The 230,686-nt window shown below is 36.0% G+C and carries 227 protein-coding genes, 1 tRNA gene, 2 pseudogenes, 1 riboswitch and 2 other annotated features (2 of these 233 running past the window's edge); of the genes and pseudogenes, 45 read left to right on the forward strand and 185 right to left on the reverse strand.

Annotated elements, in window-relative coordinates:
• Window positions 1-1,757 carry the 3' portion of a glycerophosphodiester phosphodiesterase gene (locus H9L01_RS01490; RefSeq protein WP_187534183.1) on the forward strand. Its footprint begins 4 nt before the window's first position, so only the last 1,757 of its 1,761 coding nucleotides appear in the window; the start codon falls outside the window, past its left edge; the stop codon is at window positions 1,755-1,757.
• A gap of 13 nt (window positions 1,758-1,770) precedes the next feature.
• The gene (locus H9L01_RS01495; protein WP_187534184.1) at window positions 1,771-2,643 is read left to right on the forward strand and encodes an RluA family pseudouridine synthase; all 873 of its coding nucleotides are present in this window, start codon (window positions 1,771-1,773) and stop codon (window positions 2,641-2,643) included.
• A 39-nt stretch (window positions 2,644-2,682) separates the two neighbouring features.
• On the opposite strand, the gene H9L01_RS01500 is transcribed toward H9L01_RS01495, so the two are convergent.
• Together H9L01_RS01500 and H9L01_RS01505 are read right to left on the reverse strand one after the other, a co-directional pair.
• Entirely contained in the window at window positions 2,683-3,546 is an 864-nt protein-coding gene (locus H9L01_RS01500) for a Cof-type HAD-IIB family hydrolase (RefSeq protein WP_187534185.1), read from the reverse strand.
• A 47-nt stretch (window positions 3,547-3,593) separates the two neighbouring features.
• Window positions 3,594-3,977, reverse strand: coding sequence for a pyrophosphohydrolase domain-containing protein (locus H9L01_RS01505; protein ID WP_187534186.1), 384 nt, complete (start codon window positions 3,975-3,977; stop codon window positions 3,594-3,596).
• A gap of 217 nt (window positions 3,978-4,194) precedes the next feature.
• On the opposite strand from H9L01_RS01505, the gene H9L01_RS01510 reads away from it, so the two are divergent.
• Window positions 4,195-6,171, forward strand: a complete 1,977-nt coding sequence (locus tag H9L01_RS01510) for a heavy metal translocating P-type ATPase (RefSeq protein WP_223151037.1) — start codon at window positions 4,195-4,197, stop codon at window positions 6,169-6,171.
• Window positions 6,172-6,209: 38 nt separating this feature from the next.
• Here the strand turns inward: H9L01_RS01510 and H9L01_RS01515 are convergent, their stop codons facing one another.
• From H9L01_RS01515 to H9L01_RS01530, 4 genes are all read right to left on the reverse strand, one after another.
• Entirely contained in the window at window positions 6,210-6,452 is a 243-nt protein-coding gene (locus tag H9L01_RS01515) for a hypothetical protein (protein ID WP_187534188.1), read from the reverse strand.
• An 86-nt stretch (window positions 6,453-6,538) separates the two neighbouring features.
• A complete protein-coding gene (locus tag H9L01_RS01520; protein ID WP_187534189.1) occupies window positions 6,539-7,072 on the reverse strand; it encodes a DUF308 domain-containing protein in 534 nt (177 codons plus the stop codon).
• A gap of 111 nt (window positions 7,073-7,183) precedes the next feature.
• A complete protein-coding gene (locus tag H9L01_RS01525; protein ID WP_187534190.1) occupies window positions 7,184-8,209 on the reverse strand; it encodes a CobW family GTP-binding protein in 1,026 nt (341 codons plus the stop codon).
• Between the two features lie 150 nt (window positions 8,210-8,359).
• On the reverse strand, window positions 8,360-8,629 hold the full coding sequence (locus tag H9L01_RS01530) for a hypothetical protein (protein WP_187534191.1): 270 nt from the start codon (window positions 8,627-8,629) through the stop codon (window positions 8,360-8,362).
• A gap of 418 nt (window positions 8,630-9,047) precedes the next feature.
• Between H9L01_RS01530 and H9L01_RS01535 the strand changes: the two genes are divergently transcribed.
• On the forward strand, window positions 9,048-10,235 hold the full coding sequence (locus H9L01_RS01535; RefSeq protein WP_187534192.1) for an IS256 family transposase: 1,188 nt from the start codon (window positions 9,048-9,050) through the stop codon (window positions 10,233-10,235).
• Window positions 10,236-10,447: 212 nt separating this feature from the next.
• Here H9L01_RS01535 and H9L01_RS01540 read toward each other — a convergent pair whose 3' ends face one another.
• From H9L01_RS01540 to H9L01_RS01550, 3 genes are read right to left on the reverse strand one after another with little or no spacing between them, the layout of a single operon-like run.
• The gene (locus tag H9L01_RS01540; RefSeq protein WP_187534193.1) at window positions 10,448-10,960 is read right to left on the reverse strand and encodes an LURP-one-related/scramblase family protein; all 513 of its coding nucleotides are present in this window, start codon (window positions 10,958-10,960) and stop codon (window positions 10,448-10,450) included.
• A 57-nt stretch (window positions 10,961-11,017) separates the two neighbouring features.
• Window positions 11,018-13,069 (reverse strand): elongation factor G, encoded by a 2,052-nt coding sequence (locus tag H9L01_RS01545; protein ID WP_187534194.1) that lies wholly within the window; start codon window positions 13,067-13,069, stop codon window positions 11,018-11,020.
• A 15-nt stretch (window positions 13,070-13,084) separates the two neighbouring features.
• Window positions 13,085-13,753: an ankyrin repeat domain-containing protein gene (locus H9L01_RS01550; protein ID WP_187534195.1), complete on the reverse strand. Its 669-nt coding sequence runs from the start codon at window positions 13,751-13,753 to the stop codon at window positions 13,085-13,087.
• Window positions 13,754-13,989: 236 nt separating this feature from the next.
• Between H9L01_RS01550 and H9L01_RS01555 the strand changes: the two genes are divergently transcribed.
• Window positions 13,990-14,139 carry a hypothetical protein gene (locus H9L01_RS01555; protein ID WP_187534196.1) on the forward strand — a complete coding sequence of 50 codons (150 nt, stop codon included), beginning with the start codon at window positions 13,990-13,992 and terminating at the stop codon, window positions 14,137-14,139.
• 96 nt (window positions 14,140-14,235) lie between these two features.
• Here the strand turns inward: H9L01_RS01555 and H9L01_RS01560 are convergent, their stop codons facing one another.
• The 14 genes from H9L01_RS01560 to H9L01_RS01620 form a co-directional block, all read right to left on the reverse strand.
• The gene (locus H9L01_RS01560) at window positions 14,236-14,439 is read right to left on the reverse strand and encodes a cold-shock protein (RefSeq protein WP_187534197.1); all 204 of its coding nucleotides are present in this window, start codon (window positions 14,437-14,439) and stop codon (window positions 14,236-14,238) included.
• Window positions 14,440-14,647: 208 nt separating this feature from the next.
• Window positions 14,648-15,640 (reverse strand): 2-hydroxyacid dehydrogenase, encoded by a 993-nt coding sequence (locus tag H9L01_RS01565; RefSeq protein ID WP_187534198.1) that lies wholly within the window; start codon window positions 15,638-15,640, stop codon window positions 14,648-14,650.
• Between the two features lie 17 nt (window positions 15,641-15,657).
• Window positions 15,658-16,704 (reverse strand): AEC family transporter, encoded by a 1,047-nt coding sequence (locus H9L01_RS01570; protein WP_187534199.1) that lies wholly within the window; start codon window positions 16,702-16,704, stop codon window positions 15,658-15,660.
• Between the two features lie 380 nt (window positions 16,705-17,084).
• Window positions 17,085-17,636 (reverse strand): helix-turn-helix domain-containing protein, encoded by a 552-nt coding sequence (locus tag H9L01_RS01575; RefSeq protein ID WP_187534200.1) that lies wholly within the window; start codon window positions 17,634-17,636, stop codon window positions 17,085-17,087.
• Between the two features lie 98 nt (window positions 17,637-17,734).
• Window positions 17,735-18,580 carry a metallophosphoesterase family protein gene (locus tag H9L01_RS01580; protein ID WP_187534201.1) on the reverse strand — a complete coding sequence of 282 codons (846 nt, stop codon included), beginning with the start codon at window positions 18,578-18,580 and terminating at the stop codon, window positions 17,735-17,737.
• A gap of 126 nt (window positions 18,581-18,706) precedes the next feature.
• Window positions 18,707-19,306 carry an SIS domain-containing protein gene (locus tag H9L01_RS01585; RefSeq protein ID WP_187534202.1) on the reverse strand — a complete coding sequence of 200 codons (600 nt, stop codon included), beginning with the start codon at window positions 19,304-19,306 and terminating at the stop codon, window positions 18,707-18,709.
• Window positions 19,303-20,202: a ribokinase gene (gene rbsK / locus H9L01_RS01590; RefSeq protein ID WP_187534203.1), complete on the reverse strand. Its 900-nt coding sequence runs from the start codon at window positions 20,200-20,202 to the stop codon at window positions 19,303-19,305. Before rbsK ends, H9L01_RS01585 begins: the two co-directional genes overlap by 4 nt.
• 3 nt (window positions 20,203-20,205) lie before the next feature.
• Window positions 20,206-21,195, reverse strand: coding sequence for a LacI family DNA-binding transcriptional regulator (locus tag H9L01_RS01595; RefSeq protein ID WP_187534204.1), 990 nt, complete (start codon window positions 21,193-21,195; stop codon window positions 20,206-20,208).
• 58 nt (window positions 21,196-21,253) lie between these two features.
• Window positions 21,254-22,330 carry a substrate-binding domain-containing protein gene (locus tag H9L01_RS01600; protein ID WP_187534205.1) on the reverse strand — a complete coding sequence of 359 codons (1,077 nt, stop codon included), beginning with the start codon at window positions 22,328-22,330 and terminating at the stop codon, window positions 21,254-21,256.
• A 40-nt stretch (window positions 22,331-22,370) separates the two neighbouring features.
• Window positions 22,371-22,499 carry a hypothetical protein gene (locus H9L01_RS10830; RefSeq protein ID WP_281381192.1) on the reverse strand — a complete coding sequence of 43 codons (129 nt, stop codon included), beginning with the start codon at window positions 22,497-22,499 and terminating at the stop codon, window positions 22,371-22,373.
• Window positions 22,500-22,522: 23 nt separating this feature from the next.
• Window positions 22,523-23,341 carry an ABC transporter permease gene (locus H9L01_RS01605; RefSeq protein ID WP_223151038.1) on the reverse strand — a complete coding sequence of 273 codons (819 nt, stop codon included), beginning with the start codon at window positions 23,339-23,341 and terminating at the stop codon, window positions 22,523-22,525.
• On the reverse strand, window positions 23,319-24,833 hold the full coding sequence (locus H9L01_RS01610) for a sugar ABC transporter ATP-binding protein (RefSeq protein ID WP_223151039.1): 1,515 nt from the start codon (window positions 24,831-24,833) through the stop codon (window positions 23,319-23,321). The genes H9L01_RS01605 and H9L01_RS01610 overlap by 23 nt, the downstream gene beginning before the upstream one ends.
• A 2-nt stretch (window positions 24,834-24,835) precedes the next feature.
• Window positions 24,836-25,264, reverse strand: coding sequence for an RbsD/FucU family protein (locus H9L01_RS01615; protein ID WP_187534206.1), 429 nt, complete (start codon window positions 25,262-25,264; stop codon window positions 24,836-24,838).
• 354 nt (window positions 25,265-25,618) lie between these two features.
• Window positions 25,619-25,692, reverse strand: a tRNA-Thr gene (locus tag H9L01_RS01620).
• A gap of 173 nt (window positions 25,693-25,865) precedes the next feature.
• Here H9L01_RS01620 and H9L01_RS01625 point away from each other — a divergent pair.
• Complete coding sequence (locus H9L01_RS01625; protein WP_187534207.1) at window positions 25,866-26,708, forward strand: aldo/keto reductase; 843 nt, start codon at window positions 25,866-25,868, stop codon at window positions 26,706-26,708.
• Here the strand turns inward: H9L01_RS01625 and H9L01_RS01630 are convergent.
• The 17 genes from H9L01_RS01630 to H9L01_RS01710 all read right to left on the reverse strand — a co-directional run bounded on the left by H9L01_RS01630 (window position 26,705) and on the right by H9L01_RS01710 (window position 46,821).
• Window positions 26,705-28,060, reverse strand: coding sequence for a sensor histidine kinase (locus tag H9L01_RS01630; RefSeq protein ID WP_187534208.1), 1,356 nt, complete (start codon window positions 28,058-28,060; stop codon window positions 26,705-26,707). The two genes, H9L01_RS01625 and H9L01_RS01630, sit on opposite strands and share 4 nt — an antisense overlap.
• A gap of 38 nt (window positions 28,061-28,098) precedes the next feature.
• Window positions 28,099-28,758, reverse strand: coding sequence for a GNAT family N-acetyltransferase (locus H9L01_RS01635; protein ID WP_187534209.1), 660 nt, complete (start codon window positions 28,756-28,758; stop codon window positions 28,099-28,101).
• A 50-nt stretch (window positions 28,759-28,808) separates the two neighbouring features.
• Window positions 28,809-29,369, reverse strand: a complete 561-nt coding sequence (locus H9L01_RS01640) for a Maf family protein (protein WP_187534210.1) — start codon at window positions 29,367-29,369, stop codon at window positions 28,809-28,811.
• Between the two features lie 29 nt (window positions 29,370-29,398).
• Window positions 29,399-30,118, reverse strand: coding sequence for an NYN domain-containing protein (locus H9L01_RS01645; RefSeq protein ID WP_187534211.1), 720 nt, complete (start codon window positions 30,116-30,118; stop codon window positions 29,399-29,401).
• Window positions 30,119-30,126: 8 nt separating this feature from the next.
• Window positions 30,127-31,443 (reverse strand): HAMP domain-containing sensor histidine kinase, encoded by a 1,317-nt coding sequence (locus H9L01_RS01650; RefSeq protein WP_246449122.1) that lies wholly within the window; start codon window positions 31,441-31,443, stop codon window positions 30,127-30,129.
• On the reverse strand, window positions 31,443-32,099 hold the full coding sequence (locus tag H9L01_RS01655) for a response regulator transcription factor (RefSeq protein WP_187534212.1): 657 nt from the start codon (window positions 32,097-32,099) through the stop codon (window positions 31,443-31,445). Before H9L01_RS01655 ends, H9L01_RS01650 begins: the two co-directional genes overlap by 1 nt.
• A gap of 9 nt (window positions 32,100-32,108) precedes the next feature.
• Window positions 32,109-33,431 carry a phosphoglucosamine mutase gene (gene glmM / locus H9L01_RS01660; protein ID WP_187534213.1) on the reverse strand — a complete coding sequence of 441 codons (1,323 nt, stop codon included), beginning with the start codon at window positions 33,429-33,431 and terminating at the stop codon, window positions 32,109-32,111.
• 14 nt (window positions 33,432-33,445) lie between these two features.
• Entirely contained in the window at window positions 33,446-34,843 is a 1,398-nt protein-coding gene (locus H9L01_RS01665) for a CdaR family protein (protein WP_187534214.1), read from the reverse strand.
• On the reverse strand, window positions 34,824-36,017 hold the full coding sequence (gene cdaA / locus H9L01_RS01670) for a diadenylate cyclase CdaA (protein ID WP_187534215.1): 1,194 nt from the start codon (window positions 36,015-36,017) through the stop codon (window positions 34,824-34,826). Before cdaA ends, H9L01_RS01665 begins: the two co-directional genes overlap by 20 nt.
• 110 nt (window positions 36,018-36,127) lie before the next feature.
• On the reverse strand, window positions 36,128-37,819 hold the full coding sequence (locus H9L01_RS01675) for an ABC transporter ATP-binding protein (RefSeq protein ID WP_187534216.1): 1,692 nt from the start codon (window positions 37,817-37,819) through the stop codon (window positions 36,128-36,130).
• Window positions 37,806-39,503, reverse strand: coding sequence for an ABC transporter ATP-binding protein (locus tag H9L01_RS01680; protein WP_187534217.1), 1,698 nt, complete (start codon window positions 39,501-39,503; stop codon window positions 37,806-37,808). Before H9L01_RS01680 ends, H9L01_RS01675 begins: the two co-directional genes overlap by 14 nt.
• 100 nt (window positions 39,504-39,603) lie before the next feature.
• Complete coding sequence (locus tag H9L01_RS01685) at window positions 39,604-42,123, reverse strand: DUF2207 family protein (RefSeq protein WP_187534219.1); 2,520 nt, start codon at window positions 42,121-42,123, stop codon at window positions 39,604-39,606.
• 44 nt (window positions 42,124-42,167) lie between these two features.
• Window positions 42,168-42,719 (reverse strand): LemA family protein, encoded by a 552-nt coding sequence (locus H9L01_RS01690; RefSeq protein WP_187534221.1) that lies wholly within the window; start codon window positions 42,717-42,719, stop codon window positions 42,168-42,170.
• Window positions 42,720-42,836: 117 nt separating this feature from the next.
• A complete protein-coding gene (gene htpG / locus H9L01_RS01695; protein ID WP_187534222.1) occupies window positions 42,837-44,723 on the reverse strand; it encodes a molecular chaperone HtpG in 1,887 nt (628 codons plus the stop codon).
• Window positions 44,724-44,844: 121 nt separating this feature from the next.
• Window positions 44,845-45,432, reverse strand: a complete 588-nt coding sequence (locus tag H9L01_RS01700; protein ID WP_187534224.1) for a hypothetical protein — start codon at window positions 45,430-45,432, stop codon at window positions 44,845-44,847.
• Window positions 45,422-45,814, reverse strand: a complete 393-nt coding sequence (locus tag H9L01_RS01705) for an arsenic metallochaperone ArsD family protein (RefSeq protein ID WP_187534226.1) — start codon at window positions 45,812-45,814, stop codon at window positions 45,422-45,424. The genes H9L01_RS01700 and H9L01_RS01705 overlap by 11 nt, the downstream gene beginning before the upstream one ends.
• The gene (locus H9L01_RS01710; RefSeq protein ID WP_187534228.1) at window positions 45,814-46,821 is read right to left on the reverse strand and encodes an LTA glycolipid anchor biosynthesis glycosyltransferase, IagA/BgsA family; all 1,008 of its coding nucleotides are present in this window, start codon (window positions 46,819-46,821) and stop codon (window positions 45,814-45,816) included. The genes H9L01_RS01705 and H9L01_RS01710 overlap by 1 nt, the downstream gene beginning before the upstream one ends.
• Window positions 46,822-46,952: 131 nt before the next feature.
• Here H9L01_RS01710 and H9L01_RS01715 point away from each other — a divergent pair, with 131 nt between their 5' ends.
• The 4 genes from H9L01_RS01715 (at window position 46,953) to H9L01_RS01730 (ending at window position 49,149) form a co-directional block, all read left to right on the forward strand.
• On the forward strand, window positions 46,953-47,456 hold the full coding sequence (locus H9L01_RS01715; RefSeq protein WP_187534230.1) for a transcription repressor NadR: 504 nt from the start codon (window positions 46,953-46,955) through the stop codon (window positions 47,454-47,456).
• Between the two features lie 68 nt (window positions 47,457-47,524).
• Window positions 47,525-48,055 (forward strand): hypothetical protein, encoded by a 531-nt coding sequence (locus tag H9L01_RS01720; protein WP_187534232.1) that lies wholly within the window; start codon window positions 47,525-47,527, stop codon window positions 48,053-48,055.
• 26 nt (window positions 48,056-48,081) lie between these two features.
• On the forward strand, window positions 48,082-48,435 hold the full coding sequence (locus H9L01_RS01725) for an arsenate reductase family protein (protein WP_187534234.1): 354 nt from the start codon (window positions 48,082-48,084) through the stop codon (window positions 48,433-48,435).
• A gap of 3 nt (window positions 48,436-48,438) precedes the next feature.
• Window positions 48,439-49,149, forward strand: coding sequence for a YaaA family protein (locus tag H9L01_RS01730; RefSeq protein WP_187534236.1), 711 nt, complete (start codon window positions 48,439-48,441; stop codon window positions 49,147-49,149).
• A 73-nt stretch (window positions 49,150-49,222) separates the two neighbouring features.
• Here the strand turns inward: H9L01_RS01730 and rplA are convergent, their stop codons facing one another.
• From rplA to H9L01_RS01775, 9 genes and pseudogenes are all read right to left on the reverse strand, one after another.
• The gene (gene rplA, locus H9L01_RS01735) at window positions 49,223-49,906 is read right to left on the reverse strand and encodes a 50S ribosomal protein L1 (RefSeq protein ID WP_187534237.1); all 684 of its coding nucleotides are present in this window, start codon (window positions 49,904-49,906) and stop codon (window positions 49,223-49,225) included.
• 5 nt (window positions 49,907-49,911) lie between these two features.
• Window positions 49,912-50,333 (reverse strand): annotated as a pseudogene (gene rplK / locus H9L01_RS01740) (50S ribosomal protein L11).
• 220 nt (window positions 50,334-50,553) lie between these two features.
• Complete coding sequence (rpoC, locus tag H9L01_RS01745) at window positions 50,554-54,333, reverse strand: DNA-directed RNA polymerase subunit beta' (RefSeq protein ID WP_187534239.1); 3,780 nt, start codon at window positions 54,331-54,333, stop codon at window positions 50,554-50,556.
• 18 nt (window positions 54,334-54,351) lie between these two features.
• On the reverse strand, window positions 54,352-58,503 hold the full coding sequence (gene rpoB / locus H9L01_RS01750; RefSeq protein ID WP_187534241.1) for a DNA-directed RNA polymerase subunit beta: 4,152 nt from the start codon (window positions 58,501-58,503) through the stop codon (window positions 54,352-54,354).
• Between the two features lie 84 nt (window positions 58,504-58,587).
• The gene (locus H9L01_RS01755) at window positions 58,588-59,184 is read right to left on the reverse strand and encodes a class I SAM-dependent methyltransferase (RefSeq protein WP_187534243.1); all 597 of its coding nucleotides are present in this window, start codon (window positions 59,182-59,184) and stop codon (window positions 58,588-58,590) included.
• 18 nt (window positions 59,185-59,202) lie between these two features.
• Window positions 59,203-59,574 carry a 50S ribosomal protein L7/L12 gene (gene rplL / locus H9L01_RS01760; protein ID WP_187534245.1) on the reverse strand — a complete coding sequence of 124 codons (372 nt, stop codon included), beginning with the start codon at window positions 59,572-59,574 and terminating at the stop codon, window positions 59,203-59,205.
• Between the two features lie 21 nt (window positions 59,575-59,595).
• Window positions 59,596-60,165 (reverse strand): 50S ribosomal protein L10, encoded by a 570-nt coding sequence (gene rplJ / locus H9L01_RS01765; RefSeq protein ID WP_187534246.1) that lies wholly within the window; start codon window positions 60,163-60,165, stop codon window positions 59,596-59,598.
• Window positions 60,166-60,198: 33 nt separating this feature from the next.
• Window positions 60,199-60,311: a sequence feature (ribosomal protein L10 leader region), on the reverse strand.
• Window positions 60,312-60,325: 14 nt separating this feature from the next.
• A complete protein-coding gene (locus tag H9L01_RS01770) occupies window positions 60,326-60,820 on the reverse strand; it encodes a GNAT family N-acetyltransferase (RefSeq protein WP_187534248.1) in 495 nt (164 codons plus the stop codon).
• Window positions 60,783-61,190, reverse strand: coding sequence for a helix-turn-helix domain-containing protein (locus H9L01_RS01775; protein ID WP_281381206.1), 408 nt, complete (start codon window positions 61,188-61,190; stop codon window positions 60,783-60,785). The genes H9L01_RS01770 and H9L01_RS01775 overlap by 38 nt, the downstream gene beginning before the upstream one ends.
• A 139-nt stretch (window positions 61,191-61,329) precedes the next feature.
• Between H9L01_RS01775 and H9L01_RS01780 the strand changes: the two genes are divergently transcribed.
• From H9L01_RS01780 to H9L01_RS01790, 3 genes are all read left to right on the forward strand, one after another.
• Window positions 61,330-62,472, forward strand: a complete 1,143-nt coding sequence (locus H9L01_RS01780) for a TraB/GumN family protein (RefSeq protein ID WP_187534252.1) — start codon at window positions 61,330-61,332, stop codon at window positions 62,470-62,472.
• A gap of 11 nt (window positions 62,473-62,483) precedes the next feature.
• Window positions 62,484-63,089 (forward strand): type II toxin-antitoxin system Phd/YefM family antitoxin, encoded by a 606-nt coding sequence (locus tag H9L01_RS01785; RefSeq protein WP_187534254.1) that lies wholly within the window; start codon window positions 62,484-62,486, stop codon window positions 63,087-63,089.
• A gap of 91 nt (window positions 63,090-63,180) precedes the next feature.
• Window positions 63,181-63,534, forward strand: a complete 354-nt coding sequence (locus tag H9L01_RS01790; protein ID WP_187534256.1) for a tetratricopeptide repeat protein — start codon at window positions 63,181-63,183, stop codon at window positions 63,532-63,534.
• A 30-nt stretch (window positions 63,535-63,564) separates the two neighbouring features.
• Here the strand turns inward: H9L01_RS01790 and H9L01_RS01795 are convergent, their stop codons facing one another.
• Together H9L01_RS01795 and H9L01_RS01800 are read right to left on the reverse strand one after the other, a co-directional pair.
• Window positions 63,565-64,770: an MFS transporter gene (locus H9L01_RS01795; RefSeq protein WP_187534258.1), complete on the reverse strand. Its 1,206-nt coding sequence runs from the start codon at window positions 64,768-64,770 to the stop codon at window positions 63,565-63,567.
• A gap of 63 nt (window positions 64,771-64,833) precedes the next feature.
• A complete protein-coding gene (locus tag H9L01_RS01800) occupies window positions 64,834-65,733 on the reverse strand; it encodes a nucleotidyltransferase family protein (protein WP_187534260.1) in 900 nt (299 codons plus the stop codon).
• A gap of 180 nt (window positions 65,734-65,913) precedes the next feature.
• On the opposite strand from H9L01_RS01800, the gene H9L01_RS01805 reads away from it, so the two are divergent.
• The 5 genes from H9L01_RS01805 to H9L01_RS01825 all read left to right on the forward strand — a co-directional run bounded on the left by H9L01_RS01805 (window position 65,914) and on the right by H9L01_RS01825 (window position 70,347).
• Window positions 65,914-66,750 carry a helix-turn-helix transcriptional regulator gene (locus H9L01_RS01805; RefSeq protein WP_187534262.1) on the forward strand — a complete coding sequence of 279 codons (837 nt, stop codon included), beginning with the start codon at window positions 65,914-65,916 and terminating at the stop codon, window positions 66,748-66,750.
• A gap of 95 nt (window positions 66,751-66,845) precedes the next feature.
• Complete coding sequence (locus H9L01_RS01810) at window positions 66,846-67,691, forward strand: helix-turn-helix transcriptional regulator (RefSeq protein WP_187534263.1); 846 nt, start codon at window positions 66,846-66,848, stop codon at window positions 67,689-67,691.
• 80 nt (window positions 67,692-67,771) lie between these two features.
• Window positions 67,772-67,980, forward strand: a binding site (T-box leader).
• A gap of 147 nt (window positions 67,981-68,127) precedes the next feature.
• Window positions 68,128-68,940 carry a transporter substrate-binding domain-containing protein gene (locus H9L01_RS01815; protein WP_187534265.1) on the forward strand — a complete coding sequence of 271 codons (813 nt, stop codon included), beginning with the start codon at window positions 68,128-68,130 and terminating at the stop codon, window positions 68,938-68,940.
• A 17-nt stretch (window positions 68,941-68,957) separates the two neighbouring features.
• The gene (locus H9L01_RS01820) at window positions 68,958-69,620 is read left to right on the forward strand and encodes an amino acid ABC transporter permease (protein ID WP_187534267.1); all 663 of its coding nucleotides are present in this window, start codon (window positions 68,958-68,960) and stop codon (window positions 69,618-69,620) included.
• Entirely contained in the window at window positions 69,613-70,347 is a 735-nt protein-coding gene (locus H9L01_RS01825) for an amino acid ABC transporter ATP-binding protein (RefSeq protein WP_187534269.1), read from the forward strand. Before H9L01_RS01820 ends, H9L01_RS01825 begins: the two co-directional genes overlap by 8 nt.
• A gap of 20 nt (window positions 70,348-70,367) precedes the next feature.
• Here the strand turns inward: H9L01_RS01825 and H9L01_RS01830 are convergent, their stop codons facing one another.
• The 51 genes from H9L01_RS01830 to secG form a co-directional block, all read right to left on the reverse strand.
• Window positions 70,368-71,579 (reverse strand): bifunctional folylpolyglutamate synthase/dihydrofolate synthase, encoded by a 1,212-nt coding sequence (locus H9L01_RS01830; protein ID WP_187534270.1) that lies wholly within the window; start codon window positions 71,577-71,579, stop codon window positions 70,368-70,370.
• Window positions 71,579-72,223: a uracil-DNA glycosylase gene (locus H9L01_RS01835; RefSeq protein WP_187534272.1), complete on the reverse strand. Its 645-nt coding sequence runs from the start codon at window positions 72,221-72,223 to the stop codon at window positions 71,579-71,581. The genes H9L01_RS01830 and H9L01_RS01835 overlap by 1 nt, the downstream gene beginning before the upstream one ends.
• Window positions 72,224-72,251: 28 nt before the next feature.
• A complete protein-coding gene (locus H9L01_RS01840) occupies window positions 72,252-73,799 on the reverse strand; it encodes a type 2 periplasmic-binding domain-containing protein (RefSeq protein WP_187534274.1) in 1,548 nt (515 codons plus the stop codon).
• Window positions 73,756-74,766 (reverse strand): type 2 isopentenyl-diphosphate Delta-isomerase, encoded by a 1,011-nt coding sequence (fni, locus tag H9L01_RS01845; protein WP_187534276.1) that lies wholly within the window; start codon window positions 74,764-74,766, stop codon window positions 73,756-73,758. The genes H9L01_RS01840 and fni overlap by 44 nt, the downstream gene beginning before the upstream one ends.
• Entirely contained in the window at window positions 74,767-75,789 is a 1,023-nt protein-coding gene (locus H9L01_RS01850; RefSeq protein ID WP_187534278.1) for a phosphomevalonate kinase, read from the reverse strand.
• On the reverse strand, window positions 75,779-76,726 hold the full coding sequence (gene mvaD / locus H9L01_RS01855) for a diphosphomevalonate decarboxylase (protein WP_187534280.1): 948 nt from the start codon (window positions 76,724-76,726) through the stop codon (window positions 75,779-75,781). The genes H9L01_RS01850 and mvaD overlap by 11 nt, the downstream gene beginning before the upstream one ends.
• On the reverse strand, window positions 76,719-77,666 hold the full coding sequence (gene mvk / locus H9L01_RS01860) for a mevalonate kinase (RefSeq protein ID WP_187534282.1): 948 nt from the start codon (window positions 77,664-77,666) through the stop codon (window positions 76,719-76,721). The genes mvaD and mvk overlap by 8 nt, the downstream gene beginning before the upstream one ends.
• A 139-nt stretch (window positions 77,667-77,805) precedes the next feature.
• The gene (nusG, locus tag H9L01_RS01865) at window positions 77,806-78,342 is read right to left on the reverse strand and encodes a transcription termination/antitermination protein NusG (RefSeq protein ID WP_187534284.1); all 537 of its coding nucleotides are present in this window, start codon (window positions 78,340-78,342) and stop codon (window positions 77,806-77,808) included.
• Window positions 78,343-78,344: 2 nt separating this feature from the next.
• Window positions 78,345-78,527 carry a preprotein translocase subunit SecE gene (gene secE, locus H9L01_RS01870; protein WP_187534286.1) on the reverse strand — a complete coding sequence of 61 codons (183 nt, stop codon included), beginning with the start codon at window positions 78,525-78,527 and terminating at the stop codon, window positions 78,345-78,347.
• Between the two features lie 12 nt (window positions 78,528-78,539).
• The gene (gene rpmG, locus H9L01_RS01875) at window positions 78,540-78,698 is read right to left on the reverse strand and encodes a 50S ribosomal protein L33 (protein ID WP_187534288.1); all 159 of its coding nucleotides are present in this window, start codon (window positions 78,696-78,698) and stop codon (window positions 78,540-78,542) included.
• Window positions 78,699-78,811: 113 nt separating this feature from the next.
• Window positions 78,812-79,321 (reverse strand): sigma-70 family RNA polymerase sigma factor, encoded by a 510-nt coding sequence (locus H9L01_RS01880; RefSeq protein WP_246449133.1) that lies wholly within the window; start codon window positions 79,319-79,321, stop codon window positions 78,812-78,814.
• Window positions 79,322-79,427: 106 nt separating this feature from the next.
• A complete protein-coding gene (rlmB, locus tag H9L01_RS01885; RefSeq protein WP_187534291.1) occupies window positions 79,428-80,138 on the reverse strand; it encodes a 23S rRNA (guanosine(2251)-2'-O)-methyltransferase RlmB in 711 nt (236 codons plus the stop codon).
• On the reverse strand, window positions 80,135-80,512 hold the full coding sequence (locus tag H9L01_RS01890; RefSeq protein ID WP_187534293.1) for a Mini-ribonuclease 3: 378 nt from the start codon (window positions 80,510-80,512) through the stop codon (window positions 80,135-80,137). The genes rlmB and H9L01_RS01890 overlap by 4 nt, the downstream gene beginning before the upstream one ends.
• Entirely contained in the window at window positions 80,512-81,846 is a 1,335-nt protein-coding gene (gene cysS, locus H9L01_RS01895; protein ID WP_187534294.1) for a cysteine--tRNA ligase, read from the reverse strand. Before cysS ends, H9L01_RS01890 begins: the two co-directional genes overlap by 1 nt.
• An 87-nt stretch (window positions 81,847-81,933) precedes the next feature.
• Entirely contained in the window at window positions 81,934-82,938 is a 1,005-nt protein-coding gene (gene gap, locus H9L01_RS01900) for a type I glyceraldehyde-3-phosphate dehydrogenase (protein ID WP_187534301.1), read from the reverse strand.
• 78 nt (window positions 82,939-83,016) lie between these two features.
• A complete protein-coding gene (locus H9L01_RS01905) occupies window positions 83,017-83,916 on the reverse strand; it encodes a hypothetical protein (RefSeq protein WP_187534303.1) in 900 nt (299 codons plus the stop codon).
• Window positions 83,917-83,933: 17 nt separating this feature from the next.
• Entirely contained in the window at window positions 83,934-84,203 is a 270-nt protein-coding gene (locus H9L01_RS01910) for a hypothetical protein (protein ID WP_187534305.1), read from the reverse strand.
• 83 nt (window positions 84,204-84,286) lie between these two features.
• Window positions 84,287-85,219, reverse strand: a complete 933-nt coding sequence (gene whiA / locus H9L01_RS01915) for a DNA-binding protein WhiA (RefSeq protein ID WP_187534307.1) — start codon at window positions 85,217-85,219, stop codon at window positions 84,287-84,289.
• A complete protein-coding gene (locus H9L01_RS01920) occupies window positions 85,198-86,160 on the reverse strand; it encodes a gluconeogenesis factor YvcK family protein (RefSeq protein WP_187534309.1) in 963 nt (320 codons plus the stop codon). The genes whiA and H9L01_RS01920 overlap by 22 nt, the downstream gene beginning before the upstream one ends.
• Window positions 86,153-87,016, reverse strand: coding sequence for an RNase adapter RapZ (gene rapZ, locus H9L01_RS01925; RefSeq protein WP_187534311.1), 864 nt, complete (start codon window positions 87,014-87,016; stop codon window positions 86,153-86,155). Before rapZ ends, H9L01_RS01920 begins: the two co-directional genes overlap by 8 nt.
• A gap of 38 nt (window positions 87,017-87,054) precedes the next feature.
• Window positions 87,055-87,993 carry an NAD(P)/FAD-dependent oxidoreductase gene (locus H9L01_RS01930; protein ID WP_187534313.1) on the reverse strand — a complete coding sequence of 313 codons (939 nt, stop codon included), beginning with the start codon at window positions 87,991-87,993 and terminating at the stop codon, window positions 87,055-87,057.
• Window positions 87,972-89,432 carry a prolipoprotein diacylglyceryl transferase gene (gene lgt / locus H9L01_RS01935; protein ID WP_187534315.1) on the reverse strand — a complete coding sequence of 487 codons (1,461 nt, stop codon included), beginning with the start codon at window positions 89,430-89,432 and terminating at the stop codon, window positions 87,972-87,974. Before lgt ends, H9L01_RS01930 begins: the two co-directional genes overlap by 22 nt.
• 2 nt (window positions 89,433-89,434) lie before the next feature.
• Window positions 89,435-90,379 (reverse strand): HPr(Ser) kinase/phosphatase, encoded by a 945-nt coding sequence (hprK, locus tag H9L01_RS01940; protein ID WP_187534317.1) that lies wholly within the window; start codon window positions 90,377-90,379, stop codon window positions 89,435-89,437.
• A 3-nt stretch (window positions 90,380-90,382) separates the two neighbouring features.
• Window positions 90,383-93,211, reverse strand: coding sequence for an excinuclease ABC subunit UvrA (uvrA, locus tag H9L01_RS01945; protein WP_187534319.1), 2,829 nt, complete (start codon window positions 93,209-93,211; stop codon window positions 90,383-90,385).
• A 102-nt stretch (window positions 93,212-93,313) separates the two neighbouring features.
• Entirely contained in the window at window positions 93,314-94,180 is an 867-nt protein-coding gene (locus H9L01_RS01950; protein WP_187534321.1) for an aminoglycoside 6-adenylyltransferase, read from the reverse strand.
• Window positions 94,181-94,268: 88 nt separating this feature from the next.
• On the reverse strand, window positions 94,269-96,239 hold the full coding sequence (gene uvrB, locus H9L01_RS01955; RefSeq protein WP_187534323.1) for an excinuclease ABC subunit UvrB: 1,971 nt from the start codon (window positions 96,237-96,239) through the stop codon (window positions 94,269-94,271).
• Entirely contained in the window at window positions 96,229-97,743 is a 1,515-nt protein-coding gene (locus H9L01_RS01960) for a S41 family peptidase (protein ID WP_246449135.1), read from the reverse strand. The genes uvrB and H9L01_RS01960 overlap by 11 nt, the downstream gene beginning before the upstream one ends.
• 63 nt (window positions 97,744-97,806) lie before the next feature.
• Window positions 97,807-98,373, reverse strand: coding sequence for an NAD(P)H-dependent oxidoreductase (locus tag H9L01_RS01965; protein ID WP_187534324.1), 567 nt, complete (start codon window positions 98,371-98,373; stop codon window positions 97,807-97,809).
• Between the two features lie 62 nt (window positions 98,374-98,435).
• Window positions 98,436-99,926: a murein hydrolase activator EnvC family protein gene (locus H9L01_RS01970; RefSeq protein ID WP_187534326.1), complete on the reverse strand. Its 1,491-nt coding sequence runs from the start codon at window positions 99,924-99,926 to the stop codon at window positions 98,436-98,438.
• Between the two features lie 67 nt (window positions 99,927-99,993).
• The gene (locus H9L01_RS01975; RefSeq protein WP_187534328.1) at window positions 99,994-101,370 is read right to left on the reverse strand and encodes a murein hydrolase activator EnvC family protein; all 1,377 of its coding nucleotides are present in this window, start codon (window positions 101,368-101,370) and stop codon (window positions 99,994-99,996) included.
• Window positions 101,367-102,272, reverse strand: coding sequence for a permease-like cell division protein FtsX (gene ftsX, locus H9L01_RS01980; RefSeq protein WP_187534329.1), 906 nt, complete (start codon window positions 102,270-102,272; stop codon window positions 101,367-101,369). The genes H9L01_RS01975 and ftsX overlap by 4 nt, the downstream gene beginning before the upstream one ends.
• Entirely contained in the window at window positions 102,265-102,954 is a 690-nt protein-coding gene (gene ftsE / locus H9L01_RS01985) for a cell division ATP-binding protein FtsE (RefSeq protein WP_187534331.1), read from the reverse strand. The genes ftsX and ftsE overlap by 8 nt, the downstream gene beginning before the upstream one ends.
• Before the next feature lie 47 nt (window positions 102,955-103,001).
• Complete coding sequence (locus H9L01_RS01990; protein ID WP_187534332.1) at window positions 103,002-103,847, reverse strand: YitT family protein; 846 nt, start codon at window positions 103,845-103,847, stop codon at window positions 103,002-103,004.
• A protein-coding gene (prfB, locus tag H9L01_RS01995; protein ID WP_223151040.1) for a peptide chain release factor 2 occupies window positions 103,848-104,952 on the reverse strand; the annotation gives its coding sequence in 2 pieces (ribosomal slippage) (window positions 103,848-104,879 and window positions 104,881-104,952; 1,104 coding nt in all).
• A gap of 5 nt (window positions 104,953-104,957) precedes the next feature.
• Complete coding sequence (secA, locus tag H9L01_RS02000; protein ID WP_187534336.1) at window positions 104,958-107,303, reverse strand: preprotein translocase subunit SecA; 2,346 nt, start codon at window positions 107,301-107,303, stop codon at window positions 104,958-104,960.
• 88 nt (window positions 107,304-107,391) lie between these two features.
• Window positions 107,392-107,589 (reverse strand): cold-shock protein, encoded by a 198-nt coding sequence (locus tag H9L01_RS02005; protein ID WP_187534338.1) that lies wholly within the window; start codon window positions 107,587-107,589, stop codon window positions 107,392-107,394.
• Between the two features lie 43 nt (window positions 107,590-107,632).
• A complete protein-coding gene (locus H9L01_RS02010; RefSeq protein WP_187534340.1) occupies window positions 107,633-108,319 on the reverse strand; it encodes a ComF family protein in 687 nt (228 codons plus the stop codon).
• Entirely contained in the window at window positions 108,244-109,341 is a 1,098-nt protein-coding gene (locus tag H9L01_RS02015; protein ID WP_187534341.1) for a DEAD/DEAH box helicase, read from the reverse strand. Before H9L01_RS02015 ends, H9L01_RS02010 begins: the two co-directional genes overlap by 76 nt.
• Before the next feature lie 17 nt (window positions 109,342-109,358).
• The gene (locus tag H9L01_RS02020) at window positions 109,359-110,240 is read right to left on the reverse strand and encodes an ROK family protein (RefSeq protein WP_187534343.1); all 882 of its coding nucleotides are present in this window, start codon (window positions 110,238-110,240) and stop codon (window positions 109,359-109,361) included.
• Between the two features lie 66 nt (window positions 110,241-110,306).
• Window positions 110,307-111,206: an SPFH domain-containing protein gene (locus tag H9L01_RS02025; protein WP_187534344.1), complete on the reverse strand. Its 900-nt coding sequence runs from the start codon at window positions 111,204-111,206 to the stop codon at window positions 110,307-110,309.
• 10 nt (window positions 111,207-111,216) lie between these two features.
• Window positions 111,217-111,645 carry an NfeD family protein gene (locus H9L01_RS02030; protein WP_187534346.1) on the reverse strand — a complete coding sequence of 143 codons (429 nt, stop codon included), beginning with the start codon at window positions 111,643-111,645 and terminating at the stop codon, window positions 111,217-111,219.
• The gene (locus tag H9L01_RS02035) at window positions 111,642-112,022 is read right to left on the reverse strand and encodes a hypothetical protein (RefSeq protein WP_187534347.1); all 381 of its coding nucleotides are present in this window, start codon (window positions 112,020-112,022) and stop codon (window positions 111,642-111,644) included. Before H9L01_RS02035 ends, H9L01_RS02030 begins: the two co-directional genes overlap by 4 nt.
• 116 nt (window positions 112,023-112,138) lie before the next feature.
• Complete coding sequence (locus H9L01_RS02040) at window positions 112,139-112,690, reverse strand: haloacid dehalogenase-like hydrolase (RefSeq protein WP_187534349.1); 552 nt, start codon at window positions 112,688-112,690, stop codon at window positions 112,139-112,141.
• Window positions 112,677-113,264, reverse strand: coding sequence for a 3'-5' exonuclease (locus tag H9L01_RS02045; RefSeq protein ID WP_187534351.1), 588 nt, complete (start codon window positions 113,262-113,264; stop codon window positions 112,677-112,679). Before H9L01_RS02045 ends, H9L01_RS02040 begins: the two co-directional genes overlap by 14 nt.
• A 73-nt stretch (window positions 113,265-113,337) precedes the next feature.
• Window positions 113,338-113,742: a potassium channel family protein gene (locus H9L01_RS02050; protein WP_187534353.1), complete on the reverse strand. Its 405-nt coding sequence runs from the start codon at window positions 113,740-113,742 to the stop codon at window positions 113,338-113,340.
• A gap of 1 nt (window position 113,743) precedes the next feature.
• The gene (locus H9L01_RS02055) at window positions 113,744-114,391 is read right to left on the reverse strand and encodes a potassium channel family protein (RefSeq protein WP_187534354.1); all 648 of its coding nucleotides are present in this window, start codon (window positions 114,389-114,391) and stop codon (window positions 113,744-113,746) included.
• Between the two features lie 2 nt (window positions 114,392-114,393).
• Entirely contained in the window at window positions 114,394-117,189 is a 2,796-nt protein-coding gene (locus H9L01_RS02060; RefSeq protein ID WP_187534356.1) for a cation-translocating P-type ATPase, read from the reverse strand.
• A gap of 252 nt (window positions 117,190-117,441) precedes the next feature.
• The gene (locus H9L01_RS02065; protein ID WP_187534358.1) at window positions 117,442-117,717 is read right to left on the reverse strand and encodes a hypothetical protein; all 276 of its coding nucleotides are present in this window, start codon (window positions 117,715-117,717) and stop codon (window positions 117,442-117,444) included.
• A 1-nt stretch (window position 117,718) separates the two neighbouring features.
• Complete coding sequence (gene smpB / locus H9L01_RS02070) at window positions 117,719-118,162, reverse strand: SsrA-binding protein SmpB (RefSeq protein ID WP_187534366.1); 444 nt, start codon at window positions 118,160-118,162, stop codon at window positions 117,719-117,721.
• Window positions 118,137-120,239: a ribonuclease R gene (rnr, locus tag H9L01_RS02075; protein ID WP_187534368.1), complete on the reverse strand. Its 2,103-nt coding sequence runs from the start codon at window positions 120,237-120,239 to the stop codon at window positions 118,137-118,139. Before rnr ends, smpB begins: the two co-directional genes overlap by 26 nt.
• Window positions 120,240-120,269: 30 nt before the next feature.
• On the reverse strand, window positions 120,270-120,494 hold the full coding sequence (gene secG, locus H9L01_RS02080; protein WP_187534370.1) for a preprotein translocase subunit SecG: 225 nt from the start codon (window positions 120,492-120,494) through the stop codon (window positions 120,270-120,272).
• 178 nt (window positions 120,495-120,672) lie between these two features.
• Here secG and H9L01_RS02085 point away from each other — a divergent pair, with 178 nt between their 5' ends.
• On the forward strand, window positions 120,673-121,833 hold the full coding sequence (locus H9L01_RS02085) for a MalY/PatB family protein (protein WP_187534372.1): 1,161 nt from the start codon (window positions 120,673-120,675) through the stop codon (window positions 121,831-121,833).
• Here the strand turns inward: H9L01_RS02085 and H9L01_RS02090 are convergent.
• The gene (locus H9L01_RS02090; RefSeq protein ID WP_187534374.1) at window positions 121,810-122,016 is read right to left on the reverse strand and encodes a helix-turn-helix domain-containing protein; all 207 of its coding nucleotides are present in this window, start codon (window positions 122,014-122,016) and stop codon (window positions 121,810-121,812) included. The two genes, H9L01_RS02085 and H9L01_RS02090, sit on opposite strands and share 24 nt — an antisense overlap.
• Window positions 122,017-122,185: 169 nt before the next feature.
• Between H9L01_RS02090 and H9L01_RS02095 the strand changes: the two genes are divergently transcribed.
• Entirely contained in the window at window positions 122,186-124,510 is a 2,325-nt protein-coding gene (locus H9L01_RS02095; protein ID WP_187534376.1) for an anaerobic ribonucleoside triphosphate reductase, read from the forward strand.
• Window positions 124,507-125,052 (forward strand): anaerobic ribonucleoside-triphosphate reductase activating protein, encoded by a 546-nt coding sequence (gene nrdG, locus H9L01_RS02100; protein ID WP_187534378.1) that lies wholly within the window; start codon window positions 124,507-124,509, stop codon window positions 125,050-125,052. Before H9L01_RS02095 ends, nrdG begins: the two co-directional genes overlap by 4 nt.
• A 37-nt stretch (window positions 125,053-125,089) precedes the next feature.
• Here nrdG and H9L01_RS02105 read toward each other — a convergent pair whose 3' ends face one another.
• Both H9L01_RS02105 and H9L01_RS02110 read right to left on the reverse strand, forming a co-directional pair.
• Entirely contained in the window at window positions 125,090-125,455 is a 366-nt protein-coding gene (locus H9L01_RS02105; protein ID WP_187534380.1) for a hypothetical protein, read from the reverse strand.
• Between the two features lie 15 nt (window positions 125,456-125,470).
• Window positions 125,471-126,199, reverse strand: a complete 729-nt coding sequence (locus H9L01_RS02110) for a tyrosine-protein phosphatase (RefSeq protein WP_187534382.1) — start codon at window positions 126,197-126,199, stop codon at window positions 125,471-125,473.
• 256 nt (window positions 126,200-126,455) lie between these two features.
• Between H9L01_RS02110 and msrA the strand changes: the two genes are divergently transcribed.
• A complete protein-coding gene (gene msrA, locus H9L01_RS02115; protein ID WP_187534384.1) occupies window positions 126,456-126,956 on the forward strand; it encodes a peptide-methionine (S)-S-oxide reductase MsrA in 501 nt (166 codons plus the stop codon).
• Between the two features lie 400 nt (window positions 126,957-127,356).
• Complete coding sequence (locus H9L01_RS10965) at window positions 127,357-127,686, forward strand: helix-turn-helix transcriptional regulator (protein ID WP_425486355.1); 330 nt, start codon at window positions 127,357-127,359, stop codon at window positions 127,684-127,686.
• A gap of 10 nt (window positions 127,687-127,696) precedes the next feature.
• Here the strand turns inward: H9L01_RS10965 and H9L01_RS02125 are convergent, their stop codons facing one another.
• The 5 genes and pseudogenes from H9L01_RS02125 to H9L01_RS10735 all read right to left on the reverse strand — a co-directional run.
• Window positions 127,697-128,227 (reverse strand): DUF4256 domain-containing protein, encoded by a 531-nt coding sequence (locus H9L01_RS02125; protein ID WP_187534386.1) that lies wholly within the window; start codon window positions 128,225-128,227, stop codon window positions 127,697-127,699.
• 5 nt (window positions 128,228-128,232) lie between these two features.
• Window positions 128,233-128,646, reverse strand: a complete 414-nt coding sequence (locus tag H9L01_RS02130; protein WP_187534387.1) for a DUF1801 domain-containing protein — start codon at window positions 128,644-128,646, stop codon at window positions 128,233-128,235.
• 1 nt (window position 128,647) lies between these two features.
• On the reverse strand, window positions 128,648-129,304 hold the full coding sequence (locus H9L01_RS02135; RefSeq protein ID WP_187534389.1) for a DNA alkylation repair protein: 657 nt from the start codon (window positions 129,302-129,304) through the stop codon (window positions 128,648-128,650).
• A 96-nt stretch (window positions 129,305-129,400) separates the two neighbouring features.
• Window positions 129,401-130,675 carry a glucose-6-phosphate isomerase gene (locus tag H9L01_RS02140; protein WP_246449187.1) on the reverse strand — a complete coding sequence of 425 codons (1,275 nt, stop codon included), beginning with the start codon at window positions 130,673-130,675 and terminating at the stop codon, window positions 129,401-129,403.
• 192 nt (window positions 130,676-130,867) lie between these two features.
• Window positions 130,868-131,044: pseudogene (locus H9L01_RS10735) on the reverse strand (S1 RNA-binding domain-containing protein); the annotation flags it as partial.
• A 68-nt stretch (window positions 131,045-131,112) separates the two neighbouring features.
• On the opposite strand from H9L01_RS10735, the gene H9L01_RS02145 reads away from it, so the two are divergent.
• A complete protein-coding gene (locus tag H9L01_RS02145) occupies window positions 131,113-131,568 on the forward strand; it encodes a divergent PAP2 family protein (protein ID WP_187534391.1) in 456 nt (151 codons plus the stop codon).
• Window position 131,569: 1 nt separating this feature from the next.
• Window positions 131,570-131,815, forward strand: coding sequence for a NifU family protein (locus tag H9L01_RS02150; protein ID WP_187534392.1), 246 nt, complete (start codon window positions 131,570-131,572; stop codon window positions 131,813-131,815).
• 727 nt (window positions 131,816-132,542) lie between these two features.
• On the opposite strand, the gene H9L01_RS02155 is transcribed toward H9L01_RS02150, so the two are convergent.
• The 9 genes from H9L01_RS02155 to queA form a co-directional block, all read right to left on the reverse strand.
• Window positions 132,543-132,761, reverse strand: coding sequence for a hypothetical protein (locus H9L01_RS02155; RefSeq protein ID WP_187534393.1), 219 nt, complete (start codon window positions 132,759-132,761; stop codon window positions 132,543-132,545).
• Window positions 132,762-132,793: 32 nt separating this feature from the next.
• The gene (locus tag H9L01_RS02160; protein ID WP_187534394.1) at window positions 132,794-134,590 is read right to left on the reverse strand and encodes an ABC transporter ATP-binding protein; all 1,797 of its coding nucleotides are present in this window, start codon (window positions 134,588-134,590) and stop codon (window positions 132,794-132,796) included.
• Window positions 134,580-136,748: an ABC transporter ATP-binding protein gene (locus tag H9L01_RS02165; protein ID WP_187534395.1), complete on the reverse strand. Its 2,169-nt coding sequence runs from the start codon at window positions 136,746-136,748 to the stop codon at window positions 134,580-134,582. Before H9L01_RS02165 ends, H9L01_RS02160 begins: the two co-directional genes overlap by 11 nt.
• Before the next feature lie 123 nt (window positions 136,749-136,871).
• The gene (nadE, locus tag H9L01_RS02170; RefSeq protein WP_187534396.1) at window positions 136,872-138,641 is read right to left on the reverse strand and encodes an NAD(+) synthase; all 1,770 of its coding nucleotides are present in this window, start codon (window positions 138,639-138,641) and stop codon (window positions 136,872-136,874) included.
• Complete coding sequence (locus H9L01_RS02175) at window positions 138,641-139,351, reverse strand: TrmH family RNA methyltransferase (protein WP_187534397.1); 711 nt, start codon at window positions 139,349-139,351, stop codon at window positions 138,641-138,643. Before H9L01_RS02175 ends, nadE begins: the two co-directional genes overlap by 1 nt.
• An 86-nt stretch (window positions 139,352-139,437) precedes the next feature.
• On the reverse strand, window positions 139,438-140,031 hold the full coding sequence (locus H9L01_RS02180) for an SGNH/GDSL hydrolase family protein (RefSeq protein WP_187534398.1): 594 nt from the start codon (window positions 140,029-140,031) through the stop codon (window positions 139,438-139,440).
• 46 nt (window positions 140,032-140,077) lie between these two features.
• Window positions 140,078-140,416, reverse strand: a complete 339-nt coding sequence (locus H9L01_RS02185; RefSeq protein WP_187534399.1) for a hypothetical protein — start codon at window positions 140,414-140,416, stop codon at window positions 140,078-140,080.
• Window positions 140,416-140,934 carry a hypothetical protein gene (locus H9L01_RS02190; protein WP_187534400.1) on the reverse strand — a complete coding sequence of 173 codons (519 nt, stop codon included), beginning with the start codon at window positions 140,932-140,934 and terminating at the stop codon, window positions 140,416-140,418. The genes H9L01_RS02185 and H9L01_RS02190 overlap by 1 nt, the downstream gene beginning before the upstream one ends.
• Window positions 140,935-140,962: 28 nt before the next feature.
• Window positions 140,963-142,003, reverse strand: a complete 1,041-nt coding sequence (queA, locus tag H9L01_RS02195) for a tRNA preQ1(34) S-adenosylmethionine ribosyltransferase-isomerase QueA (RefSeq protein ID WP_187534401.1) — start codon at window positions 142,001-142,003, stop codon at window positions 140,963-140,965.
• A gap of 126 nt (window positions 142,004-142,129) precedes the next feature.
• On the opposite strand from queA, the gene H9L01_RS02200 reads away from it, so the two are divergent.
• From H9L01_RS02200 to H9L01_RS02225, 6 genes are read left to right on the forward strand one after another with little or no spacing between them, the layout of a single operon-like run.
• The gene (locus H9L01_RS02200; RefSeq protein WP_187534402.1) at window positions 142,130-142,774 is read left to right on the forward strand and encodes a response regulator transcription factor; all 645 of its coding nucleotides are present in this window, start codon (window positions 142,130-142,132) and stop codon (window positions 142,772-142,774) included.
• Window positions 142,771-143,730, forward strand: a complete 960-nt coding sequence (locus H9L01_RS02205) for a sensor histidine kinase (protein WP_187534403.1) — start codon at window positions 142,771-142,773, stop codon at window positions 143,728-143,730. Before H9L01_RS02200 ends, H9L01_RS02205 begins: the two co-directional genes overlap by 4 nt.
• Window positions 143,731-143,775: 45 nt before the next feature.
• Window positions 143,776-144,456 (forward strand): ABC transporter ATP-binding protein, encoded by a 681-nt coding sequence (locus tag H9L01_RS02210; RefSeq protein WP_187534404.1) that lies wholly within the window; start codon window positions 143,776-143,778, stop codon window positions 144,454-144,456.
• The gene (locus tag H9L01_RS02215) at window positions 144,453-147,035 is read left to right on the forward strand and encodes an ABC transporter permease (RefSeq protein WP_187534405.1); all 2,583 of its coding nucleotides are present in this window, start codon (window positions 144,453-144,455) and stop codon (window positions 147,033-147,035) included. Before H9L01_RS02210 ends, H9L01_RS02215 begins: the two co-directional genes overlap by 4 nt.
• Window positions 147,036-147,079: 44 nt before the next feature.
• Entirely contained in the window at window positions 147,080-147,760 is a 681-nt protein-coding gene (locus H9L01_RS02220) for an ABC transporter ATP-binding protein (protein ID WP_187534406.1), read from the forward strand.
• The gene (locus tag H9L01_RS02225; protein WP_187534407.1) at window positions 147,757-150,342 is read left to right on the forward strand and encodes an ABC transporter permease; all 2,586 of its coding nucleotides are present in this window, start codon (window positions 147,757-147,759) and stop codon (window positions 150,340-150,342) included. Before H9L01_RS02220 ends, H9L01_RS02225 begins: the two co-directional genes overlap by 4 nt.
• A gap of 26 nt (window positions 150,343-150,368) precedes the next feature.
• On the opposite strand, the gene H9L01_RS02230 is transcribed toward H9L01_RS02225, so the two are convergent.
• From H9L01_RS02230 to H9L01_RS02255, 6 genes are all read right to left on the reverse strand, one after another.
• Window positions 150,369-150,860 (reverse strand): redoxin domain-containing protein, encoded by a 492-nt coding sequence (locus H9L01_RS02230; RefSeq protein ID WP_187534408.1) that lies wholly within the window; start codon window positions 150,858-150,860, stop codon window positions 150,369-150,371.
• A gap of 9 nt (window positions 150,861-150,869) precedes the next feature.
• The gene (locus H9L01_RS02235; RefSeq protein WP_187534409.1) at window positions 150,870-151,334 is read right to left on the reverse strand and encodes an NUDIX hydrolase; all 465 of its coding nucleotides are present in this window, start codon (window positions 151,332-151,334) and stop codon (window positions 150,870-150,872) included.
• 234 nt (window positions 151,335-151,568) lie between these two features.
• Entirely contained in the window at window positions 151,569-152,726 is a 1,158-nt protein-coding gene (gene tgt, locus H9L01_RS02240) for a tRNA guanosine(34) transglycosylase Tgt (RefSeq protein ID WP_187534410.1), read from the reverse strand.
• Window positions 152,727-152,743: 17 nt separating this feature from the next.
• Window positions 152,744-154,555, reverse strand: a complete 1,812-nt coding sequence (typA, locus tag H9L01_RS02245; RefSeq protein ID WP_187534411.1) for a translational GTPase TypA — start codon at window positions 154,553-154,555, stop codon at window positions 152,744-152,746.
• A 109-nt stretch (window positions 154,556-154,664) separates the two neighbouring features.
• Complete coding sequence (gene map / locus H9L01_RS02250; protein ID WP_187534412.1) at window positions 154,665-155,453, reverse strand: type I methionyl aminopeptidase; 789 nt, start codon at window positions 155,451-155,453, stop codon at window positions 154,665-154,667.
• 90 nt (window positions 155,454-155,543) lie between these two features.
• Window positions 155,544-156,485 (reverse strand): L-lactate dehydrogenase, encoded by a 942-nt coding sequence (locus tag H9L01_RS02255; RefSeq protein ID WP_187534413.1) that lies wholly within the window; start codon window positions 156,483-156,485, stop codon window positions 155,544-155,546.
• Between the two features lie 112 nt (window positions 156,486-156,597).
• On the opposite strand from H9L01_RS02255, the gene H9L01_RS02260 reads away from it, so the two are divergent.
• Window positions 156,598-157,839 (forward strand): hydroxymethylglutaryl-CoA reductase, degradative, encoded by a 1,242-nt coding sequence (locus tag H9L01_RS02260; RefSeq protein ID WP_187534414.1) that lies wholly within the window; start codon window positions 156,598-156,600, stop codon window positions 157,837-157,839.
• Between the two features lie 146 nt (window positions 157,840-157,985).
• On the opposite strand, the gene H9L01_RS02265 is transcribed toward H9L01_RS02260, so the two are convergent.
• Window positions 157,986-159,236, reverse strand: a complete 1,251-nt coding sequence (locus H9L01_RS02265) for a hypothetical protein (protein ID WP_187534415.1) — start codon at window positions 159,234-159,236, stop codon at window positions 157,986-157,988.
• A 237-nt stretch (window positions 159,237-159,473) separates the two neighbouring features.
• On the opposite strand from H9L01_RS02265, the gene mutY reads away from it, so the two are divergent.
• Both mutY and H9L01_RS02275 read left to right on the forward strand, forming a co-directional pair.
• Entirely contained in the window at window positions 159,474-160,460 is a 987-nt protein-coding gene (mutY, locus tag H9L01_RS02270) for an A/G-specific adenine glycosylase (protein ID WP_187534990.1), read from the forward strand.
• Window positions 160,461-160,570: 110 nt separating this feature from the next.
• Window positions 160,571-160,729 (forward strand): hypothetical protein, encoded by a 159-nt coding sequence (locus H9L01_RS02275; protein WP_187534416.1) that lies wholly within the window; start codon window positions 160,571-160,573, stop codon window positions 160,727-160,729.
• Window positions 160,730-160,768: 39 nt separating this feature from the next.
• Here H9L01_RS02275 and H9L01_RS02280 read toward each other — a convergent pair whose 3' ends face one another.
• The 4 genes from H9L01_RS02280 to H9L01_RS02295 all read right to left on the reverse strand — a co-directional run bounded on the left by H9L01_RS02280 (window position 160,769) and on the right by H9L01_RS02295 (window position 165,998).
• The gene (locus H9L01_RS02280) at window positions 160,769-161,479 is read right to left on the reverse strand and encodes a hypothetical protein (protein WP_187534417.1); all 711 of its coding nucleotides are present in this window, start codon (window positions 161,477-161,479) and stop codon (window positions 160,769-160,771) included.
• Window positions 161,480-161,672: 193 nt separating this feature from the next.
• Window positions 161,673-163,046, reverse strand: a complete 1,374-nt coding sequence (locus H9L01_RS02285; protein WP_246449137.1) for an NCS2 family permease — start codon at window positions 163,044-163,046, stop codon at window positions 161,673-161,675.
• Between the two features lie 55 nt (window positions 163,047-163,101).
• Window positions 163,102-163,204, reverse strand: a riboswitch (purine riboswitch).
• A gap of 32 nt (window positions 163,205-163,236) precedes the next feature.
• Entirely contained in the window at window positions 163,237-165,030 is a 1,794-nt protein-coding gene (locus H9L01_RS02290; RefSeq protein WP_187534418.1) for a GTP-binding protein, read from the reverse strand.
• Between the two features lie 218 nt (window positions 165,031-165,248).
• On the reverse strand, window positions 165,249-165,998 hold the full coding sequence (locus tag H9L01_RS02295; protein ID WP_187534419.1) for a helix-turn-helix domain-containing protein: 750 nt from the start codon (window positions 165,996-165,998) through the stop codon (window positions 165,249-165,251).
• A gap of 170 nt (window positions 165,999-166,168) precedes the next feature.
• On the opposite strand from H9L01_RS02295, the gene H9L01_RS02300 reads away from it, so the two are divergent.
• The 4 genes from H9L01_RS02300 (at window position 166,169) to H9L01_RS02315 (ending at window position 169,446) form a co-directional block, all read left to right on the forward strand.
• Entirely contained in the window at window positions 166,169-166,846 is a 678-nt protein-coding gene (locus H9L01_RS02300) for a MerR family transcriptional regulator (RefSeq protein ID WP_187534420.1), read from the forward strand.
• 95 nt (window positions 166,847-166,941) lie between these two features.
• A complete protein-coding gene (locus tag H9L01_RS02305; protein WP_187534421.1) occupies window positions 166,942-167,904 on the forward strand; it encodes an ABC transporter ATP-binding protein in 963 nt (320 codons plus the stop codon).
• Window positions 167,901-168,680, forward strand: coding sequence for an ABC transporter permease (locus tag H9L01_RS02310; protein ID WP_187534422.1), 780 nt, complete (start codon window positions 167,901-167,903; stop codon window positions 168,678-168,680). The genes H9L01_RS02305 and H9L01_RS02310 overlap by 4 nt, the downstream gene beginning before the upstream one ends.
• Before the next feature lies 1 nt (window position 168,681).
• Window positions 168,682-169,446: an ABC transporter permease gene (locus tag H9L01_RS02315; RefSeq protein WP_187534423.1), complete on the forward strand. Its 765-nt coding sequence runs from the start codon at window positions 168,682-168,684 to the stop codon at window positions 169,444-169,446.
• A gap of 47 nt (window positions 169,447-169,493) precedes the next feature.
• On the opposite strand, the gene H9L01_RS02320 is transcribed toward H9L01_RS02315, so the two are convergent.
• From H9L01_RS02320 to H9L01_RS02395, 16 genes are all read right to left on the reverse strand, one after another.
• A complete protein-coding gene (locus H9L01_RS02320) occupies window positions 169,494-171,605 on the reverse strand; it encodes a MucBP domain-containing protein (protein WP_187534424.1) in 2,112 nt (703 codons plus the stop codon).
• A 154-nt stretch (window positions 171,606-171,759) separates the two neighbouring features.
• Window positions 171,760-172,701, reverse strand: a complete 942-nt coding sequence (locus H9L01_RS02325) for a GNAT family N-acetyltransferase (RefSeq protein ID WP_187534425.1) — start codon at window positions 172,699-172,701, stop codon at window positions 171,760-171,762.
• A 160-nt stretch (window positions 172,702-172,861) separates the two neighbouring features.
• The gene (locus H9L01_RS02330; protein WP_187534426.1) at window positions 172,862-173,314 is read right to left on the reverse strand and encodes a DUF1307 domain-containing protein; all 453 of its coding nucleotides are present in this window, start codon (window positions 173,312-173,314) and stop codon (window positions 172,862-172,864) included.
• 154 nt (window positions 173,315-173,468) lie between these two features.
• A complete protein-coding gene (locus tag H9L01_RS02335) occupies window positions 173,469-173,981 on the reverse strand; it encodes a DUF1307 domain-containing protein (protein ID WP_187534427.1) in 513 nt (170 codons plus the stop codon).
• A gap of 106 nt (window positions 173,982-174,087) precedes the next feature.
• Window positions 174,088-176,325 (reverse strand): formate C-acetyltransferase, encoded by a 2,238-nt coding sequence (gene pflB, locus H9L01_RS02340; protein ID WP_187534428.1) that lies wholly within the window; start codon window positions 176,323-176,325, stop codon window positions 174,088-174,090.
• A gap of 293 nt (window positions 176,326-176,618) precedes the next feature.
• Window positions 176,619-177,935, reverse strand: a complete 1,317-nt coding sequence (locus tag H9L01_RS02345) for a PTS sugar transporter subunit IIC (RefSeq protein ID WP_187534429.1) — start codon at window positions 177,933-177,935, stop codon at window positions 176,619-176,621.
• Between the two features lie 197 nt (window positions 177,936-178,132).
• Complete coding sequence (upp, locus tag H9L01_RS02350; protein ID WP_187534430.1) at window positions 178,133-178,753, reverse strand: uracil phosphoribosyltransferase; 621 nt, start codon at window positions 178,751-178,753, stop codon at window positions 178,133-178,135.
• Window positions 178,753-179,985: a serine hydroxymethyltransferase gene (gene glyA / locus H9L01_RS02355; RefSeq protein WP_187534431.1), complete on the reverse strand. Its 1,233-nt coding sequence runs from the start codon at window positions 179,983-179,985 to the stop codon at window positions 178,753-178,755. The genes upp and glyA overlap by 1 nt, the downstream gene beginning before the upstream one ends.
• Entirely contained in the window at window positions 179,985-180,437 is a 453-nt protein-coding gene (locus tag H9L01_RS02360) for an RpiB/LacA/LacB family sugar-phosphate isomerase (protein ID WP_187534432.1), read from the reverse strand. The genes glyA and H9L01_RS02360 overlap by 1 nt, the downstream gene beginning before the upstream one ends.
• Window positions 180,434-181,042: an L-threonylcarbamoyladenylate synthase gene (locus H9L01_RS02365; RefSeq protein ID WP_187534433.1), complete on the reverse strand. Its 609-nt coding sequence runs from the start codon at window positions 181,040-181,042 to the stop codon at window positions 180,434-180,436. Before H9L01_RS02365 ends, H9L01_RS02360 begins: the two co-directional genes overlap by 4 nt.
• A gap of 40 nt (window positions 181,043-181,082) precedes the next feature.
• Window positions 181,083-181,934: a peptide chain release factor N(5)-glutamine methyltransferase gene (gene prmC, locus H9L01_RS02370; protein ID WP_187534434.1), complete on the reverse strand. Its 852-nt coding sequence runs from the start codon at window positions 181,932-181,934 to the stop codon at window positions 181,083-181,085.
• On the reverse strand, window positions 181,934-183,016 hold the full coding sequence (prfA, locus tag H9L01_RS02375; RefSeq protein ID WP_187534435.1) for a peptide chain release factor 1: 1,083 nt from the start codon (window positions 183,014-183,016) through the stop codon (window positions 181,934-181,936). The genes prmC and prfA overlap by 1 nt, the downstream gene beginning before the upstream one ends.
• Window position 183,017: 1 nt before the next feature.
• Window positions 183,018-183,626: a thymidine kinase gene (locus H9L01_RS02380; RefSeq protein WP_187534992.1), complete on the reverse strand. Its 609-nt coding sequence runs from the start codon at window positions 183,624-183,626 to the stop codon at window positions 183,018-183,020.
• A gap of 65 nt (window positions 183,627-183,691) precedes the next feature.
• A complete protein-coding gene (gene rpmE / locus H9L01_RS02385; protein WP_187534436.1) occupies window positions 183,692-183,895 on the reverse strand; it encodes a 50S ribosomal protein L31 in 204 nt (67 codons plus the stop codon).
• Window positions 183,896-183,988: 93 nt separating this feature from the next.
• Window positions 183,989-184,351, reverse strand: coding sequence for a hypothetical protein (locus H9L01_RS02390; protein WP_187534437.1), 363 nt, complete (start codon window positions 184,349-184,351; stop codon window positions 183,989-183,991).
• A gap of 363 nt (window positions 184,352-184,714) precedes the next feature.
• A complete protein-coding gene (locus H9L01_RS02395; protein WP_187534438.1) occupies window positions 184,715-185,791 on the reverse strand; it encodes a hypothetical protein in 1,077 nt (358 codons plus the stop codon).
• A gap of 124 nt (window positions 185,792-185,915) precedes the next feature.
• On the opposite strand from H9L01_RS02395, the gene H9L01_RS02400 reads away from it, so the two are divergent.
• On the forward strand, window positions 185,916-186,545 hold the full coding sequence (locus H9L01_RS02400) for a cyclase family protein (protein ID WP_187534439.1): 630 nt from the start codon (window positions 185,916-185,918) through the stop codon (window positions 186,543-186,545).
• On the opposite strand, the gene H9L01_RS02405 is transcribed toward H9L01_RS02400, so the two are convergent.
• The 13 genes from H9L01_RS02405 to pflB (H9L01_RS02465) all read right to left on the reverse strand — a co-directional run bounded on the left by H9L01_RS02405 (window position 186,517) and on the right by pflB (H9L01_RS02465) (window position 196,865).
• Complete coding sequence (locus H9L01_RS02405) at window positions 186,517-186,966, reverse strand: threonine/serine exporter family protein (RefSeq protein ID WP_246449139.1); 450 nt, start codon at window positions 186,964-186,966, stop codon at window positions 186,517-186,519. The genes H9L01_RS02400 and H9L01_RS02405 overlap by 29 nt on opposite strands.
• 9 nt (window positions 186,967-186,975) lie before the next feature.
• Complete coding sequence (locus H9L01_RS02410) at window positions 186,976-187,728, reverse strand: threonine/serine exporter family protein (RefSeq protein ID WP_187534440.1); 753 nt, start codon at window positions 187,726-187,728, stop codon at window positions 186,976-186,978.
• Window positions 187,729-187,757: 29 nt separating this feature from the next.
• Entirely contained in the window at window positions 187,758-188,441 is a 684-nt protein-coding gene (locus tag H9L01_RS02415; RefSeq protein WP_187534441.1) for a hypothetical protein, read from the reverse strand.
• Entirely contained in the window at window positions 188,438-189,256 is an 819-nt protein-coding gene (locus H9L01_RS02420; protein WP_187534442.1) for an ATP-binding cassette domain-containing protein, read from the reverse strand. Before H9L01_RS02420 ends, H9L01_RS02415 begins: the two co-directional genes overlap by 4 nt.
• A 5-nt stretch (window positions 189,257-189,261) precedes the next feature.
• Entirely contained in the window at window positions 189,262-189,999 is a 738-nt protein-coding gene (locus tag H9L01_RS02425; protein WP_187534443.1) for an ATP-binding cassette domain-containing protein, read from the reverse strand.
• Window positions 190,000-190,012: 13 nt separating this feature from the next.
• A complete protein-coding gene (locus tag H9L01_RS02430; RefSeq protein ID WP_187534444.1) occupies window positions 190,013-190,540 on the reverse strand; it encodes a hypothetical protein in 528 nt (175 codons plus the stop codon).
• A gap of 140 nt (window positions 190,541-190,680) precedes the next feature.
• On the reverse strand, window positions 190,681-191,316 hold the full coding sequence (locus H9L01_RS02435) for a hypothetical protein (protein WP_187534445.1): 636 nt from the start codon (window positions 191,314-191,316) through the stop codon (window positions 190,681-190,683).
• A gap of 44 nt (window positions 191,317-191,360) precedes the next feature.
• Window positions 191,361-192,179: an ATP-binding cassette domain-containing protein gene (locus tag H9L01_RS02440; protein WP_187534446.1), complete on the reverse strand. Its 819-nt coding sequence runs from the start codon at window positions 192,177-192,179 to the stop codon at window positions 191,361-191,363.
• Window positions 192,176-192,925 (reverse strand): ATP-binding cassette domain-containing protein, encoded by a 750-nt coding sequence (locus tag H9L01_RS02445; RefSeq protein ID WP_187534447.1) that lies wholly within the window; start codon window positions 192,923-192,925, stop codon window positions 192,176-192,178. Before H9L01_RS02445 ends, H9L01_RS02440 begins: the two co-directional genes overlap by 4 nt.
• 9 nt (window positions 192,926-192,934) lie before the next feature.
• On the reverse strand, window positions 192,935-193,459 hold the full coding sequence (locus H9L01_RS02450; protein WP_187534448.1) for a hypothetical protein: 525 nt from the start codon (window positions 193,457-193,459) through the stop codon (window positions 192,935-192,937).
• A complete protein-coding gene (locus tag H9L01_RS02455; protein ID WP_223151041.1) occupies window positions 193,452-193,832 on the reverse strand; it encodes a GntR family transcriptional regulator in 381 nt (126 codons plus the stop codon). Before H9L01_RS02455 ends, H9L01_RS02450 begins: the two co-directional genes overlap by 8 nt.
• Window positions 193,833-193,900: 68 nt before the next feature.
• A complete protein-coding gene (gene pflA / locus H9L01_RS02460) occupies window positions 193,901-194,644 on the reverse strand; it encodes a pyruvate formate-lyase-activating protein (protein ID WP_187534449.1) in 744 nt (247 codons plus the stop codon).
• Window positions 194,631-196,865, reverse strand: coding sequence for a formate C-acetyltransferase (gene pflB, locus H9L01_RS02465; RefSeq protein WP_425486353.1), 2,235 nt, complete (start codon window positions 196,863-196,865; stop codon window positions 194,631-194,633). Before pflB (H9L01_RS02465) ends, pflA begins: the two co-directional genes overlap by 14 nt.
• Window positions 196,866-197,104: 239 nt before the next feature.
• On the opposite strand from pflB (H9L01_RS02465), the gene H9L01_RS02470 reads away from it, so the two are divergent.
• Window positions 197,105-197,770, forward strand: coding sequence for a helix-turn-helix transcriptional regulator (locus H9L01_RS02470; RefSeq protein ID WP_187534451.1), 666 nt, complete (start codon window positions 197,105-197,107; stop codon window positions 197,768-197,770).
• A 38-nt stretch (window positions 197,771-197,808) separates the two neighbouring features.
• On the opposite strand, the gene H9L01_RS02475 is transcribed toward H9L01_RS02470, so the two are convergent.
• The 13 genes from H9L01_RS02475 to H9L01_RS02535 all read right to left on the reverse strand — a co-directional run bounded on the left by H9L01_RS02475 (window position 197,809) and on the right by H9L01_RS02535 (window position 210,313).
• Window positions 197,809-198,165 (reverse strand): DUF2500 domain-containing protein, encoded by a 357-nt coding sequence (locus H9L01_RS02475; RefSeq protein ID WP_187534452.1) that lies wholly within the window; start codon window positions 198,163-198,165, stop codon window positions 197,809-197,811.
• 108 nt (window positions 198,166-198,273) lie between these two features.
• Entirely contained in the window at window positions 198,274-199,536 is a 1,263-nt protein-coding gene (locus H9L01_RS02480) for a UDP-N-acetylglucosamine 1-carboxyvinyltransferase (RefSeq protein WP_187534453.1), read from the reverse strand.
• 159 nt (window positions 199,537-199,695) lie between these two features.
• A complete protein-coding gene (locus H9L01_RS02485) occupies window positions 199,696-200,106 on the reverse strand; it encodes a hypothetical protein (protein WP_187534454.1) in 411 nt (136 codons plus the stop codon).
• Window position 200,107: 1 nt separating this feature from the next.
• Complete coding sequence (locus tag H9L01_RS02490) at window positions 200,108-200,437, reverse strand: hypothetical protein (protein WP_187534455.1); 330 nt, start codon at window positions 200,435-200,437, stop codon at window positions 200,108-200,110.
• Between the two features lie 172 nt (window positions 200,438-200,609).
• Window positions 200,610-201,359 (reverse strand): formate/nitrite transporter family protein, encoded by a 750-nt coding sequence (locus tag H9L01_RS02495; protein WP_187534456.1) that lies wholly within the window; start codon window positions 201,357-201,359, stop codon window positions 200,610-200,612.
• Window positions 201,360-201,557: 198 nt separating this feature from the next.
• The gene (fba, locus tag H9L01_RS02500) at window positions 201,558-202,424 is read right to left on the reverse strand and encodes a class II fructose-1,6-bisphosphate aldolase (protein ID WP_187534457.1); all 867 of its coding nucleotides are present in this window, start codon (window positions 202,422-202,424) and stop codon (window positions 201,558-201,560) included.
• Between the two features lie 28 nt (window positions 202,425-202,452).
• Window positions 202,453-204,069: a CTP synthase gene (pyrG, locus tag H9L01_RS02505; RefSeq protein WP_187534458.1), complete on the reverse strand. Its 1,617-nt coding sequence runs from the start codon at window positions 204,067-204,069 to the stop codon at window positions 202,453-202,455.
• A 107-nt stretch (window positions 204,070-204,176) separates the two neighbouring features.
• Window positions 204,177-204,497 carry a DNA-directed RNA polymerase subunit delta gene (rpoE, locus tag H9L01_RS02510; protein ID WP_187534459.1) on the reverse strand — a complete coding sequence of 107 codons (321 nt, stop codon included), beginning with the start codon at window positions 204,495-204,497 and terminating at the stop codon, window positions 204,177-204,179.
• 2 nt (window positions 204,498-204,499) lie between these two features.
• Entirely contained in the window at window positions 204,500-204,886 is a 387-nt protein-coding gene (locus H9L01_RS11020; protein ID WP_484489038.1) for a DUF1934 family protein, read from the reverse strand.
• A 114-nt stretch (window positions 204,887-205,000) separates the two neighbouring features.
• On the reverse strand, window positions 205,001-206,221 hold the full coding sequence (locus H9L01_RS02520) for an aminopeptidase P family protein (protein ID WP_187534461.1): 1,221 nt from the start codon (window positions 206,219-206,221) through the stop codon (window positions 205,001-205,003).
• Window positions 206,222-206,361: 140 nt separating this feature from the next.
• Window positions 206,362-207,600: an HD domain-containing protein gene (locus H9L01_RS02525; protein WP_187534462.1), complete on the reverse strand. Its 1,239-nt coding sequence runs from the start codon at window positions 207,598-207,600 to the stop codon at window positions 206,362-206,364.
• Window positions 207,590-209,029, reverse strand: coding sequence for a glutamate--tRNA ligase (gene gltX, locus H9L01_RS02530; RefSeq protein WP_187534463.1), 1,440 nt, complete (start codon window positions 209,027-209,029; stop codon window positions 207,590-207,592). Before gltX ends, H9L01_RS02525 begins: the two co-directional genes overlap by 11 nt.
• A gap of 114 nt (window positions 209,030-209,143) precedes the next feature.
• Complete coding sequence (locus H9L01_RS02535) at window positions 209,144-210,313, reverse strand: acetyl-CoA C-acetyltransferase (RefSeq protein WP_187534464.1); 1,170 nt, start codon at window positions 210,311-210,313, stop codon at window positions 209,144-209,146.
• A gap of 147 nt (window positions 210,314-210,460) precedes the next feature.
• On the opposite strand from H9L01_RS02535, the gene H9L01_RS02540 reads away from it, so the two are divergent.
• Window positions 210,461-211,612, forward strand: coding sequence for a hydroxymethylglutaryl-CoA synthase (locus H9L01_RS02540; protein ID WP_187534465.1), 1,152 nt, complete (start codon window positions 210,461-210,463; stop codon window positions 211,610-211,612).
• A 32-nt stretch (window positions 211,613-211,644) separates the two neighbouring features.
• On the opposite strand, the gene H9L01_RS02545 is transcribed toward H9L01_RS02540, so the two are convergent.
• From H9L01_RS02545 to dtd, 5 genes are all read right to left on the reverse strand, one after another.
• Window positions 211,645-211,968 carry a cyclic-di-AMP receptor gene (locus H9L01_RS02545; protein WP_187534466.1) on the reverse strand — a complete coding sequence of 108 codons (324 nt, stop codon included), beginning with the start codon at window positions 211,966-211,968 and terminating at the stop codon, window positions 211,645-211,647.
• Between the two features lie 108 nt (window positions 211,969-212,076).
• Window positions 212,077-213,180, reverse strand: coding sequence for a redox-regulated ATPase YchF (ychF, locus tag H9L01_RS02550; RefSeq protein ID WP_187534467.1), 1,104 nt, complete (start codon window positions 213,178-213,180; stop codon window positions 212,077-212,079).
• Window positions 213,181-213,183: 3 nt separating this feature from the next.
• Window positions 213,184-213,384: a DUF951 domain-containing protein gene (locus tag H9L01_RS02555; protein WP_187534468.1), complete on the reverse strand. Its 201-nt coding sequence runs from the start codon at window positions 213,382-213,384 to the stop codon at window positions 213,184-213,186.
• A gap of 1 nt (window position 213,385) precedes the next feature.
• Window positions 213,386-214,225 carry a bifunctional 5,10-methylenetetrahydrofolate dehydrogenase/5,10-methenyltetrahydrofolate cyclohydrolase gene (locus H9L01_RS02560; protein WP_187534469.1) on the reverse strand — a complete coding sequence of 280 codons (840 nt, stop codon included), beginning with the start codon at window positions 214,223-214,225 and terminating at the stop codon, window positions 213,386-213,388.
• A gap of 40 nt (window positions 214,226-214,265) precedes the next feature.
• Window positions 214,266-214,721: a D-aminoacyl-tRNA deacylase gene (gene dtd, locus H9L01_RS02565; RefSeq protein ID WP_187534470.1), complete on the reverse strand. Its 456-nt coding sequence runs from the start codon at window positions 214,719-214,721 to the stop codon at window positions 214,266-214,268.
• Between the two features lie 58 nt (window positions 214,722-214,779).
• Between dtd and H9L01_RS02570 the strand changes: the two genes are divergently transcribed.
• A complete protein-coding gene (locus H9L01_RS02570; protein ID WP_187534471.1) occupies window positions 214,780-216,030 on the forward strand; it encodes a replication-associated recombination protein A in 1,251 nt (416 codons plus the stop codon).
• A gap of 38 nt (window positions 216,031-216,068) precedes the next feature.
• Here the strand turns inward: H9L01_RS02570 and H9L01_RS02575 are convergent, their stop codons facing one another.
• A complete protein-coding gene (locus tag H9L01_RS02575; protein ID WP_187534472.1) occupies window positions 216,069-216,992 on the reverse strand; it encodes a hypothetical protein in 924 nt (307 codons plus the stop codon).
• A 180-nt stretch (window positions 216,993-217,172) separates the two neighbouring features.
• The gene (locus H9L01_RS02580; protein ID WP_187534473.1) at window positions 217,173-218,048 is read right to left on the reverse strand and encodes a hypothetical protein; all 876 of its coding nucleotides are present in this window, start codon (window positions 218,046-218,048) and stop codon (window positions 217,173-217,175) included.
• Between the two features lie 319 nt (window positions 218,049-218,367).
• Between H9L01_RS02580 and H9L01_RS02585 the strand changes: the two genes are divergently transcribed.
• On the forward strand, window positions 218,368-218,799 hold the full coding sequence (locus tag H9L01_RS02585; protein WP_187534474.1) for a hypothetical protein: 432 nt from the start codon (window positions 218,368-218,370) through the stop codon (window positions 218,797-218,799).
• Between the two features lie 35 nt (window positions 218,800-218,834).
• On the opposite strand, the gene H9L01_RS02590 is transcribed toward H9L01_RS02585, so the two are convergent.
• The 3 genes from H9L01_RS02590 to H9L01_RS02600 all read right to left on the reverse strand — a co-directional run bounded on the left by H9L01_RS02590 (window position 218,835) and on the right by H9L01_RS02600 (window position 222,330).
• Window positions 218,835-220,586, reverse strand: coding sequence for a DEAD/DEAH box helicase (locus H9L01_RS02590; protein ID WP_187534475.1), 1,752 nt, complete (start codon window positions 220,584-220,586; stop codon window positions 218,835-218,837).
• A 203-nt stretch (window positions 220,587-220,789) separates the two neighbouring features.
• Window positions 220,790-221,545, reverse strand: coding sequence for an exodeoxyribonuclease III (locus tag H9L01_RS02595; RefSeq protein WP_187534476.1), 756 nt, complete (start codon window positions 221,543-221,545; stop codon window positions 220,790-220,792).
• Window positions 221,542-222,330, reverse strand: a complete 789-nt coding sequence (locus H9L01_RS02600; RefSeq protein WP_187534477.1) for a hypothetical protein — start codon at window positions 222,328-222,330, stop codon at window positions 221,542-221,544. Before H9L01_RS02600 ends, H9L01_RS02595 begins: the two co-directional genes overlap by 4 nt.
• 112 nt (window positions 222,331-222,442) lie before the next feature.
• Between H9L01_RS02600 and H9L01_RS02605 the strand changes: the two genes are divergently transcribed.
• Together H9L01_RS02605 and H9L01_RS02610 are read left to right on the forward strand one after the other, a co-directional pair.
• Entirely contained in the window at window positions 222,443-224,866 is a 2,424-nt protein-coding gene (locus tag H9L01_RS02605; protein ID WP_187534478.1) for a PD-(D/E)XK nuclease family protein, read from the forward strand.
• Window positions 224,853-227,189 (forward strand): UvrD-helicase domain-containing protein, encoded by a 2,337-nt coding sequence (locus tag H9L01_RS02610; protein ID WP_246449141.1) that lies wholly within the window; start codon window positions 224,853-224,855, stop codon window positions 227,187-227,189. The genes H9L01_RS02605 and H9L01_RS02610 overlap by 14 nt, the downstream gene beginning before the upstream one ends.
• An 841-nt stretch (window positions 227,190-228,030) precedes the next feature.
• On the opposite strand, the gene dcuC is transcribed toward H9L01_RS02610, so the two are convergent.
• The 3 genes in view from dcuC to H9L01_RS02625 are tightly spaced (at most 19 nt apart) and all read right to left on the reverse strand, a layout consistent with a single transcriptional unit that may run on beyond the window.
• Window positions 228,031-229,404 (reverse strand): C4-dicarboxylate transporter DcuC, encoded by a 1,374-nt coding sequence (gene dcuC / locus H9L01_RS02615; protein WP_187534479.1) that lies wholly within the window; start codon window positions 229,402-229,404, stop codon window positions 228,031-228,033.
• A 19-nt stretch (window positions 229,405-229,423) separates the two neighbouring features.
• Entirely contained in the window at window positions 229,424-230,347 is a 924-nt protein-coding gene (gene rihC, locus H9L01_RS02620; RefSeq protein ID WP_187534480.1) for a ribonucleoside hydrolase RihC, read from the reverse strand.
• Window positions 230,340-230,686 carry the end of a ribokinase gene (locus tag H9L01_RS02625; protein WP_187534481.1) on the reverse strand. 577 nt of this gene lie beyond the right edge of the window, so only the last 347 of its 924 coding nucleotides appear in the window; its start codon lies off the right edge, out of view; its stop codon occupies window positions 230,340-230,342. The genes rihC and H9L01_RS02625 overlap by 8 nt, the downstream gene beginning before the upstream one ends.

Here is a 230,686-nt window from a genome sequence, read left to right on the forward strand (position 1 = left end):
ATCATTTTAAAATCAAAGACGTATTCAAGAAGAGTAAACTATTAATTCAACGCGACTTCTTTACTTATGTAGCGATAGTGATGATTATCGAATCACTCGCTTTATTCTTAATCAATCAAGTGAGTTCACGTGTTTTCAGTCTTGCCTTAATTTCAGCAAAGATGAAAGGAATTACTAACGAAAACTTTCTACAGGTCTTTTCCCATCCAACTGCTATATTCTTACTATTATCAGTCGCGATTATATCGGCGATATTTATTGTTCTTCAGTTAACCATTACCACTTCATATGCAAATGGTGGTTACACTAAAGAACCCTTGAATCTTAAACGAGCGCTCGCACCGCTTAAAAGAATTAAGGCTAAAGAAATACTTTTACTTTTAATCTTTGTGTTTGTAATCTCTCCTAATGGCAACTTGAGTATTAGTTCGGAAATTACTTCCAATCTCCATCTTCCACGCTTTATCGTAGATACGATATTGGAAAACACACTCTACTCGACACTTTATTTCTCTGCTATTGCGATATCTTTCTACTTAAATCTAAGATTATACTATGCCTTTGTTATCTTTAGTTTAGAACCCCTTTCATTTACAGAATCTCTCAAGAAGAGTTGGAAGATTACAAAACACCAACAGTTACGAATCCTTGGATTAATTGGTACCATTACAATCAGTAGTGTCGTCGGTGTGCTCGTTATCTTTGCACTTGCTTATCTACCATATGTTGGATTAGCAGCCATGTGGCCACATTTAGATCGTCTCTTTAACTCAGTTATGCAAGTATTTTTCCTCTTTGGGACCATCATTTTTATATCCTTTGTAGCAATTCTATCCATTCAAGTTGCTGTCGTAAGTTATCACGAACTCAACAATGAAGAACCGTTCGAAATAACGAAAAAACATCATGCTCTAAAATATCGAATTGCATTTAACACCTTAACACTTCTCGCATTTTGTGCCGCTGTCTTTGCTGCATATTATGACCAACCCGATCCTTCTCTTCTTGGAAATGTGAAGATTGTAGCCCATCGTGGTGAATCCTTTGCTGCCATTGAAAACACAATGGAATCTCTCAAATTAGCAAATGAGTATAAACCCGACTTTGTAGAAATGGATATTCAACAAACAAAGGATCATCAAATTGTTGTCTATCATGACTACACTCTTAAGAGACTTTCTGATCAAAGTGATCGCATTAATGCTTTAACATGGGATGAGCTCAAGGATGTGGAAATATCGCATCGCGGACACACATCCACGATACCACTCTTTGATGATTACCTAGCTCTCGCATCAGAATTGAATCAACCATTAATGGTAGAGGTTAAAACGACGTCACTAGATAGTCCTGAGTTCCTAGATGATATGATGGCTCTAATCAAGAAAAATAAAATGGAACATCGGGTCATCTTCCAATCTCTTGATCTTGATGCTATCTTACTTTTAAAAGAAAAATACCCTTCCGCAACAACAGGGTATATTCTAGGCTTTAATCTTGGAGGTCTTGAAAACATCAATGTCGATTTCTTCTCAATCGAAGACTTCTCAATTTCATCTCGAGTTATGCGTGATGTTCATAAGTATAATAAAGGTCTCTTCGTATGGACTGTAAATGATGAAGATAATATGCGATTATACTTACAATCAGATGTAACGGGAATTATTACAGACCATGCCGCAACTGCGAAAGACATCTTTAAAGATTTAAGAGAACGACGTTTAAGTGATATATTTTGGAACTTCTCGTTCGACTAATTTGAGGTAAATTATGAAACAATGGACTATTGACACCACATTTGTGGGACTTCGTGCTGATATATTTATTAGTCAGCATTCTGACTATTCACGGTCTAAAGTGAATGAAATGATTAAAAGTGAATGTATTATGGTAAACCACAATTCAATCAAAGCGAATTATAAATTACATTTAAACGATTTAATTGAATTGCAAGATTACGTTGAAAAAGCACATGATTTAGCACCTGTTGAAATGAAACTGGATATTGTATATGAAGACGACTATCTTATTATTGTGAATAAACCTTCCGGACTTGTTGTACATCCAAGTAAAGGAAATCGAGATCAAAGTCTTTTGCAAGGTTTGATTTACTATTACCAAAACACTTCATTTAAACCAGGAATTGTCCACCGTCTTGATAAACAGACAAGCGGACTTCTTATCGTTGCTAAAGACATGATGACTCATCGACTCCTAGCGAGTGCTATTGAAAATAAAGAGGTTCAAAGATATTATCGAGCGTTAGTAAAAGGTGATTTTACAGAGAATTCCTGTTGGGTACGTCACAAGATTTCTGAATCATCAAAGCTCAAACAAATGGTTCTCGATCCCGAAAATGGAAAAGAGGCCGTAACTGAAGTTTTAAAAATCGCATCCAATCAAAGTTACTCTCTCTTGGAATATCATCTTTTCACCGGTCGCAAACATCAGATTCGCATTCACTCTCAATCATTGGGATTTCCAATTCTAAATGACCCCGTTTATGCTCTTGAATCTTTCGACCCAGATTACGGGCAATTTCTATGTGCATTCAAGCTAATGTTCACCCATCCAAGGACACATGAAAACCTTGAATTTACAATCCCTCTCCCTGAGGAATTTGCACAGTATCTTCAACTCTAAAGAAAAGCATCGCGATTCAATCTCACGATGCTTCTTTATTTACTTACGATCTTCTAATATTTTTTCGATATATTTCGCAACACCATCATTATCATTGGTATCGGTCATGTCTTTCGCAACGGCTTTTAATGAGCCCATGGCATTTTCCATAGCAACACCCAATCCCACACGTGAAATCATGCTTATATCATTTTCTGCATCACCAAATGCTACGATCTCTTCAGGTTTTATTCCCTTTGAAGCAGCATAGGCAATTAATGCTTCTCCCTTATTCACGGATTTAGGCATGATTTCAGCCCATCCATGTCCAACAAGTAGCAAGTCAAAATCATAGTGGATTTCTTTCTTAATTCGACCAAAGACTAAGTCGAGATAATCATCATTTTGAACAAACACAATCTTTAAGATTGGGTCATTGGCATCGAAACGATGTTTGATATCGGATAATGCTTGAACTTCTTCAGTATTAGCACGATCTTTAAAGAAACGTAGTTTGTTATGTTTCATTCCAATTGTATAATCTTGATAAGCTATATTTTCCATTTGGAAATAAATAACATCATCATAACAATATAGAATTCCCATATGATACTTCTTACCCAGTTGTTCCATCTTCATACATTCTTCATATGTCATGGTTCGACCATCAACGCATTCTTCGTGAGGCAAGTTATAGGTTCTTAATCCATTTAGGCAGATGATACCGTATCCTTCTTCTACGATATCCAACTGTTGGGCCACACCCAATGCACCATCATAAGAACGACCTGTAGCAATTACAAAATCAATACCATGGTCCTTTAAACGATGAATAACTTCTTTTGTATACTCTGTAGCTTGATGCTCTGAGTTAATAAGTGTCCCATCAACATCACTTGCAATTAATTTAATATTTTGAGTCATCTCTATCTCTCCTTTGATAAAAAAGTCCAACACAAAAATGCGTTGGCTTATTTTTTCATAGCTTCAATTGTTGCTTCAAGTTTATTATGTGGATCTTCCCAACCTGCAGGTTTAATTGTTTTTCCATCTTTGTTATAGTGTGGTTTTCCATCTTCCCATAACTTACTCATGTTTGCATGTTGTACAATTTCAAAAAGTGGATCTGGTTGAATTCCCATTTCTACAAGCGTACCTAAAGCAAAGTAGATTGTATCAATCATTGCATCTGCTTGTTCTGTAATATCATCTGCTTCTAAAAATTCATCGATTTCTTCAAGCATCCATTTGTAACGCTTTTGTGCACGTTCTTGATCCATGAACTTAGGCGTATCAGCAACTGGATGATCGAATTTTTCATGAAAATCGCGAACTGCTTCCCATTCTTTATTCATCAACAAAATCCTCCTCATTCGTTACTATATTATCTTATCATATTGCTATTACAATATCACTTAGACATCCTCTTTTTTCACAAACTAAGTCAGTTATTATCTCAAGATTCCAGGTCAACTAATATTTTTATTACAAAATTAAAAGAGGCCTTGCATTTCAACTCGATTGATGTATAATGAACGCATGAACAAGTATTCATATATTAGGAGGTATCATATGAGTCATAATCATTCAACACATGAACACAATCATGATAAACACGATCACAACCATCATCATGATCACGATCACAGCCACGAGCATGGTCACAGTCATGATCACGATCACGGTGCATTACCAGTCTATTTATTCTTTGGAGGTCTTGGTGCATTCTTAATTGCTCTTCTAGCACCTCTAAGTCCAACTATTAAAGCAGTGCTTTATATTGTAGCAATGTTAGCATCGGGATATCACATTATTATTGAAGGTGTTACCGATACAATTAGCAGTACTAAAGAAAAAGGTAAGTTTACACCTAATGTACATATCTTAATGTCACTCGCTGCAGTGGGTGCATCAATCATTGGAAACTTTGAGGAAGGTGCATTACTAATTCTTATCTTTGCTGGTGCTCACTTCTTAGAACACTATGCAGAAGATCGCAGTAAACGTGAAATTACGAGTCTTTTAAACCTGAACCCTACCGAAGCACGTCGTCTTAAAGATGATGGAACCACAGAAACAGTTCAAGTTACTGATTTACAAATTGGCGATCGTCTACAAGTTTTAAACGGCGACCAAATACCTACTGATGGTGTTATCATCGAAGGATATAGTTCTATTGATGAATCTTCAATCAATGGTGAAAGTATTCCTCGCGAAAAATCAGTCGGAGATGAAGTATTCGGAAGTACTATGAATGGTACTGGAAGCTTCGTTATGGAAGTGACTAAAGATAGTAGCGAAACACTTTTCGCTAAGATTATTGAACTTGTAAATCAATCACAATCAAATTTATCACGTACCGCTACTAAGATTCAAAAATTAGAGCCAACATACGTTACAGCTGTCTTAATCATTGTTCCTATCTTTATTCTTTTAGGTCCTGTCATCTTTGGATGGTCATGGTATCTCAGTTTCTACCGTGGTATGGTATTCTTAACTGTTGCATCTCCTTGTGCACTTGCTGCAGCCGCAGTACCTGCAACATTATCCGCAATTTCAAATCTTGCACGTCAAGGTGTACTCTTCAAGGGAGGATCATTTTTATCCAACCTGTCAGATGTTAAAGCAGTTGCATTCGATAAAACCGGAACACTTACGAATGGAAAACCTGTTGTAACTGATTCCTACTTTGAATCTCATTTATCACAAGATCAAATTCAAGCATATAAAGATATCATCGTTGCCATGGAAAAAACTGCAAACCATCCATTAGCTGATGCAATTATCAAAGGATTCCCAACGAACGAATCTTTAAAATTAGATGTAGAAAATGAAATTGGTAAAGGATTAACTTCAACTTACAATAACAAGCAATATCAAATTGGAAAGCAAGCACTCTTCACCATTACAAATGAAGATATGATTGCGAAAAGTGAAGCCTTTGCTAAAGAAGGAAATACTGTCGTTTACTTCGCTGAAGATGGTGTTGTATTAGGAATGATCGCTATGATGGATATTCCAAATGACTACGCTAAAGCTGTAATTGAATACTTACATACTCAAAACATCCATACTGTAATGATTACAGGTGATGCCGAAGTAACAGGCCAAGCAGTTGCTAAACAATTAGGAATTGACGAAGTAATTGGTAATGTAATGCCTGAAAACAAAGCAGCAATCGTAACACAACTCCAAGAAAAACACGGCGTTGTAGCCATGTTAGGTGATGGAGTTAACGATGCTCCTGCACTTGTTAAAGCAGATATTGGATTTGCAATGGGTGATGGTACAGATATTGCTATTGATGTTGCAGATGCAGTTCTCATGAAAAATGACTTAACTAAATTCGCTTATGCACATAAAGTATCCAAGAAGTTAAATAGAATTGTATGGGAAAATGTTATCTTCTCAATGTTCATCGTTGCACTACTTGTTGTACTTAACGTACTCGGTAAGATGTCCTTACCACTTGGAGTCATTGCTCACGAAGGAAGCACACTCGTGGTTCTCTTCAATGGACTGAGACTCTTAAAGAAAATTAATGAATAACTACTACTAAAAAGAATGGTTCGATGACCATTCTTTTTTTATATTATCGCATTATCTTCTAAATATTTTTGAACATCACGGGGATCTTTATTCGTTAGCTTAGCCTGTACCGTTTGTTGCATCACCCGAATAAATGATTGATAAAACTTTGTATCTGTTTCTTCAAATAGCGTAGCACACGCCACAAACAGGGTTATTAAATCGATATCAGAAAGTTCATCAAAGTGCTCTGCAATATATTTAACCCGATCCAGTATTATTATCTTACGATCATCATTCATGAATTAGCCTCCATCTTACTTATACTTATATTATATCAAACATTCACCTCAATAAGCCAAAAAAAGAGGCTAAGCCTCTTTAATATTTATACGGATTTAATTACCTTACCAACGCCGGTACCGATAAATCCAATACCAATCCATAGAACTAAGAAACTTTCTGCTTCTTGAGGATTAAAGAGCAAGCTTGCTCCGTAAACAATTAATAATACATCTAATATAATCATAACAATACGTGACCATCCCTTTTGGAAATGCACAACATATTGAAGTTGAACTGCACTATCAACAATAATCCAGAAAACCAATAAGTAACTTAGCACTAATGTGTTGTTGATGAAATCACCAAATAAGAACATTAATCCAAGTAAGAGTAAACAGATACCTTCAAGAAAACTACCCGACCGCACTTCATCATTCTCTCTATTTTTAAATGATGAAAGTGTTGCAAGTATCCCCATGATGGTAACAGTCCATCCCATTGCAAACGAAAGCGTCGACAATGTTGTTGCTGGATGTTGAATCATCAAAAATCCAAGAACTGTATAAACAAGTCCTGTACAAATATAGACGATTTTTTTCCACAAACTAACATGTCCCACTTCATACTGAGTATTCATAGTTTAAGACTCTCCTTTTCCTACTCAATTATACGCTTTATATTAACAACAACAATGATAAGCAAGGTTCTTTCACAAATCTTTCATACTATGGGAAAGAAGCAATAAATACTATTTCGTTTCTTCGAGAACAATTTCATTAAATAGCTTTGTAATTTTTTTATCCTGGAGGTGTCTTCCAATCATAACAATTTTAGTTTCTCTAGCATCAGAATTCCATTTACGTCCCATTTCTGTTTTAAATGCCATATTAACACCTTGAAGAACGACTTGGTAATCAAAGTTATGAATACTAATAATCCCCTTGTATCTCATAAGATCTTCGCCATATTCTCCAATTATTAAGTTAATCCATGTTGAAAGTTTATGTTCATCAAGTGGCTTGTCAGTCACAATCGATAAAGTATCTACTCCAGTATGGTGGTGATCGTGATTATGGTCATGTCCATGATGATGGTGATGTTCACGTTCAACCATGGCATCGATATCTTCCTCTACACGATGTATTTCACCTGAGGCACGATCAAATAAATTCAACCCCACTACATCTTCAAACTTCACGGTATCTAGATTAAGTACTTCGACTGCTATTAATGGATTAATATTTTTAATATGTGTTTCTACACGTTCTAATTCATCATCGGCAACCTCTTCCGATTTAGTAATAAATGCTTGATCTGCATAAGCAATTTGTTCACGTGTTTCTACAAATTCGTGCATTTGCTTAACACCATTTACCGCATCAACCAAAGTGATAATACTATCAATTGATAGTTGTTCGCTCAGACGTGGTGTCCGTAAAACTGTTTGTGCAATAGGACTTGGCTCTGCTAAACCACTGGTTTCAATAATGATACGATCGATTTCAAGACCCTCTTTTTCTCGAGCGTCCAAAATACCATAAAACATTTCAACTAAATCATCCCTCAAAATACAACACATACAACCACTGTTAATTTGATAGATTCTTTCCTCTTCATTCACAAGCACTAATTCATGATCAATGCCCATATCTCCATATTCATTCACAATCACGACGATATTTTCATCTTGATGGTTTTTCATAATTTTATTGAGTAATGTTGTTTTCCCCGCACCCAAGAATCCTGTAACAATAGTAACTGGAATTGGTTTCATAGTTATCCTTCTTTCTACTACTTATAGTTTTTTAATTTTTGGATAAACTTATCTTAAACCTGTTCATCGATTCTGTCAACACAGTTGCGAACCATTTGCATTAAGTTATTTAATGCGTCCATTACCGTGCTTAAATAAAATTTGAATTGGTTACTTTACACAACTCCCATTTGCTTTAAATATCTTCTCAACTAATTGAGTATTTCTTTCAACTTGAGACATTTCACGTGGATTATAATTATCATATTCCCCAAAGTCTGCCATCAATTTTTTAAGCTCTATAACCATCCTCTTCATATAAATAACTTCAACGATTTCGAGATTAACATTAATTGTATTCACTTCTTCCATCTCATTTAAAGTATCATCCAGCTCTTGTAATAAACCTGCAATATCAATGATTAATTTTCTCTCTTCCATTTCTTCTCCTTTTCCATCAATATATTTAATTGGACCTGGCAATATTCAACTTCTCATCGTCTTTAATTAAATAACACACCACAGACTAAGTTTATTACTTCAAAACTTTCCATGGTGTGTTATTTAATTTAGTAATTATAAACTTTTGTACTATTTCTATTTAACGGTCTATAACTATTAATAGCCTACCTGAAAAATTAATAAAAATATTTTTTTTGCCTACATCAACTTTCCAATCAATAAAAATATTGATATTGAAATATTAGTTGCAGCTAAGTTGATCGATAACTTATCCCATTTCAGTTATCACTAGGTAGTATAAAATATTTTGTGTAAACGTCTTGCGACGTGAAATAGAAAAAGGAAGTCATATCTTGTAGAATAAAGTTACTAGACAACATTCAAAAGGAGACTTCCCATGACTAATTTTAACACAGAACTTTATACTGCACTAGCCCAAGGAATATCATTGGATACTTTCATCAGAAGTGAGTTAGAAATTGCGATGAATCAATTACTCCAAACAGAGCTGACTGTATTTTTAGACTATGAGCGATATGATCCAATTGGCTACAATAGTGGTAATTCTAGAAACGGAAACTATACTCGAACTGTTAAAACAAAGTATGGTGAAGTATGCCTTACCATACCACGTGATCGCAATGGTGATTTTAATCAACAAACCATTCCGCCTTACAAACGTCAGACTGATGATTTAGAAACTACCATTCTTCAACTCTATTCTAAAGGCATCACCACTTCTGAAATTGCCGATTTAATTGAAAAAATGTACGGACATGCTTACACGCCACAAACAGTTTCTTATATAACTCAAGCCATTGAAACTTCTGTTGATGAATTTCATAAACGATTACTTTCCAAGCGCTACCTTGCGGTTTATGGTGACTCAACTTATCTAAATGTACGACGGGATTCTGTTTCTAAAGAAGCACTACATATTCTTATCGGCATCACTCCAGAAGGATATAAAGAAGTTTTAGATTATCGAATCTATCCACAAGAATCAGCTGATAATTATCGTGAGATGCTTAAGGACATACAAATGCGTGGTTGTGAAGAAGTTTTGTTGTTTATCACTGATGGACTAACAGGTATTCGAGATGCCTGTTTAGAAGTGTATCCGAAAGCAATGCACCAAACGTGTTGGGTGCATTTACAGAGAAACGTTTCACGCTTGGTGCGAGCAAAAGATCGTAAAGAAATTTTAGAACAATTGAAACCTGTTTATCAGGCAACTGAAAAATCAGTAGCGATCGACTTGCTGGAAAACTTCAAAGCATCGGTTAAGAAACGATATCCGAAGGTTGTAGCTATGTTTGATAAAAACAAAAGTTTGTTTGAATTTTTAGATTTTCCAAGACAAATTCAGAGAAGTTTATATACAACAAACTTAATTGAAGGATTCAATAAGCATCTAAAGCGGTATACTCGTCGCAAAGAACAATTTCCTAATGAAGAGTCACTCGACCGTTTTGTATGCTCTCAAGTGATTGAATACAATCACAAAGGCATTCGTAGGATTCATAAAGGATTTGATATAGTACAGTCTGAAATTGAAACATTATTTGAAGAAAAATACCATTAATAATTTTCTTCTACAAGAAACGATGTTTACACAAACTTCTTGACGCTACCTATCACTAACCATTCATAAGTTACAACTTTCATTTAGTTTATATTAAGATTATTCATTTCGTTATAAGTATGTAATTAAAGTTATTCGAAATGTAATGAATTACAAGAAAAAAGCCTCATTTTTTAAGATGAGGCTTTCATTAATATTTGTATTGGCTAATCTTATTGTGCTGAGGTTGAGCTCGATGAAGAATTATGACTTGAAGAACGATCTTTCTCGATTTCATTATCGACAACAATTGCGACACATAGTGCAAGTAATTGATACTTTTCATCAAGTATGTTCAATTCATAGCTATCACCCCATGTAAACCAATGTTTACGAAGCGACATGACAGGTGCTTTCCCATCTACTATCGAGTAGTTGTGTGACATGTAGTCACCTTTCAACTTCCAGTTTGTTCCTTCGATTTGGAATTTTTGTTTGAACATTGTGAAGTTTCGTTTGATGACAACGCTTGGTTGGCCTTCAATTGTAATCTTGTAATGAGCCATAATTTTCAACATTTGTCTCTCAATAGTTGCTACTTTTTTACCCGATTGATCGGTAATCGTAAATTTCTTAGGAATTCGCATAAAACTTCCCTTAACCCAATAAACATCTTCATTGAATTCATTACGAACTGTGAATGATTCACCGATTGTAAAAACTTTTTGTTTGATATATAGTTTCATTTTTGAATCTCCTTTTAAACTATTATATCACTGTGACAGGATGTCTTTGATATCTTTTTAATTATTATCTAAGAGATTTTTTACAAGTGATTCTGGAACAACGTCATAGCGAACTAATGTTTCCTGGTAACTACCACTACCCTGAGTCATCGAACGCAAATCAGCAACATATTTTTTCACTTCAACTTTAGGTACTTCTGCTTGAATCAATTGAAGTTGGTTTTCAAGAGCATCAACGCTTAGGATAACACCACGTCTTTTATTTAAATCTCCCATAATTGTACCCGTAAAGGATTCGGGTACGGTAATCTCAAGTAAAACAATGGGTTCTAAAAGTTGAACTGTCGCTTTCTCCATAGCATCAAGATATGCCAAACGAGCAGCCTGCTTAAAGGCAATCTCTTTGGAATCAACATCATGATATTTACCATCTACAAGTGTTGCTTTGACACCAACCACTTTATACCCTGCTAGCACGCCTTTAACCATTGCTTCACGAAGTCCTTGTTCTACGGAGCTAAAGAATTGTTTTGGAACTGCACCACCGACGACACGCGTTTCGTAAACCATATCCTCGCAATCCCAAGGTTCAAACTCGATAAAGACATGACCAAACTGACCAGCCCCTCCCGTTTGTTTCTTATGTCTACCCTCACCGGTTACTTTATTTCTAATTGTTTCGCGGAAGGCAACTTTTGGTTCCGTTACATTCACAGTTACACCATATTTATCTTTAAGTTTTGTAATGAGTGAATCCAGGTGTTGATCTCCCAATCCATATAGGATCTGTTCCAATGTTTCAGGATTTTTTTCAAAACGCGCACCACAATCCTCTTCCAGAACTTTACTCAAAGCCATGCTAAGTTTGTCTTCATCTTTCTTTGTTTCAGGTTGAATCGTAACACCCAATAATGGTTGCGGAATATCGGGACTATCATAAATTATTTTACAATCCGATGCTGCAAGCGTATCGAACGTTTTAGTGCTTTGAAGTTTCGTTACCGCTCCAATATCTCCGGAAAATAATTTACCAACTCCTATTTGATATTTACCATTGATACTAAACACTTGGTTAATAGTTTCTGTTTCTTGTTGATTATTATTTGTTACTTCAGAATCAGCGCTGAGTACCCCACTCATTACTTTTAAGTAACTAATCTTTCCTACAAAGGGGTCAACAATAGTTTTAAATACTTGTGCACTAAATACTTCATCTTCTTGAGTTCGCAGGGTAATTTCATTTCCTTTTCGATCCTTACCCGTTACGGTTCCTTTTTCTTGATAACTTGGAAAGTACTCTGTAATGAGATCAAGGAGGCGACGCATCCCAATCCCTGCATTGGCACTTCCACAATAAACAGGACGGATATCTCCGCTTCGAACACCAAGAGAAACACCTTTCAAAATATCCTCTTCTGATAAGTTTCCCTTATCAAAATATGTTTCCATCAACTCATCATCAGTCATTGCAACTGCTTCACAAATTTCTTCCCAATGAATTGCTACTTGATCGGCATATTCTTCAGGAACTTCATGAGGTTTTTCAGGATGATCGTAGTACCATACCTTCTTACTTAATAAATTAATACTTCCGATAACAACACCTTTTTCTCGAATTGGTATCTCAAATGCAATGACACTTTTTCCGAATGTTTCTCTTAACGTCTCATAGGCTGTGTGGAAACTAACATTTTCATCATCCATTTTATTGACGAAGAAAATAGTGGGTTTGTTTTCTGATTCAACCCAACGAAATGCGGACTTCGTGCCCTCATCCACACCATTTTTACCATCAACTACAATTAAGACATTATCCCCAACACTCAGTCCCGATAAAGTTTCCGCTACAAAATCTGCATATCCAGGTGTATCAATACAGTTAATTTTACAGTCTTGCCACTCAATTGGTACCATCTTTAAAGATAACGTTTGACCCCTTTTTATTTCTTGGGGTTCAAAGTCAATTGAAGATTGACCACTCTCTGCTGAGACAATTCGATCTATTTGTTTAGCTTCTAACATCATGGATTGAATCACTGAACTCTTACCACTTCCGTTATGTCCCAGTACTGCTAGGTTTCTTACATTCTCGCTTCTATAGTCTTTCATATTAAGCCATCCTCACTAAACTAAATACTGTTTCAATGTTTCGAAATCATGCTGTCTTACATAATGAATCGCCAAACGATCCTCGTCATCTTTAATTGTAATATCAGCATCCGAATCTACAAGAAATTTAATCAATTCTTCATAACCTGAGTATGCTGCTCTCATTAACGCTGTGCAGCCATTAGCGTCACGCTCATTAACGTTTGCTTGATGACGAACAAGATACTTGATAATGTCCATTTGGTACGCCAGCGTTGCTTCCATGAGCGCTGTACGACCTAACGTATCTTTAGCATTAACATCGGCGCCATTTTCAACAAGTAACTTAACGATATCTAAATGACCTAAGAAACTTGCTCTCATTAATGCAGTGCGACCTTTTTCATCTTGAAGATTAACATTTGCACCTGCTTTAATTAATAAAGCAACAATATCAAGATGGCCCTTCTTAGCTGCACTCATTAAAGCATCTTTACCAAAAATATCGAGTGCATTTACATCGGCATTATGATCAATTAAAAATCTTACGATATTTGTATGGCCACGTTTTGCACTTCTCATTAATGCGGTACGATTTTCACCATTTACAACATTGACATCAGCACCTTCTTTAAATGCTAAATCTACAAGATAGATATCACCATGTGCTGCTGCGTCAAAAAGCTTTTTATTTGTTTGATCCATTGTATCCTCCTTGCAAACAAAAAAGACAGGCACAAACCCGTCTTTCAGCTCAAATCATCGATGGTGACACAATGTTTTCCTACATCAGTTATAAAGGCAATTAAATTGAACATTGTGACCACCTCCTAGTTATATTGTAACCGATTACATAGATATTTCAAGTGTAATATTTACGAATCCTTTTGCAGCTTTAAATAGCGTTTAATGTATAATGAAACTAATAGAGAGGAGATCATATGGAAAACAAACAAAATTCAAATTTAGAGGTATCACGTAAAGATGTTATTGAATTTACAAGTATTCTTGAAGGAATACGTTACCGTTTAACACTGCTGATTATTCTGGTTATAATTTTAATTGCAACAATCTATATGGTTAATATCTGAATATAAAAATATATCCATTACCGACAATGGATATATTTTTTATATATTTTAATTTTGGACAAAGAAAAAGAAGCATTGCTGCTTCTTAATTTTCGACTATAAAGGGCGAACGTTTTCTGCTTGTTTACCACGTTGTCCTTGAACAATATCAAATGATACTGCTTGTCCTTCATTCAATGTTTTGTATCCTTCGATATCAATTCCTGAATAGTGAACAAACACTTCTTCGTTTGAACCGTCAACAATGATAAATCCGAATCCTTTTTCACCATTGAAAAATTTAACTTTTCCTGATTCCATTAATAGTGCCTCCTGTTCTAGAAAATAAGTACTTAACTCTCAATAACAAAAGACATTATCTAAAGTGTAGTTTTTCTTATAACATAATTACTATATCATCAATAATTATCTTTGTCAAAAGAATATCAATCAAATTGTAACCGCTTTAGCTCTTTATAGTTAAAAGACATCTTCCCTTATAGAAGATGTCTTTATTTGATACATTTATTTATGCTAGTTGATTTTTTGATGAACCTGTTTCAATAAATTCTTGAAGGTTTTCATACGAGAATTCGACCATATTCGCTACCGCTTCATCTGTATATGATCCCACGTGAGGTGTCACAAGTACACGTGGATATAAACCACTGATACGTGTCATTAATGCATCAAAGTCCTGAGGTGCTGTCACCTTATTGAAGTACTTCGTTTCATTAGCTAGAACATCAGTACCAAATGCTTGAATTTTACCGCTTTCTACTGCATCTAGAATGTCATCAACATTTTGGAGTTCTCCACGTGATGTGTTAATTAAGATAACACCATCTTTCATTTTACTGATGATTTCTTTATTGATGAACTCATCATTTGAACCTTTGAAATATGGCATATGCATTGAGATAATATCAGATTCTTTAAGTAAAGTATCCAAGTCAACTTGTTTACATACATCACCTAAGTAATCTTTTTCAACAACATCATATCCAATGACATTAGCACCAACACCATTAAAGAGTGTTGCAGCAGTAAATCCAATTTTACCTAAACCAATAATTCCAACAGTGGATTTGCGGATTTCTTTTGAGAACATGAAGTTGTCAATTTTGAAATCTCCGTCTTTAGCTTTATTAGTAGTATATTGTGTATGTCTTGCAAGTGACATTGCTAATGTAAGAGCAAGTTCAGCAATAGCATTTGGTGAATAAAAAGGTACATAAGCAACTTTAAGTCCAAGATCTTTTGCTGCTTCTAAATCAACATGGTTGTATCCAACTGTACGTGTTAATACATATTTTACGCCATAGTTTTTATATATTTCTAAGTTTTGACGTGAACCTGGACAGTTACCACGAAGCATCACTGCTTCGCATCCTTCAGCAAGATGAACTGTTTCATCATTCAACATCTTTTCAGTTAACACAAGATCAAAACCAAATTTTTCATTATATTTTTCAAAAAATGGTCTTTCAACTTCACGAACACCGTAACATAATAATCTCATAATTAATCTCCTTTATTTTATAATATAATACCAGCGCTATTTAAAGCTGCAAGTACAACAAGCCAGATAATAATTGCGACAATTGATAATACTGTAGATACTAACGAAGCGTTTGAAGAGAATACTGCTTCTTTATCAAAGTTAATTGCATAACCTACTGCAACAGTTGCAGGTGGTGTAGCAAGCATAATAATGATACCAGTAATGGCTACGTAGTTAAGTGGTAAGAATCCAATATTACGGAATAGAATCATAAGAATTAACATGACTGCAGGCATAATGAGTAATTTACCAATTGAGTAAACCCAAACATCCATATCTTTAACAGCATCTTTCAATGAGATCTTAGCAAGTGTCATACCGATTGCTAACCATGCAAGTGGTGATGATAATGATGCAAGGTATCCAACTGCTTTCATGAACCATGGTGCTGTTTGATCAAGTCTTAGGAATGCATAAGATTTAGTTCCTTCTTTAACTGCAACACTAACTTGTGGAAGACTTGCTTGGAACATCCAAATAAAGAATCCTAAGAATGTAGCAATAATAATTGGATTTAAGATAATTTGTTTTAGATTTTTCTTTTCAAATTTCAATCCTGAGAACATGATATATCCATATGAATATAGGAATACACGGTATGCAATATTAAATAAGTTTGCATATAATGTTCCTTCAGAACCTAAGAACGCTTCAATAATTGGTAATCCAAAGAATGTTGTAGAACCAAAGATTGTTAGTCCTCGCATAACGTCTAGTTTGTCCCCTTTATACTTACCACGATATGCAAATGTGATTAGAATTAAAATAATATAAGCAACAAAACCAAAGATAAATGAGTTTAAACCTGTCGTAAATGTTTCTGGTTTAATATCTGTCATAAATGCTTGGAATGCTAATGCAGGTAGTGCAACGTTCATCAACACAGCAGTTAATGATTTTGCTGCTGTATCTGTAACCTTTCCCGATTTTCTTAAGTAGTATCCTAACAGGATGATTGAAATTGTTGAGAACACAGCTCCCAAGAATTTCGGATCAGTTAAGACTGTCTTCATAATTTCCATATGTCTTTTCTCTCCTTTTGAATTCGTGAACCAACATTGGTTCCGCGTATTTACTATACAACCAAGAAAAGACTTTTTAGGTATTTTGTGTGTATATAATTGTGATATCTTTGAGAAATTGTCCGAACTTTCACATCTTTTTATTGATTATGTTAAATAGGTTAAATATTTCACAACTATTTAGGTCAAACGCTTTATCACAGCGTTTTCTTCAATGTAATAAATAAATATTACCACGAAATATATAAGAATTTATTCTCAACAATATCTAAATAAAAAGGATTGACTCCTGAGTAATACAGAAATCAATCCTTTAGTGTATATGCTTAATTAAACCATCCAATATATCAGGAACCGTTAGTAATTATCGGTTTTCATTCTTACAACAGACCCGCAACTAAACCCGCTACGAATCCAATAACACTTATTCCAATCAAGATAATGATAACCTTCTTAACATTATAATTCGGTTGATCTACAGAACCTGATTGAATCTGTTGTATATTACTCATTTTTATATATTTAATAATTGCATAGAATAACAACGCCACCAATCCAATTCTTAGTAACAAAGACAATACGAATATCACGGTCATTTTCGACCCTGATAATGATCCATTGTCAATAAATAACATTGATAACGTAGATACAGTTAATACAAGAATTGTAAGTAGATTGACTCTATTCCCCATAGCTTTGACATCTGAATCTTTAATTAATTTTTCCATAACTTTCTGGTCTCCTTTTAATAAGTCATCGAGGGAGATTTGATAAACATCACTTATCTCAACAATACTTCTTAAATCAGGAAGGCTCCGATTATTTTCCCAATTAGAAACCGTTTGACGGGATACTCCAATCGCTTCAGAGACATCTTCTTGTCTAAGTCCTATATTGGTTCGTGCTTCCTTAAGTCTTGTTCCAAAGTCCATTTACCGTTCCTCCTAATTCCAATTTAAAAGAGATTCACTGCTCAATCAATCTAAAAGTTCTTTACGTCATACTAAATTTGGTGTAAAACATCTTTTACCTATTCCTTAAAACCACTCTCTAAGCGACTATAGGTGCTAGGGTTAGTATTTATATAAATATTAAAAGCTTCATACCATACTTCATCAATACATGCATCTCTATTATCTTCAAGAAGTTTTTTAACTATTTTAAAGAATGTGTCTTGTGCACTAATTCCATAAGCGATGGAATCCAACACAAGTGTCCCCCATTCTTTATGATTTTCGAAGTAACTCGAATTTTGATACTCTCTGCATTGTAAATCAAAGGTATTCATAATAGGAAGTGAAACCACTTCTACATCGACTGCTTTATTAATATTAATAATCAATAACTTATAATCGGGTCCATCAGCAGGAAGTCCTAATGACGATGCATTAATGAATCGTCTTCCTTTATAACTTTGATCAAAATGCCTGTGAATATGGCCCATAATACACACATCAAAGTTTTCCATTTCGATCAATTCATCAAAAGTATCCTCTATAGGTTTTCTGATTTGAGGGTTATCGCCATGAATAAATAAAAAACGAACCCCTTCATATTCTAACAACTTATGTGTAGGCAGTGTTTGTAAGTATTCAGAACTATTTTTGCTAAGATGCTTCAATGTCCACGCTTGTGGCATGAGGTTAATCGGCAACGGATTGGGAAAGTTTGTGCTTTCAATTCTATCCCTATTCCCAGATATTGCATGAGTTGATACATTTCTTACGACTTCAATCACTTCATTGTCTTGATATCCATCTGTAATATAATCACCCAAGAAAATGTACTCATCAATTCCTTTATCATTTAAATAAGTAAGTCCTTGTTGCAATGCACTCAGATTTGAATGTATGTCACTTAATACTGCAATTTTCATAATTTACCTCTAATGAAAATTATAACACAGTTAATATGAGTACCGATAATTTCCACTTATATGAAAAAGACCTCACCATGATTGGTGAAGTCTTTATAAGTCTTAAACGTTGCTATATTTGGGAGATTACTTCTTTTTGTCCAGAATACTTTTTCCAAGACTTCCTCCAGGATGCCACTTAACATATACTTCCGGAGTCAAATTATTTAAATCTTGTAGGATAACACTTAGTGCTTGCATAGCAATAGTTTCAACAAGAATAGAAGATCGTGGTGGTTTGTTTAAATTGTCACCTTCTTCAGTAACGCCTGCAAAAATATGGTAATCAGAGTTTTCTGCCATCCATGAATCAGCATTTCCTGTTACCGTGACAAGAATCGCTCCATTATTTCTTAAAGTCATCAAAGTTTTTTTGAGTTCTTCTGTCTGACCACTATTTGACATTGCAATCACAACATCACCCTCTTTTACCTGACCACTGCTTCCGTGAATTGCTTCTGTACCATCCAAAAAGTATGTAGGTGTTCCAATTGATGAGAAAAGAGATGCTACATAACTCGCTAAATGACCTGGTTTACCAATTCCTGTTGTATGAACTCTACAACCTTTACTTTCTTGTTGTTTAATAATATAGGCTACCTCTTCAAGTATCCTATTATCAATTTCATCATAATAGTTCATTACTTCTTGTTTTTGAATATCAAAATATGAATTTAGTACACTCATGAATCTAAGTCCTTTCGATAAGGTAAACTTGAAATGGCTCCAACTTTTGTAACTGTCATGGATCCAACTCTATTTGCAAACATCACTGAATCTCTCATAGATTTTCCTTCTAATATTGCAACCGCTAGAGCACCATTAAATGAATCTCCTGCAGCCACAGTATCTACAACTTCAACCTTATTTGCTTCAACATACCCTGTTTCGAACTGATTAGCGAAATAAGCTCCTTTGTCACCAAGTGTAACTATGACGTTATCCACACCTTTATTCAAAAGTTGGTTAACTGCTTTTTCAACATCCTCTAATGTTTCTATTACAGAGTTTGTTAATATTCCTAATTCTGTTTCATTAGGTGTTAAGTAATTTATTTTTGATAGCCATTTATCCGATAAGATTTGTGCAGGTGCAGGATTCAAAATAATAGGAATTTGTAAGTTTTGAAGTTTACTAATTATTTTGTAAGTAACTTCAAAGTCCATTTCTAATTGCAAAATAGCAATCGAAATTTCATCTAATTTATCAATTATTTTTTCAAAATCCGAATATTTGTAAGTCATGTTTGCACCCGGAATTACAATTATTCTGTTATCTCCTGATGTTTCTTTAGTGATGAAACCTACTCCAGTACTTTGCTTCGTATCTATTAAGATGTCTTGTATATCAATACCTTCCTCATCTAGAACTCTTACAAATATTTCTCCGTTAGGATCATCACCCAATTGACCTACCATCTTAACGTTGGCTCCTAACCGTTTCGCTGTTACTGCTTGGTTAGCCCCTTTTCCACCTGGATTAATAGTAAAGCTTTCGCCAATCACTGTTTCACCTTTTTGTGGTACAAGAGATGTCGTAACAACTTGGTCCATCATAAAACTGCCAACAACCAATATATTCATTCTTTATTCAACTCCATCTCCATGTTTATATGTTACTTGTTTTTCAATTTTATTATCTTTTAGAATATCATTAATTATTTTTCCAACTTCCTTACCCATGTTGTAAGGATATTGTTTATGACTAAAGAAATATTGATCATCGAGTAAGTTTTCAAAATCGAGAGCTCCGTAAGAAGCGATTAGAATTTTACTTCCTTTATTACTTCCATTTTCTGCAAAACGATTAATCATTCCTTGAGTCATCGTATTATTAAATGAAACAATCGCTGTAGGAATTGTTTCCATATGTAAAAAGTAATCTGCTGCACGACGTCCATCTTCTAATGTATAATTTCCGTAGAAATAATTAAATTCTGGAACTTCAATGTCATGTGCTCTCAGACACTCGTTAACTCCTCGTAATCGCTCTTTACCTGTACTTACGCGTAGAGATCCAACTACAAAGCCAATATCTGTGTGTCCTCTTTTTAGAACATCTTCCATTAATTCATAGGCACCTTGATAGTTATCTTCCACAACATAATTATAACTGTCGTCATCCTCGATAACTCTATCAAAGAGGACAACAGGAACTGTTTTAGGTAACAATTTTTCGATTCTTAGTTTATCTAATCCCGATGTTGCCAATACCAAACAGTCAACACGATGTTGCATAAGTGTTTTTAATACCCGTTGTTCTTTTGACTCATTCTCATTCGTACTAGCAATAATAAGAGTTAGGTCATCTGATTCTAGAGCATCCTCGATTCCTTTTGCAGCTGACATAAAATATGAGTTAGATATGTCAGGTATTATCACTCCAATAGTATTTGTTTTATTTACTTTCAAGCTTTTGGCTGCAATATTTGGTGTGTAATTTAATTCTTTAGCACATTCTAATACTTGTTCTCGAACTTCATTACTTGCGTAACCTGAATTATTTAATACACGTGAGACCGTAGCCACAGAAATACCAAGTTTTTGAGCGATATCTTTAATCGTAGGATTTTTCATTTGACGCCCTCCAATATACTTTATTTTACCATAATCTATTGAGCCATTGTGTTTTCTTCTAGTCGTATAGTAATGGCGCTATTTCACTTGAATCAATATTTTGAGAATTATACCAAGCTGCCGGAACATCAACATCTTCAACTTTTTCTCCCTGTGCTACTTTATATGCAAGAGTAACAGCCGTATATCCAATTTTTATTGGATCTTGAGTGACACTTCCAATAAATGTATTATTCTTAACTGCTTCTTTTTGCATCTTACCTGAGTCAAACCCAGCAGCTAATATTTTATCTGCGCCGAGTACGTTTCCTAATGATTCATTAGCATTTAATAGTCCTTTTGATGCTGTTTCATTTGATGTGAATACCGCTACTAAGTCTGACATATTTAGCAATGCTAGTGCTGCAGATTGAACTTTCGAATCTGTAGCATCTGCTGGAACTTGAACCTGTAATATTAAAGCAGCTGAGCTTTCACTACCTCTGTTAAATTTATCATTACCGACAATAGCAACTTTATCTCCGATATTATCAAGTTTTTTAGCATGTTCTTCGAAACGAGTAATAAATCCTTCAGTTCGGTCACTAATAGATTGTGAGTTAACTTCTTGTGATAAAACAGCTACACGAACTGGAGATCCAACTTTCGCTGTTTTTAATTTTTCTTCTAACGATTCGAATAAAGCATCCGCTGCAATTGCTGCAGCATCTTTGTTGTTAGTTGCTGCTGTTGCAAAAACTGATCCTTCTGGTGCATTTGGAACACCCGAGTCAAATCCGACGATTGGAATACCTGCAGTTTTGGATTGATTTAGTAGATCAATTTGTGATTCTGTATCTAAGGATGCTAATGCAATAGCCATTGGCTTCTTATTAACAGCATTACTTAACATTTGCACTTGCTCTTGAATAGCAGTTTCATTTGCGGGTCCAGTAAAATTAATTGTGACTCCAAGTTCCTTTGCCGCATCCTCTGAACCGTTTTTTACAGCTGTCCAATATTGTTGAGTAAATCCTTTGGCGATGACTTCTATTTCCCCATCTTTTTTCTCACCAGCAGCTTCTTTCTGACCACATCCAACTAGCATAACCAAAGCCATTGATACAATTGCTGTTTTCTTAAATATATGTTTCATAATTTCCTCCTCGTGTTTTTTACACTTCATTTAAGACTATTTAATGTGTATCGTTTCTTCGTTTGAAGACATCAATATACACTGCAACAATAATTACTATTCCTGTAATAAATATTTGATAATGGGGTTGTAGTCCAATGAATGGTAATCCTGTTTGAAGAACACCCATTATGAATACCCCAATAACAGTACCTAACAAACTAGCAATTCCCCCGTCATTGATGTTCCACCAATAATTGCTGCTGCAATGGCGTTAGTTTCAATTCCGGTTCCAAGACCTGGTGTAATCGAAGTATAGGTGGATGCATACGCAATTCCCGCTAATCCAATAAAGAATCCACTGATTATGTAGGCTCTCCATTTCCACTTAACGACATCAATTCCAGACAATCTAGTTGCGTCCTCGTTACTACCTATGGATAAAATGTAACGACCTGTTTTTGTTTTATTTAAGATTATATAGAAAATTAACGCTAGTCCCAAGAAGATAAATATTCCTGTTGGAAAGTTATTGTTAGTTCTAAATAAACTCTTATAGTATCCATCAGGTGATGATCTTAGTGGGAAATTTACTGTTTGTACTTTTGATACAATCGAGCCAAGACCTAACATTAGCATTTGAGTTCCTAAAGTTGCAATAAATGGTGCTATTTTAAGTTTAGCCACTAAAAATCCGTTCAGTGCTCCGAGCAAAATTCCAACTAATAATGTCACAATCATTGAAACCCAGACAGGCATTCCATAATTCTGATAAAGTAACCCACCAATGATTGCTGATGTAATCATGCCAGTTCCCAATGATAAATCAATTCCTCCAGTAGCAATTACGAAGGTTACTCCAATTGCAAGAAAACCAATATAATATGCAGCGTCGAATATACTTGTTATTGTACTTGTTGATCTAAATGCAGGACTCGATATGGAAAAATATATATAGAGTACAACAAGTGATATACCTGCAATAAATTGTTGACTCGATAGAATTTTTTTAATTTTCTTTGTGTCTTTCATCTTTTACTCCTTCTCTTGGAACCGCGTATCTCATGATTTCCTCTTGCGTTGCTTCATCGATTGATAGTTCGTGAACTAAGCTACCCTCACACATCACCAAGATACGATCACTCATACGAAGTACTTCTTCCATTTCGGAAGATATCATAATTATCGATTTTCCTTCCAACACCAATCGATCCATAAGATCATATATCTCAACTTTTGCTCCAACATCGATTCCCCTTGTTGGTTCATCAAAGATGATGATCTCACTATCTTTCGCCAACCATTTAGCAATAACTACTTTTTGTTGGTTCCCACCAGATAAATTAATAACTTCTTGTTCTACATCATGAAGTTTAATATTTAGCATATCTCTATATACTTCTGCCTGTGTAGAAATTGCTTTATCATCTAATACTCCCAATGTTTTTTCAAATTTATCTAGATTATTAATAGAAATGTTTTTTGAGATACTCTCATGAATATGAACACCGTTTCTGCGTCTATCTTCAGATATATATCCAATTCCGTATTTTAACGCATCAGTCGTGTTTTTAATCTTAACCTCATTACCATTAATGATTATCTTTCCAGTATCAATTGAATCAGCACCAAATATGGCCCTTGCAACCTCTGTTCGTCCCGAACCCATGAGCCCAGAAAATCCTAGAATTTCTCCTTTACGAAGTTCAAAGTTGATATTACTTACGTATTTATTAGTGAGACCTTCAACCTTTAATACAATCTCATCTTTAATACTCGTGCTTTCTGGTCTACGTTCGTTAGATAAAGTTCGTCCCACCATCATCTTTATTAGATCATCCTGCGATGTTTCCTTTGTATCCACAGTCCCAATATACGTACCGTCTCTAAGAACCGTAATTCGATCAGTAATTTTTTCTATCTCATCCATTCGATGGGAAATGTATATAACACCAATACCTTCATCAGTTAGATGCTTAATAATTTGGAAGAGAGCATCTATTTCTTTCAAAGATAAAGCAGCAGTTGGTTCATCAAATACAATAATTTTTGCTTCGACAGCAATTGCCTTAGCAATTTCAACCATTTGCTGTTCACCAATACTTAACTTTCCAACTCTTTGAGAGGGATCAATATCAACATGAAGTTTTTCAAATAGCTTCTTACTTTCTTTAACCATTGCTCTATCATCGATGAACTTTCCACGTTTGTAAATTTCTTTTCCGAGAAAAATGTTTTGAGCAACAGTTAAATCTTTCATCATATTAAGTTCCTGATGAACAATCGTAATTCCTTTTTCTTGAGCATCAGCAGTATTATTGAAATTAACTAGTTCATCATTTACATACACTGCACCTTCATCTTTCGCATAGATACCATTTAGTATTTTCATTAATGTAGATTTCCCAGCGCCATTTTCTCCCATGAGAGCATGAACTTCACCATTTCTGAGATTAAAATCAACATCCTTTAATACTTGGACTCCAGCAAAACTCTTATTAATTTTATCCATTTTTAATAGCATATCTACACCTCAACAACACCTTTTTTTAAGATAATATTTGCAAAGAGTGCTGTTTCACTCGTCGCTATGATTGCGTAGGCATTTTTGCCTCTTTCATAGAACTCAAATCGTTCTAAATACTCAATGTTAGTATTTTCTTCTTGTGAGTTTTGAAAAACATTTTTGTAATCAGTCCATATTTCAGGGATTTTGTCACCTTCAGCTACATTCATATAACTCACTGAATACTTCGAACTCTTATCGAGTGGAAGAACTGATAGAATTCCTTCTAATACACTTACACACCCTAGTCCATCAAGTCTTATCAGATTTTTTGCATTTGACGCACTGGGATAGTTTCCATCAGCAATGACAATTTCATCCCCGTGGCCCATTTCCATTAAAACCTTGATTAAGTCGGGAGACAAAATCGGATTTAAATTTTTAAGCATGTATTACCTCCTAATGTGTAATCGTTTCCACATCTCCTTAAAAAAATATGTAAACGTTCTCACACACATAATACACAACTATGTAACCGATTGCAATATATTTTTATATTTTTTTGTTTTTGAATCAATAAGACTTAACTTCTCACACAGATAAAATTAAGTAAAAAGTACTAGATCTCATTTATTATGTGTAATAAAAGTATTCATCATTATTTTTTAGTTTACTACTAGTATTTAGATAAAAATTATATTAATTAATCTAGTATCACGTGTAATTAAAGCAGGGCAAGTAATTCAGCTAAACATAGAAAAAGCCCACTATACAATTCGTATAATGGACATATGTTTTATCTATGGTGCCGCCACCGAGAATCGAACTCGGAACTGAGCATTACCATTGCTCTATTTTACCATTGAACTATGGCGGCATGAATATATAATACGAAATTTCCTTACTAAAATCAACCATATTTGAGACTTTGTCTCGTTATTGTGTGAATAACCAATTGCCCTGATTTTTTACGAGTTTATTTGATATTCATAATTCAATTATAAGGTATGCTTTTTGAGTTTTTGGTATACTTACTCTAGGAGGTATACTATGCAAGAATACTATACATTATCAAATGGCGTTACAATCCCTAAGGTAGGATTTGGTACCTGGCAAACACCAAGCGGTGAGGTTGCTGAAACATCGGTTGCTACTGCACTTGAGGTAGGTTATCGTCATCTTGATACTGCTGCAATTTATGGCAATGAAGAAAGCGTTGGTGATGCTGTAAGAAAGAGCGGTATTGATCGCTCAGAACTCTTCATCACTACGAAACTGTGGAATGACAAACGTACTTATGAAGAAGTTTATGAAGCAATTCAGGAATCCCTAAATAAATTACAAACAACATATATAGATTTATATTTGATACATTGGCCAAATCCAGTAGCTATCCGAGAAAATTGGGAAGGTGCTAATGCGGAAGCATGGCGAGCAATTGAAGACGCATATGACAAAGGTATCATTCGGGCAATTGGTGTTTCTAACTTTAGACAACATCATTTAGAAGCTCTTTTTAAAACAGCACGCATCAAACCTATGGTAAATCAGATTTTCTATAACCCTAGTGATATGCAATTGGATGTTGTAAACTTTAATAACGAACATGGTATCCTAACTGAAGCTTATAGCCCATTAGGAACTGGTAAAATATTTGAAATTGCAGAGCTTAATGATATTGCACTGCGTTATGAAAAAACACCCGCTCAGATTGTACTAAGATGGTGTTTACAAAACAATATATTGCCACTTCCAAAATCAGTAACCGAAAGCCGAATCTTTGAGAATTTCCAAGTATTTGATTTTGATCTCAATGATGAGGACATGGCTTTAATTTCTTCGTTTGCAGGACAAGCTAGTGAAGCACTCAATCCTGATGAAACACAATTCTAACTCTCAGTTCCTGAGAGTTTTTTATTAGGTTTCACAATTGGAATCATGATAGCAGTTTGAAATTTATTCTCCTGGAAATGGGGATTTATATTCATCATACCGCCAAGCGATTCCACTACTTCCTCAACTATGACGATACCGTATCCGTGTTCGGATTCTTTTTTAGTTGTTTTCAGTCGAGATTCATTATATGCCACTTTACCATCATAGGTATTCGTAACTTCAATTCTGAACCATGAATCAACTTTACGACCCGTAATTCTTAGAATTCTTTCACCATCATACATACTACATGCACGGATTGCATTATCAATAAGATTAGCAAAAATCCGGACAATATCCATATCTGACAATGCAAAGTTATCCGGTATTGAAACGAGTGCATTGAAATCAATATCAAATGATTGCGCACGTTCGGCATTATCATGTAAGATAGCTTCTAATAAAGTATTGTTGGAGTATTGCACAATCTCTGGTGAGGATAAATGTAACGCACCACCCATATCTTCTAGATACTTCTCAAGTCTTTCATATTCTTGAGTATCAAGCAAATGTCTTACAGTTCGAATCATTTTTATATAATCATGTTTAAACTTCTTAAGTGCTTCATTCTTTTCCTCATAGGAACGATAGAACTCTAATTTAGTTTGTAATCCGCTCATAATCTGTGTTGAGACACGCTCATTTTCTGCTTGAGCACTCATTTGAATCACATTCTTCAGACTCAAATAGAGGAGTGCGATTGAAACTGCGCTCGTGAATAGATACAAGTATGAGAACCACTTAAAAGTAATTTCGAGACTTCGGCCATCATTAATAAACATGAGATAACTTATAATCAAAACTTGATAGACTACTAAGTATTTCATTTGATGTTTATTTTTAAACAGAATTGTCATGTTATTGCGATTTCCAAAAGTTCTTCTGAGAACTCTAATAAATAGGAATGCTACGAGAATTCCCATAATATTAAAGAGATAGTAGTGGGAACTACGGGTTAATGTTCCAATGATCGTGACATCATTAATGACAGCATATAACCCAGCAAAGAAACCTCTAAATGCATACATCATCGTGAAGTATAAACTCGATATATACAAGTAATATATCCAAGATGAACGATATATAATAATGCAGTTAATTAGTATTATGAGATAGGTTGCTCCCACACGTGATATTGGTCCCATATACTTGATGCTTAAATACCAAGCGAGTATGTTCACTAAAATAAGTGCGTATTTTAATTTATGTGCGTACTTACGTGTTTCTAATAAATTCTCGTAATCACTCGACATTGAATATATATAGAGTGCATATATTACGAGCATTGTACAATAAAGTCCAGTTTGCATCCAATCACCCCTTGTATCCATTATATATCATTCATAAATTATTTTGATTCATTATTTTCAATTAAACTTGTATGTTTTCTTACGTAATAACCTGGCATCGCTGAACGATAGAATTCTGGAATTTTGGCTACATATTCTCTACGATCATTGTCTTCATCAATAGGTAACCACAATAAGTGATAACCCACGCCAAATGCATCCCAATAATAGTGTGTCATTTTCGCATCATTCCTTAGGTAGAAATCAATACGACGTTCCCTAATATGAATTTCCTCGGAAATTTCTGTATCATTAGGACGCTCACTCTCTATCAATAACCCTTGGTACGATAAGGTTTGTTTCAGTAACTGAAGAAAAACACTTCCTAATCCTTCACTACGATGTGCCTTATCTATCGCGTAATAGTCTAAAAGCGCAATATTCTCTCCCTCATCTTTGATGAGACATGCATAACCATAGACATGGTTTTCTTTTTCTAAAACATAAACTTCATATTTTGAATGTCGGAACATTCTGCGAATGCTTCGAACAGAGCGTCGCTCATTGTCTGGAAAGTCTACCATCATTCTTTCATCATAGATTGGTTTGAACTCATCAAATGAGATTGCTCTTACTGAATAATCCACATTAACACCTCTTTCATATCCAACTATTATAGCACAAATGACTTTCCTTGTTTGAAGATTGAACACTGACATAAAAACCACCTCATAATTATGAAGTGGTTTGCTTTTATATTTATAGTCTCTTACCAATTACGGTGTTCTAATTCATAGTTAACACGGGAAATTGGTAATCCAATTACTGTATAATAATCACCAACAATGGATTCCACAAGTAAAGCCCCTCTACCTTGAATTCCATAGCTACCAGCTTTATCAAGTGGTTCGCGTGTTGCGACATAAGCTTCGATAGCTTCATCACTCAGCTCATAGAACTTAACATCCGTCTTCACGGAAAATGTTACATGTTCACGTACAGAACGCATTGATACTCCTGTAATAACTTGGTGAGTTCTTCCTGATAATTTCTTAAGTGTGCTGATTGCATCTTCTTCAGACTCAGGTTTTCCTAATACTTGACCGTCAATAACGACTACCGTATCTGCCCCGATTACGATTGTATTATCTTGAAGGTCAACCGACATTGCTTTATCATATGCCAGTTTTTCGATACGAGCATCAATTGGAAGATCTAAATCCATAACTTCTTCTGATGTTGGAGACACAACGCTAAATGGCAATCCGAGATATGTCAGAAGCTCTCTACGTCGTGGTGATTGACTCGCTAATACTAATTTTTTTAACATATATATCCTCTTTCCTACAACATTATAAACTATTTGTTTCGAATATACACATGTTTAACGTTAGTATTTGGAATCTTTCGTTCTTCGATATCAAAACTACCCAATGCTTTAATAAGCGGAGTCAGTTGATGAAAGCCGTAAGTACGCGGATCGAAATCAGGATGTTTTCGGATAATTGAGTTACCCAAGTCACCCATAAACACATAGCCATTTTCATCAGCCAAGTCTACAATGGATGCAGATATGAGTGATGAGAGTTGTTGTTTCATTTTATTATTTAACTTTTCATCAGATGCTTGAACATTTTTCTCAATTTTATCGATGTTTTCAATATAAACAAATTTATCACACGAAGCGATAAAAGGAGTTGGTGTCTTTTCTTCACCGATTCCCATTACATACTTACCCGCTTCACGAAGGCGTACTGCCAGACGCGTAAAATCACTGTCACTGGAGACAATACAGAAACTATCGACATTACCTTCATATAATAAATCCATCGCGTCTATAATCATTGCAGAGTCTGATGAATTCTTCCCTGATGTATACGAATATTGTTGGATTGGTATAATCGCATGTTCAAGTAAATGACTCTTCCATCCAGAAGCTGTTTGTTTTGTCCAATCACCATAAATTCGTTTCACTGTTGGTGTTCCGTATCGTGTTATTTCTCGTAAAATACCACTAATATTTGCATACGGAACATTCTCAGCATCAATCAAAACGGCAATTCGTTGATCATCTTTCATAGGTTACCTCACTTTTCTATTTTAAATTTAACGCCTTCATCATAATTCTCAACAGACACTTTATATCCGTAGTTTGTTACAACTTTATTAACGATTGAAAGGCCAAGTCCAAATTGACCTCCTTCACCTTTTTCATAGGCTTTGAAGAGTTGTTCAATTCGCTCTGGCTTAATGTTAGAGCCATCGTTATAGACTGATAGATAATCATTATTTACCTCAATAACAATTTCTGTCTTAGCATAACGTAATGCATTTTCTAATAAATTTTCAATAACAACACGCCACGGCTCATCATCACCTTGGAATGTACTTTCTTCACCCTCAACACGAATATCAATTTCTGGTCTAATTTGACGCGTAGAAACAATTACTTGTTCCGTAATATCTCGTAGCTCAAGCTCATGCATTTCAACATTTTCTTTCGTAATATAATCCATGCGATTAAGCATTAGAAGATTAAAGACTTTTTTCTCAAGACGATCGGCATGCTCAATAATTACATCTACAGACTCTTCCAAAGTACCATATGGATAAACACCATCTTTGATACTTTCTCCGTATGATTTGATCGTTGCAATTGGTGTCTTTAAGTCATGAGAGATATTCTGAATCATTTCCTCTTTAACTTTTTCTTGGTGGCGAATTTCTTCATTCATCTCCACAAGAACGTTCGCCAGTTCACCAATTTCATCGCCTCTGTTTACATAAAGTGTCGCATCTTCATTTCTCTTAATTTTTTCTATATAATCACGAATTTGATTGAGTGGATGAATAATGTAGCTAACCCACGCTAAGAGTAAAATAAACACGACACCAATCATGATTATCATCATATTAATAACTGAATTTAGAAGCATTGTTTTAAACTGGTTCTGATAGTTCTTGGAAATTAAAGTCGCAATGGTTGCCTTCTTACTTGGAATATTGGTAATTGTATAAAGACTCTTATCTTTATACTTACCATCTACCGGTTTAGTAAGCTCTACGGCTTCCATTTGGATTTCAATCTGTTCTTGTAGGTCTTTACTTACAGCATTGATATTATTTGAAATAATGCGGCCATCTTCTGTCATGATGATATGAATAATATTTGGATCATTAGCCCCATAAAGGTCACCATCATTCATATCTCTAATATAGTTATAGATAACGTTTTGTTGAGCTGGATGAATTAGAGCATACATTTGTTTATCAACAAAGCTATCAATATTTAACGTAAGGGTCCCGAAGAAAAACAATAAGAAGAACGTAAAGGTAAAAACAACAATTGTAATCAATTGTTGTGTTAAGGATAATTTTTTAATGAAGGTGCGTAGCTTTTTCATTATCCGAGACGATATCCAAATCCATAGATTGTTTGAATATTAAGTCCTGGCATCTTCTTACGAAGACGTCTTAATGTATCATCTACTACACGGTCAGATCCGAAATAGTTAGTTTCCCAAACTTTTACAAGGATTTGTTCTCGTGTAAATGCGACACCACGGTTTTTTACGAACATCATTAAAAGATCAAATTCTTTTGTAGTAAGCTCAAGTTCATAGCCATCTTTTGAAGCCTTACGTTGCTTCTCATCGATGATATAGCCATCAACTTCAGTTTGTATATCTTGGTTATACGCACGCTTAATAATGTTATTTACGCGCAATACCAATTCTTTTGGGGAGAAAGGTTTCGTGATGTAGTCATCACTTCCCTTTTCGAGTCCAATAATACGATCAAATTCTTTATCACGTGCTGACATAAAGATTACTGGTGTTGATTGTGCATGAGATTTAATTCGTTCAATCAAATCAAAACCACTTTTATCATCTAGCATTATATCTAAGATCCATAAATGTACATCATCATCATAAACATGCGCATTTGCTTCATCATATGTAAAGTATGAACGAACTTCATAACCCGCATTTTCAAGATAACTCTTTACAAGTTCATTTAAGTCTCTTTCGTCTTCAACAATATTAATGACATACTTCATATTTATCACCTACCCAATATTTTTTATTATTTCAATCATATCAGAAACATGGCGATCACAAATTTCTTGAGTTTTTGCTTCTACCATGACACGAATTAACGGTTCAGTACCTGAAGGTCTTACTAAGATTCGTCCTTCATCTCCCAATTCATTTTCAATACGCTCAATTTCTTTTGCTACAGTAGCATCTTCTAAAATAACTTTTTTGTCTTTAACTCGTAGGTTTTCAAGGAGTTGTGGGTATTGCACGAATTCTTCGTTAAGTTCAAATAAGCTTTGATTATGCTTAACAGCAACTTCTGAAAGAACAAGCGCTGTAAGAACACCATCTCCAGTTGTTGCATAGTCTTTCAAGATAATGTGGCCTGATTGTTCCCCACCAAGTTTATAATCGTTTGCGAACATTTCTTGGTAAACATAGCGGTCTCCAACTTGTGTTGTAATTACATTAAGTCCATATTTTTCACAGACCTTTTTGAAACCAATGTTCGCCATGACTGTCGAAACAATCGTATCATCTTTCAACATTTCTTTTTCTTTTAGGTATCGACCAAGAATGTAAAGAATTCCATCCCCATCAACAAGGTTTCCCTTATGATCCACCGCTAGACAACGGTCAGCATCACCATCAAAAGCGAATCCCATATCTGCTTTTTCAGACACGACACGATCCATTAAACTTTCTGGATGCGTTGAGCCACAATTAGTATTTATATTAATACCATCGGGTTCATTATTCATCACGATAACGTTAGCACCCAGTGTTTTAAATGCATTTTCTGCAGACGAAACTGCCGAACCATTTGCACAATCTAAGACAATTTTTAAATTATCGAAGCGAACATCAATCAAGCTTTCAATGTGTTCTAGGTATGCATCAACGCCTGATGCAAAATCAATCACACGACCGATTTCATTTTCATGTGCGGGTTCAATGCTAATATCACCATCAATATATGATTCAATTTCATCTTCAAATTGACTTGATATTTTCATACCGTTGGATGCAAAGCATTTTAATCCATTATCGTGATATGGATTATGACTTGCGGAAATCATGACGCCACCTTCAAATCCGTGATTATTTACAGTGTATGCAAGTGCAGGTGTTGCACATACTCCGAGTAAGTAGACATCAGCACCATATGATGTTGCTCCAGCTGCAATAGCTGAAGCAAACATCGTTGAGGAAAGACGTGTGTCTTGCCCAACAACAATTTTTTTGCCACGGTGCGTGTATCCAAGATATTGTCCTACCTTGAGTGCCAACTCAACGGTTAAACCTTCATTAGCTTTTCCACGAATTCCATCTGTTCCAAAATATTTAGTCATAATCCTATATACTCCTACCTACTTGTTTTAAATTCAAATGTTTCATCACTGAGCTTCATTCTATAGTATGCGAAATTAGCTCCAGTACCGTCCTCACTTCGAATGTAGAGTTTCTCATTATAAGTTTTATCCGGTTCAAGATCACGCATATTTACATACACGTAAACCTTATTTACATCAAATTCATCGAGTTTTTCTTTTGTCCCTGTAACGGTTAGGGTTGTGGTTGCCTTCGATACATCCACTAATTCTGCTTTCAAGTTATTATTGTTGTAAGCATAGTTAATTGGAATGTCATTAAAGGTACGCGTTTCAGCATCACCTAATTTAATGTCCAGGTTAACTTTTGTTACGTTAGCGTTTCGAACTTTCGTTGGAAGGCTAATTGTATGTACCATCTTCACATCTTCCGTTAATGTTGCGGCGGAGATTGGTATCTTAATGTCATCAATGCTATCCAGAACCGATTGCTCTGCATATATTGTAATGGCCTCGTTATCCATTTCGAAACTAGAAATAGCTTTTCCATTTGGAATTTCACCTTCGAATACAGGAACAATTGGAACCCGTTTATTTGGTGAAGAAATTGGCACTTCTACAGTTACCTTGTTTGGAATAATATCAACAGTATCAATACGCTCTCCTTGTTGATCGTAGGCAACAATCATTGCATCAGTCGTAAAGGTTTCTGTACGTCCTGATACATCAATTAACGCTTTAACTAAAGCAACTTTCTCGAGTGTTTCTTTTGATCCCTTAATAGATACTTCACTACGATGAGGGACATAAGTAGGTTCTCCTACTACATATTGAGCCCCAAGCTTATCTTGATTAATAAAGTCATAGCCTAGAGCCATGTTTGAAGCTTCTTTTGTTTTAATCTTAATTGAAGCCGATGCTGGCTCAATTACAGTACGAACACGTCCTGACAATCCAGAAACTTTATATTGAACACGGTGTTCACCTTCAGTAAGTCCACTAAGGTCAAGTTCAACCTTAAGGTCAGTACTTTGTTGGTTAATAGCGTTCACTTCACTAAAGTCACCATTTACAAATACAGTTACTGCTTTCTCATAGCCTGTTACTTCATACATTTCCGAGTTGTAGTTTAATACTACTGGAACTGAATCAATGGTTATAGAGTGTTGTGGAGCACGTGTTGACGTGACTCCTGTTGAGTTAAATGCGAAATATAACAACAATGCAATCCCAAAGGCTACGAGTTTACTGTGTTTAGGATTAAAGAGTACACGATCAAAACCAGCACTTAACCAACGAATTAGTTTCATAAAGGATTCACCAACAGCTTCAGTTCGTTTGGTTATTTTCTCTGATTTTTCAGCAATAACTTGAGCAAGCTCAAGTTTCTCTTCAGGTGTTTCTGCTTTTTTCTTATTTTTCTTCAGATTCATCGCGCTCACCTCCTTCAACTTCTGATGCTTGATCATCAACTTGATGCTCATCATCTATTGGAGTAGTTTCCTCAACGTTCACCTTGTCGTCATTTTGTACTTCATCAACGATTGGTGCTTTATCTTCAACAATAACTTCTTCAGAATTTACTGTTTCTTTTGAAGCTTCTTCATCTTCTTTTTCGTTTTCTTTGTCTTTTTTATCTGATGCTTTTTTAGGTTGTTTCTTAAAGATGTTGATGAGTTTAGAGAAGTCCTTCTTTTCATTTTCATCTTCATCAGTTTCTAATAAGACATCTGGTGTATCAAGTTTTTCAATCTTAATTGGGTCTACATTGATTTTAGCTAAATTGAAGCGACGGCTTCTCTTTAAACCAACACTGTGACTTACTTCTGTTTCTGAATTTTGGATTAATAAGTTGAGATACTCACGAAGACTCTTCTCATCCATCTCTTTGAGTTTACCAGCTTCCGCAATTGAAACAGTACCTGTTTCTTCGGAAACAACAATCGTAATAGAATCTGTAATTTCTGAGATTCCGATCGCTGCACGGTGACGCGCACCATAGCGTACAGGAAGTTCTTGATTGGTTGGTGGGAAATACGCAGATGCACAAGCGATACGATCTCCTTGAATAATCACCGCACCATCATGAAGTGGTGTTGAAGTCACAAAAATTGAAGTTAGTAATTCTGCGGATACAGATGAATTAATAGGATTACCTGTCTTAATATAATCTGCAAGAGAATGACCTTGCTCCAAAGTAATAAGAGCTCCTGTCTTACGATCTGAAAGAACCATGGTTGCTTCTACTAAAGAATCAATAAGCTCTTCTTTTTCATTTCCTGACAAGGAATGAAGTGCTGAAAAGACTGAGGTTTTACCTAAGCGTTCCAACATTGATCGAATTTCTGGTTGGAATATGATAACGACAACAATAAGTCCGTATGCCATAACATAATCCAAGATTTGTTTGAGTGTTGTAAACCCAAGTTTTTGTGATAAGAACCACATGAATACAACAACGATAATTCCTTTAAATATTTGTACAGTACGGGAATTATTTCGTACGATTTTTAATACATAATAGACTAAAACCCAGATTATTAAGAAGTCTAAAAAGAATCTTAATCCGGATATAATCGATTGAAATGTTATTAAGGTATTTTGCATATTTACCTCCCTAGTCTTCATAATTATAACATGGTCATCACGAATAATCATGACTGTATTTTAGAATATCACATTTTTGTGTCAAACACACAGACTCACATAACTTCACATTAGAATTGACTCATGTATAAGTCGTGATAAAAGCCTTTTAAAGACATTAATTCATGGTGCGTTCCCTGCTCAATCAGATGCCCTTCTTTCATGACCAAGATGACATCCGAATCAATGACTGTTGATAAACGGTGGGCTACAAAGAAACTTGTATGTGACTTCATAATTTGCGTAAAAATTGATTGAATTCGTTTCTCAGTTACGACATCAATACTACTTGTTGCTTCATCTAAGATAATAATCGGTGCATCCACAATTAATGCTCGTGCAATTGTAATCATTTGTTTTTGTCCTAATGATATATTTTGCGATCCCAAACTGACTTGAGTATCAAATTGATGATCCAAAGACATGATATAGTCATAACATCCTGCTTGACGTGTCGCTTCTTTAACTTCCTCTAAACTTGCATCCGGTTTTCCATATTTAATATTATCAAGTATGGTTCCTTCAAAAAGCCATGGATCTTGAAGAACAATCCCCATAAGATTTCGAGTATCGGAACGTGCAATGGAATGCGTGTCCACACCATCAATAGCGATAGTTCCTTTATTCACATCGTAGAAACGCATCAGTAGATTAATAAGTGTTGATTTTCCTGCACCGGTTGGCCCAACAATCGCTACTTTACTTAATGGTTCAATTTGCAAATTGAGATTTTCAATTAATGGATTATTTTTATTGTATGAGAATGCGACATCATCAAAAGTTACCACATCACCTTTGAGTTCAACATGTTTTTCACTGTCAACCTCCAGGGGTTCTTCCAAGACTTCTTGGAACCGTTGATATCCAGCGCGACCGGCTTGAATTTGCGCAACAATTGCGGAAAATTCATTGAATGGTTTTGAAAACATCATTGAGTAACTGATAAAACTTGTGAGCATCCCAATACTCAATCCATAGTTCATCGCTGAAAGTGCACCAGTTAGACCTAATAGTAAGTAAGACAAGTTATTTACAACACGGGTCGTTGGATTGGTCATTGCCGATAAGAATTGCGCGCGAACACCAATATCACTCAGTTTCTCATTAATTTCCACAAATTCCTTAATAGACTCTTCTTGATAGTTTGAAGTCATAACGAGGACATGGTTATCGATAAACTCTGAGCTCTTACCACTCAATTGCCCTGCGAGGTCTTGTTGTTTTTTAAAGAGACGTAATGATTTCTTTGAAACAATATGCGATGTCAAGAACACCAACGGAACAAGCGCAAAGACGATAAAAGTCATTCCCACATTAATCGTAAACATAAAGTACGATGCAATTAAAACTACAAAGATACCATTTAAAAGTTGTGTAAGGAATTGATAAAGACCATCTAATATTAATTCTCCATCCATTGCGAATAATGATTGTAGGTTCCCATGTGAGTGAGTATCTAAGTATGATATTGGTAGACGGCTAATATGATTTTGAAGTTTGATTCGAAGCTCTTTCACAAAATTAATTGAGATATTATTCGCAATTAACATGGACACCCAGCCTGCAACAAAGTTAATCAAGTAAAATACAGCAGTCATACTGAGATAGTAGAAAACCCCTTCCATATCAACGTTGCCTTGTCCAACCATTAAATCAATCGCTTTTCCTAAGTAAAAAGGAGTCATAACTAATGTTAGACTTGAAATAAAGGATGCAATGATACAAAGCACAAGTGAAAATTTATCTTTTTTAGTGAGTTCCATGATCATCCTCCTGTGTTTGAATCGTATGTATTTCATGGTAAAGTCGGCTGTTCTCAAGTAACCATTCGTGAGTTCCCTGAGCACTGATTTTTCCATCTTCTAAAACAATGATTTCATCAGCATGCATAATACTCGTTGTTCTCTGTGAGATGAAGACTTTGGTTGTATCTTTATAGTTTGCATTTAAATCTTCACGAAGACGACGATCTGTGAGGAAATCCAATGCAGAGAAGCTATCATCAAAGATTAAAAGTTGCGGATTTTTATTCAATTCACGTGCGATATTCAATCGTTGTCGTTGTCCACCCGATAAGTTAGTTCCGCCCACTTCAATTTTTGAGTTAAGACCTTTCTCAATAATTTCATTTCCTTGAGCTTGCTGCAATGACTGTTCGGGATTGCCTCCCTTTTTCATTGTTATATTATTTTCAATGCTTTGTGACAAGAATTGAGCAGTTTGAGAGACATATCCAATATGATTTCTTAAATCGTTGAGCTCATAGTTTCTAATATCTTCTTGATTAATGAGGATTCGACCTTCAGTCGTGTCATAAAAACGTGGTAACAACTTAACCAGCGTTGATTTCCCACTACCTGTGAGACCAATGATTCCCAATGTAGTCCCGGGTTTGATATGAAGGTTAATATCCTTCACAACTTTTCGTTTTTCTCCAGGATAGGAAAAAGATACGTTATCAAATACCACATCCATTGCACCTTTAGTAACTTGAAGCGTTCCTTCATTTTTTATTGTTGGTTCCACATTCATGATTTCTTTAACACGAAGGCTCGAAGTATAGCCACGGGAAAATACCATGACAAGGTTCATCGAAACAATCAACGTTAAGACAAGCTGTGTACAGTAGTTAATAACCGCAATAATTTGTCCTTGCGTCATGCTCCCATGATCTATCTGAATCGCTCCAAAGTAAACGAGAATTAAGAGTACAAAGTTCATTATTAGTGATGTAAATGGTGTGGATAATGTTGTAATCCAACCTACATTTCGTTGTTTACGGGCTAACTGTTGGTTTGTTTCCGCAAACTTTTCATTTTCAAATTCATTTTTAGAGAAAGCACGAATAATACGAACTCCGCTCATTTGTTCTTTAACACGTTTTACTAATGTATCAAGAACTGACTGAGCTTTTTTATGTCCACGCATTGATAGCCACATAAACGCAACAACGATAACTACAAAAACAGGAAATGAATAAAGCAAATACATCGCCAGTTGCGGACTTATTTGGGCAAGTGCAAAAATACTCCCCACCATCAATATCGGTGCACGCACACCAAGACGAATAACACGAGCAATCATTTCTTGAATCAGATTCACATCTGTAGTAATACGGTTTGTTAATACAGCTGATGAATATTGGTCATATTCTGCTAACGAAAATGTATTAATTTTCTTAAATAACTTAAGTCGAATCCGTGACCCTACTTTTTGTGATACTTCTGAAGCATAGTACTGACAAACAAGTGATGAAAAATACCCCAAGATGGTAAGGACAAACATCCAAATAACCATACGATAAACGGTATTCATATCTTTATTTACGATTCCCACATCGATAAGTGTTGCCATCAATAATGGCATCATTAATTCAAATACTGCTTCAACTGTTTTTGCTAAAACGGCAAGCACAGATTTAAACTTATACCCCTTAAAATACTGCATAAAATAACACCTTCCAAACTAAACTACCAAAACTATAACATAGAGCGCTCATTATTAAAAATATTAAACAAAAAATAAAAGTACTCCAGTTCCTTTGAGATTACTCGCAAGAACTAGAGTACTGAATAACGATAGGGTTACCAGCTTCCGCCGCCACCGCCGCCGAATCCGCCACCGCCGAATCCGCCACCGCCACCAAAGCCTCCACCGAAGGAGCCACCGCCCCTGAGGAACCTTTAGAGGTTGCAGGTACAGAAACCATGGACGACTGAATTGTTGACATAGAACGATTCAAGGTCGACCAAATATAGAAGGTAGTGAAATCAGTACGGGTTGTATGATACCAATCTGGTTGTTCAATAGCAATTGATTCAAATTTCTTCGACCAAGCATCAGTGACACCCAGAACATATGCATAAGGCAAGATGTCATAGAAAATGGTAGGTGATGAATCGACTAACATCTCGATACGATCTTTCTCAGCGACTTCAATAAAACGTTTGAGTCCAAGAATTTGTCCATACCAACGATTCCCTTGATCTGTTCTACGCGACATATTCGCCACACAGAATGCTGCGAGACCATACAATAGGTTTACACCGACAAGTAAGAACCCGTTAATATTAAACTTGTTATAAATCGGGTAAAGACCAATAGTTAAGAATAATAAGAGTAATCCAAAAATAAATCTACCTGTTGATTTACTTGGAATCGTATTAATATTCTTCGTTCCCAATAAGAACGTAGAACCAATACTTAGCGCTAAATAGAATGGGAACGCCAATCCAAACATGAGTCCAAGATCACCGGCATATCCTGATCGTGAATATGGTACAAAGATATGAACAGCAAGAGGAATAATCGGTAAGAGGATAAACAACATCCATTTTAATACAGAAGATTGACGTTTGAAGACTCTTTCTTCATCATTTTTTAAGAACCGCTTGTTCATGTTCATCGTTGCATGTTGAACGGTTGATCCAAAGGTATTATTGAGTTTCTTTGTTGTAATCTCATCTCGACCTTTAAACAATGCATTGAAGACACGCAATTCCTCACGATTTGTATAGTTATCTAAATCTTTAAGCTTGTTCAGTTGAATGTTATCGCCTTTTTCATCAAGCTCCGTAATGGTTAGATAACCTCGTGATGCCCAGTAGATGATTAAGGAAACAACATCTTTACTCTTACTGTGTCCACGATAGACATAACCTATTTCCGCACTTGATAAACCTTCAGGAGCAGTAAATTCTACTGTTTCTACAATAGGATCCTCTTTACCATGACGACGATACATAAAGTAAACAAATGCAGTTAGAACTACCGCAACAATCATACCAACCCAAGTATAGTTAAATGTTGGGTAAGTAAAGTAACCTTTTGGCAACTGGAGTTGAAATTCTTGACCACTACTATTAAAACTCTCTGACACATGACCTGTTAAAGTTTTTGTTGTCGAATTGTATTCATAGCTAGCACTCCCATTTGTTTCAAACAAACTTAAATCCGGTTCAAAATCTTTAGGAAATTGAATTTCAAAATCTAAATTTTTATATGGGAAAGGATTATTTCGAGGAATTAAATCTAAAACAAGAATATCCATATCCTTCTTGCCCAAATCTCGTGAATTTATCGTATATGAATAATCAAGAACTTGACTATCTCTAAAATAATTATCATCATAGAACGTTAACATTTGCATTTCGGATTGATTTGATACATCTTTACGACGTCTGTCAACTTTTATATCTGTTATAGGATAAATAATTGACTCCGACTTCGAACCCACACGCGTTTCAATTTCTTGAGTTATTGGAATCGTGATATAAGGACGTTGGCTGTTTAATTTCATTTCAATATGGTTATCTACAAGAATACGTCCATCCTCTTGAACACTCATTTTTATCGATGCATTGTTTGCATACATTGCGAGTAAATCAAAAGGATCCAAAGGATTCTTGCTGAAATCAAACATACCATCTTCAACTTCAAGCCACATGGTTAGAGGTTCATGATATAAAGGCATGTCATAACTTCCAGAAATTTTATTATTCTGAATTGAATATTTTACGTCATGATTTTCTTGAGAACCTTCTATATAAAACTTAGGTTGGAGTGAAAATGCACCTGGAAGCTGTATATCAAATGTTGTTTTTTTAATTGGAAACTCCCAATTTTGACCTACGATATTTTGATATAAAAACTGGCGACCTGGTACTCCCAAGTCTTGTGCATTAATAACATAGGTATATTCGTATCTCTTCTCGCCACGAATATAATTTCCAGCTTCTCCAATTTTAATAATATGGCCTTCTGTACTTGAATCGACAGTGAAATTTTCATTTTTCACGTCAATATCAGTTACAGGGAAAACAAATGATTTTGATATACCATCAAAGACAAAATTATCGTACTTTTGAGGAATATCAACGAAGATACCTTGACGCTTATCATTAAACATCATATCTAAAACTGTTGTGACAAAAATTCGACCATCATCTTTCACATCCATTGAGACATGCATGTTTTCAGCATATACATCATCATTCATCGAAGCAGATACTGGAACTATTGGTAACATCAACAGAAAGACAAGTAAGGCAGTTATAAATTTTTTCATTGTCATATCTTTCCTTTCATAACAAAAAAGGGGGAAATCCCCTATTAGAATTGAACTTTTACGTTTTGACGTTCCACTTCATTATCAACTTCAAATAATGGTTTGCGGGTGAAACCAAACATATTCGCAATTAAATTAGTAGGGAATGTTTCCAATTTAGTATTAAATTGACGAACAATTCCATTGTAATATTTACGGGATTGAGCGATTTCGGTTTCTAAAGCTTTTAATTGATTTTGTAAATCAATAAAGTTTGTATTTGCTTTCAAGTCAGGATAGCTTTCACTTAATGCGAAGAGTCTTCCCATAACTTGGCTTAGTCCATTTTCAGCTTCAATCTTAGCTTCAGGTGTTGAAGCACTTAAAGCAGAGTTACGTGCTTCAATTACAGCTTGTAACGTATCTTTTTCATGTGTTGCGTATCCTTTAACTGTTTCTACTAAGTTAGGAATTAAATCGTAACGTTTTTTAAGATAAACATCCATCGTTGAGAATGCTTCCTCAACCATATTTCTAAGTTTTACTAATCCGTTGTATGCGGAGATTACAAAGAGTACAAGTAGTACTACGACTCCTAAAATTATCCAACCAATCATATCTAACACCTCCATGTATTATATATATAGTACAACTAATGCAATTCAATGTCAATTTGAAACAACTGCCTCATTTCAAATTTTAAGCGAAAAGGTGGTTTCCCACCTTTCAAATAATTACGATAATTTCTTTGACGATTCGACCATAAGTCCTGCTATTTTCTTAGAGAAGTCTACAGGGTCTTCAATCGGTAAGCCTTCAATGAGGCAAGCTTGATCATAAAGGACTGTCGCATAGGTATCAAGTAGTGACGCATCCTTTTCATAAATTGCTTCTAAAGCACCTAAGAGTTCATGATCTGGGTTAATTTCAAGAATTCTTTTTGCTTTAAATTCCTCTTGAGAATCTGGCATGGCATTCAGTACTTTTTCCATTTCAAACGACATCCCGTCTTCTGAAACTAAACATACTGGGTGATTCACTAAGCGAGTTGATAAACGCACTTCATCAACTTTGCTGCTGAGGCTATCTTTAAGAGCACTGATTAAGGATTGCGCTTCTTCAGTTTTCTTAGAAATCTTTTCCTTGGTTTCTTCATCAATGAGATCAAGATCACCTTGATTGATTGATTTGAATCCTTTTTCTTCATAACTTTGAAGAATTTGAATTACGAACTCATCAATTTCATCAGTTAGATAAAGAACCTCATATCCCTTATCTGTAACGAATTCTGTTTGTGGTAACATTTGACATTTACTTACTGATTCTCCCGCAACATAGAAGATTTCAGTTTGATCTTCTTTCATTCGAGATACATATTCTTTCAATGTATGATAACTCTCATCATGAGAACTTCTGAATAAGAGTAAATCCTGGAGTTCATCACGTTTCATTCCAAAGGATGAGTAAAGGCCATATTTAATCGTCATACCAAATTGTTCCCAAAGTTCTTGGTAAGCTTCACGATCGTTTTTCAACATTGTTTCAAGTTCAGTTCGAATTTTTCTTTCAATACGATTTGATATTAATGTTAATTGGCGATCATTTTGTAATATTTCTCGTGAGATATTCAAGTTTAAATCTGGAGAATCAACCAATCCTCGTACAAATCTAAAGTGTTCTGGAATTAAAGATTTATTATGTTCCATAATGAATACGCCGCGACTGTATAACTGAAGTCCTGGTTCGTATTGTGTCGAATAGAAATTCATTGGAACATGTTTTGGTATGAAGAGTAACGCATCAAAGGATGGGTTTCCCTCAACACTCATACGAATTGTTTTAAATGGATCTTCATAGTCATGGAATTTATCTTTATAGAACTGGTTAAGTTCCTCTTCACTAACATCACTCTTTGAACGTTTCCATAATGGAATCATCGAGTTAATTGTTTCACGCTCAATCGTTGATTCTTCTTCATCATAGTGTTCAACGTCCATGACAATTGGATAACGAATGTAATCGGAATATTGTTTAATCAAATGTTGTAATGTAAAGGATTCTAAGTACTGATCATAATTGTCATCATCTGTCGATTCTTTAATCGTACAGATGACAGTCGTACCATGATCCTCTCGCTCAGCTTCTTCAATACGATATCCATCTAAACCATTGGATGTGAACTTATAAGCCTCATCCGATCCAAATGCTCGCGAGATAACCTCTACTTGAGAACTGACCATGAATGCTGAATAGAACCCAACACCAAACTGTCCAATCACATCAACATCACTATCTTCTTCTAGAGCATTTTTAAATGCGTGAGAATCACTTTTCGCAATCGTTCCAAGGAATTGTTCCAATTCCTTTTCATCCATTCCGATACCATGATCTTTAATAATAAGATGTCTACTTTCTTTATCAATGTCAATTTCAATCTTCAATGAATCTTTGTCCACATCCATTGAACCATCCTGCAATGATTTGAAATATAGTTTATCTGTTGCGTCACTTGCGTTTGAAATAAGTTCTCTTAAGAATATTTCTTTATTTGTATAAATTGAGTTAATCATTAAATCGAGTAAGCGTTGTGACTCCGCTTTAAATTGTTTCTTTCTAGCCATCGTACCCTCCTTAGCACTCTTTGATGTCTAGTGCTAAATATTATTCTACATCATTCTAGATTAATGTCAACACCTTGTCCAGTTTCTATTTATCGACAAAAAAAAGATAACCTCGGTTATCTTAGTTTGAACGATAGTTAATTAATGTAATCCAACGAATGAGACCATTATCTTTACTTACTTTAACTTCAACCTTCGCAAGTTTACTCAATTGGTATTCGTAAATATCAAACACTGAGTTTTCGCTATGAGTTGGTTCTCCAAATTTCTTAGTAAAATCATCGATACTTGAATCAAATGTTAGTGTATCATAGAGAACAATATTAGGCGCTACATCTGGACCAAAGGTACGGTTTTCCGCAGCTACTTCAGCTATGAGTGCATCTTTCATATCGATTGGCTTATCTGTAGGGTTATAGAAAGATACTTTAATTATATTTTCTTTATTTCTTAAGAAATAATTGGTCATATATTTCTTGGGCTCAATTTGTTCATCAATTGAAGTATTCACTTCCCAACCTTTTTCTAGCATTTCAGAATAAGGTACTGGGAGGCCAAACTCTTCATCTCTAATTGTGAACTTTAAAATATCATACGTTTCTTTAACTTCTTCTGGTTTTGTTTCTTCGGGTTCTTCCTTTTGGCTACAAGCTGTAAGCATAACAAGAACTAGAAAGACTCCGAGTATTCTTTTTAAGTTATTTTTCATCTTCTTCGTTAGGATCAATATAAATGTCTGTTCCTACTCCACAACAATATCCAATGCGACCATCATTGGCTTCTTTTAATATTTGATTTTGCGTTGTAACACTTTCAAACAATTCAAGGTTCAATCCGAACCAGGAAGCAACATCAATTTTACTTGGATAACCACCATCAAAGATTAAAACATTATCAATCTCAAATACAGGAAGATTATTTTTATCTTGTAATTGATTTTTATGATGAATTGTATCAAAACGTTCGACTTCAATATTATTTTCTTTTAGTATCTCGACAATCTGATTAAAACTTTCTCTCGACGCATCTTTTTGAATTCCTAATATAATAGCACCAAGATCTTCTGCTTCTTCAAAAATCGTAAGTTTCATTAATAATTACCTCCTAATACCCGTTCATAAACATCCTTCAGTTGGTATCCAATGGCTTCAATACTTCTCTCTTTCGCAACTTCATATCCTTTATCAACTGTAGACGGTAATTCACCATCAATAATTCCCTTAACCAAGAAAATAAAGTCAGGAATGGAATTTCCTTTATAACAGTTTTCACCATGAATTAACCATGGATCATAGACACCAATTTCTCTTACTATGGTTGGGCATTTCGAAGCAAGTGCTTCAAGAACTACAATTCCTTCGGTTTCTTCGTATGATGGGAATAAGAATGCATCAGCACATGAATAGGCACCTTCGATAATATCACCACTGATATATCCTGGTAGGAAAACATTATCTGGTTTCTCTTTGATAGCCTCACGAACTTTTGATGTTACTGATGCAAGCGGAGTATGTCCGAACCAAACAAATTTATAGTCCGGGAGTGATCTCGCAATTTCCATAAAATCAGGCAATCCCTTACGTTCGAAATAAAGTCCAACAGAAATTATCACTTTATCTGTTTCACTAAATTCAAAGAACTCTCTAAACTTATCAACTTTTTGCTGTTCATATTTAAAACGATCCAAGTCAATGCCATTTGAGATATCTTGGATAGGAATGGTTATGCCATACCCTTCCAAAATTTGCTTAGAGTAGGGAGTTGGGGTAAGAATGTAATCTCCCAATTCATAACAAGAAATTATATGTTTTTTAAATAAGGGTGACAGTTGATTTGAGAAAACAAACGAGTTTCTAAAATCTTCTTCAGTTGAGTGGGCGTGATAAACAACTTTCTTGCCTTCTTTACGAGCTTTTTGCGCCATGGAACGAGCAGAAAAATCCACAGTATTTATGTGTACAAGATCATAACTATCATTTTCATCAGTTGTATAGGAAACATTTGCTGCACTAAGTGCTCTAACTTGATGTTTCATTGCACGACCAATTCCAGATTTACTTAATGCTTTTTCACCACGTTGGTATAGTAATATTTTCATAGTTGCCACCTTTTACTGTATCAATTACACTAATACACTATCACTATAATTATACCCTGTCAATCAACCTTTCAGAAATGAAAGATATGATAATTCAACTAAAAATGATATGATATTTTCGAGGTGATAATATGGATGGCGAATCACGCAGACAAGAAATATTAAGTCGTTTATTAAAACAGGATAAGGCTATTAGTGCTACTGCTTTCGCAAATGAATTTGGTGTATCAAGACAAATAATTGTGGGTGATATTGCACTCCTAAGAGCGAGTGGCCAAGATATCCTTGCCACATCAAAAGGATATGTATTAAACCATACTCACGACGCATTAATAAGGAAAGTGATTGCAGTCTCCCATACTACAGATCAAACTGAAATCGAGCTCTTGACGCTTGTGAAGCATGGTGCCATCGTTGAGAATGTCATTATTGAACATCCTTTGTATGGTGAGATAACTGGCGGTCTCAACATTCGTACCCAAGAAGATGTCAAAGACTTTCTAAGCTCTGGTGTCCAGCTTTTATCAGGACTAACCGAAGGGCTACACCTTCATACCATTTACGTTCAAAACGAAGCAGATTATGATGCATTAATTAAGGATTTAGAACAACTTAATATTTTATATCGGAATTAGGTGTCTTGACACCTTTTTTCTTTTCCTTTACAATACTCTCGAGGTGTCTTGACACCAAAGGAGAGTTTATGAAATCTATTAAAAACATGACACTCGCTGCAATTCTAATTGCACTGGGTATCGTAATACCAATGTTAATGCCAAAACTTGTCATCGGACCTGCTTCTTACACACCAGCAAGCCATGTACCAGTCTTTGTAGCAATGTTTGTCTCACCTGCTGTTGCAGTCGCTGTAGTCTTAGGAACGGCATGGGGCTTCCTAATATCTACTACACCCGTCATTGCAATGAGAGCACTCTCTCATATTGTTTTCGCTTTGTTGGGTTCACTTTACATTCAGAAAAATCGTCAAAAGTTATCAGATAAGAAAACAATGTTGAAATTCAATATCATTATTGGTTTAATTCATGCTTCTGTAGAATGTATTTCAGTACTTCCATTTTACTTCTCAGGATCCATGGCTCAAAACATTTATCAAAGTGGATTCTTCTACTCAATCATCGTATTAATCGGTTTTGGTGGATTTATTCACAGTCTTGTTGATTTCTTTATTGCTGAAAAAGTTGTAGACCGACTACCACTAAAACCAAAAGCATGATAATATAAAACATACGGAGGATATTTATGAAACCTTTATTTATATATTACCCAAAATGCAGTACATGTAAGCGTGCAATAAAATTCTTGGAGGATAATAATATTGATGTCGAGTATCGTGATATCATGCTTGAAAATCCTACTAAGGAAGAGTTAAAAAAATGGTTAGAAATTAGTGGTCTACCTATTAAACGATTCTATAACACATCAGGAATTGTTTACCGTGAAATGAATCTAAAAGAAAAGCTTCCACAAATGAGTGATGACGAAGCACTCGAGCTTCTATCAACAACAGGAAGACTTGTAAGAAGACCTTTATTAATTGGTGATCATGGTGTATTCGTTGGTTTCCACCAAGAAATGTACGAAACACTCGTTTAATTTATGTTGATTTTACTCTCACCAACAAAGACACAAAAGTTTGTAGATAATGCCGCTGAATGCGGCATTATTTTTGAACAACCTAAGAATGAGATTCTCAAGATACTCAAAAGTTATTCAATCGAGGCGATATGTAGTAGGATGAAATGTTCAGAAAAAATTGCAACTTCTACTTATGAACATCTTCAAAATTTCAATGAAGTAATTCCTGCTATTTACGCATATAATGGTGCAACTTTTAAAAACCTGGACTCCAGTTCATGGTCTGAAGAAGATATAGATTACGCCAACAATCACCTTTTGATTCTATCTGCACTCTATGGATGTTCTAAACCTATGAGCCCCGTTGGAATGTATCGCTTAGATTTCAATGTGAAATTCGATATGAATCTGTATGAGTATTGGAAACCCTTGCTTACTGACTATCTCATATCACGTGATCAAGTAATCTTGAATCTCGCTTCACAAGAATATTTCAATATGATCGATTTAGATGTTTATCAAAAGCCAATCATAACACTCGAGTTTAAAGAAGCTTCTGAAAAAGGTTTTGTCACCAAAGGAACTTACGCAAAGATAGCACGCGGGAAGATGACCAAAATTATTATTCAAAATAAAATTTCTTCACTCGACAATCTAAAGAAAGTGAGCTTTGACTCTTATGAGTTTAATTCATCATTATCCACTAATTCAAATTTTGTTTACACACGTTAAAACACTCAATTGAAATCTCAACTGAGTGTTTTTTACATAGAAAAACCGTATCACTTGGATACGGTTTGTTAAATTAGTCGATTGAAACTTTGATTCCAGGACCCATTGATGTTGAAATAACAAGGTTCTTAATGAATGCGCCTTTTACAGCAGCTGGACGTGATTTCACGATTGTATCGTGTAATGAACGGAAGTTTTCTTCTAATGCTTCATTTGAGAATGATGCTTTACCAATAATTGTGTTGATGTTTGCTTCTTTATCAACACGGTATTCAATTTTACCTTTTTTGATTTCTTCAACAGCTTTAGCTACGTCTGTAGTAACAGTTCCTGTTTTAGGGTTTGGCATTAAACCTTTAGGTCCTAAGACACGTCCAAGTTTACCAAGTTCTCCCATCATATCTGGAGTTGCAACGATGATATCAAATTCGAACCATCCGTTTTTAACTTCTTCAAGAATTTCTTTTCCACCAACAAAATCTGCGCCTGCATCTTTTGCTTCTTGTTCTTTAGCACCTTGAGTAACTACAAGAACTTTTTGTGAACGACCTGTACCATGTGGCAATACCATTGCACCACGGATTTGTTGGTCAGCGTGACGTGGATCCACGTTTAGGTTGTATGATACTTCAACTGTTGAGTCAAAGTTTACAAATGTTGTATCTTTAGCTAATTGAATTGCTTCTGCAAGAGGATAAACTTTAGTGCGATCAACTAATCCATTAACTTTAACTGAGTTTTTACTTTTCTTAGCCATTTTGATTAGTCCTCCATTCCTTCGATTGCAATACCCATATTACGAGCTGTACCCGCAACAATGTTCATTGCTCCCTCAATATCATTGGCATTAAGGTCTGGGAATTTATATTCCGCAATTTCTCTTAACTGATCAACTGTGATTGTAGCTACTACTTGTTTTCCAGGTGTAGCAGAACCACTCTTGATTCCTGCAGTTTTCTTTAAAACGATTGATGCAGGTGTTGTTTTTAATTCGAAATCAAATGATTTGTCATCATAAACAGTAATAACAACTGGGACAATATCGCCAGCACGTTCTTTACTTGCATCGTTAAATGCAGTACAGAATTGAGGCATATTGATACCAACACCAGCTAATGCAGGTCCTGGTTTAGCTCCCCAGCAGGGAACTCAAGTTTTACGATTCTAGCAACTTTTTTACTCACACGACATTCCTCCTTTATTTAATGGTTGTCTGTGATGTGGTTTTAGTGAATGGTTGCACATTCTTCCACATACAAAAAGCCTTTTCAGGCTTATTTATTATACGATTATTAGAATTCAATGTCAACGATTTCGTGTCAGTCTTCCATCTATTTATATATTATATACTTCATATAAGAAAAGCTCTAACACCTTCTGGCATTAGAGCTTAGAATTTAGGAATTATCCGCGAACAATTTCACTGATTAAAGAATCTTCTTCTTCAACTTTATTACGTTCTTCACGTTCTTCTTTTTTCTTGTTTGCTAAGTTGCGAACACGTTCTGTTGATTCACGATATAGCTCGGAACCTGTACCCGCAGGAATTTGCTTACCAATGATAACATTTTCTTTAAGTCCCATTAATGGGTCAATCTTAGATTTGATTGCAGCATCAGTAAGTACTTTCGTTGTTTCTTGGAACGATGCAGCTGATAAGAAACTTTCTGTTTCAACAGATGCTTTTGAGATACCCAAGAGAACTGGACGGTAACGTGCAGGGTCTTTACCTTCGATTAACATATCTTCGTTAATTGAAGTAATGTTATCAATATGCATTTGAACACCAGGACTGATACCTGTATCTTGTCCGTCAATAACAACTACCTTACGCATCATTTGGTTAATCATAACCTCAACGTGCTTATCGGAAATTTCAATACCACCACTTTGGTAAACTTTACGAACTTCTTTAAGAATATATTTTTGAACAGCTAGACGTCCAGCATATTCCATAAGTTTCTTAGGATCAACAGATCCTTCTGTTAGTTTATCTCCAGCTTCAACTTCTGAACCAATTTTCATCCATGAACGAAGTGGTTGGTGAGGCATTGTTTGATGTTCTACTGTACGTTTATCATTTGTAACAGTGATAATGTATGATAGACCATCTTCTGTTTGTTTGTTATCTGTAATATGACCTGAAATTTCTGAAATTACAGCAGGCATCTTCGGTGTACGAGCTTCGAAAAGTTCTTCAACACGAGGAAGACCTTGAGTAATATCTTCACCACCAGCAACCGCAACACCACCAGTATGGAATGTACGCATGGTTAGCTGTGTACCAGGTTCACCGATTGATTGAGCAGCAACAATACCAACTGCTTCTCCGGCTTCAACAACTTGACCTGTAGCCATGTTACGTCCGTAACATTTTTGACAGATACCGTGTTTTGAATCACATGTAAATACTGAACGGATTCTTACTTGCTTGATTCCTGCATTAACGATACGTTTAGCAATGAATTCATCAATGTATTCATCTTCTTCAATAATTACTTCTTTTGTTAATGGATCCACGATTGTTTCTTTGATGTAACGGCCAACAAGACGATCATGAAGTGATTCAATAACTGTGTTAGACTTACGGTCAACAATTTCTTCAACTAAGAATCCATTGTCTCCGTAGCAATCTTCTTCAATGATTGTAACATCTTGAGCAACGTCAACAAGACGACGTGTTAAGTATCCTGACTCAGCAGTTTTAAGAGCCGTATCGGTTAGACCTTTACGCACACCGTGAGTCGAAACGAAGAACTCACTCACGTTCAATCCTTCACGGAATGATGAGTAAATAGGAACTTCGATAATTGAGGATTGATAGCCAGATTTTGATTTAGATTGAGTAGGTTTACCCATCAATCCACGCATACCAGCTAATTGGGTAAAGTTAGAAACGTTACCACGAGCACCAGAAGTAGCCATCATGTTAATTGGGTTCTTACGAGGTAAGTCTTCCATTAACTCAGCACCAACTTCATTTTTAATGCCATCCCACAATGTCATCAACTTACCTTCCCATTCCTGAGCAGTAAGAAGACCACGTTTATGCATTTTCATTAATTTAGCAGCTTGTAATTTACCTTCTTCAACGTATTTTTCTTTATTTGGTGCAACGTTAATGTCACTCAAGGCAACGGTCATACCAGCAAGTGTTGAATACTTGAATCCAAGGTCTTTAATATCATCAAGAATTTCAGAAGTTTTATCTAATGAATAGTGATCAAAGATTTCCTTAATGATTTTCTCAAGATCTTTTTTCTTAAAGTCATTATTTAGAGGCATTGCTTTAATAATTTCTTTAACATCTTGTCCCTTAGGAATAAAGAATTTGTCAGGTGTAGCCTTGAAGTTATCTGCACTGACTTCGTTTAAGTAAGGGAAGTCACTTGGGAACATTTCGTTAAAGATAAGTTTACCCAATGTTGTGACAAGATACATTTCATTTTGTTTTGCACTAAAGTTAGTTTTACCTAACGATGATGCACGAACACAAATTCGTGTATGGTAGTGAATTTGTCCATGCTCATGAGCAAGGTGTGCTTCACTAATGCTTCGGAATGATTTCCCTTGGTTGTTACCATAATTACGCCATTTATCAGCTTCATCAAGGTCCCCACGTTTTTCACATTCATCAGCTTTTTCAAAGAATTCTTCTGGTGTTTCTTCCATGTTTAAGTAGAAGTTACCGAGAACCATATCTTGTGATGGTGTAACGATAGGTTTTCCATCTTTAGGTCCAAGAATGTTACGTGAACCTAACATTAGAAGTTCAGCTTCAGCTTGTGCCATTTCTGATAATGGAACGTGAACCGCCATTTGGTCACCATCAAAGTCCGCGTTAAACGCTGGAGTTACAAGAGGGTGAAGACGAATTGCACGTCCTTCAATCATTTTAGGCTTAAAGGCTTGAATACCTAAACGGTGAAGTGTTGGCGCACGGTTAAGAAGAACAGGGTGTTTTTGAATTACTTCTTCAACAATGTCCCATACTCGTGGATCTTGACGTTCAATTAGTTTTTCAGCTGCTTTAGCGTTATTACTAATTCCACGTACTTTCATTTCATTCACTACGAATGGTTTGAAAAGAACAATCGCCATTTCTTTAGGAATACCACATTCATACATTTTCAAGTCTGGTCCAACAGCAATAACTGAACGACCTGAGAAGTCAACACGCTTACCGAGCAAGTTAGCACGGAAACGTCCTTGTTTCCCTTTAAGACTGTGTGATAGTGATTTTAGAGGACGTCCACCAGCACCTGTAACAGGTTTTGAACGACGACCATTATCGATAAGCGCATCAACAGCTTCTTGAAGCATACGCTTTTCGTTTTGAACAATAACTTGAGGAGTACCCATCTCTAAGAGACGTTTTAGACGGTTGTTACGTGTGATAACACGACGGTATAAGTCGTTTGAATCACTTGCTGCAAATCGTCCACCATCGAGTTGTAACATAGGACGTAAATCAGGTGGTAAAACAGGAAGTTGTGTTAATACCATCCATTCAGGTTTATTATCCGAGTTAATAAATGCTTCAATTGTTTCCAAACGACGGATTAATTTCTTACGTTTGTCCCCTTTAGCACTTTCAAGTTGTGCAAGAATATCTTCTTGTTCAGCTTGTAAATCTACGTTTTCTAACAAGATTTTAATTGCTTCTGCCCCTGCTTCAGCTTTAAAACTGTTGAATCCAAATTCATTAATATAATCACGGTATTCGCGATCATCAATAATTTGTTTATATTGTAGTGTTGTGTTTTTTGGATCAATAACAACCCATTTAACAAAGTAAACTACTTCTTCTAACACTTTAGGTGTGATATTTAGTAATAAACTCATACGTGATGGAATTCCACGTAGATACCAAATGTGTGCAACCGGAGCAGCTAAAGTAATGTGTCCCATACGTTCACGACGTACTGCCGACTTCGTTACTTCAACACCACAGCGATCACAAATTACCCCACGGTAACGTACTTTCTTGTACTTACCACAGTAACATTCCCAGTCTTTAGTAGGACCGAAAATTTTCTCACAGAACAAACCATCACGTTCAGGTTTTTGTGAACGGTAGTTAATAGTTTCAGGTTTTTTAACTTCACCATATGACCAATCTAAAATACGTTCTGGAGAAGCTAACGCCAATTGAATTGAGGCAAAATCTTTTGTACTACTCATCTGTCTCTACGCCTCCTTCTAAATTTCTTCGCTGGAATCATCTCCAGCATCAAGTTCATCGGATTGTAAGTCGTCTTCATCAACGTCTTCGTCAAGTTCAACTACAATTTCTTCTACGATTTCATCTTCTTTGTCTGCTTCACGTCGAGGAGCGTTTTGATCCTCCTCGACAAGTGTTGCAGTAATTTCTTGATCATCTTTATCTAAGAATTTAATATCAAGTGCCAATGCTTGTAATTCATGTTTCAGAACTCTAAATGCTTCTGGAATACTTGGTTCTGGAATATCCTCACCATTTTGAATTGCAGCATAAGTCTTAGTACGTCCGTTGACATCATCAGATTTGATTGTAAGAATTTCTTGAAGTGTATGAGCTGCACCATAAGCATACAATGCCCAAACCTCCATCTCACCAAATCTTTGTCCACCATTTTGTGCTTTACCACCCAATGGTTGTTGTGTAACAAGTGAATAAGGTCCTGTTGCACGAGCATGAAGTTTATCATCGATCATGTGGGATAGTTTCAACATGTACATTACCCCTACAGAAATACGTTCATCATAACGTTCCCCTGTACGGCCATCATAGAGTACACGTTTTCCATCAGGATCAATATTACCTTCTTCCATGATACGGAAGAGTTCATCAGTTTCAATACCATCAAATACGCTGGTTGCAAACTTAATTCCTAAGTTCTTAGCAGCAATACCTAAATGGAGTTCAAGAATTTGTCCAATGTTCATACGGCTAGGAACCCCAAGAGGGTTAAGCATAATATCAACAGGTGTTCCGTCTTCCATATATGGCATATCTTCTACTGGTAATATACGAGAGATAACCCCTTTATTACCGTGACGTCCAGCCATCTTATCCCCTTCAGAAATCTTACGTTTCTGAACGATATAAACTTTAACTGTTTCACTTACTCCTGGTGGAAGGTCATGACCTTCATCACGGCGGAATATTTTAATATCTTGAACAATACCTGATCCACCATGTGGAACTTTAAGTGAGTTATCACGAACTTCACGAGATTTCTCTCCGAAGATTGCGAGAAGAAGTTTTTCTTCAGGTGAAATTTCACTTTGGCCTTTAGGTGTAACCTTACCAACTAAAATATCGCCTTCTTTAACTTCAGCACCAATCATTACGATACCACGAGCATCTAAATGACGGCATGAGATTTCACTTACGTTAGGTATATCACGTGTGATTTCTTCAGGTCCGAGTTTTGTTTCACGAACTTCGAGTGTGTACTCTTCAATATGGATTGAAGTATAAACATCTTCTTTAACAAGACGTTCACTCATGATGATAGCATCTTCATAGTTATAACCGTTCCATGTCATAAATGCGACAGTAACGTTTTGACCTAATGCTAACTCACCATTTTGCATTGATGGTCCATCAGCAAGAATATCTCCTGCAACAACAGATTCACCTAAGCTTACGATTGGTTTTTGGTTAATACACATACCTTGGTTTGAACGACGGAATTTTTGTAATAAGTAATTACGTTCTTTTCCATCAACACCTGTAACAACAACGTGGTTACCGTCAACGTATGATACCATTCCATCTTCTTTACAGATTACTGCTGAACCGGAGTCCTTAGCGATACGGTGTTCAATACCTGTACCAACATAAGGTGAGTTTGGTTGTAGCAATGGAACAGCTTGACGTTGCATGTTGGCACCCATAAGCGCACGAGAAGCATCATCATTTTCCAAGAATGGAATCGCTGCAGTAGCAACCGAAACGATTTGTTGTGGACTAACGTCTACAAGTTCAACGCGGTCACGTGAAGCAAGTATATTTTCACCTTGGTAACGAACAACAACTTGTTCATTCGCTAGTTTGTGATCAATAACTTCGTTTGCTTGAGCAATAACATAATCAAATTCATCATCAGCTGATAGATAAACGATTTCTTCAGTAACATCCCCACCTTCTTTAACAATACGGTATGGTGTTTGGATGAATCCATAAGGATCAAGACGACCATATGTCGTTAAGTTAGAGATAAGACCAATGTTCGGTCCTTCAGGTGTTTCAATTGGACAAATACGGCCATAGTGTGATGTATGAACGTCACGCACTTCAAATCCAGCACGGTCACGAGTCAATCCACCAGGTCCTAGCGCTGAGATACGACGTTTGTTCGTAAGCTCTGCAAGAGGGTTCAATTGATCCATAAATTGAGATAATTGAGATGAAGAGAAGAACTCTTTAACCATTGCCGTTAACGGACGAATATTTGTAAGGTTTTTTGGTGTTAAACTGGATGAATCTGAAGAGATTGACATTCTTTCTTTAACAACACGTTCCATACGGCTTAATCCGATTCGGAATTGGTTTTGAATTAATTCACCCACTGTACGAATACGACGGTTACCTAATTGGTCAATATCATCTTCGCTTCCAACATCATCTAAGAAGTTTAGGAAGTATGAGTATGTTGCATAGATATCTGATGCAACAATCGTTGTTTTATCAAGAAGTGGATCAATACCAACAATCTTAACGATTTCATCACTTAACTCATCAGGATATACATGGATTTCTTGCATTGCTGCACCAATTAACCAAAGTGTTAATGGTTCTTTATCCAATGTTTCGATAATAAGTTTTTCATTTGTTTTATTAATGTGAGGTACGTTCACGTTTGGTACGAAACGATCAACAACAAAGGTACTCTTAGCTGACATTAAGTCAGAACCATCTGCTGTTTGTAAACGACCAAATGTATAAAGACGTGAACCATAGTTCAATACAGACCATACGTTATCTTTTGTTAAAGTAACTGCTTTAGCAATAATACCTGTATAGATTGTAATTTCATGTCCCATTAATGTTTTTAAGTCTGCAGTTGTTAATACAGTTCCACGTTCGTATTCAAAATTGTCATGATCAATATCACGAGCAAGAATACGTCCATCTAAATGAACAGTATGATCAACTGTAAGTGTACGAGTATCTGGTGCTGAGAAAATGTTCTTCAATGGGAAAGCATTAACATTTCCTGCTTCACGTAATACATCACGTAATTTTAAGACATCATCACGTTTAGAAATGAGTGTTCCTTTTTCAAAGACAACATTGCCATTGATATCAAGAACATCGTTTACAAGACGTGTATCTTTAACACGGTTAAATACTTCTAATTTTTTATGTATTTTAAAACGACCTGCTTTATTCAAGTCATAACGACGTGGATCTAAGAATTTAGCATTCATTAAGTTAATCGCACCGTCTGTAGTAGGAATTTCGTCTGCGCGTTGGTTTTCATACATAACTCTTAATGAGTCTTCAAAAGTAACTGTTTTATCAAGAACTAATGTATCAACAAGCTCTTGGTAGTTACCAAAGAAAGCAGTATAAAGGAGTGCATATAACGATAAGAATTCACGCTTTTCACTGTCCAACTCATCCCATTCTTCATGTACTGGTAAATCAAGTGCACGTAAGAATGTTTTAAATGAGTGCGTATCAAAAGCATCTTCACCTTCTTGAAGGTCAAGACTCATTCCAAATGCCTTAAATAAAATAGTAGAAACAATCGTACGTTTACGGTCAACTTTCATGTTCACAACACGACCATTTGCCGCTTTACGATCATCACTCATAAATTCAAGCCATGTACCACGACTTGGAATTAATTCTGAAAGGTATGTTTCTCTACCTGTCTTTTCATCTGTCTCAGATTTAAAATATGCTCCAGGTGAACGAACAATTTGTGAAACAATAACACGTTCAGCACCATTAATAATAAACGTTCCCGTTTCAGTCATTAATGGTAAATCACCGAGGAATACTTCCTCGTCTTTTTCAATTACCTCACCCGTTTGTTTGTTAACAATTTCCAAACGCATGAGAGCACGTAAAGGCGCGGCATAATTTGCCTCGCGAGAACGACATTCATCAACATCATATTTCGGTTCATCAAATGAATAGTTAATAAATTTCAACTTAACATTTTCATTATAGCTTTGAATAGGATAGATCTCATCGAAGACTTCTCTCAGTCCTTCGTTTTTAAACCATTCATAGGCTTCCGTTTGAATTTCAACCAAATTAGGTAATTCTAATCCACCACTTACTTGAGAGTAGTCTCTACGGGTAGCTTTGTTACCAAATTTCTTCACTTTATATACTTGGTTTTTTTCCATTTATGCCATCCTTTCCTGCAAAAAATCAAACAACTAAAAAACGCGCACAAACCCACTATTATGCAATTATATATATTAGCATAATCAAAGTGATTCTACAACCTTTTTACTGCGATAAATGTAGAATCCTTTATCTTTTTTTAACAGTTCACAATTTCCAAATAAATCAATACATTTTGCTTGGGCAGACTTCGCACCATGGGACTTGCGAATTACAAACAAAAAAGAGCCATTTGGATTCAACGATTCGTATGCATCATCAAACAATGAATACATTTTTTCTTTACCAATTCGAATAGGAGGATTTGTAACCACAAAATCAAAAGTTCCTTCCAAACCATCCGACACGATATTCTCTCCGTTAATATTGTGTCTTTTGTAATTCAAATTAGCGAGCGCTACAGCACGAGAATTTACATCAACTCCCGTTAATGAAATTCCCGGAAACATTTGTGATAATACAATTCCGATTACACCAATGCCACATCCTAAATCCGCAACACTACCTTGTATATCTTGTGTAGAACAGACCTTTAGAAGGGCCTCTGTTCCACGATCAAGATCTCCTTTTGAAAAAACGCCATCATCAGAAGTTAGTTTATACTCAACGCCCAAAAACCGGAAAGAAATTTCTCTCCGGTTTTCAGCTAATTGTGAATTGTCTGTAAAGTAATGACTCACAGATTCTCCTCAGTTTAATTATTTAACTTCTACTACTGCGCCAGCTTCAACAAGTTTAGCTTTTAATTCTTCTGCTTCTGCTGGTTTGATGTTTTCTTTGATTGGTGATGGTGCGTTGTCAACTAATGCTTTAGCTTCCATCATACCAAGACCTGTGATATCACGAAGTGCCTTGATAACTCCAACTTTTGAACCGCTAACTTCTTTCAAGATTACTGAAACTTCGCTTGGTCCTTCTGCTTCTGCTGAGTCAGCTGCTGCTGCAACTGCTACAGGTGCTGCTGCACTTACTCCAAATTCTTCTTCGATTGCTTTAACTAATTCGTTTAATTCAAGAATTGTCATTTCCTTTAGGGAAGCGATTAATTCTTCTGCTGTTAATTTAGCCATTAAAATTTTCCTCCTATGTGATTAAGCTTCTTGAGCTTCTGTTGTTTCTGTAGTTTCTTCGACTACTTCTGTTGTTTCTTCTACTGCTACTGTTTCTTCACCGTTACCCATTTGTTCTGCAACTTGCGATAATGCATATGCAAAGCTACGGATTGGTGATTGTAACATACCAGCGATCATACCAATCATACCTTCGTAGTTTGGTAGTGATGATAGTTCCTTGATTTCTTCTGTGTTAACAGTTTTTCCATCAACGATACCAGCTTTAAGAACTAAAGCTTTGTTTTTCTTAGCAAATGCTGCAAGTACGCGGCTAGGTGCAACTGCATCTTCACCGAATGCTACAGCGTTTGGTCCAACAAGTTCAGCTTTTAGATCTTCAAAGTCTGTTCCTTCGACTGCGCGTTGGAATAATTTGTTTTTGTAAACTTTTAATTCAACACCTTCAGCACGAAGTTGACGACGTAATTCAGTCATTTGACCAACGTTTAATCCACGGTATTCAACAATAACTGCTGAACCTGAATTATTAATCTTTTCTTGAATCTCTGCTACAACTGCTTGTTTGTTTTCTAATACTTCGTTACGCAAATGATTCACCTCCATTCGATTTACTAATCAATGATGACCAAAATAAAACCCACGACAAAGCGAGGGTCTAAAAGTTTTATACTTTAACCTCGGCAACATGATTAAGCTTTCGCCGTTGCTGTCTTTGGCATATTGATAACATTAGTATTATGACAGTTTTCTAAATTTTGTCAATATCTAAACACTGATTAATCATTTTTTTGTACTCTAGTAATGGTACGGGTTGTTGGTTGATTGACGAAGTGATGTTACCAACACGTTTCGCTCCCTGTTTCTCATAAAAACCAGTTGCGTGAGCATCAGCCTCAATCTCTAATACATCCGCCTTCATATGGGAGACCATATCATCCCAGAGTATTTTTCCAATTCCCTCTCCCATGCAATCACGATTGACAAATAGATAGTCAAGAACATCTTTTTTGTCTTGATGAATAATTACATAGAAACCTTGTATATGTTCATCCCCAACTAAACGGCTTGTTCGATTTTCATTTAGAATTGAATCCAACACAAAAACATCGCGACACTTTTCCAAGTAGCCAGGGTCATAGCCCCAACTTGCCTTAGAATCTAAGGCAAGTGTCTCAAGTTCTCGTATATCATCAATTTCGCAATTTCTAATCTGTTTCCGTGTCATTGATACGATCCAACACATCTCTCACTTTGTCGTTAGATTTCAACATCATAACGATTTCATCAACAATCAAGACTTTATCTTGATCATCCAATTCCTTAACGTTTAAACCGAGCTCCACATCTGTGGAGGTAGAAGAAAGTGCGTGAAAGAGGGCAGTCTCTAAGCTGGAGACTGTTTTATCTTTCAGACAATTGGGTGTGTCTTTGACCAGCGAGTCAATACTCACACCCAATTCATCCGACAAACGCGCAAGGTTGTTGACATCAGGTGAGGAATTTCCCATTTCCCATTTCGCAACAGCTTGCTGCGAATAATTCATCTTATCTGCCAAATCCTTTTGCGTGAGTGCACTTTCTTTCCTAATCTTCCTTAAATTAGTCTTAAGCACATAATCACCGCCATCATTATAACCACTTTGGAGTGGGTTTTTCAATGTTTTTCTGATGCTTTATCTTGTTTTTTTCAGAAACAATTATCAAACGAGCAAAATCGGTCATTATTTGTTATGATAGTTCCGAGGTACACATATGAAAACTGTTACATTCCAAGATAAAACAATTCACTTCGTTTCAACTGCTCACGTCTCTAAAGAGTCCGTTAACGAAGTCAAAGAAACCATTGAAACTATTCAACCTGAAGTTGTCTGCATTGAACTCGATGACAATCGTGCAGAACACCTTATGAATCCAGGGAATCAAGAAGATGTAGATATTAAAACTATTATTAAAAATAAAAAAATGCCTTCCTTTGCAGCAAATCTTATTTTGTCATCATATCAAAAGAGGATGGCAGAACAACTCGATACATCAGTCGGTGCCGAAATGAAGCAAGCAATCGAAAGTGCACAAGAGTTTGAAATACCACTTCGGTACATTGATCGTGATGTTCAAGTCACATTCGAACGCATTTGGGGCAATCTCAAGATGTTTAAACGCATCGAACTCCTTACATCTTTAATATTTAGTGCTTTCGAATCTGACGAGATAGACGAAGAAGATATTGAATCCCTAAAACAAAGCGACCTTCTTTACGAATCCGTAAAGGAACTGGATGACAAACTTCCTGAAATATCGCGCGTTCTATTACACGAACGAAACGAGTACATGGCCGAAAAAATTAAAGCACTTCCTTACAACAACATTGTGGTAGTTATCGGTGCGGCACATACAGAAGGAATCATCGAATGTCTCGATCAAGAACACGACATTTACGAACTCAATCAAATACCACCAAAAAAGAAAAAATCTTTTAAGAATTGGATCATTCCCGGAACTATCATTATGATGATTCTGGCATTAAGTTTTAAAAATCCAAACCTTGGAGCTCACCAATTTATTTCTTGGATATTGCTCAGTGCAGGACTTGCAACCTTAGGAGCCATCCTTTGCGGTGCGCATCCCTTAACAATCCTCACAACTTTTATATCAGCTCCAATTGGCACCCTATCACCATTTCTAGCGGTAGGATTCTTTGCCGGACTCATGGAAGCATATCAAAGACCGCCACGCGTCTCTGATTTCGACGCAGTGCCTCAAGATATCTCTTCTTTCAAGAAATGGTACTCGAATCGAGTCTTACGTATTATAATGATTATGTTAGCTACCAATCTTTTAAGTACAATTGGGACTTTCATATCTGGTGGACAGATTTTTTCCAACCTACTTCATTAAAGGAGAATATTATGAAAAAAGATAATGAAAATGTAATAGAAACAACCCTAAAAGAGGCAACAAAAGACTTTAAAAAGATATTTGATAAAATAATCAAAGACGGTGAACACTACATTGTTAACGATGAAGATGGTGAATCAGTAGTGATGCTTCCCGCCGATGACTTCTACTCTCTTCTCGATATCCTCGCTACACAATTTAGCGATATTCTTGAAGAAGACGATGACGACTTCTTGAATAAAGAATCAAAATTCAACGATTTCCTCAATGCCATTACTTTTAATAGCGAAACCTTCACGGACTATGTTTTATCTAATGATCTCGACTTTGATGTAATCGATGAATTCCTCGAAGAAAATATCAATGTTGAGCAAATGGTTGAAGCAATTTTAGATTACAACGGTAATCTAGAATTACTACCAGTTATCAAGGCTGAAATTAAATTCAGTGAACAGTTCGACGCACTCGACGATGATCTCATGGAACTTATTTTTGACAAAGTTCCAAACGACGACCTTCTCTTCAAGTACTTCAATAATGAAATCACTCGCGAAGAATTCGTCTCAATGCTTAACACATTGCCAGATGTAAACATTGAACCATCACATTTGCACTAATTCAAAACAGCTTCGGCTGTTTTTATTTTGATTAATCTTAATATCTCCTTAATGCGTTTAGATTTAAAATAAATTCATCAAGGAGCATATCATGGAAAATAACTTATTAGAACTGATAGAATACGTTGAAACTCATCTCACGGATTCGGACTATCAAAATGTAATCAAAAAAATAGCGTTATCAATGGCAGACAAGCCCGACTCAGCAATTCCACATAACTTACTGGGCATTGTCTTACTAAAGCACGGACTTTATAATCTGGCCATGAACCATTTTCGAGCAGCTGTAGCATTGGATCCTACATATACGCCAGCAAATTATAATATGATTTCTTGCGATGATCCGAAATTTCACCCCGCATTCTCTAGTAATACAATCATTCAAGGTTCAACTCAAAAACTAACAATTACTAAAGACGGGAACATTACAGTCATTCATATCTAAATAAAAGGTCGTCTTATGACAACCTTTTTCTCAGGACTGATATTTCTTCTTACCAAAAATCAACAAGCAGCCAGAAAACAAGAACGTAACTCCTGCCACCCAAAATGGTGATAACGGATTTTTAGAATAAGTGTACGACGTCAACAATGCTCCAGCAATCTTCCCTAACATGAGAACTGAATTGTATAGCCCCGAAATTTGATTCCCTTCTTCGACACTGTGTTTACGGGCAATGATTGAGTTTTGAAGTAGTGGTATCATCATGGTATAAACACCAAACCAGATTAACGATATTCCCACAAACATTGCTGCAGTTCTTAAGTTTGCGACCCAAAGTGACGTAACACCCATGATAAGTAATACGACAATTAAAATTGACTCCTGTCCCTTTTTCTTTCTTCCCATGCGAATCAGTATCACGTTTAATACAAGAGCAAAGACACCAGTCACTGCTTTAATTAAACCATTTTGGCTGGGTTTAAAATTAAAGATATCTTTAATGTAATAGTTGAAGCTTTGATCAAACAGGGTTACTCCTATTGATGAGACAAGGTTCACAATCATTAGAATTAAAATAATATCTCTGAGTAAATGCTTTGATTTTTTAACAATGTTCAAGGGGTTTGAATCTTTAATCATACTCAATTCAAGGTGTTCTTCAACACTTTCATAAGGTCCTAGCAACAGGTACATAGCTACACCCACCACGACATCTAATATCGCTTGGATAACAAACGTAAGTCTGACGGAGATGTCACCAATCATTCCACCTAGGAAAAAACCTAAGGCAGCACCCACACTGATCAAAATAGAATTAATCGTTATATAACGTGCTTGACTATCTTCCGGTGACTCATTCACAACATAACTCATGAGCCCTACCTGAAATCCTCCAGCAAAGATACCACTAAGCAATCGTGCACCATAAATTTGAAGTTCAGTCGTAGAATAGCCAAACATAATCTGTGTTAGCGCATATCCTATTGCTGAAATCATCAAGATTCTACTCTTTTTCATACCATTCGCTACATTCGACCACACGAGTGCGAAAATAAAATTACTAAAACACATCGCCGCGAAAGAAATACCAAAAACTCTTGGCGGTAAGCCCAAACTTTTAATCAAAGTTGGTGTTACAGGATGCCCTAAATTCATACCAATGGTTAGTAAGAGATTTAGAACTACAAAAATACTCATTTTATGCTTTTCAATTTTAGACATTTTTAACTTCTCCATACGCCCACCATTATATCACAAGCATGAAAAAGAGCACTCGTTTCATAGAGTACTCTCTTTTAATTATTTCCAAAGTTTACTTGGGTAAGTTCCATCAGTTTGGAATTTATCGAATTGTGCCAATACCATTGGTTTATCTTCTTGGTATGTAACACCAAACCAACGATCAGGTGTTTGTAATATTTGAACTGACAATTTACCATCATCAATTAATGATCCCACATCGTTTGGTAACAACGCTTCTGCTTTCATTGGATTTCCTGCTACATCTTCTTTAAGGAAACGCTCAAATTTGCTGTCCATTAAATCGAAGATTGCCGGTGTGAAGCCCCAGAAGTTCATTGATACTAAGGTTCCATCAGGGATAAGTGCCTCATCAGGTCCACCTACAACACCCTTGTCTGTACGTTTGATACCATCTGTTTCAACGATATCCACTAGGAAACCTTCTTTATCTTTACATACACCACGTGTAACAGTTCCGTTATCTGTAATTGTATTATCAACAATATAACCCATCATTGATGCTTTATCATCAGCTACAGATTCTTTCAAGAATTTTGCCATTTCAACGAATGCTTGTTTTCCATAATAATCATCAGCATTGATAATCATAAATGGTCCTGTAACATGTTTTCTAGCACTTAATAATGCATGTGTTGTTCCCCATGGTTTTTCACGGCCTTCAACACCTTCAAACCACTCAGGTACATCTTTAATATTTTGGAATGCATATTCCACATTGATATGAGGACGAATCTTAGCAACCAATTCTTCTTCAAAAATGGCTTCGTGCTCTTCACGAATGATTAAAACTAATTTGTTAAATCCTGCTTGGATGGCATCATAAATTGAAAAGTCAATAATCGCCTCACCGCTTTTACCAAACTTATCAATTTGTTTCAATCCACCATAACGGCTTCCCATTCCAGCAGCTAAAATTACTAATGTTAGATCTTCCATAAAAATCCTCCGTTCTCATGTATTATACCATAGGCCTTACATTATTTTGATGCAATATCATGTGTAATCTTGCGAAATCTACCCCAACTAGCATATTGCACTTTTTAATTACTTCATATCACCCGTAGTGCTATCACAATTTATGATAAACTATCTTTAACACGTGTTGGGAGGAATCTTATGATTCTTAATAATCAAATTAAAATCTATCGTCAAGCAGCTGGACTTACTCAGGAACAACTTGCTGAAAAAATGTATTTGTCACGTCAATCCATTTCAAAGTGGGAAAACGGGGAATCCTATCCAAGCATTGATAATCTCATTTTACTCAGTGATATTCTATCGATTCCACTTGATGACCTTGTCAAAGAGAAACTTAACTTTCCAACACCCTTTGATTTTGGAAAACCTAAAAGTAAGAAACCTCTTTTTGTGGCTTCTTTTTTTCCCTGTTTATTATTTATCGCATCTCTTTTAGAAACAGGTGATTTGTCCCTCCGTCTCATCCCCCTTTTCGCAGGGATCTTTTCTATTGGAATCATCCGATCACTTACTCCATTTGATTTCAAACGATACTATTCTTACTTCACGGTGCACCGTCAAGGTATTGAAGTAGATACAACAACTGGAAAACTTTCCTCAATTAAAATCCTTAAAAGTCTTTTCGGTAAGAGATCCACTAAATTTATTCCTTTAAAGTCAATTCAAAGTATCACCATCCACTTTGATACTTCTGGATATCAAGGTTCTGATGGAATGGATTATCGACCACGTCAGATGTATCTTGTTAGAGAATCCTTTTTTATGACATTGAAGACAAATGAGAACGATATTTATACACTTGATTTAGACTCCGTATATTACCCAAGTTCAAAAGAAAACCAATACTTCTATTCAATCTGTTGTTATCTCTATAAAAACGATATCAAGATTATGGACCCCTGCAAGATATTAGAATCCATTCATCACGAGTACGAATTTATTGAAGAAGCTTACAAACTAAAAAAAGAATCTTAATTTTCATATTATAGCTACTAAACAGTGCTTCGCAACTATTAAGTGCGTGATATTTCATCATACTTATCCTATGATTTTGATAGGAGGTAGAGATTATGCTACTACATGAATATATGAAAAAGTTTCGTAAGAAATACAATATGACACAATCAGATTTAGGCAATGAACTTGGAGTTCCTTTGGAACAAATTATTCTTTGGGAATCGCGGAGAGAATTTCCTGACGCAGGTCAGAAACAAAAAATCCTCAATTATTTTGATGCGAAAAATAAAGGAATTGTTGATACTGATTCAATACTCAAACTTCCATTTCTGTTTGGAAAACCACGCAGTTTCAAACCCGTCATCTTCTCTGCACTTATTCCTACATTGCTATTTTCATTTGCATTTATTAACACTTCTTGGGAACCCCAAGAAAGAGGTCTCTTTGTTTTACTCGGAATATCAAGCATGTTTTTAATTTCAATTGTCAGTCCATTCGACTTCAAGACTTATTATTCTTATTTTGGTGTTTATGAAGATTACATCGATGTGGACGACACTCGTGGATTTATTGCCTTAATTAAAACCATCAAAGGAATTTTCGGACGAAGAAAATCGATACACATCCCCTATGAGAATATTAAATCAATGGAAATTATGTTTGATACACATGGACATGGTAGCATTCAAGGTTTGGATCACCGTCGTCGTCAAATGTATCGAAACCGGGAATTTTTCGTTATCAACATGGTCACCTATGACGGTAAAACATATCAGCTTAACCTAGACCGAACCTTTTATAAGGATGATCCAGAACGTCATGACTTCAATGCAATGTTTGACTTCTTTGAAGAAAAAGGAATCCCTGTGAGTGATCCTAAAATGATTCGTTATTCCTTCGTAAATTATGAAGATTTTGTTATCAACGCTTATAAAACTGTGGGGAAAAATGTCCAATAATTAAGCAGAATTTTAACTTTTTCTCAAAATTACTAAGATAATTATTGTTGACAACAATCTTAGATTGGTTTATTATTACACTTAAATCGACGAACAAGAGAGTAGTTCATTAAAAATTTATAGCGAATTAGGGTTGGTGGAAGCCTAAGAAATTGATGATGAATGAAACGCACTTGGGAGATGTTTCTTTGAACTTAGTAGGAGAAACCGCAAACCTAGCGTTACAGGAAAGAGGTCTTATTACTAAATAAGGCAATTAGAGTGGTACCGCGTATTATACGTCTCTAGATAAATATATCTAGGGACGTTTTTTTGTTCCTAGATCTCAAAAAAGGAGAGAGAGAACATGAAAACAACTCAATTAACGCGACGACGATGTGGCTTCTAACAATTCAAAACACAATCATTAACGAATAAGAAGATAGGGAGATCACATATGAAAAAATTATTCACACTTTTATTAGCATTATTACTTATTACTGGATGTACAAGCGCAAGCACTAAAGAATCTAAATTAAAAACAATTAAAGAAAAAGGCGAAATTGTTGTAGCAATCTCACCAGACTATGCACCGTATGAATTTATGGACGCTACCAAAGAAGGTCAAGACCGTTACGTTGGTGCTGATGTAGAATTAGCTAAATATATCGCTGACAAACTTGGAGTTAAACTTGTTATTAAACCTTTAGAATTCAAAGATATTGCGGGAGCAGTTTCAATGGGTAAATATGATATCGGGATTTCAGGATTCACTTATAGTGAAGAACGTGCCGAACAAGTTGTCTTCAGTAAAACATATGACACTACTGAATCTACATGCCAAGGATTCCTCATTGACCAAAGTACAAATGATCAATATAAATCACTTGAAGACTTCAAAGGTAAGACAGTTGCTGTTCAAAGTGCTTCACTTCAAGAAAAATATGTAAACGAAGAAATTCCTGAATCAAACAAAAAATTAGTAGCACAATTGGATGATGCAGTCATTCAACTCTCACTTGGAAAAGTAGATGCAGTAGCAATCTCATGTTCATCAGGAGAAACATTCATTAACGCTCACGATAACCTTATGATTGCGGATGTGAAATTTGAAGCATCCGATGATCAAGGTACTAAAGTTATTGGACCTAAAGGTGATACTGAACTTATTGAAGAAATCAACAAAATCATCGAAGAAATGTTACAAGATAACCTCTACACACAATGGATGAATGATGCTCTTGAACTTGCTAAAGAACTTGGTGTTTAAAACTGAAGGAGTAACTTATGTTAAATGATATTATTAACCTTTGGGCTAAATACCATCAGGTTTATATAGAAGGTGTTATCGGTACACTTTGGATGTCCTTAATCGTTGTGGTTCTTGGAACCCTCCTTGGTGCAATTCTCGCATTAGGACAACGATCACGATTTAAAGTCATCCGTGGCATTGTAAACTGTTATGTTGAAATCTTTAGAGGAACTCCACTCCTTCTACAAATGTGGTTATTTGTATACGGTGGTGCACTCTACACAGGAAATACATTCGATGAAACATTTTGGGTTATCTGTGCATTAATTGTGAACTCCAGTGCTTACGTTACAGAAATATTTAGAGCGGGACTTCAAGCTGTTGATAAAGGACAATTTGAAGCTGCTCAAAGTTTAGGGATGTCTCGTTCCAACATGATGCGTAAAATTATTTTACCGCAAGCCATTAAAAACATCTTGCCTGCCTTGGGTAATGAGTTTGTAACTATGATTAAGGAAACTTCAATTGCATCTGTATTCTTTGTTACAAGTCTTATGACTTCTCAATCGATTGTAAATAGTGCAACACACTTATCAATCGCATCATTGATCATTGTTGGTTCATTGTACTTTGTCCTCACATTTATCTCATCGAGACTTGTGAAGTTTGCAGAAAGGAAGTTGATTGAAAATGACTAAGAATCTTCTCGAAATTAAAGATCTTCATAAATCCTTTGGTTCATTATCCGTTCTTAAAGGCATATCAACAACCATTCAAGAAGGTGAAGTTGTTTCTATTATTGGCCCTTCAGGATCCGGAAAATCTACGTTCTTGAGATGTCTCAATCTTTTAGAAACACCGACGTCAGGAACAATTGTTTTCGATGGTAAAACGCTAGATCCTAAAGACAAATCACTGAATAACTTACGACAAGAAATGGGAATGGTATTTCAACATTTCAATATATTCCCCCATCTCTCAGTGATTGAAAACATCACAATCACACCCATTCTTGAAAAGAAAGTTTCAAAAGAAGTTATCAATCAAGAAGCTATGAAACTTCTAGAAATGGTTGGCCTTCAAGCTAAAGCAGAAGAATCCCCTAAGAAATTATCCGGTGGGCAAAAGCAACGTCTTGCAATTGTTCGTGCACTTGCAATGAATCCTAAAGTTATGTTATTTGATGAACCGACATCCGCTCTTGATCCAGAAATGGTTAAGGATGTTCTCGATGTTATTCAAAACTTAGCACAATCTGGAATGACGATTGTTATTGTGACTCACGAGATGAACTTCGCAAAGAAAATTTCCGATCGAATTCTCTTTATGGATGAAGGAATCATTGCTGAAGAAGGAACTCCAGAACAAATCTTTGATAATCCTCAAAATAAACGAACTCAAGAATTTTTGAGTAAAGTTTTATAAACAGAAGGTATTAGCAACTGCTAATACCTTTTTTTCATATATTCTCTAACTTCAGATATAAAATATAATGATCCCGTAATTACAAGTGTTCCCTCTTGCTTCAACTCAAGACCTTTTTGAATTGCTTGATGATAATCAGCAATTACTTCTACACGATGGTTTAGCGCAAGTTCTTGAGCGCTTGCAGCACGATAGAAATCAAACTCTGTCACAATCACCGTATCAAATGCACGTTCAAGCTCTGATAACATCGGACTATAATCTTTGTCTTTCAATGCTGTAAAGATAACGGTCCAAGGTTTCGGTAGAATTTGCATACTTTCCACAAGTCGCGCAATCCCCATTTCATTGTGTGCTCCATCAATGTAAATACCAGGAATAATTTCTTCAAACCTTCCTGCCCAACTCGCTTCTCGAATTGCTTTTTGAAAGACTTCATTTTTTAAGCCTGGAAGAAGATGTTTCACGATCGACACTGCGAGAGAAGCGTTCGCAACTTGATAACTACCTTGGTTTGTAATTTCAAACTCAATGTTCTCATGATCAAAGTAATATGTTTTATCTTTTAAGTGATACATTGGGATACACATTTGTCGATATTCTGAGTTCATGCTAATTGCTCGATTTAAAACAACTTCGAGCGGTTCTTTATGATCAATCATGGTAAAGAACGGTACATTTTCTTTAATGATATACGATTTTTCTGTCGCAATCTCAGTCAGTGTATTTCCAAGAATACCTTGATGATCAAAGCCAACGTTTGTGATTGCTGAAACTAGCGGTGTAATCACATTGGTCGCATCCAAACGCCCCCCTAAACCGACTTCATAGACAACATAATCGACACGTTCATCCAAGAAATACCAAATAGAGATAAGCATATCAATTTCAAACATACTCAGTTCATACTCATCCCATAGGGGAAGTGATTGATTAATATATCGTAAAAATGTTTCATCATCGATTTGAATATTATTAATTCGAATTCGATCATTATGTACGACAAGATGCGGTGATGTGAAAGACCCTACTTTATATCCTGCTTCTTGCAGTATGGTTCGTACCATATTAGTCGTAGATCCTTTACCATTGGTACCACCAATATGGATACAACGAAGTTTGTCTTGAGGATTTCCTAAAGACGCTAACGCCTCTTTAAACCGTTCAATACCATACGTTTTATTTCGACGCGACATTACTGTCTGAATCGCAGTTTCAATATCATTAAACATTACTTACTCCAATCAATGGGCTTCATGCCCTTCTCTATTAAAAATTCATTTGTTTTTGAAAAGGGTTTTGATTTCCAAAAGCCTCGGTATGCACCCAAAGGTGATGGGTGTGCTGATTCAATAATTAGATGTTGAGGCTCAATGTATACTTTCTTTTCTTGTGCCTTCTTACCCCATAGAATAAATACCATTGGAGCTTCTCTTTTCCCTAATACTTTAATAACTGTATCAGTAAATGATTCCCATCCTTTTTTCTGATGCGATAACGGTTCACTCTCTCTCACAGTTAGGAGTGTGTTAAGTAAAAATACCCCTTGTTTTGCCCAACCACTCAAATCACCATTATCTTTTGTCACACCGACATCATCTTTAAGTTCTTTATAGATATTGATAAGACTTTTGGGAAGCGGTTGATCTGATTGAACCGAGAAGCTTAATCCCATTGCTTGACCAGGTTGATGGTAAGGATCTTGTCCCAATATCACAACCTTCACATCTTCATATTCTACATAATCAAATGCTTGGTAAACTTTATCGTCACTTGGATATACTGTGTATTCATTTCTTTCTTCACTCACATATCGTTCTAAGTCTTTAAAGTAGTTCTTTTCTCTTTCTGACTCAATTAGTTCTGACCACTTCATCCGCCACCTCCACAAAAAAAGAAGAATTTTATTCTTCTTTCATTGTATCATTTTCTTTTAACCAATCATTAGTTAATTGCACAATTTGCTTCACTGCTTCATCGCGTGTTATTTCTTTATTGAATAACTTACGTAGTGGTTCCATAATATCAACTTCTGTGTAGAGGCTGCGAGCCAATCTATTGGGGTTATTATCCAATGCCATTACTGGAGGTGTATCGTGGAAATTATATGCTTTAATTTTATCCAACACTTCTACATCTTGAATATTAAGATCTTCCATGTTAGTACGATGATATACAGGAATTTTTCCAGTACTCTTTTGGAATATAGAAACTGCTTCACCAGTTCTAAGAATACGTATTGCTTCAGCAGTTGCTGAAGGATATTGAGTCTCACCGTTTCCAACGTAGCCATCCACTTCACCTCGTGGTGTCAGATGGTGTTTATCAAACTTAGGGAAAGGTGCAAACTTATAAACATCGCCTGTTGATTCCGAGTATTCTTTCGCAAGATCAAAATCGGAGATGATTGTGAAGAGCGACTGGCGATTGAAAAATGCACTTTCGTATTGCCACTTCAAATCCTCAGCTTTCACGATCATTTTAGGTTTTACGTCTTCTTTATCAGAATCGGATGGTGATTCAGATTCTTTTGGTTTGTCTGTATCCTTTGTATCCTTAGTATCTTCTTTAACCTCAGCGGGTTTCGTTGTTTGGTCCACTGGTTTTACTTCTTCAGGTTTCGGTTCTTCAATAGCTACCGTTTTATCAAGGACAACATTCCCAAATAACTCAATTAGTTCAAGACCATCTGAAAATTCACGGCTATCAAATCCAGGTTTAGAACCTTTTTTTGTCAAGTTCAAAGTCCAACGTCCACCAGTTAAAAATGGATAGAATGATTCTTGATCAACGAAAGTGAGTGGAAAGACAACATCAATTTTTTCTTGAATCTTATCTGCATTTTTAAAGATTAAGTCCCACGTTTCAAACACATCTGGTAGACCATCTTTATTCTCATCTTTAGTATCAAAGTTCAATTCTTTCATTAATGTTTCATTGTAAGCAAATAAACTACCAGTAATACTGTTTTGAACTAAGTAATATCCTTTAAGATTAATTGTATCTTGAAGTTGTACCGGAATTTTAGACCCTACAATTGAATCCATATCAGAGCCAAGGTCTAAAAACTTATCAACAAAGTAAGCAGCATCATTTTGTTTCACAACCATAACATCATATGGAAACTCTTTCGATAACACATCAATACCTAAAGGATTACTCACTGCATAAGTTAGTGCACCTTCGTTTTCTGGATGAAGTTCATTCCATGTTTTAACGGCATACTCCCCCAATGATTCACTTTCGACTTGAATCAGTATTTTTGCATTTTCTTCGATTCTAAACATTTCAGTTTTTTTATCGTAACAAACGGTTTCTCCATCTGCTGTACATCGCGTTTGGGAAACAATATACCCTGTAGCAATTAAACCCAATACAAGTGAAACGATAATTCCGACAATAATTGATTTATTTTGCTTCATGATATTTCCCCAGACTTTCTTGTAGTTCATAATTTACTGTAGGAAGTTGATCAACACGTGTAACACCAATGAGAATCATACACTTTCGAATATCCTCTAAGAACTTACCGCACTCTTCCATCATTTCTTCTTCAGGAAGTTGTGAGAATTTTAGAAATTGACCTGATATTCCCACACCTTTGGCTCCAAGTGTCAAAAGTTTCACGACATCAAGTGGCGTTTTTACCCCACCCGATGCAAGTACCTCAATGTTTTGATGTAAATCTCGTGTCATGAGCAACGATTCAACGGGTGTAATACCCCAATCAGCGAGATATTCATAACGTTTATCTTGCGAACGTTCATTCTCAATCCAAACAAAGTTTGTGCCACCACGACCACTCACATCAACATGTTTTACACCACAATCAATAATTTGTTGTACAGTATCATGACTCATTCCAAAGCCCACTTCTTTAACAATAACCGGAACGTCAACGCCGTCAACAATTGCGCGAATGTGTTCAAGCCAGTGAGAGAACTCTCGATCACCCTCATCCATTGTAATTTCCTGGGCAATATTAATATGGATTCCTAAAGCGTTCGCATCAATCATCGCGATTGCTCTTTGTGCTTCTTCTACTGTAGCATTCGCACTCACATTTCCAATCACAAAACCATCTGGATTTACATCTCTTACGATACTAAAACTTGACTCATATTCAGGGTTATCCAAAGCTACATGCTGTGACCCTACAGACATTGCCAAGTTAAAACGCTTAGCCATTTTCGCTAAGTTACCATTTATGATTCGTGTACTTTCACTTCCACCAGTCATTGCATTGATGTAAACCGGAGTCTCAAAATCTTGATTTAAATAGTGAGCATCTAGTTTCACATCACTGAAGTTGCAATTAGGGAAGCTATTATGAATGTAACGAACTTTATTAAAATCATTATCATAATCACCTTGTTTTAAGGCGAGTTTTACGTGTTCATCTTTTCTTTTCGATCTCATTTAATCACTTACCTTTATATCTAAATATAGGATACCATGTTTTGACCATTTTTTCTTTAAATATGGCATCTTCTCTGGGTTTTCTTTCTCGATAATGGCAATACCACAATCGCCACCTCCAGAACCAGAAATCTTGCTAGCAAAACCAACATCAATCGCATCATTTATTAACAAACTTAAGGACTCAGTTTCAATATCAATTTCAGCCCAGATTCCTAGTTTTTTCATGATGTCTCGGTATGTTTCACATTCTTTTTTTATTAAGTCATAATTTTCTCTTTTTAGTGCTTCTTCAAAACTTAATGTCGCTCTTTTCGCTTCTTCTAGGAAGTTTACATAGTACTGTTTATCAACAATACTCTGCTGTCTTACCGAGTCTGTGAAGGATTTCGTAATATTTTGTTTCTGTGTCCAACCAACCGCCAGTTCATAAGCATCAAAGTTTAGAGACTCAATCTTTAACTTTGGCCAATCGGACTCAATATTTTGTAAACTAAGATTGTTCTTGAGCCACTCAGTATCATAACGCTCATATTTTATGACACCACCATAAACACAGGCTGCAATGTCACCACCAGAACTCACATCACTCGTTTCATGTTGCGCAATCACCGCTAACTTAAACAGTTCTAGTTTTGTAAGTGAAACACTATGGAATCTCAATATAGAATCAATGACCGCCACAATCACAACTCCACTTGAACCGAAACCAAACTTAATGTTGTCTTCTTCTAAATTACTTTTAAGTTTTAACGAAAAAGGATGTCTTGTAATCTTTTTCATATCCAGGTATTGATGCGCAGCCTTCACTGCTGCATCAACTTGTTTCATGGGATGTTTGTTTTCAAACAACGCTTCACCACGTAAAATACCATACTTTGATTCAAAGTAATATGTTTCACTGGACTCAATGCTTGCTTCAATCGTACGATTAACAGCCGCAATGATAGCAGGCTGATTCGATTCCATAATCGCATACTCACCCATTAAGAAAAGTTTTCCCGGATAATGATTAACGATCATAGACTTCGATCCCTTTACCTGGTTTACAAACAACTGTTTTCACATCACGTAAGTGTTCTAAAAGAACATCGACATGTTCTTCAGTTGTCATTATTTTTACATTCGGTCCTGCGTCCATCGTAAAGTACACAGGAATTGTTTTTTGAAGTTCTCTCACAATATTCATGATTTCAAGTGTCTTCGGTTCAAAATACCACATATTCGCCGCCATTAAAGATGCATGCATTTTAAGAGCATTCTTTTGAGCTAAAAGACCCACATTTTCAATATCATGATTAATAACATATGTCGTCATCTGTTCAATATCATTTTGTGCTTCACAAACCCACGCATCAAAATAAGGTGATTCATCTTGCGTGACATTCATAGCAACACTACTTGGATATGGCTTTAAACCATCGTTTAAGATACATACAACCATTCTAAAATCATGCCATGGCTCCATCTCAATTGGCTTCGCATAGCTATCATCATGTTGGCTACCACGATTCCAAACAACAAATCCACCATAAATAGAACGTGATGCAGAACCAGAACCCAATCGAGCAAGACGCGATACCTCTTCATCATCTAAATTTAAATGTAGAGTACTAGCCTTAGCAAGTGCCGCAAAAGCAGATGCAGAGGATGCAAGCCCTGCTTCTTGTGGAACATGATTATAAGATTCAATTCGTGCATACTCTTTTATGTTGTAACGCTCTCTCACAACGTCCATAAACTCGAATACACGACGCGAAACCTTGTTATCCACCAAGACTCCATCAAGCAAGAAAACATCGCTCTCAAGCGATGTATCGTAGTTTACAGAAGTTTCTGTATAGAATTGATCTAAAGTTAAAGATAAACTTGAATTACAAGGTATCTTTAATCGGCGATCCGCTTTGCCCCAATATTTAATTAAGGCAATATTTGTATAGGCTCTAACCACCTTAACCATTAATATCATTTCCTTTTAAATCATAAAGCCATGTTGCGACCGCACCTGCTTCCACAAGTTTCGCTGCAACACGCTCAGCACTTTGAACACTATGACATAAAGCAATCATACAGCCACCCTTACCACTTCCAGTAAGTTTCGCTCCTTTAGCACCATTTTCAATCGCAACTTGAGTCAGATGATCCAATAATTCATCACTGACATTAATGTTACGAAGTAATTGATGTGCTTCATTCATACAGCGTCCCATTTCAATAACAGCATTCGATTGAAGATAAATACGTGATTCATTCGTAAGTGCTTCCAAACGATTCATCATTGCTTCAACTTCAGCTGGATTTTTTTCTAGTAAATCATTAACTTCTTGTACTGCTAATTTCGTTTGACCCATTTGTCCTGTATCTGCCACAACAAGCACAGCATCCAAATCCATAGAGATAACTTGGCGATCTTTTCCTCTTTCAAAAAATACCGCTTTCCCAGATGCAATGGTATTTGCATCCAGTCCCGAAGGATTAATATGGTGAATTTTTTCCGCAATAGTGACAAGATAACTTAAATCATCATCCGATAAGCGAATACGATATGCATCAAAAATAGCACGCACTATCGAAACCGATACAGCTGCAGACGAACCCAATCCACGTTGTGGTGGTAAGGTTGACACAACTTTTAAATGCATTCCAAAATTATCTTTTTTAATATAATCCAGTGTCACTTCAATCAGTTCTTTAATCCCGCCAATTACAGTTGGCGCCATCGCTAAAGGACCATTGTAGTACAGGCAATCAATGGTTGTTTCACGATCATGGAACTCTACTCGCGTTTCAATTCTCGCTTCCGAGAATGGTAACGCAATCGCAGGTTTCCCATATACAACAGCATGTTCACCCATAAGGATGATTTTACCAGTTGCAGATCCGATACCGTAATAACTCATAATTACACCTTCCAATTGTTTAATTACATTGTCTATTATACAATAATACGAATCGTTTTTTACCAATTCACATTAATTCATAAAATTAGAATAAAAATGCCCCATTAGATATTTCCATATCAAATGGGGCATTATGAGACTATAATCTCTCTAAATCTGCGTAGGAAATTTCCGTTGGCGTTTCACGACCAAACAATATCGTTAGAATCATAGCAGTTTGAGAGTCATCATTCATACTATCAACAGTTCCTTCAATTCCAGCAAAAGGTCCTGCCAAGATACGAACAGTATCTCCAACTTCGAAATCCACAATAAGCTTTTGATCACTCATACCCATACGGCGTAAGATCGACTCGATTTCTTCAGGAGAAACAGGGAAAGGTTTTGCCCCACCACCTGATGAACCGATAAATCCTGTAACACCGGGAGTATTACGTACAATATACCAAGCTTCATCTGTCATAATCATTTCTACAAATAAATAACCTGGAAATAAGTTACGCATTTTCTCTACTTTTTTTCCGTTTTTATATTCAATTTCTTTTTCTTCCGCTACAAGAATACGGAATAACGCGTCTTCAATCCCCATTGATTCAACACGGCGTTCCAAGTTTTCTTTAACACGGTTTTCATGACCTGAATAGGTATTTACAACATACCATTGTTTATCTTCCATTATTAACCACCAATTCCTAACAACTTAAGTGCGCGAATTAATACAAACTCTGTTAAAAAGAAATAGGCAACAAAGAAAAGTACAAACGTAATTACGATTGTAGTATTACGTGACATTTCCTTACGGTTAGGCCAACGAATTTTTCGTATTTCTTCTTTAATTCCAGCGATACTAAACCAACTCATATTGATTTCCTCCTACTTTGTCTCACAATGTATTGTGTGTTTTCCACAACGTTTACAAAACTTTTTAACTTCTAATCTCTCTTGAACTGTTGCATGATTTCTACTTGTGGTGTAGTTTCTTGACAAACAATCTTTACAAACAAGAATCACTTTTTCACGTTTATTAGCCATAATAAAAAAACCCCACTTTCGTGCTCTATTACTTTATCATAAACACTATCTCAAAGTCAATTTATATCCAAGTAATATCACCTCTAAAAAAGGGGCGTTTTGATGTCTAATCATCACGCCTCTCGAATTACAATTCGTCTTAGTTTTTGGACGATATTATCCACTTTCTTAGGTGTTATCCCTAATTTATCAGCAATTTCCTGATAACCATAACCTTCTTCACGAAGTTCAAACACCCGCTGTTCGACCAAAGTCATCTTCGACAGGACCCCTCTCAAGTATACCTGAGCTTCGTAATAATTAGCCATGAGTTGCGGATTCGATCTTATATCTCTTGATTCAACAAGATCTGATAAAAAGATGGAGTCATCTTCAGCGATACTCATATCCAATGAATACCGACTATCGAGAAGCCTATACGACTGTCCTCGACATTTTCGAAGTGCCGTCTTAACACTTGATACAACACAAAGGTTCACATAAAAAGCAAACCCGACACCACGTGATTCCTGATATGAAAACAGTGACTCATAAAAACCAATATAGCCTTCTTGATATAAATCTTCAACACCAATTCCTTGTGGTTTCTGAATTGAAAAATGATCGTGCGCCCTTTTCCACATCAAACAATTAAAATTTTGATGTACCCGGTCCATGGCACTCCGATCATTTTGGCGAATCATGTAAAGATATTCATAATCACCAATCATAATATCCCCCAATACTATGTTATTTTCTTCTACGCACAATATCAAAAAGAAGGATTCCCGTTGCAACTGATACATTTAGTGAATTAACGGTACCATGCATTGGAATGGTCGTAAGAATATCACATTCTTTCTTAACCAATCTTGAAACACCTTTTCCTTCTGATCCAACAACAAGAGCAATGGGAACATCCACATTAAATGTGTCATATTCGACAGCATCAACACCATTTTCAGCTGCAACAACCCAATAGCCATTTTCTTTTAAATAATTCAATGTTTGCACCAAGTTTGTAACTTGCGCAACAGGAACAGTATTAATAGCTCCTGTCGATACTTTTGCGACAGTTGCATTTAGACCAACACTACGGTTTTTACCAACTACGACACCATCCGCATTGACTGCATCACAACTTCTTAAGATTGCACCTAAATTATGAGGATCTTCAAGTTGATCACAGACAACAATTAGTTTTGTTTGAGCATTAGCTACAATCGTTTCAATGTCTGTATACTCGTATCCTTCAACTTCCATAACAATACCTTGATGCGCACCTTTAACCATACGGTCTAAAACTTGTTTATCTACAAATTGAGGTCGGACTCCCATTTCTTTACACAAAGAAACTATTTCTGGGTAATTGCCCTTATTAAATAAATACACATGTTTAGGCTTTGTTCCTTGTTTTAATGTTGCCGTTACTGTATTTCGGCCAAATATATAATCTTTCATCGTATGTCTACCATCTCTTTAAATTCATTCCAAAGGAATGTTAATCGTTCATTTTGCTGTGTTAGATATAAGTATCCCCACAACGCTTCAAATCCTGTTGCAATGCGATATGTTGTGACATCCGCATTTTTCGCAATCGAAGCTGACTTTGCATTTCTACCTCTTTTATACATAACCATTTCTTCTTCAGTTAAAGAATCCGACTCTATTAAAGTCATCATATAGTTTGCTTGTGCTTTCGCACTAACATATTTTACAGATGTTTCTTGTAACTGTTTTGTCTTACTAATCCCAATTGATACAAGGTATTCTCTAACCTGTAATGATAAAACTGCATCACCAATAAAGGCAAGCACGTTTCCAGAATGATTCATTAGATAATTCCTTTCTCAATCAGTTTTTGACGATAACCATCAGCATCATCAAAGCGTTTTTCTTGTTTTGCAAGTGTCCATGCACTCAAGAGTTCAATATCTGCATCATCTAAGATTTTTTCTTCAATGACAACACCCAGTACATCCATCATTTTACGAATTGTATGATAATGTTTCGCAACATCATGCATATTTTTTTCTCTTAATCTTAAAGCAGAATTCAGTGCTTTAACTTCTTCAAAGAGAACTACTTGAGCATTTGCAACATTAAGGTCATCATTTAAGTTCTCAATAAAAGACGCATATGTTTCGGACAAGGACCCTTGATCCATAGCGTGATGAACCTGTAATTCAAGAGATGCTTGACGTAAGACTGTTTCTATTTTATCAAGTTCTTTACGTGACTGAGAAATTAAGTCATCCGTAATATTCAACACTAAGCGATAATGTGTTGATAAAAGTAACCAACGTGTAAGATTTGCTCCCAACTCTTCGATATAGTCTTGAGCCCATACAACGTTGCCTAAAGATTTACTCATCTTCTCGCCAGCAAAGTTTACCATCGCATTATGAACCCAGTAATTTGCAAGGTCGTGATCATGAAGTGCCTTACATTGTGCCGACTCATTTTCATGATGTGGGAATTTTAAATCTTGACCTCCACCATGAATATCAATTCGATTCATTTTAAACTCATCTTGAATCATCACGACACACTCAGTATGCCACCCAGGTCTACCTTTACCCCAAGGGGAATCCCATTTAATTCCGGTATCATCAGTGTTTTTCCACAATACGAAGTCCAGAGGGTTTTCTTTGTTACTATTCTCTTCAATACGACTTCCCACAATCAATTCTTCAATATTCTGAGAAGACACTTCACCGTAAGATTGTACTTTATTCACTCTAAAGTACACATCACCTTTGACAGCATAAGCATAGCCATCGTTCACCAATTCTTCAATAAACGCTATAATTTCGTCCATGGTATCTGTAACTCGCGGCGTCGCAGCAAGACCTTCAGCATGAAGCTCACTACGAATACGATTATATGCCTCAATGTATCGATCAGAAATTTCGCGTTCACTTACATTTTCATCCAACGCTTTCTTAATAATCTTATCATCAACATCTGTAAAGTTAGAAACCATCTTAACATGGTATTGATTCGCCTCTAATACGCGTCGTAAGAGATCAAAAACCACGATGGGACGTGCGTTACCAATATGTGCATAATTGTATACAGTCGGTCCACAGACATATAAAGAAACCTCATTTTCTTTAATGGGGATAAATTCTTCAATTGTATTTGTTTTCGAATTATATAATCTCATATGTTCTGCCTCCAATTCATGATAAGTATACCATAACCATAACGATAAAAAAAACTACCTCAAAGAGGTAGTTTTAGTTGTTTCAAATTAGAATTTTGAAGCTACGTAATGTGCTGTACGAACCAATTGGTTTGTATATGACATTTCGTTATCATACCATGAAGCAACTTTAACTAATGTAACACCACCGATTGTTTGTACTTTAGTTTGTGTTGCGTCAAACAATGAACCGAATGACATACCGATGATATCTGAAGAAACGATTGGATCTTCTGTATATCCGTATGATTCGTTAGCTGCTGCTTTCATTGCTGCGTTAACTTCTTCAACTGTAACTTCTTTTCCAACTACAGCTACTAATTCTGTAATTGAACCTGTGATTACAGGAACACGGTGTGCACCACCATCTAATTTACCTTGTAATTCAGGAATTACAAGACCGATTGCTTTAGCAGCACCTGTTGAGTTAGGGATAATGTTTTCTGCTGCAGCACGTGCACGACGTAAGTCACCTTTAGGGTGAGGTCCATCTAATGTATTTTGATCATTTGTATAAGCGTGAATTGTTGTCATTGTACCTTGTACAATTCCGTATTCGTCGTTTAATACTTTAGCCATTGGAGCTAAGCAGTTTGTTGTACATGAAGCACCAGAGATGATTGTTTCTGAACCATCTAAGATTTCGTGGTTTGTGTTGTAAACAACTGTTTTGATATCTCCTGTTGCAGGTGCTGAGATAATAACTTTACGTGCACCAGCTTCTAAGTGAAGGCCAGCTTTTTCTTCAGTTGTGAAGAAACCTGTACTTTCGATAACTACGTCGATACCTAATTCTTTCCAAGGTAAGTTTTTAGGGTCGCGTTCGCTTAATACTTTGATTTCTTTTCCATCAACTACGAATGCACCTTCTTTAACTTCAACTTCTTTTCCTAAACGACCTTGAGCTGAGTCATATTTGAATAAGTGAGCCAATGTTTTTGCATCTGTTAAGTCATTGATTGCTACAATTTCCATGTTTTCTGAATCAAGAATTAAACGAGTTGCTAAACGTCCAATACGTCCAAATCCGTTAATTGCTACTTTAACTGTCATAGTGTAATTCCTCCTTATAACTGACATAACTATTATATACTATTAGACATGCTTGTCAATTGTGAGTTAACTAACAACCTAATAGAAATCACGATTCCAAATTGCTTTACCAAATGCGTTAAAAGCAGAGTAGGCAGATATAATTTTTATATGAAATAACCGTTCAAAAAGTTCTTGGTCATTCACCTTCGCTAATATGAACGGAACCTTTTCACGACGCGATTCCGGTAGAATCTTTTCAATCTTCTCAAATACAGAACAATACATTACAATTCGCGCTTTTCCACGCGATGCAAACGACAAGAGCTTTAAAAGTGTACCACTCTTATCATAGCAACACTCCAACACTTCGATCGATGTTTTATAATTGATAAACAAAAGATAGCCAACCAGTTTTCCATTAGCGGTTAACCCAACGATGCTACCACCCATCGATTTCAAGTATTGTTTCATTTCGTCGTAATATTGGATATCACGCTCAAAATAACCATCAAAATGCTTTGAAAAATTCTGATAGGCACTCAAAAGCTCATCACTTTTCGGATCAAGCACAATGCCATCAACACCAAATTCAGGTACAATTGATGAATTCATATTATAACGGTACATGTCAACGACTGTTTCAAAGCCCAATGATTCGAACAATTCGACATCATTGCTTTGAACTAATGTTAAGAGATGTTTTTGTGCCGATTCTTCTACAATTGCCTCAACAAGAGTTTCCATTGCTTCTACAGAATCATGAACACCATGATGAAGATAAGATACACTGAGATGTTTATGATGGAGTACAAGTTCTTTTTCATCAACCATGATCATAGCGTCATTTTCCCCATGATCATTTTCATGACTTTTACCTGTATGATTTTTAAACAATGTATCGCAATACTGCTTACGTTGTGTATCCGTAACATCACGATCCATAACTTGCATCGAAAAATAACGATTTTTCATCGACTCATCAATCTTTCGAATCATAGATCAGCGCTCCTTGTCTATTCAGAATCATCCTTAACTTCACGTTCAGTATATTCAACATCAATCACATCTTTATTACGTGATTGCGATTGACTTCTGGTTGTTCTATCTTGAGAACCACCTTGATAGTAGGTACGTTGTCTCGTTGTTGATGCATTCGGATTGATCAAATATTTGATTACACGAATAACCGTAACAACTGCCCAAACACCCACTCCAAAAACAAATAATTGCGGTAAAATACTTACCAACATAACTAATAAGAGAATAAATAATAAATAATACATCCGACTAACCACCTTTTGCGTAATTATATCACGAACTTAACTCATTGCGATACTGCGACACCGCTTCACTTAATTTCGCAAATTTAATCTAACTTACTTGCGATTTCAATGATTTTCTTAAATCGATGTTGTAATCCTGATTTACTGATTGTCTCTCCATGAATTTCTTCATATTCATATATCAATTCATTCAAGCTTGCTTCTGGATACTGCATTCTTAAGTCTGCAACTTGAATCAATCTTGGTTCAAGATAATTATAGCGATTATGTTCGATTAATTTCTGAATCGCATCAATCTGTTTATTTCCCGCTTGAATACTTTTTACCTCATTAGCAACTTCACAGTTGTCCAAACGAATTAAAGAGTTCTTGAAATCTCTTTGAATACGAACATCCTCAAATTCAAGAGTTTTCACATGAGCTCCCGTAACCTTTAAGAAGTCCGCGATATGATCAGCAGCTTTTACATAAACAACATATTTGTTACGACGTTTTGTAATTTTCGCATTAATATCTTGGTATTCAAAAAGTTTCTTGATAAACTCAGCAAGTTCATCATCAACAGTAGCAATCTCCAAGTGATAATTTGGCGTTGTTGGAGCATTAATGCTCCCACCCGCAAGGAATGCGCCACCCAGATATGCTTGCTTACAACACGGTTTAACCGTAATAACACTTGAAGGTGTGTGTCTCATACCTCGGGATGTATAAATTCCCAAGTCCTCCAAGATTTCAATTCCTTGTGATAAAACACGAAGAATATAGACATTATTTTTATTAAGATTTTGTTTCTTAACTACTTTTAATTCTATTTCTACATCATAACGATTTTTTAAAATTGAAAACATGCGTTTCGCAATCGTTGCATTCTCAATTTCAATCTGTAATTGCATTTGTTTATTTACAATCAACAAATTGGAATTAATGTGTAAAAATGCAGATAGCATCGCTCTTTCACAACATGAATCCATCTCCACGTTACTTATTTCATGTTTTACTTCACTGCTAAAGGACATTCCAAAGCCTCCAATATTTCTTTAAAACCATCACTCACCTTGGTGTGTGAATGACGTATTCTTCGATTTTTAAATTCTAATAATTCTTGCGATAAAATAGCATAGTCATGATTTTCATGAGCAAAACGAATCATATGACTGCCTTCTTCTTGATAGTTTCGGATGACATCTTCCGGTACTTTATCCGATGCACGGACAACAAGATCAATGTGTTCAACACCATGCTTGATAATCGCATCAACATGATCTTCACCTGTATATCCTTCGGTTTCTCCCGGTTGACTCATAGCGTTACAGTAATAAACTTTTTTAGCTTTACTTGTTCGAATGGCCTCATTGATTTCAGGAATAATAACATTCGGAATAATGGATGTATAAAGCGATCCAACTCCGAATAAGATTATGTCAGCTGATTGAATCGCTGCGACAGATTCTTTCGTAGCTTCCACTACAACATCATAGTAAACTTCTTCGATTGAGTTTAAGTACTTAGGTATGTTGGATTCGCCACGAACAATCGTTCCATCTTCCATTCGCGCACATAACGTAATCACATCTGTCGAAGCTGGGAATACATCCCCCTTAACATTTAATACCTTCGACATGTTGGTGACAGCTCCCATAAAGCTTCCTGATTCTTCAGTTAGTGCCGTTAGAATAAGATTCCCAAGATTGTGCCCAGCAAGCGATGAACGCTTCGATTCATCAAAACGATAATTCATGATTTGCGAAATCATCGTTTCCGATTCAGCTAGTGCTACCATAACGTTTCGAATATCTCCCATACCAGGAATATCAAATTCTTCACGTAAGCGACCCGTACTTCCACCGTCGTCTGCCACAGTAACAATAGCAGTGAGATGAATATCTTCAATATTTTTCAGTCCTCGAAGCAGTGCCGATTGGCCCTTTCCCCCTCCGATAACTACAACCTTAATCATGATAGACCTCAACAGCATCACGATGGTCTTTATAGACGTTATATTCTTTTCGATAATTTTTATACAACCAGTTTACAATGGACACAGAACGGTGTTGCCCACCTGTACATCCAATTGCGACGGTAAGTAAGTGTTTGGATTCATCTTTATATGTTTTCATCGTGTACTCAAGATAATCTGTAAGTTTGCCTAAGAACTCTTGCGTTTTTTCATCATTAATTACGTAATCAAACACACGTTCATCATTACCACTTTTTGATCTTAACTCCTCGTCCCAGTATGGGTTCTTTAGAAATCTAACATCAAATACTAAGTCAGCATCCATGGGGAGTCCCTTACGATAACCAAACGAAATGAAGCTAACTGACAAGGCTTCTTTTCCCTCGATTGCAAAGAAGCGTTTAATTCGTGACGTAAGGTTTGCTTGTGTTAAAAATGTCGTGTCAATAATGATTGAAGCCGAAGATTTAATATTAGAAAACTCTTCAATCTCAGCATCAATCGCCTCTTCGAGACCATTTGCTAGGTTCGCAACAATAAGGGGGTGATTACGACGGTTATATTTATAACGTAAGAGTAATTGTTCCTTATTTGCCTCTAGGAAGAGCACAAGAAGCTCCACATCAACATTTTTAAATGCACGGTAAAATACATCGAAATCTTTAGCTGAAACAGATAGCGCTACATTTTGATAGTCGCCATCTTTTCCTTCCATAATCATTTTAATAAGATCTTTTAATAAGAAACTCGGAAAGCGGTCAATACAATGGTAACCCAAGTCTTCCAACACAGCCATTGCACTTGTTTTTCCAGCTCCTGACATTCCTGTAACTAAGATAACTTTTTTGTTTTCCATGTTCACACCTCTGTCCTTATTATAGCAAAAATCTAAGGCTATGCCTTAGATTTAAGATCTTGTATATAACTAAATGCGTTTTGAGCTGTAACCGCACCATCACTCGTTGCTGTTACGATTTGACGAAGATGTTTTTGAATGACATCTCCTGCCCCATAGATTCCAGGAACAACAGATTGTAAATCATCTCCTACAATCATATATCCTTCCGAATCAAGAACACCTTCATGATTTTTTAAGAAATCTGTTGCAGGGATAGCACCAATATATGGGAAGACCCCCTCTGCATCAATTTCACAAACTTCCTCAGTATCAACATTCTTGAATTTCATTCCGGCGATACGACCATCTTTCTCAATATAGTCAACCGGAACATGTTTTCTTAATACTTCAATTTTGTCATTATTCAATACTTGTCTTTGTGATGAATCATCGCCTCTAAATACATCACGACGAATTACAAGTGTTACTTTTTTTGCAAACTGTGTCAGGTAAACTGATTCTTCAAGAGCTGAGTTACCACCACCGATAACTACAACATGTTTTTCTTTAAAGAATGCGCCATCACACACTGCACAATAGGATAGACCATGACCTAACAAAGCATCATCTCCTGCAAATCCTAAGGTTCTTTCATTAGTTCCAGTCGCAACAATCACAACATGTGACTGATAACTATTGCCATCTTCTGTCTTAACGATTTTCCAATCCCCTTCGTCTACAATCTCTACAACACGACCATAGAGGTACTCAGTACCATAAGAAGTTGAATGTTCAAACATCTTCATAGAAAGATCGACACCAGTTACATTATCAACACCTGGGTAGTTACAGATAATATCTGTTTTAACCATTTTTCCTCCGGGTGCTTCTGGTTCCAACATTGCTGTTTTAAGTCCAGCACGACCCGCATAAACCGCAGCTGTTAAGCCAGCAGGTCCTGCCCCAATTATTATTACATCATAGTTACTGTCCATGGGTGATCCTCCTTCACAATTTCTAATATGTCATTTAAATCATCAATGACACGGTTCGGATTTGAATCTCTTAAATCCTTCTCTCGTATCCTATCAAATACGAAACCGATTGTAAACGAACCTGCCCGCTTGCCAGCAATCACATCAGATGCAGTATCACCTACATAAATAACATTACCACGATCGACATTCATAATCTCTAATGCCTTGTCAATTCCTGCTGGATCTGGTTTTGCTGGTTCAAACTCATCTCCACCTAGTACAACTTCATAGTAACCATCTAATCCCGTTACTTTTAATCCTAATTCAAGTGCAGTTTTACGTTTATTTGAAACAAGCCCCATACGATAGCCATCTTTTTGCAAACTATCCAACACATGCTTCGCATCTTTAATTTCTTTAACATGTTCTTCGTGAAGTGATGCATTAATGCGTTGATAATCCTCAATGACTTCTGCTATTTTGGCTTCTTCGAAGTAAAGGCTAAAGGTTGCACTCAATGTCGGGCCTAAAAACGAATATAATTCTTCTTCAGTTAGTTCATGATCTGGTTTATGTTTTTTGAATACTTCTTTAAATGTTAAGAGAATGCATTCTTGAGTATCCGCAAGTGTTCCATCGAAATCAAATAAGATAATCGGTTTATTGCTTGGCATCAAGGCTTTAAAGCCTCCAAAATAACCAATAAGACCAATCACAACAAATATCAATGAGATAACTTGAGCAATTCTTAAAGGTCCAATCCATAAACTATCATCACGGAATCCTTCAATAAAGAAGCGTGTTACTCCATACCACATAAGATATGAGAATGTTAAATCTCCACGTTTAATTTTACTGAATCGCTTCAACACTAAGACAATTAATACCCATCCAACAATATTCGCGACGCTTTCAAATAAGAATGTTGGTTGACGGTAACTTCCATCAATAAACATCATCGTACGAATAAACTCAGGGAATTTTGCATAGTATTCTGGCGAAACAATGTTGCCGTATGCTTCTTGGTTCATAAAGTTTCCCCAACGACCAATTGCTTGTGCAATAAGAATGTTAGGAACGATTAAATCAGCCCATTGGATAAAATTCAATCTTCGTTTCTTCGCAAAGATGTATCCAAAGACAGCCCCACCAATGAGACCACCTTGAATTGCAAGGCCACCTTCCCAAATCTTAATAATACTAATCGGATTGCTGAGGTATCCCATTAAATCCGACGAGAATAATACATACCAAATTCGAGCACCAATAAAACCAAATACTAAGGCACCCATAAACATATCTTCAATGTCTTCAACTTTATATCCAACTTTTACAAGATTTCTCTTACTTACATAATAAGCCAGATAAGCACCCGACATAATTAAAACAGCATACCATTGGATTGAAAAAGGTCCAATCTCAACAAGTGTTCTAATATTAGGGAAAAACTTAATCATATCTATTGCTCCTCACTTTGACGTTTAATGTATTCCATAACGCGATCATCAAAAATCTTCGAGCTATGAATACCACGTTGTTTCAACATGAAATCACGAACTGCTGACTCTACTAAGACGGCCATATTTCGTCCCTCTTTAACCGGGAAAATAAGATGGGGGATTTTAAGTCCAAGCGCTTCATAATACGCTTGTTCTTCAACACCCGCACGCAAGTACTGCGCATTGTCATCCCACTTACGTAACTCAACCACGAAATCAATTTCTTCTTGTTCAAGATAAGCATTGACCCCAAACATTTGCGTTACATCAATAATACCAATGCCTCGAATTTCAAGCATTCCTTTTAAGAGTTCTGGAGCACGTCCAATAATCTTTTCTTTAACTCGTGAAATGTCGACACGATCATCCGCAATAAGTGCATGACCACGAAGCACAAGTTCTAACGCAACTTCCGATTTACCCATGCCACTATCACCAATAAGAAGAACACCTTTACCGAAAACATTCATTAACCCACCATGTACGGAACTTCTTGGCGCTAATTCTTCGTCCAAGAAAGTAACCATATCAACCATGATATCAGAACTTGCTCGTTCAGTACTAAAGACCGGGAAGTTCTTACGATTCGCAACCTCCATTAATACTTCAGGAATCGCATTACCACCTGTCACAAGTATTAATGGTGTTACCTCACTCGTTAAAAAATCAAAACGTTCACGTTGGAGATCATCACTTAATGCATTGAGAAATGATGATTCTTTATTACCAATAATTACAATTCTTGTTTTTTCAGCATGAGCATAAAAGCCTGTCAGCTCAAGTCCTGGTCGATTCGTATTTGGAACAATAATGAGACGTTTCAATGCATTCGCATCACCCGTAACCTGGTTTAGTTTAAAGTGTTCTGATAAATGTTTGACCGTACAGCTCATTCTTTCTTCCATAGTTTACACCCCCTTGTTTAATGTTTTTTTAAGATACCTACCTGTATGACTTTCTTCAACTTCCGCTACAACTTCTGGCGTACCTTTCGCTACAATTGTACCACCACCATCACCACCTTCTGGACCTAAGTCCACAATGTAGTCGGCATTCTTAATGACATCAAGATTATGTTCAATAACGAGTACTGTATCACCATTATCAACAATATGTTGAAGAACACCAATTAACTTCTCAACATCATAGCTGTGTAATCCCGTTGTAGGTTCATCCAGAATAAACATTGTTTTACCTGTTGAAGGACGTTGAAGCTCGCTCGCAAGTTTAACTCGTTGTGCTTCACCACCTGATAAGGTTGTCGCTGATTGACCCAGTTTAATATATCCCAGTCCTACATTACTTAAAGTTTGAAGACCGTTTCGAATTTTCGTAATCGATGCAAAGAATTCAATCGCATCATCAATACTCATATCAAGGATATCAAAGATATTCTTTTCTTTAAAATGTACTTGTAGAGTTTCTTCGTTATAACGCTTCCCACCACACTCTGTACACTTCACATATACATCTGGTAAGAAGTGCATTGAGATACGAGTTACGCCATCTCCCTTACATGCTTCACAACGTCCTCCTGGAACGTTAAATGAGAAGCGTCCTTTATCATAACCACGCATTTTAGCTTCAGGTGTTTTCGCAAACAAGTCACGAATATCATCAAAGACTCCTGTATATGTTGCAGGGTTTGAACGCGGCGTACGACCAATTGGATTTTGATCGATAGTAATTAATTTATCAATATTTTCCAATCCTTTAATTTTCTTATGTTTACCTGGCTTCATGCGCGTACGGCCCAATGCTTGGTAAACTGATTTGCTGAGCACTTCATTTACAAGAGTTGATTTACCACTACCCGAAACACCCGTTACCGCAATAAAGGTTCCAAGAGGAAACTTAACATTTATATTCTTTAAATTGTTTTCAGATGCACCCTGAACTTCAAGGAACAATTTATTTCCTTTACGGCGTTTATCAGGCATCGGAATTTTACGTGCACCACTTAAGTATTGTCCTGTAATTGAATTTTCATTATTAATAATGTCATCATAAGTACCATTCGCAATCACTTCACCGCCAAGGGCTCCAGCTCCTGGACCAATATCAACAATCCAATCACTTTCTTCCATGGTTTCTTCATCATGCTCCACAACAATCAATGTGTTACCTAAGTCACGCATATTTTTAAGAGTTTCGATTAACTTAGCATTATCACGTTGATGAAGTCCAATTGATGGTTCATCAAGAACATAGAGAACACCCGTTAATCTTGAACCTATTTGCGTAGCAAGACGGATTCTTTGCGATTCTCCACCTGACATACTACCCGCAATTCGATCAAGTGTTAAGTATTCAAGTCCTACGTCTTTCAAGAAAGTAAGACGGTTTACAATTTCTTGAATAATAAGTTCCGCAATTTTAGCCTTCATTTCAGTAAGTTCAAGATTGTCCATGAACACTAAAGCTTCACCAATTGACTGAGCAGTAAATTCACTGATATTTTTTCCTTGAACCTTCACAGCAAGTGCTTGTTCATTAAGACGTGAACCGTGACATGTTGTACATATTGACTCACTCATAAATGATGCATACCACTCCCGAGAGGATTGCGATGTTGTATCACGGTGACGACGTTCAATGAGATTCACAACTCCTTCAATCGGTTCATTACGATGGAAGCTATTTCCAGAACGTGATTCGATAATATATTTAATAGGTTTGACACTTCCATAAAGAAGAATATCCAATTGTTTCTTCGTTAATTTGTCAATGGGTGTATCAATATCAACTTTTGCAAATTCGATCAACTTATTAAATGTTTGCCACTCAATATTTTGAGTGTTTACAATATTTTTATAATAACGAATCCCACCTTGGCTGATGCTAAGACTTGGATCTGGAATTAAAAACTCCAAGTCAACCGATTGAGTTATTCCCAATCCATTGCAAGTATGACAGGCACCCATAGGAGAGTTAAACGAGAAAAGACGTGGTTCTACTGATTCAATACTGAATCCGCAGATTGGACACGCAAAGTTACTTGAGAATACATGATTCTCGTTATCTTTTCTAACATAAACCAAACCATCCCCGAGTTTAACAGCAGCTTCTAAAGAATCACTAATTCTAAAGCGACTGTCTTCTTTTTTCACAATCCGGTCTACGACAACACTGATTGTATGTTTCTTATTCTTTTCTAATGTGATTGGCTCATCAAGCTGAACCAATTCATCATCTACATAGGCACGAACATATCCTTCTTTTTTTAGTCCTTCAAGAAGTTCACGATGTTCTCCCTTTTGTTCTTTAATCACTGGAGCCAGTATCTCAAGTCGTGATTTATCTTCAAACTCCATAATACGGTCAACCATCTGTTTGATAGTTTGTGAGGATATTATGAGATCATGATGTGGACAATATGGATCTCCGACACGTGCATACAGAAGTCTTAAATAGTCATAAATTTCTGTAACAGTCCCAACTGTAGAACGAGGATTGTTGCTGGTTGTCTTTTGATCGATAGCAATTGATGGCGAGAGTCCTTCAATTAGTTCTACGTCTGGTTTTTCCATATTCCCTAGGAATTGACGCGCATACGAACTCAATGATTCGACGTAACGACGTTGGCCTTCAGCATAGATCGTATCAAATGCGAGAGACGTTTTCCCAGAACCCGATAAACCCGTCATCACAATGAGCTTATTTCTAGGAATTTCTAAGCTTATATTCTTTAAATTATTTTCTTTTGCACCTTTAATTACGATTGAATCTTGTTTCATAAATACCTCCAATACTTTTTCAATTATAACACGAATTTAGGTTTGCTAATATGGATATACAATGCGAATCGTCTCTAAAATAAAAATAGAATGATCTTTCGATCACTCTACATTTTCACCCGATTTATTATGACGATTATTATAAACATACAGACGTACGTTGTGATATTCAACACGATTGTATACAAACTTTTCTTGATCGCCCACACGATCTGCAACAATTTCAAAAAGCGAAATCATTGTTTCTAAAGCATCCCAACATTGTTCAGCAGAACCTAATTCGTATGTTGACATTAACATAGACCACAACTCATCCGAAAAGAAATAGTTTAAGTGTTTCCACTTTTTACCAATACTAATCTTAAAATCAGTTTTGTATCCAACGCGCCATTCCATCATTTTTAGAAGCATCAGTCGCATTTGATGAACATATTCCATCGCATAGATAACTTCACTTCGTTTTAGACCTTTCACGACATAAAACGATAACCATAAAAACTCATTAATACATTCTCGATAGAGCGCTTCAGTTGGTTTTTTAATCCATCGATCTTTATCTGTGGCAGGTAGTGTCCCCGTAATCAAACTGTCTTTATCAAGTAAGATTTTAACCAATCGGTCATTTTTTAAATAGTCTTCAAGCGATTCTAAAGGTACTAAGGTTAGGTCAATCCGATTGCCATCTTCAAATTGCATCAACATGGAATACCATGGTTTCTTCTTCATTGGAATTAAGACACCTTCTGACGGTATTTGCATGATCAATCGCTTTCCAAAAACCTCAATCCAGGAACGATCTTTAATCATTGAATCCATATCATCTACAACATAGGCGATATCGTAATCTTGCCATCTGTCTTTAGGAACGTTGTCATTAACTCTTGAACCATTCATTGCTACTATACGTATGCGCTTATCTTTCAAGGCATAACCTTCAATTAGCTCATACATTTCTTTCTCGGTTCTCATACGGTATCCTTCCTACCCTCAAACGCTTACTTATACTCTAATTATACAAAATATAACTCATAAACAAAAGAAAAACCCATTTCTGGGTTTAAAGTTCAGCTTTCATCTCAAGGACAACATCACGTAATTGTGCTGCTCTTTCAAAATCAAGTATTGCTGCAGCTTCACGCATTTCTTTCTCAAGACGTTCAATAAGTTCCTCAACAGATTTCTTATCACGTTTTCCACCACGAACTTTCTTCGTAAGTTCTTGCGTTTCTTTACCAGCAATCACATCACGAATTTCTTTCTTAATGGTAGTCGGGATAATACCATGTTCTTCATTATAAGCAATTTGAATCTCACGACGACGTTTCGTTTCTTCAAGCGTACGTGTCATTGAATCAGTCATTTTATCTGCATACATAATAACATGTCCATTTTGATTTCGCGCCGCACGTCCAACAATTTGAACTAATGAGCGATAGGATCGAAGGAACCCTTCTTTATCTGCATCTAAAATAGCAATCAAACTAACTTCAGGTAAGTCTAAGCCTTCTCGAAGCAAGTTAATTCCAACCACCACATCATACTTACCGATACGAAGATCGCGTAAAATTTCGATTCGTTCAAGAGTCTTCGTTTCGTGGTGAAGCCACGCAACCTTAATTCCTGTTTCAAGTAAATAATTGGTAAGGTCTTCTGCCATTTTAACAGTGAGTGTTGTAATGAGAACCCGTTCATCACGTTCTTTACGAACACGAATCTGTTCTAAAAGATCGTCAACTTGACCACGGCTTGGCTTCACTTCAATCGTTGGATCTAAAAGTCCTGTAGGACGAATAATTTGTTCTACAATTTTGTGATCAACTTGTTCAAGTTCATAATCACCAGGTGTTGCTGAGACATAGATTGTTTGATTTTGTACTGATGTGAATTCATCAAAAGTCATTGGACGGTTATTGAGTGCACTTGGAAGTCGGAATCCATACTCTACAAGTGTTCGTTTACGACTTTGATCTCCATTATACATCCCACGGACTTGTGGTAACGATACGTGAGACTCATCAACAACAAGTAAATAATCATCAGGGAAGAAATCAAAGAGCGTAAACGGTCTCTCTTCTGGATTTCGACCATCAATATGCATCGAGTAGTTTTCAACTCCAGAGCACATTCCAAATTCACGAAGTGCTTCCAAGTCATAATCTGTTCTTTGTTTTAATCGTTGATGTTCAACTAATTTGTTTTCTTTCTCAAAATAAGCAAGTCGTTCTTTCAATTCTTCTTCAATGCGATCTGCAGCAGAACGAATTTGAACCATATCACGAGCATATTCATTGGCAGGGAAAATATCATAGACTCGATATCCATCACGAACATTTCCTGTAATCCGATCAACTTCTACAATTCGGTCAATTTCATCACCAAAGAATTCAATACGCACAACAATATCATCACGGTCACCACGTACAATCTCCACAACATCACCACGAACACGGAATGTTCCCACTCTTTGTTCCATATCATTTCGAGTATATTGACGTTTCACAAGATCCATCATTAGTGTTTCACGAGATATTTCTTGACCAACACGCATTACGTAAAGCATTGCTTTATAGTATGCAGGGTCCGCTGTAGCATAAATAGACGCAACCGAAGCAACAATAATTGTATCACGTCGCTGTAAAACAGAGTTTTGCGCAGCATGACGCAACATATCCAATTCTTGGTTAATCATTGAGCTTTTTTCGATATACGTATCACTACCCGGCAGATATGCTTCTGGTTGGTAGTAATCAAAATTTGAGACAAAGTATTCAACACGGTTTTCTGGAAAGAATTCTTTGAACTCAGAATACAATTGTCCCGCAAGTGTTTTATTATGAACAAACACTAAAGTTGGTTTATTAACCTTCTCGATAACTTTCGAAACCGTAAATGTCTTACCCGTTCCCGTCGCACCCAAAAGAACTTGTTCTTTCTTGCCAGCATCGATACCTTCAGTTAATTCAGCAATCGCTTTTATCTGATCACCTTTTGGTTCATATTGCGAAACAACTTTAAATTTAGTTTCCATTTTTTACAACCTCAATAGCTTTATTCAGTTGCACATCACGTTCTGCTTTGTGCATCGACCAATCTCTTACGACAGCACTGTAGACTTGTTTTGTTAATTCAAGATTTATAGATTTATTATATGGAACATTAACCGCATTCGCAAAGCTTGCTAGCGCAGCATCGGTAGCACTATCATAATATCCATCTACTCTTCCTTGATGATATCCAAGATAACTTAATCCTTTTTGAACATATGAAACAGCACCATGGACTGAGTCATAAGGAATGTTCTCATTCTCATCAATTTGAGGGAACTGTGCATAGAATATATCGGCTTGTTTAACTTCAACATCCGGAACAATTCCTACTTCATGAATACTCTTACCACTTGGCGACAACCACTTCGCGATTGTTAATTTAATCGAACTTTGGTCACCAAAACTTCTTTGCGTTTGAACTGTTCCCTTACCATATGAGGTAACACCTACTGTTTTAACATTTAGATTCTCACTTAGTGCCAAAGTCATTACTTCGGATGCGCTCGCAGTATCACCATTAATTAAAATCACAATATTCTCGAATGGATACTGGCTCGCCACACTATTATCAGTAGTATAGGAAACTACTTTTCCATCTGTGAAATCTTCTTGGTAAACTACTGCTTTATTATCAAGGAACAGCTTACTAATTTCTTGAATTGCTTGAAGATATCCACCACCATTATCACGAAGATCAATAATCAAACGATCAACATTTGAGTCTTTAAAGTCTTTTAAGTACATTTCAGTATTTTCTGCGAGTTTATTTCCGAAAGAAGAAATCTCTAAATAACCAATATTATCTTGAATGATTTCTCCCCAAACAACAGCAGTTACACGGCTTCGAACAATATCCATGTTTAACGTTTCACTGCCACGTAAAAATTCAAGTTTTACGGATGTTCCTTCTTCACCTACGATATGTTCTTTAATTTGATCGGATTTCCAAGTTTCAATGGATTCACCATCAATCTTTACGAGAACATCTCCAGCTTTAACGCCTGCTTTTTCAGCAGGGGAATCTCTGAATACGCGTGTCACAACATTGGCACCTTCACCACTATAGTACTGAATCCCAATACCCACAAAATCCATATTAATAGATTGATTGAGTTGTAACATTTCGTCTTTAGTCATATAGGTTGAGTGAATATCACCGTTCATCTCAAACATACCCTTTATTGCATTGTCCATAATTTCGGTTTCTGGATCTTTCATATCTCTTGTAAAGTACCAGTCTTTAACTACTTCGTTATAAATTCTTTCAAACTTCGCAACGTTTCCAGAACTTGATGGCGTCCCATTCACACTGACCAGTCGGTTAAATTGCCATCCTAGAAAAAACGAAAAAATAACGGAGGCTGTAACCGTTATAATGATCTTCTTTTTTCTCTTTTCTTTCGCAATTTCATCCGGCCAACGATGGCGTTCAAGTTTAATACTTACTTTATTGTTTTCGTTATTTTCTTTTTCCAAAATGACCACCTCAATATTATTAAGTGTACCACATTCACCTTTTAGAATAAATAAAATTCCTCTTGCGAGGAATTAAACTAAATATTCATTAATTTCTTTCATAAAGTTCTCACGGCTTTCTTCCATGTGAACTGTAGGACAGTGAATCCATGTTGTATTTTCAATACCTACCATACCAAAAATCCCTTGAATCATTGTCTTTTCAATTGGATCACCAAGTACGGATAGAAACTCTTTATTGATATTTCCTGTTGTGAATACTGCAGATTTTTTGATTCCTAAGATTCCTTTGATGTTATGATTTTCATCTTGAACATAGGTTTGTCCTTTAAGGAATACTTTATCAAAAAATCCTTTCAACATTGCAGGTGCACCATACCACCAAATTGGGTGAATAAAGATTACTTCATCCGCTGCTTTCAATCGATTAACATAATCTTCAGCTTGAGTATCTGCATACTCTCCCTTACCGAACACACGGAGATCTTCCGGTGTAAAATCAGGTTTGAAGCCATCTGCGTGTAAATCAATGACATCGACTTCATTCCCTTTTTCATTTAGTAATCGTTTTGTTTCTTTAAATACATGATGATTAAAACTTCCATCCCAAGGATGTGTATAGACAATAAGTGTTTTCATATTGATCCTCCTCATACTTAGTAAGCCTACCAAATGAGTATGTATAATTCAACACTTAAACTCTAAATTGGATAGTAATTTTCTGGGTTCAAGCGACATGGCGTTGATCCCTTAACATCACATCGTGACCATTGTCCACCCGAAGAGCCACCCAATCCAAACTGTCCATCTCTTTGATATGCATTAAAGTTATTAATTGCTTCTTGTAAACTGCTGGTTCCTAGGTCGAATAGCTCAACGTGAACATGAGATCCTGTTGAAGCACCCGAGTTACCCACACGACCAATTACTTGTCCCGCCGATATGAAATCACCCGGAGAAACCGCAAAACTATTTGCTTGCATATGCATCATTAAAGTGCCGTAAACTTTGTCACCAACTTTTACGATCGTGGACATATAGTTACCCATACCACCATTACAGGAGAAACTTCCCGTTGTGGCACAACCACCCTTAGCAACAACGACAACTCCCGTTCCGGTTGCATAAATTGGATTTCCAGTTGCTGCAGCGAAGTCAGTTCCTAAATGCGTTCCGCCTCCGAGCCAACCCGGATAACTCCATACAGTGGCAGAAATATGGTATCCAGTCGTAGGATTTATAAATCCATTCCCTACAATTGGAGGTTTCGTATTTCCACCATTGTCATTACCGCCGTTATCGTTGCCACCATTATCATTACCACCATTGTCATTGCCACCTTCGTCAGGTTTCGGAACAACTGGTTTTGGTTTATCAATAGCACCAATTTTATCTGCAATATCAGAGTTGAATTGGACTTCAGAAACTTTTTCAGCTTCTTTTGTTTCAAGAACAGTTTTCTCTTTAGCTAAAGTCTCACCAATAAAAACAAGTTGTCCCTCATATTCTTTGGCACTGTTACGTTGTATTTCCGCGATTAATCTCTTATCTTCAATTGCTACTTTTTGATTTTCAAACATCGCTTGATCTTTACTCAATGCTTCGCGTTCATTCAATACATTGGTTGCCATTTCAGCGTTCTGTTGACGAATAGCACTCATTGCTTCAATACGACGAACGATGTCAGCAAAGTCACTGGAACCCATAAGAAACTCAATGTAACCATTGATTCTCATTGTTCCTTGTACATTAACCATATATTCTTTGAGATCTTCCTCAAGTTCCGCAATTTTAATTTGACGTTCTTCAATTTTAGTTTGTGTTACAGCAATTTCTTTTTCAATTGCTGCAATTTCAACATCAACATTTGCGATTTGTGTTTCGTAGTCTTTTATAATTGCACGATATTCTTCAATCTTACCTAAGTTTTCAACGATGTTTCCTTCAATAGCTTTTCTTTCTGCGGCAAGCGCTTCTTTCTCGCTATTAGAGGTTCCACTCTTATTTCTTAGATACGTTCTAAATTCTCCACAAGTTGCTTCATTATTCCAATACTCCACACTACCACATAGGTTGGACCAATACTCTTCTTTACCTGAAAAATCTTCAGCCGCGTTGATATTTTGTAAGTTCAGAGAAATAATGAGCGATAGTGCGATCAGAAACATGCTTACTCTCGATTTTATTTTCATATTGTCCTCCTGTTTTAAAAAAAGGCGAGCTATCATGTGATAACTCGCCATAAAGTTATCATTAAGGTTATACTCCGTAAACTGCTTTTGGATCCAGTCTACATGGTGGCCCGTAGCTTGTACATGGTCTACCATCAGTATATGCAGAACCGGTACCAAAGTTTGGTGACCCATTCCAACGATCATATGCGGCATTAATGCCATCATCCCCTAAATATATAACTTCAACATGTAAGTGTGGACCGGTTGACGATCCCGTATTTCCTGATAAAGCAACAAGTTGTCCGGATGTAATTGGTGATCCTGAACCAACTTTTAAACTACCATTTTGAAGATGGGCGTATAAAACACCATAGACTTTATCCACACCATCGACATTTACAGAAATCATACTGCTTACGTGGTTTCCATATCCCCCACCACATGATCTATTTCCTTCAACACAACCATTTTGAGTTCCAACAACAACACCGTTTCCCGAAGAAACAATTGCGGTACCTCGGCTTACACCAAAGTCAGTTCCGTTATGTCTTCCGCCACCATATTGTGGTGGATAGTGCCATACTCCAGCTGTGATCGAATAGGAACCTTGTACTGGGTTATGGAATCCAAGTGATGATACAGTTGATTCACCAATTTTATTAATCTTTGAAGCATCAGCAGCGATTTTGCTATTGATATTATCAGCTTGAGCTTGTAATTCCGCTTCTTCTTTATGAAGTTCCGAAATAATGCTTAGGACTGATTTTTCAAGTTCTTCTGCCTCTGCCTTTTGTGTTACCGCAAGTTCTTGATCCTCAACAAGATTCGCCTTTTGTATTACTTGAAGATCTTGATCTTCTTTTAGCGCCTCGCGTTCAGTTTCTAACCCTTGCACAATTTCTTCATTTCGACGACGAATGTGAGACATGCCTTCGACACGACGCACAACATCAGAGAAATCCTGAGCACCCATTATAAATTCTATATATCCGTTAACGCGCATTGTTGACTGCGAATTTAACATATATTCTTTTACTTTGAGTTCTTCTTCTTTTATTTTTTCAATACGTGCTTCAATTTCTTCATCAAGTTTTTCTATTGCTTCTTCAGAAACTTTGATTGAAGCTTCTATTTCAGAAATGAGTTCTGTTTTTTCTTTAACTAAACCTTTATAGTTTTCAAGTTCTTTATAGTGATAATCAAGGTTTGCTTTGATATCTTTGGTTGAATTCTTAAGTTCAGCCAAGCTTGACTCTTGTTCTTTCACTTCGTCCTTTAAATAAGTACGGAATGCTTCACAACGTTCTTTGTTTTGTTGATACCATTTTCCTTGGCAATTTGTAAAATAAAACTGTTTATCACTAAATGGCGGATATTGATCCGCAAATATCGGAGCAAAAAAAGACAGGATCAGAAATAATACCAACATGATTAATATCGAATTTCTGAATATCTTTTTCATCGTGTCCACCTCAACAATTTACCTACTGATAGTAAGGAACCAATTGCACCAACTCCTACACCAATCGCTACTAGTATAAGCGAAGATTGGTAAACAAGGGGGCTTGGTGGCACAAGAGTGAACATACGTGATATTAAAAATCCTCCAGTAGCATCATATAAGTATTGATATCCAAATATTGAAACGAGGACTGGAATTATCGATCCAATCAATCCAATCAACATTCCTTCAATAATAAATGGCCAACGGATGTACCAGTTTGTGGCACCCACCGTTCTCATAATACTAATTTCACGACGTCGTGAATGAATCGATACACGAATCGTATTTGAGATTAGGAAAATTGCGACGATACCAAGTGCCGCAACTATTACAACACCAATATAACGCACTTGTTCAAGCGTTGAAATAAAGGTAGAGGTTGCACTCCCACCATAAACAGCTTTATAAACTCCTTCAACGCCACTGATGCGCGCTGTAGCATCTACAAGTTGATCACCAGATACTGCTTGAACCAAGAATGCATGTGTAAACGGATTGTTCTCACCACGGAATGGCCCAAACAATTGTTCAGAATCTGCACTTTCATCCAGTTGAATAAATGCTTCGAGTTCTTCATCTTTCGACGAGAATTTAACTTCTGCAATACCAGGTAATGCTTTAATTTCTTTTTCGATTCGATCAAGTTGATCTTGAGCTTCATAGTTCTTATCAACTTGAACGTGAATTTGAACACTTTGTTCTACTTTCTTAGTGATTTCAGTTAAGTTTGAACTTAAAAATAGGAACGCAGCCATAATTAATAAGGTCACTGTAACTGAGGAAATACTCGATAGTGATAACGCAAAGTGACGCGTTACTCCTTGAAATCCTTCACGAATATGACGCCAAATTCTAGTCATGATTAATATATCCTCCTGAAGTTAAGTCTGCAACCACATGTCCTGCATCAAGAGCGATTGTTCTTTTCTTATTTGTATTCACAATATCAACATCATGAGTAACCATTAAAATAGTGGTATTTTCCTCATGATTAATTTTTTCAAGTAATTCAATAATTTCTGTTGATTTCTCAGGGTCCAAGTTCCCTGTAGGTTCATCAGCAATCAATAATTGTGGTTTGTTCGCAATCGCACGCGCAATCGCGACACGTTGCTGTTGTCCACCGGATAATTCCATTGGATATGAGTTTGCTTTCTCACTTAAATCAACCAAACGAAGTACTTCTCGAACTCTTTGGCGAAGTTTAACACTTGGTGTATTCACAACTTCAAGTGCAAAAGCAACATTCTCAAATACAGTTTTATGCTCTAAGAGTTTAAAGTCTTGAAACACAACTCCGATGCGACGACGATACAAAGGAACTTTAGAATGTCGTAATTTCCCAACATTATAATCTCCAACAATTACTGTACCTTTTGATGGAATTTCTTCACCGTCTAAAAGCTTAATGAGAGTGGATTTTCCCGAACCTGTAGGACCGATGATATAGACAAACTCACCTTGATCCACACTTAAATTTACGTCATACAAAGCATTGACACCATTTTTATACTGCTTTGATACATTAGTCATTAATAACACATTTACCACTCCTTGCTTTTTAATTATAACATAGACATATTTTTTATTTATATTTTATAGAACCCTAACCCATGTACTTCCGTAACATTGGATACAATTAAAAATGCATTCGGATCAACTTCTTTAACCATCTTTTCCAATTCATTATACTGCTCTTTTAGTAAAACAGTCATAATAATCTCTTTCGAATCCTTCGTATATCCACCTCGAGCACTAATAAGTGTCGACCCTCTTTCAAGAAGTTCGTGAATATGATCAAGAATTTCATCATTTTTATCAGATATGATGAAGATTTGTTTTGCTTCTTCACCACCAAACATTTGAATTTTATCAACTGTGTGCGTTGCTGCATAGATAGATAAGAAACCAATTAACACTTCATTCAAGCCATACGTTTTCAATCCCACTAGGACGGTAATCGCATCAACGATTAAAATCCAAATAGAAACTTTGATACCTGTATACTTGGAAAGAATTAGAGGAGGAATATCCATCCCACCTGTACTGGCACCTGTTCTAAAGGTCAATCCCAAGCCGACACCGGTCAGCGCACCACCAAATATTGAAGCTAAAATGGGGTCAACAGGAACACTCATATTTAATCCACCCAATAGATTCACAAACGTAGGATAAAGTATGGAACTTGCCAATGTTTTTAATGCAAACGACTTACCTAAAAAAACAAATCCTAAGATAAACGAAGACACAATAATAATATTAATCATGACTTCCGGTTCTATCTTGAAAATAGGATAAAGGGCGATTGCAACACCTGCAACACCGCCCGAAAGTATATTATTAGGTAATATGAAAAATACGACAGCCACCGCTAAAATTAGGTTACCAAGAACCATTAATACAATATCACTCAAATGACTACGAATATTCTTCATCTAAACACCTACATTCATTTTAAGATAGGCTTCAATAAAGTCATCAATTTCACCATCTAGTACATCATCATATTGACTCGATTCATACTTTGTACGGTGATCTTTTACCATTGTATAAGGATGCGCAACGTATGAACGTATTTGAGATCCCCATTCAATCAGTTTTTGATTGCCTTTAATTTGAGCCATTTCTGCTTGTTTTTCTTCAATCTTTCTTTGATACAACTTACTCTTGAGCATCGTCATCGCTTCTTCTCTGTTTTGAAGTTGACTTCTTTCACTTTGACATGTGACCACGATACCTGTTTCTTTATGAGTAATTCTTACTGCAGAATCTGTTTTATTAACATGTTGTCCACCCGCACCACTTGCGCGCATTGTATCAACATTAATATCTTCAGGATTGATTTCAATCTCAATACTATTATCGAACTCCGGAGATACATCCACTGACGCAAACGACGTATGACGTCTTCCAGATGAATCGAAAGGACTGATTCGAACTAATCGATGAACACCTTTTTCTGCTTTGAGATAACCATAAGCAAAATCACCACTAATAGAAACTGCCACTGATTTAATACCAGCTTCATCACCATCAAGGTAGTTAAGCACACTTACCTTGTAGCCTTTATCCTGAGCCCAGCGTGTATACATACGATAAAGCATCTCTGCGAAATCTTGACTTTCTGTACCACCCGCACCTGGATGAATTTCTAAGATAGCATTTTTTTGATCATAGTCATGACTCAGTAAAACAAGAATTTCAAAGTCTTGCAACTTCGCATTCAAGGTTTTAAGTTCATCTTCAAGAAGATCACTAAAATCCTGATCAAACTCTTCTTTCAACATACTAACCGTATCTCGACATGATTCATAGCCTGAATATAAGAAATTGTATTGGTCAACGACCTTCTTAATTCGGTTGAGTTTTTGAATATGAGCGGCGCTGGATTTATGGTCATCCCAAAATCCATCCGCTAACATTTCTTGCTCTAATATTGCTACTTCTTCACTTTTTTGACCTAAGTCAAAGTGAATCACCGAGAGCTTTCAACTTTTCAATTGAATCCTCGACAATTTGATTCAATTCGAATAATTCCATTTATATCACCCTTGTCTGTATTCGATATTTACATTCATGCAGAACATTACGATGTCTCGTGCAATTTGTCCAAGCATTTCTTCAAACATTTCAAAACCTTCAGTTACATAAGCTTGTAATGGTTTTTCTTGTGCATACGATCTGAGGTAGATTCCCTCACGTAATTTACTCATTGCATCAATATGATCAATCCAAGCACGGTCCATCATTTGAAGTGCAAGATCTTTTTCTACTCTAGTGAATTGATCTCTCACATCTGCAATCTTAGCTTCGTATTTCTTCCAAGCATCATCAACAATCATGCTTTGCATTTCCTGATCTGATTTACCATTCAACATTTCTACAGTTACCTTGTCATCAACTAAGGATAACTTTTTAAGAGCTTCGATAAGTTCAGGAACATTAACTGCTTGATTCTTAGATTCCATATCACGATAAGATGCAATTGTGTCTGAAACAACACGATTGAACATTTCTAAGATAATGGAGTGAATGTCTTCATTATCAAGAATGTGATTTCTTTGATCATAAATAATTTCACTTTGTTGACGTAAAACATCATCATAGTCAAGAAGCGTCTTACGAACATCAAAGTTCACACCTTCAACACGACGTTGTGCCGCACCAATTTGTTTTGTAATTGTCTTGTTTTCAACAGCAACATCTCCAAATTTCGAGAAGATACCTTCATAGCGCTCACTACCGTGACGAACCATAAGATCATCCTCAAAAGAAACGAAGAATTGTGAGAACCCAGGATCACCTTGTCGACCCGAACGTCCACGTAATTGGTTATCAATACGACGTGATTCGTGACGCTCACTACCTAATACAGCAAGACCACCTAATGCTTTAACTTCATCATCAATCTTAATATCGGTACCACGACCAGCCATATTGGTTGCGATTGTGACCGCACCTTTTTGGCCCGCATTTTCGATGATCATCGCTTCACGTCCATGGTTCTTAGCATTCAAGACTTCATGTCGGATCTTACGTTGTTTCATCATCATACTTAAGTACTCACTGGTTTCAACAGCAACTGTACCAACTAGAACAGGTTGCCCTTTTTCGTTAAGTTCTTGCACACGTTGAATTAAGGCTTCAAACTTCGCATTTTTAGTTCCATATATTAAATCAGATGCATCCTCACGGACAACAGGTCTGTTTGTAGGAATTTCTAAAACACGCATGTTATAAATTTGTAGGAATTCTTCTTCCTCTGTTTTCGCAGTCCCTGTCATCCCTGATAGTTTTGCGTAAAGACGGAAAAAGTTTTGATATGTAATGGTTGCAAGTGTTACGGATTCTTGTTTAATCGTTACATTTTCTTTTGCAGACAATGCTTGGTGGAGTCCATCTGAGTACTCACGACCTTCCATTAAACGTCCTGTAAATTGGTCAACAATTACGACTTGGTTGTCTTGTACAACGTACTCAACATCTTTTGCCATCGTATAGTTTGCTTTTAAAGCATTGTTGATATGATGAACAAGTGATGTATTGTCAATGTCATATAAGTTATTAATTTTAAATGAACGTTCTGCTTTTTCAACACCTGCTTCGGTAAGTTGAGCTGTTTTTGATTTCACGTCTACAACAAAATCTGCACCCTCAGTAAGCTTCTTCGCAAACTTGTCAGATTGAGTATAGAGTTGCGCACCATCACGTGCACCCCCTGAAATAATCAATGGTGTTCGTGATTCATCAATAAGAATCGAGTCAACTTCATCAATTAATGCGAAGTTTAAAGGTCTCAGAACACGGTCTTGAACTCGAGTGACCATGTTGTCACGCAAGTAATCAAATCCTACTTCTGAGTTTGTTGTATATGTAATGTCGCACTCATAAACTTCTCGTTTTTGAGTTGCAGTAAGTTGACGTAAATTACATCCTACAGTCAAGCCTAAGAAACGGTGAATTTCACCCATCCACTCAGCATCACGTTGAGCCAAGTATTCGTTAACTGTAATGATGTGGACACCTTTACCACTTAAGGCATTGAGGTATGCAGGTAAGATTGCCGTTAAAGTTTTACCTTCACCAGTTTTCATTTCTGCAATGTCACCTTTATGTAAGATGATACCACCCATCAATTGAACTACGTATGGGAACTCACCAATAACACGGTATGCAGCTTCACGTGCTACAGCAAATGCTTCCACCAATAAATCATCAAGTGTTTCACCTTTTTCAATTCTTGCTTTAAATTCGTTTGTTTTATTTTTTAATTCTTCGTCGCTTAATGATCGAATCTCGTCTTTTAATGCATCAATTTCATATGCAGTTGTTTCGACTTCTTTGAGAATTTTTCGATCGCCGTTAAACAGATTACTTAAAAATCCAGCCATATATTCAAGCCTCCATTCCTAGTTATTGTACCACATTTATTTTTGATAATAAATCACTAAAAAAGTTGGTTTTGACCAACTCTTTCTCTTATATCTTCACAATATTATGAGCTTGTACACCACGCTCAGTTTCAATCAATTCGAATTCGACTTCTGTACCTTCTTCAATCGTCTTGAATCCTTCCATGATTAAGTGTGAATAATGAAAGAAAACATCTTGATCTTCCGTTGTCGTAATAAAACCAAATCCTTTATTTTGATTGAATTTTTTTACTTTGCCTTGCATTAATTAAATACCTTCCTTTATAAAGAAGTATACGTTAGACCCACTAAAAAGGCAAGTGAAATCGCTTACTTCCAGAACTCGATTTGTTTACACTTTGATACCTACAGTTATAGGCATAGGTAATGTAAACCACTGAATGACACAAATGGTGAATCAAGTCATGAACACGAAGTAACGTACTCCCTGTTGTGAGAATATCATCTACCACAATAATATTTTTTCCACGTATGCTGTTCTCATCTGCAAGATAAATATGATTCGCACTCTTTTGTCTTTCGACTTTATTGAGTCCAACCTGACGATAATCACTTTTTTTCACAAAAACATTTTCGATTATGGGAAGCCCAATCCCCTTACACATCCAAAACATTGCGTCAAAACCTCGTTTTATTTTTGCTTCTTCAATTGATGGCGGATAAATTATAAAGTAATTTTTGTATCTTATTCTTAATGCCATTGAATACTGTGCGAAGAATACGGGATACAATGCTTGGTCAAAGCTTTCTTTGTACCTTAGGATTAATTCACGTGCATCCTTCTCGTATGGTATCAAGGAATTTATTTCGAGTTGCTCAATATGTATTTTTTTTAATTGCGGATTGAGTCTCTGTTGGCAATCACCACATAAATAAATATTTCCCAAGAAATAGTCAATTAACGACAAGTTTTGATGTCGTTTCTCAAAACAGACTCGGCATCGGTATTCGCTTGATTTATTTTGTTTACACATCGGATAATACTTTGATTTTTCATCGTACATAAAAAGACACATTCTCCTTTCGTTGATTTTCCTCTATCTACCCGCCCCGCAATTTGAATCAGTGAAGCATCCGTGAATACACGGTGATTGGCTTGATACACAACAACAAAACAATCAACAAAGGTTACACCACGTTCCAATACCGTTGTGGTAATCAAGTATTTTTTATCTTTTCGAAAAGAATCGAGTTTTTCTTTTTTATCCTCTGTATGAGATGTGATGTAAGGAGCATGAAGTACTTTCGCTAATCGCTTCGCTACATACCGTGTTGGAACAAAAATCAAGATCATCTCATTGCGCCACGAATAAATAATTTCGAGCAATCTTAAGAATAACAAACCCGTACATTTCACTTGAGGCACTGGTAGTTGTCTTCCCGTTGGTCTAATCGGTAGTTTTAATGTTCTTATTTTAGGCATCGATTCAGTTGCGGATAGGTAAACACAATTTCCACGTACACTACGCGTGAGAATTTGTTCCAGGTAATCGTTATTCTTATATGGAAAGGCATCCGGCTCATCGACGATAAGAATATCAAAATAATCATAATAACGATGCAATTGGTGGGTTGTACAGACTACTAAATCTCCTTGTAGATTTTCGAGACTCCCTCCACAAACAATTACGATTTCGACATCTGGATAATAGTCTTGAAGTCGTCTACCTAACTCTAAAACAACTTCCCTTCGCGGAATAGTCCACCCAATTCTTACGCCGTGTCGTAAACACCACGTTACTAATGGAATACATATTTCAGTCTTACCGGCGCCACATACAGCATCTACTAAAACTGATTCATGTTGGACAATTTCAATAATTTGCTCACTGATATCTTTTTGCTGGGGACTTAGATCAAAGGGCATCCGAGCAGTTAACGTGTCATTAACATAATAAGAACGATCTTCCTCAAGACGCTGATGCATCAAGCACCGACGACATACACCACCATAAAAAAAATACTGTTTCTGAGCGCCACAGTATTTACACGTCATAACATCACCGTTATTAATTATGATATTGGTTGAATGATTCCTAATTCTAAAAATAAAGAAACTACTGCACCAGTATATCCACTATCGTTTCCAAATGTACTTCTTTGGAGATTCCAATGATGAGTCAATGAATTATAGTTTTTAAATCTTCCTTGCAAGTCAGTGATAAATTGTTCATTTTCACTGATACCACCACCAATATAAACGACATCCGGGTCTAACATAATACAAATATTATAGATGCCTTCACAGAGTGCGTTAAGCCAATTGTCATATATATTATTTATATTGATATCCACTTGCGACCACTCCATTATTTTATAACCATCAATCAGCCTTCGTGGTATCTTTTTTTTAAGCGAAACTTGGTGGATAAGGGCACTCATTGATGCAGATTTTGACCAGTACTCGCCCTGAACACTTAGATAGCTTACCTCTCCCGCCAAACTGTGGTTACCTTTGTAAAGTTCGTGGTTTATTACTACAGCTCCTCCCAATCCTGTTCCTATCGTCAAATTAAAGAAATTTTCAACATTGTATCCCGCACCCAAGTTTTTCTCAGCAATTGCACATGCATGAGCATCATTCTCAATTTTCACGGGTATTAAATAATCTCGAGTTAGTATTTCTTTCAAGTTTATCCCTTTTAAGCACGGAATGGATCCGCCATCTAAGATTTCATCATTCTCATCCATAATCCCAGGAAGACAAATCCCAATACCCGCAAGTGGTAACTCACTTTTAATCATCGTATGTATGATTTCCAACAGTTCATCAAGATTACGACGTGGCGTACTAAAAATTTCAGTATGCTTACATTGCAGCCTTTCACTCTGATCATTAAAGAGACCGTATTTAATATTAGTACCGCCAATATCAATTCCTAAATAACGTTTCATTACAGTACCCACCTTTATAAACAGAGTATAACGTATATAAAAAGAAGAGGAAACCTCTTCTTTAGATTAGTCTTCTTTCACAAACTCTTTAGCCGAAGCTAAGAGTGATGCAACATTTTGTAATTCTGAAGGAATAATAATTTTTGTTGCTTTTCCATCAGCTACTTTTTCAAATGCTTCTAAGCTCTTCAATTTGAGGTATGCGCCATCATTATCAATACCTTCTAATAACTTCGCAGCTTCTGCTTGAGCACGAAGAATCGTTTCAATTGCTTGTGCTTCCCCTTCAGCTTCTGAAATCATTGCAGCTTTTTTAGCTTGAGCTCTTAAGATTACAGATTCATTTTCACCTTCTGCGATTAGAATTGCGGAACGTTTTTCACCTTCTGCACGAAGAATTGATTCACGACGTTCACGTTCAGCACGCATTTGTTTTTCCATCGCTTCTTGAATATCGCGTGGAGGGATAATATTTTTAACTTCAACACGTTGAACTCGAATACCCCATGGGTCTGTTGCTTCATCTAAGATTAAACGCATTTTTGAGTTAATGATGTCTCGTGATGTTAAAGTTTGGTCTAATTCCAAATCCCCAATAATATTACGAAGTGTTGTTGCTGTGAGGTTTTCAATCGCATTAATTGGATTATGAATACCATATGTATACAACACAGGGTCTGTAATTTGGAAATAAACAACGGTATCAATTTGCATCGTAACGTTATCTTTTGTGATAACAGGTTGCGGTGCAAAGTCTTGCACTCTCTCTTTTAACGATACTTTATTCGCTACACGATCAACAAATGGGAAAATAAAGTGCATCCCTTTATCCAATGTGTGTGAGTATGCTCCCAATCTTTCAATAACATAAGCGTTAGATTGAGGAATAACTCGAACACAATAACCAATAATGAGTAGAGCTATTAAAACTATAAATATTAAGATAATCATTCCACCAAGTGACATATGCACCCTCCTATACTTTCTTTACAATAAGTTTAACACCTTCAAGGGCTAAAACTTCAACTGTTTCATTTTTTTCTATTTCGCTTTGATCAACCGTTGTTACTGACCAATCAACCCCATTCACTTTTATTGTACCCCATTGATCTTCTTTTATGGCTTCGGACAATTTAAATTGTCTTCCGATCAAACGATCAGCATTCGTAGAAATAGAGTTTCCGCGTAATGCTTTTGCGGTAATTGGTCTAATTAAGAATAACGATAATAACGATGTGACTCCGAACACAATAACTTGAATCAAAATATTGTCTGTCCACATACTCGTTAACATCGCAAAGAATGCACCGATAGCAAACCAAACAGAGATTAAGTTACCAACCGTTATTAACTCAAACACAACCATGAATACCATGACAATAAGCCAAATTTGTAATTGAGTCATCCAATCACCCCTTTCGTATTAATTGCATCTAAATCAAAGACAAGTGTATGTTGATGGTCATCATATTCAGCAATAACTTTCTGACCATCAAGTGGTTTATTAATTTTCGAGGCAATTAAATCACAAAGCGCACGATTATTAATTTTCGCATATCCTTTACCAATTGAAATTTTATGCAAGTTTTGTTTTGGATACGCATTAAGTTCTAAATCACGTTTTGTGACAGGTTTAATTCCAACTTTGCCATCGTCAGAAAATCCAACGAGAACAAATTGACTGTCAACAAAGTGTACCATAGCATTTTGATTTAATGTAAGACTGCGATCACTTAACGTAACAATTTCTAATTCTGCATTTCCGGTTACCCATTCAAACATATTCCGCCTCCTTTTCTTATATGATATCACTTTTTTCCTTTTTTTCAATCATTTCACAAATCTTTCATCTACAATAAAAAAAGACTCCAGTTACCTGAAATCTCTTAAGTTACTTATTACCAATCAAGAAGCTCATTTCCCTTAACAAGGAAGCTCTTTGTCGCATATTGTGCTAATGGATCATCAGAATAAGAATCGGAATAAAATTCTTCCATATCTTTAAGATCAAACTTTTCTTCAAATCGTTTCACTTTTTCCGCACCATAACAATTTGGTCTCAAGTTTTTCCCATTTCTAGGATCTACTACTGAACCAATAAGATGAATATTTAGTTCATCACAGATAGGTTTTAAAAAGAATTCTGGTGAAGCAGACACGATAACATCATCATCACGTCTTTGCTCTAAATACCAAGGTTTCAATTTTTTTCTATTTTCATTCCAAAAGTCTGTAATCACTTTATTGAGATTATCAATATCTGCCATATACTCATAAAAAATTGTTTTCATTTCTGTTTTTGTAATTTTTCCTCGTTTGTAATCAAACATAGCTTTTGTTTGTTTTGGCCAATGTTTCATTAATCCCAATTGATTTTTCAAACAATATTTATAAAAATCCACCGAGCTATCGCCATCATAAATTGTTTTATCAAAATCATATACGTTCATAAAATTTGGTCTCCTTTTGTTTCTGTTCCTTTAACATCACAAATCGATCTTTAAGTGCTATATAGACCTGACTTGTTTGTTCACAATCTTCAAGTGCACGATGTCCCACTTTTCGTTCAACATCAAAGTACCGACAGAGTGTTTCTAATTTATGGTTTTCTATGTCTTGTAGAATAAGTCTTGAAATACGTAATGTATCTACCATATCATTTTGTAATCCGTATCCACGTTTGTATTCAATTGCTTCACTCACAAGATTGTAATCAAAAGCTACATTATGACCTAAAATAATATCATCACCAATAAACGCTACAATACGCTCTATCACATCATCAATATGAGGGGCATTTTCTACCATCTCATCCGTTATTCCAGTTAGTGATACAACATAAGGGAGAATGGTATTCTCCGGTTTAATCAAAAATGATAATGAATCTACTTTTTTATAGTTTCTATATTTTACTGCACTTACTTCAGTTATGTCTCTTGATTTATTACTGCGACCCGTTGTTTCCAAATCTATCGTGGTAAAATTAGGCACAAATTTCAAGAGGTTTTTTCCACTATTAGCCATAATATTCCTCAATTCTTATTCTATTGTAACATACCTTTCAAGATAAGAAAAAACTGTAATCCGAAGATTACAGTTAAATTTCATCAAATACAATGTGTCCAAGAATATCTGCTTGATTAACTTTTTTATCAACACCCATTTCGATAGTGAAGAGCCAATCATTTTTTGGATTATTCACACGAGCAATTACTTTATTGATGCCGTATTCATATTTCGCAATCGTAGCAACCACAAGGTTTGCTTCATCATTACCCGTTACGACAGCAAGTACGTCCGTATCATCAACATGTGCTTGTTCAAGAATTTGTGTATCTGAACCATCTCCACAAATAATCATAGATTCTGGAAACTCAGATCTTAACTTTTCAAGGACTGCAGGACGATTATCAACAATCAAAACCTGGCAGCCTTTTTCGATGAGTAAATGAGCGAGGTAGGAACCAACTTGTCCCCCTCCGATTATAATAACTTTTTTCATTTTATAACCCTACTCTTTCTCTAAATTGGTCCATAAATTCATTGAGGACAGATACATGAACAATATCACCACGTTCAAGAACGGTTCCTTTTGTAGGAATCATTCCTTTGTTTCTACGTGTTAAGCAAATTACTGTGCTGGATAGTGGTTCAGAAAAATCATCAACCACACGACCCACCATTAATTCTGGAACTTCAATTTTCACAACATTCACATCACCGTCAGCAAATGACATGATGGTATCAAGTTGATTAAAGTTCAAGAGTTCGATGGTACGTTTGATTCCCCAATCTGTTGTGGAAATCGTACGTAATCCTAGCATATTATAAATTTCAGCTTTACGTGGATCATAAAGTCTTGTAATAACTTGAGGTACGCGATAGATGTTCTTTGCAATACGTCCGATAAGTGCATTGGTTGTATCTTTACTTGTACAAACCACGACTGCATCAGCACGGTCGATACCTGCTTTTTCTAGTACTTCTTTATCAAACCCAACACCAACTACTTTAGTTCCTGTAAAGTCACGTCCTAATTTATTTAGAGCTTCTGCATGATCATCGATTACGGTGATATCATGCTTACCTTTAGAGAGTTCTAGCGCAAGGGTTGAACCCATACGGCCACTACCAATAATGATTACTTTCATTTTTATTGCTCCTCCTTTTGTACTTTATTTCGAACAATTTTCTTACGATACTCTTCGATTAAGAATACTGGAATAGGAATGATTGCGAGAATAATCCATTCGGTTACTCCTAAAGGCGCTGTATCAAAAATGCTTTGCATGAATGGCACATACATCATAAATGCCATTAAGAATATTTCAAATACAATTCCAATTAAAACTTTTTTATTACTAAAGATACCCATCTTAAAGACGGATTGTTTTTCAGTACGACAGTTAAGCACCGCACCAATTTGACAGAATACAATCGCAGCAAGTGTCATCGTGGTTGCTTGACGGTAGACAAGGCCATCTGCTGCAAGATTACTGAATGAATAACCATTTTTAAAGTTGATGTAGAAGTAACATGCCATTGCGATAATTGATGCAATTAGTCCGTACCATAAGAATGCCTTGATGATTGTTTTCTTATTTAATAATGAGTCATCACGTGATCGTGGTGGTACATTCATAATTCCTGCTTCAGGAAGCTCTGTACCAAGACCTAAGGCTGGTAGCATATCTGTACCTAAATCGATGGCTAGAATTTGCATTACAGTCAACGGTAATGGAATACCACCTCTCGAGAACAAGAACGCTGCAGAGGGTACTGCTTCAGACATATTACTATTTAAAATATAGGTTAAAAACTTACGAATATTACTATATACGGTACGTCCTTCTTCAACTGCTTTAACTATTGAAGCAAAGTTATCATCCGTTAAAATAACATCGGCTGCTTCTTTCGCAACATCCGTACCTGTAATACCCATTGCAACTCCGATATCTGCTTTCTTAAGAGCTGGAGCATCATTAACACCATCACCTGTAACGGCAACGATGTGATCCATCGTTTGAAGACAAGAAACAACACGGTATTTTTGTTCAGGAGCGACACGCGCAAAGATAACTTCTTCTTCTAGTGCTTCTTGAAGCTGTTCGTCTGAAAGTTCATAGAGTTCTTTACCAGTGATAACACGAGGATTTTCACCATGAACTATCCCAATTTGCTTTGCAATACTTTCAGCTGTAAGACCATAATCACCTGTGATCATGATAATACGAATGCTTGCCTTATGACATAACTCAACAGCGTCTTTAACTTCTGGACGTGCAGGGTCAGACATAGCCATCAATCCAACAAAGACAAGATCTTCTTCGATTAATTCCGGAGTATAAGCACTCATTGCTTTCGGTAGATTATCAACTTCATTTAAGTTTCGATAAGCAAATGCAAGAACACGAAGTCCTTTTCGAGCATAGCTATCATTGGCTTCCATAATTTCTTGACGTTCTGATTCTGTAATATCACGAACCATACCACCCACTAATATTTTGTTAGAGAGTTCCATAACTTCTTTAGGAGCACCTTTAACATAAGCCAAACGTTCTCCAAAACTTTGGTGTACCGTAGTCATTCTCTTACGACTTGAATCAAATGGCAACTCACGAAGTCTTGGTTCATTTTTAAATATTTCTTCGAGTGAATAACCCGATTTTTGAGCAACAACAGAAAGACACGCTTCTGTTGGATCACCTAAAACTGTGTAACGATCTGATTCTTCTGAAGGAGGTAAAATTTTCGCATTGTTGCAAAGTGCTGACAAGCGAATTAATGTATCAAGATCTTTATTTCCTTTTACATTAACACTTGCGCCATTCACTTCCACATTACCTTCTGGCGCATAACCCAATCCGGTAACATCATATTCACCGTCAACAGTCCATAAATTACTTACTGTCATTTCATTTTGAGTTAAAGTACCTGTTTTATCTGAACAGATAACAGTTGTACAACCAAGTGTTTCCACAGCAGATAGTTTCTTAACAAGTGCATGTTCTTTCGACATTCTTTGTACTGCCATTGCAAGTGATAATGTAACAGTTGGTAAGAGACCTTCTGGAATAAAAGCAACAATCATTCCCAATGCAAAGATAAATGATTTCGCAAAACCATCTTTTACAAAGAATACAGATACAACAAAGAATACGACACCAATACCTAAAGCAATTAATGATATTTGCTTTGTAAGCACATTTAATTCTTTTTGAAGAGGACTGAGTTCCTCCTCCATGTTTTGAGTAAGGTCCGCAATTTTACCAAATTCCGTTTCCATTGCTGTCGCAATAACGACTGCCTTACCGGTTCCACTGGATACCGATGTTCCAGCATGAATCATGTTAGATATTTCAAAGGGTGATAAACCTTCTTTTAAAACCGCGTCACTAACCTTTCTCACTGGATTTGATTCACCAGTAAGTGTTGATTGATCAACTTGTAGATCACTAGCTTCAATGAGACGTGCATCGACGGAAATCTTATCACCTTCCGCAACTAATACAATATCACCAGGAACGAGATCCTCTGCAAGGATTTGTTGTTCTTCACCATTTCTAACGACTCGGGCATACGACGGAAGCATGTTCTTGAGTGCATCCGTTGCTTTTCCCGCTTGAAACTCTTGCCAAAAACTAAACAAACCATTGATGATGTTTACACACCATACCGCAATACCAAGTTGAGGCATCTCTGCAATAATCGCAATAATACCACTTGCCCAAAGCAAGAGAGCCATCATACTTGTGAAGTTCGCCAAGAATACTAAGATTAGGGGTTTCCCTTTAACCTCTTTTAACTTATTCTTACCAAACATCGATATTCTCTTATCAATTTCTTGATTACTTAACCCTGTTTCTTCAAGGTTCAAATGACTTAAGACATCCGTATTCGCAACGCGATAGATATCTTTGGAGTCACTAATAATCTCTTCTTTTTCCATGTGCAATTTTGTCCTAATCGCCTTTCTACTTGAACAAATATACTCTTTTTTTTTGAAAAGTAAATATATTTAATCTCGATTTTAGAAAAATTTTATTAGTTTCACCAATTGTTCATATGTAAGCGCAAATCATAACAAAACATTATGGGTTTTGTTAATTTTTGTTAATAATTCTCCACCTCTTTTCTTTTTGATTTGACGATAAAAAAATAGAAGTATCCAGTATTTTGATACTTCTATTATAGTTGGTTTTTAACTTTTTTTCACGCTATCACTTATGAGACTTTTTTCACTTATATAATAGATTAAAAAGATTCCTTGAATCACGATATAGAGACCGAGACGGCCATGGTTCCATAGAATCACTCGCGGTCCATCACGGACAACACCCAAAGGTGGGGTTGAACCAGTTGCAATATCCTTCACACCATTTGTAGGTGTCCAAAACGGAAGATACCATACAAGCATCATAAGAACAACAAGATTAAGAATAACTCCCTTACCTTTACGACCCAAAAAACGAATCATTTTAATAACGTTTCATCGCTTTTTGAATATCACGATTCATAGAACGTTCTTTTTCAACTTGTCGCTTATCAAACAAATGTTTTCCTTTTGCAAGCGCAATTTTCATCTTTGCACGACCTCGGACCAAGTGAATATCCAAAGGTACAATCGTGTATCCTTTAATGCGTTCAGCTTTATCAAGTTTTTCTATTTCATAATCATGAAGAAGCAGTTTTCGATCTGCAACCTCCTCATGATTGAAACGATTTCCCTGATCGTATTGTGCAATGTGCATCCCTTTAATCCACGCTTCACCATCTTTGATTGAAATGAAGGATTCTTTAAGTTGTACTTTACCATCACGAATTGATTTGATTTCAGTTCCAGTTAATACCATTCCTGCTTCAAACTCATCCTCAATAAAGTAATCGTGATAAGCCTTACGATTTTTTGCGACGACGACCATGATGTTTCACACCCCTTTTTCGTGGTTCAATAAATTCAAATTGAATGCTATGTTCAAGTTCATCAACAGCAACTAATTTAACTTTAACTTGTTGCCCTACTGCGTAAACCTTTTTAGTTCTTTCACCCATCATTTTCTGAGCTGCAGCATCATATTGATAATAATCATCACGTAATGTTCTAACGTGAACAAGCCCTTCAATTGTATTCGGAAGTTCCACAAAGATTCCAAAGTTGCTGACGCCTGAGATAAATCCCGTGTAACGTTCACCAATTTTATCACTCATAAACTGAGCTTTCTTAATTTTTTCAACTTGTCTTTCTGCCTCAAGAATTGAACGTTCTTTCGAAGACGTGTGTTTTCCAGCTTCAATTGTTGCAAGTTCATCTTGCTCAAAATGACTGAAGTCATGATTTAAAAGATATTTCTTCAAACGTTGATGTAAAAGAAGATCAGGATAACGACGAATTGGAGATGTGAAGTGAGCATAATCTTCTAATGCTAACCCAAAGTGACCCACGGGCGTTTCTGAATACTTCGCTTTACTCATCGATCGCAACATGAGTCGCGATACCACAGGGTATTCTGGTTTCCCTTCAAAGAACTCAAGGGCTTTTTGTATTGTCTTTGGATGGACATCATCAAGGCTTCCCTTCATACGATATCCAAGGATACGCAAGGTATGTGACAACTCTTGCATTTTTTCTTTCGTTGGTTTTTCGTGAACACGGTAAAGAATTGGAATGCTTTGATGCTTACAGTGACTTGCAACCACTTCGTTGGCACAAACCATGAACGCTTCAATCATCTCTTCAGCTTCACCTGTTTTACGTCTAAAGACATCTAAGACATTACCCTTGGAATCAATAATGAATTGACTCTCGTCACTATCAAAACCAATTGATCCCGCTTGCTCACGACGGTATTGTAAGCGACTCGCACAATCTAACATCATATCAATCATTTCCTGAACTTCACCCAAGTCTTCACCTGAATTCACTTCATTGTATGACATACGACGTTTTGAAGTAATGATAGATTCATAAATATTATAGTCAATGACGCCACCATTAAAGTCTAAGTCAATTTGACATGTCATAACAAAACGTTCAACATTCGGATGAAGTGAACATACACCATTCGATAGTTCCTTAGGCAACATTGGGACAACCCTGTCTACCATATATACTGAGGAACTTCTCTCTAATGCACTTTTATCAATGACACTTCCTGCTTGAACATAATGAGCAACATCAGCGATATGAACATACAGACGATAACCATTACCTTTTGCTTCCATATATATAGCATCATCCAAGTCTTTCGCATCCTCGCCATCAATCGTAATAACATATTGATCACGATGGTCCATACGACGCCCAAGTACTGATGAATCCACTTCTTGAGGAATGTTAGGAATTTCTTTGAGAACATCATCATTAAACTCCACATCAATTCCATAAACAAACAGTACCGAACGAACATCCATTCCCGGTTCATCCGCACTTCCAAGCACATCAATAATATCGCAATGAATGACATCATCCACATGCGTTATTTTACCAATGACACGTTGGCCTTCTTGAAGTTTCATCGTACCCGCTTGATATTCAACAGCTTGTGTAATTTTTAAATCATACGGAATAAAAGTCAGTTTTTTATTTTTAAATTTCATCGTTCCTAAGATAACATCACGATTACGCTTAATAACCTTAACAATTTTTCCATATTCTTTATCGTCTTTTACACTCACAGATACTAAGACCGTATCCATATCCATTGCTTGATTAAAATCATCTTTACCAACATAAACAGATTTCAAATCATTCTCTACGAAACCAAAGTTTTCTCGCACAACACGAAATGTTCCGATTGTATATATATTGGGATCAAGTAAATAGACGACCTCATCAATATAGATACTTTCATCATCCACCAAATCATCAAGAAGATGTTTTACTTCCGAAACAGAAAAACCAAACATTTGGGAGAAGCTCTCTATCCAGACTTCCAATGTTTGTAATTGTTTTGATTGACGTAATGCATTTTTTATTAGTTCGTAATTATTATTAGTCATAAAAATAATAAAAACCGCATCTGCGGTTCTCTATTGTCCTAAAATAGCAATAATCACAAGTGCAAAATATAGAACACCCGTAACTAATGTCAGATTTGAAATTACTTTTTCAGCGCCACGCTCTTTCGAGTTTGAAAATAAATCCAAACCTTTACTTCCCGAGAATGCACCCGTAAATCCTTCTGATTTTCCACTTTGTAATAGAGATAAAATAATTAATACCGCAGATGTAATAAGTAATAGTACTTTAACCATGTTATTCACCTTTTTCTTTTATGTACACCTTATTTTACCAAAAAAACAAATTCAAAACAACGGTATTCATGTGATGATTTTGTTAAAACCTTTAATAAATGTGCTTTTTATGTGTGGAAGGCCAAATAGTCCGCCTCTTTTGCATCAATATGCTAAAATACTAGCAGGAGGTTTTCTAATGATAAACTTAAACGATAAAGCAATTCCACGACGTAATATGAACTATAAATGGGATGAAATGCTCACAGCGAATCCTCATTCAATCCAAGAAGATCTTGTTCCCTTCACAGTAGCTGAAATGGAGTGGATGACAGATTCACATATTATTGAAGCCGTTCAAGAATATATGGGCAACTGTATTTTAGGTTATACATTCCCAAATGAAGATTATTATCAAGCAGTTCAAGATTGGCTCCAAGATAACTATGGACTCAACGTAAGTCAAGAGGATATTGTAATGACACCCGGAGTTATTACTGCACTGCGTACAGCCATCCAAATTATGACTGAAGAAAATGATGGCGTTATTGTATTAACACCCTCATACCAATCATTCTTTAAAATTATCAATGAAACCAAAAGAACCTTAGTGAATATCTCACTTACAAATCACGAAGGAAATTATACCCTCAATACCGAAGCACTCGAATCTGCTTTTGCCAATCCCAACAATAAAATGATGATTCTATGTAACCCCCATAACCCTGTGGGTCATATTTGGACACACGATGAGCTAAGCACCCTAGCGCAACTCAGCTCAAAGTACAACATCCCTGTAGTAAGTGATGAAATACACGCAGATCTTATTATGCCAGGATATACGTTTACTTCATATGCGAATTTTGACCCTCACGCAATCATTTGTACCGCACCAAGCAAAACATTTAATCTTGCCGGTTTAAAACTTTCCAACATTATCATCAAAGATCTTGCTTTAAGAAATAAATTTGTGACACACGCATCACGTTATGGTGCAATGGGTGTCAATGCACTTGCCATCGTCGCAACTCATGCCGCCTATACTCAAGGAAGACCATGGCTCGATACTGTTATTACACAAATAAATAAAAATGCCTCTATCATTCAAGAGACATTTTCTAAAACAAAGGCAGTTGTTTCACCTTTGGAAGCAACATACCTCATGTGGATTGACTTCAGACCTTATACAAAAGAGCATCCCGAACTCATTCAAGAATTTATTGATAACGGTGTCTTTGTACATGAAGGATCTCTATTTGGAGAAGATGGTAAGAACTTTATTCGTATGAATATTGCAACGCCACAACACTACATAGAAAAAGCCTGCACTACCATGCTAGATATCATAAACAAACTCTAGAATATCTCGAGGTTGACATTTTAATTCTGTACAAATTGCATTCAAGGTTGAAAAGCGTATCGCTTTCACCCTTGAATTTTTTAATTTTGACAGGTTTACCTCAGATATTTCAGTTCGTTCCGATAGTTCTTTAAGTGTCATTTTTCGATCTGCCATGACACGATCCAATCTTACGATTATCATTCAATCACCTCTATTTTCGATTATACCACATTTATTTTTAACGATAAACATTAATTATATTATGTTATTACTTGTGAAATGCTGTACTTTTGAATTTCTCGCTTTGTTTCATAGCCTTTCAGACTTTTTTAATTTACCATAGATTTTAGAAGGAAACAGGGGGTTTACCATGGAAACAATAACCATTTTAAAACGCGATAATCAAAAAGCTACATTTAATGGCGAAAAGATTGCGGTAGCAATCAAAAAAGGATTTGATTCACTCGAATCTGATAAATATACAGGCGATGATGCCAACCACGTCTACAATGCAGTCTTAGAACAAATTCAGGAAATATCTAAAACTGAAGAATATATCTCAATCGAGCACATCCAAGATCTCATTGAAAAAGAACTCTTACGACAAAACTATATTGAAGTATATGAATCATTCAGTTCATATCGTAATCGTCGTAACGAATCCCGTAAGATTTTTATTGCGAAGCAACATAAGTTCTTGAAAGCAATCGAAAAACTTAATCAAAAAGAAGCTATCGATGCGGATGAAAAACGTGAAAATGCTAACGTTGATGGCAACAGCCCAATGGGAATGATGTTACAGTTTGGTTCTACTGTCTCAAAAGAATTTGCGAAAGCATATCAAATGAGCGAAGACTACTATGAAGCACATGATTCAGGTCAAATTCATATTCATGATATGGACTTCTTACCAATGGGAACAACAACATGTAACCAAATCAATCTCGAACAACTTTTCGAACATGGATTCTCTACAGGTCATGGTCATTTAAGAAAACCTCAAGATATTATGTCTTATGCAGCACTTGCTGCTATCGCAATTCAATCAAACCAAAATGATCAACACGGTGGTCAAAGTATCCCTGCTTTTGATTATTACATGGCTCCAGGTGTGTTACTTACCTTTAAAAAACAATTCAAACAACGTGTTTATGACTTCCTTGAAATCTCAAATCTTTTAGATACTGTAGATATCAATGCAATCATCAAACATATCGATAAAGTTGAATCGCTGACTTTAGATTTACAAGAATTTAGTAAGTTCTCAGATGATGCACATACATTAAAAATTATTGAAAAAGCATATGATAAAGCAGTTCGAGTTACCGACCGCATTACATTCCAAGCGATGGAAGCATTCATCCATAACTTAAACACGATGCACTCACGTGCAGGAGCTCAAGTTCCATTCAGCTCTATAAACTTCGGAACAGATGTCTCTCCAGAAGGACGCATGGTTGTGGAAAACTACCTAAAAGCACTTGATAAAGGATTAGGAAAAGGAGAAACTCCAATCTTCCCTATTTCAATCTTCAAAGTTAAAGAAGGTGTAAACTACTTCCCAGAAGACGTTAACTATGATTTGTTTAAACTTGCTATCAAAGTATCAGCAAAACGTCTCTTCCCTAACTTCTCATTCATCGATTCTTCATATAATAAACAATATTATAAAGAAGGTCGTTACGAAACAGAAATCACTTATATGGGATGTCGTACTCGTGTTATGTCCGATATCTTCGCACCTGGGGAAGAAGTTGTAACAGGTCGTGGTAATCTAAGCTTTACATCCATCAACCTCGTAAGACTAGGAATTAAACACGGTATTCTCACGAATGAAACACCAGACTTTGAAGGATTCTACGAAGAGTTAGAACACCTCATGGAACTTGTGAAATTCCAACTCATTGAACGTTATAAAGTTCAATGCAGTAAATCAGTATCCAACTTTAAATTCTTATTGGGACAAGGCGTTTGGATGGATTCAAAATCACTCAAACCAAAAGATAATCTCCACAAAGTGTTAAAACACGGATCCCTTGCTTTTGGATTCATTGGTCTTGCAGAATGTCTAAAAGCATTAACAGGTAAGCATCATGGCGAAAGTGCTGAATCACAAAAAATCGGTTTAGAAATTGTTGGATTCATGCGCGATCTAGCAGATCGTTACACTGAGGAAGAACAATTGAACTTCTCACTCATTGCAACACCTGCAGAAGGACTCTCCGGAAGATTTGTAGCGATTGATCGTTCAATCTTTGGGTCAATTCCTGAAGTTACAGATCGTCATTACTATACAAACTCATTCCATGTACCAGTATATTATGATATTTCAATTAAAGATAAAATTGCTCTTGAAGCACCTTATCACGAACTCACAAATGGTGGCCATATTACCTATGTTGAACTTGATGGTGACACCACTCAAAACCTTGAAGCCTTTGAAGAAGTTGTTCGCCTCATGCACGACTATGAAATTGGTTATGGTGCCATAAATCACCCTGTCGACCGTGACCCAAGTTGTGGTTACACCGGTATCATTAATGAAACGTGTCCAAGCTGTGGTCGTCACGAAGACGAAGGTGACTATGGCTTCGAAAGAATCCGCCGTATTACAGGATATCTTGTAGGAACTCTAGACCGCTTTAACGATGCAAAACGATCCGAAGAACACGATCGTGTTAAACACGACTTATGAAAATAAGACTCTCGTCGTTTGTCCCGGAATCCATTGTAGATGGAGAGGGAATTCGATCAGTTGTCTTCACTCAAGGTTGTCCTCATAACTGCCCTGGGTGTCACAACCAAAAGACGATTCCATTCGAAGGTGGTAAGCTTGTGGATGTTGATGATGTGATTGATCAAATTCTACAAGTTGACCTTGGAAAAGTAACCTTCTCTGGCGGTGAACCTTTCGTTCAAGCAGAACCTCTTTACTACATTGCGAAGGAATTAAAGAAAAGAGGCTATAGCCTCTGGTCCTATACTGGATTTACGTATGAAGCATTAATGCGTCACCATGATCCCTTTGTCCAAAAATACCTAAGTCAATTGGACATCGTCATCGATGGACGATTTATGATTCGTAAACGAAGCCTTGCTGCTCTTTATCGCGGTTCATCTAACCAACGAATTATAGATGTTCCGAAATCCCTTGAAGCAGGTAAAGCCATTGTCTCCGATGTCTACGTTGATCCAGAAGAATCTACTGAAGACAGGGACTATGATATCTTCATATAAACACAAAGACCTTAAGCTTGCTGCCTAAGGTCTTTTACTACTCTTTAGTTTTAAAGATAAAATAATGAATTGCCCACACCGATCCATAATAGATAACTAAAGTGCTAATCGATTGTAAGGGCGAAAATTTTGGTGAATTCTCTATGAGAAGATAGATTGCTTGCAAGGCAATAATTACCCAAGCAATGATATTTTCTTTCTTTGAGGGTTTCAAAATAAGATAGGCAATGACAAAATAACTTGCCAATAATACCAATCTAAAGATTCCCATCAATGGATCACGTGTAAGTTCTTCCCAAATCCAAGAAAAACTCATAATGTTTAATGTTAATAACATCACGGCAGGTAGGTAAGCAAAGAAGGATAGAACAATGTGAATCCATTTTTTTAATGTGTCACTCATGGTAGCCTCCAGAAATTAAATCGTGTACATTTCCTTAAGTTGGTCACGTTTCTCACGTGTTAAACCGAATTCTTCTTCAAAGTAGTGATCAAAGGTTCCATAAACACGACGAATTTCATCAAACGATGCTTGAAGATATGATGGACGAATGATTAATCCTGGAATTTTATAATAGAGAGTTTCCTCAGTTAAGTCTCCATTCATACGACGGCGTTCATTTTCAACGATTGCATCATAAGCATCCATTGATAACATATATTCATATGTTACAATGTCTTCTTTCACATCTAATGCAAGTAAAATCAATGATGTAGCAAGACCTGTACGGTCTTTTCCAGCTGTACAGTTATGCAAGTAAGGTGTTGCACCATCCTCTAATAAGATATTAAACATATTGATGTATGCCGGATTACTAAATGGTAATTTTTTATAGAATTCATCCATGGATTCTGTAGTCAATATTGTATACGGTACTGTTTTATCTGTTTCAAATAATCCTAAGTGTGCGGATGCAGAAATAGTATGAACATTCTTAGCAAAACTTTCTCGTTGTTCATCACTGTCTAACTCTGTTAATTCACGATAATCCAATAGGTGTTGAATATTGAGTGATCTTAGATAATCACGGTCTTCCTCAGTTAAATCACGGTATGATCCACAGCGATAAAAGGTATCTTTTTTAACGCGACGACCATCTTTTGTTTGGTATCCCCCAAAATCTCTAAAGTTTATTAGTTCACTCATAATGTAACCTCCATTGGGCCTATTTTATCACAGTTTAAGGTAATTAACGAAATTTTAACAATCTCTTTATGAAATAATCACGAACTGTTGGTAGGATACACTCAAGAGCTTAGTGCTCGATAACAAATATTGAGATTCTCCATCATTAATATTTGTTTGGCCAGCTTAGACCACTGTGCCTGGACCTTCGGGTCCTTTTTCTATACTTTTGGATTTTAGTTGCGTACAATGTTTCTATAGAAAAGGAAGTGGCATTATGAAAGAAATAGTTCTAGCTGGAGGATGTTTTTGGGGTGTAGCAGAATACTACAGACGATTAAAAGGCGTTGTAGACACAGAAACAGGCTATGCCAATGGAAATCAAGATACAGTTTCTTATGAAGCCGTATGCACAGGGAAAACGGGTCACGCTGAAGTAGTAAAGATTAAGTATGACGAAACTCAGATTTCTCTTAACCAAATTCTTGATCACCTCTTTAGAATGATTGACCCTCTAAGTCTCAACCAACAAGGCAATGACAAAGGCACTCAATATCGAACAGGAATTTACTACGAGAATGACGACGATTTAAAAATCATCACTGACGTCGTGGCAAAACAACAACAAAACTTCAGTCTACCAATCCAAGTTGAAGTGACACCTTTAGAAAACTACTGCTCTGCAGAAGACTATCACCAGGATTATCTTGTAAAAAATCCCCAAGGTTATTGCCATATAAATTTTGGTTTAATCCAAAAAGATGAACTCAAATCGTAAATCCTTGTTTATTTTGAGGAATCATTCACAAATTAGCCTGTTTTGAGAGTGGTTGTGATAATATATTATCATTTTTGGTCATTTCATTAATTTATTATCATCATGCGTGCTATAATACCTTTATAATAATTGTGTGAGTACACAGATTCAATATTTTGTATTTTGGTAGGTACGAAATATTGTGGAGTTACTTGATGTTGCAAGTGCCATTACAATATCAAGCTTCAATTATGAAATCCTATTATCTCAATTCTATTTCCAAAACTAATAGGTATAAAGCAATACGTTCCATATAAGAACGTATTTTTTTTATTCTTACGAGCTAACTGAAGTATTTAAAGTTATAATTGTATTAGAAACGAAGGACCTCTGTTTGAAAATTGAACGTTAAATTGGTATTATCTTTTATTTATCAAACCGTGAACGTGTTACCGCCAATCAACTGGCAGAGCACTTCGAGGTTTCACGTCGGACCATTTTCAGAGATATCTATGCTCTTACTCTCGCTGGCATTCCTATTTACTCTGGTGAAGCTCTCTATCACAATACCAATTCATATTGTGATAAAAGCTTAATTACCGCAAACTCGGCAAGCGGACTTGATTTTGCCAAGGATATCATCACGGCATTACAAGTCTATCCTCAAGACGTTACTGAAGCGTGGTATCAATACTTCAAAGTAGGAAACCCTGAGTTATTTTCGGATCTCATGAATCCAGCAAATCAGTAAAAAAACAGGGTTAGCCCTGTTTTATTTTTATATAACTACGATACCCTCGTGCAGAATAATACGAATCAGCACCATTATGATAGGTGAATACCGTATTATAACGACGATCACAGAACAATGCACCACCGAGGTCACGAATTTCGCTTGGGGTCACAATCCATGTTGATGTCTTCAAATCAAACGCTTCAATTGACTGCAATTCTCGATAGAGAGCTTCATCTAAGAGTCGTGTTCCCATCTTCTTATTCTCAGCTTCGACACTTGATTCTGGTTTATTTTTCTTTCGATCGTTCAATGCTTTCTCATCAAAACAAAAACTTCGTCTTTTACTTGGACTCTCACTAGAACAGTCAACGTAAATCCATGAACCATCTTTTAAAACAACAAGATCTGGTTCGCCTCCCGTTTCTTCCATCTTCGTAATGATTTTGAGACTCTTATCATCCAGTACCTTGACCAGTGAATTCCAGTCTACATTTCCATGTCGATGAGGATTCATTTCAAATCGTTCTTTTAAAACTTCTATTAATTGGTTTTCCATCTCATTTACTCCTTCTCGTTATTGGTAATGTCATCACGTGTTAGGATAGTGTCAATACCCCACATTATCATTAATTTGAGCTCTTCCCGATCAACGTCATTAAGATTTTTAAGGTACAAGCATGACTTTCCTATTTTATACTTTCCCAATGAATCCAGTCTTGGATAAGATTCTAGTTCATCAGAAATATATAGCGTAAGTGCTTGTTTGCGATTAGCGAATCCAAATAACGGCATGTTTCCTTCGGTTCCAGTTGGATATTTATAATGAAGGCTTCCAAATCCAATAATATTACCCCAAAGTTTTGGTTTTTTTCCTGTGCACGATTCTCCCAAAGCTAAGAGTTGCATAATGTCATCTTTTCTCTTATCTTCAACAGTATCAAGATAACCATCAATATTATGTTGCGTTATTTCCATCTTACTTCCTTCCTACCACTGCATGAATCCAGTCTGGAGCATAGGCCGACGTACATCCCTTGGATACTTTCATTGTCTTATAAACACCACAGCGTTCGCCTATCTCTAAACACTTTTCGGTATAGTTTGGATATCCAAACCCAATTTCACATAGCATCCGATTCATCATCCAAGTTTCAGGTTCTTGGGATAATGGTAAGTTCTCGGATATGTATTCTAAAATTTCCGGAAAATCAGCCTCGTATTGTGATTTGTTTGCAACCATCAACGCCCAGTATGCTCGTCTTAACTTTAAGTCACGATTCTTACTACAAAGGTCAGCAAGCTTGGCTTCATCCTTAATTTTCGCTAAAACATTACTTATCAAACTATCAGAAAGTTCTACTGTCTGCGCGCTTCCTAAATATTCAAGTGCATCTTCAAGTGTTACTTTACCAGACTCCATTAAAAATATTCCTAAATTTTGCGCATCAAATTGACCAGTACTCCAAAGTTCATCCGCCAGTTCTTGGTTCTTTCCTATATCCTTAGCAAACGACCGTATTTTACCCATTGGCACACCGAAAGCATCATCTGCAGCGCCTTGCTTTAATAATGTTTTTCTTCTTGAAGGAATTCCCTCACTTTGGAGATTATCCATTACTTCTACGAGCTTCACACGAACACCACCTTTTCTTTATCTTACCATTTTAAGATTGCTCACGTTATTTCTATGCATCAAAAAAGATAGACCTTTCGATCTATCTTAATTTAATTATTTTTTTCCTAAAAGTTTAAACATATTCTTTTTATATACTTCAACACCTGGTTGATCAAATGGATTAACATCCAACATATACACTGACATAGCAAGTGATTTGAAGAAGAAGTATACGAGATAACCGAAGTTATATGCATCTGCTTTTTCAATATTAAGGATCACATTAGGAACATTTCCAGTAACCTCATGAGCTTCAAGTGTTCCTTCAAATGCTTTTTGGTTAATCCAATTCAAGCTTTTACCTGATAAGTAGTTAAGTTGATCAATATCTCCATCTACAAATGGTACTTCAGCATCTTCAATTGGGTTGTCAACAAGCACTACAGTTTCAAAGAGGACTTTCTTACCATCTTGAACAAATTGTCCCATACTATGAAGGTCTGTGGAGAAGTTAACACTTGCGGGAAGCAAGCCTTTTCCTTCTTTACCTTCTGATTCACCAAAGAGTTGTTTCCACCATTCTGCTAAGAATACAAGGTGTGACTCATAGCTTACAAACATTTCTACATCTTTACCTTGTGCTTCCATCATACGACGAACAACAGCATAAACATAAGCAGGGTTTGCTTCTAAGCTTGCATTATTTAATTCAAATGTAGCATCTTTAACACCACGCATCATAGCGTCAATATCAATACCTGCTGCGGCAATTGGGAGTAACCCAACAGGTGTAATAACTGAGAAGCGACCCCCGATATCATCAGGAATAACAAATGTTTCATATCCTTTTTGATCAGCTAGAGGTTTTAGAAGACCATTTTTAGCATCGGTAGTTGCATAGATACGTTTTGATGCTTCATCCACACCATACTTGTTTTCCATGAACTCACGGATTAAACGGAATGCTAAAGCAGTTTCAGTTGTAGTACCGGATTTAGAAATAACATTACATGCTACTTCTTTATCTTTAATATAGTTTAAAATTCTAACAATTGATGTTGAAGAGAAAGTGTTTCCAATATAAATGATTTCAAGATCATCTTGTGCGTAAGGTCCTTGAATCATTTCAATTGCTGCACGTGCACCCAGGTAGGATCCACCAATACCACAAACAAGTAATACATCGGCTTGCTCGCGGATACGTTTAGCACACACTTTGATTCGATCAAATTCGTCTTTGTCATAACGATCTGCCCAATCTAACCAACCTAAGAAATCATTTCCTTTTCCAGTTTTATTGTGGATCATTTCATGAATTCGTGTTACTTCATCTTGATAACTCATTACATCATTTTCTAATAATGCATGTTTCAAATTAACATTAACCATAGGTCTCTCCTTTTTCGCCACCCATTGAGGCATTTTAACATCTAAAGATTTAAACCCGAGAACACTTTCAGGGACCAAACTACGTTTATGTTCTTTATCTTCTCTAATTTTTCGAGATGAATAATTGAGAGCTTTTAAAGATAATCGAAGCTGATTCGGACCATCACTCACATCAATGATTTTCGCAATGATTTGTTCACCTTGAGCCACGTATTGACGAATATCTCGAACAAAATCATCCGATATTTCAGAAATATGAATCAAGCCAGTTGTATTCTCATCGATTGAAACAAAGGCTCCATAAGGTTGAATTCCCGTTATGACTCCTTCAACAATCTGTCCATTCTTATATATATTCTTCATCTCCATACCTCATTAACATTCTTATTATAACACAGGAATAATTGTATGCTATAATGAATCAAGAGGTGAATTTTATGGGAGATAATTATTATCCTATCGTATCAGCATTAGTTGCGAATATATTAGCGCAAGCATTTAAACCATTATTTTATTATTTAAAAACTGGAAAAAAAGATTTGAGTCTTGTTTTTGAAAGTGGCGGGTTTCCAAGTTCACATACATCACTTGTTGTAGCACTCACACTCTCCTATGGATATCTATCTAACTTTCAATCCCAGTATTTCTTTATTGCCATGGTTTTCTCGCTCACGGTTATCTATGATGCTGCGAATGTTCGTTACTATGCAGGACAAAATATTAAGATTACAAAACAATTAATTCAAGATATCGAAACATTGACACAAACAACGCTCGATAACCCCGTCTACCGCCAAAAAATCAAAGATGTCCTTGGACATAAATGGGTCGAAGTTATTGGTGGATTCTTAGTCGGATTTATCACAGCATCTGTTCTTTACTTCTGGAGATAACATGACACTTGAAGAAAGAATCATTCGCTCTTTGGATAAGATAAGACCCTATATCCAACGTGATGGCGGTGATATGGAATTTGTGAGTGTTGATGAGAACGGCATTGTAACTGTCAGACTCCTTGGAGCATGTGTCGGTTGCGGTCTTATTGACTATACACTACGAGGCGGTGTTGAAGCCTTGTTAATGGATGAAATTCCTGAAGTGACTGGCGTCATTGCCGAAGATTACTTTACAGACTTATAGATGTTTAAAGACGCTCATAGCGTCTTTTTTATATTGATATTATAAATATTACTACTGTCAATCATCGTCATACTTTAGGAATAGGGATAAGAAATCTTAACTTCTTTAAAACTGTCCCCTAAAAGACATCATTCCAAAATCCATGCTATAATTAAATTGACATAAATGTTAGGAGGAGAAAATGGAAATAAAGAAGAAATTATCTGCCATATTTCTAGCATAGGCAATGCTTTCCACATTTATTTGGCCAATATCTTCCCAACACACTGATCAGAACGGATACATCAGTGAAGAACTAAAAAGTATGATATATCTTCCGAAAACATAGTTTATTAATTGGTAAGTATGAAAACTGAATTGTTACTTCAAACAAACCAACTGTAGCTCATTTTCGATTCACTCAGACAATGAGGATGAAGGTTTCTCCAAAAACGCACTCTTCGCTGCCAATATTCAGGACGCAACGACGCATATTCTACCTATTCATAATAAAAAAGGAGCCCTTATGACAACACTGATCTATTTAGTAAAAATAGTAGTTATTTTATATTTGATTTTTCTTTATGTCAGATACATGAACGAACAACACAAACTTTATCTTTCCCATAAGGAAAAAGATGATTCATCAAAGAAAGATAGGTAAAGTGCCAGGTTAGCATTGCAGTGGCATACTCTTGACTAAACAAAGGCTGTATACTGAGATTAAAGTCTCAATATACAGCCTTTTTTATTTCTTATCCTTATTACTTTCTTTATTGCCTTCTTTAAATAATTTCACGAGTTTTACAACCATCGTTACGATGAGTAATGTCATTACTGCATACATTCCCATTCGTAATGGTGTCCACCCACCATGACTAAACCATGCCGTATCTAAAATAATGATAAGTACGGTTCCCATACCTAAATAAGCAATTGAATTAAAGCGTTCATCTTTATTCTTCATAAGTCCCCTCCACAGGATGTTTAGGATACGTATTAATCTCCCTCACTAAATTGTGAGTTATAAAGAGTTGCGTAGAATCCATCTTGAGCCAAGAGTTCATCATGCGTACCTTTTTCAACAATATCTCCCTTATCCATGACAAGAATAAGATCAGCATTACGAATTGTGGAAAGTCTGTGAGCAATAATAAAGCTCGTTCTTCCTACCATGAGTTGATCCAGTGCTTTTTGTATTAATACTTCAGTACGGGTATCAACAGAACTCGTAGCTTCATCCAAAATCATAATCTTAGGATCCGCAAGAATCGCTCTCGCAATCGTTAAGAGTTGTTTTTGTCCTTGAGATATATTTGATGTATCTTCATTTAAGATTGTATCATATCCATCTGGAAGTGTCCTTACAAAATAGTCTACTTGTGCTTTCAACGCTGCTTCGTGAACTTCATCATCGGATGCTTCAAGCTTACCGTAGCGAATATTTTCCCGAATGGTATCACTGTATAACCATGTATCTTGGAGCACCATTCCAATAACTTCTCGTAATTCAGATCGTTTCACATCGCGGATATCAATACCATCAATTTTGATGGAACCACTGGTTACATCGTAGAATCTCATCAAGAGTTTCACAATTGTTGTTTTACCAGCTCCTGTAGGTCCTACAATTGCAATTTTTTGTCCTGGTTGAATTGTTGCGCTGAAGTCGTTGATAATAGGTACATTTACATCATAACCAAAGTGTACGTGATCAAATTCAACACTACCTTGAACTTCTTGTACATCGTGAGTTTCTTGAGTTTCTGAAATTTCTTCCGGTTGTTCAAGATAATCAAAGACACGTTCTGCAGCGGCAAGTGAGAGTTGTAATTGACTTGATAAGTTTCCCAACTGTGCAATCGGGTTCATAAAACTTCTCATATATTGAACGAAGGATTGAATGTCTCCAACACTAATAATTCCTTGTGTTGCAAACCATCCACCAAGTATACTTACAACAACATAGCCAAAGTTACCAATGAAGTTCATGATTGGATGAACCATACCTGAGAAGAAGTTACTCTTCCAAGCAGATGCATACAATTGATCATTAACTTCATCAAATTGTTCAATCGATTTTTCTTCACCATTGAATGCTTTAATCAGTACATGACTTCCAAACATTTCTTCAATATGACTGTTTAAATCTCCAAGATTTTTTTGTTGATCTTGGAAGAAACGTTGTGATTTAGAGAATACAAAGAACACCAGGCCAAATGAGAGTGGCAATACAAGAAGTGCTGCCAGTGTCATTTGCCAATTAATGGAGAACATCATGTAGAGAACTCCAATGATTGTTGTGACTGAAGTTAGAATTGAAGTTAAGCTACTTGTTAAGTTTGCATCGATAACATCAATATCGTTAGTAACATATGAAAGTACTTCCCCGACGGTTGTACCATCAAAATAACTAAGTGGTAATTTTTCAATTTTTTGATGCATATCAGTTCTAAGTTTGTACGTTACATTTCTTGAAATTCGAGCCATCATAACGCCTTGAATTAAACTAAATACTAAACTTAGTAAATAGACTACAAAGAGCCAAGTTAGAATAGATATGATTTTATCAAAATCAACACCACCCAAACCTTTAACACGATTTAATAAGCCTTCAAATAAAACAGTTGTTGCTTGACCCATAACTTTCGGTCCAATAATCGAGAAGATTGTGGAAGCTAGGGCAAAGATTAAGACGATAACAATTCCAACAGTATAGGGTTTGAGAAGTCCCCCTAATTTCGCAATAACTTTCTTTTGATTACGAGGTTTTGAGTTTGTTTGATTATTTTTCATACTCTAATTCCTCCTTTGACAATTGTGAAGCAGCAATTTCGTAGTATGTAGGACAGGATTTGAGAAGGTCATGGTGTTTACCAATACCCATGATTCGTCCGTTATCTAAGACCACAATTTGATCTGCATCCATAATAGTATTAACACGTTGAGCAACAATTAATAGGGTTGCATCACTCATGTTTTCTTTTATTGATTTTCTTAAGAGTTGATCAGTTTTAAAATCAAGTGCTGAGAAACTATCATCAAATATATAAATAGGAGCATGTTTCGTAAGAGCTCGTGCAATACTGATTCGTTGCTTTTGCCCTCCAGATACGTTTGTTCCACCTTGAGATATTTCCATATCAAGACCTTCTTCTTTATTTAAAATGAAGGTTGCTTGCGCAATTTCTAGAGCTTTCTTGATTTCTTCTTCGGTAGCATTTTCATTACCGTAGGTTAAGTTATATCTTGCTGTTCCTGATAGTAACACACCTTTTTGAGGAATGTATCCAATGGATTCACGAAGTTCATGTTGTTCAACATGTCTTACATCTGTACCATTTACTAAGACCTCTCCCGAGGTGACATCATAGAATCTTGGAACTAAGTTAATTAGTGTTGATTTACCACTACCTGTTGATCCGATAAACGCTGTGGTTTCACCCGGTTTCGCTGTGAATGAAATATCCTTGAGGACGTATTCATCCGCATCACCATATTTGAAATCAACATCCTTAAACTCGACATAACCCTTACGACTTGAAATAAAGTCTTCAGGATGAGCATCGTCCTGAATTGAGACTTCTGTATCCAGTATTTCTGTAATACGATTTAAAGATACGATAGCTCTTGGGATAAAAATAAACATCATCGCAATCATTAAGAATGACATAATGATTTGCATTGAATATTGCATAAAGGCCATCATATCCCCAATTTGTAGCACACCATCAGAAACTTGATTTGCTCCAAACCACAGGATTGCGATAATTGTTACGTTCATTACGAACATCATGATTGGCATTATGAGTGACATTAAGCGGTTCACAAACAGTGCCAGATCGGAAACATCTCGATTGGCTTTATCAAAGCGATCATCTTCAAATTTCTTGTTACCAAATGCTCTGATTACCATAACTCCCGATAAATTTTCACGGAATACGAGATTAAGACGATCTACAAATTTTTGCATCTTCTTAAAGCGTGGTACAGCAATCACAGATACGATAAGTAATAGAACGAGTAGAATCGCACATGTTAGTGCAATAATCCATGTCATTGATGTATCTCTTCTTGAAATCATAATGATACCACCAATAGCCATGATTGGCGCATAGATAAACATACGGATACCCATTGTAATCATCATTTGTACTTGGCTGACGTCATTAACATTACGAACAACCATTGAAGATTGAGAGAACTTATCGAACTCTTCATTGGAAAAAGATTGAATTTTCATAAAGATATCACGACGAAGTCCTTTAGAAAATCCGGATCCAACGCGCGCAGACATGTATCCAATTACAATAGCAGCGACAACTCCTAAGAGCGTCATCCCAAGCATTTGCGCTCCGACGGAAATAATATATTTATTTTGTAGTGAATTGAGGTCAGTTCCCAATTCTTCATAGAAAGCCTTCGCCATGACAATACCAGTTTGTTGTTTTAAACTGTCTTCCATCGCGTGTGCTTTTTCATATGCTGTTTCTTTTACCGATTGATCCAACATTTGGAACATCGGAATTGCTTCATAGAGTTTTTCAACTTTAAAATCATCGGTCATGGTCATTTGTGTTTGACCTTGCCCCTGATTCATTCCAGGTATATCCATATTCATAAGAGTCCAAACGGTTTCTCCCATGAGTAAATCTGCTTCATTACGATCAATATCACTTTTAATAGTATAAACATCAGAGTTTTTTTCTACATAATAGTTCTTAAATTCATCGCTTTGTTTTTGAGGCAAAATTGATTGTATGAGTTCGAGTCCATTATGACTAATTTCATCTGGACTGGCATGTTTAATACCGTTTTGTTGAATCCCTACGTTAACTATATCTGACATATAATTCGGTAGTTTTAAGTCAGCAAATGCTTGTACAAATAACAATGCAATTGCAGCGACAATCATCCAAATAAACGGTTTTATATTTTTCTTTACGTGTCTCATCGATACCTCTCCTTCTATACTGAACTATGTTCATTAGTTTATTATAATGCAACACACTTCTTTTCTCAATCAAAAACCACTAAAAATATAGCATTCAATTATTAACTAAAAAGAAACTATTTCTCAATTTGAGATAGTTTCTTTCGCAATTTGTTGCATCAGTGCTTGTGCATGTTCACTTACACGGAATGCAGATTGACTTTCACGATAGGCAAGACCAAAGGCATATTCACTCACCGTTACAATTGGTGGCATTTGAATTCTTTTGTAAACTGCTGTATTCATCGTTTTTAGTACCCAATTTAAGTCTTCAATAAATGCTGATCCCTGGTCAAGATGATACGCGTTTAAGTAACCACCTAACTCAGTATCATAGATTGTTTTATCTTGATACGATTCCAAAAGATCAATTAATGAATATTTCATTAAGTAAGTTATTAATGCATCATGATATCCCCATTTCATCGGATCAAACTGATCTTGAGCAAGTTCTGCACTCGGTGCAAAGTCCCAATCAATTTTCGTTTTACTTTGAATTGGAATCAAATTGATAGGAACAATCTCGGTTTGGGCACGTCTGTTGATGGATTGTGCAAGGGTTCCCACTTGCATTTTTGTTAGGTCACCAAGAATTGCTAATGCCCCAATTGCATCACCATAAAGTGTTGCGTAACCCAATGCTACTTCAATTTTATTACCATTATTCATGATTACGCCATTTTCAAGGCTTGATAAACTCATTAGTGTATGACCTCTAAGTCTGGCTTGAATGTTTTCATATGCTAAGCCTTGGACAGAATCATATCCCGATAAATTAAGTGCACCAACCGTAGCATCAACCATCCCACCAATAGGAATTTCTAAGAATCGAATTCCAAGTTTCTTACTGAGATGGTAAGCATTGTTTTTGGTTATCTCGCGACTGAAATTACTTGGCATTGTCACACCAATGACCCGATTTGAACCTAATGCTTCAACGAGAAGAGAAACTGATACACTACTGTCAAGTCCTCCCGAAACACCCACAATCCAATTTGGTTTATAAGGTAATGTTTCTTCATCAAAATATTGAATGGCTTTAATCATGGCATCATGAATTTTATCATCATTTTTTTCAAGGGGTTTATGGTGTAGACGTGTTGTTTCCACAACCAGAACTTCGGATTCAAAGTTATCCGCAAGCATCGTAACGATATCTCCCTGTTTAACCATACTTCCACCATCAAACAAGACAACATTTTTACCGTTATTTTGCATCCCGACAGCATTTACATAAATGAATGGAATATCAAGATTGAGTGTCTCAATTTGCTCTAATCGTCTTCCTTCCTTATGTAATGTCCATGGTGAACATGAAATATTAATCATCATATCTGGTTGGTATGCCATCATTTTATCAGTTGGTGAAAAATCATGACGATCATCCCACATATCTTCGCAAATTTGAATTGAAAGTTTTTCTCCCATATATTCAAAGGGTTCAAACAAACCTTCTCCAGCGTGGAAATAACGCTTATCATCGAATAATGTATAATTAGGCAATAAGTGTTTCTTGTAAATCCCTGGCTCTTTTTTAGAATTACGGTTTACCCATTCACCTTTTGCCGCAAAGAATGCAGCATTATAATTTTTATGATTCTCATGGTACAAGTTTCCCCAAATAATTCCTGTATTTTGACTGAGTAACTTGATTTCATTATTATAGTGAGTCATCTCATTTACAAAGTCCTTTTGAAGAAAACGATCGCCGACATAATAGCCGCTAATGCACATTTCCGGGAAAACGATTAAATCTACACTTGATTCATATTCTTTTACGATAGCTTTCATTGCTTCAAAGTTCTTTTGAGGCTGATTTGCTTGGACTCTCATTTGCGCAATTGCGATTTTCATTATTTGAGCTCCTTTTGTCTAAAGTATTCATATGCAAATACAGTACATGCTCCAACACTACTTAAAGATACACGAGCATCATAATCAATTCGTACACGTTCATCACTCATATCCAACAGCTTACGTGATAAACCACGTAATGCACCACCAAAACAAACACAGAAACGATCTGGGTAAGTAAATTTGGTTAGGGAATGACTGGTCTCATCACGATGGGTTGCAATGATTGCGATGTTTTGTTTTTGAATCTTTTCAATCGTATCAATGAGATCTTCTGTTTGGTACCACCAAAGCGATTCACTGGCACCAGCACTCGCACGAATTAGTTTTGCTTCATGTTCATAAAAATCATAAGCTGGTGTCACAATGCCATCAAAACCAAGCGACGCGACAGTACGACAAATCTCACCCAAGTTAAAGGGATCTGTTACACCTTCAACACAAACCAAAGCTAAATCTGCTTTGCCGAGTTTGTTGATGTTGTCATTAAGGCGTGGGCCACATTCTACAAGATAGCCACCATGTGACTTATTTTGAGCCAACTCATCCATGCTTTCGCGATCCATTCTTTCCACAAGAATTCCTTCCGCAATGCCTAAAACATAACGCGATTCTCGATCGTGATGTTTATCTAAAATCACAACACGCTTAATTTCACGTTTTCTTTCCTTTAGGATTGCTTTAACACTAATTTTTCCAGATACTATCATAATAACCTCGCTTATTTACATACCTCTATCATACCATAAACCATGGTTTCTTCTGTCAGATGGCATAAAAAAAATGACAGAAACTGTCATTTGATTTCAATTAGATTTTCAATCGAGTCTGCGATTATTTGATAACTCGCACTTCGAGGTGTTACACCATTTAATTTTACAGGTTTATGTATACCATTGTTGATAGCATAAGCGTTGATGGGGCCATCCAAAGATACAAAGCTAAAGCCAAATTGACGTACTAATCTTCGAATACCGGTAAGTTTACGATCCAAATCAAATCGTAAGCACTCACTCATTAACGGATTCACAACCATAAATGGTTCAAGGATAATAACTCGTTCATCATAGGATTCAACTTGATTCAAGATATCTTCATATAATGTTATAAAACGATAATACTCTTCATAACGTCCTAAACTTGGACTGCGTTTTTGATCGATGGAATCAGAGATACCAACACTTAGGATAATTAAGTCAGGTTTGACAGCCTTAACTTCGTGTTTAATACGTCCGAGCAAATGGTCTAGTAATTCTTTATCATGACTTGAAACTACAATATTTAATTCAGGATGTGCCTCACGCAAAAGCAGAGGAACACTTTTCTCAGATTTATCATCTATAATATGATCTCCAATGAATAATACTGTCGCATTCTTTTTAAGTTTCATGCAATCACCTCGCCGTTCAATATATACCACGCGTCTCTAACTTTAACTATACTTGGAAAAATGCCCAACCACAATAGATTAACAACAAGTCTAGGAAATTTCCTGTTAAACCGAGTAGATTCAAGAGATTCGTGAATTCTGGTATGACAAAGAAATTCATACGGTAAGCAACGATGAATACTACCAAGATAGCAATCACCACTTTACCAAGCCAACGATTATTCTTTTTGGCATGCGGTGCTAAGTAATATCCGATAACCAAAAGTAAAATCATCCACAACAAGTCTAGAAAACCACTAAACTTCGCTGGAAGAAAACGTCCGATTAATTGATACAATAAAGCACTCACAATAATAACTAATAATGCACTCCAATAACGTTTCATTACACAACTCCTTCATGTTTTAATCTTAAGAACATTCCAAACGCAAGACTCACACTTGGGATGATTGCTGAAACAATCCAAAGTAATGACATCCAATCTGGCTTCATGGTTGTAAACATTAAAGTTCCAAATATTGGATTTAAGAATGTATAGATAACCCACATATTATGACGAATGGTAATCCATGAATAAATGTAGGCAAATAAAAATACGACTAAGAATATGATTGCCAAAATTAAGGCTGCACGATCCAATCCTTTAACTAAATTTTCTTTATGTCTTGGATAGGCAATTACAAGCAAATACCCAATAACACTATAAATTACAAAAGCATAAATTGAACATGCAATAACTTGAACAAAGATCGGTAAACTTCCTACAAGTTTCGTAAGTGGATGTCCACCACCATACATCATCAATTGAACAATACTAATCGCTAAATGCGAGACGACAAAGACTGCGAGAAGAAGCAACGAATGTGATGATATTATTTTTTTTCCGATTCGAGAGTCACTCATATTAATTCTCCTTTTTCTATGATGTTCATTATATCACATGTGAGGTTTTCTTATGTGACAGAAACATGCTATCCCCAAAGGAGAAGAAACGGTACTCATTATCGACCGCATGTTTGTAAGCATGATCAATCACATCTTTACCTGCAAAAGAACTTACCAACATAATTAATGTGGATTTAGGGAGGTGGAAGTTGGTAATGATTGCATCAACCGCCTTCCATTTATACCCTGGATAAATAAATATTTCGCTATCACCATGACATGCTTTAAACTCTCCATACTCGCTCATAATCGTTTCAAGAGTCCGCACAGAAGTCGTTCCTACCGCAACAATTCGACGTTTTTCCTCACGTGCATGATTTAGAATATCTGCAGTTTCTTGCGACATAAAGTATTCTTCTTTATGCATTTTATGATTCAAGACATCATCAACCTTAACAGGTCTAAACGTTCCCAATCCCACATGCAATGTAACAGGAGTAATCGTGATTCCTTTATCTTTAATCTGTTGTAGCAATTCTTGAGTAAAGTGAAGTCCTGCTGTTGGTGCTGCAGCACTTCCTTCAACTTTTGAATAAACTGTTTGGTATCGTTCCTTATCTTCTAGTTTTTCATGAATATAAGGTGGTAGCGGCATTTGTCCAAGTTCATCCAATATTTCTAAGAAAATCCCATCAAAAACAAGATCAAAGAAACGAATTCCTTCTTCACCAATTCCAGTACAAATAGCTTTAAGTTTCCCTTCACCAAAATCCAGTTCCGTTCCAACTTTTACTACCTTAGCATTCCCAACAAGACACTCTGCAGTTTTTCCTTCAAATTTTAGAATTAATAATTCTACATGAGCACCTGTCTCTGGTTTTGTCCCAAATAAACGAGCGGCAATTACGCGCGTATCGTTAACGACCAACACATCACCTTCATTTAAGTAATCAATAATGTTATAAAAGTGTTTATCTTCTAAATTCATGTCATCTACTACCAGCAAACGTGATTCACTTCTTTTTTCAGAAGGTGTTTGTGCTATCAACGATTCCGGTAGATAAAAATCAAAATCATTTGTATTCATAATATTCTCCTAATCTTGTTTATTATACTCCAATTTTTAAATGAGGCATAGTTTCTCGTGCCAAGCAATTTCTAAATATGATACTTCCATCATATTTTACTGACAAAAACACGTTATAATAGGATTATGAAAATATTCTTGGTGGAAGATGATACTGCGATAGTCTTTGGACTTCGTAAGTTTATGGAACTCAATGGGTGGGAAGTTATTGCATCGCTTACTTATCATGATGCGCTTCTCAATTTTAGTCATGATATCGATTTGTGTATTGTGGACATCGAACTTCCGGATGGTAATGGTCTTGATTTTTGTCGTCATATTAAATCCAATAGTAATATCCCTGTTATTTTCTTAACTGCCAAAAGTCATGAACGTACCGTAATTGAAGCCTTTGATTTGGGTGCGGATGATTATATTACAAAACCATTTCGATTGGATGAGTTAAAACGACGGATACTTGCTGTAACGCGACGAACACACACTGGAATTTATCATCATCAAAATATCACTTTAAACATTCATACCGCAACTGCACATCTTGATCATGACCCCATTAATTTAAGCACGCAAGAATACCGTTTACTATTGTATCTACTGAAACATCAGAATACTTTACTAACCCGTCAAGAACTAAACCACGTCATTTGGCAAACAGATGATTATATTACTGACAACGCACTCTCCGTTATTATTCGCCGTCTCAAAGAGAAATGCGATAATAAACTTCGAATTGAAACAGTCCATGGGAAAGGATACATTGTCATATCATGAAAATGCTACGCGATTCATTTATACAAAAAATGTTTATAAAACTAACGATGGTCTTCATTCTTTCCTGCCTCGTTTTCTACTTCATTCCTAACATTCTAGTTTTAATCATTGCTTTTATATTTCTAATCGGTCTTGTGTATCAGTATTTAAAACAACGAAACGACCAAGTTGAAGAACTCACTCAGTATATTAAAACGTTAAATAGTGGTAACTACCACTATTTTCTTGAGGCATATGATGAGGGAGAACTCGGTATTCTCTACTCCGAGCTTAACAAAACAATGGTGACGCTTAGAACTATGAATTCTAATTTACAGGATAAAAATGACTTTATTAATTCTTCCTTTGAAGACATCTCGCATCAAATTAAAACACCAATCACTGCACTCTCAATTCTCACAGACCTGAGACCACAAGATGATGAACTCGTCCTTGCTACTCGTGATCAAGTGAATCGGTTGGACCACCTCATTAGTGCGATTATGAGGTTAATTCAACTTGAAACAGCTCAGGTTACACTCAATATTGAAAAGATATCTTTAGAATGTTTGGTAAAAAACGTACTTAGTGATATCTATCCTTTAATCAAAAATCAAAACATAAAAATCGTAGTTGATGTACAAAGTGATGTTTATGGCGATGTAGGACAATACTATGAAGCACTCTATAATATCCTTGTTAATAAAATAAAGTACGCAGAGACGACAATTTGGATAGAAGATGTGAAAACAAGTTTGACTCCTACCCTAAATATTTATGATGACGGTCCAGAAATTCCACATGATATTCGTGACCGTGTTTTTGAACGATTCTTTACGACACACCATCAACCTAATAGCCTTGGTATTGGTTTATCAGTTGCACGTCAAATCATGATTCTACATGATGGAAATATCCGTGTAAAAGATGCGAACACATTTACAGTCATCTTCCCAAATATGATAGAACCGTCATAACCAAACAATCCTTATCCCCTTATAATGAAGTTAGAGGTGAAACATATGGAAATTTTAAATGTATCGAATTTAACAAAAGTCTATAAAACAGGGGGCGAATCAGTTTATGCTCTCAATGATCTTTCTCTAACCGTTAAACGTGGCGAATTCGTTGCGATAATGGGACCCAGTGGTAGTGGTAAGTCAACACTCCTCCATATTTTAGGTTGTGTTGATGAACCTACAGCGGGCTCCGTAACCATTGATGGTCATAATGTCAGTACTTTCAATGAAGAAAAGCTAACACTTTTTAGAAGACGTCATATTGGTCTTGTATACCAATTCTATAATCTCATACCCATTCTTGATGTGGAGAATAATATTAAACTTCCTCTTCTTCTTGATCAAACATCTGTTGACGAGGACTATTATCAAGAGCTTATCACACAGCTTGGATTACAAGACCGTTTAAATCACTTGCCTAATCAGCTCTCTGGGGGCCAACAGCAGCGTGTTTCAATTGCAAGAGCACTTATATCTCATCCTTCATTATTACTGGCTGATGAACCAACAGGAAACTTAGATCAAGCCAACTCACAAGAAATTATTGATATCCTCAAACACGCGCACAAAGAGTATTCACAAACAATTATCCTCATCACTCATGATGAGACAATCGCTTCGCAAGCTGATCGTATTATCCATATTGAAGATGGAAAAATAATCAGAGATGAGGTCTTGCGATGAACATAACCAAAAGAATAAGTTTACAAAACGTAAAAAAGAATTGGAAGGCGTCACTTCTAACGATTATTAGTATTTCTCTTTCCGTCGCCATGACAACCATGGTCGTCGCTTCTCTTTTTGGTGTTTATAAGACCTACGAAGAAGATAAGCTCTATAAGAGTTCAAAATGGAATGTAGAAGTTGGTATTCAGGATGACGCAGATGAAATTATCAGTGCTCTTGGCGAGATTGTAGATTCCTACGCTGTCATTAGTCGCGGAAAGTATGTTGACGTCGGTACAGAATTGGATCGTAGAAGCATGTCAATTGATACTATCGATTTTAAATCAAATTTTTCAATGTTTTCAGATGAAGTAAAAGTCGGGAAAGACTCATTTGATGATTTAATAATTGAAGGAAGACTACCACAAAGCAAAGATGAGCTCATCATTACGTCACGTTCTAAAACCGAGTTTAGCCTAAATCTCGATGATATCGTCACTATTAAACAAAGTGTCGACAATTACGAAAATCCATCTAATGATGAAATATTCAGCGAGGCCAGGATAGTTGGTATTATGGCCGGTTCTTCTAATGGTATAGATTTTACTGGAGCACTAAGACAATATTATCCTTCAGATAGTAATGATAATTGGAAAACTCTCTATATCAAGTTTAAGCCTGGAACAAAAAACATTGAAAAAATAATGGAACCAATTGGTAAAGAGTTTGATCCTTCGTTACCTAATCACGATGGCATTCGTATTCTTCGATATAATGAAACCTATAATACAATTCTCGGGATGCAATTTAAGTTAGACACCACAAAAGTTATTTTAGGTGTCGCTTCAGCTGTTTTTATCGTTTTACTGTCACTCGCAACATTTTCGCTGATTACTAATGCTTTCTATAATAACATCCAAACACAAGTTCATGACTATGGTTTATTGCGTAGTATTGGGGCAACCAAAAAACAACTTAAGTCCATGATTCGCTTTGAAGGATATATTTTACTTTCGATTGGGTTGGCATTCGGGATTGGAGTGGGATTTGGAATAGGAAAGCTTCTCCTTAACTACATCAATAGTATTTTTTCTTTTTCAAATCAAGCTTTCGGAACAACAATTAACTGGGTTTTCTCACCTGTTCTTCCTTGGCAAGGCATCCTAATTATCACTGTCTTCTCCTTCATCCTAGTTAGCTTTCCATTGAATCATTCTATAAAAAAATTATTTAAAATGACTTCGATCGATGCTATCCGAGAAAATAACCGTTACGTGAGAAACAAACTCAAGATATATTCAAGGAATCTCTCTAAGTCTCTAGCAAAACAATACAGTATCTCAGAAAAATCTAAATTTAGAGGTATTAAAATATCATTAACCATTACCATTGTGATTTTCATCACTACAATGAGCTTTATAAAAATTGGTTTTAGTAATATGGGAGAATACAACACTTCAAAATATAATGTCGAGGTAGCGCCTCAGCATTTCTATGCCGCCTCGCTTGATAGTTTTAATAAAAAAAATGAAGAAATGCGGCATATTCTAGAAAAGGATTCAAATACAAAAATCTACTTAATATTTTCTCAATATAATATTTCAATCCGTGATAAAAACTTTGATCCTCTAAAGATATATAAGGAAGTTCCTCAAAACAACTCAGCTAATAGCGATATTATCAAACTATTAATTATGGATGATCACTCTTTTGACATTGTTCGCAACTCTTTAGACATCCAAGAAAAAAATATCGATTCGATTCTTGTAAACTATGGCACTATCTATGATTTCGACCGTGTAAGTTCTGATCACACTTATGAAGGTATTTATTTTGATTTTGACTCTACAGAGTCTCTATATATTGGGGAGTCAGTCTATAATGATAAAAATCCTGACTCTTATATATTTAACCCTATTTTTGAGATTCCTGTTGACGCTGTCATCGCAAGAGAATTACCCGATTTCGACTCTCTGTCTTATCCCTATATTATTGTGAATTCTGATAGTGTCCGTTTTAATGCAATCCAAGAATCACTCCTAAAAAGTGAAGCTGCTCACCTAAACAGATTTGCAGCGATAGTGCAAACTCATGATAGCTTTGAGACCGTTAAATTATTTGATTCAGAAGATTATTATATTTCAAATCAAGATGTCGATAAAGCAATTCCAAAGCTTATTGAAAAAACGATTACAAACATTCTTGTCTCAATTATGACATTTATTACGCTTGTTTGTTTATTAAACGTTGTGAACATATCACTTACAAATCTCAACACTCGCAAACGCGAACTTGCGGCATTGCGTTCCGTAGGAATGTCTCAAAAACAAGTTCAGAAAATGCTGTTCTATGAAAGTGTTCGATTAGCTTGGAATCCTTTAATAATGGGTACATTAATAGGTATTTTTGCTTCATACTCAATCATCGCCATTGTGAATCTATTTATTATCAATGGTCAACCTATTGCTTTCAGTATTGATATCAGAGCTATTCTTATTTCGTGGTGTATTCTTCTCTTACTAATCGTATCAAATACAATTATCACAATTGTGAAGAGTAGAAATCATAGTATTATCGAGAGCTTGCGTAATTTATAGTCAAACAAACTTTACCATTGTTAACTATACATAGAGGAGATCAAATGGAAATTCTTAAAGTCAGTAACTTAACAAAAATATATAAATCCGGTGATGAGTCACTTTATGCACTGAATGATTTATCACTGTCTATCAATCGTGGCGAGTTTGTGGCGATTATGGGTCCAAGTGGTAGCGGCAAATCAACACTCTTACATATTTTAGGATGTGTCGATGAGCCTACATCAGGTTCTGTGACCATTGATGGTCATAATGTCAGTACTTTCAATGAAGAAAAACTAACACTTTTTAGAAGACGTCATATTGGTCTTGTATACCAATTCTATAATCTCATACCCATTCTTGATGTGGAGAACAATGTTAAACTTCCTCTTCTTCTCGATCAAACATCTGTTGACGAGGATTATTATCAAGAGATTATTACACAGCTTGGATTACAAGACCGTTTAAATCACTTGCCTAATCAGCTCTCGGGGGGCCAACAGCAGCGTGTTTCAATTGCGAGAGCACTTATATCACATCCTTCATTACTACTGGCTGATGAACCAACAGGAAACTTGGATCAGGCCAACTCACAAGAAATTATTGATATCCTCAAACACGCGCACAAAGAGTATTCACAAACAATTATCCTAATCACTCATGACGAGACAATCGCTTCGCAAGCTGATCGTATTATCCACATTGAAGATGGAAAAATAATCAGAGATGAGGTCTTACGATGAACATAACCAAAAGAATAAGTTTACAAAACGTAAAAAAGAATTGGAAGGCGTCACTTCTAACGGTTATTAGTATTTCTCTTTCCGTCACCATGACAACTATGGTTGTCGCTTCTCTTTTTGGTGTTTATAAGACTTACGAAGAAGATGCTCTGTACAAAAGTTCAAAGTGGAATGTAATGATACAACTTGAGGATGACGCAGATGAAATTATCAGGGCTCTTGGAGATGTTGTGGATTCCTATGCCATCGTAAGTGATAGTAAAGAAATAATATTAAATGACAATCAAATGTTCGGAAATATATCGGTTTCTACTGTTGACTTCGAAGATAATTATTTACTTTTCTCAGATATGCTCAAAGAACATAGTAACTCTTTTGATGATCTAATTATCGAAGGGCGAATGCCTCAAAATAAAGATGAACTCATTATCACTTCTCGATCAAAAATTGAACACGATTTAAACTTAGGTGATATTGTAACCGTGAAGCAAAACATCCCCATTGAAAATGGGCATTTTGAACCAAGACATTATTCAGACGCTACAATTGTAGGAATTACCGAAGAATCATCAATTGAAATTACTCATTCGAGTGCGCTAATGTCTTTTGACACTTCTGATCCATATAAATATCTATATATCAAATTTAAACCTGGAACTAAAAGCATCGAAAATTTAATAGGAAACATCAAAAATAATGTTTTCCCCAGTAAACACAATCCGGAAGCAGCTCGTCATGTTAGATATAACAATAACTACAATTCAATTATCGGAATGCAATACAGTCTAGACTATACCAAGTTGGTTTTAGGAGGCTCATCTACTGTATTTATTGTTCTTTTATCTCTTGCTACATTTTCACTTATCACCAATGCATTCTATAATAATATTCAAACACAGGTTCACGATTACGGTTTATTACGTAGCATCGGAGCCACAAAAAAACAACTAAAGTCTATGATACGATTTGAAGGATATATTCTACTTACTATTGGATTAGTCTTAGGAATCGGACTTGGGTTTGGTATTAGTAAACTTCTACTCACATATATAAATAGCATTTTCACTTTTTCAAATCAAAATTTTGGAACTAGTTCTGATTGGGTTTTCTATCCCAGACTACCGTGGGAGGGTGTCCTTATTGTTACCGCCTTCTCATTCATTCTTGTTAGTTTCCCTTTAAATTATTCAATCAAAAAACTCTTCAAAATGACTTCCATTGATGCAATTCGAGAAAACTCACGTTACTCAAGAAATAAGATTAAAATAAATTCAAAAAATCTCCCTAAATCTATGGCAAAACAATACAATATCTCTGATAAATCAAAATTTAAGGGAATTAAAATATCGTTGAGCATAACAATTGCGATATTCGTGACCACTATGAGTTTTATTAAAATTGGTTTCGGTAATATGGGGGAATACAATACCTCTAGTTATAATGTTGAGATTAGACCTTCTGCTTATAATGCTTCATCAATAAGCAGTATAAAAAAAATCAATGAAGAAATAGACAATGTTTTATCTAATGACTCAAATACAGAAAACTACATTTTAATACCAGAATACTATGTTTCCATAAGAGATACTAATTCAAATCATTTGAAGTTTGTCGATGGAATTAAAGATGCAAATAACGAAATGAGTGATTACATTCCTCTTTGGGCTTTGAACGGAAAGTCGTTTGAGACTATTTACAACTCTCTAGACATAAATCAAAAAGGAATTGATACAATTTTTCTAAATTACTTTAGCAGTCTTGACTATACTTGGTATGATTCTTCCGAAAAATATGACGGCGCATTTTTTGATATTGATAGTTTAAATTCATTGTCGGTAGGAGCAGTAAATTTCGACAATGAATCCTCTGAGGAAGATGACCGCTTCAAATTTCAGTCTGTTTTTGATCTCCCTATTGACTATATATTAACTACACCTTTGCCCAATTTCGAGCAACTTGTAACTTCGCCAATACTCATTATGAATGCTGACAGCCCTCGACTTAATTTTATTCAAGAAACCATGCACAGTACTGATTTAATATACCTAAATCGCATTACAGCAAAGATAGAATCCTCAGATAGTTTCTCAACGGTTAAACTGTTTGATGTAGATAAATATTATTCATCAAATCAAGATGTTGACAAAGCGATGCCAAAGCTTATTCAAAAAACAATTACAAACATACTCGTTTCAATTATGGCGTTTATCGTCCTTGTCTGTTTATTAAACGTTGTGAACATATCACTAACAAATCTCAACACTCGCAAACGTGAACTCGCTGCATTACGTTCAGTCGGGATGTCTCAAAAGCAAATTCAGAAAATGCTATTTTATGAAAGTGTTCGGTTAGTTTGGTCACCTTTAATATTTGGTACATTAATAGGGGTTCTAGCTTCATTCTCTATAATCGTAATTGTGAATTTATTTGTTGTGAATGGGCAACCTCTCGCTTATGGTATAGACATTAAAGCAATACTTATTTCGTGGAGTATACTGCTTCTACTCATCGTATCAAATACAATCATCACAATTGTGAAAAGTAAAAATCATAGTATTATCGATAGCTTGCGTAACCTCTAAGAAAAGACGTCACAAATTGTGACGTCTTAATTTATTTTATTTAGATAACCTATAACCGCCTTATAATCAGGCTCATCAGTGATGTTTTTTGTTACGTATATCTTCTCAATATAGCCTAATTCATCAACAATCATAACAGTACGCGCGTACTTATTAATGATTGGAATCCATACACCTAAGCGTTTCGCAATATCACCTGACTTATCACTGATCATTGTTGCTTTCAAACCTTCTTGAGCACACCAGTGGAGAAAGTCGTTATTTGAGTTTGTTGAAATGCTTACGAGTTGGACACGATCATCATTTTGAAATGATTCAATAAACTTACGTGTTTGAATAGAGCATACTTTGGTATTTATATCAGGGAACGTACTAATAACTGTTTTCTTCCCTAATAAATTTACATGTGAGAAAGTATCACCATACACCGTTTCTACATCGAAATAGGGAAATTTCTTTCCAAGTACGAGTTCACTCTCTTTTAAATTCAGTGGAATTCCGAATACTTTTGTTTTCATACAGACCTCCTAAAACATTTGTCCGTTAAGTAGGACATATTTCATAAATTGTTTTTCAATAACATGGTTGTAATCTTCAATGTATTTCAAATGTTCTTTATCCATATTTAATGGTAAATGTTCAAGATCAAAAAATTCTATTTGTGTTTGATTTTCTTTAAATTTAAATAAATCTGTATAGTATACTGTTGTAACGATAAATAATTCTTCTTCAAATGCTTCTTGTCTTTCAGTAAATGCATTTGAAATGATTAAGTTTTCAATTTCTAAATTAAATTCATTGATGCAATCTTGTGTTAAAGATGCTTCTAAAGTTTCTTTCGGGTGAATCGTTGTCTCAGGTAGTTGCCATAGGTTACTATCATGAGTACTTTGAAGCAGTCCAATACGATTCTCTTCATCAACGAGAATTAAAACAGCTTTAGGAATAAATGTAGAACGTGGTTGTTGCGTTTTCTTCTTAAAATGTTTCATGGGAATTGCCTCCATGAACATATTATCAACCGTATCGAAGTTGGTTTCAAGTCATTCACACGCTTTTACATACTTCCACAAATAATTGCAAAAATTATGAAACAATTTTAAAATTACCATTTCAGGCTTATTATTGCGGTATTCTAACACTATGAACATAAAAGGAAACATCCCAAATGTGATGTTTCCTCTTTTATATTTCATATGATTTTCATATTTAAAGATTCTATTTGACTAGAAACCTTGGGTATTTCTACCATCGTTAAGACCATACTTCTCATAAACTTCATCACGAAGTTCGAGGAGTCTATCTTCTTTGATTGCTTCACGAATGTCTTCCATTAATTTCAGTAAGAAACGAAGATTGTGGATAGATAAGAGTCGCATACCCAATCCTTCATTGGTTCTAATTAAGTGTCTTAGATAAGCCTTAGTGTAGTTCTGACAGCATTCACAGTCGCAATGTTCATCAAGCGGTGTGAAGTCATATTCATACTTCTTATTCTTGATATTAACACGGCCTGTTGTTGTCATCGCTGTACCGTGACGTGCAATACGTGTTGGTAACACACAGTCAAACATATCCACTCCACGAATAACTCCTTCAAAGAGATCATCAACAGCACCAACACCCATTAAATAACGAGGTTTGTCTTCAGGTAGAAACTCGATTGCATCATCAATCATTTTATACATGATTGGCTTAGGTTCTCCAACACTAGTACCACCGATTGAGTATCCAGGGAAGTCCATTTCAACAAGAGCTTTAGCATGCATATGTCTTAAATCTGTATATTCTCCACCTTGAACAATCCCAAAGAGTGCTTGATCATGGGGACGTTGATGCGCGTCTTTACCACGTTTTGCCCAACGTAGTGTTCTTTCAATACTATCCTTCATATACTCATATGTTGCAGGATATGGTGGACATTCGTCAAAACTCATGATGATATCAGCTCCAAGATCATTTTGAACTTGGATTGATTTCTCAGGAGTTAGGAATAAGGGTTCACCACTTAAGTGATTCTTAAAGTGAACACCTTCTTCTGTAATTGTTCTTATTTTCCCTAAAGAGAAAACTTGGAATCCACCACTATCTGTTAGCATGGGTCCTTTATAATTCATAAAATTATGAAGGCCACCCGCTTGTTTTACAACTTGTTCACCCGGTCTTAACCAAAGGTGATACGTGTTACTTAAGATAATTTGAGAATTCATCTTGTATAAATCTTCAGGTGTCAAAAATTTGACGGTTGCAAGAGTCCCTACAGGCATAAACATTGGTGTTTCTACCGTACCATGAGGTGTCTCGATGGTTGTAAGTCTTGCATTGCTTTCATTCGATTTTTTAATCAGTGTTAATTTCAAAGGCTGGTTTTTATCTAGAGCCATTAATTTGCACCTCTTTCTTAATCAGCTTGTGAGCGGCTTGCTTGTTTACGAGCATTTTCTGATAAATGTCTCTTTCTTAAGCGAATGTGATTTGGTGTAACTTCTACAAGTTCATCATCACGAATAAATTCTAGTGCATATTCGAGTGTTAATGGAAGTGGTGGTGTTAATTTCATTGCTTCATCACGTCCTGAGCTTCGAATTGCGGTTTGTTTCTTATTCTTTGTAGGGTTAACGTTCATATCAAGATCACGTGCTGCAATACCAAGGATCATTCCTTCGTATACATCTACTTGAGCTCCAATAAAGAACTCTCCACGTTCTTGTAAGTTAAAGATTGCATAAGTCATTGATTGGCCTGTTTCAGTTGAAACCATTGAACCATTTAAACGTTGTTGGATTTCACCCTTCATTGGTTCATATCCATTGAATTGGCGAATCATTGTTCCTTCACCATGAGTTGAGTTGATGAATTCACTTCTAAATCCAATAAGTCCACGAGTTGGAACTTTCCAGAATTGTTTAACAATTGAACGATCTTGTTGCATATCAACCATTTCACCTTGACGAAGACTGATTTTACTAATCATTGTTCCTGAATATTCTTCTGGCACTTCGATAATAACATCTTCGATTGGTTCGCAGCGACGGCCATCAATTTCATGAGTAATAACACGTGGTTTTGAGATTGCAAGTTCGTAACCTTCACGACGCATGTTTTCAATTAAGATTGATAAGTGAAGTTCTCCACGACCGGAAACTTTGAATGAGTCTGCAGATTCTGTAGGCTCAACACGAAGTCCAACGTTAACTTCAAGTTCTTTTTCTAAACGTTCTTTAATATTACGTGATGTAACATATTTTCCGTCTTGTCCTGCAAATGGTGATGAGTTAACCATAAAGTTCATGCTCAATGTTGGTTCCTCAATAATAATTGCTGGTAGTGGGTCAATGTTATCGGGAGCACAGAGTGTGTTACCGATTGAAATATCATCGATACCTGATACTAAGACAATGTCTCCTGCATAAGCAACTGAAGATTCAACACGTTTTAGACCATCGTATGTAAATACTTTAGAAACATTTTGACGTTTAACATTACCGTCATTATCAACAACAGCAACATTTTGTCCTTTTTTAATTTGTCCACGTGTAATACGTCCAATACCAAGACGTCCTACATAGTCATCATAAGCTAATGAAGAAATTTGGAATTGAAGTGGATCGTTATCGTAGTCTGGATAAAGAGGCGTATGTTCAACAATTGTATCGAATAGAGGTTTAATATTTGTTCCTTCTTCTTCGAGTGTTTTTTGAACAATATATTTTTTCGCAATACCGTATAAGATAGGGAATTCTAGTTGTTCGTCAGTTGCATCAAGATCCATGAAAAGTTCGTAAACTTCTTCAATAACTTCAGCAACACGGCGGTCAGGTTTATCAATTTTATTAATAAGTAGAATTGGTTTCAATCCTGCTTCGAGTGATTTCTTCAATACGAAGCGAGTTTGAGGCATTGGACCTTCTGCACTATCCACGACTAAAATAACAGTATCAACTGTTTTAATAATTCGTTCTACTTCACTTGAGAAGTCAGCATGGCCTGGTGTATCCACAATATTAATTTTGATATCATTATAATTTACGCTACAGTTTTTTGAGTAGATTGTAATTCCGCGTTCACGTTCAATATCATCACTATCCATTACTTGGTCTTGTACCACTTGATTTTCGTGGAAAACACCTGCTGATTTTAACATTGCATCAACAAGCGTACTTTTCCCTGCATCAACGTGGGCAATAACCGCTATATTAATAATTTTTTTCATTTTATCGTCTCTTTTCCGTTAACTGGTCTATTATACATGAATTCACAGCAAAATTACAGTTTTTTCATCCTGCACCTTGACATTTCACAAATTGTTCGTATTTGAATCCTTATTTTGTAGGATTCTTAGCAAAAGGAATGGTTTCTCCTTTTTGAATTGTTGTGATAAAAGGACCATCCGCTGTGATTGCAAGTGTGTGTTCATATTGGCAACTTAAACAACCATCTACAGTACGTGCTGTCCATCCATTACTATCTAATTTAGCATGACCTGTGGTTTGATTTACAATTGGTTCAATGGTAATAACCATACCTTCTTTTAAACGCGCACCCGTGCCCTTAATTCCCGTAAAAGGAACCATAGGTGACTCATGTATGGTTGGTCCCAATCCGTGTCCTGAGAAGTCTAAAGACATTCTATAACCAAATTTTTGAATATACTCATCCATAACTGCACCAATATCTCCGGTACGTTTTCCAACTTGAGCTTGTTCAAGACCTAAGTATAATGCTTCTTGGGTTACTTCCATTAATTGTTTTACGTCTTCGCTTGGATTATTTCCGACACAATATGCCCAGCATGAATCGGATAGAAATCCATTAAGATCCACACAGAAGTCAACCTTTACAAGATCACCATCTTTGAGTTTCTTGTGAGTTGGAAATCCATGACACATTTCATCGTTAACACTACAGCAGGTTGCGAACTTATAACCTTCATATCCAATTTGAGCTGCAGTTCCACCGTTATCTTCAATCATTTTTTGTACGAATTTATCAATATCATGAGTTGATATCCCTGCTTTAATATAGTCTCGTAACGCTTCATGAATTGAAGCTAATAGCTTACCGGATTCATGCATTCCTTCAATTTCTCTTTGTGATTTAATAGTTATCATTTTAATACCTCATTTCAACTCTTTCATTATACTCGTTATTATTCATTTTGCCTAATCACTAAAAAGTCTCACCGAAGTGAGACTTAAAAACTATAAGTTTGATGCGTCAATAATATCCTTCAACATTTTTGCTGACTCTTGAAGTGCACTAACTTCAGCAGAGCTATATGGCACTTCCACAACATGTTGGACACCAGAGCGGCCAATAATTGTAGGAACCGAAATATACACATCATCAATTCCATAGTCTCCACTTTGAAGTGTTGATACAGTAAGAATTGATCGTTCATCACGTAAGATTGCTTCTACAATACGTGTAATTGCTAAGGCTACAGCGTAGTTTGTATATCCTTTACGGTTGATAATTTCATAAGCTGCAGTTTTTACATCATATGTAATGCTTTCTGCCATTTCTTGATTAAAGTCAATATTCATCATCTTACAGTATTGATCAATAGTGAGTCCTGCAATGGTTGTGAGTGACCATGTCGCAATTTCACTATCACCGTGTTCACCAATGATGTTTGCATGAATGTTTCGAGCATCAACCTCAAAACGATTTGCAAGAATTGATTGGAAACGTGCCGTATCAAGTACCGTACCTGATCCAATAACACGTTCTGCAGGGAATCCTGATAATTGGTAGGTTATCTGTGCGAGGATATCTACAGGGTTAGAAACTACAAGTAAAATTGAGTCCGGATTGTATTTCACAATTTGAGGAATCATCTGCTTGTAAATTTCGATATTTCTATTTACAAGGTCGATTCGTGTTTCTCCAGGTTTTTGTGCCATACCTGCAGTAATAATTACAATATCCGAATCTTTCGTATCAGGATAATCTCCTGCAACAATTTTAACGGGTGAAACAAATACTTGTCCTTGACCTAAGTCCATTGCTTCTCCTTGTGCTTTGTCGTTATTAATATCAACAATCACAATTTCCGAAGCAACGTTTTGATTCATTAATGCAAATGCTGTTGTTGAGCCAACAAATCCAGCACCAATAATTGAAATCTTATTTGTCTTCATATTCTATCTCCTTTATGGTCTTATCATACCAAATATCCCATAATATCACTATAAATTAACTTGGTATTTATCAATTATTTTTGTTATGCTTATTTATAAGGGGTGTACCAAAATGTATGATAAATTTTATAAAAAAACAACCGATGAACGACGTGCTGTTTTAAAGGCAGATAATCGTTATCTTAAAGCACTCGATTACCCACTTCCTCAAGACATTTATGAACAAATGATTGAGAATGCGGTAACTACGTATGAAATACCGATGGGTGTCGCTCTGAATTTTTTAATCAACGATAAAGACTATATTATTCCAATGGTTACTGAGGAACCTTCTGTTATTGCGGCAGCAAGTAATGCTGCGAAAATAATTCGAGAAAATGGCGGCTTTATGGCTCAAGTACTCGAGCGTACTATGATTGGCCAAATTGCTTTCAAAAATCCAAAGAATCATGAATCCATGATGGCATATATTGATGAGAAAGAAAGAGAACTCGCTAATGTAGGTCATAACGCATATCCAAGCATTGTGAAACGCGGTGGTGGTGTCCGTTCAATTCGTTATGAATATAAGGAACACTCTGATGATGCGAAGTTTTTTATCATCTATGTTTCTGTAGATACTCAAGAAGCAATGGGTGCAAACATCATGAATACGATGCTTGAAGCCATGGCAAGCTATCTTCAAAGTAAGTTCCAAGATGAACCGTTGATGTCCATCTTATCCAATCTTTCAACTGAATGTTTGGTAGAAGCCACATGCATCATCGATCCGAAAACACTAAAAAATCCAGACGTTATTGCGGAAAGAATTCTTTCTGCAAGTCAACTTGCTGAAGTTGATCCCTATCGTGCAACTACCCACAATAAAGGAATTATGAATGGTATCGATGCTGTTGTAATTGCTACGGGTAATGACTGGCGTGCGATTGAAGCGTGTTCTCATGCCTTCGCTTCCCAATCCGGTTCTTATCAACCCCTCGTAAGATGGTCTGTTGATAACGATGGTATGATTGTTGGACACATTCTTATGCCAATGCCAATTGGCGCTGTTGGCGGTTCGATTGGTATTCATCCAAAAGCACAACTTGCTAAAGAAATATTGAAATACGAATCCGCTTCTGAACTCATGGAAATTCTCGCATGCGTTGGACTTGCCCAAAACTTTGCTGCCATCTATGCACTCACTACTGTTGGTATCCAAAAGGGACATATGGCATTGCAAGCTCGATCTTTAGCAATCCAAGCAGGATGCCCTATGGATCATCTCGATCAGGTTGTAAAGCAACTCACAATGATTAAACCTATGAACCTTGAAAGTGCAAAGCGAATCATTGAATCATTGACCTCAAAATAATTATCTAAGTATTCTTCTAAAGCTAACGACTGCAAACATGTCGTTAGCTTTTTTACTAAAAAACTCTGCAGAAGGTCACAATATTACTACGTGCTCAATCAACAGAGTCCAATTTTTTTATAATTACTCTATAAGATTTATTTCATTTATAATCGGTAGACTTCTTTTTTTATTACAATAGATCCAGGCTTCTTTACTTGTTTATCTAAATAATCGTAATATGCACCTGGTGTCGCAATTCCACTAATTTGGAATAACTTCATTCCAGTAGCTTCGACAATCTGATCCGCAACAATTACACAATTAGTTGTAAAGACATTGTATGTCCTGAACTTACCATCAAAGAATTTGTAGAAATTGAGTCTGAGATTGTTTTGAATCAATCGTGTTAGGTAATGCTCTCCCTCAGGATCTTTTTCATCCGGATATTCGTAGTAATAGGATAACTTTAGAATTGATTCAATTTGGTCTTCTATTTGTAGTGATTGATCTGGTGTTAAACGACAAACAAATCTAAAGACGATGGTGTTTGTATCCACAGCATACTGAACAAAGTCTTTCTCACTTCCAACAATCAGAACCCCATCCCCATACGCCATTGATTTTGCCCGATTGTATGGGTCGTGTGCCCCATAAGAATAGATAGAACCATTATAACCAATATCTAGATGTCCCATTTGTTCAAACCCATCATCTTTAGTATATAAGTAGATGGATAAATAGTCTCCTTTGGTTTCTTCAACAACATGTTTGAAGTACTCTGGGTTATTCTTAGCTGTTTCGCGAGTTTTCTTTGCAAGGAATGCTGGCATGAATGCAGCGAGAACAACCGGAGCAGAAAGTTTCCCACCAATTTCATGTAGAAATAGAATACGAACCGTAGAAATCATTTGAATCGCACCTAATAAAGCGATATAAGAACCAATCTGCAAATTAATAATATAGCGATTTTCAACACCACTAAAGATTAATAGAAATCCCATTCCCGCTGAGAAAAGTGCATACAGAAAATGCATAATCTTTCCCTTTGTGTTGTCCTTATAAGCAACGTACATCTCTAGGCCATGGACACCCGCATTAAACAATGCCCAAACTCCCGCTAAGCCAGCCACCAACTCAACATATAATGTTGAACTTTGCATTAAGATGGTCAAAAAGACACCCGCACCAATGGCAATAAGTCCTTGAAATGGATTTCGATTAAAGAAGAGTCGGTATATTGCTGTAACGATTGTCGCAATCAATACTGATACCAGACCCCAATAAATCGAAGACCACAATATATCCTGCTTAAAGACAATCACTAAACCCAGGATTATGTATAAAATACTCAATAACATTTGTAATACAAGCCCAAGTTTCTCCCGAGTTGTAAATAGATCTCCCTTATACTTCATAGAATACCTCTTGGTTATATTATAGCATTTATCCTTGCATTATAAATAATAAAGCGTTATCATATAGCTAACAACTTAATAATAAACATAGGTTGTTACTGTATTCATTGTCTCTCTAAATATAATATATAATTTCCTTCTTAACCACTTATATATTATATGATAATGAAACACTATCTCTCTAGTGAAAAGGGCATCTGGCTCTTTTCTTTTGTTTATATGAGGTATACTATGACCATGACATTTACAGATAGATTATTAAATTGGTACCATGAGAACAAACGCGAGCTTCCCTTTCGAAGCCAAAAAGACCCTTATAAAATATGGGTCAGCGAGATCATGGCACAACAAACTCAAATAGCAACAATGATTCCATACTACAACCGATGGATTGAAAAGTACCCTGATGTCCAAACCCTTGCACAAGCAGATATCGATGAAGTATTAAAGATGTGGGAAGGACTTGGATATTATCGACGTGCACGAAATTTACATAAAGGTGCCCAATATGTGGTGGAAAACTTTGATGGCGTTATTCCCCGTGATAAAAAACTATTAATGGATATTCCTGGAATTGGTGACTACACTTCTTCGGCAATTGCATCCATTGCTTTCAGTTTGCCTGAAGTAGCGATTGACGGTAACGTTAAACGTGTCATGGCCCGCTATCTAAACTACACCGAAAGTGTCAACACTCGCGCATGCCATAAATATTTCGAAGAATTTTTAAAAGAAGAACTTCTTAAAAATGGTGCAGATCCTAGTGATTTCACTCAGGCACTTATGGAACTGGGTGCTCTTGTATGTACCCCTTCCAATACACAATGTATTGGTTGTCCCTTCAAAGAAATGTGCGCTTGTTACCGTGGCGAGTGTGTTGGAACAATTCCTTATATTCCAAAAGCAAAACCGGTTCCTTCATATGATAAAACCGTTTATATCGTTACAGATAAAACTCGCATTCTAATTTCTAACGATCACTCTGATGGATTAATGGAAGGTCTTTTTAGACTTCCACAAGTCGAAGGTCATCTTGATGATAAACCTAATGCCAAATTAGTTCATAAATTCTCACATCTGCATTGGAACATTCACGCATATATTGTAGACTCTTTACCTGAAACTTCAGATGATTGGTTTTGGGTACCACTCCAAGATCTCATTGATACACATCCAATGATTACTGCTCATAAGAAAATTCTGAAAAAATTAGATATTCTTTAAGTCCAAATTTGCATCCTTTTGTCAATTTGTTTCTACCTCTCAGTTGCTAGCTGACTCACTCTATTAAAAACAGTAATATAATGAGCTCAAAAGAATACTAAGGAGGAACTATGACACCAGAACAAGAATTTTACATGAACTATTCCATCACAGATGCGAAGCTTACAATGTATTTAAAATTCTCATGCATCATCTTAATTATTTCGATTATAGTATTTTTATTTCTATATCTTTACCTAGAAAACAAAAAAATCAAAGCTCTTAAATAAGTGAAAGAACCGACTCTGAATATCAGAGCCGGTTCTTTTCTAGTTCAAGCCAAAACTTGCATAATAACCATTACCAGAAGGTCTGACAAATAAACGAAGTGCATAAGTACCCGAATAATAGTCACCTTTGATATTAGCTTTCATAACCGCTTCCGCATAACCACTGCTTGTTGGTTTACTTTTGACGATGGTTGGGTTTTGAGTAATCGTGTAACTTGCACCTGGTCCCGAAACCAAGATGCCAGGCTCATACACTGAGGTCAGTTCAACATGTCCTCCATACGCATAAGTAACATTAGCGTAGTATGTCATCGTGACAATTCCATAAGTGCCATTAACTTTGAGTCTTAGATTACTATAGCCACTTCCTGATTGAGAACCGACAGAATCCACCCAAGCGTTCCAAGTTGCTCTACTTGCTCTTAGTCCGTTAATCTCATATGCATCAGGTTGAATCTCTAGTATTTTTACCGAACCATCAGGATAGCGATATCTTTCAATTTTTGATCCATCTTCAAACTCCAGTTCATATTCAGGTTCAACATGATCATAATCGTCATCGAGAGAATTCGGCGTCTCGCCATTCTGTATTTTCTCTACCAAACTTGGTATTGCTTCTTCATACACACCAATTTCTTCCAATTTAGTAGAGATATCATCAATTTCAGTTGCGGAAACATTAGTCGTTAAGTAAATTACGGTCAGCGTTGATAAGACAGTTAAATTGAATAATTTAAGTAGTTTATTCACTCTACATCCTCCTCTATTTAACAACCTCTTATGAATTCAGTTTTCCATCCTTTCTGTTTTTTTGAATTCATCTGGTTTAATATAAGTTATCCACAATCACAATGATTCCTATTGACTCTTGAATACTAAAAAGCCGTAATAAACGAACTCAGTCGATATTACGGCTTATCTTGCTAGGCCAAGATGCTGATGATTATCCCAATGCAACAATTACAAAGTTGATGACAAAGAGTAATGTACTTCCATAAACAATCGGATGAACTTCTTTTGCCTTACCGGTTGTAACTTTCACAAGAATGTATGAAATAAAACCAAATGCCAATCCATTAGAGATACTGTAAGTTAAAACTGTCATTAACACTGTAAAGAATGCGGGAATTGCATCCTCAAAGTTCGTCCATTCAATATCCGCAAATGATCCTGCCATAAGGATTCCAACAACAATCAATGCAGGTGCTGTAGCAGCAGAAGGAATTAATCCAATCACTGGTGCAGCAACAATACTGAGTAAGAAAAGAATTGCTGTAACAACAGAGGTTAGTCCTGTTCGTCCACCAACACCAATCCCTGCTGAACTTTCAACGAATGTTGTGACATTTGATGTTCCTAAAATAGATCCTGCTGTAGTAGCAACCATATCTGCGAAGAGACCGCGTTCCATTTTTGAATTAAGCCCCGATCCCGTCTCCATTGCTTTTTCATCTTCATCAGTAAAAATTCCAGAGCGACGTCCTGTACCAATAAAAGTACCAATTGTATCAAATGTATCAGTGAGGCTGAAAGCAAAAATAATAGGAATAACTTTGAAGATATCATGATTTGTAAAGAGACTTACGATTCCTTCTTTACCCAGAGCAACACCGAAAATACTCTTGAAGTCAGCGAAAACTGTTCCGTAACTGTCGGCGCCACTACCGATACTTGATATATCCACAATCCCCATTGGAATACCAATTATAGTAGTCACGATGATACTGATTAAAATAGCCCCTTTAACTTTCTTTAACATAAGAATTAAAGTAATAGCAATACCAATAATTGCAAGCAACACATTCGGATCTTGGAAATTGGTAAGACTTGGTACCCCAGCACTAAAGTTGATAAATCCAACATTTAATAATCCAATATATGCAATAAACAATCCAATTCCTGCCCCAATCGCTTGTTGTAACGTTTCAGGAATTGCTTTTACAAGCTGCTTTCTAATGCTTGTAACGGTTATAATCATGTTTATAACACCGCAAACAAATACCATCGCAAGTGCTTCATACGGTGTAAAGCCACCGATAATTACAACAGTATAGGTAAAGAATGCATTCAGTCCCATCCCTGGAGCTTGAGCATAAGGAATGTTTGCATAAAGTCCCATCATGAGTGTTCCAATAACTGCTGATAGAATTGTTGCGATATAAACACCATTACGTGGTAATCCAGTTTCAGCAAGCATTTGTGGATGCACAAATAACACATATGCCATTGTAAAAAATGTTGTAACACCTGCTAATACTTCAGTACTGAAAGTCGTATTATGTTCTTTCAACTTAAAGAAATTTTCTATTTTTCTCATTTTCTCTCCCTTGTATTTTCTTTGATTTAAACCAAATAAAAAAGATCGGGAGAAACGATCCTAGGTTTCACCACGATAGTCGATACATTTACGGTGTATCGGTAGATACTACCCAACCATATTTTGGGTATTATATTCGGTATAAATACACTTAAAGTGTAAAAGAACCCTATTTAAATGTCAAGGATAACTATAAATCGAATGGTTTATATGATGTTTGTTTAATTTCGAAGGTACCAAAGCCATTCGTATAAGCGATAACTTGTTGTTGATAATTAATAGAAAACTTCAGGTACATTTCACCACGGATAACTATCATCTCTCCTTCGTAATCGGTACTTTGAATCGTTGCAGAAACATTAGTTAATTCTCTATACGCCTGCTTTAGAGAATAATCCGGAATTCGTAGTATAAATTCGCCTACTGGCTCAAGTTCCGTAAACTCAACTCGGCTCATTATTTTATGATACAAAACTTCGGTTGCATGCCTAAAGTCTGAAGGTGTACTCACTGGACTCGCAAATTCAGCTCCGGTTAATGTTAATTTAAAGTCTGTTATGAGTTTTCCTCTATAAGGAACAGAAACTAGTCTATCCAAACTTTCCACAATAGCATTCTGAAAGGATTGTCTTAAGTATCCTGTATTAATTTGCGTTTCATAGATAAATCCTTCACCGCAAGGCAGTGGATCAAGTTTGAATTTCATCGTTGCCCAGTTAGAGTTTTCAATGGTATTCATCAATACCCAATCTTCCACACAACCTCTTGGTGTCATTTTATTTTGAACCGAAACTGTACCCAATGCCACCTTACAATGATAAGTTTCGTATAAAGTGTGTTCAATGACTTCTTTCTGAACCTCTCCTACTAAAATCAACTTAATTTCCTGAGTGATATCATCGATTTCATATTCTAGAAAAGGATTAACATCTATCATTTTATTCAGAGCATCCAAGACTCTTGTGCGCGATCCTTTCTCATATTCTAAAGTTACTTTGTATTGACCTTGTGACCACACTGGCATGACCTTACTCTGGTCAACATTACCCAACCACTGACCAATTTTAAGGATATCAAATCCTTCAACGATTGCGATATCTCCAGAATTTACCGTATTAGTTTCTATCATTTTTCCATTCTCTAAAACCCATAATCTACTGATTTTTATCATAGTTTCATTAATTATGAAGCGTTCTTGTTTCTTTATTGTTCCGGTAAAGATACGTAAATATGTCTGAATTTTACCTAGATGATTATATGTTTTTTTATATACAATTGAAGACAGATCATCCGATGAATTCTTATCTGAGGACAACGTTTCTATCATATGAATTAAAGAACTAATTCCAATAGATTGGGTAGCTGATCCTTTAATAATTGGTATATATTTATTGTTAATCACGGATTGATTCCATGCCTTTTCATAAATCTCATCGGTAACATCTTCATTTAGAACATGCTCCAAAAATGCATCATCATGGAGTGTTAACACATCAATAACTTCTGATATGTTCTCAGCAATAGCTGCTCTATTATGAGTAAGTTCCTTTATACTATTAATCTGTTTTTCTAATGATGCACTTTCAATATCAATTTTATTAACAAAGACAATAGTTGGAATCTTCAGCTCCTGCAAAGTATTATATAACTTTCGTGTCTGTGATTTGATGCCACCGTCATTTGCAGCAACCACCAAAATTGCTAAATCTGTCGCAATAAGAGCTTGTTCTACTTCATGGATGAAATCCATGTGTCCCGGTGTATCAATAATATTTATTTTACAGTCCCCAACCGTAATTGAAGTTGTTGCTGTATAAATCGAAATCCCTCTCTTCTTTTCGAGTGCATCGTTATCTGTAGTTGTTGTTCCTTTATCAACACTACCTAAAGTATTTTTATTCATTGAGGTACTTAAAAGAGCTTCGGTTAAACTGGTTTTACCGGCATCTACGTGTGCAAGAATTGCAATATTTATTATTTTCATGTTTTCTCCATATAAAAACCCCGAAAATATTCTTCACGGGGTTTAAAATGAATCGAGTTTAAGAGTGAATGCTAAAGAATATTTATAGTTGCACAAAACACCGATGCTAACATTGGTCTTTTGCGATTAAGTTTTACTATAATATTCTTGCGCATGCAATCACCTTCTTTAATTTAATATAACATTCCCATTGCCCAAAATCAAGAAGTCTCACTTCGTTATCGAGATTCGGGATGCATCGCATCATAGATATTCTCACCTAATACAATGAGCTGAATGATATTATTGGAATCCTCAACATCAATATCTTTTTTTACTAAGAAATCACAAATAATGGGGAAATGCTCGGTGACATAGGAGTCCATATCTTGCTTAAAAACTCTCCCATCACTCGTAAATACTTGAAACTGAAACAAGTCTGGCTTAAGATCCATCGGGCTAATTCTGTGATATGCAGCATAAACAATTTTAACCTTAATGACGTCGTCATATCGGTAAGTTTGACTATATCGTGACCCATTAAATGTTGATTTTATCTTCTCTAAAAATGATTTGTATTCAATGATTGTAAGATTATTTTTGTTAATCACTATGCCGCCTTGCTTACCCATCGAAAACAACATGAGTGTCATGAAAATAAAAACACCAATAGAATACCATGGCGCGATAAACCTTCCAAAAGTTATCGCATAGAGAATTCCGATACCCAGAGTTCCTAAAATAAATAACTTAGGATTACGCTCACCAATCTTAAATGGTTTCTTTAAATATTGTGCTCCGCGAACTAATTGATCGATAGAAATATCGTACAAATCGCTTAATAAAATAATGTTTTCTAATTCTGGATAAGACTCACCACGTTCCCATTTAGAAACAGCTTGCCGCGTTACATACAATTTATCTGCTATCTCTTCTTGGGTAAATCCATTCAACTCTCTATAATATTTTAAGTACTCATGTGTATTCATACGAATTCCTCCTTGTACCTAAATTGTAGGCTTCTAAAGCCAATTCTGTCACGCAACCTGTGGTTTCCTTCATGATATATTCATTATATCAGTAAATATAACACAACTTACACACTATCCTTGACCTTAAACCTCCTTTAAGCTTTATAATCTATCTGAGGTGATCTTTTATGAAGATAAGTTTGGTTGAAGAAATTACAGGAATCAGTGCGAGCACAATTCGTTACTATGAACAGATTAATCTTGTTATACCCATTCGCGATGAAAACAATTATCGAAATTACTCCGATAGTAATGTAGAAACTCTCTTAGAAATTAAGTTATTAAAAAAACTAGGATTTCCTTTAAAAGTAATCGAGAAAATTATTAATAAAGAAATGTCGTTACAACAGGGAATTGATACTGCAATTCATAATTTAGAACAACAAAAAAGTGATATCGACGATTCTCTACAACTTCTTAACCTTCTTAAAGAGAGTCATCATGATAAGAAAAAAATTGATACTCGAATTTATGTCGGCAAATTATTTGATTTTAAAGTAAGCAATCATCCCTTCATTGACTTTTGTGACTCAATTTCTGATTTGTTGGCTAAATATACGTTCACATTGAGAAAAGGATTCTACCCCGAGGAAATCATTTCGACACCTCGAGATTTTACATTAGAGCTTTTAAGATATGCTCAAAGAGAAGAAAAAACACTGGAAATTCTCAATGAGAGTATGCACCCAGTGATTATAGTGAACGGTCGTCAATACCAAGCAATCCGAACTTTTGAGAAATATGGTATTCCAATTGTATATTTCAAACCCAAATCTTCTTCGGATGATAACACAATACATCAATAGAAATATGATAATAATTATGATATTATAATTTTACTTTGGGTCCGCTACATGAATGTCATGACCCTTAATTTGTGACTAAATTAAGGAGGACCACTATGATACATTTAAGTCATATTTCTAAAAATTATAAGGTTCCGATTCGAGATGGGGGAATCAAATCTGCACTTAAGTCATTTGTCCATCGAGAATATCGTGATATCAAAGCACTCGATGATATCAGTTTTGATATTCCTAAAGGACAAATTGTTGGCTATATCGGGCCAAACGGGGCCGGGAAAAGCACCACTATAAAAATAATGACCGGCATCCTAAGACCTGACCATGGAATCTGTACGATTGACAATATTTCCCCATTTTCAAATAGAAAGCAACACGCTAAACAAATTGGCGTGGTTTTTGGTCAACGCACTCAACTCTGGTGGGATATTCCGGTCATTGATTCGTTCGAACTTATAAAGGATATGTACGATATTCCTATTGTTGATTATCATGAGCGTCTTGCCGAACTCACTGATTTACTAAATCTCAATGATCTGCTTACGATGCCTACACGACAGCTTAGTTTGGGACAACGCATGCGTTGCGATATCGCTGCCGCACTTCTACATGATCCGAAGGTATTATTTTTAGATGAACCGACAATAGGTCTCGATGCTCCTTCGAAAGTAGCAGTAAGACAATTTATAAAAAAAATTAATGAAAAGCATCAAACAACAGTTGTCCTTACAACACACGATATGCAAGATATTGAGTCCTTAGTAGATCGAATTATTCTAATAGGCAAAGGAAAAATACTTTTTGACGGAAGTATGATGGAGTTAAAAAAATCTTATCCAATGCGTAAGAATCTAAAAATTCAATACGAAGGATCACTCCGTCCAAGTTCACACTATATAATAGAATCCGACACAGGAAATTATGCAACCTTGCTGATTGAAGGTTCTGTTCAGAAGGCATTAACACAGCTAAATACCGACTTGGTTATTCAAGATTTCGAAGTTGGTAGCGAATCATTAGATGACTTAATAATAAAAATTTACGAGGATTATGATATATGAGAATATATTTATCCTATTTTAAAATTCGTTTTGTATCTGGATTGCAATATCGTAGTGCAGCACTCGCAGGAATGATTACCCAAGTAGTTTGGGGGATTCTTAGCATTACTTTTCTCAACATCTTTAATACCAACGTAATGTCACATGATAATCTTTCTACTTATATTTGGCTAAATCAAGCGTTTCTTGCTATAACTGCGATTTGGGCAACCGATACAAGCATCTTTGATCTTATTGAAAATGGTGACGTAGCCCTTGAAGCGCTTCGTCCTGTAAATCTTTATAGTCTGTGGTTTATTCGAAATCTAGCATTTCGAATATCGCGATGTCTTCTACGATTTGCGCCTGTAATTATCACAGCATTTTTACTTCCAAGTCCCTATAAAATGTCCCTTCCAAGTTCACCTCTTGTTTTTATCTACTTCTTAATCTCATTAGTTCTAACATTATTAATAGTTGTGGCAATTACAATGTGGATGGCAATTTTCACAATTCATATTAAAACCTCTTTAGGAATTCGCACATTATTTATGGCTATTTTTGATTTGTTTTCAGGGACTAATATTCCTCTTATTTTCTTCCCAAGTTGGCTACAAAGAATTTTATCATTAACATTCTTCATTGGTTTACAAACTGCAACTTTCAACATTTATCTCGGTCTTGCAAACCCGCTACCAACCCTAGTACTTCAATTTGTTTGGGCGGTTATACTTATTGGATCTGGTTACTTCGCTATGCAACATGCTCTTAAACACTTAGAAATTGTAGGAGGTTAAAATGAAACTCTACTTCAAACTGATTGGAATGCATTTTAAATCTCAAATGCAGCATCGAACATCATTCATTACTCTCACAGTTGGGCAAGCACTCATGACAGTCAGTGCAGTGATGAGTGTTCTTATTCTTATGTCTCAGTCTCAAAATAATACAGAGTTCACAATCATGGAAATGTTACTTGCGGGATCGATTGTGAATGCTACATTCTCTCTCGCAGAGTGTTTCTTCAGAGGCTTTGATTTATTTCCTCGACTGCTTGGAAATGGCCAGTATGAGCGGATGCTTCTTAGGCCCAAAAATATTCTAATTCAGATTTTAGGAAGTACCATGGAATTTAGTCGACTCGGAAGAACTTTTGTTGCTCTTGTTATTTTGATATTTGTTTTACTTCAAGTCCCCATCCAACATGGTTGGATGATTCTACTGATGATACTTTCTGGAATCGTTCTCTTTGGTTCTTTATTCATTATTTACGGAGCTTGCAGTTTTTACACCACTGATTCCCTCGAGGTCTTTAACATCTTCACGGATGGAGGGCGCCAGTTTGGTCAAATTCCATTTAATCTTTATGGCAAGAATATTTTAGTATTCGCAACTTTCGTCATTCCTTATGCTTGTTTTCAATATTATCCACTGTTAGTTATTCTCGGAAAAAGCGTCTCCACGATTTATATGCTCGCACCTCTCGCATCGTTTATATTCATAATACCTGCCATGTTAATCTGGCAGCAAGGAATGCGTCATTATCAATCTACAGGTTCTTAAATATATCAAAAGCATGACCAAGTATATTGATCATGCTTTTTGTTTAATTATTGGTATTTCTTCTTCGAGACATAAATCATTACAACACCTGCACTGATCATAAGTGTAGTGAGAACAAGTATCTTCTTACTGGTTGATTCAACACCGGTCTTCGGCAATTCATCTTTAGACTTATCCTTCGGATCCACCTTAGGTTTTGGTGTCTCAGAATTTTTATCATAGATGTAATCTACTACAATCTCCGATTCTCCAAAGGTTCCCGTTGCGTTAGTAGGAAGTTTGCTTTCGTTGAGTGTATACCCTTCAATTATATTAATATAATCTACTCCTGAGACATTGTAAGAATCGCCAACAATACCATTGACTACTTTCTGTGTTGCTATTTCTTGTAGGTTAGTATCAAGGTATCTTATAATTACGTTGCCATTTTTTACTTCTTCCTTATTGAAGACATAGGTTACTTTTTGAGAATCCAACGTGATAAAGCCTTTCGCATTGCTTGGCAGTTTAGAATCATCAAGTGTGTATCCTGAAATTTCAGTTACATATTCGGAAGTAGAAGCATCATAAGGATTCCCTACGATACCTTCAATAGTTTGTTGTGGAGCTATCTCATTATTATTCGTATCCACATACTCAACAATAACCTTACCATTTTTAATTACTTCTTTAGTATAGACATATGTTACTGTTTGAGGATCAGAGGTAATCGTACCTTTCGCATTGCTTGGTAGTTTAGAATCATCAAGTTTGTATCCTGAAATTTCAGGTACATATTCCGAAGTAGAAGCATCGTAAGAATTTCCTACGTTACCTTCAATAGTTTTCTCCGGAGCAATCTCATTATTATTCGTATCTACATACTTCACAACAACCTTACCATTTTTAACTTCTTCTTTAGTATAAACATAGGTCACTGTTTGAGGATCGGAGGTGATCGTACCTTTCGCATTCACAGGTAGTTTTTCCACATTTAATGTGTATCCGGGAATATTAATTTTATATTCTGACGTCGATGCATCATATGTTTTTCCGATGATTCCATTAATTTTAAGTTGAGGTGCAATTTCAGTATTACCTTCATCTACAAAACGAACGGTTACCGTTTGATATTTGGGAGTTTCATATAAACTTAGCGAATGCGTATACTGACCACTCGAGATAGCATAATCTGTAAAGTTATTCGGAACTGCATAACTTCCGTGTGGATTATTAAACCGAATGTTTAAATAGATGCGGTCAAGATTCTTAAAATCCTCCGATGTGACATTATCTACAATAATTGAGTCATCAGTAATAACTACACGACTACCATCGACAGAATTTTGATCAAACTTCAATATCATGTTGTAAGGGTCTGTCTTTGTCGTGAATGGGGGTTGATATCCATCAAAATTGGTAAGTCGATTTGGGTAGAGTGAAATTGGAATCGTTAATTTTAAGTTTTCTTCATCGAATTGTAATAAGTCTTTATCGACTCGAGATTCTGATGAATCATTCCCTACCGACTGACTGTATGCCATTAACTTTTTAAGTGATTTCATTTCATTAATGGGTCTAAAATCAGAGACACTGGTGAACTGCATTAAGAGACTTTCTAATTTTTCTGATTTTGTTAGTGGCTCGATACTTTCGATTCCTTTTGTTTCACTAATTTGCAGATAAATCAAAGACTTAATGTTTGCTACTTTTACTAGACTTTTTGAAGTTATTGATGTTCTTTGTAGTGATAAGTAAGTTACTGAATCTGCAAGTTGTGGAAAGTTCGCATCATTTAGAGACGGTGTTGTGATAGATACAAAAGCAAGTTTTCCCATTTTTTCTAATGGACTAAAATCACTGATTAGATTTCCTTCCGCAATATTGAGATTTGTTACTTCCGTTGCGTATTCGAGCCCCTTAATATTTGAAATTGGCTCTGAGCTTTCTTTTATATCAATGTTACGCAAGGACTTCATTGATTCTTTTGTTAGTTGATCTACAGGAATACCCATCTGGGAAGCAATCTTTTTTTGTAGATTTTCATCCGGCATCCACTCACTTACATCGGATGTAGAAACCACGGTATTATTCTGAGGTGTTGTTTCAGCAAGAACAGGGAAAACACACCCTGCCAAGATAATACAAATGGATAAGATACCTATTTTTTTCTTTTTCATATTATTCCTTCTCTTTCTATTTTTATAAGACTAAATATACGCACAATTTACACCATTATAATACCAACAAACACAATCTAAATCTTTGATTTAACAAAACGTTCATTTTATGTCACAAAAATTCCATAAAAATAAAAAAACGAGGATAGATGCACTATCTCTCGTTAATTTGCTTTCCATTCCAGTCACTGTTTAGTATGGAATAGAAATGAATATCATATTTTTTCTTATCAAATTGGAACGCTTCGCGTTTCGTTCCTTCATAAACAAATCCAACTTTTTCGTAGGCGCGTCTTGCTCTTGGATTGAAACTATAAACTTCCAACTCAATGCGATTAAAATCAAATTGTTTAAACGCATATGTCAGAAATAACGTCATCGCTTCACTTCCATATCCATGACTTGCATGGTTTGGATCCATGAGAATTCGGAAGCTAATCAAATCCATTTCCGGATCCCACTCATTCAATACTATCTCTCCAAGGACTTCGCCATCAACCGTAATTGCTAAGTCGAGTCTGTCTGATGCTGTTTGAATGTCTTTATACCATTGTCTGTAGCGCGCCAGTTCTTCGGGTGTACGTTCTCGGTTTAACTCTTCCGTAGTTATCGCACTCCCCGTTAGAAAGCCAACTTCAGGAATCTGAATAATTTCTATCATTCGGTCGATGTCACTATCTTCAAACTTACGTAGAATAACACGATCTCCGACTAATGTCGGTTTTATCTCAAATCCTGTTAGTTTTACTTTTTCCTCTGACTTACCACTTAGTTTTTCAATATCTGACAATGACTTGGCATTCACATCCAACATTAATATTTCCTTAAACTTCTGAATATCCTCGTCACTCATAACAAGTAATTCTTTGTTCAGTTCAAGATCACTCTTTTCATCACCATCGAGATATGCTTCTTTTACAAGAAGATAGTAATAGAATACATTTGGATTGATTTTATAACGCGATAAAAAAGTTTTATCGATTGTCTCTTTTAATAGAACTTGTTGTTTCTCACCATATGGGAACATCTTCGTATAATAGTTTCGAGCTTCCTGCTCCTTATCTGCTTTTGTTTGAAATAGATTTTTAAATCCCATAGCACTCACCTCTTTAATAAACTTATTATAACAAGCTCATTCCCTAATAACACTTTATTTTATCTTAATCCAAATCTCAGTGACCAAGTTAGGATACTACGGGTCCTCACCGGTAATTTTATGCTATGTATTTCCCATAAATAGTCACGAAGCGTACTTACTAAAATAATCCTCGCTTCGTTTTACACGTTCCCCCGTTAATTTTGTATTTCTCTGTTTTTATATTGATGTCTATAGAATCAGAATCCAAGGAATCGAGTAAATCAATATAATAGGTCCTTTCTAACGATAACTTTTCAAAATCCAATACAATTGTTTCTACACCTTTATCTTTTTCTATCTCATAGGAATAACGAGCACCATTTACAACGGAATAAGCACGACTTCTTTCAAAAAATAATGATTCAACTTCTTGTGTACCCATTTCTCCCTTATTTTTTAAATCAGTCGTAATAACCATTTCTGTTTCTATGACTCTATCATTGTCTACAACCATTGTTTCTTTGATTGGTTTACCATTCAATTTTCCTTCGCAAACCACATTGGAAACTGTACTATTCATACAGCCAGATAAAGCAAATATAATCACGGGTAAAACTAATCTTTTTCTCATCATTTTCCTCCGATAATTATAGTTATTCTTCTCTATTGAATATCTAACTTTAGTATACACTAAAAGGCGTAACTGTGGCATCAATCTCTTTACTGTGTGTAATCAGATATAAAAAAAGCACTTATCGATGATAATCGTGCTTTGTTTTAATTCTTTATTCTTCAATAGCCTTACATCTCATACCATCATCGAGATAACTTTCTATAGTTCTGTCCATACTAATATACTCTGATTCTTTAGTATCAACCATACCTTCGAAATAAAGTTGTTTCATCGACGCTTTCGTGTAGTCTGTTATCAGTTTCTCCGTAACAATAGTTCCTTCAATACTATATTCGTAGGATACACCTTCGATTCCTAAATAATCTTTCTTTGTGTCTTCCATATTATTTTTAATATCCGTTTCAGTGATTTTTCCTCTCTCGATATCATTGCTATAGTCCATTACCGACTCAATTGTGGATGTCTTCATTCGATCTTGAAATCCTGTCATCGTATCTGTTAATGTATTGTCCCCTTCAGTAATTTCACACACGACAACGTCCAGTTTTTCCTCCTCAACAATATCAATAGGAAGATCTTTGGCTAAATTAATGGGTTTCTCTTTCTTGTTTGTGCATCCCACCAAGACAAGCATTATAATGCCTATGATAAGTACTTTCTTCATTCTTTCCTCCATTATTTAAAAAGCCCCACTTTTAGGATTGTTGAAAATGTTATTTCAACGATCCCCTCAAGTGAGGGCTAAGTATTATTAACTCTCTAATTATTTATTAAACAGTACGTTCGTGAGCTGTTCTCATGAGAACATCAAGTTGTTGTTCTTTTGTTAATTCAACAAAACGAACAGCATATCCTGAAACACGAATTGTAAGGTTTGGATATTTCAATGGGTTTGCCATTGCATCTTCAAGAAGTGAGTTATCAAATACGTTAACGTTTAGGTGATATGCTCCTTGTGAGAAGTATCCGTCCATAATTCCACGTAAGTTATTGACACGTTCTGCGTCAGATTTACCAAGTGAAATTGGAGCGATTGTTTGAGTATTAGAAATACCATCTAATGCACAGTTATAGTCTAATTTAGCTGTTGAGTTTAATGAAGCGAGAAGACCATTACGTTCTGCACCGTATGATGGGTTTGCTCCTGGAGCAAGTGGAACACCACGACCACGGCCATCAGGTGTGTTACCTGTAGCTTTACCATAAACAACGTTAGATGTAATTGTTAACAAGCTAAGTGTTGGTGTTGAATTACGATATGTATGGTGACGTTTGATTTGAGTCATGAAGTATTGTAATGCCCAGTTTGCTAAGTCATCAGCACGGTTATCATCATTACCGTAACGTGGGAATTCTCCTTCAATTTCAAAGTCTACAGCGATTCCATTTTCATCACGAATTGGTTTAACTTGTGCATATTTGATTGCTGATAATGAGTCAGCAACGTGTGAGATCCCTGCGATACCTGTAGCAAATGTACGTTTAAGATCTGAATCCATAAGTGCTAATTGTGATTTTTCATATGCATATTTATCGTGCATATAGTGAATTGAATTTAGAGTATTTACATAAAGTTCTGCAAGCCAATCCATCATGTCTTGGTAAGCAAGTTTTACTTCTTCAAAGTCTAATACTTCTGAAGTAATTGGACGATAACGTGGACCAACTTGTGCTCCTGTAATTTCGTCAACACCACCATTGATTGCATAGAGTAATGCTTTAATCAAGTTAGCACGTGCTCCAAAGAATTGCATGTCTTTACCAATAACTGTTGCGGAAACACAACATGCGATTGCTGCATCATCTGAACCCCATTTTTCACGGAGTAATTCATCATTTTCAAATTGAATTGATGACGTTTCAATAGCAATGCGTGATGCGAAAGTACGGAAACCTTCAGGTAGTGAATCACAGTATAATACTGTTAAGTTTGGCTCTGGTGATGGTCCCATGTTAATGAGTGTATGAAGAAGACGGAAGTCAGTTTTTGTAACTAATGAACGTCCATCAAATGCCATACCAGCAATTGAAAGTGTTGCCCAAATTGGGTATCCACTGAATAACGAGTTGTATTCTGGTGTACGAGCAAATTTAACCATACGTAGTTTCATAACTAAGTGGTCAATAAGTTCTTGAGCTTCTTTTTCAGAAATAACTCCTGCTGCAAGGTCACGTTGGATATAGATATCTAAGAATGCTGAGATACGTCCAATTGACATCGCTGCACCGTTATTTTCTTTGATAGCTGCTAAGTAACCAAAGTATAACCATTGTACTGCTTCTTGAGCATTTGCTGCTGGTTGAGAAATATCGCAACCATAGCTTGCTGCCATTTCTTTCATGTCGCTTAATGCACGAATTTGTTCGTTGATTTCTTCACGTAAACGGATAACATCGTCTGTCATTGTACGGTAACCTGTATGGTTTAAGTCGTTTTTCTTAGCTTTGATTAAGTAATCGATTCCGTAAAGAGCAACACGTCGGTAGTCACCAATTATACGTCCACGACCGTATGCATCTGGTAGACCCGTAATAATTTTATTCTTACGAGCTGCACGCATCTCTGGTGTATAAACATCAAAGACACCTTGGTTATGTGTTTTACGCCATTTTGTAAAGATATGAACAAGTTCTTCATCCGGTTCGTAGCCATTACTTTCTAATGATTTCACAGCCATTCCGATTCCACCAAATGGAATAAATGCTTGTTTTAGTGGTTCATCTGTTTGGAACCCTACGATTTGTTCTTTATCTTTATTCATATAGCCTGGGCCATGTGAAGTAACAGTTGAAACAATCTTTGTATCCATATTGTAAACGCCATCGTGTTCACGTTGATATGCATTCATTTCCTCAAGTTGTTCCATGAGATCCAATGTGTTTTGCGTTGGTCCTTCTAAGAATTCATCATCCCCGCGATACTCTGTATAGTTTTCTTTAATGAAATTACGAGTATCAATGTTTTCTTTCCAATAGTTTCCTTTGAAACCATTCCATTGATTATACATCAAGATACCTCCTTATTTAGTATTCTATTTCCAATACCTTATGTACTACCCTATCATTATAACGAGTCGTCATTTAATCCTTATCGTCTTCCCTTTATTTTTCAGAAAAAAAACACAATAAAACCTCTGATTTTCGAAAGTTTGTGAAAAGTATGCCAAATTTATCCTTATCTTCACAAGCCAAAGCTATTGTTATTATACGCACAAAGAGACACCTTATCATTAAAAAGAGTCACCCTTAGATAAGGTGACTCAAATACTCTCAATTATTATTTTTTAAATGCTTTATTTATCTATGAAAGTGTTATTTCTTCTGAGGGTTTACTTTGTGTTTCTTCTTCTACATAAAGTTTGTCTTGAACTTTAAAGAATGGATAGTAAATAAAGATACCAAGAACAATCAGTCCTAGTTGCAACATTCCTGCCATAACGCTTCCTGTCGATAACCAACCCGAGAAAAATGGTGGCATGGTCCATGGTAATGTAACACCTGTTGTATAAGGAATCCATCCCAGAACTGTAAAACCTGTAGCTATTATTGTATTGATCAAAGGTACAATAATAAATGGAATTACCAGAATAGGATTGAGGACAATTGGAAGTCCAAAAATAACCATTTCATTAATACCAAATATTGCAGGAACAATTGATAATTTACCCAATTGTTTCATTCGTTCCGATTTTCCACGCCACATCATCAAGATGACCAGTGAAATGGTACTTCCACTTCCTCCAAAATTTGTAAAGAAATCAGAGAATGTTTTCGTGTAGATATATGGTTGGACTAATCCTGCATTAAATGCTTCTAAGTTTGCATAAGTCATTGCATTGTGAATCGGTTGATAAACCGTATTCGCAACCCCTGGTCCATGAATTCCAAAGAACCAAAGAATTGATGAGATAAATTGGTATGATAACTCAAAGAATTTTGATTCTCCCACCTTTAATAGTGGTGTTTGTAAAACTGCGTAGATAAAGTTTTGTGCAAATTCAAAGCTCGTAAGTCCGAAGAGAATTCGAACAGCAAAGAACACACTCATAACAACAAAACTTGGAATTAAAACAGAGAATGACAACGCTACAGCCGAAGGAACTCCTTCAGGAAGCTTAATTACCCAGCCTTTATTCGTTGCGAAACTAAAGATTTCTACCGCAATAATTGCGACGATCATACCTAGAAATAATCCTGTCGAGGATAGGTTCCCAAAAGCATAACCTTTAAAGACTTCTCCTGTTGCATTCGTAAATTCAGGATGTACTTGTGGTGTTAAAATTAAAAATGAAACATACGCAAGGAGTGCTCCAGAAAAAGCATTTACATTTTTAGTTTTACTATATGAATAACCAATTGCCATAACATTTAAAACACCAATTAAATTAATCGATGCGTTGGATATTGCATCCAAATAACTCTTCCATCCTGCACCAAAAATACCAGCCATAAATTCAGCATATCCTGTTATTGGAAAATTACCAATCAACATAAATACTGATGCAACAATTATTAATGGCGTCGTTAATAAGAATCCATCTCTAATTGCAATTAAAACCTTATTATTTCCCAATTTTAAAGCAATGGGAGCCAGCTTATTTTCTATAAATTCTATCATTTTATATGATTCCTCTCGTATTTTTTATTTGTCTATTTTAATACTAAAGGCTACAACATTCCTTATTCATACATATCACCCCATATCAACTTAACCATATTAGCATATATGTTTAATATGTTAAACAGAGATGCACACAAATTTTAAAGATTTATCACATAGAAAAAAGAGTCCTTTTTAAGGACTCTTTACAGTTATTATTTAGTACCGTAGATTCTATCTCCAGCATCTCCAAGACCTGGAACAATATATCCTTGATCATTGAGTTTTTCATCAAGTGCTGCAAGGAAGATATCAACATCTGGATGATTTTTCTTAATGAGTTCTACACCTTCAGGAGCTCCTACTAAACAAACAAGCTTAATGTTTTTTGCACCACGATTTTTAACAATTTCAATCGCCGCATCGGCACTACCACCTGTTGCAAGCATTGGATCTAAAACAAGAACCTCAGCATTTTCTAAATTCTCAGGGAACTTAGCAAAATATTCATGTGGAAGTAATGTTTCTTCATCACGATAGACTCCAACATGTCCTACCTTTGCAGTTGGGATTAAGTCAAGAATTCCTTCAACCATTCCGAGACCTGCACGGATAATTGGAACAAGGACGATATCTCTTTTTAGTTCGAATGTGTTGTAAGGTCCACTGTGTGTTTCCACAGTGATTGGGTCAAGCTTAATATCTCTTGTAATTTCATATGCCATCAGTCCAGCAATTTCGTCTAAATTCTGGCGGAAATCTTTTGTTCCTGTTGACATACAACGCATTTGAGTCAATTTATGGGTAATTAATGGGTGATTTAATACTGTAATCATTAGATTCTTTCTCCTCTTACTGGAAATTTACGTGTCATTGCTTTCACTTCATTTCCAATTCTTTCTAAAATTTCTTCATTTTCATAGTTTCTTAATGCTTCATCAATAAAATGAGCGGTCTTTTTAAACTCTTCAATGCCAAAGCCACGACTTGTCATAGCGGGTGATCCAAGACGAATACCACTTGTAACAGCAGGGCGTTCTTTATCAAAAGGAATCGCGTTTTTATTGATGGTAATACCAATTCTATCGAGAATTTTCTCAGCGTGAGCTCCCGTCATTCCAAGACTTGCTTTAACATCTACAAGTACAAGGTGATTATCGGTGCCACCACTTACCAAACGATAATTTAAACTTTCAAGCTCTGTAGAAAGAATCTTTGCATTATCAATAACTTGTTGTTGATAAACTTTAAATTCTGGTTGTAATGCTTCAAAGAAACAGACTGCTTTACCACCAATAACGTGCATCAATGGTCCCCCTTGAGTTCCAGGGAATACTGAGCGGTCCAGTTTCTTTGCATATTTACTCTTACAAATAATAGCGCCACCACGAGGTCCACGTAGTGTTTTATGAGTTGTGGTCGTTACAAAGTCAGCATAAGGAACTGGTGATGGATGAAGTCCTGTTGCTACAAGACCTGCAATATGAGCCATATCTACCATTAGGTAAGCACCAACTTCATCAGCAATTTCTCTAAATTTTGAGAAATCGATTGAACGTGCGTATGCACTAGCACCTGCAACAATTAGCTTTGGCTGAACTTCACGAGCAATCTCAAGAACTTTATCATAATCAATCATTTCTGAATGAGGATCCACACCATATCCAAAGAAAGTATAGTTAATTCCAGAAAAGTTAAGATTGTGTCCGTGTGTTAAGTGACCACCCGAATTTAAATCCATACCCAATACGACATCGCCATGATCTAAGATTGTCATGTAGACAGCCATATTGGCTTGAGAACCACTGTGTGGTTGAACATTAACATGCTCAGCACCATAAAGCTCTTTCATACGATCAATCGCAAGATTTTCCACGACATCAACGTATTCACAACCACCATAATATCGTTTCCCAGGGTAACCTTCCGCATATTTATTAGTTAATATACTTCCTGTTACTTCTAACACTTGATTAGAAACATAATTTTCAGAAGCAATCAGTTCGATATGTTCAAGTTGACGCTCTTCTTCAAGAGCAATAGCATCAAAAACTAAAGTATCTCGCATTAACATTCCTCCTTTTGTTCGATATCTGCTAATTTGCAGATACGACGACTGTGTCGTGGGTCTTCACTAAACTCTGTGTTGATCCATGTTTTCATGATTTCAACATTTGTTTCGTAATCAGTAGTACGTCCTGCCATAGCAAGTACGTTTGAGTCATTATGTTCACGTGTCAACTGAGCAACTTCTACACTTGTAACAAGCGCACATCTTACACCATGAACTTTATTTGCAGCAATTGAAGCTCCGATTCCAGTACCACATAAAATTACACCACGATCGAATTCTTTATTTGCAACTGCTTTTGCAGCTGGATAAATTACATCTGGGTAATCTTGACTCTCTTCAGAGTGGACACCATAATCATCAACTTCATGTCCCATATCCAACAACACTTGTTTCAAGCGTTCTTTTTGTTCAAATCCCCCATGATCACATGCCATTACTATTTTCATATAACATCCTCCTTCATCACTGTTTCTAATTTAATAATACCTTCTCTTAAGCAAACAATCTTTTCCTGCGTTAAATCAAAGACACTCGATGATTGTCCACCTGTACACACACCTTCCACAACGCCTTCAATACGACCCGATAGTTGTTCTAATACCATATCTGAATTAAGCGCTGTATCCAGTCCTGAACGATTTGCAGATGGTAACCAAACTGGGTTTCCCACTTTATTAATTAAACTTTGAACCCATGGATCATCTGCCATTCGTATTCCAATTGTCTTCTGATCACCCAGGAAATCAAAGACACCCTCTTTACGATTAAAGATAAATGTCACTGCCCCTGGCATAAACGTCTCAATTAGATGCTTTTCACGATCTGTAATTTGAGCTATCGACTCAATTTGATCTAACGAACTTACCATTAACGGGAAAGGTTTTGTTTCCGGTCTTTCCTTGGCTTCCTTCAATTTCGTATAGTTCTCTGGTTCTTTACTGCTTGCAGCTAAACCATATACCGTATCTGTTGCGATAGCGACCAATCCACCATCTGCAATAACACTTGCTATTTCTTCTATCTCACTTTTTGTATATACTTTTGTTTCCATATTCATCCCTCTTTACAGTATTTTATCACAAAAAAAGATACTAATCTTGTGGATTAATACCTCTATAGACAAACACCATACGGTCAAGACCGTTCATGTCTTGACGTAATTCAATTTTTGAGTCCTTAAAATAGTGTTTTGCGAGTTCTACAACTGCGTCACCAATATCAAAACCAATCTCAAAAGCAATCATTGCTTTCTCATTGAGTACTTTATCTGCATTCTCTAAAACACGTCGGTAAAAGTATAAACCATCCTCGCCACCAAATAGGGCAACATGGGGTTCATAGGTTAATACAGAGCTTTGAATATGCTCCGTATTCTTAATATAAGGGGGATTACATACGAGAACATCAAGTTTAATATTTCTATCAATTAATGGCTCTAACATATCTCCTTGATATATTTTTAAGTCAACATCATTTAATGTCGCATTTTTCTGCGCTACTTCTAATGCACCCTCGCTAATATCCGTTGCATAAACAGATTGATCGAGTTCCTTAGCCAAAGCAATACCAATTGCTCCACTACCACACGCAACATCTGCTACAACAGGATTAACAAAGTAATCATCAATATCACTTAAGACATATCCTACTAATTCTTCTGTTTCTGAACGAGGAATCAACACATTCTCGTCAACAAGCATTTTATAACCATAAAACCACTCATAACCCAAGACGTATCCTAATGGAATGTCTTGAGTTAATAGTGCAATTTTTTCATGGTAAGCTTCTTGAAGAGTAGAACTTGCTTCTTGACTCATTTCTAAGTAAAGATCACGATTTTCTTCACGTAACAACTCGAGCATTAAAACTCGGGAAAATCCCGCATAGATTTGATGTGATTCTAAAGTCTTAGTTCCTTCGTCCATTAATTCTTTAATTAACATTATACGCCTCGTTCAAGTATCTCTTTTTGTTCTTCTTCTAATAATGCGTCGATGAATTCACCCAATCGACCTTCCATAACCATGTCCAATTTTTGGAGTGTAAGACCAATTCGGTGATCACTAACACGGTTTTGTGGATAGTTATACGTTCTAATTTTTTCAGAACGATCACCACGCCCAATTTTTGATTGTCGTGATTGATTTCTTTCTTCGTCTGCTTTTCTTTGGTATTCCTCAAAGACGCGCGCACGAATTAATCGCATTGCTTTATCTTTGTTATCATGTTGTGAACGACCATCTTGGCACTTCACAGCAATACCTGTAGGCTTATGAACAATACGAACTGCTGAGTCAGTCTTATTAACGTGTTGTCCACCAGCACCACTGGAACGCATTGTATCAATTTCTAAATCATTTGGATCGATATCTACTTCTTCCTCTTCAACATCCGCTAGTACAAGCACAGTTGCAGTAGAAGTATGGATACGCCCTTGTGTTTCAGTCTTCGGTACACGTTGAACACGATGTGCTCCTGATTCAAATTTAAAGTGACGATACGGTTCAGCACCTTTAACTACAAATGAGATTAATGTATAGCCGCCAGCTTCAGCATCTTGAGCTTCAATAATTTCATATTTATAGCCCAAGCTTTCAGCATAACGCGTATACATACGATAAAGGTCTCCTGCAAAGATATTTCCTTCATCGCCACCAGCAGCCCCACGAATTTCAACGATTGCATCGTATGAATCACTTGGATCACGTGGAATTAATAATACACGTAACTCTTCAATTAATGTTTCTAATTTTTCTTTGTACTCTTGGACTTCCATTTGAGCCATTTCTTTCATTTCGGCATCTTCTTCTATTTCTAAAAGTTCAGACGCTTGTTTGTAGAAATCCTCAGCCTCTAAATAACTATTATATGATGTGAGAACTTGTTGTAACGAAGATTGTTCTTTACCAAGTTTCGCCATCTGTTTTCTATCGCCCAACACTTCTGGAGTCATCATTAAATCTGTGATTTCTAAATCACGATTTTTGATTGTTTCCAAGCGTGTGCGCATTGTACTTTCCATCATTTTATTCACCTTCTTTATATCTATCAATGGTTGGTTTGTCTAAGACGATATGGTCATGTCGACAACGTGCTTCATAAGACTCGCTCGCACCGATTAATACGGTCGGATCATTATAGGATGCGGGTTCACCATTAACGAGTCGTTGTGTACGTGTTGCGGGAGCACCACACTTCGTACATACAGCTGTTAGTTTCGTAACAAATTCCGCAGTAGTCATTAATTTAGGAATAACCCCAAAAGGTTCTCCACGAAAGTCCATATCCAAGCCTGCAACCATAACACGCTTTCCTAACAAGGCGAGATGATCACAAACCATTGTGATTTCATCATCAAAAAATTGAACTTCATCAATGGCAACAACATCAGTTTCATCACTGATATGATCCAATATTTCTACAGCTGTTTTCACAACAATACTTTCTACTTTAGTACCTGAATGTGAAACAACTTCTGAGTAACTATAGCGATTATCGATTTCCGGTTTAAATACTAAAATATTCTTATTAGCATACTTTAATACATTAATACGACGGATTAACTCTTCCGTCTTTCCAGCAAACATACAACCTGTTATAACTTCAATATAACCTTCTTGATATTGATGATACATCATAATTTTTCCACCTCTTACGTACTATTTTATCCTATTTGACCAAAAAAAATAAGGGATATCCCTTATTTTAAACCATATTTTTTGTTGAACTTGTCAATACGTCCAGCAGCATTCGCAAAGCGTTGTTTTCCAGTATAGAATGGATGACAGTTTGAACATGTATCCACACGTAAGTCTGTTGCTGTTGATCCTACTTCAATTTCAGTATTGCATGATGTACATACAATCTTGGTTTTATTGTATTCAGGATGAATTCCTTTTTTCATTCTTCAAGTCTCCTTCCGCCTAAGACACTTTCATATCTTAGATAAGTGCTATGATATAATACCATAATCACTGAGGTTACGCAATAATTTTAATTACTTTCTTGATGAGTTACGATTGTTTTCAAATCGACCTTCACGATCACAACAATCATTGCGATTATCACCACGACGTGACCCTCTCATCGAGCGATGATGACCGGATTCATTATCCGTCATATGGTCATTACCATTCATATGATTTCTTCCGTTCATATGATTTTCATCATTCATGTGATCTTCATGATTTTCAAAATCTTCATCTGTCATGTGATTGTTGTTGTTATGACGCTCTGTCATAACTTCACGATCTGTATCATTTCCATTAATCATATCTGATGCTGCAGAAATTGTAAGTGGATTTACTAGAAGTATTGCAACTAGTGCCATTGCAGTTAAAATGCTGTATTTTTTATTCATACGAACTCCTTCTTATATATATCCCCTCATTACTTCCACAATATTATACCACGTATGGTTGTGTAAGTGAATGTTCGTACTATTTAGCAATAAACTAAAAAGCGATTCATAACTTTATGATAGTCACGCTCGCTTTTACTTCGATTATTTATTTTTTTTAGTAATTATTCTTATTACGATCAAACTACCAACGACAAGTGTTGCCGAACTGATTAGATATTGTTTCTCAGTCATATAAAGCGGTACTACTTGACTATATATAATAGTAAATACTGCTACAAAAATAACAATTACAATATAACTCTTCCAGTCTTTCATGAACCGTCCACCTACTTTTCAAATTAATATCTATTATTTGAGTGTCTATTTCCGTTTCTTTTTCAGGTATGTATGAACACCAAACGCTCCTGCAGCAGCTCCGGTAGCAGTGACAGCCACTCCAACAGCAACCGATCCGCTACTCTCAACTTCTAAGGGAATAGAAAATCGTCCACTGAGAGTAGTAACTTCTATTATGTTTTCTTCTTCATTAAACTCCAACTCTTTTCCACCGATTGAAGTATCATTCACTTTCAATCCTTGAATATTAAATTTTTTAATATGTTTATAATCTTTATTAGAAATTTTCATGAAATTTCCACCTGGAGACAATTCAATATTTTCTCCACTTGAAATTACTGTAATTTTATAATCATCAAATTTCATGTTTTCATCAATATATATAATTGAATAAACATATTTTTTTGATTTTGATTCATCTTCTGAAGTAACTTCAACATTGATTTTAGATTCTTTAAAATTTTCTGATTTATCCATTTCCACTTTATAACTTGCATCTTTGTTTTTTAAATCAACTTGAATATTCGTTGGAAATGGCTGTTCCGCTAGATATATATTGCTTTGATTCAAATTCAAAGGAACAAAGCCCTTCGTTTTTGTTTCGAGTTTTATATTATCAATCTCTACACTCTCAAGGCGTTCTTTTTCTTCTTTAGCACGTTGTTCTTCCTCAAGACGTTCTTTCTCTAGTCTTTCCGCTTCCAGTTTTTCAGCTTCTAATCTTTCCGCTTCAATTCTTTCGTCCTCAATCCTTTTTGCTTCTGCTTTCTCTGCCGCGATTCTTTCATTTTCTACTCGAGCAGCTTCTGACTTTTCAGCAGCAACTCGTTTTTGTTCCGAATTGTTTGATGCAGGTGCGGGTGCTGAACCACCACCACAAGGATTAGAGTAACCAAGGTTATCACCATCAGGATAATAACGATTACCTTTTTTTGATGCACGATGCCAGTGATTATCTGGACCATGGCTGCCATACAATTGTCCATTACAACTCACTACATTACCTGAACTTATTTGACCACCACTTGCCTCAATACTCATTCCAAAAGTGATGAACATTAACATTGCTAGAAGTGATACCTTTATTTTACGATTCTTCATGTTTCCTCCAAGATATTCCCTATCATCATGAATTTCATACGCTATTACTTTATTGCAACTACGAGTTTATCCTCACTAATGAATTTTATCCTTTATAATTAACTTAACAAAGGAGATACTCACCATGAAAATAATAGATCTTTCACACCCTCTCAATGATCATACCCCAACATATCCTGGAGATCCAAAAACAGTAATTAAAGAAATTACTTCATTAAAAAAAGATGGATACTTAACAACACGACTCACTACGTCACTCCATAATGGGACACACGTTGATTCACCATGTCATTTATCTGATAATACAAAGCACATTGATGACTACTCTCTTGATACTTTCATTGGTACGCCAACGATTATTAAAACATCTGATCCAATCATTGATTTAACACAGAGTATTCAAGATACTATCTCAAATTCTAAGATAGTCATTTTCCAAACAAACTACGATACTTATTATGGTACTGATGATTACTACAGCAACCATCCTATCATTACGCTGTCTCTTGCTGATGCCTTAATTGATGCAGGAGTCAAAGTAGTAGGGTTTGATTCTCCTTCTCCAGACAAGGATCCCTTTGAAGTTCATCAACACCTTTTTAATCATGATGTTTTGATTGTGGAAAACTTAACCAATCTCGCATCATTAGAAGATTATAAAGACATTGTTATCCACATGGTTCCTTTAAGAATTCACGCAGAAGCATCTCTCATACGTGCTTACGCTATTGTGGACGACGAGAAGCCATTCTAACAAAGAAGCGGTAGAACACTTCAACCATAACAATCGCAAGTGCTATCGATACTGAAATTGAGAATGTTTTGACGATTAATCCCATTCCTAAAATGTAATCACCACTTACAAATGCGTTAACGGTTTGATAAGCTGCAATCCCTGGAACGAGTGGAAAAACACCTGGAATATTAAAGGTTGTAGCAGGCATACGGTTTTTCTTAGCAAAATAGATTGACAAGAATGATACGAAAATTGATCCGATAAACACAGCGATAATCTGACTGACTCCCAGTTGCATTAGAATCCAAGCGCTAATCCAACCAGCCATTCCAGTAAAGCCACAGTTAAACAACACTTTTCTCGGAACATTTACGATAATGCCGAAGAAAAATGCTGATACAAAACTACTTAATGCTTGTACTAAGACTCTCATATCCATATTCATCACCTAAAACATCTTGAGTGCAGACATTACGCCTGCCCCAATCATCCCTGCTATTACCATAGCTTCCATCATAAATACAGTTCCAGAAATTGTGTTACCTGCTAAAAAGTCACGGATTGAATTCATAATTTGAATTCCAGGAACCAATATTATAATGCTTCCAATAATGACTGTATCGGGATTGGTAACCAAACCGAGTTGATTCAAGCCATTAGCCAGAAGCGCCATTAGGAAGGTAGCTACAAATTCTTGGATAAATCGTGCTTTCATAACTCTTGCAAGATAAGAGTAAAAACTATATCCTAAAGCACCAATCAACATCGTAATACCAATATCTTGAAATGAACCCTCGAACAGAAGCATCATGAAGCCACTAATCAATCCTGAACTGACGATCTTTAGCCAGTATGGAAAGTCGGCTTCATTTTTTTCAAGTTCGGTTAGCGCGTCATACAACTCATCAACTGATAAATCTTGAGCACTAAATTGTCTCGATAAGCTATTTACTTCAACGATCATTTCTAAGTTTTGACGACGTTTCACGATTCGCTTCATTTTCGTTGTTCTACCATAACGAGTCGTAACAAAAATCCCAGTTGGAATTACAAAGCTCATTGCTTCCCCATCGCCATGTCGTACATCTAAAATGCGATTCATTGTATCTTCTACACGATGCATCTCGGCACCATTTTCCATTAATATCTTGCCTGCAATCATGCAAGCATCCATTAATTTTTCTTCATCTAAGAAATCCACACTACCACCCCGCTAACATTAACTCTATTTTAACAGATATCTATTTTTTTGTTGGATTTAATTTCAAAGATATAGAGAACCATCATAGCAACCATAAAGACTAAGAAGACGGAAAATACTATCACACTCCCATGCGGATTCTTAAATTTACTTATTATCGAATAATACCCAGGACTAAAAAACATAAATAAGTAAAAAAATGCATTCGATGTATTCGATATCAACAGAGGTCTTTGTGTCTTAAAGTATAGTGTCATTACAATAATGGATACTACAACCATTGTCGTTAAAATAATTAACTGAGTTAATCCAAAGGATATCCCTGGAAAATACGGTAGTAAAGATTTAAAACAACCAACATATACAAACGATACCATCATCGTTGTAATTAGATAAGGTATTAGAGCTCTGTAAAATAGATATTTTCTTATTTCTGTTTCGCTTTCTTTGCCTGAAAGTATATAGGAGAGAACTGTAGGTTCCTGTATAGAAACATAGGATGATTTAAGAAAATATATAAATGCTACCGCATTAAATATAAACACAATGATTTGGTTCGTATAGAAATAATCCAACATAAGCGTTTGATTATTTTCTAGCAAATCAATAGCGATATAATTATCAGCAGTAGAGGCAACCAACAGTGAAAGAACCATCACGAGGAGAATAAAAGCATAGTAACGTAAGCATGACCTGTTTATGTAGTTTTTCATACAGTTCCTCTTTCTAACATAATTAATAAATCATGGAGTTTGATTTCACTGACTTCATTACTATTGTTTTTTGTAGTATCAATTAATACTTCTACAAAGTCTCTCTTTTTTCGAATCCCCACAACTCCTTCAGTCGGAATTTTCTCTTTACTTCCTGTCCACAATTTATATCGGTCTTGAAGTTCTAAGACACTTCCTTCAAAGAATTTCTTCCCATTCTTCATATAAACTAAATGATCACAAATATTTTCAATGTCTTCAACATTATTAGATGCGATGACTACATAGTTTTCTTCATTGAGTAAGTATGTCTGAATCATATTTTTAAACTCTATTTTATTCTTTTCATCAAGCCCATTGGTAGGTTCATCTAACAGTAGCATCTTTGAATTGCTTAATTTCATCAACTCAAACATATATTTCTTTTGCTGACCTTTTGACAATTCTCTTATTTTTAAGTGTGTTGGAATGCCAGCACTGATTAAGTTTCTTTCGAATACTCGAGCATTAAACCCATCATAAACTTTCTCAAACAAAACAGTACTACTGAATACTCCCATATGAGGAGTAACAGGGACAGAATCCGGCATATAAAAAACAGTATTATTTTTCTTGTAGTCTTCTAGCGAATATGAATCAACAGAATACGTTCCTTGATCCAAACTTAGGGCGCCACATAGGATTTTTAACAGCGAACTCTTTCCCCCTGAATTACGGCTCACAATCATGGTTACGAGGCCCTTGGGAATTTCTAGGTAATCGATGTTAATTTCCAAGTTTCTTCTACTCTTAGTTGCATTTTCTAATACAATCATTTGAATTACCTCCTTTGGTAGGCACTTACAAATTCTTTGATATCAATTACTTGCGAGTCTGATTCTATGAGTTGATGCGCTATATTTGAAAATTCCACAATATCAGCATTGATGATAGGATATCCTTCATCAAAATATAAAACATAATCCACAACATCATTAACCTCTTCGATATTATGTGTACTTATTATTGTGACACTTTCATTTTCATATGTGTAATCTATAATATCGTCAAGAATTTCACTTCTAACAAAAGGATCAATACCTGCCATCGGTTCATCAAAGATAAGAAGTTTCGGTTTGTGAGATAAGGCAACAGCTACCATGAGCCTTTGTTTCATCCCTAAAGAGAGATTCTTTGAACTCGATGTTTCATCAACATGATACTTATCTAAGTACGCTAAGCAAGTATCTCTATCCCACAGATTACCAAATAGGGTTTCATGAAGTTTTAATATCTCCGAAACTTTTGTAGCAGGTCCGAAAGGAAATAAATCAGGAATGTAAGCAAGATCGTTATTGAACCAGTCCTTATCATTAAAATTTATTATTCCAGAATCTTTATATTTAATTCCAGTTAGAAGTTTAATAAATGTCGTCTTTCCAGAACCGTTTTCTCCGAAAACTCCAATTATTTGGCCACCTTGTACATCTAAATTAACAGGACCACATTTGAATTTCACATTTAAAGCATTATCTTTCAACAACTCTCTTTGAAGCTTTTCAATATGTAGTTTATTCATCGTATTTGCCCTCCTATTCGAAATCAAGTTTTTTAAGTTTATTCAAGCGGTATCCATCTAGAAATACTGATACCACAGTTATTACTAGTTTAGCTATAATATTCTGACTCATACTAAATAATATCCATATTACTGTTACAACTAGGAGATCCAGTAATATATATGCGAAATCCTTTGAATTTTTTCCTAAGTTCAACTTGAAATACATTGCTAGCGATAACCAAGTAATTACCATTAACGCAAATGACAAATCAAAATTAACCTGGAATCCTTTGATATAAAGAACTACAGATGTGATTATAAAAAATATTATTGTATCGAGTAACATACTTTTTATAAATTCATTGATACTGAATGGTAAGGTTTTAAAGTAACCCTGAGCGATTGAAGTATCTCTTATAGTAAATGATGAATAACCTAAAGCAATTCCCCATGCAAATTCGTTTCCCCAATCATTTCTAACGAGTAACATTACTACAATAAGAGCCCAGATTAAATTCTTGAAGTTATTTCTCATGTTAATCTTGAAAATTCTAATCATAAATTTTCCCTCCTTGCCCTTTTACTACAATAAGAAAATATTAATAACTATTTCTTTCAATTATTTCGTTTAGCATCATTGACTTACTGTTGTCTGGGAGTTCTATACGTGCTCATATTATTTATGATGATACTTTTTATTTAACAAAGATCTACTTTTTTACTTGATTTAATTTGGTATAAGTAATAAGCATCCATTCCTAACATCACCACAATAAACACTAGACTAAGTATTCCTCTTCCAGAGAAATCCGCATCATTTATTAATGTCGGAAGGTAAGTAAATGCAAATAAGAATACAACATACATAATTACTTTTTTCTCAAGAGAAGGTTTAAAAACATTTTCTGTTTTATAGTATATGACCATAGATATTATCGTAATCGCAACAATACATAATAGAATTATGTTCTGTAGTGGATCAACAACAATTCTGGGGTTATATTGCGTTAGTGCCTCGAATTTCGAATAAAATATCATGTAGTTTATAACAGTAACAGCCAGGTAAGGAATTAATGCTCTTATAAACAGAAACTCCTTAATATCTTCTTTAGCATCTACTCTTGACAATAAAAATGATAGATTCGTAGTTGTAAATGTATATTCGTAAACACTCCCTAGTAAATATACAAATGCAAATGTATTCATCATAAATACTACTAATTGACTAATATATATCTTCTCTATTATTTGCTCTATTGAAGAATCAAATAAATAGACTAAACCAAGATTAAATGATGATGCAGCAATCATACTTGTAATTGCTAGTACTAACATAATCAATCCATAATACCACTTGCTGGATTTTCTAATAAATTTTTTCATCGTGAACCCCTTTCTAGCATGTTTAGAAGATCGTTGAGTTCAAGTCTTTCTACTGGGGCAAGGTCAAACACATACGTATCAATCAAAGCCTCTAATGTCTCTTTATTTCTTCTGATTCCAACTACTCCTAGTTTGGGTAATTCCTCTTCTTTTCCTTGCCACATTTGATATCTTTCTTGCATTTCTAAGGCAGTTCCTTCAAAGAATACTTCGTTATTTTTAAGGTAGATTAAATGATCACCAAACATTTCAATATCTTCCGCATTGTTTGAGGCCATCACGACATAATTGCTTTCATTGATTAGATGCGTTTGAATCAGTTGTTTTGCGTTTAGTTTGTTTTCTTCATCCATGCAACTCATGGATCCATCTATGAGTAACATCGCATCGTTAGTCAACTTGAATAATTCCAACATATATCGTTTTTGTTGTTCTTTAGAAAGTGCCTCTAATTTAAGATGTGGGGGAATATCTGCTAACTTTAGAGCTCTTTCTAACTTCCTTGAATCAAAACTAGGAATCATATCTTCAAAGAGATCGATATTTTTAAATACAGTCATGTTTTGTTTCCCAACTGCTTTGTCTGGTGCATAAAAAATCCCATGATACTTCTTGTATTTGTCAATTGACATATCATCAATTTTTATGACTCCGGCATCAAATTCTATGGCTCCACTTATGAGCTTTAATATTGTACTCTTTCCAGAAGATTTTTTTCCCACAATCATTGTTACAAGACCTTGGGAAATTTCGAGGTGATCAATTTCAAGAACCAAGTTTTTACGTTTCTTAGTAACATTTTCTATTATAATCATTTTTGATTCCTCCTGTTATATTCCTCTACAAATTCTGTAATATTCATTTTGTTGTTATCCGTATTGAGAATTCTATTGGCTTCTTCTGGAAAATCAAATTTGCTGGCATTGATTATAGCACTACCCTGTTCAAAATATAGAATATGATCAACTACATCATTCACAACTTCAGTATCATCTGTAGAAATGAATGTGATACTTTCATATTCATACGTACATTTAATAATATCATCATAAATTTCTTTTCTTATAAACGGTTCAAACCCTTCTTTAGGTTCATCAATGATTAGAATTTTTGCATTATGAGACAAGGAGACAGCTACGATTAGTTGTTGTTTCATTTCCAAAGATAAATGTAAAACTTTTAGTGTTGGATCTATATTATATCTAATAAGAAAATACTTCCATTTATCATCGTCCCAACTATCCCAATATAATGTCTGATACGTTGTTATTATATCTTTAACTTTCATTTTTGAATTAAATGGAAATTCCGAAGGAATATACGCGAGTTCATTTTTAAACCATGTTTTTTCGTTAAAAATCACCACCCCTGAATCAGAATATTTAATTCCCGACAATAATTGTATAAATGTTCTTTTTCCAGACTCTTTTTGTCCAAATATTCCTATTATTTTATTTCCGGATATATCTAGGGAAACAGGCCCTACTTTGAGCACATTTTTTTGTGGTTTTTCTACAGTTATCGTTCTTTGCAGACTCTCTATTTTGATTCTATTCTCCATGACGTCCTCCTACTCGAAATCCAATTTTTGTAAAGTCTTAAGTCGGTACACTACACCTGCAGTAGGTATTAGCAATACAAGTATTTTTAAGTTTATTGATGGTGCTAAAGTAAATAGGAACCATACAGCGACTATTGCAGCTAAATCCAAGAACCAGTACTTTTTTTGTAACGAGTTTTTTCCAACATTAAGTTTGAAATACATAGACGAAAGCAGAATTTCTAACATATAAATTAATATGATCTGATCAGTAAAAGCAACATCTTGAATCATAGCAACTGTCATGTAAATTGTTATTATTACTAACGTTTCTATTAATTTTTGATAAATTATATTTTTCATTTCTATAGGAAGTGTACTAAAATAGCCTACTGACAATCTTCCTGGGTTTGATGATAAAACCGTATACATAAGAATCCAAAACATATTCCTCTCAAGGGTTGAATCTGGATCAATGAAAATCATAATCAAAAGGGTAGTACCTATAATATAAAGAAATCTGTCTCTAATTGTACTTACTAACATGTTAATCATAAACTTTTCCTCCTTGCTCTTTCACTTCATTGAGAAAATCCTCATAACTTATTCCTGAATTTTTTGCTTGTTGCATCATTGACTTAATGTTATTAGCCAGTTCTTTACGATAGATAGTTTGAAAAGTTTCTGGTTTCTTTTCGGAAACATAACAACCTTTCCCCGCTACCATCACGACATAACCAAGCTTTTCAAGTTCTTCATAAGCTCTTTTAGTTGTGATGATGCTTACCTCTAAATCACGGGCAAGTACGCGCATTGACGGTAGCATTTGTCCTGATTCAAGATTTCCATTCACAATTTTCTCTTGGATCTGCATCATTATTTGTTCATATATCGGCATGCTGACCGTTTTCTTCAATTTAATGTCCACCGTATCACCTCTATCTGTATATACCTATTATATACAGTAATCTTAATTCTGTAAAGAAAAAAGGAAGCCTAAGCTTCCTTTCGTATACGGTCAACTTCAGAAATTAAGTATTTTTGAAGCTCCATACATGTATCTTTATTCATGGCAGGAACACCATCTAGTGGATATTCTTTACCAATTGTTTCGTATTTATTAACTCCCATCGTATGGTACGGTAGAAGTTCAATTCTTTCAATATTATTAAGTGGTGCAATGTACTCAGCAAGTTCATCCATATACTCATAAGTATCGTGGAATCCTGGCACAATAACAACACGAATCCAAATGTTCACACCATGTTCTTGTGCTTTCGCAAGGAATTGTTGCGTTACACGAAGTGGAGCACTGGTCATTTCACGGTATTTCTTTTCCTCAAGACCTTTGATGTCATAGAGAATTGTGTCAGTGACACTTAGGATATCATCAAATGTATCAACACGTCCAAATCCAGACGTATCAAGACAAGTACTAATTCCTTCAGCCTTACATGCTTTCATCGCATCATATAGAAACTCAGGTTGGTTTAAAGGTTCGCCACCGCAAAACGTTACCCCTCCCTCTTCACCATAATAAGGTTTATAACGTTTCAATTTTGTGACAAGCTCATCGACAGTTATTGCATCCTTCGGATCTGTACGCCACATATCTGGGTTGTGGCAAAATAAACAGCGAAGGGGACAACCCGAGAGAAACGCAATAGTACGAATCCCTGGGCCATCCACCATTCCCATTGTTTCTAACTTACGGACGTATCCGGTTCTAGATTGTTTCATGGAAGGTACGGCTTATAACTTCTTTTTGTTGTTCTGTCGATAAACGGTTGAAGTTTACAGCGTAACCAGATACACGAATGGTTAATTGTGGGTATTTCTCTGGGTGTTGCATAGCATCTTCTAATAACTCACGATTTAATACGTTAACGTTTAAGTGGTGAGCTTTTTGACTGAAGTATCCATTCATAACACCTACAAGGTTATTAATTCTTTCGTCTTCACTCTTACCTAAAACTTGAGGTACGATTGAGAATGTGTTTGAAACTCCGTCTTCACAAACATCTGCATAAGGAATCTTAGCAACTGAGTTTAATGAAGCAAGTGCTCCAGAACTATCACGACCGTGCATTGGGTTTGCACCTGGTGCAAATGGTTCCCCTGCATGACGTCCATCAGGTGTTGATCCTGTCTTCTTACCATAAACAACGTTTGAAGTAATTGTAAGAATTGATAATGTATGTTTTGCATCACGAATGATTTCGTGTGATTTGAGGTAACGTGAGAAACGTTCTACCAAGTCAACTGCGATATCGTCAACGCGGTCATCATCATTACCGTATTTTGGATAATCTCCTTCAATTTCGAAATCAACTGCAAGTCCTTCTTCATTACGAATTGGTTTAACTTGAGCATATTTGATTGCGGATAAGGAGTCAGTAGCGACTGATAGTCCAGCGATACCGAATGCCATGAGACGTTCAACATTTGTGTCGTGAAGTGCCATTTGGCTCTTTTCATATGCATATTTATCATGCATATAGTGAATGATATTCATTGTATCAACATATACTTGAGCAACTTCTTGTAAGACTGCATCGTATTGTTTCATTACTTTATCGTAATCAAGAATTTCGTCGTCCATTGTTGGAACATCTTCAAGAACTTTAATTCCCTTAACTTCATCACGTCCCCCATTGATTGAGTAGAGTAATGCTTTAGCTAAGTTTGTACGTGCTCCAAAGTATTGCATTTGTTTACCGATTTCCATTGCAGAAACACAGCATGCGATTCCGTAGTCATCGCCAAAGTTTGGACGCATGATATCGTCGTTTTCATATTGGATAGCACCTGTTTCGATTGACATCTTAGCACAGTAGCGTTTGAAGCCAATTGGAAGATCTTCTGACCAAAGAACAGTCATATTAGGTTCTGGTGCAGGTCCTAGGTTTGTTAATGTATGTAAGTAACGGAATGAGTTCTTAGTTACTAATGTACGGCCATCTTTACCCATACCACCGATTGATTCTGTAACCCATGTTGGATCACCAGCAAAGAGATCATCGTATTCAGGAGTACGTAAGTGACGTGCTAAACGAAGTTTCATAATGAATTGATCAATATATGCTTGAGCTTGTTTTTCATCAATGATTCCAGCTGCAATATCACGTTCGATATAAATATCTAAGAATGTTGATGTACGACCTAAACTCATTGCAGCACCATTATTTTCTTTGATAGCTGCTAGGTATCCAAAGTATGTCCATTGAATTGCTTCTTGAGCATTCTTTGCAGGTTCGCTAATATCAAAACCATATTTAGCTGCCATTGATTTAATAGCACCTAATGCACGAATTTGTTCGTTAACTTCTTCGCGGAGTTGAATTGTATCTGCTGTAATCTTTTTGATTGCTGCAAGATCTTTTTTCTTTTCTTCAACAAGGCGATCAATACCATAAAGTGCAACACGACGGTAGTCACCAATGATACGTCCACGTCCATAAGCATCAGGTAATCCAGTTAGAAGACCTGTTGTACGATACTTACGAATTTCAGGAGTATAACCATCGAAAACACCTTGGTTATGTGTTTTTGTGTAGTTGTGGAAGAAAAAGCTTGTCTTGTCATCCATTTTTCTACCGTATGTTTCAAGAATGTTATCTACTAAACGAATACCACCATAAGGGTTAATAATACGTTTAAGAGGTGCATCTGTTTGAAGACCTACAATTTCTTCATCTTCTTTGATGATATATCCGGGTTCGAAATTATCAATTCCTGACATAGCATCCATTTCAATATCAAGGACACGAACCTTAACTTCTTCTTTAAGAAGTTCTAAGCTCTTATCCCATAGTCTTTCTGTGTTATCACTTATGCCAGCGAGGAATTGATCATCACCTTCATAAGGAGTAACGTTAAGTTGAATAAAGTCGCGTACGTTGATTTCGTCTTGCCATTTACCAGATTTAAAACCGTTCCATTGATTTGTCATAATATGCATCTCCTTTTATAATCACATCTTACCAAATATTCCTATATATTATTATTCAATCGTAATAATTTTTTATCATTTCGTATAATTTGATAATTTCATTTTACCAAATCAAGTCAAAACAAATCATAAATATATTTTGAATTAAATTTCACAAAGTTTTCTCGAATCTCGTGTATTTTGTAAGATAAACATTTGAAAGAAACCGCTTAATCTTATATACTTAAGGGGCACTATGGAGGTACATCATGTCAACAAACGCAACTGAATATCTTAAACGTTATATTCCATTTGTAGACTTTCTTGCAGAAATTCTTGGAAAGAATTCCGAAATAGTCTTACACGACCTTACTGACCTGGATTCATCAATCCTAGCGATTCGAAATAACTACATCACAAAACGTGAAGTTGGTGACCCTGCCACTGATTATGTATTAAAAACTGTCAAGGAAGGGATCGATGATGACTTCGAATATTCTATTAATTACCGCGGTATTACAAATCGAGATAATAAGCAATTAAAATCTGCGTCTCTTTATATTCGTTACGAGGGAAATCTTGTCGGAATGATCTGCGTAAATACTGACGAATCAATCTTTAACGAAATAAATAAAAACCTCGAAACACTCGAAGTACTTTTAAGAACCTATAAACATGAAGAAGAACATACTGTTACCAATGAATCTCTCTCTCGTTCAATTGAAGAAATGGCTGAGAATACAGTATATGAAATGTCGATTGCTAAAGGCATTCCAGTGACAAAATTCAAGCAAGACGATAAGTATGAAACAATATCTCTATTATATGATAACGGCTTCTTCTTACTCAAAGGTGCAGTACCTGAAATAGCGAAGATTCTAAAAATATCTGAACCAACCGTTTATCGTTACCTACAAACAATCAAAAATAAGTAAACCAAAAGCAACACTCATTTTAAACTGAATGTTGCTTTTTATCTTATAAAGTCATTGAGGCGCGTTCCTTGAAATGAGAGAACACCACGATCATTTTCAATGAGAATTCCATAACGATTTCCACTTACCTTGAATTCTTTTCTTTCCCCATCCGCGAGTTCAAACGTTACAAAGTACTGTGTGTTAGAGGCTCCCGAGTTTAACCGAACATCAATACGTTTTGATATGACTCTCGCATCTGTCACCACTTCTTCGGATCGATTGTTACTCAAGTATTCATAAACTGAGCGGAGAACCAAAAACAAAATAATCAAAACAAAGATGATAATAATAAACGTAAACATTCCATTTTCAGGACCTCTATCAAAGATAGATGTTTTATCTTGGAATTCCATTTCAATCACCTCTTATCTACTTTGAATATACCACATTTTCAACATTATGAATAGTTTAACGGCCACATAAAAACTCTGCATTTGCTAGGAATACAGAGTTTAAAATTATTATTTTTCTTCGCGCCAGATTTTCGCACCCAGTGAACGAAGTTTATTATCGATATCATCATAACCACGATCGATATGATAAACTTCACTAATTTCAGTAACACCTTCTGCAATCAATCCTGCAACCACAAGACTTGCACCACAACGTAGATCTGTTGCCTCAACCTTAGCACCAAATAAAGGTGTTGGTCCTGTAATATTTGCTTGTGATGGAATAACATTGATGTTAGCTCCCATTCTTTGAAGCTCTGTACAATGTTTGAAGCGTTCCGCATAGATTGTCTCACGAACACTTGATGTTCCTGTAGCCTGTGTTAAAAGCGTTGTGAGAGGTTGTTGGAGGTCTGTTGCAAGACCTGGGTAGGTTTGAGTTGTTACATCAATCCCTTTTAACGATTCAGATGAACGAATTCGTGCGTAGTCCATTCCGACCTCTACATTAACACCCATTTCAATCAACTTCGATAAAAGAGCATCCAAGTGAAGTGGAATAATATTTTCAATTGTGACATCCTCAGCCATCGCTGCGGCCATAATGATATAAGTTCCCGCTTCAATACGATCTGGAATAATCTCGTGTGCTTTACCATCTAAGGTTTCAACACCCTCGATTGTAATAACATTCGTTCCTGCTCCACGAATCTTAGCACCCATCTTATTTAAGAAGTTAGCAACATCAATAATTTCAGGTTCTTTCGCAGCATTTTCAATGACTGTTTTACCTTCTGCAAGTGTTGCAGCTAACATGATGTTGATGGTTGCTCCTACGGAAGCAAAATCAAGATAGATTTTTGCTCCCTCAAGTTTCTCTGCAGAAATTGTGTAATAACCTTGAGTATAGTCGATATTTGCACCCAATGCCTCAAAACCTTTTAAGTGCAAATCAAAAGGACGTGGTCCTAAATAACATCCACCTGGCATTTGCATTCTAACATATTTATATTTACCTAATAGTGCACCCATGAAATAATAAGATGCTCTTAATTTTGTAACTGCTTCGTGGTCTAAATCCACATTTTTCATTTGTGATGTATTAATTTGAAAATGTTCCGGTGTTGGTGATGTTACCGAGACATTAAGTTCTTGAAGCAATATCGATAATGACTCGACATCCGAGATATCGGGAACCCCATAGATATTTACCTCACTATTTGTTGCGAGAATTGCTGCAGGGATTAATGCTACTGTCGCATTCTTCGCACCGCCAATTCTTACCTTACCGTTTAATTTGTGTCCACCTTCAATTTTTATAATTTCCGCCATTCAAACAACTCCTTTAGCCATAGTTATTATAACTTAAATTACTCATAAAAAATAGCTCTTGACTCTATCGTTCACGCACTTGTCATAATTTTATTGCTGTGAGACGCCAATCCATGTGAAAAGAACATCTCGGAGTCAAGATGTTCTTTTATTTTAAGTCTATTTACTTACTTTGTCATAATGACGCTTTACGAAGTAGCACACAGTGAATCCCAAAATTGAGATAAACATGAAGTTACGGGTCATTCTTTCCATGTTTAACATCGTTGCTTCTTTTACATCATTTAATTTAAAGAAATAAACAGACCAACTCGTCAGTAACAGATAGATATCAAAGAGAATGCGGTTAACACGATATAGCACTTTAGTAAAGATAAGGCCAGAGTACTTTTGAGCCCGAGCAATATTATCGGCATACAGGTGTAAGACCACAATGCCAGATATACCCAACGCATAGAGAAAGTCATTAAAGAGATATCCTTCGAAGGTTTTAAGACTTAAAGAATAAAGCAAAGTAATACATGCTAAACCAATCCAAGATACCATTTCAAGTTTCACAAGTTTTTTCATACTATCGTGCCGTCACTTTATAGGTTAAGTTAAAGTTATACTGAATGATAACGCCTCGACCATTATTTTTATTGGACACTTCTGCAGACAATCGGTTGTAGTACCAATTTAATGGTACGGTTGCTATCTTGATAAATGGTGCAAGACCTAACACGCCTAAGTTACGTTGCAGAGATGCGTAGTCTTTGATTAAATCTTTTGTTTGTTGATTGTTGTAAGTTACAACAACGCCCCACCAATGCTCTTTACGATGTTCATAGTTTCCACCTTGAATATCATATGACATCATCAACCCGAGATCATCATACTTTTCAGGTAATACAAGTTCCATATTCTATTCCCCCCTTTCGAATCACAACAAGCTTGTAATTCGAATTACTTAGAAGACTTGGATAATCCTAAGTAAAATTATTTTATCATACTATTTTTTCATTGTTTTCTTTTGTCGCTAATGGATAAAATCACTTATTAAACGGTAAAAAAAAGACTTCAAAATGAAGTCCTTACTTTTTATGAGTATTTGCCATAACGTAGAAGAGGCCAACAAATACAGCACCTCCTACAATGTTACCAAGATAGGAAAAGACAAAATTACTCAAAAATTGCGAGATTGTGACGCCACCATATGACATCGAAATTCCCATGAGAAATACATTCGCAACACTATGTTGAAAACCTAACAGTACAAAGACCATAACCGGGAACCAAATTCCCATTATTTTGCCTGCACCATCTTTCATCACAATGTTTAACCAAACCCCCAACCCAACAAACCAGTTACAGATAATACCCGATACAAATGTACGAAGCGGGTCATAGTGTGCTTTCGATTGAGCCAAATTATTAATAACATCCTGATAAGAGGAAAGTGTTCCTAAATACGTTCCAACAATCAAGGCTACAAATAAGGCTCCCGCTATATTTGCTAGAGTAATTACCAACCAGTTTTTAGCAAGTTGTGATAGTGTTACTTTTTTATTCCAATAGGCTGTTCCGATAACGGTCATATTACCAGTAATCAGTTCCCCACCAGCTAATAGAATTACAAGAAGTCCAATCGGAAATATCGATGCCCCCAACACATTTCCTAAACCACCATCAATGGTAGCTACACATTTTATATACGCCATATATCCAAGAGATATCATTGCTCCTGCAATAAAGCCTAATACAATCTGTGCTTTGAGACTTTTATTAACTTTCTTAACACCCAACTCACTGACTAGCGAGACAGTTTCATCCAAAGAATTCATACGTTCCTCCATACCACTCTGTGTTATTCTACAAATTATAGGTACTTGAAACAACCAGTTAACCGTAACTTTGTGAAAATTTTAGATTGTTTCGCCAATTATGACGCATCAAACAGCAAAGTTTGTAGGAAGTTCATTTTTTTGCACAAAAAAAGACTCACTTGATAATTCAAGCAAGTCTTCATCACTTTAATCTAATTAAGCTTTGTTTGCTGAACCGAATACAGTAATTTTTTCTTTAACTGTATCGCACATTGCTTGGTATCCAGGAGCTAAAAGTTTACGAGGATCGTAGTTTTTACCTTCTAAATCTTTACCTTCTTCGATAAATTTACGTGTTGCTGCAGCAAATGCTAATTGTAATTCTGTGTTAACGTTGATTTTAGCTACTCCTAAATCAACTGCTTTTTGTGTTTGGTCTGTAGGAATTCCTGATCCACCGTGTAATACTAATGGAATGTTTCCTGTTGCTTTCTTGATTGCATCAAGAGTTTCGAAGCTTAGTCCAGCCCAGTTTTCTGGATATTTACCGTGGATGTTACCGATACCAGCTGCTAAGAAGTCGATACCTGTATCAACCATCATTTTACATTCTGCTGGGTCAGCTAATTCACCTGTACCGATGATTCCGTCTTCTTCTCCACCGATTGATCCAACTTCAGCTTCAACTGATGCACCTTGTGCATGAGCGATTGAAACAATTTCACGTGTTTCTGCTAAGTTTTGGTCTAATGGTAAGTGTGATCCATCATACATAACTGATGTAAATCCAGCTGCAAGAGCTTTTTTAGCTCCTTCGAAGCTACCGTGGTCTAAGTGTAATGCTACAGGAACTGTGATGTTTAGTTCTTCCATCATTCCTTCAACCATCTTAACGATTGTTTTGTAACCTGTCATATATTTACCAGCACCTTCTGATACTGCTACCAAGATTGGTGAGTTCATTTCTTGTGCTGTTGAAAGGACTGCTTTTGTCCACTCTAAGTTGTTAATGTTAATTGCAGGAACAGCGTAGTGGCCGTCACGTGCATTTTCCAAAATTTCTTTTGCTGAAACTAATGCCATAAAATATTTTCCTCCTAATATCTACAATCTATTTTACTCTTTTTTCTGAAAAAAGCAAAGCCGCATTCACAAATCCATGAAATAACGGATGAGAACGGTTTGGTCTTGATTTAAACTCTGGGTGATATTGACTTGCAATGTAGAAATCATGATCTTTTAACTCGATAATTTCCACTAATTCACCATCAGGACTTAGACCACTAAAAGTCACACCTTTTTCTTCAAAAAGTTGACGATATTTATTATTAAATTCATAACGATGACGGTGACGTTCAAAGATCACATCTTCATTATAAAGTTCGCGAGCTAAACTATCTGCTTTTAGCTCACATGGATAGTTACCAAGTCTTAATGTTCCACCAACATTTGTTTGGTGAACTTGGTCTTCCATAATGTCAATTACAGGATATGAAGTGTTTGCATCAAGTTCTGTTGAGTGAGCATTATCCATGCCACAAACGTTACGTGCAAATTCAATCATTGCCACTTGCATCCCTAAACAAATTCCAAAGTAAGGAATGTTATTTTCGCGTGCAAATTGTGAAGCAAGAATCTTACCTTCAACACCACGTGAACCAAATCCACCAGGAACCAATATTCCATCATGACCACCAAGAATATCTTTAACATTTTCTGGTGTTAATGTAGCGGAATCAATCCAATCAATTTCAACTTCAGCACCCAGTGCATATCCAGCATGAAGTAATGCTTCAGCAACCGATAAATAAGCATCATGAAGTTCAACATATTTACCAACAAGTGCAACATTTACTTTCTTCGTAAGATTGTTTGCACTATCAATCATTGCTTTCCATTCTGTCATATCTGCAGGAGCAATATCTCCCAATCCAAATTTATGAAGAATATAATCATCAAGTCCTTGTTTTTGGAATGCTAATGGCAATTCATAGAGGTTCTCCACATTACGAGATTCAATAATTGCTGATTCATTAACATCACAGAAAAGCGCAATTTTTTTCTTCATGTCATCAGTTAACGGCTCATCACAACGGGTTACGATTATGTTTGCTTTAATTCCGTGTGACATAAGCTCTTTAAAACTATGTTGCGTAGGCTTTGTTTTGAATTCACCACTTGCAGGCACTTGTGGGATAAGTGTCGTGTGGACGAAAACAACATCTTCAGTACGATTTTCAGCATGAACTTGACGAATAGCTTCTAAAAATGGCAACGATTCAATATCCCCTACCGTACCACCGATTTCAGTAATAACAACATCCGCTCCTGATTCTTCAGCAACATCATAGACTTTATTCTTAATTTCATCTGTGATGTGTGGAATAACTTGTACAGTAGCACCAAGGTATGCACCTTTACGTTCTTTATTAATAACACTTTGGTATACACGACCCGTTGTAATACTTGCATTTCTTGTCAGTTCTTCGTCAATAAAACGTTCGTAATGACCTAAGTCCAAGTCGGCTTCATGACCGTCTTTTGTTACGAATACTTCTCCGTGTTGAAATGGAGACATAGTCCCTGGATCAACATTAATATATGGATCAAATTTTTGCATATAAACCTTTAATCCACGATTTTTCATAAGTCGTCCTATTGACGATGCCACAATCCCCTTACCAATACCTGAAACAACCCCACCTGTTACAAAAATATACTTCGTCATGCCTACCGCTCCTTCTTAATACAAAATAAAAGCTCCCATCAAATGGAAGCTTATTGCCCTTTTATATTTTAGCAAACTTAATATTTGACTTCAACCGCTTTAGCGATTTATTCGTCATCTGTTGCAACTTCTTCTTCGTAATCGTCATAGTCCTCGTCGTAATCATCATAACTATCGAGCAAATCAGGATCGATTTGTAAACTTTCAAGTGAATGACGTTCACGTAAATCCCATGTGTTGCTTTCAAGAGAGATAAATCGGGAATCCATCATAAGTGCATTATAGAATGATGCTACTTTTCTTTTAGCGACTGCTTCAGGAAAATTTGCCTCTACAGAAACTTCTTGCCAAAGCTTTTGAAACGGTATTTCTTTTTTCTTTTTCGTTAAGCGTTCAAACGCAATATCAGTTAGTGATTTTGATGACATATTTATACCTCCGGTTCCCACCAACATTCAAAGACTAGAATATCGATGATTTCATCGTTTTGCTTTAAATGATACCTTATATAAATAAAATTAGATTCAATCTTCATAGATTCTACTTTAATATTAAATGCTACCACACCATGCTCGTTTGTGATGCTCAATTCTGTCGTTTCAGTTTGATGAAATGATCCCAGTGTTATCCAGGAATCTTCCCGCTTCATTGATACTTCACTACGCGTAACATTTAAGATTACTATCGCTCCATCCGGCTCGAAATAAACAATTCTTTTATAATCACCATAATCATCAATTTGTGCGTTTAATTGATTGTACTCATGCTGACTATCTTGAGCCTTTTGTCGTATATTAATTTTAGTCTTAATGTAGATCCTCCTAACATATTTACCACTGAATTATATTCAAGATACAAGGATTGTCAATAGCTTTACAACATAAATAACAAAAGTATGCAAAATAGCGCATACTTTCATTAAATGTTCACATTACTTTAACATAGTTTTTTCAATTGCATCGACTTCACGAATGATTTGAGGCGCTAAATCTACGCAACCATTTTCAGTTACAACTACATCAGTTTCAATACGAATTCCGATGCTCTCTTCCGCAATATAAAGCCCTGGTTCGTTGGTAATAACATTTCCCACGACCAGTGGTGTAGCTCGATCTAACCACACATCATGAGTATCAAGACCTAATGAGTGTCCAATGCTGTGATAGTAGTATTGACCCACCTCTTCGACAGAATCTATCAAACCAAGCTTAATACAAGACTTACCTAACAATTCTTTAGATAATTCGTTAAGATCTAAAATACTTACTCCTGGTTTAATTGCTTCATTAATAGCATGGAAACAATTTAGGACCTCTTGGTAAACGTCTCTTTGTCGTTGTGTATATTTACCATTGATTGGGAATGTACGCGAAATATCTGCACCATATCCATTAACACGGATTCCTAAATCTAATAAGACAAGCTCACCATCATTTAAAGGTTGATCATTTGAGATGTAGTGCAATGTTGTAGCATTCTTTCCAGATGCAACAATCGTATCAAACATAAGGTCTCCGTGTGCACGATTCCCTTCATATAAGAAACGAGCAGCCATATCATTTTCATTATTTCCCGGTTTCATTTCTTCAATCATACTCATAATTGCTGTATTAGTAACTTCCGCTGCAGCTTTAATTGCCTCAACTTCTTCTGGAAGTTTAACCATACGACACTTCACAATATTTTCAAAAATATCCGTTACAAAATCTTCATCGAATTCTTCCGAGAACATCAACCCTGATCCATAATACTCATCAGCAATCGTGTCATGATCCATATCAACACCGATCTTATAACCAGCTTTAATGACTTCTCCTACATAATCATCAAATGCCGAGAAGTAACGAATGTCTTCGACACCACAGCGTTCAAAAGCTTCTGTATCACGCATGTAATGGCCAATCCATTTTTCTTTAAATGCATCAATATCTCTCAAGAAGAGAATTTCTTTTTGATTTGGTTTGTCAAAAACAAGGATTGCTCCCGGTTCTTCTATATGGGTTCCATAAAAAAAGTTACGGTTTGCAAAGAATGGATATTCAGCATCTGCTGATTTTCTTACAGGCAATCCACTGAATAGAAAGGTCACTGTATTGTCTGGTAACTCGTTCATAATATTTTTTCTAATTGTAATTAAAGTTTCTTTATTCATATCGTGTCCTCCTAGGTGTACTTATTATCCCTCAACACCTCTAAGATAGCAACCCAAAATATACTCTTACAATTTTAATTAATTTAGCTTGGGATAGCGCAAAAAAGACACTCTCAATTTAGAGAATGTCTATAACTTAATTATATTTCAGTTCTAACTTTATCAGGGAAGAATACTTTACTATCTTCTTTCATATTTCCAGTTGCAAAACCATGGACGATTGATGATGCTTTCGATAACTCAACAAGCGAACCATCTTTCATTTGCACCCAAATTCCACTATCCACACCTTCTTCATAAGGCATGTAGAGGATTTGTGTTGTATAGTCTTGAATAACATAATACTCAGGGTCATATCCGAGATTACGTACGGACGCCACAATCGATTCCATTTGATCATTATCCAAAACATCTTGGTATTTAAAGAGGTCTCTATTCAAGAGTCGTGACGATAAATCACGCAAGATAGGATCATCACACTCTGTCAAAGTCATAAACCCACTAAGACATGTTGATTCATCCAACTGGTAATGAGCCTTTAAACTGATATCTCCCTTGCTCACAAAGGGTTTAATGAATGAAATCGAATCCATAGCATTACGATCTTCTAACGTTAAATCTCTCATTCGTTTAAATAACGCAAGCAATATCATTTCAAAACTTCGTGACGTAGGGTGAAGATACACTTGCCAGTACATTTGATAGCGAGCCATGATGTAATCTTCTACAGCATGAATTCCACTTTCTTTCACTACAATTCGATCATCCACTACTTTTAACGTACGAATAATTCGATTGAGATCAAACTCTCCATAGCTTACACCAGTAAAGTAAGAGTCTCTTAGAAGGTAATCCATACGGTCCGCATCCAATTGACTTGAAATAATTTGGGTCAGAAGTTTTCTTTCGGCTCTGTGCGCAATTATGTCAGCAACAAGCTGCGGTAAGTCTTCCGAAGTTTCTCTCAATATTTTATTAATATGAGTATCTTCAAGAATGATACGATCTGTAAACTCTTCGTGATTTACAGAGGTAACTGCTTCAAATGCATGAGAAAATGGCCCATGCCCAACATCATGAAGGAGTCCAGCACAAAGGAGTGCTACAACTTCAAACTCAGAAAGCACATCTTTCAATCCAGCAACTTTTTCAATGATGTTTCGAACCAACTCGTACACACCTACAGAGTGTGAAAAGCGAGAATGCTCAGCACCATGGTAGACCTGATACGTTCCTCCCAGTTGATGAATTCTTCGTAAGCGTTGAAATTCAGGAGCATTAATGAGATCCCAAATAATTTGGTACTCAACATTAATGTATCCATGAACCGGATCACGCATTACTTTTAATTCATGACATTTTTTAAAATTATTTGACATAATCTTCAAGTCTTTGTTTTACAGTTTCATAACCAGTTAAATATAAAGCACTCATTAAATCTGGTCCATGAGTTTGATATGTTGCGGAAACACGAAGACCCATAAATAAAGGTTTTCCTTTTAGTTCAGATAATTTCTTAGCTTCATTAAATGCTTCTTTTAGATTTTCCACAGTCCATTCGGTTGGTAAGCATGATAGGAATGCTTTCGCAACAACAGGTGTAGTTTCCCATTCAAGGACTTCTCTTTCAGCATCAGTAAGTTCTGGCTCTTCAAAGAATGGTTTTACTAATTCCACAATTTCAGCACCGTATTGAAGTTGTTCTTTATATAAAAGCATACACATTTCAACCCACTCATTATCACGTGTTGAAAGATCGTAAGCTTCTTCCACAAATGGACGTACAAAGTCTAACCATTCTGAATCTTCTTTAGCCTTTAAGTATTGGTGATTCATCCATGTTAATTTGGTAACATCAAACATTGATGGCGCTTTTGATAAACGTGTTTCATCAAATTCTGCGATTAATTCTTCCTTAGTAAATAATTCTTGTTCCCCTTTAGGTGACCAACCTAGAAGAGTCATGAAATTAAACATCGCTTCTGGTAGATAACCTTGGTCTTTGTATTGACTGATGTATTGCATGATTGAATTATCTCGTTTTGATAATTTCTTACCGTTTTCGTTCACAATCAAAGTCATATGTCCAAACTTAGGAATATCCCAACCAAACATTTCAAATAACATCATTTGTTTTGGAGTATTAGAAATATGTTCTTCACCTCTAAACACATGGCTAATTTCCATGAGGTGATCATCAATAACAACTGCAAAGTTATAAGTAGGAATACCATTTGATTTTACGATAACCCAATCACCGATGTCTTTAGATTCAAAAGTAATCGTACCACGTACCATATCATCGAATGTATATACTTTATTTTCAGGTACACGAAGTCTCACTGAATAAGCGCGACCTTCTTCTTCATACTTACATTTTTCATCATGGCTTAGATGTAGACATTTTTGGTTATAACGTGTTGAAGCATACCCTGCTTCTTTTTGACGATTGTAATCTTCTTCTAATTCTTCAGGAGTACAGTAACACTTGTATGCATCACCGCTCTCTAAAAGTTTCTCAACATACTTATTATAAATATCGAGTCTCTCCATTTGTCTGTATGGAGCATATGCTTCATTAGGTTTGTCTGGAGATTCGTCAGGAATAATTCCTAACCAATTTAAGTAATAAAGTTGTGATTCCTCGCCACCCTCAACGTTACGCTCAATATCTGTATCCTCAATACGCAATACAAAATCACCACCGTAATGTTTTGCGATTAAATAATCAAACAATGCGGTTCGAGCGTTTCCAATGTGTAAAAATCCTGTTGGACTTGGTGCATAACGAACTCTAACTTTTTTCATTTTAATACCTCTCTCTAAATGCCTTTCCATTATATCACGCTTTGTCAAGTGTTTAAATGGATATTCATACTCAAAACTAAAAAGAAAGAACCTTAAGTTCTTTCTTATGACATCTTAAAATTCTGTTTTGATAAGCATTGCCATTCCCAGCCCACCACCAATACAAAGTGATGCGATGCCAGTCGAAAGTTCTTCTCTTCTTAATTCATGAATAAGACTTACCAAGATACGAGCTCCCGAAGATCCAATTGGATGACCCAATGCAATGGCACCACCATTGACATTAACCTTCGTTAAATCAAGTTCAAGATCATCAAGAACGGCTACCGATTGTGATGCGAAGGCTTCATTGATTTCATAACGATCGACACTATCATGAGTGATACTTTGTTTAGATAGTAATTTTTTTATGGCGTAGTAAGGTGAGTATCCCATTAAGCTTGGATCCATACCAATCTCTGTATAACCTTCAATGGTTGCGAGGATGGGAAGATTCATAGCTTCTGCTTTCTCACGAGACATCAAGACTAAAGCAGCAGAACCATCATTAATTCCTGATGCATTCCCTGCAGTGACCGTACCCTCTTTTATAAAAGAGGGTTTCAAACGTTCAAGTCCTTCGATTGTACTATTATGACGTACAAACTCGTCTTCCTCAAACAGACCGTCTTTCACAGGTATGGGTACAATTTCTTCTTTAAATTTTCCTTCTTTGATAGCACGTGATGCTTTAAGTTGAGAATCGAGTGCGAATGCATCTTGACGTTCACGGCTAACATTATATTTTTTCGCAATATTTTCTGCGGTGATTCCCATTAAATCATTTGAAAATGCATCAATGAGGCCATCTTTAAAAATTGCATCTTGTGTTTCCAGGAGTCTTAATTTAGTACCAAATCGAGCATTCTCAAGGTATTGTGGTGCCATCGACATATTTTCAAAGCCACCAACAACAACCGTATCATTTTCACCAAGCATAATTGATTGCATCCCTAGATGAACTGCCTTAAGTCCTGAACCACATACTTCATTGACGGTGAAAGCAGGAACATCTACGCCAATCCCAGCACCAATCGATGCTTGACGCGCAGGGTTTTGCCCTAAGTTGGCTTGAAGAACATTTCCCATGATAACATAATCAACATCTTCAACCGATAAACCTGAACGCTTTACTGCAGATTCAATAACTGCAGATCCTAACTTCACAGCCGGTGTAGCAGAAAGACTGCCTCCAAATTTACCTATGGCACTTCGGCATGCGCCTACAATTACAACATCTCTCATTTCATCACCTCTTAGACTCCAATTATACCGATTATTAACACAAAATACACGAAATCTTTATGTGGAATTGTTGTCACCCTGTTTTTCCTTTGCTTAATAATGTGTAACCCATTATAATAAGGGAGAAATATATGAAGGAGACATATCATGAACATAGGAATCGATAAAATCGGATTTTATTCCCCTGAATATTTTATTGATATGCGAAAACTTGCAGTGGCTCGTAACATTGACCCTGATAAGTTCACATACGGTTTAGGCCAAGACCTTATGGCTGTGAAACCCATAACTCAAGATACCATTACAATGGGAGCAAATGCTGCCAATACAATATTAAACGATAGCGATAAAGAGGCCATTGATCTTGTTATCCTAGCTACCGAAACTGGATTAGATTTTTCAAAGTCAGGTGCAACTTCTATTCATAGCTTGCTAGGAATCAACGCCTTCGCACGCTGCATTGAAATGAAACAAGCCTGCTACTCCGCAACTGCAGCAATTGCCTTTGCACAAGCTCACATCGCAATGACACCGGGCAGTAAAGCACTCGTGATTGCGAGTGACACTTCCCGCTATGGACTTAATACATCCGGAGAACCAACTCAAGGAGCTGGCGCTGTAGCGATGTTAATATCTGAAGAACCTCGTATTCTTCAACTCGAAACCAACGCCACCTACTTCACAGATGATATTTTAGATTTCTGGAGACCAAACTATAGCGATGTCGCACTTGTTGACGGTAAATATTCAAACGAACAATATCAAAGATTCTTCGAAACAGTTATCAACCGTCATTTCGAAAAAAATGAGATGTCACTTGCTGATTTCAACGCATTGTGTTTCCACATTCCCTATACAAAAATGGGATTAAAAGCACTCAGAAGCATTGTCGATAAAGAAGAACGTCCTGACTTATATATAAATTATACAGATAGCACACTTTACAATCGACAAGTGGGTAACATCTATACCGGATCGCTTTACCTAAGTCTTCTTTCCCTTTTAGAAAAAGGAACAATGAAGCCAAGGGAACGCATTGGTTTATTCAGCTACGGTTCAGGCGCTGTAGGAGAATTCTTCTCCGGCATCTTACAACCTGATTATAAAGAAGCACTCATTAACCACGAGCTCGTTCTAAACAAACGCCAAGAACTTTCAATCAAAGAATACGAACGTATGTACAATGCAAAAACTGTCGAAAATGGTTCACACCAAATCTTCGACACGACTCACGAGCAATCTGTATTCTACATGGCTGAAATTAAAAATAATGCCCGCATTTATAAAACTAACAAATAGTAAAAAATGACCTTAAATTATAAGGTCATTTTTTATAGTTTATGGAATTGTGCGACATCTAAGATAAATACTGTAGCACCACCAACTTGAACTTCGACTGGGAACGATGCATAACGTCCAATATCGTAAGAAGCTGTCGAAGGAACCACTTCAGTACGTTTTTTACATTCATTTCCGATTACTTCTAAACATGCGTCAACACGGTCATCTTCAACACCAATAATTAAAGTTGTGTTTCCTGCTCTTAAGAACCCACCTGTTGTTGCTAGACGCGTTACTTGGAAGTTTTCTTTATTTAATGATGATGATACAACTGAACTATCATCATTAGATACGATTGCTAATACTAATTTCATGGGAATACCTCCTCTATCTCTAGTTAATATTATAACATAATCTGTATTTTATAAAATACAGTCTTCGTGTAAATAAATTCCTAAGTAAAAAACCTCACTGAGTGAGGTTTAGTTATTAAATCTAAAGTGAACGATGTCGCCATCCTTCATAACGTATTCTTTACCTTCGGAACGCATTTTTCCAGCTTCTTTAATTGCTTGTTCACTGTGGAACTCAGCAAGATCTTCAACATTGTAAGTTTCAGAACGAATAAATCCTTTTTCAAAGTCAGTGTGGATAACTCCAGCACATTGTGGTGCTTTCATTCCTTCAGTAAAGGTCCACGCACGAATTTCTTGAGGACCTGCAGTAAAGAATGTACGAAGTTTTAAGATATCATAGCAGTTACGAACGAGAACATCCAAACCACTTTCCGATACCCCTAAATCTTGGAGGAACATATCACGTTCTTCATCTTCAAGACTTGATAAATCCTCTTCTACTTTTGCACATACAGCAATAACACGTGCACCACGATCGGCTGCATATTTTTTCACTTGTTGATACATATCATTGCTTTCAACATCCATAAGGCTGTCTTCGTCAACGTTCGCAACATAAATAACCGGTTTAATTGTTAAGAAGTGGAATGTTCTTACTACTTTCATTTCTTCATCAGTGAGTGACAATTCACTTAAAGGTTTGTTATTTTCTAATAACTCTTTTGCACGATTAAGAATTGAAAGTTCCATCATTGCTTCTTTATCGTTTGATTTAGCTTTACGTCCTACTTTATTAAGACGGTTATCGACAGATTGTAAATCTGCAAGCATCAATTCAATCTCAATAATTTCAATATCAGAAATCGGATCACCAACAATACCGTGTTCATGAACAATATCACTATTTGCAAAACAGCGAACAACATGAGCAATCGCATCAACTTCACGAATGTTAGACAAGAATTGGTTTCCTAATCCTTCTCCTTTTGAAGCTCCTTTTACAAGTCCCGCAATATCTGTAAATTCAAATGTAGTTGGGATAATTTTCTTTGATTCAATAAATTCACGAATCGTATCGAGACGTGGATCGTTTACTTTTACGACACCTACATTAGGTTCGATAGTTGCAAACGGATAGTTTGCAGCTTCTACCTGTGATTTCGTAATTGCGTTAAATAACGTTGATTTCCCAACATTTGGTAAACCAACAATTCCAGCTGTTAATGCCATAGATTAATCCTCACTTCTTTCAATTATTTTTTTTAGTTTCTTAGCGAACTCATGACGTGGCATCATGATGACTGCGCCACATCCTTCACACTTTATTTTAATATCAGCACCCATACGAACAATCTTAAAATACTGTGATTTTTTACAAGGGTGATCTTTTTTCATTTGTACAATATCACCAAGATTGAAGTCCTTGTTGTCCATACTATTCTCCCTTTAATTTATAGGCAACCATTGTATTTTCAAGTAAACTTGCGATGGTCATTGGACCCACACCTTTTGGAACAGGTGTCGCATAAGCAGCTTTCTCATAAGCTTCTGGCTGAACATCACCCACAATTTTACCATCGATACGATGAATTCCAACATCAATGAGAACATGGTTACCATGAATCATAGACGCCTCTATGAACTGTGCTTTCCCTATTGCCACGACTATTATATCATTTTCTGCTATCAATGATTCAAGATTTGTAGTTTTTGAATGCGCAATAGTAACCGTTGCATTTTCTTTCATAAGAAGCGACGCTACCGGTTTTCCGACAAGTCGACTTCTTCCAATAACAAGTGCTCTTTTCCCTGACAAATCAATATTATACTCATTTAATAATGTCATGATTCCTTTAGGAGTACAGGGTATGAATCGTGCTTGATCCAGTGCCAACAATCCCACATTTTCAGGGTGGAGACCATCCACATCTTTATCAGGACTTAGCGCATTAATGACGATATCTTCATCGAGATGTTTTGGAAGGGGTAATTGAACAAGAATACCATCAACACGGTCATCTTGATTCAAATCAGAGATTAATGATAATAAAGTTTCTAGACTTGTATCTTCCGGAAGAAGATACGCCTGAGATTCAAAGCCAACACGTTCGCATTGCTTAACCTTAGAATTTACGTAAGTCTGAGATGCAGCATCTGTACCCACTAATACTACCGCTAAGCAAGGCACTCTTTTTCCTTGCCCCTTCAGTATTTCTACCTCAGTTCTTAAGTTATTTTTAATTATCTTTGATACTTCGAATCCATCTAATTTCATATCTCTTTCCTCCCACTAACGTCTTTTATAATATCATACCTTATAGAACCTTTCCATCACGAACCCTAAGGATAATGGTAACGGGTCCATCATTATCAAGTTCTACATTCATATGGGCTTGAAACACTCCTGTTTCGACCTTCAAGGATTGTTTTTCTAACTGCTCATTGAAGACAGAAAATAATGTTCTGGCTTCATCAGGATGCATGGCCTGAGTAAAACTAGGCCTATTTCCCTTACGTACATCTGCCGCTAACGTAAATTGGGAAATTGATAATACTTCTCCACCATGTTGATGAAGGCTCTCATTAATCTTTCCATCCTCATCCTCAAAGATTCTCATATTCGCAATTTTCTCAGCTGCCTTAGAAACATCCGCAACCGTATCACCATCTTCAAGCCCTACCAATAAAACAAATCCTTCCTGAATAGATCCAGTAATCTGATTATCGACTGTCACTTTTGCATTTTTTACCTTTTGTATTACAACTTGCATGAAATCACCTCTCTCTTATTCTACATGAAACATGGTACAATAAATAGAGGTGATAATTATGAATAAACCCTTAGCTTTTGAAGTAAGACCTGCTACTCTTGATGAGATTATCGGTCAAAAACATATTCTTGGTGAAGATAAGATTTTAAGAAACTTAATCAACAATAATGAACTCCCATCAATGATTTTTTTCGGTCCTCCTGGAACGGGAAAAACAACCACAGCGATGGCACTTGCGGAAGCATTAAATCGACCTTACCGTATTTTTAATGCTGTCACAGATAACAAAAAGAAACTTGATCAACTTTTCATTGAAGCAGAAATGAGTCGGGGCCTCATTGTCATTATTGATGAAGTTCATCGTCTCAATAAAGATAAACAAGACATCCTCTTACCTCACATCGAAAACGGCTTGATCACGATGATTGGTGCAACTACTGCAAACCCCTATTTTTCGATCAATCCCGCTATTCGTTCACGCGTTCATCTCTTTGAATTTTATCCTCTAACTCAGGATGACATTGAAGAAGTCTTAACTCGTGCAGCAAAATCATTTGAAGATCGTATCAAAATTGATCCGGAAGTTATTGCTTCGATTGCACGTTCTGCAAACGGTGATGCAAGATTTGCACTTAATGCCTTAGATTTAGCTTCAAAATCATTTATGGTTGATACCATAACAATGGAACATCTCGGTCAATTATCTTTATCGATGAATATAACGATGGATAAAGATAGTGACAATTATTATGACACGTTATCTGCATTTCAAAAATCAATTCGTGGTAGTGATGTTGATGCTTCGCTTTACTATCTCGCGAAACTCATTCAAGTTGGTGATTTTGATTCTATTGAAAGACGATTGATTGCGACAGCCTATGAAGATATTGGTCTCGCTAATCCCGCACTATGCGCACGCGTCGTTACTGCACTCGAAGCCGCCCGAAAAATAGGTTTCCCTGAAGCCCGTCTTCCAATTAGTGTTGTGGTTATTGAATGTGCACTTTCTCCCAAGTCAAAATCAGGGGAAGCTTCAATTGATGCAGCATTATCTACAATTCGAAATACCGCTTTTCAAGTTCCAAAATATCTTAGACTTAATGCAGTGGGTGTTGATGAGGACGACATGTATGATTATGGTCGTGCTGATCTGTGGCGAAAAATCCAATACCTCCCTGATGAGCTTAAGGATACACGTTTCTACGAACCACAAAACTTAAATTCAGCAGAGAAAACTTATGCAGCAAACAATGATGCCTTAAAGCAAACAAAACGTTCTTCAAATTTAAAACAACTTAAGAAAAAATAAGATAATGCATGTAAAAACACAAGGATTCCCTTGTGTTTTTATTTACTATAATTATTAATTTCATTTACGATTTTATTGAATCCATCTCCTAATGTATCAGACTCACGAAGTTTCTCTTCATCGACGATAGATGATCTATACTTGTTGACATCATCCTTGAAACTAGAGTTAGTATCGGTCAAATATGATAGCGATTGATATTTAGATTGACGATAGTACTTTTGTAATGTTTCTTCAGTAATTTCATCCTTCTCATCTGCAAAGAACTCATCGTAGTGAAAATCTACTATTTTATTTGTTTCTTTATTATAGACAACTTGGAGACTTCCAAAAATTCCTCCTCCAAGTTCACGCGTCACTGAAACTATCTTTAAAGGTGATGGCGATTTCAATTTTGGTTCGACTTGTGCCAATAGTGGAATAAATCCTTCAACTGCACTGGTAGAGGCACCTTTAGGATTTTTAAAGTCGCCTGTAACCGAATTATTTTCAAGTACTTGAGATTCTAAATATGTCATAGCATTAACAATCGTAACAAGTGAGACATCGGTTCGTTCGTTTTCCATTTGCCAATTTGCATATCCTGAAGTTCGTTTCGTTTGATTTCGCCACTCTGGAGCATAGTAATTCTCTGGGGCTTTCTCATCAAATCTTACAGATATAATATCTTTAGTTTTACTGTCTTGAATAATTGCGACCGTTGCCAAATAGCCTCCATTAAAATTCAATGAATCAAAGGTATAATCACCCTCAATCAAACCAATTTTTGGACGTCCTGACCACTTCATTCGTTCAGCTTTTTCATCACCTTTGAATGCCGGGCCCTCAACTTTACCTGTTGTTGCACCTGATATAATATCGAACTCACTAATCTGACCGTTAATATCGATCTTTGCTCTATTGGAAGACTGATTTTCTTCCTCTTTTTTACTTGGAGCGCATGCACTTAACAAAAGACACATAATAATTACGAGAGTTTTTTTCATACTTTTTCCTTTCGTCACTGCTACTTTAAGGATACATGACAAAAAACAATCCATCAAATATTATACTTTCCCTCAATCACTTATTCATAGCTAATAAGTGATTTTAAGGTAAAGAAAAACCATGATCGGAATCATGGTTTTGTTTTATATCTGAAATTATTTAACTTCAACTGCTGCTTTTTCAGCTGCTTCGATTCCTTTTACGAAACCATCTTTGTTGATTGAAACTGTAGCTGTAACGTCTTTGTCTTCGTTAACACCTTGGATAGCTTTTAAGTCTTTACCGATTGTCCATTCGTTGAATTTAGCAATTTGTTCGAACCATTCTAGTTTTGAACCTTTTGCTTTCATTCCGTAGTCTTCTTTCTTTTCAAGTTTTGTACGGAGTTCGTCTGGGCTACTGATTTGAGCTTGATCGATGAATGTGTAAACTACTTTACCATCTTTATCAAATCCAACTGCTGTAACTGTTGTATCAATTTCAACTTTATCTTTTGCAACTGAAGCTGATGATACTGAACCTACTTTTGCAAGTCCTTTAACTTCTTTAGCGTTTGCAATTGCTTTTTCAACTGATGCGATGTAACCATCGATGTTGATTGAAACTGATGATTTAACGTCTGCGTTATCACCTGCTTTTTTGATTTCTGCAAGGTCTTTTCCAACCATCCATTTTTCAAGTTCAGCGATTTGTTCGTTCCATTCTAATTTAGAACCTTTTTCTTTCATTCCGTAAGCTGCACCAAGAACTTTTTTAGATTCTTTGATTGTAGCTGTGAAATCTTTAGCTTGGCTATTTTGGTTTGTATCGATTTGAACTTGTTTAACTTTATCTCCGTCTAATACGACAGTAGCATAAGTAACATTTGATTCAAATTCTCCAGCTTGGTTATCTTTAGCTGCGACAACAATACCTGTACCGATTTTTAGGGCTCCGCCTGCGTTTTCTTCTGGTTTCTTAGTATCTTCTTTTTTACCACAACCAGTTAAAACTAGCATCCCTACTAGTAAGACTGCAAATAATTTCTTCATGTTATTCCTCCTACGAATACATTACCATTGTAATGTTACTGCTATCATTGGTCAATACGTTCTCAAGTTTTTTCACCCTGTATGAGCTCGATTTCACAAACTTCTCAACAATATAATCGTTTTTGTGAAGTTTTCTTGTGTTTTAACAGGAAACACTCCCAAAGCGATATCTTCATTTAAGTTTGTTTTTCTTAATTTTAGTTTGTCACATACTTTTTCACAAGCAACGCATCTGTAAATCTTTCTTACTAAAAGCTATTTCATTTCATTATCACTTTAAATCTGGTGCGAGAAGTTATACTTTTCTCGGAGGATACTTATGAAATCTATTCGAAAATATACTTTAATCTTGTTAAGTTTTCTATTACTGACGGCATGCGCATCACCTACCGCCGCAACAATCGACATCAACGATGATTCAATTCCATCAATTTATACTGTAATTGGTAAGAAAAAGATCGCCTACACTGACAGTTCACACAAGGACGGAGTTCGCTCTACTGAATTAACTTATAAAAGTAGTGAATTAACAGAAGCAGAAATCGTAGAATATACTGAATATTTGTTGAACGAAGAAGACTTCGTTTTAACCAAAGAACTTGAAGATGTCAGTGATACGATCAGTACATGGCAAATTGCGAAGGAATCAAGTAGAGACGGCAACATCATCCTGATTACATTTAATTATGAATCCATGGGTGACGTTATTATCAACTATGCAACAGGTCCTGGAACACTCACACGATATTAAAGGAAAAGCCATCACAATTGTGATGGCTTTGTTTCTTATTTGGATCTTCCGCGTGATTGACTGCGTGGTTTACGATCGCGTGAACGATCATTACGACGGTCTTTATTACGGTTGTCATTATCACGATTACGATCATTACGTTTGTCACGTGAACGATCATTGCGTCCACGACTACGATTACGGTCACGACCGCCTCGTCCTTCGCTTACTGCAAATTCATCTTCGATTTGTGATTCAACACGAATGTTATTGATTGTCATTCCTGAAATTTTATCCATGACCATTTTTAAATGTTCACGTGGAACTTCAACAGTAGTTGTTGAATCGGAAATTTTGATTTTTCCAATGTCTCTACCTTTAATTCCGGTAGCAGTGGCAACACCACTTACGATGTGTGCAGCACTGATGTCATCGTTGTTACCGATTGATAGCATGATTCTTGAGATTTCAGTACGATTTTTAGTTTGCTTATCGCCTGATTTACCCTTAATCGCTTCAAGGTTATATTCACTAATTGTTTTATTAATAAATGCAATGATAACTTCTTCTTGTGTAACGCCACGTTTTTGAAGACCTTCGTAAGCAATCTTGAAGAGTTTTCCTTGTTCTTCTGAAGACCATTTTTCAATATCTTGGTGAAGTTGTTGAACAAGTACTTCGTTTAATTCTTCTTTTGATGGTAATGGTTTTTCAGTGATTGTTGAGTTAGATAAACGTTCGATTTGACGAATTGCGTAATGTTGACGACGTGGTACAAGAGTAATTGCTAATCCTTCTTTACCTGCACGTCCAGTACGTCCAATTCGGTGAACATAATATTCTAATTCTTGAGGGATGTCATAGTTAATAACAACATCCATGCTGTCTACGTCAATTCCACGCGCTGCAACATCTGTTGCAATTAGAACTGAAACCATTCCTTGACGGAAACGGTTCATAACCATAGAACGCATTTCTTGTTTCATGTCACCATGAAGTCCAAGTGCAGGGAATCCTGCTTTATTTAATTGCGTTGCAAGCTCATCAACCATTTTCTTAGTATTACAGAAAATCATAGTTCCTTTTGATTGATGAATTTGGAGTAATTGCTTCACTAAATCAATTTTTTGGTTTGATTCAACATTATAATAAACTTGTTCGATTCTAGATACGGTTAAGTTATTGCGTGATAAAGCAATTTTCTTAGGATTAACTAAGAAGTCATCACTAAGTTTGATAATTTCTTTAGGCATTGTTGCTGAAAATAAAGCCATTTGACGTTGTTCAGGTAGGTATGAAAATATTTCGATAATATCATCAATGAATCCCATATTTAACATTTCATCTGCTTCGTCTAATACAACATGTTTACAATTATTTAAACGGATTGTACGACGACGTAAGTGATCCATTAAACGACCTGGTGTTGCGACAACAATATCTACACCGCGTTTAATATCTTTAATCTGTTTATCAATCGGGCTTCCACCATAAACACAAACAATCTTAATATCTTGTTTGTATCGTGCAAAGCTTCGCATTTCATCTGCAACTTGCATACACAATTCACGTGTTGGACATAACACAAGTCCTTGTGTTATTTTCTTATCCTCACGGTTAATGCTTGATAGCATTGGCAATCCGAAAGCAGCTGTTTTACCAGTTCCTGTTTGTGATTGCGCCAATAAATCATGGTTTTCAAGCAAAATTGGAATGGCTTCCGATTGAATATCAGTTGGATTTTCATATCCTTTTTCCAAGACTGCTCTTACTATTTCTTCTTGTAAATCTAAATCTTTAAATGTCATTTATATTCCTACTTCTTTTCTAGCACACGCGATTAAGTATAACATACATTAGCGACAATTGTTATTATCACACTCAAATTTATATATAAATATTCCCTTTCACACACCACCACATCTTATATGATTCCAGTATCATTATTAATTGATAATAAAAACGAGTAGAGATTCTTTCCCCACTCGTTATATTAATGCGTTTTAAATTTTTATACATTGAGTTCTAACATGACAGGACAGTGATCACTTCCTAGGATTTGATCATATATTTCCGCATCTTTAATTTGTTCTTTTAATTTCTCAGATACAACGAAGTAATCAATTCTCCATCCCGCATTACGACTGCGAGCATTAAATCGATAACTCCACCATGAATAACGTTCTTCAACATTGCCATGAATATGACGGAATGAATCTACAAACCCCGACTCTAGTAAATTTGTAAATTGATTTCTTTCTTCATCTGAGAATCCTGGATTCTTACGATTTGCACTTGGGTTCTTCAAGTCAATTGGATTATGAGCAACGTTTAAGTCCCCACATAATACAACCGGCTTCACCGCATCAAGTTCCATTAGGTATTCTCTGAAATCATCTTCCCATTGCATACGGTACTCCAAACGTTTTAATTCTTGTTGTGAGTTTGGAGTATAAACACATACAAGATAGAATGATTCGTATTCACATGTAATAACACGACCTTCTGTGTCGTGATGATCGATATTAATACCGTAGTTGACTGTAAGTGGCTCTATTCTTGAGAATACGGCAGTTCCTGAGTAACCTTTCTTTTCAGCATAATTGTAATATGCATGATATCCTTCAGGTTCATAATCTATTTGACCTTCTTGCATTTTAATTTCTTGTAAACACAGAACATCTGTATCTAATGAAGCAAACGATGCCTCAAAATCTTTGTTCATTACTGCTCTAAAACCATTTACGTTCCACGATACTAATTTCATTCCAACCTCCATAATTCGCTAAATGGCATGAATTGAACTTTATTGCTTGATTCCTTTGCTTTCTTACGATGAATATCAATGTCATTCTCATTTTCATTCTTTAGAATGTCAGAGTCTCCCATATATTCAACATAGACTGCTTTTTTTAAATAGAACCAGCGTCCCACAACTTCATGGATCACATTTTCGCGACTCTCTGCTTCTTCAATGATACTGTTTTTAGCCCACTCTAACAAATGACTTGCTTCAAGTGTTGCATTTTCACAAAATTCATGACTGCTTCCGTAATGTTTACGATTTTGCTCTCTTTGAAGTGATTGAATCGGTGTTCGATTTAAAATCATGACTTCATAGAGTGCCGAGAGTGTATCTTCATCTTTTGAAGATAAGAAGAGCACACGACTGCGATAAGGTCCCAAGAGAGCCCCTTGCTCCGTCATTGCATAATAACACCCTTTTGCTTCATAGTAGCTTCCATCATAGATTACGATTGCGGCATCATGATAGAAAGTCTTTGAATATAAAATATAAGAAACTTTAAGACTTTCTTGTGGTATCTTATAGATATCTTTATATCGAATAATCTTATTCGATACCAAATTTTTATTCACGGTAATTGGATAATTCGTAAGAACACGACATTGCGGATCCAATTGTTGAATCTTATCCAAAACACTTCCTTCTTCTGGATTCAGTGCGAGATAATCCTCGAGATATCCATTAAAGCAAGGATACAATTCACCTTCATTTTTTTCAAATTCATTTAAAACATCATATAACGCCATAAAATCCCCCCTAGCATCATTTATCATTCTTACATATTTCACATTAATATTAAAGTATTTATACCATCATCCTCAATTTATACACTATAATATAAGGAAAGGGAGGATTGCTATGACTCATACAATAATTGCACCGCAACATTACCACGAGGAACTTAAGAGAGAGTTACTTCAAAATAAAAAACATCTTCTCAATATAATGGTTCGTGATTTTGACTTTGTTTTCTTTAACCCACAAACCTCAAGTAGAGAACTTGAACTTGAAATTTTTCAGGCTCTCTCTACGATTAAAACTTCAACATTAAGCTCGATCATTGGCTTTCCTAAAACGATTGACATGTTGATAAACTTTAGTAAAGAGCTCCTTCTCTACAATATCAATCCTCATGATTTACCTCAAGACACTCCACTTCAACGAGATATTTACGCTTGTGTTTTAGTCGTCCTTGAATATCTATCTAAACCTGAAGTTCCCCAAGGATCATTCACAATTTACGAAAATGGTCTTAGTTATGCTCAAAAATCTTTTTTAAGATTACATAATCTGTCTATGGTAGAAACACCATCACGTGCACCCCAATCAATACGTTATCGTGTCGCCTTAAACCTTCGTACAGAAATCGAAGCTACAGTACAAGATATACTTCTCCAAAAACTTGATTACGCGGTCATAGCCATGCCCAATTTGGATTCCGCACTTCCTCTAATTGAGAGCATTCTGCCTCGCTATGGTGTTAGTTACCATTTCTATGATGACAATCAAGTGCTCGTTTCGAAGCATTTTAGAGCCCTCTTCGAATACAGTCTTAGTCCTTCAACAGAAACCTTAGTAAACGTTCTAAAGAGTAACGCCTTAAACTTTTATAATTTTGAATCCTATTTACTTCTTATGGATCATTTCAAACTTGAACTCAGTGATATCCTTAATGATTTTCCCGTGCTTGATGAATCTTGGCCACGTGATCTTTACCGTCACTACATGAATGTCACAGAAAACCTTGAAGAGTTTCAAGCAGTTCTTCAAACGCTTGTTGCCCCTTCCATTGATGAGGCAATGATAGTAGCTTACAATACACTCTGTAATATCTATCCTGTGCGTAATCTCACACCATTAAAATCACTCATCACGCAATCTCTGACACTTTACACTGAAAGTACATTACCTTTCTTCTACAGATATGTTGAAAACTTAAAATCAGCCAACACTAAGCTAAACACAATTCAATTTGTGGATTTGAGACAACTTCCTCTTCAACCTGTTGAAAATTTATATATACTAAATTTAACCGCTAAGACATTTCCTGCCACTTCATCACATACGGGAATCATCGATGAGTCTTACCTTAATAAAGTTCCCAAATATCCGACACTTGATAAGCGAACTCAGGACACTTTATACCAACAAATGCGCATCTTTAATATCTCGGACAACCTAACATTGTCTTTTGCGTCTTCAACTTATGAAGGCAAAAGTATCGAACCTTCATATCCGGTCGATACCTTTTGTAAGCAAAACAATGTCTCATTGTTACCTTGGCGTATCCAACAGGTTCTATCAAGAAAACAAACCGTTCATCGCTTATCACCAGAGATTGCGAAAAAACTCTTCTTAGATGATGGTAGAATTCGTGGTTCTATCTCTTCATTTCAACTTTATACCCAGGACCCTTACCAATTCTTCATTGAGAGAGGTCTAAAACTTCAGAAACCAGAACCCTTTGCACTTAATCCGCTCATTCTTGGTACGTTTAATCATGCCGTGATGGAGTCATTACATATTGATAAAGACGTTCAAGATCTCCATGTCATTAAGGATAGCTTCTCTCCTCGAGACTTAAAGTCACAACTCATTTTTAAACGAAACGATGACATGATGACTCGGAATATTAACTTCGTATTAAACTCAATTGATAGTTCCAAGTTCGAACCTAGTATGAGTGAGAAGCATTTTGAGGACAGTTCTTTATTTCCTTCGATTACTCTAAAAGGTATTATTGACCGAATCGATGTAAATAATGACAATATTCTTATTGTAGACTACAAGTCATCTGCACAATCCCTTGCACAAAAAAAGGTACAATCTGGAGAACAACTCCAACTTTTAACCTATGCAATGATTGGACATCGTAAATTCAACAAAGATGTCTTGGGTGTCTTCTACTTTGGATTTACAGATAAAAACACTAAAATAAGCCGTCGTGACTTTAAACCAGCAAGCGGCGTAGTAACCCTTGAACATGATCCCGAAGAAGCTTGGAAGCAAAATAAACGATACTCGGGATGGTATTTCCAGTCACCCGATGATAGTTTTGAAAATGTAGAATACTATGGTGGTCTGCGACAATTGAAGAGTGGCGAAATTAGTACCTTCAGAAAACCCTATGATTTCATAAAGGTTTCCAACTTACTAACCGACGTTTATGCTCAAATTACGACACAAATCCTTAACGGAGTCATTGACGCAGATCGTTTAGATTTTGAGATAGACCCTAATTTAAATCTTAAGCAAGGAGATGATACGAATGACTCAATTTAATCCCCAACAACAAGCTGCTATTGATGCACTCGGCCAAAATGTTATGGTCTCCGCCTCTGCTGGTGCCGGAAAAACAACCGTTTTGATTGCTCGTTTGATGAAACGAATTATTAAAGATGGCGTTCGTATTGATGAGATCTGTGCGATGACTTTTACAGAAGCTGCAGCTTCTGAAATGAAAATACGATTACTAGAAAGTTTGAATAAAGAAAATACTGTATCTCCTTCTGCCTTTTTAGAAGAACAAATCACCCTTGTGGAAACTGCCCAAATTTCGACCATCCACTCTTTCTGTCTCACAATTGTAAAGAACTATGGCTATATTTTAGGAATTGATCCAAGCCGTACAGAGTCTATTCTAGATCCTGCAAATGCTCTTTTACTACAAGAACAAGCAATGAAAATGACACTTGATCAATTTATGAGAGACGATCAAGAACAGACAATGAGAATGTTGAATATCTTCAACTCTAACCCTTTAAACTTTTCAGCTCTTGAAAGTGCAATTTACCAAACTGCTACCTGGTTACTAGGGAAAAAGAGCCCACAAGCTGAAATAGATGCAGTACTGAATACTTATCGTTCGCAAAGTTTTGATGATTTACCAACATCTTTCAAAAATGCTTTCGTACTCAGTTTTGAAAGACCTCTCGAAGCACTTAAGCAGGATTTAATGAAAATGGTAAGTGTCATTGATTCAGATTACGACAAAACAGATAAAAAGGGCATGAAATTTGAGACTCAGGCTCAAACGTGTCTCAAAGCAATTGAAGATATTAATGATATTCTTGTAAGAATCAAAAATCACGACTCATCATTCTATGATTCTCTCGTGGATGTCTTAAACTTTAAAATAATTCCAGACGGTAAAAATGAAACGTATACTGAACTTCGCGAACAACTTTCGAGCGGAATCAAAACTATGGTTGAAAACCATCAACCTCTTGATGCCCACATCAAATTGTTGAATAACCAATATGATGATATTGCTTGTTTACTTGAAATGACTACAACTTACCTTGATTACTACCAATCACTTAAAATCAAAGATAATTGCCTCGATTTTAATGACTTTGAATCATTAGCCCTACAAATTTTAACATCGCAAAACGGCATCATTTCTGAGCTCGTTCAGTCTCAATATCAAGAAGTTATGGTTGACGAATTTCAAGACACAAATGAGTATCAAGACGAAATTATTCGACTTATCTCAAATGGTCATAATATTTTTAGAGTGGGTGATGTGAAACAATCAATTTATCGTTTCCGTGGTGCCAAGCCACACATCATGCAAAACCTTATGCATGACCAAGCAGCACTTAATCTTTTCTTAAGTTTTAATTATCGCTCCAAAGAAGATATTGTTTCCTACAACAACTATGTTTTCGATAAGCTTATGAATCTGACCTATGGCATTCAATACAATGAGCATGACCATGTAAATACTGGAATACCCCAACAGAAAGAAGATTCACATCCCGTTGAATTCCATATCATTGAACGTGGTGATGATTACTATCCTGCAACGCCTCACGAACAGCGTGCTCAGTATATTGCCCAACAAATTATCCACTATCATGAATTAGGATATAAGTTCAGTGATATGGCAATTCTCGTTCGTTCCCATGGTAGCAAGAGTTATCTCAAGAAAGCCTTTGAAGATGCAGGAGTCCCTCACTACATTGATGATCAAAGTGGCTTTTATAACTCTGAAATTATTCAAAATGTGCTCTCGCTTCTCCGTTTTGTTCAAACAGGGAGTGAATATTACTTACCGTATGTTCTCACTTCACCATTTTATAACCTGACAGATGATGAACTTGCTCTTTTGAAAATTAACCACGGATCTTTATATCAAGGACTAAGCGTCGATTTTCCTGAAATTTATGAACAAATTCAACATTTCAAACTAACATGGAAGAGTCAAAACATCATGATTACCCTTCAGGAAATCATTAATTTGAATGACCATTACTTAAACAATCTATCATTACAAGATAAAACAAACTTAGATTTCCTACTTGAAAAAACGCAACAATTCATGAGTGCTGGAACGCCTACATTGAGCCAGTATTTAATATTTGTTGAGAAAATCGAGAAAGATACCTCAAGTGAAGCATCACCTTTAAATAAGGACGCAGATATTGTAACTGTAATGACAATCCATCAATCAAAGGGATTACAGTTCCCAATTGTATTCTTATGGGGAATGGGGGGCATACATTCCGAGATCACTATCAAACACTCCTTACTGATGATCAACTTGGAATCGCCCTTAATCATATTAGTCTTCCTTACCGCAGTGAAGAAGAGAACATCTTAAGAAATGTCATAGAGTTTAATCAAAATCATGAAGAACTCGAGGAAAGTCTCAGACTTCTCTATGTTGCGCTAACACGTCCACAAAAGCATTTAATTATGGTCGATGTCGTTAAGGAATTTACGAGATACCCGCTATCATTTGATCTACTGTTTAATCATAAGCGTAAAATGGATCTGCTGCTTGCAGCAAGTCCAAACTCAACCAAAGTAGTGGTTCTTTCTGCTCAAGTCATTCCAACAAATCGTTACGACCAAATTATTGAAGAAGAATCATCGGATATCTTTGGGGGATCTTTTACCGAAGAAGTTACAGTACCTGCTCAAATAGTAAACACTCCAATTGATCTTTCCTTTGTATCTCTTGATGGTATGAAATATGGAACTACTCTCCATAATGCAATGGAAGTCCTTCCTGATAGGTTGTGGACTGATGAACAAATCAGTAGTTACGAACCAAGATTTCAAACAATATTAAAGCGATACAATACGCATCCATTTACTCAAGACATCTACAAAAACTATACAGAGTTCTACCACGAAACGCCTTATATCAGTCTCTCTGAATCTGGTGTTATCGACTTCTATGCCGTGAATGAAAGTCATGTTATTCTTGTTGATTACAAAAGTGATAATGCTGATGTATCGACCATTACCGAGCGTTACACAGATCAACTGAACGATTATTATGATTTACTAAAACAAGCTTATCCTAATCATTCAATTGAAGCCTATATTTATAGCTTCAATCATGATGAATATATTAAGATTGCTTAAACATTATTTATACTATTTGAGATAACATAAAAAAACGTGATTGATGAGATCACGTTTTAATTTATCTTTTAGAAAATAATCATTGATAGTACGAACATAAATACTGTTCCGACAATCATTGGAACTGAAGTTCTCTTAACGATGTCGAATGGTTCTTCATGTGTTGATCCAGCAACAATCATAACAACTGCGGAAACTGGAGAAACTGCACGAAGTAGATTACCTGCAAGTCCCATTGGAACTGTAACAGCAAATGGACTGATACCTGCAGCTGCTGCTAGTGGAACCATTAATGGGACCATAGCGTAGAATAATGCAAGTCCACTACCACTTAATAGTACGATGACTGCTGTAAAGAGTACTAAGATTAATGGAAGTAAGATTCCTGATGCAGATGTTGTTTGCATTGATGTTTGTAATGCTTCAATTAAACCAATTGCTTGAAGACCACTTACGAATGTTGATGCTGCAACAAGAAGAACAACGATACCCATTGCATTTCCCATTCCTTTGAAGAATGATTCTGTTGTTCCTAAAACTTCTTTTCCATCACGCTTGCGAATAAGCTCGCAGAGAATAGCAATAATGAATGACATGATTGATACAACTTCAACTGATAAGTTGATATTTGTATGTGCAATTCCGTTGAATGCAAAGACGCCAAGTAGAATTAAAATTGGGAGTAAAGGTAATAATGTATACACTGTTTTGTAGAGTGCACCACCAGTAATTTCTTTAATTTCTGCAACTTCGATTTCTTTGCTTTCTTTTGCTGGTGCTTTTTTATCACAGCGTTTTTGCCAGAATGTGTGTGTCAATGCCATAACAAGTAATGTTGGTACTGATACAACTGCATGATAATTGAATACATATTCTGTAACTGGAATACCAAGTTCAGTTGCGACTGCAACGTTATCTGCACCGAGAGGTGTTGGCATAACTGTAGCTGTAGTTGCGATAACTGCTGCAGCAGTTAATGTGGACATTCCTGATTTTTTTAATACAGGATAGAGTGTAGCTAGTAAAATAATTGATAAGTTTGATGCACTTGGAATAACAAGCGATAACAAGTTTCCGAGTAAGAATACAATAGGCACCAAGATATATGGTGATTTAATTTTATTTAATGGTTTAGTAAGTGAATTAACAGTTACTTCGTTAGCACCAATAGCGCTCATATATGCTGTATAACCACCAAGAATTAAAATAACAAGTCCTGAGGAAGGGAGTAATTTTTTAAATTGATCAATTACCGCCTGTAGTGGGTCGACGAGTAAGTGTACTGGTTTCTCCACAACTTGATTACCAAATAAAATCGCGACAAACATTAACATAATACCAACAGCAAATAGTGTTACTTTGATATCCATTTTCTTTAATAGCATGTAGGTAACTATAACAATAGCTATAATTCCTGATCCATACATAATTATTGGGTTCATTTTTTCTTCTCCTTAATTATTAAATATTACATTTAGAAATGGCATCGAGGAACCATTCCTTGAATACATCAGCATCAACATCAACAGTTACTTTCGCGTTAGCTGGTTGATTACAGTATCCTTTTAAATCCACTACTGTTGCCCCTGAAGTATAAGTACCTTGCGTTTCAATTCCTACAAATGTTTCTTCAACTTCAAACATTTCAGGTTTTAAAAGATAAGCAACCGCACAACTGTCGTACATTTTTAGTCCAGTTTTAAAACTTCCTCCACGGTAAGCTTTAAAGAGACTGTAGAACATGTTTCCAACAGGATTCATATCTTTGATGATTTCTGAATCCTCTGGATATACTAGTGCTTTTAATCCAACATCTAAACCACACATAACGATTGGGAGACCGCTTTCGAATACAATTTTAGCTGCTTCGGGATCGACTTTAATATTGAATTCTGAATATACACCCGCATTACCACGGCCAACAGAACCACCCATCAAGACGATTTCATCAATTTTATCCGCTACTTCAGGATACTCACGAAGTAAAATTGCAATGTTAGTTAGAGGTCCAATCGGAACTAGTGTAATTTTCTCTGGTGATTCTTTAAGAACACGAGCCATTGCTTGAACTGCTGTTTCTTCAAGAAGTAAGCTATGATCTTCTTCTGGGAAGTCATAACCATCCATACCTGTTTTACCATGCACACCACTTGCATCGATTGCTTCTCTAATTAGAGGACGGCTTGCACCAACAGCAACAGGAACTTTCTTACCGTAAAATGGTAAGAGCTTCAATAAGTTCTTTGTTACTTTCTCAATACTTACATTTCCTGCAACTGTCGTGAACAGTTGTACATCCAATTCTTCTGAGAACAATGCAATCGCAATCGCAACTGCATCATCAATTCCAGGATCTGTGTCAATAATAATTTTTCTCTTATTCATTTTCTTTCTCCTTGATAAATGATTCTAATTCTAAGAATGTCGGAATTCCTTCCTGTGCACCGTGTTTTGTACAAGCACACGCTCCTGCACCACTTGCATACTGCATTACTTTTTCTAATTCCCAGCCTTTTGATAAACCAAACATCATAGCGCCAATGAATGTATCGCCAGCACCTGTTGTGTCCACAACATCTACAGAATAAGCTTCTGTTTTAAATGCTTTATCTTTAGACATAAATATGGATCCATCACTTCCAAGAGTAAACACACAATTCTTAACACCATTATCGCTAAGAACTTTAAAAGCTTCTTGGCAATCTTCCATGGTATAAGGCATAA

Source organism: Erysipelothrix inopinata (assembly GCF_014396165.1).
Classification (GTDB): domain Bacteria; phylum Bacillota_I; class Bacilli_A; order Erysipelotrichales; family Erysipelotrichaceae; genus Erysipelothrix; species Erysipelothrix inopinata.

What these genes read in the sequence shown, in the direction of transcription:
- H9L01_RS01815 (WP_187534265.1), top strand. Translation starts at nt 68,128, where the DNA reads ATGAAAAAATTATTCACACTTTTATTAGCATTATTACTTATTACTGGA.
- rpoB (WP_187534241.1), bottom strand. Translation starts at nt 58,503, where the DNA reads ATGGAAAAAAACCAAGTATATAAAGTGAAGAAATTTGGTAACAAAGCT.
- pflB (WP_187534428.1), bottom strand. Translation starts at nt 176,325, where the DNA reads ATGTATAATCAATGGAATGGTTTCAAAGGAAACTATTGGAAAGAAAAC.
- H9L01_RS01970 (WP_187534326.1), bottom strand. Translation starts at nt 99,926, where the DNA reads ATGAAAATAAAATCGAGAGTAAGCATGTTTCTGATCGCACTATCGCTC.
- H9L01_RS01780 (WP_187534252.1), top strand. Translation starts at nt 61,330, where the DNA reads ATGAAAACTGTTACATTCCAAGATAAAACAATTCACTTCGTTTCAACT.
- H9L01_RS01655 (WP_187534212.1), bottom strand. Translation starts at nt 32,099, where the DNA reads ATGAAGTATGTCATTAATATTGTTGAAGACGAAAGAGACTTAAATGAA.
- H9L01_RS02450 (WP_187534448.1), bottom strand. Translation starts at nt 193,459, where the DNA reads ATGATTAACATGTTAGTAAGTACAATTAGAGACAGATTTCTTTATATT.
- H9L01_RS01810 (WP_187534263.1), top strand. Translation starts at nt 66,846, where the DNA reads ATGCTACTACATGAATATATGAAAAAGTTTCGTAAGAAATACAATATG.
- H9L01_RS01805 (WP_187534262.1), top strand. Translation starts at nt 65,914, where the DNA reads ATGATTCTTAATAATCAAATTAAAATCTATCGTCAAGCAGCTGGACTT.
- H9L01_RS02380 (WP_187534992.1), bottom strand. Translation starts at nt 183,626, where the DNA reads ATGTATCATCAATATCAAGAAGGTTATATTGAAGTTATAACAGGTTGT.
- H9L01_RS02225 (WP_187534407.1), top strand. Translation starts at nt 147,757, where the DNA reads ATGAACATAACCAAAAGAATAAGTTTACAAAACGTAAAAAAGAATTGG.
- rpmE (WP_187534436.1), bottom strand. Translation starts at nt 183,895, where the DNA reads ATGAAAAAAGGAATTCATCCTGAATACAATAAAACCAAGATTGTATGT.
- uvrB (WP_187534323.1), bottom strand. Translation starts at nt 96,239, where the DNA reads ATGGAAACTAAATTTAAAGTTGTTTCGCAATATGAACCAAAAGGTGAT.
- H9L01_RS02085 (WP_187534372.1), top strand. Translation starts at nt 120,673, where the DNA reads ATGATAAACTTAAACGATAAAGCAATTCCACGACGTAATATGAACTAT.
- H9L01_RS02165 (WP_187534395.1), bottom strand. Translation starts at nt 136,748, where the DNA reads ATGAGACACGTAAAGAAAAATATAAAACCGTTTATTTGGATGATTGTC.
- map (WP_187534412.1), bottom strand. Translation starts at nt 155,453, where the DNA reads ATGATAACTATTAAATCACAAAGAGAAATTGAAGGAATGCATGAATCC.
- dtd (WP_187534470.1), bottom strand. Translation starts at nt 214,721, where the DNA reads ATGCAAGTTGTAATACAAAAGGTAAAAAATGCAAAAGTGACAGTCGAT.
- H9L01_RS01770 (WP_187534248.1), bottom strand. Translation starts at nt 60,820, where the DNA reads ATGTGTTGGATCGTATCAATGACACGGAAACAGATTAGAAATTGCGAA.
- H9L01_RS01835 (WP_187534272.1), bottom strand. Translation starts at nt 72,223, where the DNA reads ATGAAGTGGTCAGAACTAATTGAGTCAGAAAGAGAAAAGAACTACTTT.
- H9L01_RS01910 (WP_187534305.1), bottom strand. Translation starts at nt 84,203, where the DNA reads ATGTATTATTTATTATTTATTCTCTTATTAGTTATGTTGGTAAGTATT.
- H9L01_RS02395 (WP_187534438.1), bottom strand. Translation starts at nt 185,791, where the DNA reads ATGAAGAATCGTAAAATAAAGGTATCACTTCTAGCAATGTTAATGTTC.
- H9L01_RS02560 (WP_187534469.1), bottom strand. Translation starts at nt 214,225, where the DNA reads ATGAAATTAGATGGATTCGAAGTATCAAAGATAATTAAAAATAACTTA.
- H9L01_RS01540 (WP_187534193.1), bottom strand. Translation starts at nt 10,960, where the DNA reads ATGAAACTATATATCAAACAAAAAGTTTTTACAATCGGTGAATCATTC.
- rpoE (WP_187534459.1), bottom strand. Translation starts at nt 204,497, where the DNA reads ATGTCATCAAAATCACTAACTGATATTGCGTTTGAACGCTTAACGAAA.
- H9L01_RS02200 (WP_187534402.1), top strand. Translation starts at nt 142,130, where the DNA reads ATGAAAATATTCTTGGTGGAAGATGATACTGCGATAGTCTTTGGACTT.
- H9L01_RS02440 (WP_187534446.1), bottom strand. Translation starts at nt 192,179, where the DNA reads ATGATTATAATAGAAAATGTTACTAAGAAACGTAAAAACTTGGTTCTT.
- H9L01_RS01975 (WP_187534328.1), bottom strand. Translation starts at nt 101,370, where the DNA reads ATGAAAAAGATATTCAGAAATTCGATATTAATCATGTTGGTATTATTT.
- H9L01_RS01595 (WP_187534204.1), bottom strand. Translation starts at nt 21,195, where the DNA reads ATGAAAAATCCTACGATTAAAGATATCGCTCAAAAACTTGGTATTTCT.
- H9L01_RS01825 (WP_187534269.1), top strand. Translation starts at nt 69,613, where the DNA reads ATGACTAAGAATCTTCTCGAAATTAAAGATCTTCATAAATCCTTTGGT.
- uvrA (WP_187534319.1), bottom strand. Translation starts at nt 93,211, where the DNA reads ATGAAACAAGATTCAATCGTAATTAAAGGTGCAAAAGAAAATAATTTA.
- H9L01_RS01685 (WP_187534219.1), bottom strand. Translation starts at nt 42,123, where the DNA reads ATGAAAAAATTTATAACTGCCTTACTTGTCTTTCTGTTGATGTTACCA.
- H9L01_RS01610 (WP_223151039.1), bottom strand. Translation starts at nt 24,833, where the DNA reads ATGCTATTAAAAATGGATAAAATTAATAAGAGTTTTGCTGGAGTCCAA.
- H9L01_RS02470 (WP_187534451.1), top strand. Translation starts at nt 197,105, where the DNA reads ATGTCAACAAACGCAACTGAATATCTTAAACGTTATATTCCATTTGTA.
- H9L01_RS02140 (WP_246449187.1), bottom strand. Translation starts at nt 130,675, where the DNA reads ATGGTTAATGTTAATTTGAAACATGCATTATTAGAAAATGATGTAATG.
- H9L01_RS01515 (WP_187534188.1), bottom strand. Translation starts at nt 6,452, where the DNA reads ATGAATGATGATCGTAAGATAATAATACTGGATCGGGTTAAATATATT.
- ftsX (WP_187534329.1), bottom strand. Translation starts at nt 102,272, where the DNA reads ATGACTAGAATTTGGCGTCATATTCGTGAAGGATTTCAAGGAGTAACG.
- H9L01_RS02180 (WP_187534398.1), bottom strand. Translation starts at nt 140,031, where the DNA reads ATGAAACTTAAAAAGAATGCGACAGTATTATTCATTGGAGATCATATT.
- H9L01_RS01820 (WP_187534267.1), top strand. Translation starts at nt 68,958, where the DNA reads ATGTTAAATGATATTATTAACCTTTGGGCTAAATACCATCAGGTTTAT.
- whiA (WP_187534307.1), bottom strand. Translation starts at nt 85,219, where the DNA reads ATGTCCTTTAGCAGTGAAGTAAAACATGAAATAAGTAACGTGGAGATG.
- H9L01_RS01665 (WP_187534214.1), bottom strand. Translation starts at nt 34,843, where the DNA reads ATGAATCTGAAGAAAAATAAGAAAAAAGCAGAAACACCTGAAGAGAAA.
- H9L01_RS02495 (WP_187534456.1), bottom strand. Translation starts at nt 201,359, where the DNA reads ATGAATTCTTTGGATGAAACTGTCTCGCTAGTCAGTGAGTTGGGTGTT.
- fba (WP_187534457.1), bottom strand. Translation starts at nt 202,424, where the DNA reads ATGGCATTAGTTTCAGCAAAAGAAATTTTGGAAAATGCACGTGACGGC.
- H9L01_RS01690 (WP_187534221.1), bottom strand. Translation starts at nt 42,719, where the DNA reads ATGATTGGTTGGATAATTTTAGGAGTCGTAGTACTACTTGTACTCTTT.
- H9L01_RS02125 (WP_187534386.1), bottom strand. Translation starts at nt 128,227, where the DNA reads ATGGAAAACCAATTAATAGAAGTTTTAAAAGAACGATTTGAAATGAAT.
- rpmG (WP_187534288.1), bottom strand. Translation starts at nt 78,698, where the DNA reads ATGGCTAATAAACGTGAAAAAGTGATTCTTGTTTGTAAAGATTGTTTG.
- H9L01_RS01560 (WP_187534197.1), bottom strand. Translation starts at nt 14,439, where the DNA reads ATGGAATCAGGAAAAGTTAAATTTTTCAATGGTGAAAAAGGATTCGGA.
- rapZ (WP_187534311.1), bottom strand. Translation starts at nt 87,016, where the DNA reads ATGGAAAACAAAAAAGTTATCTTAGTTACAGGAATGTCAGGAGCTGGA.
- H9L01_RS02155 (WP_187534393.1), bottom strand. Translation starts at nt 132,761, where the DNA reads ATGAAGAATAAAGATGAACGCTTTAATTCAATTGCTTATTTAGGTATG.
- H9L01_RS02555 (WP_187534468.1), bottom strand. Translation starts at nt 213,384, where the DNA reads ATGGACAACAAGGACTTCAATCTTGGTGATATTGTACAAATGAAAAAA.
- H9L01_RS01555 (WP_187534196.1), top strand. Translation starts at nt 13,990, where the DNA reads ATGGAAAACAAACAAAATTCAAATTTAGAGGTATCACGTAAAGATGTT.
- H9L01_RS02525 (WP_187534462.1), bottom strand. Translation starts at nt 207,600, where the DNA reads ATGTCAAATAATTTTAAAAAATGTCATGAATTAAAAGTAATGCGTGAT.
- H9L01_RS01575 (WP_187534200.1), bottom strand. Translation starts at nt 17,636, where the DNA reads ATGGACTTTGGAACAAGACTTAAGGAAGCACGAACCAATATAGGACTT.
- H9L01_RS02345 (WP_187534429.1), bottom strand. Translation starts at nt 177,935, where the DNA reads ATGATAGAATTTATAGAAAATAAGCTGGCTCCCATTGCTTTAAAATTG.
- H9L01_RS01615 (WP_187534206.1), bottom strand. Translation starts at nt 25,264, where the DNA reads ATGCTTAAAAATTTAAATCCGATTTTGTCTCCCGACTTAATCAAGGTT.
- H9L01_RS02310 (WP_187534422.1), top strand. Translation starts at nt 167,901, where the DNA reads ATGAGAATATATTTATCCTATTTTAAAATTCGTTTTGTATCTGGATTG.
- mutY (WP_187534990.1), top strand. Translation starts at nt 159,474, where the DNA reads ATGACATTTACAGATAGATTATTAAATTGGTACCATGAGAACAAACGC.
- H9L01_RS02480 (WP_187534453.1), bottom strand. Translation starts at nt 199,536, where the DNA reads ATGGCGGAAATTATAAAAATTGAAGGTGGACACAAATTAAACGGTAAG.
- H9L01_RS02130 (WP_187534387.1), bottom strand. Translation starts at nt 128,646, where the DNA reads ATGGAAATAACGCAACATAATATTGATGGTTATCTTGATACTGTTGAA.
- H9L01_RS01570 (WP_187534199.1), bottom strand. Translation starts at nt 16,704, where the DNA reads ATGGAAATTATGAAGACAGTCTTAACTGATCCGAAATTCTTGGGAGCT.
- H9L01_RS02400 (WP_187534439.1), top strand. Translation starts at nt 185,916, where the DNA reads ATGAAAATAATAGATCTTTCACACCCTCTCAATGATCATACCCCAACA.
- cysS (WP_187534294.1), bottom strand. Translation starts at nt 81,846, where the DNA reads ATGAGATTATATAATTCGAAAACAAATACAATTGAAGAATTTATCCCC.
- pflB (WP_425486353.1), bottom strand. Translation starts at nt 196,865, where the DNA reads ATGCATATTATGACAAATCAATGGAACGGTTTTAAATCTGGTAAATGG.
- nadE (WP_187534396.1), bottom strand. Translation starts at nt 138,641, where the DNA reads ATGAAAATCGCAATTGCGCAAATGAGAGTCCAAGCAAATCAGCCTCAA.
- H9L01_RS01635 (WP_187534209.1), bottom strand. Translation starts at nt 28,758, where the DNA reads ATGTCAGTGTTCAATCTTCAAACAAGGAAAGTCATTTGTGCTATAATA.
- H9L01_RS02485 (WP_187534454.1), bottom strand. Translation starts at nt 200,106, where the DNA reads ATGAAAAAACTTGTGAAACTTGAAATGGTATCTTGGATTGGTTTAGCA.
- H9L01_RS01795 (WP_187534258.1), bottom strand. Translation starts at nt 64,770, where the DNA reads ATGGAGAAGTTAAAAATGTCTAAAATTGAAAAGCATAAAATGAGTATT.
- H9L01_RS01505 (WP_187534186.1), bottom strand. Translation starts at nt 3,977, where the DNA reads ATGAATAAAGAATGGGAAGCAGTTCGCGATTTTCATGAAAAATTCGAT.
- H9L01_RS02040 (WP_187534349.1), bottom strand. Translation starts at nt 112,690, where the DNA reads ATGAACGTATATGATTTTGATAAAACAATTTATGATGGCGATAGCTCG.
- H9L01_RS02190 (WP_187534400.1), bottom strand. Translation starts at nt 140,934, where the DNA reads ATGAGTGACTCTCGAATCGGAAAAAAAATAATATCATCACATTCGTTG.
- glyA (WP_187534431.1), bottom strand. Translation starts at nt 179,985, where the DNA reads ATGCGAGATACTTTAGTTTTTGATGCTATTGCTCTTGAAGAAGAGCGT.
- H9L01_RS02045 (WP_187534351.1), bottom strand. Translation starts at nt 113,264, where the DNA reads ATGGCTAATAGTGGAAAAAACCTCTTGAAATTTGTGCCTAATTTTACC.
- nusG (WP_187534284.1), bottom strand. Translation starts at nt 78,342, where the DNA reads ATGGAAGATAAACAATGGTATGTTGTAAATACCTATTCAGGTCATGAA.
- dcuC (WP_187534479.1), bottom strand. Translation starts at nt 229,404, where the DNA reads ATGAACCCAATAATTATGTATGGATCAGGAATTATAGCTATTGTTATA.
- rbsK (WP_187534203.1), bottom strand. Translation starts at nt 20,202, where the DNA reads ATGAATATATTGGTTGTTGGCAGTTTTATGATGGACCAAGTTGTTACG.
- H9L01_RS02065 (WP_187534358.1), bottom strand. Translation starts at nt 117,717, where the DNA reads ATGATTCGTTTTTTGGGTCGTAAAGGTAAGGGAGTTATTCTTAATCTT.
- H9L01_RS02105 (WP_187534380.1), bottom strand. Translation starts at nt 125,455, where the DNA reads ATGAGTGACACATTAAAAAAATGGATTCACATTGTTCTATCCTTCTTT.
- H9L01_RS02430 (WP_187534444.1), bottom strand. Translation starts at nt 190,540, where the DNA reads ATGATTAGAATTTTCAAGATTAACATGAGAAATAACTTCAAGAATTTA.
- pyrG (WP_187534458.1), bottom strand. Translation starts at nt 204,069, where the DNA reads ATGACGAAGTATATTTTTGTAACAGGTGGGGTTGTTTCAGGTATTGGT.
- H9L01_RS01495 (WP_187534184.1), top strand. Translation starts at nt 1,771, where the DNA reads ATGAAACAATGGACTATTGACACCACATTTGTGGGACTTCGTGCTGAT.
- H9L01_RS02425 (WP_187534443.1), bottom strand. Translation starts at nt 189,999, where the DNA reads ATGAATAAACTACATATTGAAAAGCTTCAAAGAGAGTTGTTGAAAGAT.
- H9L01_RS02585 (WP_187534474.1), top strand. Translation starts at nt 218,368, where the DNA reads ATGAAATCTATTCGAAAATATACTTTAATCTTGTTAAGTTTTCTATTA.
- H9L01_RS02330 (WP_187534426.1), bottom strand. Translation starts at nt 173,314, where the DNA reads ATGAGAAAAAGATTAGTTTTACCCGTGATTATATTTGCTTTATCTGGC.
- H9L01_RS01675 (WP_187534216.1), bottom strand. Translation starts at nt 37,819, where the DNA reads ATGGAACTCACTAAAAAAGATAAATTTTCACTTGTGCTTTGTATCATT.
- H9L01_RS02035 (WP_187534347.1), bottom strand. Translation starts at nt 112,022, where the DNA reads ATGTTTGAATGGGTAACCGGAAATGCAGAATTAGAAATTGTTACGTTA.
- fni (WP_187534276.1), bottom strand. Translation starts at nt 74,766, where the DNA reads ATGAGATCGAAAAGAAAAGATGAACACGTAAAACTCGCCTTAAAACAA.
- H9L01_RS01840 (WP_187534274.1), bottom strand. Translation starts at nt 73,799, where the DNA reads ATGAACTACAAGAAAGTCTGGGGAAATATCATGAAGCAAAATAAATCA.
- rpoC (WP_187534239.1), bottom strand. Translation starts at nt 54,333, where the DNA reads ATGAGTAGTACAAAAGATTTTGCCTCAATTCAATTGGCGTTAGCTTCT.
- H9L01_RS02595 (WP_187534476.1), bottom strand. Translation starts at nt 221,545, where the DNA reads ATGAAATTAGTATCGTGGAACGTAAATGGTTTTAGAGCAGTAATGAAC.
- ychF (WP_187534467.1), bottom strand. Translation starts at nt 213,180, where the DNA reads ATGGCATTAACAGCTGGAATTGTTGGTTTACCAAATGTTGGGAAATCA.
- H9L01_RS01990 (WP_187534332.1), bottom strand. Translation starts at nt 103,847, where the DNA reads ATGAAGAATATTCGTAGTCATTTGAGTGATATTGTATTAATGGTTCTT.
- H9L01_RS02610 (WP_246449141.1), top strand. Translation starts at nt 224,853, where the DNA reads ATGACTCAATTTAATCCCCAACAACAAGCTGCTATTGATGCACTCGGC.
- H9L01_RS02575 (WP_187534472.1), bottom strand. Translation starts at nt 216,992, where the DNA reads ATGTGTCTTTTGTTAAGTGCATGCGCTCCAAGTAAAAAAGAGGAAGAA.
- secA (WP_187534336.1), bottom strand. Translation starts at nt 107,303, where the DNA reads ATGGCTGGATTTTTAAGTAATCTGTTTAACGGCGATCGAAAAATTCTC.
- H9L01_RS02145 (WP_187534391.1), top strand. Translation starts at nt 131,113, where the DNA reads ATGGGAGATAATTATTATCCTATCGTATCAGCATTAGTTGCGAATATA.
- H9L01_RS01650 (WP_246449122.1), bottom strand. Translation starts at nt 31,443, where the DNA reads ATGAAAAAGCTACGCACCTTCATTAAAAAATTATCCTTAACACAACAA.
- H9L01_RS02285 (WP_246449137.1), bottom strand. Translation starts at nt 163,046, where the DNA reads ATGAGAAAAATAGAAAATTTCTTTAAGTTGAAAGAACATAATACGACT.
- H9L01_RS01545 (WP_187534194.1), bottom strand. Translation starts at nt 13,069, where the DNA reads ATGAAAGACTATAGAAGCGAGAATGTAAGAAACCTAGCAGTACTGGGA.
- H9L01_RS02600 (WP_187534477.1), bottom strand. Translation starts at nt 222,330, where the DNA reads ATGGCGTTATATGATGTTTTAAATGAATTTGAAAAAAATGAAGGTGAA.
- H9L01_RS02520 (WP_187534461.1), bottom strand. Translation starts at nt 206,221, where the DNA reads ATGAATAAAGAAACTTTAATTACAATTAGAAAAAATATTATGAACGAG.
- H9L01_RS02295 (WP_187534419.1), bottom strand. Translation starts at nt 165,998, where the DNA reads ATGAATACACATGAGTACTTAAAATATTATAGAGAGTTGAATGGATTT.
- H9L01_RS01710 (WP_187534228.1), bottom strand. Translation starts at nt 46,821, where the DNA reads ATGAAAATATTACTATACCAACGTGGTGAAAAAGCATTAAGTAAATCT.
- H9L01_RS01790 (WP_187534256.1), top strand. Translation starts at nt 63,181, where the DNA reads ATGGAAAATAACTTATTAGAACTGATAGAATACGTTGAAACTCATCTC.
- H9L01_RS01520 (WP_187534189.1), bottom strand. Translation starts at nt 7,072, where the DNA reads ATGAATACTCAGTATGAAGTGGGACATGTTAGTTTGTGGAAAAAAATC.
- H9L01_RS02055 (WP_187534354.1), bottom strand. Translation starts at nt 114,391, where the DNA reads ATGAAAGTAATCATTATTGGTAGTGGCCGTATGGGTTCAACCCTTGCG.
- H9L01_RS01535 (WP_187534192.1), top strand. Translation starts at nt 9,048, where the DNA reads ATGACTAATTTTAACACAGAACTTTATACTGCACTAGCCCAAGGAATA.
- gap (WP_187534301.1), bottom strand. Translation starts at nt 82,938, where the DNA reads ATGACAGTTAAAGTAGCAATTAACGGATTTGGACGTATTGGACGTTTA.
- tgt (WP_187534410.1), bottom strand. Translation starts at nt 152,726, where the DNA reads ATGGCTCTAGATAAAAACCAGCCTTTGAAATTAACACTGATTAAAAAA.
- H9L01_RS01500 (WP_187534185.1), bottom strand. Translation starts at nt 3,546, where the DNA reads ATGACTCAAAATATTAAATTAATTGCAAGTGATGTTGATGGGACACTT.
- secE (WP_187534286.1), bottom strand. Translation starts at nt 78,527, where the DNA reads ATGAGTTGGTTTAGTATCGCTGGAATTAAAGAAGAAATACGAAAAATT.
- H9L01_RS02545 (WP_187534466.1), bottom strand. Translation starts at nt 211,968, where the DNA reads ATGAAATTAGTATTAGCAATCGTATCTAATGATGATAGTTCAGTTGTA.
- H9L01_RS01905 (WP_187534303.1), bottom strand. Translation starts at nt 83,916, where the DNA reads ATGATTCGAAAGATTGATGAGTCGATGAAAAATCGTTATTTTTCGATG.
- pflA (WP_187534449.1), bottom strand. Translation starts at nt 194,644, where the DNA reads ATGAAACAATCTAGAACCGGATACGTCCGTAAGTTAGAAACAATGGGA.
- lgt (WP_187534315.1), bottom strand. Translation starts at nt 89,432, where the DNA reads ATGATTAAGTTTTTCCCTAATATTAGAACACTTGTTGAGATTGGACCT.
- H9L01_RS01965 (WP_187534324.1), bottom strand. Translation starts at nt 98,373, where the DNA reads ATGAAAACACTTATTGTCTATACACATCCTTGGGATGGAAGTTTTAAT.
- H9L01_RS01730 (WP_187534236.1), top strand. Translation starts at nt 48,439, where the DNA reads ATGTTGATTTTACTCTCACCAACAAAGACACAAAAGTTTGTAGATAAT.
- H9L01_RS01725 (WP_187534234.1), top strand. Translation starts at nt 48,082, where the DNA reads ATGAAACCTTTATTTATATATTACCCAAAATGCAGTACATGTAAGCGT.
- H9L01_RS02605 (WP_187534478.1), top strand. Translation starts at nt 222,443, where the DNA reads ATGACTCATACAATAATTGCACCGCAACATTACCACGAGGAACTTAAG.
- upp (WP_187534430.1), bottom strand. Translation starts at nt 178,753, where the DNA reads ATGATTACAGTATTAAATCACCCATTAATTACCCATAAATTGACTCAA.
- mvaD (WP_187534280.1), bottom strand. Translation starts at nt 76,726, where the DNA reads ATGGTTAAGGTGGTTAGAGCCTATACAAATATTGCCTTAATTAAATAT.
- rplL (WP_187534245.1), bottom strand. Translation starts at nt 59,574, where the DNA reads ATGGCTAAATTAACAGCAGAAGAATTAATCGCTTCCCTAAAGGAAATG.
- H9L01_RS01715 (WP_187534230.1), top strand. Translation starts at nt 46,953, where the DNA reads ATGGATGGCGAATCACGCAGACAAGAAATATTAAGTCGTTTATTAAAA.
- H9L01_RS01525 (WP_187534190.1), bottom strand. Translation starts at nt 8,209, where the DNA reads ATGAAACCAATTCCAGTTACTATTGTTACAGGATTCTTGGGTGCGGGG.
- mvk (WP_187534282.1), bottom strand. Translation starts at nt 77,666, where the DNA reads ATGAGTTATTACGGTATCGGATCTGCAACTGGTAAAATCATCCTTATG.
- H9L01_RS01530 (WP_187534191.1), bottom strand. Translation starts at nt 8,629, where the DNA reads ATGGAAGAGAGAAAATTAATCATTGATATTGCAGGTTTATTACAAGAG.
- H9L01_RS02110 (WP_187534382.1), bottom strand. Translation starts at nt 126,199, where the DNA reads ATGAGTGAACTAATAAACTTTAGAGATTTTGGGGGATACCAAACAAAA.
- H9L01_RS02255 (WP_187534413.1), bottom strand. Translation starts at nt 156,485, where the DNA reads ATGAAGACAAATAAGATTTCAATTATTGGTGCTGGATTTGTTGGCTCA.
- H9L01_RS02095 (WP_187534376.1), top strand. Translation starts at nt 122,186, where the DNA reads ATGGAAACAATAACCATTTTAAAACGCGATAATCAAAAAGCTACATTT.
- H9L01_RS01890 (WP_187534293.1), bottom strand. Translation starts at nt 80,512, where the DNA reads ATGAATCATTCTGGAAACGTGCTTGCCTTTATTGGTGATGCAGTTTTA.
- H9L01_RS02175 (WP_187534397.1), bottom strand. Translation starts at nt 139,351, where the DNA reads ATGATAGTATCTGGAAAAATTAGTGTTAAAGCAATCCTAAAGGAAAGA.
- H9L01_RS02060 (WP_187534356.1), bottom strand. Translation starts at nt 117,189, where the DNA reads ATGGAAAAAGAAGAGATTATTAGTGACTCCAAAGATATCTATCGCGTT.
- H9L01_RS02360 (WP_187534432.1), bottom strand. Translation starts at nt 180,437, where the DNA reads ATGAAAATAGTAATGGCATGTGATCATGGGGGATTTGAACAAAAAGAA.
- smpB (WP_187534366.1), bottom strand. Translation starts at nt 118,162, where the DNA reads ATGGTCGTCGTCGCAAAAAATCGTAAGGCTTATCACGATTACTTTATT.
- H9L01_RS01705 (WP_187534226.1), bottom strand. Translation starts at nt 45,814, where the DNA reads ATGAAACTTACGATTTTTGAAGAAGCAGAAGATCTTGGTGCTATTATA.
- H9L01_RS02030 (WP_187534346.1), bottom strand. Translation starts at nt 111,645, where the DNA reads ATGACTCAATTACAAATTTGGCTTATTGTCATGGTATTCATGGTTGTG.
- H9L01_RS01510 (WP_223151037.1), top strand. Translation starts at nt 4,195, where the DNA reads ATGAGTCATAATCATTCAACACATGAACACAATCATGATAAACACGAT.
- H9L01_RS01600 (WP_187534205.1), bottom strand. Translation starts at nt 22,330, where the DNA reads ATGAAACATATATTTAAGAAAACAGCAATTGTATCAATGGCTTTGGTT.
- rplA (WP_187534237.1), bottom strand. Translation starts at nt 49,906, where the DNA reads ATGGCTAAGAAAAGTAAAAACTCAGTTAAAGTTAATGGATTAGTTGAT.
- H9L01_RS02210 (WP_187534404.1), top strand. Translation starts at nt 143,776, where the DNA reads ATGGAAATTTTAAATGTATCGAATTTAACAAAAGTCTATAAAACAGGG.
- msrA (WP_187534384.1), top strand. Translation starts at nt 126,456, where the DNA reads ATGAAAGAAATAGTTCTAGCTGGAGGATGTTTTTGGGGTGTAGCAGAA.
- H9L01_RS02230 (WP_187534408.1), bottom strand. Translation starts at nt 150,860, where the DNA reads ATGAAAACAAAAGTATTCGGAATTCCACTGAATTTAAAAGAGAGTGAA.
- H9L01_RS02305 (WP_187534421.1), top strand. Translation starts at nt 166,942, where the DNA reads ATGATACATTTAAGTCATATTTCTAAAAATTATAAGGTTCCGATTCGA.
- H9L01_RS02405 (WP_246449139.1), bottom strand. Translation starts at nt 186,966, where the DNA reads ATGGATATGAGAGTCTTAGTACAAGCATTAAGTAGTTTTGTATCAGCA.
- H9L01_RS02365 (WP_187534433.1), bottom strand. Translation starts at nt 181,042, where the DNA reads ATGGAAACAAAAGTATATACAAAAAGTGAGATAGAAGAAATAGCAAGT.
- H9L01_RS01580 (WP_187534201.1), bottom strand. Translation starts at nt 18,580, where the DNA reads ATGAAAATTGCAGTATTAAGTGACATACATTCAAATCTGAGTGCATTG.
- H9L01_RS02315 (WP_187534423.1), top strand. Translation starts at nt 168,682, where the DNA reads ATGAAACTCTACTTCAAACTGATTGGAATGCATTTTAAATCTCAAATG.
- H9L01_RS02235 (WP_187534409.1), bottom strand. Translation starts at nt 151,334, where the DNA reads ATGAAACATTTTAAGAAGAAAACGCAACAACCACGTTCTACATTTATT.
- H9L01_RS02420 (WP_187534442.1), bottom strand. Translation starts at nt 189,256, where the DNA reads ATGATTGTATTAGAAAATGCAACTAAGAGTAGAAGAAACTTGGAAATT.
- H9L01_RS02150 (WP_187534392.1), top strand. Translation starts at nt 131,570, where the DNA reads ATGACACTTGAAGAAAGAATCATTCGCTCTTTGGATAAGATAAGACCC.
- H9L01_RS02535 (WP_187534464.1), bottom strand. Translation starts at nt 210,313, where the DNA reads ATGAGAGATGTTGTAATTGTAGGCGCATGCCGAAGTGCCATAGGTAAA.
- cdaA (WP_187534215.1), bottom strand. Translation starts at nt 36,017, where the DNA reads ATGCAAAATACCTTAATAACATTTCAATCGATTATATCCGGATTAAGA.
- H9L01_RS02050 (WP_187534353.1), bottom strand. Translation starts at nt 113,742, where the DNA reads ATGAAAAAAGTTATTATAATCGGAGGGGGACAAGTTGGTTCCTACCTC.
- H9L01_RS02540 (WP_187534465.1), top strand. Translation starts at nt 210,461, where the DNA reads ATGAACATAGGAATCGATAAAATCGGATTTTATTCCCCTGAATATTTT.
- H9L01_RS02290 (WP_187534418.1), bottom strand. Translation starts at nt 165,030, where the DNA reads ATGAAAATAATAAATATTGCAATTCTTGCACACGTAGATGCCGGTAAA.
- rihC (WP_187534480.1), bottom strand. Translation starts at nt 230,347, where the DNA reads ATGAATAAGAGAAAAATTATTATTGACACAGATCCTGGAATTGATGAT.
- H9L01_RS02590 (WP_187534475.1), bottom strand. Translation starts at nt 220,586, where the DNA reads ATGACATTTAAAGATTTAGATTTACAAGAAGAAATAGTAAGAGCAGTC.
- H9L01_RS01720 (WP_187534232.1), top strand. Translation starts at nt 47,525, where the DNA reads ATGAAATCTATTAAAAACATGACACTCGCTGCAATTCTAATTGCACTG.
- H9L01_RS01785 (WP_187534254.1), top strand. Translation starts at nt 62,484, where the DNA reads ATGAAAAAAGATAATGAAAATGTAATAGAAACAACCCTAAAAGAGGCA.
- H9L01_RS02390 (WP_187534437.1), bottom strand. Translation starts at nt 184,351, where the DNA reads ATGAATAAAAAATACAGCATTTTAACTGCAATGGCACTAGTTGCAATA.
- H9L01_RS01625 (WP_187534207.1), top strand. Translation starts at nt 25,866, where the DNA reads ATGCAAGAATACTATACATTATCAAATGGCGTTACAATCCCTAAGGTA.
- H9L01_RS01700 (WP_187534224.1), bottom strand. Translation starts at nt 45,432, where the DNA reads ATGAAAAATAACTTAAAAAGAATACTCGGAGTCTTTCTAGTTCTTGTT.
- H9L01_RS02215 (WP_187534405.1), top strand. Translation starts at nt 144,453, where the DNA reads ATGAACATAACCAAAAGAATAAGTTTACAAAACGTAAAAAAGAATTGG.
- prmC (WP_187534434.1), bottom strand. Translation starts at nt 181,934, where the DNA reads ATGTTAATTAAAGAATTAATGGACGAAGGAACTAAGACTTTAGAATCA.
- H9L01_RS01950 (WP_187534321.1), bottom strand. Translation starts at nt 94,180, where the DNA reads ATGAGAACCGAGAAAGAAATGTATGAGCTAATTGAAGGTTATGCCTTG.
- H9L01_RS02220 (WP_187534406.1), top strand. Translation starts at nt 147,080, where the DNA reads ATGGAAATTCTTAAAGTCAGTAACTTAACAAAAATATATAAATCCGGT.
- H9L01_RS01550 (WP_187534195.1), bottom strand. Translation starts at nt 13,753, where the DNA reads ATGGATCAAACAAATAAAAAGCTTTTTGACGCAGCAGCACATGGTGAT.
- H9L01_RS02335 (WP_187534427.1), bottom strand. Translation starts at nt 173,981, where the DNA reads ATGAAGAAAGTACTTATCATAGGCATTATAATGCTTGTCTTGGTGGGA.
- htpG (WP_187534222.1), bottom strand. Translation starts at nt 44,723, where the DNA reads ATGGCTAGAAAGAAACAATTTAAAGCGGAGTCACAACGCTTACTCGAT.
- prfA (WP_187534435.1), bottom strand. Translation starts at nt 183,016, where the DNA reads ATGATGGAAAGTACAATGCGCACACGCTTGGAAACAATCAAAAATCGT.
- H9L01_RS02025 (WP_187534344.1), bottom strand. Translation starts at nt 111,206, where the DNA reads ATGTCACTTGGTGGAATGATTATCTTAATATTTATAGTTTTAATAGCT.
- H9L01_RS01920 (WP_187534309.1), bottom strand. Translation starts at nt 86,160, where the DNA reads ATGATTAAGGTTGTAGTTATCGGAGGGGGAAAGGGCCAATCGGCACTG.
- H9L01_RS02015 (WP_187534341.1), bottom strand. Translation starts at nt 109,341, where the DNA reads ATGACGTGTAAATACTGTGGCGCTCAGAAACAGTATTTTTTTTATGGT.
- H9L01_RS02020 (WP_187534343.1), bottom strand. Translation starts at nt 110,240, where the DNA reads ATGAAACGTTATTTAGGAATTGATATTGGCGGTACTAATATTAAATAC.
- H9L01_RS01830 (WP_187534270.1), bottom strand. Translation starts at nt 71,579, where the DNA reads ATGTTTAATGATATTGAAACTGCGATTCAGACAGTAATGTCGCGTCGA.
- H9L01_RS10830 (WP_281381192.1), bottom strand. Translation starts at nt 22,499, where the DNA reads ATGGGTGTTCTTCAAACAGGATTACCATTCATTGGACTACAACCCCAT.
- H9L01_RS02300 (WP_187534420.1), top strand. Translation starts at nt 166,169, where the DNA reads ATGAAGATAAGTTTGGTTGAAGAAATTACAGGAATCAGTGCGAGCACA.
- H9L01_RS01800 (WP_187534260.1), bottom strand. Translation starts at nt 65,733, where the DNA reads ATGGAAGATCTAACATTAGTAATTTTAGCTGCTGGAATGGGAAGCCGT.
- H9L01_RS02275 (WP_187534416.1), top strand. Translation starts at nt 160,571, where the DNA reads ATGACACCAGAACAAGAATTTTACATGAACTATTCCATCACAGATGCG.
- H9L01_RS02445 (WP_187534447.1), bottom strand. Translation starts at nt 192,925, where the DNA reads ATGGAGAATAGAATCAAAATAGAGAGTCTGCAAAGAACGATAACTGTA.
- H9L01_RS02005 (WP_187534338.1), bottom strand. Translation starts at nt 107,589, where the DNA reads ATGCAAGGCAAAGTAAAAAAATTCAATCAAAATAAAGGATTTGGTTTT.
- H9L01_RS01880 (WP_246449133.1), bottom strand. Translation starts at nt 79,321, where the DNA reads ATGTGGAAAAGGGCGCACGATCATTTTTCAATTCAGAAACCACAAGGA.
- H9L01_RS01605 (WP_223151038.1), bottom strand. Translation starts at nt 23,341, where the DNA reads ATGAAAGACACAAAGAAAATTAAAAAAATTCTATCGAGTCAACAATTT.
- rlmB (WP_187534291.1), bottom strand. Translation starts at nt 80,138, where the DNA reads ATGAAAGATTATATATTTGGCCGAAATACAGTAACGGCAACATTAAAA.
- H9L01_RS02160 (WP_187534394.1), bottom strand. Translation starts at nt 134,590, where the DNA reads ATGAAAAATAATCAAACAAACTCAAAACCTCGTAATCAAAAGAAAGTT.
- H9L01_RS01850 (WP_187534278.1), bottom strand. Translation starts at nt 75,789, where the DNA reads ATGATCGTTAATCATTATCCGGGAAAACTTTTCTTAATGGGTGAGTAT.
- H9L01_RS02205 (WP_187534403.1), top strand. Translation starts at nt 142,771, where the DNA reads ATGAAAATGCTACGCGATTCATTTATACAAAAAATGTTTATAAAACTA.
- gltX (WP_187534463.1), bottom strand. Translation starts at nt 209,029, where the DNA reads ATGAAAAAAGTTAGAGTTCGTTATGCACCAAGTCCAACAGGATTTTTA.
- H9L01_RS01930 (WP_187534313.1), bottom strand. Translation starts at nt 87,993, where the DNA reads ATGGACAGTAACTATGATGTAATAATAATTGGGGCAGGACCTGCTGGC.
- nrdG (WP_187534378.1), top strand. Translation starts at nt 124,507, where the DNA reads ATGAAAATAAGACTCTCGTCGTTTGTCCCGGAATCCATTGTAGATGGA.
- H9L01_RS01585 (WP_187534202.1), bottom strand. Translation starts at nt 19,306, where the DNA reads ATGAGTGTACTAAATTCATATTTTGATATTCAAAAACAAGAAGTAATG.
- H9L01_RS02580 (WP_187534473.1), bottom strand. Translation starts at nt 218,048, where the DNA reads ATGAAGAAATTATTTGCAGTCTTACTAGTAGGGATGCTAGTTTTAACT.
- secG (WP_187534370.1), bottom strand. Translation starts at nt 120,494, where the DNA reads ATGGTTAAAGTACTATTACTTATTACATCTGCGGTATTAATTATTTTA.
- H9L01_RS02090 (WP_187534374.1), bottom strand. Translation starts at nt 122,016, where the DNA reads ATGATAATCGTAAGATTGGATCGTGTCATGGCAGATCGAAAAATGACA.
- H9L01_RS01630 (WP_187534208.1), bottom strand. Translation starts at nt 28,060, where the DNA reads ATGCAAACTGGACTTTATTGTACAATGCTCGTAATATATGCACTCTAT.
- H9L01_RS02415 (WP_187534441.1), bottom strand. Translation starts at nt 188,441, where the DNA reads ATGAAAAACTACATAAACAGGTCATGCTTACGTTACTATGCTTTTATT.
- H9L01_RS02435 (WP_187534445.1), bottom strand. Translation starts at nt 191,316, where the DNA reads ATGTTAGTACTAGCAATTACAAGTATGATTGCTGCATCATCATTTAAT.
- glmM (WP_187534213.1), bottom strand. Translation starts at nt 33,431, where the DNA reads ATGACTAAATATTTTGGAACAGATGGAATTCGTGGAAAAGCTAATGAA.
- H9L01_RS01680 (WP_187534217.1), bottom strand. Translation starts at nt 39,503, where the DNA reads ATGCAGTATTTTAAGGGGTATAAGTTTAAATCTGTGCTTGCCGTTTTA.
- queA (WP_187534401.1), bottom strand. Translation starts at nt 142,003, where the DNA reads ATGAATACAAATGATTTTGATTTTTATCTACCGGAATCGTTGATAGCA.
- H9L01_RS02325 (WP_187534425.1), bottom strand. Translation starts at nt 172,701, where the DNA reads ATGGGATTTAAAAATCTATTTCAAACAAAAGCAGATAAGGAGCAGGAA.
- H9L01_RS02010 (WP_187534340.1), bottom strand. Translation starts at nt 108,319, where the DNA reads ATGTGTAAACAAAATAAATCAAGCGAATACCGATGCCGAGTCTGTTTT.
- typA (WP_187534411.1), bottom strand. Translation starts at nt 154,555, where the DNA reads ATGAAAAAAATTATTAATATAGCGGTTATTGCCCACGTTGATGCAGGG.
- H9L01_RS01640 (WP_187534210.1), bottom strand. Translation starts at nt 29,369, where the DNA reads ATGTTAAAAAAATTAGTATTAGCGAGTCAATCACCACGACGTAGAGAG.
- H9L01_RS02185 (WP_187534399.1), bottom strand. Translation starts at nt 140,416, where the DNA reads ATGAAACGTTATTGGAGTGCATTATTAGTTATTATTGTGAGTGCTTTA.
- H9L01_RS02265 (WP_187534415.1), bottom strand. Translation starts at nt 159,236, where the DNA reads ATGAAGTATAAGGGAGATCTATTTACAACTCGGGAGAAACTTGGGCTT.
- H9L01_RS01645 (WP_187534211.1), bottom strand. Translation starts at nt 30,118, where the DNA reads ATGAAAGATGATCAACGAATTGCCGTTTTGATTGATGCTGAGAATGTT.
- rnr (WP_187534368.1), bottom strand. Translation starts at nt 120,239, where the DNA reads ATGACTAATAATAATTACGAACTAATAAAAAATGCATTACGTCAATCA.
- H9L01_RS02475 (WP_187534452.1), bottom strand. Translation starts at nt 198,165, where the DNA reads ATGGAATTCCAAGATAAAACATCTATCTTTGATAGAGGTCCTGAAAAT.
- H9L01_RS01565 (WP_187534198.1), bottom strand. Translation starts at nt 15,640, where the DNA reads ATGAGATTATTATGTTACGGTGTTCGTGAAGTTGAAAGACCATTTTTT.
- H9L01_RS02260 (WP_187534414.1), top strand. Translation starts at nt 156,598, where the DNA reads ATGTATGATAAATTTTATAAAAAAACAACCGATGAACGACGTGCTGTT.
- hprK (WP_187534317.1), bottom strand. Translation starts at nt 90,379, where the DNA reads ATGGAAGAAAGAATGAGCTGTACGGTCAAACATTTATCAGAACACTTT.
- H9L01_RS02570 (WP_187534471.1), top strand. Translation starts at nt 214,780, where the DNA reads ATGAATAAACCCTTAGCTTTTGAAGTAAGACCTGCTACTCTTGATGAG.
- H9L01_RS02490 (WP_187534455.1), bottom strand. Translation starts at nt 200,437, where the DNA reads ATGGAACTTGTATTACCTGAAAAGTATGATGATCTCGGGTTGATGATG.
- H9L01_RS02320 (WP_187534424.1), bottom strand. Translation starts at nt 171,605, where the DNA reads ATGAAAAAGAAAAAAATAGGTATCTTATCCATTTGTATTATCTTGGCA.